The organism is Microbacterium sp. Cr-K20 (assembly GCF_000708325.1).
Taxonomy (GTDB): Bacteria; Actinomycetota; Actinomycetes; order Actinomycetales; family Microbacteriaceae; genus Microbacterium.
This window is the reverse complement of the sequence record NZ_JARE01000047.1, coordinates 57,672-284,301: the sequence shown is the minus strand read 5'-3', so window position 1 is coordinate 284,301 and position 226,630 is coordinate 57,672. Positions and strand designations below refer to the sequence as shown.

Annotated in this window: 226 protein-coding genes, 6 tRNA genes, 1 other RNA gene and 3 pseudogenes (2 of these 236 only partly in view); 81 read left to right on the top strand and 155 right to left on the bottom strand. The window is 67.4% G+C overall.

The genetic code is table 11. From position 1 onward, the window contains the following. The 3 genes in view from GZ67_RS0109550 to pdhA are tightly spaced (at most 2 nt apart) and all read right to left on the bottom strand, a layout consistent with a single transcriptional unit that may run on beyond the window. Positions 1–313: the beginning of a dihydrolipoamide acetyltransferase family protein gene (locus GZ67_RS0109550; protein ID WP_029263423.1), read on the bottom strand. Its footprint begins 1,049 nt before the window's first position; the window shows 313 of its 1,362 coding nt (coding positions 1–313); it begins with the start codon at positions 311–313; its stop codon lies beyond the left edge, outside the window. Continuing rightward, positions 310–1,320, bottom strand: coding sequence for an alpha-ketoacid dehydrogenase subunit beta (locus tag GZ67_RS0109545; protein ID WP_029263424.1), 1,011 nt, complete (start codon positions 1,318–1,320; stop codon positions 310–312). The genes GZ67_RS0109550 and GZ67_RS0109545 overlap by 4 nt, the downstream gene beginning before the upstream one ends. 2 nt (positions 1,321–1,322) lie before the next feature. Continuing rightward, complete coding sequence (pdhA, locus tag GZ67_RS0109540) at positions 1,323–2,438, bottom strand: pyruvate dehydrogenase (acetyl-transferring) E1 component subunit alpha (protein WP_029263425.1); 1,116 nt, start codon at positions 2,436–2,438, stop codon at positions 1,323–1,325. A 168-nt stretch (positions 2,439–2,606) separates the two neighbouring features. On the opposite strand from pdhA, the gene GZ67_RS0109535 reads away from it, so the two are divergent. Further along, positions 2,607–3,080, top strand: a complete 474-nt coding sequence (locus GZ67_RS0109535) for an Lrp/AsnC family transcriptional regulator (RefSeq protein WP_029263426.1) — start codon at positions 2,607–2,609, stop codon at positions 3,078–3,080. Here GZ67_RS0109535 and GZ67_RS0109530 read toward each other — a convergent pair. Next, the gene (locus GZ67_RS0109530) at positions 3,052–3,951 is read right to left on the bottom strand and encodes an alpha/beta fold hydrolase (protein ID WP_029263427.1); all 900 of its coding nucleotides are present in this window, start codon (positions 3,949–3,951) and stop codon (positions 3,052–3,054) included. The genes GZ67_RS0109535 and GZ67_RS0109530 overlap by 29 nt on opposite strands. A gap of 66 nt (positions 3,952–4,017) precedes the next feature. On the opposite strand from GZ67_RS0109530, the gene GZ67_RS0109525 reads away from it, so the two are divergent. From GZ67_RS0109525 to GZ67_RS0109510, 4 genes are all read left to right on the top strand, one after another. After that, a complete protein-coding gene (locus GZ67_RS0109525) occupies positions 4,018–4,743 on the top strand; it encodes a 3'-5' exonuclease (protein WP_051662448.1) in 726 nt (241 codons plus the stop codon). Positions 4,744–4,852: 109 nt separating this feature from the next. Next, the gene (locus GZ67_RS21020; protein WP_029263429.1) at positions 4,853–5,389 is read left to right on the top strand and encodes a hypothetical protein; all 537 of its coding nucleotides are present in this window, start codon (positions 4,853–4,855) and stop codon (positions 5,387–5,389) included. Then, positions 5,386–5,766 carry a helix-turn-helix transcriptional regulator gene (locus GZ67_RS21015; RefSeq protein WP_231481754.1) on the top strand — a complete coding sequence of 127 codons (381 nt, stop codon included), beginning with the start codon at positions 5,386–5,388 and terminating at the stop codon, positions 5,764–5,766. Before GZ67_RS21020 ends, GZ67_RS21015 begins: the two co-directional genes overlap by 4 nt. A 169-nt stretch (positions 5,767–5,935) precedes the next feature. Beyond that, positions 5,936–6,253, top strand: a complete 318-nt coding sequence (locus GZ67_RS0109510; RefSeq protein WP_029263431.1) for a DUF7882 family protein — start codon at positions 5,936–5,938, stop codon at positions 6,251–6,253. 42 nt (positions 6,254–6,295) lie between these two features. Here the strand turns inward: GZ67_RS0109510 and GZ67_RS0109505 are convergent, their stop codons facing one another. Both GZ67_RS0109505 and GZ67_RS0109500 read right to left on the bottom strand, forming a co-directional pair. Continuing rightward, positions 6,296–6,556, bottom strand: a complete 261-nt coding sequence (locus GZ67_RS0109505; RefSeq protein WP_029263432.1) for a DUF6458 family protein — start codon at positions 6,554–6,556, stop codon at positions 6,296–6,298. Positions 6,557–6,674: 118 nt separating this feature from the next. Continuing rightward, on the bottom strand, positions 6,675–7,895 hold the full coding sequence (locus GZ67_RS0109500) for a globin domain-containing protein (RefSeq protein ID WP_029263433.1): 1,221 nt from the start codon (positions 7,893–7,895) through the stop codon (positions 6,675–6,677). Between the two features lie 129 nt (positions 7,896–8,024). Here GZ67_RS0109500 and GZ67_RS0109490 point away from each other — a divergent pair, with 129 nt between their 5' ends. Then, complete coding sequence (locus GZ67_RS0109490) at positions 8,025–8,657, top strand: helix-turn-helix domain-containing protein (protein ID WP_168380851.1); 633 nt, start codon at positions 8,025–8,027, stop codon at positions 8,655–8,657. Here the strand turns inward: GZ67_RS0109490 and GZ67_RS0109485 are convergent. Continuing rightward, positions 8,655–8,728, bottom strand: a tRNA-Ile gene (locus GZ67_RS0109485). The genes GZ67_RS0109490 and GZ67_RS0109485 overlap by 3 nt on opposite strands. 30 nt (positions 8,729–8,758) lie before the next feature. After that, entirely contained in the window at positions 8,759–9,295 is a 537-nt protein-coding gene (locus GZ67_RS0109480; RefSeq protein WP_029263435.1) for a gamma carbonic anhydrase family protein, read from the bottom strand. Between the two features lie 130 nt (positions 9,296–9,425). On the opposite strand from GZ67_RS0109480, the gene GZ67_RS0109475 reads away from it, so the two are divergent. Next, positions 9,426–9,911 (top strand): Dps family protein, encoded by a 486-nt coding sequence (locus tag GZ67_RS0109475; protein WP_029263436.1) that lies wholly within the window; start codon positions 9,426–9,428, stop codon positions 9,909–9,911. Between the two features lie 66 nt (positions 9,912–9,977). Here GZ67_RS0109475 and GZ67_RS0109470 read toward each other — a convergent pair whose 3' ends face one another. From GZ67_RS0109470 to GZ67_RS0109450, 5 genes are read right to left on the bottom strand one after another with little or no spacing between them, the layout of a single operon-like run. Next, positions 9,978–11,477 carry an amidohydrolase gene (locus tag GZ67_RS0109470; protein ID WP_029263437.1) on the bottom strand — a complete coding sequence of 500 codons (1,500 nt, stop codon included), beginning with the start codon at positions 11,475–11,477 and terminating at the stop codon, positions 9,978–9,980. After that, a complete protein-coding gene (locus GZ67_RS0109465; protein ID WP_029263438.1) occupies positions 11,474–12,115 on the bottom strand; it encodes an FMN-binding negative transcriptional regulator in 642 nt (213 codons plus the stop codon). Before GZ67_RS0109465 ends, GZ67_RS0109470 begins: the two co-directional genes overlap by 4 nt. 39 nt (positions 12,116–12,154) lie before the next feature. Then, positions 12,155–13,153 (bottom strand): Fpg/Nei family DNA glycosylase, encoded by a 999-nt coding sequence (locus tag GZ67_RS0109460; protein ID WP_029263439.1) that lies wholly within the window; start codon positions 13,151–13,153, stop codon positions 12,155–12,157. A 1-nt stretch (position 13,154) separates the two neighbouring features. Beyond that, the gene (locus GZ67_RS0109455) at positions 13,155–13,640 is read right to left on the bottom strand and encodes a ribose-5-phosphate isomerase (protein WP_029263440.1); all 486 of its coding nucleotides are present in this window, start codon (positions 13,638–13,640) and stop codon (positions 13,155–13,157) included. A gap of 38 nt (positions 13,641–13,678) precedes the next feature. Next, the gene (locus tag GZ67_RS0109450; RefSeq protein ID WP_029263441.1) at positions 13,679–14,863 is read right to left on the bottom strand and encodes a ferrochelatase; all 1,185 of its coding nucleotides are present in this window, start codon (positions 14,861–14,863) and stop codon (positions 13,679–13,681) included. Positions 14,864–15,041: 178 nt separating this feature from the next. On the opposite strand from GZ67_RS0109450, the gene pepN (GZ67_RS0109445) reads away from it, so the two are divergent. The 4 genes from pepN (GZ67_RS0109445) to GZ67_RS0109430 all read left to right on the top strand — a co-directional run bounded on the left by pepN (GZ67_RS0109445) (position 15,042) and on the right by GZ67_RS0109430 (position 20,936). Beyond that, positions 15,042–17,594, top strand: a complete 2,553-nt coding sequence (gene pepN, locus GZ67_RS0109445) for an aminopeptidase N (RefSeq protein WP_029263442.1) — start codon at positions 15,042–15,044, stop codon at positions 17,592–17,594. 161 nt (positions 17,595–17,755) lie between these two features. After that, positions 17,756–18,829 carry a mechanosensitive ion channel family protein gene (locus tag GZ67_RS0109440; RefSeq protein WP_029263443.1) on the top strand — a complete coding sequence of 358 codons (1,074 nt, stop codon included), beginning with the start codon at positions 17,756–17,758 and terminating at the stop codon, positions 18,827–18,829. After that, positions 18,826–19,275 (top strand): globin, encoded by a 450-nt coding sequence (locus tag GZ67_RS0109435; protein WP_029263444.1) that lies wholly within the window; start codon positions 18,826–18,828, stop codon positions 19,273–19,275. The genes GZ67_RS0109440 and GZ67_RS0109435 overlap by 4 nt, the downstream gene beginning before the upstream one ends. Further along, positions 19,272–20,936 carry an FAD-binding dehydrogenase gene (locus GZ67_RS0109430; protein ID WP_029263445.1) on the top strand — a complete coding sequence of 555 codons (1,665 nt, stop codon included), beginning with the start codon at positions 19,272–19,274 and terminating at the stop codon, positions 20,934–20,936. Before GZ67_RS0109435 ends, GZ67_RS0109430 begins: the two co-directional genes overlap by 4 nt. 45 nt (positions 20,937–20,981) lie before the next feature. Here the strand turns inward: GZ67_RS0109430 and GZ67_RS0109425 are convergent, their stop codons facing one another. Next, positions 20,982–21,647, bottom strand: coding sequence for a hypothetical protein (locus tag GZ67_RS0109425; RefSeq protein ID WP_029263446.1), 666 nt, complete (start codon positions 21,645–21,647; stop codon positions 20,982–20,984). 50 nt (positions 21,648–21,697) lie between these two features. Between GZ67_RS0109425 and GZ67_RS0109420 the strand changes: the two genes are divergently transcribed. Further along, entirely contained in the window at positions 21,698–22,588 is an 891-nt protein-coding gene (locus GZ67_RS0109420; protein ID WP_029263447.1) for an acyl-CoA thioesterase, read from the top strand. Between the two features lie 30 nt (positions 22,589–22,618). On the opposite strand, the gene GZ67_RS0109415 is transcribed toward GZ67_RS0109420, so the two are convergent. The 4 genes from GZ67_RS0109415 to GZ67_RS0109400 all read right to left on the bottom strand — a co-directional run bounded on the left by GZ67_RS0109415 (position 22,619) and on the right by GZ67_RS0109400 (position 26,160). Beyond that, positions 22,619–23,104 carry an acyl-CoA thioesterase gene (locus GZ67_RS0109415; RefSeq protein ID WP_029263448.1) on the bottom strand — a complete coding sequence of 162 codons (486 nt, stop codon included), beginning with the start codon at positions 23,102–23,104 and terminating at the stop codon, positions 22,619–22,621. A gap of 7 nt (positions 23,105–23,111) precedes the next feature. Beyond that, positions 23,112–24,791 carry an energy-dependent translational throttle protein EttA gene (ettA, locus tag GZ67_RS0109410; protein ID WP_029263449.1) on the bottom strand — a complete coding sequence of 560 codons (1,680 nt, stop codon included), beginning with the start codon at positions 24,789–24,791 and terminating at the stop codon, positions 23,112–23,114. 273 nt (positions 24,792–25,064) lie between these two features. Beyond that, positions 25,065–25,562 (bottom strand): DUF6993 domain-containing protein, encoded by a 498-nt coding sequence (locus GZ67_RS20810; protein ID WP_029263450.1) that lies wholly within the window; start codon positions 25,560–25,562, stop codon positions 25,065–25,067. Between the two features lie 82 nt (positions 25,563–25,644). Beyond that, positions 25,645–26,160, bottom strand: a complete 516-nt coding sequence (locus tag GZ67_RS0109400) for a single-stranded DNA-binding protein (protein WP_029263451.1) — start codon at positions 26,158–26,160, stop codon at positions 25,645–25,647. Between the two features lie 209 nt (positions 26,161–26,369). Between GZ67_RS0109400 and GZ67_RS0109395 the strand changes: the two genes are divergently transcribed. Further along, on the top strand, positions 26,370–26,639 hold the full coding sequence (locus tag GZ67_RS0109395) for a hypothetical protein (protein ID WP_029263452.1): 270 nt from the start codon (positions 26,370–26,372) through the stop codon (positions 26,637–26,639). An 80-nt stretch (positions 26,640–26,719) separates the two neighbouring features. Here the strand turns inward: GZ67_RS0109395 and GZ67_RS0109390 are convergent. Further along, positions 26,720–26,792, bottom strand: a tRNA-Arg gene (locus GZ67_RS0109390). Between the two features lie 87 nt (positions 26,793–26,879). On the opposite strand from GZ67_RS0109390, the gene orn reads away from it, so the two are divergent. The 6 genes from orn to GZ67_RS0109360 all read left to right on the top strand — a co-directional run bounded on the left by orn (position 26,880) and on the right by GZ67_RS0109360 (position 29,515). Continuing rightward, complete coding sequence (orn, locus tag GZ67_RS0109385; protein ID WP_029263453.1) at positions 26,880–27,506, top strand: oligoribonuclease; 627 nt, start codon at positions 26,880–26,882, stop codon at positions 27,504–27,506. A gap of 36 nt (positions 27,507–27,542) precedes the next feature. Continuing rightward, positions 27,543–27,615: transfer RNA gene (locus GZ67_RS0109380), tRNA-His, on the top strand. Positions 27,616–27,706: 91 nt separating this feature from the next. Beyond that, complete coding sequence (locus GZ67_RS0109375) at positions 27,707–28,336, top strand: LysE family transporter (RefSeq protein ID WP_029263454.1); 630 nt, start codon at positions 27,707–27,709, stop codon at positions 28,334–28,336. Positions 28,337–28,374: 38 nt separating this feature from the next. Further along, positions 28,375–28,722, top strand: a complete 348-nt coding sequence (locus GZ67_RS0109370; protein ID WP_029263455.1) for a metallopeptidase family protein — start codon at positions 28,375–28,377, stop codon at positions 28,720–28,722. Beyond that, entirely contained in the window at positions 28,719–29,015 is a 297-nt protein-coding gene (gene clpS / locus GZ67_RS0109365; protein ID WP_029263456.1) for an ATP-dependent Clp protease adapter ClpS, read from the top strand. Before GZ67_RS0109370 ends, clpS begins: the two co-directional genes overlap by 4 nt. Then, a complete protein-coding gene (locus tag GZ67_RS0109360; RefSeq protein WP_029263457.1) occupies positions 29,012–29,515 on the top strand; it encodes a DUF2017 family protein in 504 nt (167 codons plus the stop codon). Before clpS ends, GZ67_RS0109360 begins: the two co-directional genes overlap by 4 nt. Position 29,516: 1 nt before the next feature. On the opposite strand, the gene GZ67_RS0109355 is transcribed toward GZ67_RS0109360, so the two are convergent. From GZ67_RS0109355 to gatC, 6 genes are read right to left on the bottom strand one after another with little or no spacing between them, the layout of a single operon-like run. Beyond that, positions 29,517–30,098: an aminobenzoate synthetase gene (locus GZ67_RS0109355; protein ID WP_029263458.1), complete on the bottom strand. Its 582-nt coding sequence runs from the start codon at positions 30,096–30,098 to the stop codon at positions 29,517–29,519. Next, a complete protein-coding gene (locus tag GZ67_RS0109350) occupies positions 30,082–30,399 on the bottom strand; it encodes a hypothetical protein (protein ID WP_029263459.1) in 318 nt (105 codons plus the stop codon). Before GZ67_RS0109350 ends, GZ67_RS0109355 begins: the two co-directional genes overlap by 17 nt. A 37-nt stretch (positions 30,400–30,436) precedes the next feature. Further along, on the bottom strand, positions 30,437–31,693 hold the full coding sequence (gene dinB, locus GZ67_RS0109345; protein WP_029263460.1) for a DNA polymerase IV: 1,257 nt from the start codon (positions 31,691–31,693) through the stop codon (positions 30,437–30,439). A 47-nt stretch (positions 31,694–31,740) separates the two neighbouring features. After that, a complete protein-coding gene (gatB, locus tag GZ67_RS0109340) occupies positions 31,741–33,255 on the bottom strand; it encodes an Asp-tRNA(Asn)/Glu-tRNA(Gln) amidotransferase subunit GatB (protein WP_029263461.1) in 1,515 nt (504 codons plus the stop codon). Continuing rightward, positions 33,255–34,772, bottom strand: a complete 1,518-nt coding sequence (gene gatA, locus GZ67_RS0109335) for an Asp-tRNA(Asn)/Glu-tRNA(Gln) amidotransferase subunit GatA (RefSeq protein WP_029263462.1) — start codon at positions 34,770–34,772, stop codon at positions 33,255–33,257. The genes gatB and gatA overlap by 1 nt, the downstream gene beginning before the upstream one ends. After that, complete coding sequence (gene gatC / locus GZ67_RS0109330) at positions 34,769–35,068, bottom strand: Asp-tRNA(Asn)/Glu-tRNA(Gln) amidotransferase subunit GatC (RefSeq protein ID WP_029263463.1); 300 nt, start codon at positions 35,066–35,068, stop codon at positions 34,769–34,771. Before gatC ends, gatA begins: the two co-directional genes overlap by 4 nt. A 67-nt stretch (positions 35,069–35,135) precedes the next feature. Between gatC and GZ67_RS0109325 the strand changes: the two genes are divergently transcribed. Further along, positions 35,136–36,836: a long-chain-fatty-acid--CoA ligase gene (locus GZ67_RS0109325; protein ID WP_029263464.1), complete on the top strand. Its 1,701-nt coding sequence runs from the start codon at positions 35,136–35,138 to the stop codon at positions 36,834–36,836. Positions 36,837–36,883: 47 nt separating this feature from the next. Continuing rightward, entirely contained in the window at positions 36,884–38,728 is a 1,845-nt protein-coding gene (locus GZ67_RS0109320) for a DEAD/DEAH box helicase (protein ID WP_374956805.1), read from the top strand. Between the two features lie 22 nt (positions 38,729–38,750). On the opposite strand, the gene GZ67_RS0109315 is transcribed toward GZ67_RS0109320, so the two are convergent. From GZ67_RS0109315 to GZ67_RS0109300, 4 genes are read right to left on the bottom strand one after another with little or no spacing between them, the layout of a single operon-like run. Next, positions 38,751–39,218 (bottom strand): hypothetical protein, encoded by a 468-nt coding sequence (locus GZ67_RS0109315; protein WP_029263466.1) that lies wholly within the window; start codon positions 39,216–39,218, stop codon positions 38,751–38,753. Next, complete coding sequence (gene ligA / locus GZ67_RS0109310; protein WP_029263467.1) at positions 39,215–41,548, bottom strand: NAD-dependent DNA ligase LigA; 2,334 nt, start codon at positions 41,546–41,548, stop codon at positions 39,215–39,217. The genes GZ67_RS0109315 and ligA overlap by 4 nt, the downstream gene beginning before the upstream one ends. A 38-nt stretch (positions 41,549–41,586) precedes the next feature. Beyond that, positions 41,587–42,684, bottom strand: a complete 1,098-nt coding sequence (mnmA, locus tag GZ67_RS0109305; protein WP_081859949.1) for a tRNA 2-thiouridine(34) synthase MnmA — start codon at positions 42,682–42,684, stop codon at positions 41,587–41,589. A gap of 9 nt (positions 42,685–42,693) precedes the next feature. Continuing rightward, entirely contained in the window at positions 42,694–43,869 is a 1,176-nt protein-coding gene (locus tag GZ67_RS0109300; protein ID WP_029263469.1) for a cysteine desulfurase family protein, read from the bottom strand. Positions 43,870–43,969: 100 nt separating this feature from the next. Between GZ67_RS0109300 and glgX the strand changes: the two genes are divergently transcribed. The 3 genes from glgX to glgB all read left to right on the top strand — a co-directional run bounded on the left by glgX (position 43,970) and on the right by glgB (position 50,381). After that, positions 43,970–46,042, top strand: coding sequence for a glycogen debranching protein GlgX (gene glgX, locus GZ67_RS0109295; RefSeq protein ID WP_029263470.1), 2,073 nt, complete (start codon positions 43,970–43,972; stop codon positions 46,040–46,042). A gap of 65 nt (positions 46,043–46,107) precedes the next feature. Continuing rightward, positions 46,108–48,180: an alpha-1,4-glucan--maltose-1-phosphate maltosyltransferase gene (locus tag GZ67_RS0109290; RefSeq protein ID WP_081859959.1), complete on the top strand. Its 2,073-nt coding sequence runs from the start codon at positions 46,108–46,110 to the stop codon at positions 48,178–48,180. Then, complete coding sequence (glgB, locus tag GZ67_RS0109285; RefSeq protein WP_029263472.1) at positions 48,177–50,381, top strand: 1,4-alpha-glucan branching protein GlgB; 2,205 nt, start codon at positions 48,177–48,179, stop codon at positions 50,379–50,381. Before GZ67_RS0109290 ends, glgB begins: the two co-directional genes overlap by 4 nt. Positions 50,382–50,409: 28 nt before the next feature. On the opposite strand, the gene GZ67_RS0109280 is transcribed toward glgB, so the two are convergent. Continuing rightward, the gene (locus tag GZ67_RS0109280; protein ID WP_029263473.1) at positions 50,410–51,333 is read right to left on the bottom strand and encodes a tetratricopeptide repeat protein; all 924 of its coding nucleotides are present in this window, start codon (positions 51,331–51,333) and stop codon (positions 50,410–50,412) included. Next, entirely contained in the window at positions 51,330–53,252 is a 1,923-nt protein-coding gene (locus GZ67_RS0109275; protein ID WP_051669367.1) for a hypothetical protein, read from the bottom strand. Before GZ67_RS0109275 ends, GZ67_RS0109280 begins: the two co-directional genes overlap by 4 nt. Before the next feature lie 180 nt (positions 53,253–53,432). Here GZ67_RS0109275 and GZ67_RS0109270 point away from each other — a divergent pair, with 180 nt between their 5' ends. Continuing rightward, positions 53,433–54,494 (top strand): AI-2E family transporter, encoded by a 1,062-nt coding sequence (locus GZ67_RS0109270; RefSeq protein ID WP_029263475.1) that lies wholly within the window; start codon positions 53,433–53,435, stop codon positions 54,492–54,494. A 22-nt stretch (positions 54,495–54,516) separates the two neighbouring features. Here GZ67_RS0109270 and GZ67_RS0109265 read toward each other — a convergent pair whose 3' ends face one another. From GZ67_RS0109265 to rpsB, 9 genes are all read right to left on the bottom strand, one after another. Continuing rightward, complete coding sequence (locus tag GZ67_RS0109265; protein WP_029263476.1) at positions 54,517–55,233, bottom strand: alpha/beta hydrolase; 717 nt, start codon at positions 55,231–55,233, stop codon at positions 54,517–54,519. A 2-nt stretch (positions 55,234–55,235) separates the two neighbouring features. Continuing rightward, complete coding sequence (locus GZ67_RS21010) at positions 55,236–55,523, bottom strand: hypothetical protein (RefSeq protein ID WP_081859948.1); 288 nt, start codon at positions 55,521–55,523, stop codon at positions 55,236–55,238. A 9-nt stretch (positions 55,524–55,532) separates the two neighbouring features. Beyond that, positions 55,533–56,225, bottom strand: a complete 693-nt coding sequence (locus tag GZ67_RS0109260; RefSeq protein WP_231481753.1) for a transglycosylase SLT domain-containing protein — start codon at positions 56,223–56,225, stop codon at positions 55,533–55,535. Between the two features lie 47 nt (positions 56,226–56,272). Further along, positions 56,273–56,851, bottom strand: coding sequence for a DivIVA domain-containing protein (locus GZ67_RS0109255; RefSeq protein ID WP_029263478.1), 579 nt, complete (start codon positions 56,849–56,851; stop codon positions 56,273–56,275). Continuing rightward, positions 56,851–57,996 (bottom strand): phosphatidate cytidylyltransferase, encoded by a 1,146-nt coding sequence (locus GZ67_RS0109250; RefSeq protein WP_029263479.1) that lies wholly within the window; start codon positions 57,994–57,996, stop codon positions 56,851–56,853. The genes GZ67_RS0109255 and GZ67_RS0109250 overlap by 1 nt, the downstream gene beginning before the upstream one ends. Positions 57,997–58,001: 5 nt before the next feature. Continuing rightward, positions 58,002–58,556 carry a ribosome recycling factor gene (gene frr / locus GZ67_RS0109245; protein ID WP_029263480.1) on the bottom strand — a complete coding sequence of 185 codons (555 nt, stop codon included), beginning with the start codon at positions 58,554–58,556 and terminating at the stop codon, positions 58,002–58,004. A gap of 68 nt (positions 58,557–58,624) precedes the next feature. Next, positions 58,625–59,341 carry a UMP kinase gene (pyrH, locus tag GZ67_RS0109240; RefSeq protein ID WP_029263481.1) on the bottom strand — a complete coding sequence of 239 codons (717 nt, stop codon included), beginning with the start codon at positions 59,339–59,341 and terminating at the stop codon, positions 58,625–58,627. A gap of 91 nt (positions 59,342–59,432) precedes the next feature. Continuing rightward, positions 59,433–60,260, bottom strand: coding sequence for a translation elongation factor Ts (gene tsf, locus GZ67_RS0109235; RefSeq protein WP_029263482.1), 828 nt, complete (start codon positions 60,258–60,260; stop codon positions 59,433–59,435). A gap of 42 nt (positions 60,261–60,302) precedes the next feature. Next, positions 60,303–61,253 carry a 30S ribosomal protein S2 gene (rpsB, locus tag GZ67_RS0109230; RefSeq protein ID WP_029263483.1) on the bottom strand — a complete coding sequence of 317 codons (951 nt, stop codon included), beginning with the start codon at positions 61,251–61,253 and terminating at the stop codon, positions 60,303–60,305. 306 nt (positions 61,254–61,559) lie between these two features. Between rpsB and GZ67_RS0109225 the strand changes: the two genes are divergently transcribed. Further along, the gene (locus GZ67_RS0109225; RefSeq protein WP_029263484.1) at positions 61,560–62,084 is read left to right on the top strand and encodes a murein hydrolase activator EnvC family protein; all 525 of its coding nucleotides are present in this window, start codon (positions 61,560–61,562) and stop codon (positions 62,082–62,084) included. 56 nt (positions 62,085–62,140) lie between these two features. Here GZ67_RS0109225 and GZ67_RS0109220 read toward each other — a convergent pair whose 3' ends face one another. From GZ67_RS0109220 to GZ67_RS0109210, 3 genes are all read right to left on the bottom strand, one after another. Beyond that, the gene (locus tag GZ67_RS0109220) at positions 62,141–63,043 is read right to left on the bottom strand and encodes a tyrosine recombinase XerC (protein WP_029263485.1); all 903 of its coding nucleotides are present in this window, start codon (positions 63,041–63,043) and stop codon (positions 62,141–62,143) included. A gap of 66 nt (positions 63,044–63,109) precedes the next feature. Further along, positions 63,110–64,306, bottom strand: coding sequence for a DNA-processing protein DprA (gene dprA / locus GZ67_RS0109215; RefSeq protein WP_029273867.1), 1,197 nt, complete (start codon positions 64,304–64,306; stop codon positions 63,110–63,112). Continuing rightward, the gene (locus GZ67_RS0109210) at positions 64,303–64,944 is read right to left on the bottom strand and encodes an ATP-binding protein (RefSeq protein ID WP_331280808.1); all 642 of its coding nucleotides are present in this window, start codon (positions 64,942–64,944) and stop codon (positions 64,303–64,305) included. Before GZ67_RS0109210 ends, dprA begins: the two co-directional genes overlap by 4 nt. On the opposite strand from GZ67_RS0109210, the gene GZ67_RS21220 reads away from it, so the two are divergent. The 3 genes from GZ67_RS21220 (at position 64,847) to GZ67_RS0109200 (ending at position 68,031) form a co-directional block, all read left to right on the top strand. Then, positions 64,847–65,056, top strand: a complete 210-nt coding sequence (locus GZ67_RS21220) for a hypothetical protein (RefSeq protein WP_442921995.1) — start codon at positions 64,847–64,849, stop codon at positions 65,054–65,056. The genes GZ67_RS0109210 and GZ67_RS21220 overlap by 98 nt on opposite strands. Further along, entirely contained in the window at positions 64,980–66,491 is a 1,512-nt protein-coding gene (locus GZ67_RS0109205; protein WP_442922001.1) for a recombinase family protein, read from the top strand. The genes GZ67_RS21220 and GZ67_RS0109205 overlap by 77 nt, the downstream gene beginning before the upstream one ends. A gap of 91 nt (positions 66,492–66,582) precedes the next feature. After that, the gene (locus GZ67_RS0109200; RefSeq protein WP_029263489.1) at positions 66,583–68,031 is read left to right on the top strand and encodes a PIN-like domain-containing protein; all 1,449 of its coding nucleotides are present in this window, start codon (positions 66,583–66,585) and stop codon (positions 68,029–68,031) included. Positions 68,032–68,222: 191 nt separating this feature from the next. Here GZ67_RS0109200 and GZ67_RS19750 read toward each other — a convergent pair whose 3' ends face one another. Continuing rightward, positions 68,223–68,807: a DUF4145 domain-containing protein gene (locus tag GZ67_RS19750; RefSeq protein ID WP_081859958.1), complete on the bottom strand. Its 585-nt coding sequence runs from the start codon at positions 68,805–68,807 to the stop codon at positions 68,223–68,225. A gap of 101 nt (positions 68,808–68,908) precedes the next feature. Here GZ67_RS19750 and GZ67_RS0109190 point away from each other — a divergent pair, with 101 nt between their 5' ends. Next, a complete protein-coding gene (locus tag GZ67_RS0109190) occupies positions 68,909–69,103 on the top strand; it encodes a hypothetical protein (protein WP_029263491.1) in 195 nt (64 codons plus the stop codon). 114 nt (positions 69,104–69,217) lie between these two features. Continuing rightward, positions 69,218–69,844: a hypothetical protein gene (locus GZ67_RS0109185; protein WP_029263492.1), complete on the top strand. Its 627-nt coding sequence runs from the start codon at positions 69,218–69,220 to the stop codon at positions 69,842–69,844. Positions 69,845–69,847: 3 nt separating this feature from the next. Here the strand turns inward: GZ67_RS0109185 and GZ67_RS0109180 are convergent, their stop codons facing one another. Further along, positions 69,848–70,483 carry a recombinase family protein gene (locus GZ67_RS0109180; RefSeq protein ID WP_029273865.1) on the bottom strand — a complete coding sequence of 212 codons (636 nt, stop codon included), beginning with the start codon at positions 70,481–70,483 and terminating at the stop codon, positions 69,848–69,850. 27 nt (positions 70,484–70,510) lie between these two features. Here GZ67_RS0109180 and GZ67_RS20555 point away from each other — a divergent pair, with 27 nt between their 5' ends. Next, complete coding sequence (locus GZ67_RS20555) at positions 70,511–70,747, top strand: hypothetical protein (RefSeq protein ID WP_136025880.1); 237 nt, start codon at positions 70,511–70,513, stop codon at positions 70,745–70,747. Between the two features lie 7 nt (positions 70,748–70,754). Here GZ67_RS20555 and GZ67_RS0109170 read toward each other — a convergent pair whose 3' ends face one another. The 16 genes and pseudogenes from GZ67_RS0109170 to GZ67_RS0109085 all read right to left on the bottom strand — a co-directional run bounded on the left by GZ67_RS0109170 (position 70,755) and on the right by GZ67_RS0109085 (position 82,144). Further along, on the bottom strand, positions 70,755–71,087 hold the full coding sequence (locus tag GZ67_RS0109170) for a hypothetical protein (protein ID WP_029263495.1): 333 nt from the start codon (positions 71,085–71,087) through the stop codon (positions 70,755–70,757). Between the two features lie 646 nt (positions 71,088–71,733). Further along, positions 71,734–71,871, bottom strand: a complete 138-nt coding sequence (locus GZ67_RS20550) for a hypothetical protein (protein ID WP_156027147.1) — start codon at positions 71,869–71,871, stop codon at positions 71,734–71,736. A gap of 96 nt (positions 71,872–71,967) precedes the next feature. After that, positions 71,968–72,057 (bottom strand): annotated as a pseudogene (locus GZ67_RS21215) (zinc finger domain-containing protein); the annotation flags it as partial. A gap of 25 nt (positions 72,058–72,082) precedes the next feature. Then, complete coding sequence (locus GZ67_RS20135) at positions 72,083–74,104, bottom strand: bifunctional DNA primase/polymerase (protein ID WP_051662446.1); 2,022 nt, start codon at positions 74,102–74,104, stop codon at positions 72,083–72,085. Positions 74,105–74,393: 289 nt separating this feature from the next. Next, positions 74,394–74,690: a helix-turn-helix domain-containing protein gene (locus GZ67_RS21210; RefSeq protein ID WP_168380849.1), complete on the bottom strand. Its 297-nt coding sequence runs from the start codon at positions 74,688–74,690 to the stop codon at positions 74,394–74,396. 494 nt (positions 74,691–75,184) lie between these two features. Further along, positions 75,185–75,340 (bottom strand): hypothetical protein, encoded by a 156-nt coding sequence (locus GZ67_RS20545; RefSeq protein ID WP_156027149.1) that lies wholly within the window; start codon positions 75,338–75,340, stop codon positions 75,185–75,187. 8 nt (positions 75,341–75,348) lie between these two features. Beyond that, a complete protein-coding gene (locus GZ67_RS0109135; protein ID WP_136025882.1) occupies positions 75,349–75,753 on the bottom strand; it encodes a hypothetical protein in 405 nt (134 codons plus the stop codon). Positions 75,754–75,941: 188 nt separating this feature from the next. After that, the gene (locus GZ67_RS0109130) at positions 75,942–76,364 is read right to left on the bottom strand and encodes a hypothetical protein (protein ID WP_029263499.1); all 423 of its coding nucleotides are present in this window, start codon (positions 76,362–76,364) and stop codon (positions 75,942–75,944) included. A gap of 137 nt (positions 76,365–76,501) precedes the next feature. Continuing rightward, positions 76,502–77,650: a hypothetical protein gene (locus GZ67_RS0109125; protein WP_029263500.1), complete on the bottom strand. Its 1,149-nt coding sequence runs from the start codon at positions 77,648–77,650 to the stop codon at positions 76,502–76,504. Between the two features lie 190 nt (positions 77,651–77,840). Beyond that, positions 77,841–78,764: pseudogene (locus tag GZ67_RS20405) on the bottom strand (YifB family Mg chelatase-like AAA ATPase); the annotation flags it as partial. Beyond that, positions 78,761–79,123 carry a YraN family protein gene (locus GZ67_RS0109110; RefSeq protein ID WP_029263503.1) on the bottom strand — a complete coding sequence of 121 codons (363 nt, stop codon included), beginning with the start codon at positions 79,121–79,123 and terminating at the stop codon, positions 78,761–78,763. The gene GZ67_RS0109110 and the pseudogene GZ67_RS20405, both read right to left, overlap by 4 nt. Before the next feature lie 128 nt (positions 79,124–79,251). Next, entirely contained in the window at positions 79,252–79,578 is a 327-nt protein-coding gene (locus GZ67_RS0109105; protein WP_017204525.1) for a DUF2469 family protein, read from the bottom strand. 63 nt (positions 79,579–79,641) lie between these two features. Further along, complete coding sequence (locus GZ67_RS0109100) at positions 79,642–80,301, bottom strand: ribonuclease HII (RefSeq protein ID WP_029263504.1); 660 nt, start codon at positions 80,299–80,301, stop codon at positions 79,642–79,644. Next, on the bottom strand, positions 80,298–81,020 hold the full coding sequence (gene lepB / locus GZ67_RS0109095) for a signal peptidase I (RefSeq protein WP_029263505.1): 723 nt from the start codon (positions 81,018–81,020) through the stop codon (positions 80,298–80,300). The genes GZ67_RS0109100 and lepB overlap by 4 nt, the downstream gene beginning before the upstream one ends. A gap of 118 nt (positions 81,021–81,138) precedes the next feature. Beyond that, positions 81,139–81,486, bottom strand: coding sequence for a 50S ribosomal protein L19 (gene rplS, locus GZ67_RS0109090; protein WP_017830722.1), 348 nt, complete (start codon positions 81,484–81,486; stop codon positions 81,139–81,141). A 169-nt stretch (positions 81,487–81,655) separates the two neighbouring features. Beyond that, a complete protein-coding gene (locus GZ67_RS0109085) occupies positions 81,656–82,144 on the bottom strand; it encodes a hypothetical protein (protein ID WP_029263506.1) in 489 nt (162 codons plus the stop codon). A gap of 109 nt (positions 82,145–82,253) precedes the next feature. On the opposite strand from GZ67_RS0109085, the gene map reads away from it, so the two are divergent. Both map and GZ67_RS0109075 read left to right on the top strand, forming a co-directional pair. Further along, on the top strand, positions 82,254–83,036 hold the full coding sequence (map, locus tag GZ67_RS0109080; protein ID WP_029263507.1) for a type I methionyl aminopeptidase: 783 nt from the start codon (positions 82,254–82,256) through the stop codon (positions 83,034–83,036). 46 nt (positions 83,037–83,082) lie between these two features. Continuing rightward, positions 83,083–83,676, top strand: a complete 594-nt coding sequence (locus GZ67_RS0109075) for a histidine phosphatase family protein (RefSeq protein WP_231481751.1) — start codon at positions 83,083–83,085, stop codon at positions 83,674–83,676. A gap of 35 nt (positions 83,677–83,711) precedes the next feature. On the opposite strand, the gene trmD is transcribed toward GZ67_RS0109075, so the two are convergent. From trmD to rpsP, 4 genes are read right to left on the bottom strand one after another with little or no spacing between them, the layout of a single operon-like run. Then, on the bottom strand, positions 83,712–84,434 hold the full coding sequence (trmD, locus tag GZ67_RS0109070) for a tRNA (guanosine(37)-N1)-methyltransferase TrmD (protein ID WP_029263509.1): 723 nt from the start codon (positions 84,432–84,434) through the stop codon (positions 83,712–83,714). 19 nt (positions 84,435–84,453) lie between these two features. After that, on the bottom strand, positions 84,454–85,071 hold the full coding sequence (gene rimM / locus GZ67_RS0109065) for a ribosome maturation factor RimM (RefSeq protein WP_051662444.1): 618 nt from the start codon (positions 85,069–85,071) through the stop codon (positions 84,454–84,456). Beyond that, positions 85,055–85,285 carry an RNA-binding protein gene (locus tag GZ67_RS0109060; protein ID WP_017830729.1) on the bottom strand — a complete coding sequence of 77 codons (231 nt, stop codon included), beginning with the start codon at positions 85,283–85,285 and terminating at the stop codon, positions 85,055–85,057. Before GZ67_RS0109060 ends, rimM begins: the two co-directional genes overlap by 17 nt. A 6-nt stretch (positions 85,286–85,291) precedes the next feature. Beyond that, the gene (gene rpsP, locus GZ67_RS0109055) at positions 85,292–85,726 is read right to left on the bottom strand and encodes a 30S ribosomal protein S16 (protein ID WP_029263511.1); all 435 of its coding nucleotides are present in this window, start codon (positions 85,724–85,726) and stop codon (positions 85,292–85,294) included. 210 nt (positions 85,727–85,936) lie between these two features. On the opposite strand from rpsP, the gene GZ67_RS0109050 reads away from it, so the two are divergent. Continuing rightward, positions 85,937–87,088, top strand: coding sequence for a glutamate--cysteine ligase (locus GZ67_RS0109050; RefSeq protein ID WP_029263512.1), 1,152 nt, complete (start codon positions 85,937–85,939; stop codon positions 87,086–87,088). 24 nt (positions 87,089–87,112) lie between these two features. Here GZ67_RS0109050 and GZ67_RS0109045 read toward each other — a convergent pair whose 3' ends face one another. Next, positions 87,113–88,084: a sugar-binding transcriptional regulator gene (locus GZ67_RS0109045; RefSeq protein WP_029263513.1), complete on the bottom strand. Its 972-nt coding sequence runs from the start codon at positions 88,082–88,084 to the stop codon at positions 87,113–87,115. Positions 88,085–88,187: 103 nt separating this feature from the next. Between GZ67_RS0109045 and GZ67_RS0109040 the strand changes: the two genes are divergently transcribed. The 3 genes from GZ67_RS0109040 to glpK all read left to right on the top strand — a co-directional run bounded on the left by GZ67_RS0109040 (position 88,188) and on the right by glpK (position 92,297). Then, positions 88,188–89,897, top strand: a complete 1,710-nt coding sequence (locus GZ67_RS0109040) for a glycerol-3-phosphate dehydrogenase/oxidase (RefSeq protein WP_029263514.1) — start codon at positions 88,188–88,190, stop codon at positions 89,895–89,897. Between the two features lie 91 nt (positions 89,898–89,988). Continuing rightward, positions 89,989–90,744 (top strand): MIP/aquaporin family protein, encoded by a 756-nt coding sequence (locus GZ67_RS0109035; protein WP_029263515.1) that lies wholly within the window; start codon positions 89,989–89,991, stop codon positions 90,742–90,744. Between the two features lie 38 nt (positions 90,745–90,782). Then, positions 90,783–92,297, top strand: coding sequence for a glycerol kinase GlpK (gene glpK, locus GZ67_RS0109030; RefSeq protein ID WP_029263516.1), 1,515 nt, complete (start codon positions 90,783–90,785; stop codon positions 92,295–92,297). Between the two features lie 7 nt (positions 92,298–92,304). Here the strand turns inward: glpK and GZ67_RS0109025 are convergent, their stop codons facing one another. Beyond that, entirely contained in the window at positions 92,305–93,231 is a 927-nt protein-coding gene (locus GZ67_RS0109025) for a LysR family transcriptional regulator (RefSeq protein WP_029263517.1), read from the bottom strand. A gap of 78 nt (positions 93,232–93,309) precedes the next feature. Here GZ67_RS0109025 and GZ67_RS0109020 point away from each other — a divergent pair, with 78 nt between their 5' ends. Then, positions 93,310–94,227: an EamA family transporter gene (locus tag GZ67_RS0109020; RefSeq protein ID WP_029263518.1), complete on the top strand. Its 918-nt coding sequence runs from the start codon at positions 93,310–93,312 to the stop codon at positions 94,225–94,227. Between the two features lie 7 nt (positions 94,228–94,234). Here the strand turns inward: GZ67_RS0109020 and ffh are convergent, their stop codons facing one another. The 4 genes from ffh to GZ67_RS0109000 form a co-directional block, all read right to left on the bottom strand. Further along, complete coding sequence (gene ffh / locus GZ67_RS0109015; RefSeq protein ID WP_029263519.1) at positions 94,235–95,794, bottom strand: signal recognition particle protein; 1,560 nt, start codon at positions 95,792–95,794, stop codon at positions 94,235–94,237. 13 nt (positions 95,795–95,807) lie between these two features. Continuing rightward, the gene (locus GZ67_RS0109010; RefSeq protein WP_051662443.1) at positions 95,808–96,314 is read right to left on the bottom strand and encodes an RNA polymerase sigma factor; all 507 of its coding nucleotides are present in this window, start codon (positions 96,312–96,314) and stop codon (positions 95,808–95,810) included. Continuing rightward, complete coding sequence (locus GZ67_RS0109005; RefSeq protein ID WP_029263521.1) at positions 96,311–96,946, bottom strand: hypothetical protein; 636 nt, start codon at positions 96,944–96,946, stop codon at positions 96,311–96,313. Before GZ67_RS0109005 ends, GZ67_RS0109010 begins: the two co-directional genes overlap by 4 nt. 65 nt (positions 96,947–97,011) lie before the next feature. After that, a complete protein-coding gene (locus GZ67_RS0109000) occupies positions 97,012–97,599 on the bottom strand; it encodes a TetR/AcrR family transcriptional regulator (protein ID WP_029263522.1) in 588 nt (195 codons plus the stop codon). 95 nt (positions 97,600–97,694) lie between these two features. Between GZ67_RS0109000 and lipB the strand changes: the two genes are divergently transcribed. Together lipB and lipA are read left to right on the top strand one after the other, a co-directional pair. Beyond that, the gene (lipB, locus tag GZ67_RS0108995) at positions 97,695–98,348 is read left to right on the top strand and encodes a lipoyl(octanoyl) transferase LipB (protein ID WP_029263523.1); all 654 of its coding nucleotides are present in this window, start codon (positions 97,695–97,697) and stop codon (positions 98,346–98,348) included. After that, positions 98,345–99,334 carry a lipoyl synthase gene (gene lipA, locus GZ67_RS0108990; protein ID WP_029263524.1) on the top strand — a complete coding sequence of 330 codons (990 nt, stop codon included), beginning with the start codon at positions 98,345–98,347 and terminating at the stop codon, positions 99,332–99,334. The genes lipB and lipA overlap by 4 nt, the downstream gene beginning before the upstream one ends. Positions 99,335–99,370: 36 nt before the next feature. Here lipA and GZ67_RS0108985 read toward each other — a convergent pair whose 3' ends face one another. The 4 genes from GZ67_RS0108985 to smc all read right to left on the bottom strand — a co-directional run bounded on the left by GZ67_RS0108985 (position 99,371) and on the right by smc (position 105,314). Further along, positions 99,371–99,871: a DUF2004 domain-containing protein gene (locus tag GZ67_RS0108985; protein WP_029263525.1), complete on the bottom strand. Its 501-nt coding sequence runs from the start codon at positions 99,869–99,871 to the stop codon at positions 99,371–99,373. Positions 99,872–99,915: 44 nt separating this feature from the next. Further along, the gene (ftsY, locus tag GZ67_RS0108980; protein WP_029263526.1) at positions 99,916–100,788 is read right to left on the bottom strand and encodes a signal recognition particle-docking protein FtsY; all 873 of its coding nucleotides are present in this window, start codon (positions 100,786–100,788) and stop codon (positions 99,916–99,918) included. Between the two features lie 75 nt (positions 100,789–100,863). After that, a complete protein-coding gene (locus GZ67_RS0108975; RefSeq protein ID WP_051662442.1) occupies positions 100,864–101,730 on the bottom strand; it encodes a Vgb family protein in 867 nt (288 codons plus the stop codon). 38 nt (positions 101,731–101,768) lie between these two features. Further along, positions 101,769–105,314, bottom strand: coding sequence for a chromosome segregation protein SMC (gene smc / locus GZ67_RS0108970; protein WP_029263528.1), 3,546 nt, complete (start codon positions 105,312–105,314; stop codon positions 101,769–101,771). A 533-nt stretch (positions 105,315–105,847) separates the two neighbouring features. Between smc and GZ67_RS0108960 the strand changes: the two genes are divergently transcribed. From GZ67_RS0108960 to GZ67_RS0108945, 4 genes are all read left to right on the top strand, one after another. Beyond that, positions 105,848–106,129, top strand: a complete 282-nt coding sequence (locus GZ67_RS0108960) for a hypothetical protein (RefSeq protein WP_029263529.1) — start codon at positions 105,848–105,850, stop codon at positions 106,127–106,129. A gap of 64 nt (positions 106,130–106,193) precedes the next feature. Further along, a complete protein-coding gene (locus GZ67_RS0108955; RefSeq protein ID WP_029263530.1) occupies positions 106,194–107,273 on the top strand; it encodes a GNAT family N-acetyltransferase in 1,080 nt (359 codons plus the stop codon). A 101-nt stretch (positions 107,274–107,374) separates the two neighbouring features. Continuing rightward, positions 107,375–108,070, top strand: a complete 696-nt coding sequence (locus GZ67_RS0108950; RefSeq protein ID WP_029263531.1) for an ABC transporter ATP-binding protein — start codon at positions 107,375–107,377, stop codon at positions 108,068–108,070. Beyond that, a complete protein-coding gene (locus GZ67_RS0108945) occupies positions 108,067–109,389 on the top strand; it encodes an FtsX-like permease family protein (RefSeq protein ID WP_029263532.1) in 1,323 nt (440 codons plus the stop codon). The genes GZ67_RS0108950 and GZ67_RS0108945 overlap by 4 nt, the downstream gene beginning before the upstream one ends. A gap of 39 nt (positions 109,390–109,428) precedes the next feature. On the opposite strand, the gene mutM is transcribed toward GZ67_RS0108945, so the two are convergent. The 6 genes from mutM to GZ67_RS0108915 form a co-directional block, all read right to left on the bottom strand. Continuing rightward, positions 109,429–110,292: a bifunctional DNA-formamidopyrimidine glycosylase/DNA-(apurinic or apyrimidinic site) lyase gene (gene mutM, locus GZ67_RS0108940; protein WP_029263533.1), complete on the bottom strand. Its 864-nt coding sequence runs from the start codon at positions 110,290–110,292 to the stop codon at positions 109,429–109,431. Further along, on the bottom strand, positions 110,285–110,977 hold the full coding sequence (rnc, locus tag GZ67_RS0108935; RefSeq protein ID WP_029263534.1) for a ribonuclease III: 693 nt from the start codon (positions 110,975–110,977) through the stop codon (positions 110,285–110,287). Before rnc ends, mutM begins: the two co-directional genes overlap by 8 nt. A gap of 10 nt (positions 110,978–110,987) precedes the next feature. After that, positions 110,988–111,197 (bottom strand): 50S ribosomal protein L32, encoded by a 210-nt coding sequence (gene rpmF / locus GZ67_RS0108930; protein WP_029263535.1) that lies wholly within the window; start codon positions 111,195–111,197, stop codon positions 110,988–110,990. A gap of 2 nt (positions 111,198–111,199) precedes the next feature. Then, positions 111,200–111,748, bottom strand: a complete 549-nt coding sequence (locus GZ67_RS0108925) for a YceD family protein (protein ID WP_029263536.1) — start codon at positions 111,746–111,748, stop codon at positions 111,200–111,202. A 69-nt stretch (positions 111,749–111,817) separates the two neighbouring features. After that, positions 111,818–112,315, bottom strand: a complete 498-nt coding sequence (gene coaD / locus GZ67_RS0108920; protein ID WP_029263537.1) for a pantetheine-phosphate adenylyltransferase — start codon at positions 112,313–112,315, stop codon at positions 111,818–111,820. A 27-nt stretch (positions 112,316–112,342) separates the two neighbouring features. Then, positions 112,343–114,517, bottom strand: coding sequence for an ATP-dependent DNA helicase RecG (locus GZ67_RS0108915; RefSeq protein WP_029263538.1), 2,175 nt, complete (start codon positions 114,515–114,517; stop codon positions 112,343–112,345). Positions 114,518–114,578: 61 nt separating this feature from the next. Here GZ67_RS0108915 and rsmD point away from each other — a divergent pair, with 61 nt between their 5' ends. Further along, positions 114,579–115,193, top strand: a complete 615-nt coding sequence (rsmD, locus tag GZ67_RS0108910; protein WP_029263539.1) for a 16S rRNA (guanine(966)-N(2))-methyltransferase RsmD — start codon at positions 114,579–114,581, stop codon at positions 115,191–115,193. Here rsmD and thiL read toward each other — a convergent pair. Continuing rightward, entirely contained in the window at positions 115,163–116,158 is a 996-nt protein-coding gene (thiL, locus tag GZ67_RS0108905; RefSeq protein WP_029263540.1) for a thiamine-phosphate kinase, read from the bottom strand. The genes rsmD and thiL overlap by 31 nt on opposite strands. Before the next feature lie 23 nt (positions 116,159–116,181). Between thiL and GZ67_RS0108900 the strand changes: the two genes are divergently transcribed. Beyond that, positions 116,182–116,667 carry a DUF3515 family protein gene (locus GZ67_RS0108900; RefSeq protein WP_029263541.1) on the top strand — a complete coding sequence of 162 codons (486 nt, stop codon included), beginning with the start codon at positions 116,182–116,184 and terminating at the stop codon, positions 116,665–116,667. Between the two features lie 20 nt (positions 116,668–116,687). On the opposite strand, the gene GZ67_RS0108895 is transcribed toward GZ67_RS0108900, so the two are convergent. From GZ67_RS0108895 to leuC, 6 genes are all read right to left on the bottom strand, one after another. Continuing rightward, positions 116,688–117,770 (bottom strand): D-alanine--D-alanine ligase family protein, encoded by a 1,083-nt coding sequence (locus GZ67_RS0108895; RefSeq protein WP_029273859.1) that lies wholly within the window; start codon positions 117,768–117,770, stop codon positions 116,688–116,690. Continuing rightward, positions 117,676–118,809 (bottom strand): NAD(P)H-dependent glycerol-3-phosphate dehydrogenase, encoded by a 1,134-nt coding sequence (locus GZ67_RS0108890; protein WP_029263543.1) that lies wholly within the window; start codon positions 118,807–118,809, stop codon positions 117,676–117,678. The genes GZ67_RS0108895 and GZ67_RS0108890 overlap by 95 nt, the downstream gene beginning before the upstream one ends. Next, positions 118,799–119,563: a lysophospholipid acyltransferase family protein gene (locus tag GZ67_RS0108885; protein ID WP_029263544.1), complete on the bottom strand. Its 765-nt coding sequence runs from the start codon at positions 119,561–119,563 to the stop codon at positions 118,799–118,801. The genes GZ67_RS0108890 and GZ67_RS0108885 overlap by 11 nt, the downstream gene beginning before the upstream one ends. After that, entirely contained in the window at positions 119,560–120,927 is a 1,368-nt protein-coding gene (gene murA / locus GZ67_RS0108880; RefSeq protein ID WP_029263545.1) for a UDP-N-acetylglucosamine 1-carboxyvinyltransferase, read from the bottom strand. Before murA ends, GZ67_RS0108885 begins: the two co-directional genes overlap by 4 nt. Before the next feature lie 66 nt (positions 120,928–120,993). Continuing rightward, positions 120,994–121,590, bottom strand: coding sequence for a 3-isopropylmalate dehydratase small subunit (leuD, locus tag GZ67_RS0108875; RefSeq protein WP_029263546.1), 597 nt, complete (start codon positions 121,588–121,590; stop codon positions 120,994–120,996). 3 nt (positions 121,591–121,593) lie between these two features. Beyond that, positions 121,594–123,039, bottom strand: a complete 1,446-nt coding sequence (gene leuC, locus GZ67_RS0108870) for a 3-isopropylmalate dehydratase large subunit (protein ID WP_029263547.1) — start codon at positions 123,037–123,039, stop codon at positions 121,594–121,596. 190 nt (positions 123,040–123,229) lie between these two features. Between leuC and GZ67_RS0108865 the strand changes: the two genes are divergently transcribed. Then, positions 123,230–124,525, top strand: a complete 1,296-nt coding sequence (locus GZ67_RS0108865) for an O-acetylhomoserine aminocarboxypropyltransferase/cysteine synthase family protein (RefSeq protein ID WP_029263548.1) — start codon at positions 123,230–123,232, stop codon at positions 124,523–124,525. Further along, the gene (locus tag GZ67_RS0108860; RefSeq protein ID WP_029263549.1) at positions 124,522–125,835 is read left to right on the top strand and encodes an LLM class flavin-dependent oxidoreductase; all 1,314 of its coding nucleotides are present in this window, start codon (positions 124,522–124,524) and stop codon (positions 125,833–125,835) included. Before GZ67_RS0108865 ends, GZ67_RS0108860 begins: the two co-directional genes overlap by 4 nt. Positions 125,836–125,854: 19 nt before the next feature. Here the strand turns inward: GZ67_RS0108860 and GZ67_RS0108855 are convergent, their stop codons facing one another. Together GZ67_RS0108855 and GZ67_RS0108850 are read right to left on the bottom strand one after the other, a co-directional pair. Beyond that, positions 125,855–126,352 (bottom strand): DUF427 domain-containing protein, encoded by a 498-nt coding sequence (locus tag GZ67_RS0108855; protein ID WP_029263550.1) that lies wholly within the window; start codon positions 126,350–126,352, stop codon positions 125,855–125,857. Positions 126,353–126,462: 110 nt separating this feature from the next. Then, positions 126,463–127,467: a TerC/Alx family metal homeostasis membrane protein gene (locus tag GZ67_RS0108850; RefSeq protein ID WP_029263551.1), complete on the bottom strand. Its 1,005-nt coding sequence runs from the start codon at positions 127,465–127,467 to the stop codon at positions 126,463–126,465. 264 nt (positions 127,468–127,731) lie between these two features. Here GZ67_RS0108850 and GZ67_RS0108845 point away from each other — a divergent pair, with 264 nt between their 5' ends. Both GZ67_RS0108845 and GZ67_RS0108840 read left to right on the top strand, forming a co-directional pair. After that, positions 127,732–128,292 (top strand): RNA polymerase sigma factor, encoded by a 561-nt coding sequence (locus GZ67_RS0108845; RefSeq protein ID WP_029263552.1) that lies wholly within the window; start codon positions 127,732–127,734, stop codon positions 128,290–128,292. Next, entirely contained in the window at positions 128,289–129,407 is a 1,119-nt protein-coding gene (locus GZ67_RS0108840) for a DUF4349 domain-containing protein (protein ID WP_029263553.1), read from the top strand. Before GZ67_RS0108845 ends, GZ67_RS0108840 begins: the two co-directional genes overlap by 4 nt. Before the next feature lie 153 nt (positions 129,408–129,560). Here the strand turns inward: GZ67_RS0108840 and GZ67_RS0108835 are convergent. Next, positions 129,561–129,633 (bottom strand) — tRNA-Glu (locus tag GZ67_RS0108835). A 149-nt stretch (positions 129,634–129,782) separates the two neighbouring features. On the opposite strand from GZ67_RS0108835, the gene GZ67_RS0108830 reads away from it, so the two are divergent. After that, entirely contained in the window at positions 129,783–130,421 is a 639-nt protein-coding gene (locus GZ67_RS0108830) for an MBL fold metallo-hydrolase (protein WP_029263554.1), read from the top strand. Next, positions 130,418–130,948: a GNAT family N-acetyltransferase gene (locus tag GZ67_RS0108825; protein ID WP_029263555.1), complete on the top strand. Its 531-nt coding sequence runs from the start codon at positions 130,418–130,420 to the stop codon at positions 130,946–130,948. Before GZ67_RS0108830 ends, GZ67_RS0108825 begins: the two co-directional genes overlap by 4 nt. On the opposite strand, the gene pepN (GZ67_RS0108820) is transcribed toward GZ67_RS0108825, so the two are convergent. Together pepN (GZ67_RS0108820) and GZ67_RS19740 are read right to left on the bottom strand one after the other, a co-directional pair. Continuing rightward, positions 130,945–133,443, bottom strand: coding sequence for an aminopeptidase N (pepN, locus tag GZ67_RS0108820; protein ID WP_029263556.1), 2,499 nt, complete (start codon positions 133,441–133,443; stop codon positions 130,945–130,947). The genes GZ67_RS0108825 and pepN (GZ67_RS0108820) overlap by 4 nt on opposite strands. A gap of 50 nt (positions 133,444–133,493) precedes the next feature. Continuing rightward, the gene (locus GZ67_RS19740; RefSeq protein WP_029263557.1) at positions 133,494–135,953 is read right to left on the bottom strand and encodes an ATP-binding protein; all 2,460 of its coding nucleotides are present in this window, start codon (positions 135,951–135,953) and stop codon (positions 133,494–133,496) included. A 143-nt stretch (positions 135,954–136,096) separates the two neighbouring features. On the opposite strand from GZ67_RS19740, the gene GZ67_RS0108810 reads away from it, so the two are divergent. Further along, a complete protein-coding gene (locus tag GZ67_RS0108810; protein WP_029263558.1) occupies positions 136,097–136,594 on the top strand; it encodes a hypothetical protein in 498 nt (165 codons plus the stop codon). Positions 136,595–136,596: 2 nt separating this feature from the next. Continuing rightward, entirely contained in the window at positions 136,597–137,604 is a 1,008-nt protein-coding gene (locus GZ67_RS0108805; protein WP_029263559.1) for a hypothetical protein, read from the top strand. Here GZ67_RS0108805 and GZ67_RS0108800 read toward each other — a convergent pair. The 10 genes from GZ67_RS0108800 to GZ67_RS0108755 form a co-directional block, all read right to left on the bottom strand. Beyond that, on the bottom strand, positions 137,570–138,583 hold the full coding sequence (locus GZ67_RS0108800) for a DNA topoisomerase IB (protein WP_029263560.1): 1,014 nt from the start codon (positions 138,581–138,583) through the stop codon (positions 137,570–137,572). The two genes, GZ67_RS0108805 and GZ67_RS0108800, sit on opposite strands and share 35 nt — an antisense overlap. 87 nt (positions 138,584–138,670) lie before the next feature. After that, positions 138,671–139,165, bottom strand: coding sequence for a hypothetical protein (locus GZ67_RS0108795; RefSeq protein WP_029263561.1), 495 nt, complete (start codon positions 139,163–139,165; stop codon positions 138,671–138,673). A 138-nt stretch (positions 139,166–139,303) separates the two neighbouring features. Next, a tRNA-Gln gene (locus GZ67_RS0108790) sits at positions 139,304–139,375 on the bottom strand. A gap of 98 nt (positions 139,376–139,473) precedes the next feature. Continuing rightward, the gene (gltX, locus tag GZ67_RS0108785) at positions 139,474–140,979 is read right to left on the bottom strand and encodes a glutamate--tRNA ligase (protein ID WP_029263562.1); all 1,506 of its coding nucleotides are present in this window, start codon (positions 140,977–140,979) and stop codon (positions 139,474–139,476) included. A gap of 53 nt (positions 140,980–141,032) precedes the next feature. Further along, positions 141,033–141,722 carry a class I SAM-dependent methyltransferase gene (locus tag GZ67_RS0108780; protein WP_231481749.1) on the bottom strand — a complete coding sequence of 230 codons (690 nt, stop codon included), beginning with the start codon at positions 141,720–141,722 and terminating at the stop codon, positions 141,033–141,035. Positions 141,723–141,793: 71 nt separating this feature from the next. Continuing rightward, on the bottom strand, positions 141,794–143,053 hold the full coding sequence (locus GZ67_RS0108775; protein WP_029263564.1) for an MFS transporter: 1,260 nt from the start codon (positions 143,051–143,053) through the stop codon (positions 141,794–141,796). Next, a complete protein-coding gene (locus tag GZ67_RS0108770) occupies positions 143,050–143,826 on the bottom strand; it encodes a fumarylacetoacetate hydrolase family protein (RefSeq protein ID WP_029263565.1) in 777 nt (258 codons plus the stop codon). Before GZ67_RS0108770 ends, GZ67_RS0108775 begins: the two co-directional genes overlap by 4 nt. 29 nt (positions 143,827–143,855) lie before the next feature. Further along, positions 143,856–144,956, bottom strand: coding sequence for a branched-chain amino acid aminotransferase (locus tag GZ67_RS0108765; RefSeq protein ID WP_029263566.1), 1,101 nt, complete (start codon positions 144,954–144,956; stop codon positions 143,856–143,858). A 60-nt stretch (positions 144,957–145,016) separates the two neighbouring features. Next, a complete protein-coding gene (locus GZ67_RS0108760; protein WP_029263567.1) occupies positions 145,017–146,060 on the bottom strand; it encodes a 3-isopropylmalate dehydrogenase in 1,044 nt (347 codons plus the stop codon). A 79-nt stretch (positions 146,061–146,139) separates the two neighbouring features. Then, a complete protein-coding gene (locus GZ67_RS0108755; protein WP_029263568.1) occupies positions 146,140–147,675 on the bottom strand; it encodes an MFS transporter in 1,536 nt (511 codons plus the stop codon). 95 nt (positions 147,676–147,770) lie between these two features. Between GZ67_RS0108755 and GZ67_RS0108750 the strand changes: the two genes are divergently transcribed. Further along, the gene (locus GZ67_RS0108750; protein ID WP_029263569.1) at positions 147,771–148,313 is read left to right on the top strand and encodes a TetR/AcrR family transcriptional regulator; all 543 of its coding nucleotides are present in this window, start codon (positions 147,771–147,773) and stop codon (positions 148,311–148,313) included. A gap of 64 nt (positions 148,314–148,377) precedes the next feature. On the opposite strand, the gene serA is transcribed toward GZ67_RS0108750, so the two are convergent. The 3 genes from serA to GZ67_RS0108735 form a co-directional block, all read right to left on the bottom strand. After that, entirely contained in the window at positions 148,378–149,982 is a 1,605-nt protein-coding gene (gene serA, locus GZ67_RS0108745) for a phosphoglycerate dehydrogenase (protein WP_029263570.1), read from the bottom strand. Positions 149,983–150,105: 123 nt separating this feature from the next. Continuing rightward, positions 150,106–150,441, bottom strand: coding sequence for a hypothetical protein (locus GZ67_RS0108740; RefSeq protein WP_029263571.1), 336 nt, complete (start codon positions 150,439–150,441; stop codon positions 150,106–150,108). Further along, complete coding sequence (locus tag GZ67_RS0108735) at positions 150,438–150,902, bottom strand: hypothetical protein (protein WP_029263572.1); 465 nt, start codon at positions 150,900–150,902, stop codon at positions 150,438–150,440. The genes GZ67_RS0108740 and GZ67_RS0108735 overlap by 4 nt, the downstream gene beginning before the upstream one ends. Positions 150,903–150,987: 85 nt before the next feature. On the opposite strand from GZ67_RS0108735, the gene GZ67_RS0108730 reads away from it, so the two are divergent. Continuing rightward, complete coding sequence (locus GZ67_RS0108730) at positions 150,988–151,929, top strand: hypothetical protein (protein WP_029263573.1); 942 nt, start codon at positions 150,988–150,990, stop codon at positions 151,927–151,929. Positions 151,930–151,942: 13 nt separating this feature from the next. Here GZ67_RS0108730 and GZ67_RS0108725 read toward each other — a convergent pair whose 3' ends face one another. Next, positions 151,943–152,605: a GntR family transcriptional regulator gene (locus GZ67_RS0108725; protein WP_029263574.1), complete on the bottom strand. Its 663-nt coding sequence runs from the start codon at positions 152,603–152,605 to the stop codon at positions 151,943–151,945. A 73-nt stretch (positions 152,606–152,678) separates the two neighbouring features. Here GZ67_RS0108725 and GZ67_RS0108720 point away from each other — a divergent pair, with 73 nt between their 5' ends. Continuing rightward, on the top strand, positions 152,679–155,513 hold the full coding sequence (locus GZ67_RS0108720; protein WP_029263575.1) for an FAD-binding and (Fe-S)-binding domain-containing protein: 2,835 nt from the start codon (positions 152,679–152,681) through the stop codon (positions 155,511–155,513). Between the two features lie 80 nt (positions 155,514–155,593). Here the strand turns inward: GZ67_RS0108720 and ilvC are convergent, their stop codons facing one another. The 7 genes from ilvC to GZ67_RS0108685 all read right to left on the bottom strand — a co-directional run bounded on the left by ilvC (position 155,594) and on the right by GZ67_RS0108685 (position 164,383). After that, on the bottom strand, positions 155,594–156,622 hold the full coding sequence (gene ilvC, locus GZ67_RS0108715; RefSeq protein WP_029263576.1) for a ketol-acid reductoisomerase: 1,029 nt from the start codon (positions 156,620–156,622) through the stop codon (positions 155,594–155,596). 80 nt (positions 156,623–156,702) lie between these two features. After that, on the bottom strand, positions 156,703–157,212 hold the full coding sequence (gene ilvN, locus GZ67_RS0108710) for an acetolactate synthase small subunit (RefSeq protein ID WP_029263577.1): 510 nt from the start codon (positions 157,210–157,212) through the stop codon (positions 156,703–156,705). 3 nt (positions 157,213–157,215) lie between these two features. Beyond that, positions 157,216–159,018 carry an acetolactate synthase large subunit gene (locus tag GZ67_RS0108705; protein WP_029263578.1) on the bottom strand — a complete coding sequence of 601 codons (1,803 nt, stop codon included), beginning with the start codon at positions 159,016–159,018 and terminating at the stop codon, positions 157,216–157,218. Positions 159,019–159,069: 51 nt separating this feature from the next. Beyond that, complete coding sequence (ilvD, locus tag GZ67_RS0108700; protein ID WP_029263579.1) at positions 159,070–160,788, bottom strand: dihydroxy-acid dehydratase; 1,719 nt, start codon at positions 160,786–160,788, stop codon at positions 159,070–159,072. A 9-nt stretch (positions 160,789–160,797) separates the two neighbouring features. Then, the gene (gene otsB, locus GZ67_RS0108695) at positions 160,798–161,595 is read right to left on the bottom strand and encodes a trehalose-phosphatase (RefSeq protein WP_029263580.1); all 798 of its coding nucleotides are present in this window, start codon (positions 161,593–161,595) and stop codon (positions 160,798–160,800) included. A 52-nt stretch (positions 161,596–161,647) separates the two neighbouring features. Then, the gene (locus tag GZ67_RS0108690; protein ID WP_029263581.1) at positions 161,648–163,054 is read right to left on the bottom strand and encodes an alpha,alpha-trehalose-phosphate synthase (UDP-forming); all 1,407 of its coding nucleotides are present in this window, start codon (positions 163,052–163,054) and stop codon (positions 161,648–161,650) included. Positions 163,055–163,120: 66 nt separating this feature from the next. Further along, a complete protein-coding gene (locus GZ67_RS0108685) occupies positions 163,121–164,383 on the bottom strand; it encodes an MFS transporter (protein ID WP_029263582.1) in 1,263 nt (420 codons plus the stop codon). 227 nt (positions 164,384–164,610) lie between these two features. Here GZ67_RS0108685 and GZ67_RS0108680 point away from each other — a divergent pair, with 227 nt between their 5' ends. Next, positions 164,611–165,816 carry an aminotransferase-like domain-containing protein gene (locus GZ67_RS0108680; protein ID WP_029263583.1) on the top strand — a complete coding sequence of 402 codons (1,206 nt, stop codon included), beginning with the start codon at positions 164,611–164,613 and terminating at the stop codon, positions 165,814–165,816. 9 nt (positions 165,817–165,825) lie between these two features. Continuing rightward, entirely contained in the window at positions 165,826–166,125 is a 300-nt protein-coding gene (locus tag GZ67_RS0108675; protein WP_029263584.1) for a hypothetical protein, read from the top strand. Between the two features lie 24 nt (positions 166,126–166,149). Here the strand turns inward: GZ67_RS0108675 and GZ67_RS0108670 are convergent, their stop codons facing one another. From GZ67_RS0108670 to GZ67_RS0108660, 3 genes are read right to left on the bottom strand one after another with little or no spacing between them, the layout of a single operon-like run. Continuing rightward, positions 166,150–167,334 carry an acetyl-CoA C-acetyltransferase gene (locus GZ67_RS0108670; protein ID WP_029263585.1) on the bottom strand — a complete coding sequence of 395 codons (1,185 nt, stop codon included), beginning with the start codon at positions 167,332–167,334 and terminating at the stop codon, positions 166,150–166,152. Then, positions 167,327–167,995: a CoA transferase subunit B gene (locus GZ67_RS0108665; RefSeq protein ID WP_029263586.1), complete on the bottom strand. Its 669-nt coding sequence runs from the start codon at positions 167,993–167,995 to the stop codon at positions 167,327–167,329. The genes GZ67_RS0108670 and GZ67_RS0108665 overlap by 8 nt, the downstream gene beginning before the upstream one ends. Position 167,996: 1 nt before the next feature. Further along, the gene (locus tag GZ67_RS0108660; RefSeq protein ID WP_029263587.1) at positions 167,997–168,770 is read right to left on the bottom strand and encodes a CoA transferase subunit A; all 774 of its coding nucleotides are present in this window, start codon (positions 168,768–168,770) and stop codon (positions 167,997–167,999) included. Positions 168,771–168,875: 105 nt separating this feature from the next. On the opposite strand from GZ67_RS0108660, the gene GZ67_RS0108655 reads away from it, so the two are divergent. The 4 genes from GZ67_RS0108655 (at position 168,876) to GZ67_RS0108640 (ending at position 171,922) form a co-directional block, all read left to right on the top strand. Beyond that, on the top strand, positions 168,876–169,664 hold the full coding sequence (locus GZ67_RS0108655; RefSeq protein WP_029263588.1) for an IclR family transcriptional regulator: 789 nt from the start codon (positions 168,876–168,878) through the stop codon (positions 169,662–169,664). A gap of 36 nt (positions 169,665–169,700) precedes the next feature. After that, positions 169,701–170,138: a MarR family winged helix-turn-helix transcriptional regulator gene (locus tag GZ67_RS20400; RefSeq protein WP_029263589.1), complete on the top strand. Its 438-nt coding sequence runs from the start codon at positions 169,701–169,703 to the stop codon at positions 170,136–170,138. Then, a complete protein-coding gene (locus tag GZ67_RS0108645; RefSeq protein ID WP_136025887.1) occupies positions 170,135–171,364 on the top strand; it encodes an MFS transporter in 1,230 nt (409 codons plus the stop codon). Before GZ67_RS20400 ends, GZ67_RS0108645 begins: the two co-directional genes overlap by 4 nt. Positions 171,365–171,439: 75 nt before the next feature. Next, the gene (locus tag GZ67_RS0108640) at positions 171,440–171,922 is read left to right on the top strand and encodes a YbaK/EbsC family protein (protein WP_029263591.1); all 483 of its coding nucleotides are present in this window, start codon (positions 171,440–171,442) and stop codon (positions 171,920–171,922) included. A gap of 112 nt (positions 171,923–172,034) precedes the next feature. Here GZ67_RS0108640 and GZ67_RS0108635 read toward each other — a convergent pair whose 3' ends face one another. After that, positions 172,035–173,588, bottom strand: coding sequence for an Ig-like domain-containing protein (locus GZ67_RS0108635; RefSeq protein WP_029263592.1), 1,554 nt, complete (start codon positions 173,586–173,588; stop codon positions 172,035–172,037). A gap of 255 nt (positions 173,589–173,843) precedes the next feature. Next, a tRNA-Lys gene (locus GZ67_RS0108630) sits at positions 173,844–173,916 on the bottom strand. Positions 173,917–174,070: 154 nt separating this feature from the next. On the opposite strand from GZ67_RS0108630, the gene GZ67_RS0108625 reads away from it, so the two are divergent. After that, a complete protein-coding gene (locus GZ67_RS0108625) occupies positions 174,071–174,868 on the top strand; it encodes an inositol monophosphatase family protein (RefSeq protein ID WP_029263593.1) in 798 nt (265 codons plus the stop codon). A 21-nt stretch (positions 174,869–174,889) separates the two neighbouring features. Continuing rightward, positions 174,890–175,456, top strand: coding sequence for a hypothetical protein (locus GZ67_RS0108620; protein ID WP_029263594.1), 567 nt, complete (start codon positions 174,890–174,892; stop codon positions 175,454–175,456). A gap of 24 nt (positions 175,457–175,480) precedes the next feature. Here GZ67_RS0108620 and GZ67_RS0108615 read toward each other — a convergent pair whose 3' ends face one another. Beyond that, positions 175,481–178,342, bottom strand: a complete 2,862-nt coding sequence (locus tag GZ67_RS0108615) for an HAD-IC family P-type ATPase (RefSeq protein WP_029263595.1) — start codon at positions 178,340–178,342, stop codon at positions 175,481–175,483. Positions 178,343–178,478: 136 nt separating this feature from the next. Between GZ67_RS0108615 and GZ67_RS0108610 the strand changes: the two genes are divergently transcribed. After that, positions 178,479–179,078, top strand: coding sequence for a hypothetical protein (locus GZ67_RS0108610; RefSeq protein ID WP_029263596.1), 600 nt, complete (start codon positions 178,479–178,481; stop codon positions 179,076–179,078). A gap of 76 nt (positions 179,079–179,154) precedes the next feature. Here GZ67_RS0108610 and ssrA read toward each other — a convergent pair. Then, positions 179,155–179,524, bottom strand: a transfer-messenger RNA (tmRNA) gene (gene ssrA, locus GZ67_RS20395). Positions 179,525–179,665: 141 nt separating this feature from the next. Between ssrA and GZ67_RS0108605 the strand changes: the two genes are divergently transcribed. After that, complete coding sequence (locus GZ67_RS0108605) at positions 179,666–180,331, top strand: SIMPL domain-containing protein (protein WP_029263597.1); 666 nt, start codon at positions 179,666–179,668, stop codon at positions 180,329–180,331. Between the two features lie 6 nt (positions 180,332–180,337). On the opposite strand, the pseudogene hflX reads toward GZ67_RS0108605, so the two are convergent. After that, positions 180,338–181,624 (bottom strand): annotated as a pseudogene (gene hflX / locus GZ67_RS0108600) (GTPase HflX); the annotation flags it as partial. Positions 181,625–181,919: 295 nt separating this feature from the next. On the opposite strand from hflX, the gene GZ67_RS0108595 reads away from it, so the two are divergent. Next, entirely contained in the window at positions 181,920–182,567 is a 648-nt protein-coding gene (locus GZ67_RS0108595; protein ID WP_029263599.1) for a class I SAM-dependent methyltransferase, read from the top strand. Positions 182,568–182,621: 54 nt separating this feature from the next. Here GZ67_RS0108595 and dapF read toward each other — a convergent pair whose 3' ends face one another. From dapF to GZ67_RS0108515, 17 genes are all read right to left on the bottom strand, one after another. Beyond that, positions 182,622–183,494, bottom strand: coding sequence for a diaminopimelate epimerase (dapF, locus tag GZ67_RS0108590; RefSeq protein WP_029263600.1), 873 nt, complete (start codon positions 183,492–183,494; stop codon positions 182,622–182,624). Between the two features lie 71 nt (positions 183,495–183,565). After that, positions 183,566–184,105 (bottom strand): dihydrofolate reductase family protein, encoded by a 540-nt coding sequence (locus tag GZ67_RS0108585; RefSeq protein ID WP_029263601.1) that lies wholly within the window; start codon positions 184,103–184,105, stop codon positions 183,566–183,568. Between the two features lie 56 nt (positions 184,106–184,161). Further along, entirely contained in the window at positions 184,162–185,073 is a 912-nt protein-coding gene (gene miaA / locus GZ67_RS0108580) for a tRNA (adenosine(37)-N6)-dimethylallyltransferase MiaA (protein WP_029263602.1), read from the bottom strand. Then, positions 185,070–186,617: a tRNA (N6-isopentenyl adenosine(37)-C2)-methylthiotransferase MiaB gene (gene miaB / locus GZ67_RS0108575; protein ID WP_029263603.1), complete on the bottom strand. Its 1,548-nt coding sequence runs from the start codon at positions 186,615–186,617 to the stop codon at positions 185,070–185,072. The genes miaA and miaB overlap by 4 nt, the downstream gene beginning before the upstream one ends. 49 nt (positions 186,618–186,666) lie before the next feature. Continuing rightward, entirely contained in the window at positions 186,667–187,050 is a 384-nt protein-coding gene (locus GZ67_RS21205; protein WP_231481747.1) for a regulatory protein RecX, read from the bottom strand. Positions 187,051–187,523: 473 nt separating this feature from the next. Next, on the bottom strand, positions 187,524–188,573 hold the full coding sequence (recA, locus tag GZ67_RS0108565; RefSeq protein WP_029263605.1) for a recombinase RecA: 1,050 nt from the start codon (positions 188,571–188,573) through the stop codon (positions 187,524–187,526). 267 nt (positions 188,574–188,840) lie between these two features. Further along, complete coding sequence (locus GZ67_RS20385; protein WP_081859941.1) at positions 188,841–189,065, bottom strand: DUF3046 domain-containing protein; 225 nt, start codon at positions 189,063–189,065, stop codon at positions 188,841–188,843. 20 nt (positions 189,066–189,085) lie between these two features. Next, positions 189,086–189,394 (bottom strand): helix-turn-helix domain-containing protein, encoded by a 309-nt coding sequence (locus tag GZ67_RS0108560; protein ID WP_026049981.1) that lies wholly within the window; start codon positions 189,392–189,394, stop codon positions 189,086–189,088. A 141-nt stretch (positions 189,395–189,535) separates the two neighbouring features. Next, on the bottom strand, positions 189,536–190,024 hold the full coding sequence (locus GZ67_RS0108555) for a CinA family protein (protein ID WP_029263606.1): 489 nt from the start codon (positions 190,022–190,024) through the stop codon (positions 189,536–189,538). Next, a complete protein-coding gene (gene pgsA, locus GZ67_RS0108550; RefSeq protein ID WP_029263607.1) occupies positions 190,021–190,599 on the bottom strand; it encodes a CDP-diacylglycerol--glycerol-3-phosphate 3-phosphatidyltransferase in 579 nt (192 codons plus the stop codon). The genes GZ67_RS0108555 and pgsA overlap by 4 nt, the downstream gene beginning before the upstream one ends. Further along, the gene (locus tag GZ67_RS0108545) at positions 190,599–193,319 is read right to left on the bottom strand and encodes a DNA translocase FtsK (RefSeq protein ID WP_029263608.1); all 2,721 of its coding nucleotides are present in this window, start codon (positions 193,317–193,319) and stop codon (positions 190,599–190,601) included. The genes pgsA and GZ67_RS0108545 overlap by 1 nt, the downstream gene beginning before the upstream one ends. Before the next feature lie 73 nt (positions 193,320–193,392). Next, on the bottom strand, positions 193,393–193,887 hold the full coding sequence (locus tag GZ67_RS0108540; protein ID WP_029263609.1) for a GNAT family N-acetyltransferase: 495 nt from the start codon (positions 193,885–193,887) through the stop codon (positions 193,393–193,395). 64 nt (positions 193,888–193,951) lie between these two features. Next, positions 193,952–195,628 (bottom strand): ribonuclease J, encoded by a 1,677-nt coding sequence (locus GZ67_RS0108535; protein WP_029263610.1) that lies wholly within the window; start codon positions 195,626–195,628, stop codon positions 193,952–193,954. A 53-nt stretch (positions 195,629–195,681) separates the two neighbouring features. Beyond that, entirely contained in the window at positions 195,682–196,659 is a 978-nt protein-coding gene (gene dapA, locus GZ67_RS0108530) for a 4-hydroxy-tetrahydrodipicolinate synthase (protein ID WP_029263611.1), read from the bottom strand. A 51-nt stretch (positions 196,660–196,710) separates the two neighbouring features. After that, on the bottom strand, positions 196,711–197,472 hold the full coding sequence (locus GZ67_RS0108525; RefSeq protein WP_029263612.1) for an SDR family NAD(P)-dependent oxidoreductase: 762 nt from the start codon (positions 197,470–197,472) through the stop codon (positions 196,711–196,713). Continuing rightward, complete coding sequence (locus GZ67_RS0108520) at positions 197,472–197,948, bottom strand: dihydrofolate reductase (RefSeq protein WP_029263613.1); 477 nt, start codon at positions 197,946–197,948, stop codon at positions 197,472–197,474. The genes GZ67_RS0108525 and GZ67_RS0108520 overlap by 1 nt, the downstream gene beginning before the upstream one ends. Beyond that, entirely contained in the window at positions 197,945–198,754 is an 810-nt protein-coding gene (locus tag GZ67_RS0108515) for a thymidylate synthase (protein ID WP_029263614.1), read from the bottom strand. Before GZ67_RS0108515 ends, GZ67_RS0108520 begins: the two co-directional genes overlap by 4 nt. A gap of 118 nt (positions 198,755–198,872) precedes the next feature. On the opposite strand from GZ67_RS0108515, the gene GZ67_RS0108510 reads away from it, so the two are divergent. The 3 genes from GZ67_RS0108510 (at position 198,873) to GZ67_RS0108500 (ending at position 200,394) form a co-directional block, all read left to right on the top strand. Beyond that, positions 198,873–199,286 carry a thioredoxin family protein gene (locus tag GZ67_RS0108510; RefSeq protein ID WP_029263615.1) on the top strand — a complete coding sequence of 138 codons (414 nt, stop codon included), beginning with the start codon at positions 198,873–198,875 and terminating at the stop codon, positions 199,284–199,286. A gap of 21 nt (positions 199,287–199,307) precedes the next feature. Next, complete coding sequence (locus GZ67_RS0108505) at positions 199,308–199,883, top strand: DUF4395 domain-containing protein (protein ID WP_029263616.1); 576 nt, start codon at positions 199,308–199,310, stop codon at positions 199,881–199,883. Positions 199,884–199,968: 85 nt separating this feature from the next. Beyond that, the gene (locus tag GZ67_RS0108500; protein ID WP_029263617.1) at positions 199,969–200,394 is read left to right on the top strand and encodes an OsmC family peroxiredoxin; all 426 of its coding nucleotides are present in this window, start codon (positions 199,969–199,971) and stop codon (positions 200,392–200,394) included. 15 nt (positions 200,395–200,409) lie between these two features. Here the strand turns inward: GZ67_RS0108500 and GZ67_RS0108495 are convergent, their stop codons facing one another. From GZ67_RS0108495 to GZ67_RS0108475, 5 genes are all read right to left on the bottom strand, one after another. Continuing rightward, positions 200,410–200,844 (bottom strand): hypothetical protein, encoded by a 435-nt coding sequence (locus tag GZ67_RS0108495; RefSeq protein ID WP_029263618.1) that lies wholly within the window; start codon positions 200,842–200,844, stop codon positions 200,410–200,412. Further along, a complete protein-coding gene (dapB, locus tag GZ67_RS0108490; RefSeq protein WP_029263619.1) occupies positions 200,844–201,584 on the bottom strand; it encodes a 4-hydroxy-tetrahydrodipicolinate reductase in 741 nt (246 codons plus the stop codon). The genes GZ67_RS0108495 and dapB overlap by 1 nt, the downstream gene beginning before the upstream one ends. Positions 201,585–201,662: 78 nt before the next feature. After that, complete coding sequence (locus GZ67_RS0108485; protein ID WP_029263620.1) at positions 201,663–202,265, bottom strand: histidine phosphatase family protein; 603 nt, start codon at positions 202,263–202,265, stop codon at positions 201,663–201,665. 69 nt (positions 202,266–202,334) lie between these two features. After that, entirely contained in the window at positions 202,335–203,360 is a 1,026-nt protein-coding gene (locus tag GZ67_RS0108480) for an aldo/keto reductase (RefSeq protein ID WP_029263621.1), read from the bottom strand. A gap of 219 nt (positions 203,361–203,579) precedes the next feature. Next, positions 203,580–205,856 (bottom strand): polyribonucleotide nucleotidyltransferase, encoded by a 2,277-nt coding sequence (locus tag GZ67_RS0108475; protein ID WP_029263622.1) that lies wholly within the window; start codon positions 205,854–205,856, stop codon positions 203,580–203,582. Positions 205,857–206,217: 361 nt separating this feature from the next. Here GZ67_RS0108475 and GZ67_RS0108470 point away from each other — a divergent pair, with 361 nt between their 5' ends. Then, complete coding sequence (locus GZ67_RS0108470) at positions 206,218–207,528, top strand: UDP-glucose dehydrogenase family protein (RefSeq protein WP_029263623.1); 1,311 nt, start codon at positions 206,218–206,220, stop codon at positions 207,526–207,528. 57 nt (positions 207,529–207,585) lie between these two features. Here the strand turns inward: GZ67_RS0108470 and GZ67_RS0108465 are convergent, their stop codons facing one another. After that, positions 207,586–209,487: a GDSL-type esterase/lipase family protein gene (locus GZ67_RS0108465; protein WP_231481746.1), complete on the bottom strand. Its 1,902-nt coding sequence runs from the start codon at positions 209,485–209,487 to the stop codon at positions 207,586–207,588. A 179-nt stretch (positions 209,488–209,666) separates the two neighbouring features. Between GZ67_RS0108465 and GZ67_RS0108460 the strand changes: the two genes are divergently transcribed. Continuing rightward, positions 209,667–210,251, top strand: a complete 585-nt coding sequence (locus tag GZ67_RS0108460; protein WP_231481745.1) for a DedA family protein — start codon at positions 209,667–209,669, stop codon at positions 210,249–210,251. Positions 210,252–210,282: 31 nt separating this feature from the next. Next, a complete protein-coding gene (locus GZ67_RS20805) occupies positions 210,283–210,459 on the top strand; it encodes a DUF5302 domain-containing protein (protein ID WP_017830923.1) in 177 nt (58 codons plus the stop codon). A 54-nt stretch (positions 210,460–210,513) separates the two neighbouring features. On the opposite strand, the gene GZ67_RS0108450 is transcribed toward GZ67_RS20805, so the two are convergent. Next, positions 210,514–211,953 (bottom strand): cation:dicarboxylate symporter family transporter, encoded by a 1,440-nt coding sequence (locus tag GZ67_RS0108450; RefSeq protein ID WP_029263626.1) that lies wholly within the window; start codon positions 211,951–211,953, stop codon positions 210,514–210,516. A gap of 145 nt (positions 211,954–212,098) precedes the next feature. On the opposite strand from GZ67_RS0108450, the gene GZ67_RS0108445 reads away from it, so the two are divergent. Further along, positions 212,099–213,394: a sensor histidine kinase gene (locus GZ67_RS0108445; RefSeq protein ID WP_029263627.1), complete on the top strand. Its 1,296-nt coding sequence runs from the start codon at positions 212,099–212,101 to the stop codon at positions 213,392–213,394. Then, positions 213,391–214,095: a response regulator gene (locus GZ67_RS0108440; protein WP_029263628.1), complete on the top strand. Its 705-nt coding sequence runs from the start codon at positions 213,391–213,393 to the stop codon at positions 214,093–214,095. Before GZ67_RS0108445 ends, GZ67_RS0108440 begins: the two co-directional genes overlap by 4 nt. A 58-nt stretch (positions 214,096–214,153) precedes the next feature. Here the strand turns inward: GZ67_RS0108440 and GZ67_RS0108435 are convergent, their stop codons facing one another. Both GZ67_RS0108435 and GZ67_RS0108430 read right to left on the bottom strand, forming a co-directional pair. Then, positions 214,154–214,798, bottom strand: coding sequence for an FMN reductase (locus GZ67_RS0108435; protein ID WP_029263629.1), 645 nt, complete (start codon positions 214,796–214,798; stop codon positions 214,154–214,156). Between the two features lies 1 nt (position 214,799). Then, positions 214,800–216,026: an LLM class flavin-dependent oxidoreductase gene (locus GZ67_RS0108430; protein ID WP_029263630.1), complete on the bottom strand. Its 1,227-nt coding sequence runs from the start codon at positions 216,024–216,026 to the stop codon at positions 214,800–214,802. Positions 216,027–216,137: 111 nt separating this feature from the next. Between GZ67_RS0108430 and GZ67_RS0108425 the strand changes: the two genes are divergently transcribed. After that, positions 216,138–217,280 carry an acyltransferase family protein gene (locus tag GZ67_RS0108425; protein WP_029263631.1) on the top strand — a complete coding sequence of 381 codons (1,143 nt, stop codon included), beginning with the start codon at positions 216,138–216,140 and terminating at the stop codon, positions 217,278–217,280. Beyond that, positions 217,277–218,155, top strand: a complete 879-nt coding sequence (locus tag GZ67_RS0108420; RefSeq protein ID WP_029263632.1) for a serine hydrolase domain-containing protein — start codon at positions 217,277–217,279, stop codon at positions 218,153–218,155. Before GZ67_RS0108425 ends, GZ67_RS0108420 begins: the two co-directional genes overlap by 4 nt. Positions 218,156–218,161: 6 nt before the next feature. Here the strand turns inward: GZ67_RS0108420 and efeB are convergent, their stop codons facing one another. The 3 genes from efeB to efeU are packed head-to-tail and all read right to left on the bottom strand — an operon-like array spanning position 218,162 to position 221,669. Then, positions 218,162–219,466 (bottom strand): iron uptake transporter deferrochelatase/peroxidase subunit, encoded by a 1,305-nt coding sequence (gene efeB, locus GZ67_RS0108415; RefSeq protein ID WP_029263633.1) that lies wholly within the window; start codon positions 219,464–219,466, stop codon positions 218,162–218,164. A 38-nt stretch (positions 219,467–219,504) separates the two neighbouring features. Beyond that, positions 219,505–220,728, bottom strand: coding sequence for an iron uptake system protein EfeO (efeO, locus tag GZ67_RS0108410; RefSeq protein ID WP_029263634.1), 1,224 nt, complete (start codon positions 220,726–220,728; stop codon positions 219,505–219,507). After that, positions 220,725–221,669, bottom strand: a complete 945-nt coding sequence (efeU, locus tag GZ67_RS0108405; protein ID WP_029263635.1) for an iron uptake transporter permease EfeU — start codon at positions 221,667–221,669, stop codon at positions 220,725–220,727. Before efeU ends, efeO begins: the two co-directional genes overlap by 4 nt. 169 nt (positions 221,670–221,838) lie before the next feature. Between efeU and GZ67_RS0108400 the strand changes: the two genes are divergently transcribed. Continuing rightward, positions 221,839–222,843: an isopenicillin N synthase family dioxygenase gene (locus GZ67_RS0108400; protein WP_029263636.1), complete on the top strand. Its 1,005-nt coding sequence runs from the start codon at positions 221,839–221,841 to the stop codon at positions 222,841–222,843. 8 nt (positions 222,844–222,851) lie between these two features. Here the strand turns inward: GZ67_RS0108400 and GZ67_RS0108395 are convergent, their stop codons facing one another. The 4 genes from GZ67_RS0108395 to GZ67_RS0108380 all read right to left on the bottom strand — a co-directional run bounded on the left by GZ67_RS0108395 (position 222,852) and on the right by GZ67_RS0108380 (position 226,271). Further along, the gene (locus GZ67_RS0108395) at positions 222,852–223,181 is read right to left on the bottom strand and encodes a transcriptional regulator (RefSeq protein ID WP_029263637.1); all 330 of its coding nucleotides are present in this window, start codon (positions 223,179–223,181) and stop codon (positions 222,852–222,854) included. Further along, complete coding sequence (locus GZ67_RS0108390; protein ID WP_029263638.1) at positions 223,174–224,043, bottom strand: hypothetical protein; 870 nt, start codon at positions 224,041–224,043, stop codon at positions 223,174–223,176. Before GZ67_RS0108390 ends, GZ67_RS0108395 begins: the two co-directional genes overlap by 8 nt. Positions 224,044–224,119: 76 nt before the next feature. Beyond that, complete coding sequence (locus GZ67_RS0108385; protein ID WP_029263639.1) at positions 224,120–224,785, bottom strand: GntR family transcriptional regulator; 666 nt, start codon at positions 224,783–224,785, stop codon at positions 224,120–224,122. Between the two features lie 19 nt (positions 224,786–224,804). Next, positions 224,805–226,271 (bottom strand): chlorohydrolase family protein, encoded by a 1,467-nt coding sequence (locus GZ67_RS0108380; protein ID WP_029263640.1) that lies wholly within the window; start codon positions 226,269–226,271, stop codon positions 224,805–224,807. A gap of 182 nt (positions 226,272–226,453) precedes the next feature. Between GZ67_RS0108380 and GZ67_RS0108375 the strand changes: the two genes are divergently transcribed. After that, on the top strand, positions 226,454–226,630 hold the start of the coding sequence (locus tag GZ67_RS0108375; RefSeq protein WP_231481743.1) for an ABC transporter permease. Its footprint extends 837 nt past the window's final position; 177 of the gene's 1,014 nt are visible here — the first part of the coding sequence; it begins with the start codon at positions 226,454–226,456; the stop codon falls past the right edge of the window.

Sequence of the window (226,630 nt, the reverse complement as noted above, 5' to 3'; positions counted from 1 at the left end):
CGCCGTATCCGACGAGGTTCGGCTGAGCCTTCTCGGCCGCCTCCGGCATCGGCGCGGATGTGGTCTCCTCTTCACCGACGACCTCGAAGTCGATCAGTGCCGCCCCGACGGCGACCGTCTCGCCTGCTTCCGCGTGGAGGGTTGCCACCGTGCCTTCGTACGGCGACGGCAACTCGACCACGGCCTTCGCGGTCTCCACCTCGGCCAGTGTCTGGTTGAGCGCGACCGAGTCCCCCGGGGCGACCAGCCATTGCACGACCTCGGCCTCGGCCAGCCCTTCTCCGAGGTCCGGAAGACGGAATTCCGCGATCATGCTTCTGCTCCCGTCAGGCTGTTCGGCCGATCCAGTACCCGATCGACGGCGTCCAGCAGCCGGTCGAGATCAGGAAGGTGATACTTCTCGAGCTTCGCCGGCGGGTACGGCACGTCGTGGCCGGTCACCCGCAGCGGTGCCGACTCCAGATACTCGAAGCAGCGCTCCGTGATGCTCGCGATCACCTCGGCCGCGACACCGGCTTCACGAGATGCCTCGTGTGCGACCACGACCCGTCCGGTCTTCCGTACCGACGCGGCGACCGAGTCGTAGTCGACGGGCGAGAGCGAGCGCAGATCGATGACCTCCAGGGATGTCCCTTCGTCCTCCGCGGCTTCCGCGGCCTGCAGGGCGGTGGAGACCATCGCCCCATAGGTGATCAGCGTCGCATCCGTCCCTGCCCGCACGACGCGCGCCAGTCCCATCGGCGGCGCGTCCGCGAGGGGAGCTTCGAGGTCGACGTCCCCCTTGTGGTGGTAGAGCCGCTTCGGCTCGAAGAAGACCACAGGATCATCCGACGCGATCGCCTGACGCAGGCTCCGGTATGCGTCTTCGGGGTTCGACACCGCGATCACGCGGATGCCTGCCGTATGCACGAAATACGCCTCGGGCGACTCCGAGTGATGTTCCGCCGCGCCGATGCCTCCTGCCCAGGGGATCCGGATCGTGATGGGCATCTTGACCCGGCCCTGTGTGCGGTAGTGGAGCTTCGCGACCTGGGCGACGATCTGGTCGAAGGCGGGATACACGAAGCCGTCGAACTGGATCTCGACGACAGGACGATAACCGCGGAAGGCGAGGCCCACGGCTGTGCCGACGATGCCAGACTCGGCGAGCGGAGTGTCGATCACTCTCGCTGCTCCGAACTCGTCGAGAAGCCCGTCGGTGATGCGGAAGACACCACCGAGCTTGCCGATGTCCTCGCCCAGGAGCACGACCTTGTCATCGTCGCGCATGGCCTGCCGCAGGCCGGCGCCGAGCGCCTTTCCGAGAGTGAGCTCGGTCATGTTCACGCCTCGCTCTCGAAGGAGGCGAGGTACGCCGCATACTCGCCGCGCTGACGCTCGAGGCCCGTGTGGGGTTCGGCGTAGACACCGTCGAAGACCGCGAGCGGCGGACGCGTGACCATTCCGAGGCACGCAGCACGCATCTCCTTCGCGACCGCGTCGGCGGCGGCCTGAGTCTCGGCGACGTGCTCGTCGGTGAGGTCACCGCTGGCCCGGAGGTGCGCCTCCAGTCGTGCGATCGGATCGCGTCGTCGCCAGGACTCGAGCTCCTCCGCGTCGCGGTAGCGCGTCGGGTCGTCCGCCGTGGTGTGCGGCCCCATGCGATAGGTCACGGCTTCGATGTAGGCGGGGCCCTTGCCGGAGCGTGCATGCTGCAACGCCCAGCGCATGGCGGCCATGCATGCGAGCACGTCGTTCCCGTCGACACGGAGGCTCGGGATGCCGAATCCCGGAGCCCGACCCGCGATCGGGAACTGCGATTGCACGGTGACCGGCTCGGAGATCGCCCAATGGTTGTTCTGGCACACGAAGACCACCGGCGCCTGGTACGACGCCGCGAAGATCATCGCCTCGTTGACGTCGCCCTGGCTGGTCGCTCCGTCGCCGAAATAGGTCACCGCGACCTCGTCCGCACCGTCGCGCTGGATGCCCAGGGCGTATCCCACCGCGTGCAGCGTCTGTGCGCCGATGATGATCTGCAGAGGCGCGACGCCCAGCGCTGCAGGGTCGTAGGCCGCGCCCTCTTCTCCTCGCCACATGCGCACGTAGTCGCCGGGCTGGGCGCCGCGTGCGTAGATGACCCCGGTCTCCCGGTAGCTGGGGAACACGTAGTCCTCAGGAGCGAGTGCCCGCGCGGTCCCGATCTGCGTCGCCTCCTGCCCCTGGCACGGCGCCCAGAGGCCCAGCTGTCCCTGGCGTTGCAACGCGACGCCCTCGGCATCGATGCGGCGCAGGATGATCATGTCGCGCAGCAGCGACCGCAGCTGCGCAGCATCCACGTCGGCGACGAAGGGATCCAGTCGAGGGTTCGACACACGGCTCCCGTCAGGAGCCAGGATGCGTTCGGAGAGTTCGAGATCCTGGGCGGTGTCTGCGATGGGGGTGATCTGCGGTGACATCGTCGTCCTCCTCGTCGGCGGCCCTCGTGAGGCTCCGCGCGTTGACGCCGGCGTCATCACCGGCACGCTCTGAGGGTACGTCCGCTGAACACCTCGCTCAAGCATTCTTGCGAGGCTTGAGCATGTTGCTCAATTTGACGCCAAGTCCGACTGCTAGGGTTTGGCACTATGCCAGGACTCGACCGCATCGATCTCGAGCTTCTCGCCGCCCTCGCCGATGATCCGAGGATCACCATCGTCGCGCTGGCGGAGAATCTCGGGCTGTCCCGCAACACGATCCAGGCGCGGATGACACGCCTCGAGCAGAGCGGCATCTTCCTCTCCTACGAGCGATCGTTCTCGCCGGACGTCCTGGGCTTCCCCCTGCAGGCGTTCGTGAGCATCGGCGTACGCCAGACCGAACTGCCGCGTATCATCAACGAGCTCGCGCGGATCCCAGAAGTCGTACAGGCGCACGGCTTGAGCGGCTCGATCGACCTGCTCGCTCGTGTCGCGTGCAGGGACGCACGCCACCTCTTCGACACCGACGCCCGCATCCTCTCGATCGAAGGCGTCGAGCGCACGGAGACCTCGCTCGCGATGGGCGAGGTCATCCCGTTCCGGGTCGCAGGCCTTATCGGCCTCGCCCGACGGGAATCCTGAGGAACCTACGAACGGCGCCCGCCGCCTCCGCCGGCGTCTCGTAGTGGATGAGATGCCCCACGTCGGCGATCTCCACGAGTGTCGCGTCGGGGAACAGCGCCGCCAGCCTGCGTTCTGCTTCGATCGGGGTGATGTCGTCACGCTCTGCAGCGACGAGCAGGGTCGGAACATCGATCTCGCGAGCGAATTCGCGGACGTCGTGAGAGACGCTCGCGATGAAGGCGTCACGGAGCACATCCCGGTCCGAGAATCGCGAGAAATATGTGTCGTGCTGGTCGTGGATGAAACGACGGAGCGCGGGATCCCTGGTCTTGGCCATCGTGATGCTCATCACGCGGACGATGATGCGGTTGCGCAGCAGCGCGGTTCCGAGCCTCTCCGGAAGTCGGGCCCCGAGAGCGTAGTAGAAAACGGCCAAGCGTGTCATGAGACCCTTTGGTCCCTCCAGCGCCGGAGCCCCGATCGGGTTCAGCAGGATCAGGCGCGGAGTCCGCAGTCCCCGGGCGACCGCCGCCGCCGTCACGATGGATCCGAAGGAGTGCCCCAGGATGATGGCGCCGGGGGCGACCGCTGCTGCGAAGTCGTCAAGCCAACCGGCATACTCGTCCAGGTCGTGTCTGCGCCCGGGCAGAGGCGCTGATTCCCCGAACCCGGGAAGATCAGGCGCGACCACACGCACCTCGGGGAGGTATGCCAACACTGGTTCGAGCCCGTGATGATCACCGCGGAAGCCGTGCACAGCGATCACCGTCGTCTCCGCCTTCTCAGGCCCGTAGACCCAGTACGCCGTGATCGCTCCACGCACCTCTACCTCGTGGCGCTGCACGGGGAGTCGATGAAGGCGGTCCGCATAGGGGGAAGGCACGGTCATGCTCCGAGTCTACGAGTCGCCGTGCGCCTTCCCCTGGATGTCTGCGCCCGCGCATAGCGTGAAGGCATGCCATCCGGTCCCCCGCTCCCTGCGTGGCTCACCCGTGTCGGGGTGTTCGATCTGGAGACGACCGGCGTCGATGTCGAGTCCGATCGGGTGGTCACCGCGTACGTCGGTGTCCTCGATGCCGCAGGACGCGAGATCGCCGCCCGCTCCTGGCTCGCCGATCCGGGCATCCCGATCCCGGATGGCGCCACTGCGGTGCACGGCATCACCACGGAACACGCGCGGGCGGAGGGGCGACCGTCGCCCGAAGTCGTCGCTGAGGTCACGGCGGCCCTACGGTCGCTGCTGGAGCAGAATGTGCCGGTGGTCGCGTACAACGCCGCGTACGACTTCTCGCTGCTTGCGCACGAGGCCGCCCGACATGGAATCGTCCCTCTGACCGCCCCTTCCCCCGTCATCGACCCTCTGGTGATCGACAAGGCGTACGACCGATACCGCCGCGGGCGACGCACGCTCGAAGTGGTCGCCGCCCACTACGCGGTCGTGCTCGACGGCGCGCATGAGGCGTCCGCGGATGCGATCGCCGCCGGTCGTGTGGCGCAAGCCCTCGCTCGTCGCTTCTCCCTCCCCGAGACCCCGGCAGAGCTGCACACGAATCAGATCGGCTGGGCGCGCTCGCAGGCGGCCAGCCTCACGGAGTACTTCGTGAGCATCGGCCGACTCGATCCGGAGGAATCGATCGACGGCAGCTGGCCCGTGCGATCGGCTCGAACCGCCGCCCGGTGACGGAGCCGAAAGCTGCCGATCAGCTGATGCGCGGCCGGTCGACACACTGGGCTACGCTCCTGTCAGGCACCGCCGAGTGGGATCGCGGTGCGAGGAACAAGGAGCACCCATGCAGTTCACGTCCACCGACATCGAGCAGGTCGAGTCCACGTGGCAGCAATTCGTTCCCTCTGCAGCGCTTCAGGATGCAGACCCTCGGCGCTTCCGGTTCGACTGGCGGTCCGAAGAGCTTCGCAGCGTCACGCTCGTCAACTACCGACTAGCGGCGCAGGTGCATTCGACGGCCGAGCCACTCGACCAGATCCTCGTGTGCCGTGTCGACGCTCGGGATGCTCGGGTCTGGTCCGCGCGCCACAGCCTCACTCCGGGCGCACCGTGGATCTCAGACGGCACCCGAGTGGAGGCGAAGTGGGACCGATCGGCCGACGTCCGCGCCCTCGTCTTCGACCGACCCGCAGCCGAAGAGCGGGCACGACAGTTGACCGGCGATGACGGCCTGAAGCTGCGCACGACCGGGCTCGCGCCGCACTCGGCCGCCGACGCGCGGCGCTGGGAGACGATGTTCGCGTATGTCGACCAGGCACTCGCCCTCTCGGGCTCCGACCCGCTGATCGCCGCCGAACTCGAACGCCATGCCCTGATGTGACCCTCTCCGCGTTCCCCACGAGCTTCACCGAGGCTCTGCGCCGCCCCGCCCAGCGGGCGGGAGCTCCGGTGGCGGTCCGCCGGGCGCTTGCCTACATGGATGAGAACGCGCACCTGCCGATCACGATCGACGATGTCGCAGCTGCCGCCTACATCTCCACGAGAGGGCTCCAGTACGCGTTCCGGCGAGCTCTCGACATCACTCCCACCGAGGCCCTCCGCCGGGCACGACTCGAGGGCGCCCGCAGAGACCTCCAGCACGGCAACGGGCGCTCGGTCGGCGATGTCGCGCGCCGCTGGGGTTTCAGCCACTCGTCACGCTTCGCCACTGCATACCAGCAGGCCTTCGGCACACCGCCGTCGCTGATCCCGGGGTGACACCCGGCGAAGAGTCTGTTCGCATTCTGCGGCGGGTCGCGACGCCGGCACGGTGCGAGCTGAAGTCCTTGGCTAGAGTTCGAGTACCCGGACTCCCTCGGTCCGTGGCCACACTGTCGAGGAGTCGCATGACCCGTGCCACCCATCCCATCGCTATGTTCGTTCGCTGATGGGGAGCCTGTACTACGGCGACACGCAGACTCCGATCCAGATCGACGATCGCGCGCTCGCGCATCTGAAAGTCGTTATCGCCACCAAGCTACGACGCAACGAGAGCTTCACACTCTCATGGCGGCATCCCGAAGGCGATGCTCCCGGGCGCTCGACGCTCTGGCTGCACCCGTCGATCCCTCTCCGGTTCGTCTTTCAGGAACCGGAATCGCCGGACTTGAGCCGGAAGTGGATCGAGGAACTCGCGCACTCGGCTAGCTCCAGCGGAGGCATCACACTCATCGAGGAGCATCTCGAGAGCAGCCCCGCGGAGTGATGGCGTCCGACGACCGCGATCGTCGGACGCCATCCGCAGTCCTCACACCGCGTCGTCACCGCTGGAGCTGACGGAGCGACGAGTCGTGGGTTCGCCCGTGGCCGGGTCGACGAACGTTCGTGAGACCGTCTCCGTCCTGCGGCGACGCGCGAGCAGCACGATGCCGATGAGGAAGATGACGACGCCGGCGCCCATCAGGATGTACCCGACCATGTCGAGGTCGACCCATTGGATGTCGACGTTCACCGCGAAGACGAGGATCGCCCCGATCACGAAGAGCGCGATTCCGCTGCCGATGCTCATGGTGCCTCCCGTTCTGCGACGCTATGCCGCACGTGGGAAGAATGTCGCCTGAGGAGGGCGCCAGGGAGGGGCTTGACAGCGGCCTCTGTCCGGGTCGCACGATATCCCGGTGCGGCGATCAGGCCGCTTCGACAGTCGGCTGTTGCGCCCAGAGATCTGGTCCGAACACCTCGTAGGAGATCCGCTCCGGCGGGACGCCGCGCGCCAGGAGTGTGGATCGACATGTGCGCATGAAGTCCAAGGGCCCACACATGAAGACGTCCGCATCGTCCGGCAGCTCGACGGCGGCGAGGTCCATGCGCCCCGACAACGCGGGTCGAAGAGTCGGCGCCGATCCCGCATCGTCTCGATACCAGTTCTGCGCACGGGCGTCTTCCATCGCCAGCACCTGCCTGCGCAACGACGCGTAGAGCACGTGAGTGTCGTGCGAGCGATCGGCATGGAACAGGCGCACGGTGCGCGCCGGGGAGTGGCGCGAGAGGTCTTCGACGATCGCGGCGACCGGGGTGATGCCGATACCGGCGGATACCAGGACGAGCGGAGTCTCATCGTGGTCGACGACGACATCGCCGGCAGGTTGCGACACGTCGAGCAGCGTTCCCGGATGTGCGTTCTCGTGCAACCATGTCGAGACCTGGCCGTCAGGCGTGCGCCCGTTTGCGCGCACACGCTTGATCGTCACGCGCAGCGAGTCGCTGCGGGGCCCGGACGAGATCGTGTACTGGCGCGGCTGGCGCGATCCATCCGGTAGATCGACGGCGATGGCCACGTACTGCCCCGCGCGGTGGGTCGCGACATCTCCGGAGACCGGAGCGAGGAGGAGCGACACGACGTCAGCCGATTCCTCGACCCGTTCCACCACTCGATGCTTCCGCCAGGGGTGATCGGGATCGGTGCCGCCGAGGGCATAGAGCTTCGCCTCTTCCGCGATCAGCGAGCATCCGAAGAGCCAGTAAACCTCGTCCCATGCGGCCCTGATCTCCGGCGTGACTGCGTCGCCGAGTACGGTTCCGACCGCATCGAGGAGGTGATGGCCGACGATCGTGTATTGGCGCGCCTTGATGCCCAGCGACACATGTTTGTGCGCGATTCGACGCATCACCGGTGCGAAGTCGGGTGCCTCGGGGTCGATTAGCTGCACGGCGAATGCGACGATCGATGCCGCAAGGGCCTTCGGCTGCTCTCCGATCGCCTGATTCGCCCGGTTGAACACTCGGAGCAACTCCGGATGCACGGCGAACATCTCGCGGTAGAAGCGAGTGGTGATCTCGTCGGCATGCTCTGCGACGACCCCCGCGGTCGCTCGGACGATCGCCTCGGATTCTGATGTGAGTCTCATGGCTTTCCGCCCCTCATCGTGATGGTTGTTCCACCATCTCGAGTCGTCGCGGACATCGCATTCCGTTCTACCGGTTTATTTCCGGTCGAACGTGAGACCGACGGTCGTCTCCCCGTCTACTCTCGCCACATGCCCCGCCGCGCCCATGACTTCCGCGGGCTGACACAACCCCGTCGGCTCCAATTGCTCCACGCCATCCAGCAGACCCCCGGACGCTCAGCAGGTGAGTTGGCGGAGCAATGCGGAATACCCCTCAACACCGTGCGTGATCATGTGCGGGTGCTCGAGGACGAAGGGCTGATCTGCAGTGAGACTCTGGTCCTGGGCAAGCGTGGCCGTCCGCCAGTGGTGTTTCACCCGGTTCACGACACCGCATCGAGCGCCGTGGCGCGCGCTCGCGTCGCGGGGGCTATCTCGCGGGGGCGCATGCTGCGGGCGATGTCGTGCGAGACCCCGCACGAGCTCGAGGCCGATGCGCTGCGTCAGGTCGATGTGCTCTACGAGCATCTCGATGATGCTGGCCTGAACCCGGTCGTCGACGAGAGGGCCCTACGATTCGACCTCACCCCGTGTCAGTATCACGACCTGCTCGTCGCGGATCAGGAGCTCGTCTGCGGTGTACATGCTCAGCTGGTGAGGGACGTTCTCCGCCACAGTGACGGCCCGCTCGAGGTGAAACTTCTCGAGCCGTTCGTCACGAGTCACACCTGCCGTCTGTTCCTCACGCGTGGCGACGCACGAATCGCTGAAGATGAAGAGTAGGGCGGGCGGGACTTGAACCCGCGATCGTTGGGTTATGAGCCCACTGCCTTAACCAGCTTGGCCACCGCCCCTTACGTCTCTCAGCCTAGCGGCCGAGACGGTCACGCCCGGGTAGCCGCGGAGTGGTTCCGCGAGTGCACGAGGTAGATATCGGCATTGGCGATCAGACCCTCTCGCTCCTCGTCGCTGAGCCCCCGACGCACCTTCGCGGGGACCCCGGCCACCAGCGAACCAGCCGGGATCTCCGCCTCGCCGAGCACGACCGCACCCCCGGCGATCAGACACCCGGCACCGATCCTCGCTCCGCTGAGTATCACGGCGCCCATGCCGATGAGCGTACCGTTGCCGATCGTGCAACCGTGCACGACCGCGTTGTGGCCGATGGAAACCTTTGCGCCGACCGATACGGGGTGGTCGGAATCCACGTGCACCGAGACGTTGTCCTGCACGTTGGAGTCCGGTCCGATGAAGATTCCTGCAGAGTCGCCGCGGAGCACGGCGTTGTACCAGACGCTGGCGCCGGCCGCGAGCGAGACGTTTCCGATGATGCGGGCGCCCTCCGCGACGAACGCCGTGTCAGCGATCGACGGGACGCTGTTCGGCAGGGCGAGGACGGAAGCTCCGGCAGCGATGCTCATGAGGCGAGGCTACCCGAATGCCCGCGGAATCATGCGGAAGTGAGCCCAGCCTCAGCTTGCTTGCGGAATGTCTCAGCCTGAGTAGCGTTGCATACATCAGATACGCGATTTCCCTCCGGAGGAGCACAAGATGAGCAAGGCACAGACCGTTTCCACCACCGCCATCGACCCGACCGTGGCTGCAGGGGCGGCCCAGTTCCTCTCCCCTGTCGTGCTCGGCCTCCAGGCGCTCACCGTCAACGGCAAGCAGGCGCACTGGCACGTGCGCGGCGCCAACTTCGTCGGCGTCCACGAGCTTCTCGACACGATCGTCGCGCATGCCGGCGACTTCGCCGACACTGCCGCCGAGCGGATCGTCGCCCTCGGCCTGCCGATCGACGCCCGTGTCAGCGCCGTGGCTGAGAAGGCCGGCGCGACCACCGTCCCCGCGGGCTTCACCCAGTCGGACGAGCTGATCCGCGCCGTGATCGCCGACATCGACGCGATCCTGGTCGATGTCAAGGCTGCCGTCGAGGGGCTCGACGAGGTCGACCTCACCAGCCAGGACGTCGCGATCGAGATTCAGCGCGGCCTCGAGAAGGACCGCTGGTTCCTCGTCTCGCACATCGCCGCCTGATCATCCACCGCAGTAGGGCCGGTTCTCCGTCATCGGAGGACCGGCCCTACTGCGTGATGGAGGGGACTACGAACCCGCGTGGGTGCGGCGCCCGGCGAGCAACGTGGCCCAGACCGGCATCCCGCGCAGCGTCTCCCCGTTCGCCACGAGGGGGTCCGCGCCACACACGACGATGTCGGCGGGCTCTCCCGGTCGCAGCGAGGTGCGCACGCTCGCCTCGAGCGCCTGACCGATCGTGATCCGCTCTTCGGGATGCCAGGGTGCCCGATCGTCCTCCGTCCGCGACACCGCCGCGGAGATGGCCTGCCATGGATCGAGGGGGGCGACGGGCGCGTCGGAGCCGAAGCGCATCTCGGCCCCCGCATCGCGCAGCGAAGCCAACGGATAGCCGATCGCGGTCTGCCCACCCCACAGCCGGTCCACGAGCTCACGGTCGTCGACGGCATGCTGTGGCTGGACGCTCGCGACGACCCCGAGGCGTCCGAAGCGCGCCAGATCCGCGTGCCGCACGAGCTGCACATGCTCGATCGAGCCCACAGCCCCGGTTGTGGTGAAGGCGTCCAGTGCCGACGTCACGGCACGGTCGCCGATCGCATGCACGGCCACCGCCAACCCCGCGCCTGCCGCTCGTGTCAGCAGGTCGACGAGCTCGTCGGAGGGCACCGTCAGCATGCCGAAGTTGTCAGGATCGTGCGGGTAGGCGTGCGAGCACGCGGCCGTCCTCGTGCCCAGAGACCCATCGGTGATCACCTTCAGCGGTCCCATGTGGACGAGACCGCGGCCCGCTGCGGGCGCATCAGGCTCCTCATGCGGCTCGCCGGTGCGGAGCCCTGCGGCGATCGCCCGATCGAGATCGAACGGATACACGGCGAACTCCACGCGATGCGCGGCGAAGCCATCCCGGATCCGGCGCGGCCATGCATCGGCACCCCAGGCCATGTCGAAGTCGACCACACCCGTGACACCCCGTGCGGCCGCCTGCTCGCCGGCTCGCCGCATCGCGCTGTCGCCGTGCGCGGCGTCGACTGCATTCAATCGACGCGAGATCTCGAAGGCATCCGTCTCACGGAGCAGGCCGTCGTCGCTTCGGAAACCCTCACGCGCAAGCGCTGCAGAGTTCAGCCAGACGCTGTGCACATCCGCGTTGATCAGGTAAGTGGGGACCGCACCGGTGGCAGCGTCCAGAAGCTCGAGGGTCGGCCGATCCGGCCAGAGAGCATCACGGAACCCGGTGCCGACGCGGCGCCCGTCCGGCAAGGGGACGACACCGCTCATCGCGTGCGCCGCAGCCGCCGCGGAGACCGCGTGACCCAACGGAGCGCGCTCCGCGGTCAGCGCCCACTGGACGGTGTGGACGTGGTTGTCCCAGAGCCCGGGGACCGCCCACGCTCCTTCGACATCGAGCACCTCCCCCCGCGAGGGAAGCGCTCCGGTGGGGGCGATATCGGCGATGAGCCCGTCGGCGATGTGGATGTCGACGGGCTCATCGTCGATCAGGAACTCACGACCGGGGCCGACGATCCTCGTAGCCCTGATCGTGCCGATCACCGCGTCGCCATCTGTCATCGCCGCCCTCCGGTCCTGGCATCCTGAGCACGTCGCATCTCTTCCGCGAGAGCCGGGTTCGAATACGGACCGTCCGACCGGAGGGCGCTGATCACCGTCTCGATCGTCTCGACCGGCTTGTTCTGGCTGAGCTTGCGCTTCGCGACCACACGGGTGGGCGTCAGCCGGAACCCCACTGTGCCGGCAGCGAGTCGCTCGACGAAAGCGGCATCGTTCGGTCGTTCCCACATCAGCTTCGGCTCCGGCATCCGCGACTCGAATCGTGCGACGAGCTGATCCAGTACCACCAGGTTCTCTTCGTCGGAGAGGATCTCCGGCACACCGGCGAGGTGCACGGCGGTGTAGTTCCACGTCGGCACCGCCTGCACGTCGCCGTACCAGCCGGGCGACACGTAGCCGTGCGGCCCCTGGAACACGACGAGGAGCTCGCGCTCCCCGATACCGTGGATGAGGTCGTCCGGGCGGCCGACGTGCCCGACGATGGTGAGGTCGTCGCGTGTCTTGTCCAGAAGCACCGCGTAGTGCGAAGCGACGAGACCGTCATCACCGGCGCTCATGATCGTCGCCCAGGGGCTCATCTCGATCACCCGGCGGATCTCGGCCTCGTCGGCGAGCGTGAAGCTCGGATTCTGTCGCATGCGATCAGCCTAGAACGGATGCGGGGGTGCACAGTCCGGTCACGCCTGACAGCGCGGGCACCAGTACAGCTTGCGAGCGCCGATCTCCTCGAGGGCGATCTCCGTGCCACAGACCCGGCACGGGAGCCCCGCCCGGTGATACACCCAGTGCCGGTCGTCGCGGTTCGCCATCGCGGCGCGGTAGTCCTCGCCCGTGAGACCGTCCATCGTCATCATCTGGCCGGTCTCGACGCCGATCGCCAGCAGTCGCACCCAATCGTGCCAGAGCGCGCGCACGACCTCTTCCGGAACGTCTCGACCCGGAGTATGCGGGTTCAACCGCTGCCGATAGAGCATCTCGGCGCGGTATACGTTCCCGATCCCGCTGACGACGGACTGGTCCATGAGAAGCAAGGCGATGACTGTCGACTTTTTCCCGACCGCCCGGACGAACCGCTCCTCATTCTCGACCGGGTCCCCGACCAGCGGGTCGGGCCCGAGCTTCGCGACCGTCGCCAGCATCTCCTCCGGCGTCTGGAGCACGCATGCCGTCGGGCCACGCAGGTCGGCGGCGGTGATGTCGGTCATGAGGCGCAGACGAACCTGTCCCACGACCGGAGGCGGCCATTCGAGCCCCTCATCGGCGAGGCCCTTCGTCTGCTCCGACATGCGGACGTGCACCCTCGTGCGGCGTGGTGCCCCGATGGACGCGAGGGAGTTCTCGCCGGCATCATCCAGGATGGGGTCGTCGAGGACGGTGCCGCGCTGGTTCGTCTGCCCCATCCGCCCGTTGGCGGAGGCTATCGTCGGATCGACGATGATCTCACCGGCGAAGTCCCAGGCACCGTAGAGACCGAGGTGCACCCGCAGCCAGAGGTCGCCCTCCGTCTCGAGGAACATCTGCTTGCCGACGGCGTGCACACTCACCGCCGCACGTCCGTCGAGAACCGCGGCTCCCTCGGCGAACCGTCCCTGTGGACTGGACGCGCTCAGAGTCTTGCCCACGAAGTTGCGATCGAACTGTCGTGCGATCCGGTGAACGGAATGGCCCTCGGGCATGTCAGCCCCGCGGATCCGGGAGCAGGGACCCGTCGCGCTCGAAGTCCGCGATCTGCCCGATCCGCCGCACATGGCGTTCATCACCCGAGAACGGTGTCTGGATGAACCGGTCGATGAACGAGGTCACCTCGTCGAAGGTGTGCTGCCTCGCGCCGATCGAGATGACGTTCGCGTCGTTGTGCTCGCGGGCGAGCTCGGCCGTCGACAGGTTCCAGACCAGAGCGGCCCGCACCCCCGCAACCTTGTTCGCTGCGATCTGCTCACCGTTCCCCGAACCGCCGAAGACCACACCGAGGGCTTCGACACCGTCGCGCTGGTCGGCGATGACCGCCTGCGCCGCGCGGATGCAGAACGCCGGGTAGTCGTCGACCGCGTCGTACTCGATCGGGCCATGATCGACGACCTCATGCCCCGCAGCGCGCAGGTGCGCTTGCAACTGCGTGGAGAAGTCGAGTCCCGCATGGTCGGTGGCGATGTGGATGCGCATGACTCCCATCCTAGAAGCGGCGCGGATCGGCTCCGAGGTCATGGGGCGATGCCGGCGGCGGCGGGCTTGAACCCCGCACGGATGTTCTCACAGCACCCGGGTCGGCAGACGTCGAAGCCGCCGGGGAGCGTCGTGACATGGGCACGATCCTCGTTGGGGCGACCTTGGAGACGTTCCTGGATCAGGTCGACGATGCCGTCGACGAATGCCGGTGAGACACCGGGCGTGGAGGTTCGCGTGAAGGCGAGTCCGGCCTCTTCCGCGGCCTCCGCGGCCTCGGTGTCGAGGTCCCACAGGACCTCCATGTGATCGCTCATGAAACCGACGGGGACGACCGCCACTGCCTTGCGTCCGCGGTCGGGCAGTTCACCGATCACGTCGCACACGTCGGGCTCGAGCCACGGCTGCGAGGCGGGCCCGGACCGGGACTGGTAGACGAGCTCCCACGAGACGTCGGCCGCTGCGGGAACCGTCTGGCGAACCCGATCCATGACCCAGGCAGCCACGGCGAGATGCTGAGCGGCGTACGCGCCTCCCGCTCCCCAGTCGATGTCTCGCGCGCCGGAGCGCTCCGCGTCGGCCGTCGGGATGCTGTGGGTGGAGAAGAGGATCTGGATGTCCGCCGCCGCGATACCGTCGGCCAGGAAGCCTTGGACAGCCTCACGGACTCCCGTCTCGAACGCCTCCACGAAACCGGGGTGGTCGTAGAAAGGCCGGATCTTGTCGATCGTCACGGTCTCCCCGAGCCCGGTCTCCTCCAGGATGCGAGCGAAGTCCTCGCGGTACTGACGGCAGCTGGAGAACGAACTGTAGGCGCTGGTGGCGAAGGCCAGCAGCGTGTTGTGACCATTGGTCGAGGCCTCGGTCACGACCTCTTCGAGATACGGAGCCCAGTTGCGGTTGCCCCAGTAGACGGGGAGCGTGATGCCGCGTGCGGCGAGGGCGTTCTCGAGGGCTTCCTTGAGCGCGCGGTTCTGTCCGTTGATCGGACTCACCCCGCCGAAATGCCGGTAGTGGTGCGCGACCTCCTCGAGCCGTTCGTCGGGGATTCCTCGACCGCGGGTCACGTTGCGCAGGAACGGGATGACATCTTCCTGACCCTCGGGCCCCCCGAAGCCCGCGAGGAGGATCGCGTCGTAGGCGACCGGCGTGGTCACGAAGGGTGCACCACCGGCGGCAGCAGGCGAGGCAAAGGGAACGGCATTCGGCTCGATCGCAGTCACCCCTCCATCCTTTCACCTCGGCGGAGCATAGGCGTCCGTGCAGCGCCGTTTCTATGCCGCCGCCCTCCCGAGTGCGATGCGAGGGGCCGGCTCCCGCACTGGCGTAGGCTGTCATGGTTGCCGTCGGCGCCAACTGCGCCGACCCCGGTGACATCCCCTCACCCCTGGGAGTAAAGCTGTGCCTGGAGAGAACCTCACCCGCATCGAAGCGCAGGAGCGCCGCGACGTCATCGACACTCAGTCCTATGAAGTCGCCCTCGATCTGACCAAGGGTGCCGAGATCTTCGGCTCCCGGAGCGTGGTGCGCTTCACCGCGACTCCGGAGAGCTTCACCTTCATCGACCTGATCGCCCGGGACGTGCGTGAGATCTCCCTCAACGGCGAGCAGCTCGATCCGAACGAGGTCTTCGCCGACTCTCGCATCGCGCTCAGCGGGCTGCAGGCCGAGAACGTGCTGGTCGTCGATGCCGACTGCCTCTACACGAACACGGGCGAGGGCCTCCACCGTTTCGTCGACCCGGTCGACGAAGAGGTCTACCTCTACTCGCAGTTCGAGGTCCCGGACTCACGTCGCGTGTTCGCGGTGTTCGAGCAGCCCGATCTCAAGGCGACGTTCCAGTTCACCGTGACGGCGCCGGCGGCATGGAAGGTCATCTCCAACTCCCCCACGCCCGAGCCCATCGTGCACGACGACGACACGACGGCGACCTGGGGCTTCGAGCCGACCCCACGCATCTCCTCGTACATCACCGCGCTCGTCGCCGGACCCTACGAGTCCACGTTCTCGGAGCTCACCAGCGCCTCGGGCCGTGTGATCCCCCTCGGCGTCTACGGACGCAAGAGCCTGTGGCAGCACCTCGATGCCGACTACATCTTCGACAAGACCCGCGAGGGTTTCGCCTACTACGAGTCGAAGTTCGGGGTTCCGTACCCGTTCGCCAAGTACGACCAGCTGTTCGTCCCGGAGTTCAACGCCGGCGCGATGGAGAACGCAGGAGCGGTGACGTTCACCGAGACCTATGTCTTCCGCAGCAAGGTGACCGACGCCGTCAAGGAGCGCCGCGTCGTCACGATCCTTCATGAGCTCGCGCACATGTGGTTCGGCGACCTCGTCACGATGAAGTGGTGGAACGATCTCTGGCTGAACGAGTCGTTCGCCGAGTGGGCGTCGACCATCGCCACCGCCGAAGCCACCGAGTGGACCGAAGCGTGGACGACGTTCAACGCCATGGAGAAGACCTGGGCGTACCGCCAGGATCAATTGCCTTCCACCCACCCGATCGTCGCAGAGATCAACGACCTCGAAGACGTGCAGGTCAACTTCGACGGCATCACCTACGCCAAGGGCGGCTCGGTCCTGAAGCAGCTCGCGGCCTGGGTCGGCATCGAGGCGTTCTTCGCCGGTGTCTCGCAGTACTTCCAGAAGCACTCGTGGGGCAACACCGAGCTGAGCGACCTGCTCTCGGAGCTGGAGGCAACCAGCGGCCGCGACCTGAGCACCTGGTCGAAGAAGTGGCTGGAGACGGCCGGCGTCAACACGCTCGAGCCGGTCATCGCCGAAAACCATGACGGGACGATCTCGCGCTTCGCCATAACCCAGACGGCCCCCGCGGACTACCCGACCATCCGACCGCACCGACTGGGCATCGGCTTCTACACGCTGGCGGACGGCGCGCTCACACGCACGCACTACCTCGAGGTCGACGTCGACGGCGACCGCACCGAGGTGCCGGAGCTGCAGGGCATCGCCCGCCCCGACCTCGTGCTGCTCAACGACGAGGACCTCGCGTACGCGAAGATCCGCCTCGACGAGAAGTCGCTCGCCACCGCGATCGCGCACCTGGCCGACATCCACGATCCGCTCGCCCGCTCGCTGGTCTGGGGTGCCGCGTGGGATCAGACGCGGGATGCGGAGACGGCGGCCTCCGCCTACATCGACCTCGTGCTCGGGAACATCGGCCGGGAGACCGAGTCGACGACCGTGCGCACCACGCTCGCTCAGCTGCGGACGGCCGCCACGCTCTACGTCGCCCCGGCTGAGCGAGAGACCGCTCGTCTCAAGGTTGCCGACGGATTGTGGAGCCTGGCGGAGTCGGCCGAGCCGGGCAGCGACAGCCAGCTGCAGTTCGTCACCGCCTTCGCGAATGCCCTGGTGACTCCGGAGCACGCGGGAATCGTGGGCCGTCTGCGCTCCGGTGAGGACACGCTTCACGGTCTGGAGATCGACGCAGACCTGAACTGGCAGCTGCTCGTGGGTCTCGCGACCATCGGCGCCACCGATGCCGCGGCGATCGATGCCGCTCTGGCGGCGGACAACACCGCCAAGGGCGGGGAATTCGCCGCGCAGGCGCGGGCGTCTCTGCCCGACTCGGCGTCCAAGAAAGCGGCCTGGGCTTCGCTCATCGAGCGCGACGATGCTCCCAACACGATAGTTCGCTCCGCCGCGCTCGGTTTCACGCATCCTGCCGGCGCCGCCGTACTGGGCGAGTTCGTCCCCGCCTACTTCGACATGCTGCTCCCCATCTGGGAGTCGCGCACCTACCAGATCGCTCAGTACCTGATCGTCGGGCTCTTCCCGACGGCTCTCGCCGACGGGGCGCTTCGTGACGCGACGCGCTCGTGGCTGGCGGCCAACCAGGATGCTGCGCCGGCGCTTCGACGCCTGGTGCTCGAGAACCTCGCGGACGTCGAGCGCGCACTCGCCGCACAGGCACGCGACGCGGAGGACTGAGCGCTCCGCCTCAGCCGCCACCGGCTCTCGAAACGGAGACCACCCACCTCGCTCTCGGAGTGTCCCGCGCGGACGCGGCGCAGCGGACGTGGATGGTCTCCGTTTTCGCACGGCGCATCCGCCCAGCCTGCACAGAGACCCGCTCGCTAGGATCGTGACTGATGATGCTCCCCTTCGATGTCAATGATCCTCCCGCGGAGACCCCACTCCCCGACTGGGCGACGAACCTGCTCGCCTGGCTGAGCCAGGTCGGCATGAAGGCGCTCACCGTCGCGATCATCATCGCTAGCTGTGTCGTGATCGGGCTCATCCTGCGCCTGGTCATCCGTCGGGTCGTGCACCGCATCGTCGACAGCGCGAAGAGCAAGGCGTCGGTCGACGACACTCAGGCCTTGGAGCGCTCACCCCTCGCCGACATGCGTCTGGTGCAACGGACCCGCACCCTCGGCACGATCCTGCAGAACATCGTCAACGTGATGCTCGTGGTCATCGCGATCGTGCTCATCGTGAACGCCCTCGACCAGAGCCTGTTGGGGTCGCTGACCCTCCTCACGGCTGCGGTCGGCGCCGGTCTCGGGTTCGGCGCGCAGAACATCGTCAAGGACGTGCTCAACGGCATGTTCTTGGTGGCCGAGGATCAGATCGGAATCGGCGACGTCGTCGACCTCGGGCTCGCGAGCGGTGTCGTCGAGTACGTCAGCGTTCGGATCACCCAGGTGCGCGACGTCAACGGCACCCTCTGGTATGTGCGAAACGGCGAGGTCACCCGAATCGGCAACATGTCGCAGGGATGGGCGCGGTCGATCATCGACCTCGGCGTCCCGGCCGACTCCGACCTCGAGCAGGTCGAGCACATCATGCTCGAGACCGCACAGGGGCTGGCGAAGGATCCCAAGTGGCGCACGCGCATCATCGAGAAACCGGAGCTCTGGGGGCTGGAGTCGATCGACGGCGATGCCCTCGTCGTCCGCATCGTGATCAAAGCACGTGCCAACGCGAAGGACGACGTGGCGCAGGAGCTGCGCCGCCGCCTGCGCGCCGCACTCCTCGAGAAGGAGATCAGCGTGCCGCGCATGGTCGATGTCGTGCCGACAGGGCTCGATGGCGCCCGCCGGGTCCGCGGCGCTAATCCTCCCCGGACGCGACCTAACGCGGTGACCGGCGTGCCGGTGATCCCTGACCGTGGAATCTGGCGCCGCAAGAAGCCCACGGATGACGGGAGTCCCCAGAAGTGACGTTCTACGACGAGATCGGTGGACACGACACGTTCACGAAGATCGTGTCGGTGTTCTACCGCGAGGTCGCCCTCGATCCCGTGATGAAGCCGATGTATCCGGAGGAAGACCTCGGCCCCGCCGAAGACCGGCTCCGCATGTTCCTCGAGCAGTACTGGGGCGGCCCGACGACGTATGGCGACACGCGCGGGCATCCCCGCCTGCGGATGCGGCACATGCCGTTCCACATCGATGCCGACGCGCGCGATCGTTGGCTTCGTCACATGCGGACAGCCGTGGACGAGGCGCAGTTGTCTCCTCTGCACGAAGCGACGCTCTGGGACTACCTGGAGCGCGCCGCGTATGCCATGGTGAACACATTCGAGCCTTCGGGGATCGGGGCCGCTCCCGGCGGTCGCCCCACGCTCGAGACCCGATCACGTCAGGAATCAACGGAGAGCTCATGACGACGAAGCCCCTGTCCACAGATGTTCTGGTGATCGGATGGGGGCTGGCCGGACTCGTCGCCGCGTCCGAGGCTCTCGACGCCGGCCGTCGCGTCATCCTGGTGGACCAGGAGCCGCGGACGAACCTCGGCGGTCAGGCCTGGTGGTCGTTCGGCGGGCTCTTCTTCATCGACTCCCCTGAACAGCGGCGGCTCGGGATCAAGGACTCCCTCGAGCTCGCGACTCAGGACTGGTTCGGCAACGCCGGGTTCGATCGGCCGGAAGATGAATGGCCGAGGCGCTGGGCAGAGGCCTACCTGCAGTTCGCAGCCGGAGAGAAGCGCTCGTGGCTGCGCGAGCGCGGCGTCGGGTTCTTCCCCGTCGTGGGCTGGGCGGAACGCGGCGGCTACGGCGCCATCGGACCGGGCAACTCGGTCCCACGATTCCACATCACCTGGGGCACCGGGCCGGGGATCGTCGCACCCTTCGCAGCCGCCATCGAGCAGGGCGAGCGGGAAGGACGTCTGACGGTCCTCCCGCGACACCGCGTCTCCGAGCTCGTGGTGACCGACGGCGCGGTCACCGGTGCGCGCGGAAACGTGCTCGCCTCGTCGGGCGCATCGCGTGGTGCGGTGTCGTCGCGCGAGATCATCGGCGAGTTCGAGATCGCGGCCCGGGCGACCATCGTCTCCTCTGGCGGCATCGGGGGGAACCACAACCTCGTGCGGGCTGCATGGCCCGAACGCCTCGGCACTCCCCCCGAGCACATGCTCACAGGGGTACCGGCCTATGTCGACGGATCGATGTACAGCGTCAGCGCGGCCGCCGGTGCGCGGTTCATCAATGGCGACCGGATGTGGCACTACGTCGAGGGCGTCACGAACTGGGACCCGGTGTGGCCGTCTCACGGCATCCGCATCCTCCCCGGGCCGTCGTCGCTCTGGCTGGATGCGACGGGCAAGCGCCTCCCGGTACCCCTGTTCCCCGGGTTCGACACTCTGGGAACGCTCGCGCACCTACGTACGACCGGTCACGATCACTCCTGGTTCGTCACCTCGCGGCAGATCGTCGAGAAGGAGTTCGCGCTCTCGGGCAGCGAACAGAACCCCGACCTCACCGGCAAAGATGTTCAGCTGCTGCTGAAATCCCGACTCGCCAAGGGACCGACCGGGCCGGTGCAGTCGTTCCTCGACGAAGGTGAGGACTTCATCGTCGAGAACGACCTCGAGTCGCTGCTCGAGCAGATGCAGCGCCACCCCGGCGGCGAGTTCCTCGACATCGACAACGTCCGCCGCGAGGTGGTCGCCCGAGATCGAGAGATGGACAACGACTTCACGAAGGATGCGCAGATCGGCATGCTTCGTTCCATGCGTGGTTATCGCGGCGACAAGCTGATCCGCACCGCAGCACCACATCGCCTGCAGGACCCGAGCGCCGGACCACTCGTGGCGGTCAAGCTCCACGTCCTCACGCGCAAGTCGCTCGGCGGCATCAACACCGACCTCGAGGGCCGCGCCCTCGATGCACACGGTGCCCCTATAGCCGGGCTCTATGCCGCCGGCGAGGCGAGCGGTTTCGGTGGTGGAGGGGTCCACGGCTATCGCGCGCTCGAGGGGACCTTCCTCGGCGGATGCCTGTTCTCGGGCCGAACCGCCGGCCGCGCGGCCGCATCAGCGGGCTGACGAACACGGCCTCGGGCGCTGAGATCGGCGGAATCCGCGCGATGACTAGACGGCGGAACCGGTGGAACGGACGCCCGTCAGCCCGGTGGCCACGGGACCACGCACCAGAACATGTCCGCGACGGAAGGCGAGACGCGTCCACCTGCCGGATCGGGAAAGCTGGACCTGTTCCTCGCCGGAGATGAACCCCATCGCGTCGGCGGCGAACGCAGTGCCGCGAGGCAGCCCTCCGAGATCCTCATCGGGTTCACCCCAGATCGCGGCGCGGAGGGCGCGGACCGCTTCCTCGCCCGAACCGGGGCCGGCGCCCCGCGCGACCGCCGAGATCCCCCACTGCGCGCGCTGGGCGATCACGGATGCCGCCAGCGCGGCCTCCGGCGTCCACGCGCTCCGAGGCGGGGCGACGCCGGCCCATGCCGGGGACAGACCGGTCTCCGGGAGCGTGAGCCGATCGGCGTCATCGGTCTTCGAAAGTCGATCGACGACGATGTCGCATTCGAGCTCGGGGTCGGCATGCACGATGCGCATCGCGAGGATGGTCGGCGTCTGGTCGAACAGACCCTGCGGCGCGAGCACCGCGGTGGTGAGCGCGAGCACACCGTTCGCCGCCTGCAGGCGCACGCCTTCGTCGGTGATCCTGGTCGCTCGTCCGACGAAGGTCAGAACGTCCTTCGCGGTGTCGGGGTCGGCGAGGAGGAGGTGATGCGTCACGCGTTCTAAACTACCAACGGTGCGGCGTGTGGGGTCGCGGAGAGGAACACATGAGCGCGGAGCAGCACGCCATCCAGACCGTCGAACGGCTTCTCGAGGTCCTCGATCTCGATGCGGCTCAGGCTCGCACCACAGAGGACATTTTCACGGGCTCCTCGCACCCGATGCCGAGCGGCCGCATCTACGGGGGCCAGGTGCTCGCCCAGGCTCTGCTCGCCGCGGAGCGGACACTCCCTGAGGACCGTGCGGTGCATTCGATGCACGGGTACTTCCTGCGTCCCGGGGATGCGAGCCAGGGAATCACCATCGCGGTCGATCGGATCCACGACGGCCGATCGTTCTCGACCAGGCGGACCCAGGCTTACCAGAACGGCGTGCCGATCTTCTCGATGATCGCCTCGTTCCAGGACGCCGATCCCGGGGTGGAGCACGCCGAGCCGATGCCGGCGGGCATTCCCGGCCCGGATGAGCTCGCCCCGGACGAGGAGCGGGTCCACGGGCTACCCGAAGGCACCACGCGGATGCTCAGTGAGCGAGCGGCCGATGTGCGGCACGTCGACTCACCGCTGTATCTGCCCAGCGAAGATGCACAGGTGCCCCGGCAAGCCGTGTGGATGCGACTGCGCGCCCCTCTCCCTGACGACCAGCGACTTCACCGAGCCGCGCTCGCGTACCTCAGCGACATGACGATCCAGGAATCGATCCTGAGGGCACACGGCGTCTACTGGGCGATCCCCGGGCTGAAAGTCGCGAGCCTCGATCACGCGATGTGGTGGCATCGACCTGCGCGCGTCGACGAGTGGCTGCTCTATGTGCAGGAGTCGCCGAATGCGCGTGGGGGGCGGGGGCTCGCCACCGGACGGATCTACACGCGCGACGGCGCGCTGGTCGCGAGCGTCGCACAGGAGATCATGATCCGCGTGCCCGAGGAGTCGCCCTAGGGCTCGGTCACACCGGTACCCGCCGCGACGTCAGCGGTGGGAGTACTCGATCGAGTCGCCCACATACGGCTCCCAGGCGTCGCGCATCTCCTGAGTGAGTCGGGTGGGGCGCCCGGTCTGAGCGTCGACCAGCACGATGATCGCCGTCGATCGCGCGTAGATCTGTCGCGGTTCTGCGGTCGGGTCGTTGTGGACCTCGTAGCAGACTTCGACGCTGGAGCCGCCGAGCTTGCCGAACCACATCTGCACCTCGAGCGGGCGTCGCTGATATGGCACGGGCGCGAGGTACTCGATCTCCTGTCGCGCGATGAGGGTCAGGATTCCCTCGTCGATGCCGGAATCGAGCACCGCCGTCGACGGCGCCTCCTCACCGGGGCCGGCACGCCAGAAGGCTCTGACGCGAGCCTCCTCGAGCAGTTTCAGCATCGAGGTGTTGTTGACGTGATTGAACGCATCCAGATCACCCCAGCGGAGGTGGATCGGGATGTGCAGACGCGGCCCCGGTGAAGCGGACATCGCGGCCTCAGTCGCGCGTCAGCTTGCGGTGCGTCGAACGGTGCGGCTTCGCGGCATCGGGGCCGAGGCGCTCGATCTTGTTCTCCTCGTACGCCTCGAAGTTACCCTCGAACCAGTACCACTGGCCGGGCTTCTCGTCGGTGCCCTCGTACGCGAGGATGTGCGTCGCGATCCGGTCGAGGAACCACCGGTCGTGAGTGATCACCACAGCACAGCCGGGGAACTCGAGCAGGGCGTTCTCGAGCGAGCTCAGGGTCTCGACGTCGAGGTCGTTTGTCGGCTCATCGAGGAGCAGCAGGTTGCCACCCTCTTTGAGCGTCAGCGCGAGGTTCAGACGGTTGCGCTCACCACCGGAGAGCACGCCGGCCTTCTTCTGCTGGTCCGGGCCCTTGAAGCCGAACTTCGACACGTAAGCGCGGGACGGGATCTCGGTCTTGCCGACGGTGATGTAGTCCAAGCCGTCGGAGACGACCTCCCACAGCGTCTTGTTCGGATCGATGTTGGAACGCGACTGGTCGACGTAGCTGATCTTGACCGTCTCACCGATCTTCAGATCGCCGCCGTCGAGCGGCTCGAGACCCACGATCGTCTTGAAGAGCGTCGTCTTACCCACGCCATTGGGTCCGATCACACCGACGATGCCGTTCGGCGGGAGGTTGAAGCTGAGGTTGTCGATCAGTACCCGACCGTCGAAGCCCTTCTGCAGCTTCTTGGCATCGATCACGATGCCACCCAGACGCGGGCCCGCGGGGATCTGGATCTCGTCGAAGTCCAGCTTCCTGGTCCGCTCCGCCTCCGAAGCCATCTCCTCGTAGCGAGCGAGACGCGCCTTCGATTTGGTCTGGCGGCCCTTCGCGCTGGAACGGACCCACTCCAGCTCCTCTTTGAGGCGCTTGGCCAGCTTGGCGTCCTTCTTGCCCTGGACCTCGAGTCGTTCGCCCTTCTTCTCCAGGTAGGTCGAGTAGTTTCCCTCGTAGCCGATGAGACGACCGCGATCGACTTCGGCGATCCACTCGGCGACGTGGTCGAGGAAGTACCGGTCGTGCGTGATCGCGATCACGGCACCCTTGTAGGCCTGCAGGTGCTGCTCGAGCCAGAGCACACTCTCGGCGTCGAGGTGGTTGGTGGGCTCGTCGAGGAGCAGGAGGTCGGGCTTCTGCAGGAGCAGCTTCGCAAGGGCGACACGACGCTTCTCACCACCGGAGAGCGGTGCGATCGCGGCGTCGGCCGGGGGCGTGCGCAGAGCGTCCATGGCCTGATCGAGCTGCGAGTCGAGGTCCCAGCCGTCGGCCGCGTCTATCTCCTCCTGCAGTGTGCCCATCTCGGCGAGGAGGGCGTCGAAGTCGGCGTCGGGCTCGGCCATCAGCAGCGAGATCTCGTTGAACCGGTCGACCTTCGGTTTGATCGCGATGCCGTCCTGGATGTTCTCGATCACCGTCTTGGACTCGTCGAGCTCCGGCTCCTGCATCAGGATGCCGACCGTGTACCCCGGGGAGAGCTTCGCCTCGCCGTTCGACGGAGTGTCGAGACCGGCCATGATCTTGAGGATCGTCGACTTTCCGGCGCCGTTCGGGCCGACCATGCCGATCTTCGCCCCGGGGAGGAACGCCATCGTGACGTCGTCGAGGATGAGCTTCTCGCCCACTGCCTTACGCGCACGCACCATCGAGTAGATGTACTCAGCCATACCGTTTAAACACCTTTGCTGATCAGAATCGAACCTGCCATCGCACTGCTGAAGCGGTGCGGAAATCTACCTAAGACTACCTCCGGGGCGGCAGTCAGACGATTCCCCGGCACCTGGACTGAGCTCCGCCGTCTGCCGGACTCCACGCGCGCCCGAGGTCAGCCTCGCACGTCGGTGCGCTGCGGAGCCATCACGCTGTCCGCAATCACCGCGTCCGAGGATGATCAGCGTGAAGAATAGATCGTGACGGATGTACCAACGGCCCTTGGCGTGTCACCAGTCGATCGGACGTGTGGTGCCCACCAGGCAGCGCCCCTCGGCGAGCTGCGGCATCACGACGGTGACGACGCGTCCCGTGGAGGGACCCACCTGACCGACGAGACATTCGCTGTCGCCCCAGCGCACGGAGAACTGCAGGCTCTCCGCAGGGTTGCCGACCGTCGACTGATCCTGCGTCACCTGCATCGCGCTCCGATCGAATCCCGCCGTGACCAGAGCATCGATGTACGCTCGCCCGGCCCCCCGCTGATCCGTTGCCCAGACGCGTTCGGCGACCGAGGTGAAGACCGGGAGGTTCTCCTCGGCTGTGCCGTCGGGCACGAGCGTCGGTTCCGCAGGAGTCGTCGTCCCGGGAGTCGGCGACGCGACAGCCGTGGGCGATGCAGACGGGCCGGGAGTCGGCGCACAGGCGGAGAGCAGCAGGAACGCGGCGATCGAGGCCGCAAGGGCACCGGCCGCGCGCGGCGACGTGAAGACCGGACGACGAAGCACACGCCGAGTCTACGTCTCCCCGCAATCCGACCCTGCACGCCGCCGGCGCCCCACCCCGCTGAATCGAGCGCGGAGCCGCCCGTCAGGACATGGCACCCGCGGTCGAGGCGGGCGCAGCCCACGACAGGTCCAGCGGCTCGGAATCATGCAGGCCCTGCTCCGACCCGGGATCATCGTGCACCGATTCCTCTGGGCTGTTGCCCTCTGCATTCGGCGTCGCGGAGGGTCCGGCCGCAGCCGGACGCGACTGCGGCCGATAAGCCGTCGTTCCCCACCGCAGGTCATGCCCGATGGTGTCCGCGTCGATGTCGACGCTCGTGCCGTGCTTGCCGTTGCTCTCCCAGTTGCGGATCTTCAGCCGCCCGGTGACGATCACGCTGTCGCCGGTTCGCAACGATGCCTTGGCATTCTCACCGAGGCTCCGGAATGCGGCTACCGAGAACCAGTTGGTGCCGGAATCCGTCCACTCCTGCGTGGCGGGGTCGAAACGACGATGGGTACTCGCGAGACGGAAGTTCGTGACGGGCACGCCTCCCCCGGTCTGACCCTGGGTCGGATCCGTGGCGACTCTTCCCACGATGGTGACCATGTCGATCATGTGCTGTCCTTTCGTCGACCGGAGCGGAGCCCGTCCGGATCGCCCCAGCCTGGCCCGCACCGCACCCGGCAACCGACCTGGAATACGCGAAGCGTGGACAGCGCTCATGAACGCCTTGCGGTGCAGAAAGGGCAGATCACAGCGCGTGTCGCCACGGACAGGCGAATGTCGGTGGTCGGTCATAGCTTCGAATCACGAAAGGAGTTCCGATGTCCGAAAGCTTGAGCACCTCTCTCCCCGACGTCCCCTATGCCACGCCCCGGCTCTCTTCTCCCCGCGAGCACCTCGTCCGCGCCGCGGATCACCTTTGGCGCGTGCAGGACCGACGAGAACATGTCCTCGGCCACCTGCGTATCGTCGCCGATCCCCTCGGAATCCGATATCGCGCCGAGCGCCTGCACCTCGCGACCGGGGTCTTTCGCGTGATCGGTGAGTTCTGGCGTGCGGACGACGCGGTCGCCGCGCTTCGCTACTGCTGAGGCAGAAGGATCGCGCCCGACCGGGTCGATGGGCTCATCGCGACGAGCTCGCGTCCCGTCCGACACGGATCGGGTGAAGGTGCCCCCGGCAGGATTCGAACCTGCGACCAAGAGATTAGAAGGCTCCTGCTCTATCCCCTGAGCTACGGAGGCGCACGCTTCTAGAGTATCGCGGACCCGACGATGCTCGAGGAAGTGCATCTTCCCCAGCGATGTCGGGGCCGTCGATAGGATGGCGGCATGGTATCTGCGTCCGAGAACGATCGTCTCGTCTGGATCGACTGCGAGATGACGGGCCTCGATCTCGCGGTCGATGAGCTCGTGGAGATCGCTGTCGTCATCACCGATTTCGAGCTCAACCCCATCGATCCGGGTTTCCAGGTGGTGATACGCCCCGGCGCTGCGGCACTCGAGCACATGAACGATTTCGTCACGAAGATGCACGAGACGTCCGGCCTGATCCTGGAGATCCCGCACGGGGTCTCTCTCGAAGAGGCCGAGGAACAGACACTCGCATACATCAAGCGCTTCGTTCCGCTCGAGCGCAAGGCGCCGCTCGCCGGCAACACGATCGGTACCGACAGGATGTTCCTCGCGAAGTACATGCCGCAGGTCGACCAGTGGCTGCACTACCGGAACGTTGACGTCTCCAGCATCAAGGAGCTTTCGCGGCGGTGGTACCCACGCGTCTTCTTCCAGGCACCGGCGAAGGACGGCGGGCACCGAGCGCTGGCCGACATCCTGGAGTCGATCCGCGAACTCCGCTACTACCGAGAGGCTGTCTTCGTCGACGAGCCCGGCCCGTCGAGCGACGACGCACGGGAGATCGCCACCCGTACGGTGTCCGAGTTCACTCCGAACATGTAATAGACTCGTATGGTTGCCTGCTCCGGCGGGCACATGGTGGGTATAGCTCAGCTGGTAGAGCGCTGGCTTGTGGTGCCGGATGTCGCGGGTTCGAGTCCCGTTACTCACCCTCAGGAAGAAGGCCCGAACCGCATGGTTCGGGCCTTCTTCGCATCGCCGAGCTGATCTGCCCGTCCCCACCGAAGCCCTAGACTTGCGTGGTGTCGCTCGCGGTCTGGTTCTCCTTGCTCACCGCGTCGGTGGTGATCAGCTTCACCCCCGGAGCAGGCGCCATCAACACGATGTCGAATGCGCTCAACCAGGGGTGGAAGCGCTCGATCTGGGGAATCATCGGGCAGCAGATCGCATTGATCGTGCATGTCGCGATCGTCGCGGCAGGCGTCGGTCTGCTCGTCTCGCGCTCGGAGTTCCTGTTCAACGCCATCCGGTACGCCGGGGCGGCCTATCTCGTGTTCCTCGGCATTCGTCTGATCCTCGCGAAACCCGTAGGCGCCCTGGATGACGCGCCGGTGCCGATCGACTCGCGTGAGAGTCACTGGTCCATGATCCGCCGAGGATTCTGGGTCAATCTCCTCAACCCCAAGGCGATCGTGTTCTTCCTGGCGTTCATCCCGCAGTTCATCCGACTCGACGAGCCTCCTGTGCCGCAGTACCTCACGCTGATCGCCACGGTGATCGTGGTCGATGTGATCGTCATGTGGGGGTTCTTCGCGGCCGCCGCCCGCCCGTTCCGGCGACTCACCAGATCCGTGCGCGGCCAACGCATCCTCAACCTGGTGTTCGGCGTACTGTTCATCGCCGTGGCCGGCGTGCTCGTCCTTCTGCACTGATCCGGCGCCGGAGCCTGCGCGCCTCTAGGCTGGACAGGATGGACATGGATGCCGCGGCCTTCGAAGAACTGGTGATCGACGAGCTCGATCTCCTGCCCGATGACATGGTCGAGGGCCTGGAGAACGTCGTGTTCGTCGTCGAGGACCGGCCGGAGGACGGCAGCCTGGATCTGCTGGGCCTGTACGACGGTCTAGCGCTCACCGAACGCACACAATACGGGATGGGCGAGCTTCCCGACCGGATCGTGCTCTATCGCGAGCCGCATCTCGCGCAGTGCGAAACCCTGCACGAGCTCCGCGACGAGGTTCACACGACCCTGGTCCACGAGATCGCTCACTTCTACGGCATCGACGATGAGCAGCTCCACGAGATGGGCTGGGCATGATGGCGAGGATCGCCCACCCGGAACTCGATGAGATCGTCGACCTCAGCGCCGCCCCGCTCGAGCCGTGGCAGGTCGTGGTGTGGAACGACCCCGTGAACCTCATGAGTTACGTGGTCCGCGTGTTCCGGACCTACTTCGGGTACTCGCTCGACCACGCCACCGCTCTGATGCTCACCGTGCACAACGAGGGACGCGCGATCGTCGCCACCGGACCGCGAGAGACCATGGAGGTGCATGCGCAGGCCATGCACGACTTCGGGCTCTGGGCCACCGTCAGGAAGGCACCGCTGTGAGCGACGGCATCATCGTCATGCCCATCACCGTGATCGAGGAGTTCCACCTGTCCCGGCTCGTCGAGGACTTCATCGAGCTCGTCAGCGAATCACGGGGCACGGATGATCCGGCCATCGACCGGCTGACGCCGAACCCCTATCCCGAAGACTCGGATGCTGCGGCCGAGTTCGCCGATGCCACGCGGGACGATCTCCTCGATCGTCGTCTCGCCGACGCGCGCAGGGTCCGCGCGGCGCTGGATGAGTACCCCACGGGTATCGACTCGCTCACGGAGGAAGACGCGCTTGAAGTGCGAGAGACCCTCATCGCGTTCGATAGCCTCGAAGCCTGGCTTCGAACGCTCACCGCCATCCGTCTCGTCATCGCCACGCGACTCGGAATCACGTCCGATGTCCAGACCGACGAAGACGGCCGCCACGATGTCTACGAATGGGTCGGCTATCGGCTGGAGCTGATCATCCAGGCTGCCGATGAGGCGGAATCCGCGTCGGAGATCTGACCTACGGGACGTCGATGATCCGAGTCGCCAGAGCTCGAGGGTCGTCCCGTTCGAGATGACGGCGTTCCTGCGCCGCCCAGCGATCCCAGTGCGGACGGTACGTGTCTCCGTCACGATTCAGCGCCCGGGTCTTCCGCGACGCCTCCGCGGATTCCACCCAGACCCTGACGTCCGCGAGACCGGCTGTCGATGGTCGCAGGATTCCACTGCCCTCGATGATCACGCCGAGGGCAGGGTCGACCGCGTGGCTCTCCGCCTCGGCCTCCGACTCCCAATCCCAGCGCCGCCACGTGCCGAGGTATCCGCGACCGTGCGGACGCAGGATCCACTCGAGCGCGCGTTCTGCTCCGTCATCGAGGCCATCCCAACCGGGATAGATCGAATCGAGGGCGACGAGCTGCACGTGACCGAGGACGGGCCAGCGCCTGACGAGCCTCGCCGCGAGAGAGGACTTCCCCGCGCCACTGCCGCCGTCGATCAGGACGACAGGATTCGCGGCCGCCAGTGCGCGGACGTCCTGTTCGATCAGGGTCGCAGCGCGCTCCAGAGCCGTCGCGACGGGGTCGTCACTTCTTGAGGGCACGGATGATGCGCACGAGAGCCCGCCCGGTGACCCAGACGAACGGCACCGCCACGAGGAGCAGCGTGACGATGTTGGGCTCGAAGCGGAGGCCCTCTTCTCGCCGGACGTAGACCCCGACCGGGACGGAGACACCGCCCCCTCCCCCGCCTTCGGCACCGTCGCCGCTGCCACCACCGAATCCGGAGTATGTGAATGCAACCGGAGTGATGCTCACCCCGTCGACATCCTGGGGTTCTCCGTACGCGCTCTTCACGCCGAAGGACGCTGCTTGCTTTCCGAGTTCCAGTGCGATGTTCGGCATACCTCCACGGTAGCCGAGGAACAGGGCGCGCGTGAGATCAATCCAGGCCGTGCGCCTTCGGATGCTGCGCGGCGCCTCGGCCATCGGCACGCCCGATGTGTCGCGCGCGGCTGATCGTCGCGGAGCCGAACCGTGCCACGGCCTCGTCGACGGCGCCCTCGACCTTGCGCCAATCCTCGTCGTCGTCCCAGAGGCCGAGACCGCCACCGCCAGCGGGGCGCAGGTTCTCGGCGCGGACGCCGACGAGTCGCACGGGGTCCCGCCGATCGATCTGCTCGAACAGTGTCTGGGCTGCCTCGCCGATCCGCTGACCGACCGCAGTGGGCTCGCTCAGGGTCACGGAGCGGCTGAGCGTGCGGAAGTCGTCGAATCGGATCTTGATCGCGACAGTCGCCGTCTCCCAGTCGGCTCGCCGCAGCCTCGCTGCGACGCGATCGGCGAGTCGCAGGAGCTCCGCACGGAGAAAATCCCGATCCCGGATGTCAGTGTCGAATGTCTCCTCATGACCGATGCTCTTCTCCACGCGTTCCGTGTCGACGGCACGCGGATCCTGTCCCATCGCCAGCTGCGCGAGCCGCGCACTGAGGGCCGCACCCACAGCCCTGTCGATCATCTCTCGCGGCGCCTCGCGCACATCCTGCACCGTGCGGATGCCTCGCGCTTCGAGCGCCTCCGCGGCCTTCGGCCCGACGCCCCACATCGCGCGAACCGGTCTCGGCGCAAGGAAGTCGAGCGTGTCCTTCGCTGCGACGACGAGCATGCCATCGGGCTTCGAAATCGTGGAGGCCATCTTCGCGACGTGCTTGGTGGCAGCGACGCCCACGCTGCAGGTGATGCCGACCTCGTCGAGCACTCGTTGCCGGATCAACTCCGCGATGCGAGCGGGACTCCCCCAGAGGCGGCGCACGCCCTGCACATCGAGGAACGCCTCGTCGACCGACAGCGGCTCGACGAGGGGCGTGAACGACTCGAAGATCGCCATCACCTGCCGTGAGACCTCCTGGTACCGGTGGAAATGCGGGAGGACGATGCGCGCGGACGGGCACAGCCGTAACGCCTGGGAAACCGGCATCGCCGCACGGACGCCATAGCGACGAGCCTCGTAGGACGCACTCGAGACGACGGAACGGCCGTCCGGCGCCCCGATGATCAGCGGCAGACCACGGAGGGAGGGATCATCGAGCACCTCGACGGCCGCATAGAACGCGTCCATGTCGACGTGCAGGATGCGGGTTCCCGTGTCGTCGGCATCGACGGCGGAGACGATGCGCCCTCTGCCGTCACCGTGTCCCATACGACCATTCTCCCCCGGGCCTCGGACACGAGGCCCGGGGTGGCACGCTACTGGGCAGCGCGCTCGAGAATGAGTTCACGGACACGTGCGGCGTCCGCCTGACCCTTCATCGCCTTCATGACGGCGCCGATCACAGCACCGGCGGCCTGCACCTTGCCATCCTTGATCTTCGCCATCACGTCGGGCTGAGCGGCCAGGGCCTCGTCGATCGCGGCGATCAGCGCGCCGTCATCCGACACGACCGCGAGCCCGCGGGCGTCCACGACCTCCTGCGGCGTGCCCTCGCCGGCGATGACGCCTTCGAGCACCTGGCGGGCGAGCTTGTCGGTGAGGGTTCCCGCATCGACGAGCTTCTGCAGCGCGGCAACGTTCTCCGGGCTGATCAGGTCGGTCGCGTCCTTCTCCTGCGCGTTCGCGAGACGGCTGATCTCGCCCGTCCACCACTTGCGTGCGGTGGCCGGAGTGGCGCCGGCAGCGATCGTGGCCTCGACGACCTCGAGCAGGCCGCCGTTTCGGACGTCCTGGAATTCGAGGTCCGTGAAGCCCCACTCCGTCATGAGACGGCGACGACGAGCGACGGGCTGCTCCGGAAGCGCGGCGCGCAACTCTTCGATCAGCTCGGCGGCCGGTTCCACGGGCAGCAGATCAGGCTCGGGGAAGTAGCGGTAGTCGTCGGCATCCGACTTCGGGCGTCCCGGCGAGGTCGTGCCGGTGTCCTCGTGCCAGTGCCGCGTCTCCTGTGTGATCGTGCCGCCATCGGCGAGAATCTGCGCCTGTCGCTGGATCTCGTACCTCACGGCGCGCTCGACCGAGCGCATCGAGTTGACGTTCTTCGTCTCCGTGCGGGTACCGAGCTTGTCTGTACCCCGCGGGCGCAGCGAAACGTTCGCGTCGCAGCGCAGGTTGCCGCGCTCCAGCCGAGCCTCGGAGATGCCGAGCCCGCGAACGATGTCGCGGATCGCCTGCACGTAGGCCTTGGCGACCTCCGGCGCACGGTGCTCGGTGCCGTAGATGATGTTGGTCACGATCTCGACCAGCGGCACCCCCGCACGGTTGTAGTCGACGAGCGAGTACTCGGCCCCCTGGATACGTCCGGTCGCTCCGCCCATGTGGGTGAGCTTTCCGGCGTCTTCCTCCATGTGCGCACGCTCGATCGGGATCGTGATGAGCGTCCCGTCCTCGAGCTCGACCTCGACCGAGCCCTCATAGGCGATCGGCTCGTCGTACTGCGAGATCTGGTAGTTCTTGCCCAGGTCGGGGTAGAAGTAGTTCTTGCGCGCGAACCTGCTCGATTCGGCGATCGAGCAGCCGAGCGCGAGGCCCAAGCTGATCGACGAGCGGATCGCCGTCTCGTTCACAACCGGCAGCGACCCGGGAAGACCGAGGTCGACCGGCGCGATGAGGGTGTTCGGCTCCGCGGCGTGGAAAGCCTCATTGGCCGGGTTCGGCGCATCGGAGAACATCTTCGTGTTCGTGTTGAGTTCGACGTGGACCTCGAAACCGAGGACCGGCTCGAACAGCTCGAGCGCCTTGTCGAAGTCCATGAGCTTGGCGGCGGCCATCAGCGCTTCCCTTCTGCGAGCTTCGGAGCACGGGTGAGCAGCGGCGCGCCCCACGAATCGACGAGCAGCGTCTCGAGCGCGGCGCCGACCTTGTAGAGACGTGCGTCCTCGCGCGCCGGAGCGATGAACTGGATGCCGACGGGCAGGCCATCGTCATCCGCGAGGCCGCTCGGAATGGAGATGCCGGGGACCCCGGCGAGGTTCACCGGGATGGTCGTGATGTCGTTGAGGTACATCTGCAGGGGGTCATCGATCTTCTCCCCGAGCTTGAACGCCGTGGTCGGGGCCGAGGGCGTCGCGATCACGTCGACCTCGGCGAACGCGTTCGCGAAATCCTGCTGGATGAGCGTGCGGACCTTCTGTGCGCTGCCGTAGTAAGCGTCGTAGTATCCGGCCGACAGTGCGTACGTGCCGAGGATGATGCGGCGCTTGACCTCATCGCCGAAGCCGGCGTCGCGGGTCGCGGACATGACGTCCTCGACCGTGGGGTTGCCGTCGGGCGTCACCCGCAGGCCGAAGCGCACGGAGTCGAACTTCGCGAGGTTGCTCGAAGCCTCGGCGGGGAGGATCAGGTAGTACGCAGCCACTCCGTATTCGAAGTGCGGAGCGGCGATCTCGACGATCTCGGCGCCCTGAGCCTCCATGAGCGCGAGCGCGCTGCGGAACGACGCCGCGACACCCGGCTGGAAGCCGCTGTCCGGGAGTTCGCGGATCACGCCGACCTTGAGCCCCTTGAGTACGTCTCCGCGAGCCCCTTCGCGGGCGGCCTCAGCGAACGAGGGCCACTCGTCGCGCAGCGAGGTCGAATCCTTGGGGTCGTGCCCGCCGATGGCGTCGTGCAGCAGCCCGGAATCGAGGACCGTCCGGGAGACCGGGCCGACCTGGTCGAGGCTGGAGGCGAGTGCGATCGCACCGTAGCGGCTCACGCCGCCGTATGTGGGCTTGACGCCCACCGTGCCGGTGACGTGCGCGGGCTGACGGATCGACCCGCCGGTGTCGGAGCCGAGCGCGAGCGGAGCCTCGAACGCGGCGACAGCAGCGGCGGAGCCACCGCCCGAGCCACCGGGAATCCGGTCGAGATCCCACGGGTTGTGCGTGGGGCCGTACGCCGAGTGCTCCGTGGACGAACCCATCGCGAACTCGTCCATGTTGGTCTTGCCGAGAGCGATCATCCCTGCTGCGCGCGAGCGTGCGACGACCGTGGCGTCGTAGGGCGAGCGATATCCCTCGAGGATGCGCGAGCCGCTGGTCGTGGGCTGGTCGGTCGTCACGAGAACGTCCTTGATCGCCAGCGGCACACCGGCGAGAGGCCCCAGGGATTCACCGGAAGCGCGGCGGGCGTCGATCGCGGCTGCGGCCTCGAGCGCTCCCTCGTTGACGTGCAGGAAGGCGTGCACGTCGCCGTCGACGGCGGCGATGCGGTCGAGGTGTGCCTGCGTCGCCTCGACGCTCGACACCTCGCCCGTGGAGAGCTTGGCGGCGAGATCGGCCGCGTTCAGTCGGATGATGTCGCTCACTGCTCTTCTCCCAGGATCGCGGTGACGCGGAAGCGGCCGTCCGCGGCGTCCGGAGCGTTCTGCAGCACCTGCTCGTGCGTGAGCGTCTGCCCGACCACATCCGGTCGGAAGACATTGCTCAGCGGGATAGGGTGGCTCGTCGCGACGACATCGTCTGTCGCGACCTCCGAGACCTTCGCGATGTTGTCGACGATCGCGTCGAGCTGGCCCGTGAGCCGCGACACCTCGTCGTCGTTCAGCTGGATGCGTGCGAGCACACCGAGATGGCGCACGAGTTCAGGGGTGATTTCAGACACCCCTCCAGTCTAGTTGCCGCACTCCGAACTCCCCTGCCCCGCGAGTCGGTCGACATATGCTGGGCGGGTGAGCACGTTCCAGCCCCCTCGCCCGTGGATCGCCAGCTATGCCGCAGGAGTCCCCGACGACCTCCCTCCCGTGGGCGGCTCGCTCGTCGACATCGTCGCCGCTTCGGCCCGCGACTACCCGGACGCCCCCGCCCTGCAGTTCTTCGGCCGCGAGACCACCTACGGACAGCTGCAGTCGGCGATCGACCGCGCCGCAGCAGGACTTCGCGACCTCGGGGTCCGCGCAGGAGACCCGGTCGCCATCGTTCTACCGAACTGCCCCCAGCACATCGTGGCCTTCTACGCGGTACTCCGTCTCGGCGCTGTCGTCGTCGAGCACAACCCTCTCTATACCCCTCGCGAACTGCGTAAGCAGTTCGAGGATCACGGCGCGAAGCACGCGATCGTGTGGAACAAGGTCGTGTCCACAGTGCAGGAGTTCCCGACGGATCTGGCCGTCACGAACCTCATCTCCGTCGACGTGACCCGCGCCATGCCGTTCGTCACTCGTTTCGCGCTGCGGCTCCCGGTCGCCAAGGCTCGCGAGTCGCGCGCGGCGTTGACCGAGAAGGTGCGCGGTACCGTCGCGTGGGATTCTCTCCTGGCCTCCGAGCCGATCCCCGCCTCACATCCGATGCCGCGCACCGACGATCTCGCGATCATCCAGTACACGTCCGGTACCACGGGAACGCCGAAGGGTGCGGCCCTCACACACCGCAACCTGCTCGCCAACGCCGCGCAAGCTCAGGCCTGGGTGCCGTCGATCCAGCGCGGCAAGGGCTGCGTGGTCTATGCGGTCCTGCCGATGTTCCACGCCTACGGCCTCACGCTCTGCCTCACATTCGCGATGTCGATGGGCGCCCGACTCGTGCTGTTCCCCAAGTTCGATCCGGACCTCGTGCTCGACGTCGTCAAGAAGCACCCCGCGACTTTCCTCCCACTCGTGCCGCCCATCGCGGACCGCCTCCTCGCCGCAGCGCAGGAGAAGGGTGTGTCGCTCGACGGCATCGAGGTCGCGATCTCCGGCGCCATGGCACTGCCGCACGAGCTGGTCGTCCCCTTCGAAGAGGCCACGCATGGCTACCTCGTCGAGGGCTACGGACTGAGCGAGTGCTCCCCCGTCCTGATGGCGAACCCGGTCGCGGACAACCGCGTGCCCGGCACGGTCGGGCTCCCCCTGCCCGGGACCGAATGCCGTGTCGTCGACCCGGAGAACCCGAGTGAAGACGTCCCGGCCGGATCAGCCGGAGAACTCGTCGTGCGCGGGCCCCAGGTGTTCTCGGGGTATTACGGCAAGCCCGAGGAGACGGAAGCCGTCTTTGTCGGCGGCTGGTACCGGACCGGTGACATCGTCACGATCGACGACGCCGGATTCGTCCGCATCGTCGATCGCATCAAGGAACTCATCATCACCGGCGGCTTCAACGTCGCGCCCACCGAGGTCGAGAACGCGCTGCGCCAGCACCCCCAGGTCGCGGATGCCGCGGTCGTCGGGTTGCCGAGCGAGCACTCCGGCGAGGAGGTCGTCGCCGCCATCGTCGTGGATGCCGGAACCGATGTCGATGTGGAGGCGATCCGAGATTTCGCCCGCAGCATCCTCACTCCGTACAAGGTGCCGCGTCGTGTGTTCGTGGTCGACGAGCTCCCCAAGTCGTTGATCGGGAAGGTGCTCCGACGTCAGGTCAAGGAGAAGCTGCTCGCCCTGACCACCGGCGCCTGAGGTCGTCCTCACAGGCGCCGAGCGCCGCAGCGCGCTACCCTTGGGAAGTGACCCCTGAAGATGCAGTGCTGACCGACGCCCCCGAGGACTCCCCCGCGACCCCCGGATTCGAGGAGCTCGGCATCACCGGGCCCGTCCTCAAAGCCATCAAGGACCTCGGCTACGAGACCCCGTCGCCCATCCAGGCGGCGACCATTCCAACGCTTCTCGCCGGCCGCGACGTCGTCGGCCAGGCACAGACCGGAACGGGTAAGACCGCCGCTTTCGCGCTTCCCGTCCTCGAACGCCTCGATGTCTCCCAGAAGATCCCGCAGGCGCTCGTGCTCGCTCCCACCCGTGAGCTCGCGCTCCAGGTGTGCGAGGCATTCGAGTCCTATGCCTCGAAGATGAAGGGCGTACACGTCCTCCCCGTCTACGGCGGACAGGGCTACGGCGTGCAGCTGTCCGCGCTGCGACGCGGTGTCCACGTCATCGTCGGCACGCCCGGCCGCATCATGGACCACCTCGCCAAGGGCACGCTCGACCTGTCCGAGTTGAAGTATCTGGTACTCGATGAGGCCGATGAGATGCTGAAGATGGGCTTCGCGGAAGACGTCGAGCAGATCCTCGCGCAGACGCCGGAGGAGAAGCAGGTCGCGCTGTTCTCGGCCACGATGCCGCCGCAGATCCGTCGACTCGCGCAGAAGTACCTGCGTGAGCCGGAAGAGATCAGCATCAAGTCCAAGACCGCCACCGGCACGAACATCACGCAGCGGTACCTCGTCGTGTCGTATGCGCAGAAGGTCGATGCGCTCACCCGCATCCTCGAGGTCGAGAACTTCGACGGGATGATCGTCTTCGTGCGCACCAAGAACGAGACCGAGACGCTGGCCGAGAAGCTGCGGGCCCGGGGATACTCCGCAGCCGCGATCAACGGCGACGTGCCCCAGGTGCAGCGCGAGCGTAGTGTCAACCAGCTCAAGGACGGCAAACTCGACATCCTCGTCGCGACCGACGTGGCCGCTCGCGGTCTCGACGTCGAGCGCATCAGCCACGTCGTCAACTTCGACATCCCCACCGACACCGAGTCGTACGTGCACCGCATCGGTCGCACGGGTCGTGCGGGACGATCGGGCGATGCGATCAGCTTCATCACCCCGCGCGAGCGCTACCTCCTGAAGCACATCGAGAAGGCCACCCGTCAGCAGCCCGCTCAGATGCAGCTGCCTAGCACGGAGGACGTGAACACCACGCGTCTGAACCGCTTCGACGACGCGATCACCACCGCACTGTCGGAGACCGGCCGCATCGACGCTTTCCGCGACATCGTCGCCCACTACGTCCGCCACCACGACGTCCCCGAGGCCGACGTGGCAGCAGCTCTCGCCGTGGTGGCTCAGGGCGACAAGCCTCTGCTCCTCGATCCCGCCAACGACCCGCTGACGAAGGCTGTCGAAGCAGATAATCGCCCTCCGCGCGAGCGCACGGGACGGGACGCGCGTGAGTCCCGCGAACCGCGTGAGCGTCGAGGTCGCGGCGACTACACGGCATACCGCATCGAGGTCGGTCGCCGTCATCGGGTCGAACCGCGCCAGATCGTCGGTGCCCTCGCGAACGAAGGCGGCCTCGGCCGTGACGACTTCGGCGCGATCAACATCCGTCCCGACTTCTCGGTCGTCGAGCTTCCGGCGAACATGAGTCCGACCGTCCTGGAGAAGCTTCGCGACACCCGCATCTCCGGTCGGTTGATCGAGATCAAGCCCGACCGCGGCCCCGCCGGCGCGCGCCGCAGCGGCCCGCGTGAGGGTGGACGCGACGCGGGAGATCGGTTCGAGCGTCGTGACCGCGACGAGCGACCGGCTCGCGACAGCCGCGACGAGAAGCCGTTCCGCAAGCCCCGTCACAAGAGCTGACGCGCATCGCGCGCGGTTCGGACTATCCCGTTCCGCGCGCGAGTTGCGCCGCGACGTCGATCAGCGGCTCGGGGTGCGCCAACAATGCTCGCTGTTCGGGGTGTGCGATGAGGTGCGCGATCAATCGATGTGCGCCCGCCACCGTCGGCTGCCAGTAGCCACCGACGTGATGGCGGCTCAGCGGCAGCGTCGTGCTCTCGCCATCGACAGTGAGCGTCACCGCTCCATCATCGGGCTCGATGCCGGGGTCGCTCAGTATCGCCGCCGTCAGTGCGCCGAGCAGTACCGTGCCGAAGAACCCGGGCAGCCGGAACCGGGTCGTCGGCACATCGAGAGCGATCCCCTGCACGCCGTCCCACGGTACGATCCCTTGACCTTCGGCACCTCGGCGGATGATCACCGCCTGCGGAGTGAGACGAAGATGGTGTCGCCCGGGGTCTCCGAGCGCCAGAGCATTCGGAACGACGATCAGAGGCCCGTAACGCTTCACGACCCGTCGCTCGCGGGCGGGAGCGCGGCCGGCCCCTCTGTCACGAGGATGTGGAACTGTGCCGCGTCGAGGATCCGGATTCCGAGGTCCTCGGCCTTGGCGAGTTTCGATCCCGCGCCGGGACCCGCCGCTACGAAATCCGTTTTCTTCGACACGCTCGACGCAGCCTTACCGCCCGCGTTGATGATCGCCTCCTGCGCGCCGTCGCGGGTGTAGCCGTCGAGGGAGCCGGTGGCCACCACCGTGAGACCTTCGAGCACTCCCCCCGCCGCAACCGCCGCACCCGGCCCGGGGTGGCCAGGCGTCGACCACTGCACGCCCGCATCGGCCCACTGCTGCACGATCTCTTGATGCCAGTCGACCTCGAACCATGCGAGCAGGGAATCGGCGATGATGCCCCCCACGCCCTCGACGGCGGCAAGCTCGTCTCGCGTAGCCGCGCGGATCGCATCGAGAGAGCCGAACCACTGCGCCAGAGCCCGGGCGGCGACGGGGCCGACGTGGCGGATGTTGAGCGACACAAGCAGTCGCCACAGCTCCTTGGTCTTCGCCTTCTCGAGCTCGGCGAGCAGGGTGAGCGCCTGCGACGACGGCTGCGGCCCCTCGAGACCCGACTTCTTCTCGGCCGCGGTGGGGTTGCGTCGGAAAGGAGCGCGCGTCTTGACGATCCCGTCCTCGTCCTCCTTCGGGAGTCCGGTCTCGGAATCTCGCACGAACAGTTCGATGGGTACGAGCTCCTCGAGGGTGAGGGCGAACAGCCCGGCCTCGGTCTCGAGCGGGGGCACAGCCGGTGAGGTCGGTTGGGTGAGCGCCGCAGCGGTCACCTCGCCGAGCGCTTCCACATCGAGGGCGCCACGGGATCCGATGTGCTCGACACGGCCACGGACCTGAGCGGGACACGAACGCGCGTTCGGGCACCGGAGGTCGATGTCGCCTTCCTTCATCGCGCGTAACGGTGTACCGCATTCCGGGCACTCGACCGGCATGACGAACTCCCGCTCGCTGCCGTCGCGCTTCTCGACCACGGGACCGAGAACCTCGGGGATCACGTCGCCGGCCTTGCGCAGAACGACGGTGTCGCCGATCAGCACGCCCTTGGCCTTGACGACATCCTTGTTGTGCAGCGTGGCCTGGCGGACGACGGAACCGGCGACGTGCGCGGGCGCCATGACGGCGAACGGCGTGGCGCGCCCCGTGCGTCCCACCGATACGACGATGTCGAGGAGCTTGGTCTGGACCTCTTCGGGCGGGTACTTGTAGGCGATGGCCCAGCGGGGCGCTCGGCTCGTCGCGCCGAGTTCGTCGTGCAGCTCGAGCTCGTCGACTTTGACCACGATGCCGTCGAGCTCGTGCTCGATGTCATGACGGTGCTCGCCGAAGTACTCGACGAAGGACACCACCTCGTCGATCGTGTGGCACACCTTCGTGTGCGGGCTCGTGGGCAGACCCCATTCGGCGAGCAGGTCGTACACCTCGCTCTGCGCGGCGACGGGAGGGTTCGTCCACGCGCCGATGCCGTGCACGTAGAGCGCGAGCGACTCGATGCGCAGGAGTCCGGCCTCGAGTTCCAGGCCGTTCTTCTTGTCGATCTGCTGGCGGAGCCCGCCGCTGGCGGCATTGCGCGGATTGGCGAACGACGGGAAGCGTCGGGCGGCCGCCGTCTGCGCCTTCTCCTCGTCGAACGCCTTCTTCGCGCCTCCCCTGGCTTCCCAGCGCGCGAGAGCATCGGCGTACGCGCGGTCCCGGAAGTCGGCCTGCGCAGCGTTGAGACGCTCGAACGCTGCGACAGGGATGAATACCTCGCCACGCACTTCGACGATCGGGGGATGACCCTCCCCGCTCAGCCGTTGCGGGATCTCTGGCAGACGGAGGGCGTTCTCCGTCACGATCTCGCCGACGCGGCCGTCGCCCCGAGTGGCGGCAGAGGTGAGGACGCCGTTCTCGTACCGGAGGTTGATCGCGAGCCCGTCGATCTTCAGCTCGGTGAGCCACGCGACCTCACGCCCGGCGGCGGCCCTGGTCTTCGCCGCCCACTCCCGCAGCTCGTCGACGGAGAAGACGTTGTCGAGGCTGAGCATGCGCTCGGCGTGCTCGATCGTCGCAAGCCCCGTTGCCTCGGCCGCCCCGACCATCTGGGTGGGCGAATCCTGACCCTGCAGCTCGGGGTGCAGCCGCTCCAGTTCCTCGAGCCGATGCATCCATCCGTCGTAGGTGAAGTCATCCACGACCGATGTGTCACGGCCGTAATAGGCCTCCTTCGCGTCGAGGATGCGAGCGGTCAGCTCCTCGGCTTCGGTTCGGGCGTCTTCCAGCGAGATGTTCTCCGGCACCCCGCCAGTCTACGAGCGGGCACCGACACCGATGGGGTCTACGCGCCGACAGGCACCGCCGACACCGTGGAGTCGATCGTGAACTGCCCGAGCACCCGGGTGCCGACGTAGAGCACGGCGGTCTGCCCAGGCGCGACCCCGTCGAGCGGGACCTCCGGCGTCACCCGGACCCCGTCGTCCGAGACCACGGCACGTGCGGCGACCGGCTCGGAGTGCGCGCGGATCTGCACGTGGCACTCGAACGAGGACTCCGTCGGCGCGGCCCCGGCCCAGCTGAACCGCTCCCCTGCGATCTCCGCGATCGCGAGAGCCTCCTTGGGTCCGACCACGACGGTGTTCGACACCGGTCGGACTTCGAGCACGAAGCGAGGCTTGCCGTCCGCCGCGGGCACACCGAGCTTGAGGCCGCGGCGCTGTCCCACCGTGAATGCATGCGCCCCCTCGTGCGAGCCGACGACCTCCCCGCTGCGATCCACGATCTCGCCCGTGGCGGTTCCGACCTTCTCAGCGAGCCATCCTCGGGTGTCCCCGTCGGGGATGAAGCAGATGTCGTGGCTGTCCGGCTTCTGGGCGACGGTCAGGCCGCGTGCTGCCGCCTCGGCACGAACGATCGCCTTCGAGGGGGTCGTTCCGAGCGGGAAGTACGTGTGTGCGAGCTGCTCAGCGTTCAGCACACCCAGGACGTACGACTGGTCCTTGGCGTTGTCCGACGCCCGGTGCAGCTCCAGTCCGTCGGCACCGTCGACGAGCGTGGCATAGTGCCCGGTGCACACGGCGTCGAAGCCGAGCTCGATCGCGCGCTCCAGGAGGGCCGCGAACTTGATCTTCTCGTTGCAGCGCATGCAGGGGTTGGGCGTTCGTCCTGCCTGGTACTCGGAGATGAAGTCCTCGATGACATCGTCGCGGAAACGCTCGGAGAAGTCCCACACGTAGAACGGGATGCCGAGCAGGTCGGCGGCGCGGCGGGCATCGAGCGCATCCTCGATCGTGCAGCACCCGCGACTACCCGTGCGGAGCGTTCCACCGGCTCTGGAGAGCGCCAGGTGCACACCGACCACGTCGTGCCCCGCCTCCACGGCTCTTGCTGCCGCGACGGCGGAGTCGACGCCGCCGCTCATCGCCGCAAGGATCCGCATGGGAACAGTCTACGAGCGTGCGCCTGTGCCGGCGCCGGAAGCTCGCGCATAGGCGTCGCCGATCGCGGCGAGCACCGCTTCGACATCGGCGTCCGTCGACGTCCGACCCAGCGAGAATCGCAGCACGCTGCGCGCATCCCGCTCGCTCCGCCCCATCGCCATCACGACGTGCGACGGCTCGGCGACGCCTGCCTGGCACGCCGATCCGGTCGACGCCGCCACCCCGGCGACGTCGAGGAGGAACAACAGGCTCTCCCCCACCGCACCGGGGAACAGCACCTGCGCGTTGCCCGGCAGCCGGTCCGTCGGATCGCCCAGGAGCTCGGCTGCCGGCACGGCGGAACGTAGGCCCGAGACGAGACGGTCGCGCAGCACACGCAATCGCGCGGCCTCCTCCGTCCGTTCGGACTCGGCGAGCTCGAGTGCAGTGGCGAACGCCGCAGCCCCGGCGACGTCCTGGGTTCCGGCCCGGAGGCCTCGTTGCTGCGCGCCGCCGCGGAGGACGGCCGTCATCCGAGCGGTGCGAGCTGTGACGAGCACCCCGACGCCGACGGGAGCCGCGATCTTGTGCCCGGCGAGACTCATGGCCACGAGCCCCACTCCTCCGGCGGGATCTCCACGCAGATCCCGGAACGACAGCGGTACATGTCCGAGCGCGGCGACGGCGTCGAGGTGGAGCGCCACACCCGCCGTCGCGGCGGCGGCGGCAAGCGCCGCCGCGTCGTTGATCGTGCCCGCCTCATTGTTCGCGACGAGCGCGGTGGCGAGAGCGGCGCCCGGAAGCCGGAGAGCGAACTGTTCCGGATCGATCCGTGCCTGGGCGGTCACCGGCACCCGGCGCAGCTCGGCGCCGTCTTCCACGAGCGCAGCCACGGTGTCCATCGTGGCGTGGTGCTCGGCTTCGGGCATCACGATCGCCGCCGTGCCTTCGGGGCGGGCCCTCCACAGCCCCTGCAACGCCAGATTGATCGACTCGGTGCCACCCGAGGTGAACACGATCTCGATCGGGTCGGCATCGAGCACCACGGCGACCCGCTCGCGGTACTCCTCGAGCAGTCGGCGGGCATCCTGGCCGGCGCCGTGCGTGGAGGAGGCGTTGCCGACGGTCTCCGTGGCGGCAAGCCAGGCGTCACGCGCTTCGGGGCGCAGAGGCGTGGTCGCCGCATGATCGAGATAGTGCCGCATCCTTCGATTCTCTCGCGAAACCCGCCCTGCCGGGTCTCCGTCCGTGGAACCCGGTACGCCCTGACATGAGACTGCAACACATCGCGCCTAGTGTGTACTCATGCCCGCGTCCCGAGACTTGACCGTGCCCGGCGGCACCACCCTCGACAACCTCGGCGTCCGTCTGCACGACGGCGTCGGCACCCTGCGCGTCTGGTCGCAGAACGCCTCGTCCATCGATCTGGTCGTGTTCGACTCCACCGACCTGGACTGGGCGACCGACGAGGTTCCGCTCGAACGGCTGGCGGGAGGCGTCTGGGAGATCACCACGGAGCTCCTTCAGCCCGGCGTCCGCTACGCCGTCCGCGTCGGCGGTCCCCACGGCCCCGGAAACACCTTCAACCCGGAGACGCTGTTGCTGGACCCGTATGCACGGGGCCTGGCTCAGGGCGACGGCTACGAGGAGTGGCGTTCGGTCGTCATCGTCGACGGCTTCGACTGGGGCGATTCCCAGAAGCCTCGTATCCCGCTCGACCGCACGGTGATCTACGAGGGGCATCTCAAGGGACTCACCAAGCGTCATCCCGATGTGCCGCCCGCCCTGCACGGCACCTATGCGGGCCTCGCCCATCCCGCGATGATCGAGTACTTCCACTCGCTGGGCATCACCTCCATCGAGCTCCTCCCCGTGCACGCCTTCGTGCCGGAGCCGCGCCTGCTCGAACGCGGACTCACCAACTACTGGGGATACAACACCCTGAACTTCTTCACCCCGCACACGGCCTATGCGACCGAGGACGCCCGCAAAGAAGGACCGGAGGCCGTCCTCGCCGAGTTCAAGGGGATGGTGCGGCTGCTGCACGAGGCCGGCCTCGAAGTGATCCTCGACGTCGTGTACAACCACACCTCCGAAGAGGGCATCGGCGGTCCCCGCTCGAGCCTGCGCGGCATCGACAACGCCAACTACTACCGCCAGGACGAGTCCGGCGTCTACGTCGACACCACCGGGTGCGGTAACACGCTGAACACGGCGACCGATGCCGGGGCCAGACTCGTCCTCGACTCCCTCCGGTACTGGGCTCAGGAGATGCAGATCGACGGCTTCCGCTTCGACCTCGCCACCGCGATCGCCCGCGACGGGGCACACACCTACACGGCGGAGCATCCGCTCCTGCAGGCCATCGCGGATGACCCGATCCTCGCCGACACCAAGCTCATCGCCGAGCCGTGGGACGTCGGTCTCGGCGGGTGGCAGACGGGGAACTTCCCGTCGGGATGGCACGAGTGGAACGACCGCTATCGCGACCGCGTACGCAACTTCTGGCTCAGCGACATCGACTATGCACGACGTGCGTCCGCCCCGGTGGGCATCGGTGGGTTCGCGACCCGACTCGCCGGATCCTCCAACACCTTCAGTGAAGACCGAGGGCCGCTCGCCAGCGTGAACTTCGTCACGGCACACGACGGCTTCACCCTGCACGATCTCGTCTCGTACGACGTCAAGCACAATGAAGCGAACGGTGAGCAGAACCGCGACGGCGCCGACATGAACCGCGCCTTCAACCACGGTGTCGAGGGGCCCACGGATGACCCGACGATCCTCGCCGCGCGGCGCAAGGCGATGCGCAACCTTCTCGGGACGCTGCTCCTCTCGGCCGGCATCCCGATGCTCACGGCGGGCGACGAGGTCGGACGCACCCAGCGCGGCAACAACAACGCCTATGCTCAGGACTCCGCCCTCACCTGGCTCGCCTGGGATTTCGAGCCCTGGCAGGAGGACCTCCGCGCCCATGCCTCACGTCTGATCCGGTTGCGGCAGGAGAACCCGGCATTGCGCCCCAGCCGCTACGCGCGACTCGGCGAGCACATCCCGAATGCCTCGGTCATGGACTGGTTCGACCAGAACGGCGAGACGATGGAGCAGGGCCAGTGGGCCGACCCCGGCAACCGGACCCTCCAGTACGTCGCCGCCTCCACCCCCGATACCGAGGCCTACAACCGCATCCTGCTCATCGTGCACGGGACGGAGTCACCCATCGACGTGCGCCTCCCCGACGAGATCGAGGGCGCGACCCGCTTCGTGTCGCTGTGGTCGAGCGCTCAGGAGCGGCCTTCCGACGAGCAGGAGATCTTCGCGCCCGGCGATGTGCTTCCCGTCTCCGGTACATCGATGAGGCTGTTCCGCGTCGAATGAACCCGGCTCCCGACGCACCACGCGGCGCGCTACCCGCGACCACGACGGCGCGGTACATTCGGGATGTGGCTGCACGTGCTGGTACTCGGTCCTCGGCTCTTCGGAGCCCCGCTCAGATCCCGACGCGCGCCTTCGGCGACGCGGATGTCCCGGGCTCGCTTCGCTCCACTCGCATCCCGCTGCTCGATCCGACACCTGCAGTGCCCGGCGGCTTCGCGCCGAAGGCCTTCGTGGGCGAGGTCGTCCCGTTCACCGTGGTCTCGTTCCGCGAGGGGCACGACATCATCGGTGTGCAGGTGCGCCTCACGTCGCCCACGGGCGAGGAGAGCCTGCACCGGCTGACCGCCCGGAGCGACGGCACGGACCGGTGGGCGGCGGAGATCGCGCTCGACGAGCAGGGTGCATGGCGCTATCGGTTCGAAGCGTTCTCCGACGACTTCGCAACCTGGGCCCACGCCGCGGAGCTGAAGGTCGCAGCCGGTGTCGACGTGCCGGTGATGGCCGCGCTCGGCGCAGAGCTGCTCGCGCGGGCCGCCGCTGAGAAGGACCGCCCCGCCGCCCAGCGGAAACGTCTGCTCGCGGACGCCGAGTCGCTGCGGACCGGGGATGGCGAAACGGCACTCGCGCTCTCCACCGATTCCGGACTGGCTGATGTCTTCCTGACCCGCCCTCTGACGAGCCTGCGTTCCGCCACCGAGCGACAGACGCTCAACGTGGACCGTGCCGCGGCGGGCGTCGGTGCGTGGTACGAGTTCTTCCCGCGATCGGAGGGCGCGAAGCGGCTCAAGGACGGGACCGTGAAGAGCGGGACGTTCCGCACGGCAGCCAAACGCTTGCCGGAGGTCGCCGCGATGGGTTTCGACGTGGTCTATCTGGTTCCGATCCATCCGATCGGTACCACCAACCGCAAGGGGCGCAACAACACACTCACAGCGGAGCGGGGTGATCCCGGATCCCCATATGCGATCGGCTCCGCCGAGGGCGGTCACGACGCGATCCACCCGGACCTGGGATCGCCGGCCGACTTCCGCGCCTTCGTTCGCGCGGCGCACGGAGCCGGCCTCGAAGTCGCACTCGACCTCGCACTCCAGGCCGCCCCGGACCACCCCTGGGTGCGCGAGCACCCCGAGTGGTTCACGACCCTCCCCGACGGCAGCATCGCGTACGCCGAGAACCCGCCGAAGAAGTACCAGGACATCTACCCGCTCAACTTCGACAACGACCCCGACGGCATCGCGGCCGAGATGTTGCGGATCGTGAAGCACTGGGTGGCCCAGGGGGTGAAGATCTTCCGGGTCGACAACCCCCACACCAAGCCGCTGCAGTTCTGGGAGTGGCTGATCCGCGAGATCGGCGCCGTCGATCCGGACGTGATCTTCCTCGCGGAGGCCTTCACCCGCCCCGCCGTCATGCGTGCCCTGGCCGCCGTCGGTTTCCAGCAGAGCTACAGCTACTTCACGTGGCGGAACACCAAGAGCGAACTGGAGGAATTCCTCACCTCCGTGTCGCAGGAGACTTCCGACTACATGCGGCCCAACCTCTTCGTGAACACCCATGACATCCTGACCGAGTACCTGCAGTTCGGCGGTCGCGCGGCGTACCGTATCCGTGCCTGCATCGCCGCCACCGCAGGGCCCGTTTACGGGGTGTACGCCGGCTACGAGCTCTTCGAGAACGTGGCGAGGCCCGGGTCGGAAGAGAACATCGACAACGAGAAGTACGAGTTCAAGTTCCGCGACTGGTCGGGCGCAGAGGCCCGCGGCGAATCGCTCGCTCCTCTGCTCCGGCGCCTCAACGAGATCCGCGCAGCTCACCCCGCACTCGGCCAGCTCAGGAACTTCCGGGCGCACTGGAGCGACGACGATGCCGTCCTCGTGTACAGCAAGCACCTGCCGGCGCCGTTCACCGGTACCGGACGTCCCGATACCGTCATCGTGGTGGCGAACGTCGACCCGCACTCCGTGCGCGAGACGACCGTGCACCTCGACAGCACGCAATGGGGCATCCCGCTCGGCGATCCGTTCGAGGTCGAAGACCTGCTCACCGGCGCCGTCTGGACGTGGAACGATCACAACTATGTGCGGCTCGACGCCTTCGCCGAGCCGGTGCACATCCTGAAGGTGAGGGAGCGAGCATGAGCTACACAGAAGATGTCGCCGCATCCACCGAGTGGGAGGCCGTCTCCTCGGCCACGCACCACGATCCGCACGCCATCCTCGGCGCGCACCCCCATAAAGACGCCGCAGACCGCACGGTCACCGTGATCCGCGTCCGACGCCCGCTGGCCGCCGGCGTGTCCGCGGTGTTCGGCGACGGCAGCCGGCTCGAGCTCGCCCACGTGGCGCATGGCATCTGGGAGGCGCAGCACGTCGGTCCCCCGCTCCCATACCGGCTCGCCACGCGGTACGCGGATCACGAGGAGACGCTCTCCGGGGATCCGTATCGACACCGTCCGACTCTCGGAGACCTCGACCTCCATCTGATCGCCGAGGGACGGCACGAACGCCTCTGGGAGGCGCTGGGTGCCCACCCCCGGACGCTGGACGGCGAGCAGGGCGTCGCGTTCGCCGTCTGGGCGCCCAACGCCTCGGCCGTGCGCGTCGTCGGCGATCATAACGACTGGAACGGCGATGCGCATGCGATGCGCTCGATGGGCGTGAGCGGAGTCTGGGAGCTCTTCATCCCCGATCTCCCCGTGGGCACGCGATACAAGTATCAGATCCGCACCCGCGACGGAGCCTGGATACTGAAAGCCGACCCGATGGCGCTCGCGGCCGAGGTACCGCCGAACACAGCATCCGTCGTGACCGCGTCGTCCTACGAGTGGGCGGACGGCGCGTGGATGACCCGGCGTGCCGCGACCCACGCCGTCGCGCAGCCGCTGTCGGTCTACGAGATCCACGTCGGCTCCTGGCGTGAGGGCCTCGGGTACCGGGACATCGCCGAGCCGCTGATCCAGCACGTGACGGATACCGGATTCACGCACGTCGAGTTCATGCCGTTGGCGGAGCACCCCTTCGGGGGCTCCTGGGGCTACCAGGTCAGCGGCTATTACGCGCCCACGAGCCGTTTCGGCACCCCGGACGACCTGAGATACCTGATCGATCGGCTGCACCAGGCCGGCATCGGCGTGATCATGGACTGGGTTCCCGGGCACTTCCCGAAAGACGCCTTCGCCCTCGCGCGCTTCGACGGCCAGCCCCTGTACGAACACCCCGATCCTCGCCGCGGCGAGCATCAAGACTGGGGCACGCTCATCTTCGACTACGGCCGGCCGGAGGTGCGCGGCTTCCTCGTAGCCAACGCGCTGTACTGGTTCAGGGAGTTCCACGTCGACGGGCTGCGGGTCGATGCCGTCGCCTCGATGCTCTACCTCGACTACTCCCGCGAAGCCGGCGAATGGGAACCGAACATCCACGGTGGCCGGGAGAATCTCGAGGCGATCCGGTTCCTGCAGGAGGTGAACGCCACGGCCTACCGACTGCACCCGGGGATCATGATGATCGCCGAGGAGTCGACCAGCTTCCCGGGCGTCACCGCACCCACCGACCACGCCGGCCTGGGGTTCGGGTTCAAATGGAACATGGGCTGGATGAACGACTCTCTCCAGTACATCTCGCGCGACCCCATGTACCGCGCGCATCACGAAGGCGAGATGACCTTCTCCTTCGTGTATGCATTCGGGGAGAACTACCTGCTGCCGATCAGCCACGACGAAGTCGTGCATGGAAAGGGCAGCCTGATGGCGAAGATGCCCGGCGACCACTGGCACAAGCTCGCGAACGTCCGCGCGTACCTCGCCTACATGTGGGGGCATCCCGGGAAGAAGCTCCTGTTCATGGGCCAGGAGTTCGGTCAGCTCGCCGAGTGGTCCGAAGGGCGTGAGCTGGATTGGTGGCTCCTCGACCAGCCGTCGCACGCGCAGCTGCAGGGCTTCGTCGGCGCGATGAACCGTGCGTACAGATCCCAGTCCCCGCTGTGGGCACGGGACAACGACGGATCATCGTTCCAGCGCCTCGGCGCACCCAGCTGGGACCCGACCGTGATCGCCTTCGAGCGGCGGGATGCCCACGGCGGACGTCTCGTCGTCGTGAGCAACTTCGCCGGGGTGGAGCGCGCGGGATATCGACTCGCACTCCCGCAGGACGGCGTCTGGCAGGAGGTTCTCAACACCGACGCCGCCGATTACGGCGGACGAGGGTCCGGAAACCTGGGCATGGTCTTCGCCACCGGTGAGGACGGAAGCGCCCCCACGGCGACGATGACCCTTCCTGCGCTGTCGACGCTGTGGCTGCGGCACCAGTCGGACCCACACGTGCCTACCGTGAGCCACGGATGACGGGGGCGCGCGCCGGATCCTCCGACGGCTAGAACAACAGCGAAGAAAGCCGGTTCCGGGCGGCTACCACTCGCGGGTCGCCCGTCCCGATGAGGCCGAACAGCTCGATCAGCCGCTCCCGCACCGGGGTGCGCTGATCGGACGGCAGCTGGGCGAACAGGTCGAGCAGTCGCGAGAAAGCGTCGTCGACGTGACCGCCGGCCAGATCGAGGTCTGCCACGTCGAACTGCGCCTGGACGTCGAGCGGTCCCTCGGCAGCCGCCGCACGCGCTGCCTGCAGGTCGAGCCCCTGCACGCGGTCGAGCAGACGCACCTGGCCGAGACCAGCGATCGCCTCCTCATCACGAGGGTTCTCGGCGAGGGCCCTCTCGTAGGCGCGGATCGCGGCGGTGTAGTCGCCTGCCTCGATCGCGGCGAACGCCTCGGCGTGCAGCGGGGGAAGCTCCGGCTCCTCCGGCGTCGACGGCGCCTCGGCATCGGCGTCGACCGCGAGCGATCCGGTCACACCGTTCTGCGCTGCCACCTGCAGCAGCTGCGCGAAGACATCGCGCACCTGCTGCTCCGGCACCGCTCCGGTGAACATCGGCACGGGCTGACCGGCGATCAACGCGACGACCATCGGGATCGACTGCGCGCGGAAGCTCTGCGCGAGCTGCGGGTTCGCATCGACGTCGACCTTGGCGAGCAGCACGCGGCCGCCGAGTTCACGCGTCACCTTCTCGATGATCGGACTCAGCTGTTTGCACGGCCCGCACCACTCGGCCCACAGATCCACGACGACGGGAACCGTGCGCGAGAGTTCGAGGATCTGCCCGAATGTTTCATCGGTCGCATCGACGACGACATCGACCACTCCGGGGGCTGGAGCCCCCTCTGGCGGCGTCGCCGGCCGGTTGCGGAGGGTCGACAGGTCCACCGCGCCACGCAGCGCGGTCGGAGAGATTTCACTCACTTGATCACCTTCACGGAAAGGAGGTCCTGGTGGACTGCCAGGAGCCTGATCTGCTCCGTCGATCCCTGAGCGGGGACCGAGAAGAACAGCTGGAACTCGTACGTCGTCTCGACGCCCTTCGCGGATTCCGTCGCGCCCGTCAGGGCCTTGGCCTCTGCGTTGTCTCCGAACCGGATCACCACGTCGGAAGACGTCGGCGTCACCGTCTCGGTATCGGTCAGAGAGACCGCGACGATCGCACCACTGTCGAGCGTGGTCATCGAGATGGGCTCATCCGTCGTCGGCGCCATGTCGAATGCCGCCTTGGACGTCTTGGCGGCACCCTTGTCGGCGAGCCCCTTGACCACGGCCTGCCGGCTGTCGGTGATCGACGTCGCGAGATTCAACGCGAGGTCATCGAACAGGCCGTAGAACTCGCTCTTCTCCCCCGAGTCGACGACGTCGGCGAACGCCGGGGCGAGTTCCGCGGGCGGGAGCGTGAGGAACGCGGAGTCCGACGGGACGAGCGACGTGCCGAGCCAGCTGGCCGCGACATCGGGGAAAACCGCATCCGCGGACATCTCGGCCATATTGCTGACCTTGTAGTTCGACCACGGGTCTGACTGCGTCATCATGAGCACAACGGGCGGCTCGGTGTCGTCGCCCTTGCTCTTCGCGAGCATGAGCACGGTGCGCGGCCACACATCGGTCGCCTCCGGAAGCACGACCTCGACATCATCCGTCGGGATCGCCGCAGGAACAGCCATGTCCGTGAGCTTGGTCCGCAGCGCGTACTCGGTCGTGCGGGCGGCGAGAGCCGGTCCGTCCAGACGCGTGGCGGCCAGGTCGAGATCGAGTGCGGCGTCTGCCTCCACCACCGTGTCGGATACCGACTTCAGGATGCGCTTGGCCTGCGCCTCGGTCACGGCGGGGGGCTTCTGATTCTCCGGCGCGATGACGGTCGGGCTGGGCGAGGGTGACGCAGAAGCATCGCCGAACTGCGGCCAGGAATCGGCGGAACACCCGGCAGCGAGAAGGGCAGTGAGCCCGAGGGCCGGGATCGCCAGCAGCCGGCGACGACGAGCGGGGCTCTTCGCTCGCATCGACGTCTTCGAGTCGTTCTCCTTGGGGTCCACGATCTCCCCATCTTCGATCTCGGCGTCCGGGGTATCTGCGGAGGGCGCCGGGTCGGCGGAGGCCGGTGTATCCGTTGAACCTTCGATCGCTGCGCGCTCTTCCGGGGGAAGCACCGCGACGTCGATCGGCTCGGTCACAGGAAGGGGGCCGGGGCCCTTGCGGCGCGGACCCCGTCCACGACGCTGGTGGCGGATTCCGAGGACGTACAGGACGAGTCCGATCAGCAGGACGATGCCGCCGGCGACCATGAGGGGCCCTGCCAGGGGGGTCGAGGTGTCGAGCGGCCAGGAGACGACGATGTCGTCGGGAGCATCCTCCGTGCCGTCGTACGCGACCAGCATGCTCGTTCCCTCGGGGAGTTGCATGTTGTCGGCGACGAGCGTGTTCTCCTTCTCGAAGGAGTCGAGCCACAGGTCGGAGCCACGGGGATCACGGCCAGTGTCGGCTTCGCCCTCTTCGCCCTCTTCGCCACCGGCCGACGCGTCCGGCGACACATGCTCGACGGCGAAGCTGCCGTCGTCGTCCACCGTGACGTGGTTGTAGTCGGAGTCCGCGAGCCAGGCTTCCATGTCGGCTGCCCTGCCGTAGCTGCCGAAGATGTCACCCTGACCGCGCACGATCAAGGTCTGCACTCCGGGGTTCGTCCGGAGCACGTCCCCGTCCAGCAGGACGAACGGTGCAGGCTCATCGATCTTGACTTGCGTCTGCTGCGAGTCGGGGCCCACGAAGGTGCGCTGGGCGATCCCCGCCCCGATCAGCACGGCGGCAAGCACGAAGGCCACCACGGCCCATACGAAACGCACGAATAGTCTCCTCACGCATCACCGGCACCTGCCCGCGACGCAACACTCGACATTTCAGACTAGCGAAATCAGCTGTGTGTTGCCCACGTACACATGCAGTGCCGGCTGGACCGGCACGTCGCGCGCCACGTGGCTCGGCGTCTGGATACCCTTGCTGCAGTCGTTTCGAGGAGTCGTCGCATGAAGATCCACAATCCGTTCCGCACCGCCCTCGTGGCGACGCTCGGCGTGGGACTGGGGATCCTCCTGATCAACAGCGTGGAGACACTTTCGAGCGTCCTGCTCTACGTCGGCACAGCGCTCTTCCTCAGCCTGGGCCTCGATCCGCTCGTCTCCTTCCTGGAACGTCGCAGGCTCCCCCGCTGGCTCGCCGTGCTGGTGACGATCCTCGCGGTCCTCGCGATCTTCAGCGGGATCGTGCTGATCATCCTCCCCGTACTCGTGGATCAGATCTCCCAGCTGATCGCGCAGATCACGGCCATCGTTTCGCGAGGGAACATGATCCCCGATCTCAAGGAGTGGATGCAGGACACCTTCCCGAATCTGCAGGTCGATGTCGTCTTCACGTACGTCACCGACTGGCTGACGACGAACCTCGCCGAGATCGGCGGATCCATCGGTCAGGGCGTCCTCGTCGCCAGCGGCGCCGTCGTCAGCGGACTGTTCGGCGCGTTCATCATCCTCATCCTGACGATCTACCTCACCGCCTCGACGCCATCGCTCAAGCGCGCCGTGTACCAGCTCGCCCCGTCGTCGAAGCGCGACCGCTTCATCGACCTGTCGGAGCAGATCACCGACTCCGTGGGGTACTACGTCATGGGGCAGGTGACACAGGGCGTGATCAACGGCGTCCTCAGCGCGATCTACCTCTCGATCATCGATGCGCCGTTCCCGGCGGTCCTCGCGATCATCGCCTTCTTCTTCTCACTGATCCCGCTCGTCGGGACCCTGACCGGCTCCACGATCATCGTCCTCGTGTGCCTCATCCCGGGTCTCGGGTCTCCAGGGATCGCGATCGCCGCGGCGATCTACTACCTCGTCTACATGCAGATCGAGGCGTACGTGATCTCTCCGCGCATCATGAGCCGCGCGGTCGCCGTCCCCGGAGCAGTCGTCGTCGTGGCGGCGCTCGCGGGCGGTAGCCTGCTCGGCCTGCTGGGGGCACTCATCGCGATCCCCGTCGCTGCGAGCATCCTGATCATCTACCGGCAGGTTCTCATCCCGCGGATGAACGAACTCTGAGGCACCGGAGCCTCGGGCTCGATCAGTCCGTCGGCGGCCAGTGAGTGGCCAGGGGCAGAGCCGACGGGTTCACTGCCGCCACGATCTCCGTGAGCACGCGCCGCGTCTGGGTCTCGCCGACCCACAGGTGCTTACCGCCCTCGACCGCGATCAACTGGGCATGCGGAATCGAGGCGAAGCGTTCGCGAGCCTCATCCGGGCGCAGGTAGTCGTCCAGCTCCGGCACCAACACGACGAGCGGGACTTCGCTGTCGGCCCAGGCCGCGACCTCCGATTCCGTGGCGCGATGCAAAGGCGGAGACAAGAGGATCACGCCGGCGATGTCGTGGTCGCGCCCGTACTTGAGCGCCAGTTCGGTGCCGAAAGACCACCCGAGGAGCCATGGACGCGGAAGCGCCCGTGCGTGGACGAAGTCCATTGCCGCCGCCACATCGAACTGCTCCGCCGCGCCGCCGTCGAACGCACCGTCGCTCGTGCCGCGAGGCGACGTGGTCCCCCGCGTGTTGAACCTCAGGACTGCCAGGTCAGCCAGCGCAGGAAGCCTCGCTGCGGCTTTGCGGATGATGTGGGAGTCCATGAATCCGCCCGCTGTCGGCAGAGGATGAAGCGTCACGAGCGTCGCCACGGGCGGAGCATCCTGCGGGATGGCCAGCTCGCCGACCAGTGTGAGACCGTCCGCGGTGGTCAGCTCGACATCCTCGCGCTGCGCGGGGAGCTCCAGCGGCCCTCGAATCTCCATGTTCACGCCATCCTCCAACAGTGTGTATGCCAATGCCGACGCGCGGCGAGATCTGCCGCATCGCCTAAGACGCCGTCGGCACGCCAGGCGACCAGGTGCGCGGTTCCCGCGACGATCGGCCGCGCACACCCCGGGCAGACGTATTCCTTCTGCGCCTGAGCGGATGACACCGGCTGCACGGTCCACTCGCTGCCCCGGCGGGTCTCCGAGCGCTTCCATCCGGCGAGCATCCGATCGAAGGAGTCGTCCGGTTCAGGGCGCGCAGGAGGGCGCCGGCGTGAGCGAGGCATCGCTCCTGTTCACCACCAGTGGTTGTTAGTCCAGAAGCTGTACGCCCCGGCCCAGCTGCCGTACCGCCCCGTGGCGTAGCCGGTGGCCCAACGCAGGTTGTCCACGGGATCGTAGCCGTTGCCGGGAACCTTGCTGCACGGAAGCGCCTGGACCAGCCCGCACGCGCCCGAAGACGAGTTCGTGGCGTTCGGGTTCCAACCGCTCTCGCGAGACACGATGTAGTCGACGTACTGCCAATCGCTCTGCGCGATGCCGGCGGCGGCCATCCAGTCGGCGGGCGCTCCACCTCCCGAGTAAGGAGGCAGGGTGCCACCGGAGGACCCGCCCTGCGAACCTGTTGCGGCAGTCGCTGCCGGCTTGGGCTTGGGCTTCGGTTTCGGCTTCACGTACACCTCGAACGTGCCGCGTTCGACCGGCGTGATCGCTGCACCGCTGACCGTGACCGTGAGATTCTGCGTGTCGGCGAGAGCGAGCGAATAGGCCGAGTCCGGAGCATCGGACTGCACGGGCTCCGCCAACGCGACGCCGGTCGGTGCCACGAGTGCTCCCGCGAATCCGACCACAGCGAGAGCGCTGAACACGCTCACGACACCACGACGGCGAGACCATCGGCGAGTGCCCGTGCGCGCGGATCTGACCGTCGCTGCGGGCACCAGCGAAAGGTCGCGTCGTTCGGGGTTCATGTCGTTTCGGGAGTTCACGATGAAGGACAGTCTACGCAAAGGCGCCTGAGTCGACCATCAGGAACTCAGCGAACGGCGAGAATCACGTCGATCGTGGCGTCGAGGAGTGCGTCGACCTGCTCTTCACGGTAGCCGCCACGCTGCATGCGAAACGCGGCAGAACGCAGCTGCTCGGCGGAGAGCGGGTCTCCGTCGCGGAGGTAGCGGACGATTCTTGTCGAGACATGATCGACCTCGTCGACGCGATAGCCGAACGTGAGGACACCGGTGCGGGCGAAGCGTCGGCGGCGAGGCCGGGCCAGGTGATCCAGGATCGTCTGCGCGTCTGCTCTCGCCTGTTCGACCCAGACCTCGGCGCCCTGCGCTCGCACCACACGCTCCCGCTCGCGCGCGGCGAAAGCGTCTTCCACGCGACCGAGAGCCGCATCGACGTCGGCCACCACGTAGCCGCCCTTGACGAGCGGAAAGGATGCCGCGCGCACATCGTCGGCGCCCAGGTCGTCGGTACCGGTCTCGAACGCTCGTCGCGCAGACGCGAGAAAGGTGTCGACAGCGGCACGGTGGTATCCACGCTCGCGCCCGGACGTCAGCGCGAACGCCGGCGAGGCATCGGCAGCTCGCTCGGCGACCTGGTCTTCGTTCATCACAGCACCACCCAGGGAGAGAGGAGGAAGTAGAGGCAGAGCGCCGGGATCGTCGAGGGCAGGATGCTGTCGAGCCGATCAAGAAGACCGCCGTGCCCGGGAAGCCAAGAACTCATGTCCTTGATGCCGAGATCGCGCTTGAGCATGGATTCCCCGAGATCGCCCAGCGTCGCCGACAGCAGGATCGACGCGCCGAAGATCAGGCCCGCCCACCAGGGCAGTTCGAGAAGGAAGATGGCGAGCAGCACGCCGGCAACCAGGGAAGCGAGGACAGCGCCGCCGAATCCCTCCCAGGTCTTCTTGGGGCTGATCTTCGGGGCCATCGGGTGACGTCCGAAAGCGAGACCCGCCGCGTACGCCCCCGTGTCGGCGGCGACCGCGACGGCGATGAAGCTGAGCACCCACCACTGGCCACCCTCCTGTTCGAGGAGGATGAGAGCGACGCCGGCGAGGAACGGGACGTAGACCTGGACGAAACCGCCGATGACCGCATCCGCGAGGACGTCACCATAGGTACGGCCGTCTTTCACCATCATCTGGGCGATGAGTCGCCACACGATCACGAACGCGACCGCCACGAAGAGCATGACCCAGGACAGCCACGGTTCTGCGAAGTACGCGGAGAGCACCAGGAAGGCGCCCGCGACCAGCTGGGGAACGACATCGACCCGGCGGCCGGAGGCCCGCAGAGCCCGAGAGAGTTCGTACACCCCCAGCAGTGCCGCGGCCAGAGCGAACGGCACGAACAGCGCTTTGACGAAGAGCAGCGATCCGAGCAGCGCCGCACCGAACGCGAGACCGATCAGAATCGCCAGAACGAGGTCCCGCCCCGTGCGCTGTTTTATCCGTTCATTCGCCTGATCGATCTGATCGCGTGCATGGGAGACATGGTTCTCGAGTTCGTCCCGCGCGGCCCGCCACTGCTCCCGGATCGCATTGTGGTCGGCTGTGTCGAGCGGCCCGGCCACGACGGGCGCCGCACCGGCGGATGACGCCGGCAGCGGTGGACGAGGCGGAATGGTCTCCGCATCGAACGTCGGGAAGGCGGCGTCCGCGAGCGGGACGCCGTCGAGCGGCGTGCCATCACGCGCGTCTCTACGCGTCGGCGGCATGCCCTCCTCGGCGTCTCGCGTTTCGTCAGACATCCGGACTACACCTCGAGGAGTTCGGCCTCTTTGCGCTTCAGCGCGTCGTCGATGAGGTCGACGTGCTGGCGCGTCAGGCCGTCCAGCTCCTTCTCGCCCCGAGCGATCTCATCCTCACCGAGCTCGCTCTTGAGCGCGTCGAGCTCGTCCTTCGCCTTGCGCCGGATGCCACGGACATGGACCTTCGCGTCTTCAGCCTTGGTCTTGACGAGCTTGACGTACTCCTTGCGACGCTCAGCCGTGAGCTCGGGCATCGTCACGCGCACGAGGTTGCCGTCGTTCGTGGGGTTGACTCCGAGGTTCGGCATGTCGCGGATCGCCTGCTCGATCGCCTTCAGCGCCGACTTGTCGTACGGCGTGATGATGAGCGTTCGGGCTTCCTGGTTCGCCAGCGATGCGAGCTGGGCGATCGGGGTCGGCGTGCCGTAGTAGTCCACGAGGACCTTCTGGAACATCTGCGGGTTCGCACGACCGGTGCGCACCGTGGAGAAGTCCTCCTTGGCAGCTTCGACCGCCCGGTTCATACGAGTGGTGGTTTCAGCGAGGACGTCCGCGATCACGGTGGCTCCTATCGTCGGGGTGTTCTGCAAATTCTATCGGGCGAAGTCGTCTCCGCCGTGTCACACGCTCAGGCGGTGACGAGGGTTCCGATCGGCTCGCCGAGCAACGCGCGGGTCACGTTGCCTGCGGGCTCCATGCCGAACACGCGCATGTCCATGCTGTTGTCCATACACAGGCTGAAGGCGGTCGAGTCGACGACCTTGAGGCCACGCTGCAGCGCATCACGATACGTGACGCGCTCGATGCGCTCCGCGTCGGCGTGCTTGTTCGGGTCGGCGGTGTAGATCGCGTCGACGCCGTTCTTGGCGACGAGGACCTCGTCCGCGCCGATCTCGAGCGCGCGCTGCGCTGCGACGGTGTCGGTGGAGAAGTACGGGAGGCCTGCGCCGGCACCGAAGATGACGACGCGGCCTTTCTCGAGGTGACGCTCGGCGCGACGCGGGATGTACGGCTCGGCGACCTGAGTCATCGAGATGGCCGACTGCACGCGGGTGGCGGCTCCGGCCTGCTCGAGGAAGTCCTGGAGGGCGAGGGCGTTCATGACCGTGCCCAGCATGCCCATGTAGTCGGCGCGCCCCCTGTCCATGCCGCGCAGGCTGAGCTCGGCACCGCGGAAGAAGTTGCCTCCACCGACGACGATCGCCACCTCGACCCGATCGACGGCCGCGGCGATGTCGCGGGCGATCTGCGAGACCACATCGGGGCTGACACCCAGCTGCCCCGCTCCGAAAGCCTCGCCGGAGAGCTTGAGAAGGACGCGTCGGCGTCCGGTGCGTTCATTCATGGGTGGGTGTCCTCTCGTCCCGATTCAAGATAGTGCCTCGTGGGCATGAAGAAGGGGTTCGGATCATGCGATCCGAACCCCTTCGACCTTGCTACGCGCCGACCTTGAAGCGCGCGAAGTCCGTCACGGTGATACCGGCGTCCTTCGCCACCTGGGCGACAGAGAGCTTGTTGTCCTTGGCGTAGTCCTGCTCGAGCAGGGCGACCTGCTTGATGAACGCAGACACGCGGCCTTCGACGATCTTCGGGAGAGCCGCTTCCGGCTTGCCCTCGTTGCGAGAGATCTCGGTGACGATCTCGCGCTCCTTCTCGACCGCGTCCGCCGGCACGTCCTCGCGGGACAGGTACGACGGGTTCGCGAAGGAGATGTGCTGGGCGATGCTGCGCGCGGTCTCGGCATCCTCACCCGAGTAGGCGACGACGACACCGATCTGCGGGGGCAGGTCCTTGCTCGTGCGGTGGAGGTAGACCTCGACCTTGTCGCCCGAGATCGTGCGCACGCGGCGCAGTTCGACCTTCTCGCCGATGATCGCGGCCTCTTCGGAGATGACCTGCTCGACGCTCTTGTCGCCGGCGGAGGCGGCGAGGGCGGCGTCGACCGAGTCGGCCTTGACCGCTGCTGCGGCGTCGGCGACCTTGTCGGCCAGCGAGATGAAGCGCTCGTTCTTCGCGACGAAGTCGGTCTCGCAGGCGAGCTCGATGAGCGTCACAGCGCCATCCTGCTCGCGAGCGACGATCAGTCCCTCGCTGGTCGAACGGTCAGCGCGCTTCGCGTTGCCCTTCGCACCCTTGAGACGCAGGATCTCGGTGGCCTTCGCGACGTCTCCGTCAGCCTCCTCGAGCGCCTTCTTGGTGTCGACCATTCCGGTGCCGAGCTGCTCACGCAGCGCCTTGAGGTCAGCGATGGTGAAGTTGGCCATGTGTGGTGGCTCCTTGCTTCGTTAGGTGTGTGAACGAGGGGATTACTTGGCGTCGGCAGCCTCGGCGGCGGCGACCTCAGCGGTCTCCTCACCGGAAGCGGCGGCGATCGCCTCGTCATGTGCCTCCGCACCGGCCTCGTCGGCAGCGGTCTCGTCAGCAGCAGGCGTCTCGACGACGGCGGCCTCATCGTCGGATGTCACGACCTCGGCGGCGTCAGCGGACTCCTGCACCTCCTGGGCGGGAGTCTCGAGGAGCTCCTTCTCCCAGTCGGCGAGCGGCTCGGCGTCACCCGTCTCCGGGTTGTGCTTCTGCTGCAGGCCCTCGGCCGCGGCGTCGGCGATGATGCGCGTCAGCAGCGAGACGGAGCGGATCGCATCGTCGTTGCCGGGGATCGGGTACTGGAAGTCGTCCGGGTCGGCGTTGGTGTCGAGGATGCCGATCACCGGGATGCCGAGCTTCTTGGCCTCATCGATCGCGAGGTGCTCGCGCTTGGCGTCAACGACCCAGATGGCCGACGGCGTCTTGGTGAGGTTGCGGATACCGCCGAGCGACTTGTGCAGCTTGTCGAGCTCACGCTTCTTGAGCAGGAGCTCCTTCTTCGTGAAGCCGCTGTTGGCCGGGGTCTCGTAGTCGAGCTCCTCGAGCTCCTTCATACGTGCGAGACGCTTGGAGATCGTCTGGAAGTTGGTGAGGAGTCCACCGAGCCACCGCTGGTTCACGAAGGGCTGGCCGACACGCGTCGCCTGCTCGGCGAGGATCTCCTGCGCCTGCTTCTTGGTGCCGACGAAGAGGATCGTGCCACCGTGGGCGACGGTCTCCTTGACGAAGTCGTAGGCCTTGTCGATGTAGCCGAGCGACTGCTGGAGGTCGATGATGTGGATGCCGCTGCGCTCGGTGAGGATGAAGCGCTTGACCTTCGGGTTCCACCGACGGGTCTGGTGTCCGAAGTGCACGCCGCTGTCGAGCAGCTGGCGGATGGTGACCACAGCCATGGTCGTCTCCTGGTTCTGGCGCGTTCCTGCGCCGTTGAGGTTGCAAGCCGATCGGATGATCGGACTTCCTGGTGCCCGGCCCACGCCCGCCTGTTCGAGGAACAGGACCTGTGGGAGTGGATGCCGCGATCTGAATCGCTTTGGGCACGCGTAGTCACCCCGATATCGAGGTGCTCCCCCAGCATACAGGACGCAGCGACGTCACTCACCCTGCACCGACAAGCCCCCGCCGGAGTCATCCACTCGCTCCATCGAACGGGCCGAGTTGTCCATCTGACCGCTCCGAGGAGCCGTCACACTCCCCTCATGCGCATTCTGCTCCGAACGACGTCCGGCACGGCCATCGCCGTGCTCGTTGCGCTCGCCCTGTGCGCACCCGATACCTCGGCGGCCTCGGGCGGCACAGCAGACCTACCGCGCTGGCGCTGGCCGCTCGCCGGGAATCGAGAGGTCGTCGAGCCGTTTCGCGCTCCGGCGCACGAGTACGGCGGCGGTCATCGTGGAGTCGACATGGACGCCTCGATCGACGCGGTGGTCACGGCCCCCGCAGATGGCACTGTGGCTTTCCGCGGGACCGTCGTGGACCGGCCGCTCCTGACCATCGAGCACGACGGCGGCCTCGTCAGCACCTTCGAACCACTCCGGACGACGCTCGACCCTGGAGACGCGGTGTCGGTCGGGCAGGAGATCGGATTCGTCGACGTTGGCGGTCATACCCCGGCGGGTGCGCTGCACCTCGGCATACGACGAGACGGCACGTACATCAATCCGATGCTGCTCTTCGGCGACCCCCCTCGGGCCATCCTGCTCCCCTGCTGCGACCCGCTGTGATCCCGCCCCACCATGGCTCCCGCAGCCCAAGCGGCTCAAGCAGGTCGCTCCCGACGTCACGCCCGAGGATGTGCCAGCCGGTAGGTCGCGGTCAGACGTTCGGCCGAGACGTGCGTGTATATCTGGGTCGTGCCGAGGCTGGCGTGGCCGAGTATTTCCTGGACGGCCCGCAGGTCTGCACCACCGTCGAGAAGGTGCGTGGCCGCCGTGTGTCGGAGAGCGTGCGGGCCGATGGTCTCCGCGCCGACGATCGGTGCCAGCACCCTGGCGACGAGTTCGTATACCGCTCGAGGGCCGATCCGGGCACCACGGCTACCCAACATCACCGCCGGTGAGAAGTTACGCGCCCTCGCCACCAGGACGGGCCGGCCACGATGGAGGTACGCCTCGAGCGCAGCCCTCGCCGGAGCGCCGTACGGCACCACCCGCTCCTTGGCTCCCTTCCCGAGCACGCGGGCCGTTCCTCTGTCGAGGTCGAGGTCATCGACATCCAGCCCGCACAGTTCGGCGACACGGATGCCGGAACCGTAGAGCAGCTCGAGGATGGCGTGGTCGCGCAAAGCCACCGGATCTCCCGTCTCGGCCGCATCGCGATGCGCATCGAGCAGGCCAGACATGGCTTCGCGGGATGCCACCGTGGGCAGTGTGCGTCCCTTCTTCGGCGCGATCAGCCGCAGGCTCGGGTCGTGGGATACGAGCTCCTGCTCGTGCGCCCAGCTGAAGAATGACCGGGCGGCCGCAGCTCGCCGCGCGAGCGTGGATCTCGCGTCGCCGCGCTGGGTGGCTCGCCAGAGCCAATCTCTGAGCACCTCGAGGTTGACTTCTTCGAGCGTGACGCCGACTGCCGACGTCTGGAGGTCTCGAAGGTCCGACCGGTACGCCTTCACGGTCGCCGGCGAGAGTCGACGCACCCGCTCCAGGTGACCGACGAACGCCTCAGTGGCGACCGCGAGATCCATGGCTTCAGCTTGCCGCCGCGCGCCGCGTCCTCTCTTCAGCCTCGCCGATGTCTCTGCGGATGCCTCTCACTCGGTCCGCGACGCGCGCGCCCGGTGCCACCCCCGTTCGTCGACGGAGACATCCCCGTCCAGATGCAGCAACCCGAGGCATGAGCGCACGCGTTCCGGCGACAGGCCCGACCTGCGGGCGATCTCCTCGACCGAGAGCCTGGACCTCGCGCTCAGGGCATCGAGGACCCGAGTGCGATTCGGATCGTGCTCATCACCCTCGCCCGCTCGTTGTTCGATCGACCCCCATAGCTCTCGTACCTCATGTGCCGACGTGACGCACTGCGCGTCGTACTCCCGGAGCAGCCGGTGGCACCCCGCGGAAGATGCCGATGTCACCGGCCCGGGAACGGCTCCGAGCGGACGACCCAGCGTCGCCGCATGACCGGCGGTGTTCAACGAGCCGCTGCGCCACCCCGCTTCGACCACGACGGTAGCCTGCCCGAGCGCAGCGATAAGTCGGTTCCTCGCCAGGAAGCGCCACTTGGTCGGGGCTGCGCCGCACGGCGGTTCACTCACCACAGCCCCCTCCACCGCGATCTGCTGCAGGAGCCTCTGATGACCCACCGGATAGGCGCGGTCGACTCCGCCGGCGAGGAAGGCGACGGTCGCGCCACCCACACCGAGAGCAGCCCGGTGTACAGCACCATCGATCCCGTATGCACCGCCGGAGACGACCACCGCTCCCCTGGCGGCGAGATCCCCGCTGAGTTCCGCCGCAACGTGTTCGCCATAGCTGCTGGCGGCCCGTGCTCCGACCATCGACACGCGTGGCTCGCGCACGAGCAGATCGGCATGTCCACGCACCCACAGCGCGTTCGGCGCGTGTGGACCGAGATCATCGAGGCTCACGGGCCAGTTCGCGTCGCCGGGGACTACCAGTTGCGCGCCGACATCGAACGCGCTGCGGAGAGCCTGCCGCACCGCGCGAGGATCCGCCCGAAGACGCCATCGTGCTCTGGCCTCTGACAGCGCCCGAGATGCCCGCCCGCTCGCAGCACCGGAGGGTATCAGCGACGCGCCATCTCCCAGCGCCGCCGACAGTGCATCGCCAGCGCCCAGGGCCTCGATCAGTGCACCTGCGACGGCATCACCGGGTTCGGCGATCACGCTCCACGCTGCGCGAGCCACGCACTCCGCGACGGCATCCCCCTTGTGGATGCGACGGACCGCTGCGATGGTCTCGGGGTCGTCCTGTAGTTCGTCGATCCTCATGACAGTCCTCTCCGCAGGTGCAGCGCCCTGCCGATCTCCTCGGCGCCGGGCCGGTCGATGTCTGCCAGATCGGCCATGGTCCACGCGACTCTGAGCACTCGGTCATAGCCCCGCAGTGTCAACGACCCGCGCTCCAGCGCACGATCGAGTGGCGATCGAGTCGCGGCGGAGAGTCGCAGGGCCCCCTGCCGGAGCCAGGTTCCCGGGACATCGGCATTGCGCCGCCACGGCGTGCTCTTCCACCGTTCCGCCGCACGCTCGCTCGCGGCGAGGACCCGGGCCCTCGCCCGCGCTGTCGTGGTTCTCGCCCTCCGCTCGTCCGTCGCGCACGACGCGGCCACCCGGGCGACGTGCAGGTCGATATCGATTCGATCGCGGAGCGGTCCCGACAATCGCGTCGAGTACCGCCGGATCGCCATGGGCGGACACACGCATTCGGCACCCCTGACGCCATGATTTCCGCACGGACACGGATTCATCGCGAGCAGCAGCTGGAACCTCGCGGGAAAGCGCGCTGTAAACCCCGCTCGATGCACCTCGATGACTCCCGATTCGAGCGGCTGGCGCAGCGCGTCGAGAGCCGCGCGAGAGAACTCCGCCGCCTCAGCGACAAATCCGGAATATACCCTTGATACAATCGACTATGAGCACCACTCCGAATCGTCGCGTCGCGCTGTATCTTCGTCAGTCACTGGATCGCGCCGAAGGTATCGAGTCACAGCGCGAGCGCTGCAGTGCGCTGGCCCGTAGCCGAGACTGGCAGATTGTCGACTCCTTCACGGATAACGAGACCAAAGCCTCCGATGTGCGAGGACCCGGCACCGGATGGGGGCGGATGCTCCCCCGCATCGGCAAGGACTTCGATGTCGTTGTGTCGGTGGACCTTGACCGGCTGGCTCGCAATACCAGAGACCTGAATAAGCTGATCGACCTCGGAGCCGCGATCGTCACGGTTGACGGTGAGATTGACCTCACCTCAGCTGACGGCGAGTTCCGCGCCACGATGATCGTCGGCATCGCTAGGTTCGAGACTCGTCGTGCGAGCGAGCGCCAGAAGCGGCACAAGGCCGCGAAGGCCGAACGCGGAGAATGGCATGGCGGGACTCCCCCGTACGGTTTCAAGGTCGAACGGGGAACGCTGGTGCCTCGCGCCGACGAGGCGGAGCGCATCCAGGAAGCGATTCGCCGATTGCTGAACCTGCGCGTCTCGATGCACTCGATCATCGTTGATTGGAACGACCGAGGTATCAAGACTCGGAAGGGGAATCACTGGCGGCAGTCGAACCTGCGGTCAATTCTTCTCAACCGGTCGCTGTTGGGAGAAACCAGTGCTGGCGTCGTCGGCTGGGATCCGATCGTTGACGCCGACACATTTGACCGACTACACGCGCTGCTCACCGACCCGTCGCGCAGGATCGTCAAGTCTCCCGGGGTGAAAGGCGGCAAGTACACCATGGGCGGTGGGCTGACGGTCTGCGCCAAATGCGGTAAGCCCCTCATCACTAGCAAGAAGTACCTCGCGAGCGGCGACTTAACGATCATCTCCTGCCTGAAGCGTGTGCACGGACCCAGCGAGCATCACCCTCGAATCGAGAGACAGGTCATCCAGAACGGCAAGAAGATCGCTGTCACCCAAGACACCGGGCGGGTGTCCATCGCTCACGACATTCTCGAAGAGTATGTCTTCGGCGAAGTCGTGAAGCGACTCCACGACGATAACTACTGGCTCTCGCGTAAGTCCGAAACAGACCCCGAGGCTGATCGCAAGATTGCCGCACTGAACGAGCGGCGCCATGCCCTGTTCGAGAAGCGAAAGCGCGCGGAGGATCTGGCGATTGAGGGCGACATCAGCAAGGAGCGGCTCCGCGAGACTGTGCGAGCTGTAGAGGCCGAGGTTGAGCAGATCGCGAAGGATATCAACGGACTCATCGCGCCACCCAACATCGAGGACCTGTACGGCAGACGCGAGCAGGTTCTCGCCGCGTGGCCGCGGTGGAAGGTCGGGGACCGGCGCGCCTTCCTGTGCCTGCTGATTGACAGGGTTGTCGTTGGCGACTGGCCCGAGGACATGGCAAGGGTCTACAAGCCTCGGAAGGGCGAGACGCCAGCCGAGTATGAGAAGCGTCATCGCTCGATGATGCTCGAAGCGACTCGACGCCGGGTCGCCATTCAATGGGTTAGGTGATGCGGTAGCTTTGTGCCGCGACGTCAGCAGCGCACTCGCCGGAGTGCAGGCTGATCTGACAGCGCTGGGCCATCGCATCAGGAGTCGATCAATGAAGAGCACGTTCCGCGGGTACTATCCTCCGAGCCGCGCAGAACTCCTGACCATGTGGTCAGAAGGCCTCCTGGTGCTCGACACGAACGCGCTCCTCAACCTGTTCAGATACTCCAAGAGCGCCCGTGAGGACTTCTTCAAAGCTCTGAGAGCAAAGAAGGACGCCTTGTGGATCCCCTGGCAGGTTGGACAAGAGTTCCATCGTCGCCGAATCGAGATCATCAATCATCAGACGAAGGCATTCGAGTCCATCGAGGAAGCGCTCACGCGCGCTCACAATCAGGCAGAGAGCGCGCTGAACGGCTATAAGCGGCACCCATCGCTAGATGTCCAGCCTCTCAGAGATGATCTGAAGGAAGCTTTCGAATCGCTGATCAAGAAGGTGAAAGCATCCGCCGAAGGACACCGAGACACGGTTGTTCGGCGACGGACCAACGAGAGCATTCTGACTTCGATCACGCGCCTGTACGAGGGGCGCGTCGGCGTCGCCTTTGACGAGGCGAAGTTGGCCGAAATCTATGCCGAGGGCGCGACGAGGTACGAGAACAAGGTCCCTCCCGGGTTCGCCGACCGCAATAAAGATGAGCCCGGCCGCTACGGAGATTTGGTGCTTTGGAAGCAGTTGCTAGTGCATGCCTCTGACGTGAAGCTCCCAGCGATCTTCGTGACCGACGATCAGAAAGAGGACTGGTGGTACACGGTCGATTCAGAGCGTCACGGAGCTCGACCCGAGCTTGTGCAGGAGTATTTCGACGCTGCGGGCCAGCGCGTTCATTTCATGACGTCGGACCGGTTCCTGGACTTCGCCAAGTCGCAGATGGTCGACATCAGCGAAGAGTCCGTGAATGAAGCCGAGCGCTTTACACGGGAGAGCGCGCGACGGGCACTGACGGCTCGTGACCGCGAGGCTGAAATGGACCTTGACTGGCGTCGGAGGACGTCCCGGTCTATGCCCCGGGAGCGCCCAATGAGTATCGCTGAGCGGCAGAGGCTCCTAGACCGTGACGTCGAGTTCCAGCGCGCGCAGCACCAGCTTCGCACAGCGCAAACGCAAGCTTCTATAGCTCGCGCCGCCCTCAGTGACGCGCTTGCGAATCAGGCGCGAGAACCTGAAACGGCTGAGTCTGCGCAACGAATCATCGATGCTGAGCGTCGGGTGCTAGTTGCGGAACGTGAAGTCGTGTTCGCTCAGGAACAGATGAGCGAGGTCTTTCGGAAGTTCGACGACAGCGAGGGCCGGCGTCCCTCGTTTCACGACGATCCAAGGATGCCCAGGCGGATGCGCGACATCCTCGAGCCCCCGCTCTCACCCCTCGACTTGCCACCATTGGACGAGCCGATCGACGCCTCCAATCAGGACCCAAGGCACGGCACGTGGAGATCGCGCACCGTCGATGAAAACCGAGTAGTCATCGACTGGCATCCGGACGAGAACCGCGATACCTAAGGATTCAGCTCGGCGAGTTTGAACGATGCCTGCTCTGATCAAGGTCGGGCCCGTCGAACTGGGGCGGAATCTGAACCTGTTCGTACTCGGCGGAGTAGTCAGCGACCGCGCCGCACTCGGCGCAGCGATAACCCCTCGGGTGGTCGCGCATCACAACCGAGCAATGCGGACACCGCGGCTGCGCGCCCGGGTCATACACCAGGCGCCGACCTCTTGCTCCGCAGCCTCGCTGTTCGCGCAGGGCCTTGGAAAACCTCGGACAAGATCTCGTCCATCAGTACGAGCACGTCCCGCACGTCGTCGGCGTTCGGTAAGTCTTCGATGTCACCGTGAGCCATATCGTTGCCAAAGTGGCGAATCTCGTGCGCGGCGTCCTTCGTATCGGCGCGAATGTAGCTCTGTGCAGCCATGGCATCGATCTTTGCGACGAGCATGCCTTTCGTGATGCCCTTCGCCTTCGCTGTCGCCTCAACGACGGTTCGTGCCATCAGAATCGCTGACATGTACGCGTTGATGCTCTCTGCGCCGTGGGCTTCCTTGGCCGCACGAGCGATGTGTTCCGGCACATCTGGGAACAAGGGGGCCGCGCCGACTCGCGGGTACCAGACGAACGACGCATCGTCGGTGTACTGGAAGTGCGTCTTCGGGTCATTCCCCGTAGTTGCGTAGTTGAAGCTTTCCGCAAGGCTGGCGCGACGGCAGTTGTCGCAGGTCGCCACAGCCTGAAGCACCGGGGCGGTGCCTACTCGGATCGTGTGAGCCCACTGGGGCGTCATGTGAGAGTACCGTTCGCAGAAAGCACATATCGCGGAGACCATGAGCCAATCATGCTGCATCCCAACGACAGTGACGAGAGACGCTACGGCAGTATGGGCGTATGAGCGCGAAGAGGCACGCGGACGACCAGACCGTCGAACTTCATATGGAGCCTGACGGGTTGCACATCGCCTGGAAAGACCACTCGACAGGTGAGGTCTACGGCGAGATTGTCCATCCCGAACGGGAACGCGCGGTGCTGATAGAAGAAGGCATCGATCCAACTTCCTTCTTCCACGAGATAGGGAACCCCTAGAAGCGCCTGGGAGCGCGCGAGGTCCCGGGCGATGTTCGCTATCGCTCGCGGCCTACGACGCGCGCAGAAGCGCCCAAGACGCCCCCTGTCGCCGGGTGTGGATATCCTTCGACCATGAACGAGCGCCCCGCCGAGAGCAGCACCCGCCGAACGATAGAGCAGATCGTCGCGGGCCTTGTCATCGTCTTGGTCGGTCCGACCCTTACCTGGTTCATTGGCAAACTTGCCGACGCTGACCTGCCAGTCGGCTGGTACTTCGGCGGCATCGTCGTCGTCGCCCTGTTCGCGACCGTCATCTACGGTCCATGGAGGCGTGTGATCTGGGGAAGCATCGCACTGTGGCGACCGCTCACCACCAAACGCACTCTGGAAAAGGCACATGCGCACGGTCGCGCTGAACTCCAGAGCGAGCTAGATGCTGAGGCAGAGCAGAACAGGCATAGACCACTCATCCGTCCACAATGGCTGATCCTTCCTGGCTCAGAGAGGTACGAGTGGGTGCTCTTCAACGCGGCGGAAGGCAGCACAGCGGAGCACGTTTCAATCACGCCGGGCAGCGGCTTCTTCGCAGGCTCTGCGCTGGACTGGGATAGCGTCCACGGCGGCGAAAAGGGCATCTTCCGAGGACGGCGAAACGAGCAGGGGCAGACTTTCGGTGTGAGATTCTCGGTCGAGTGGACCGACATTTACGGCGAACGCCAGCCCGCGACGGTCGACATCGCAGGCGAGGAAGCTTTCTAGGCCTCAGGCGCTTCGCACCTCTGCAAGCCTCACACTGTTGGCGTGCCAGCGCGCATCTGCGCGAGTTGAGGGTGTGGGGATACCGGCAGCGTTGAAGTCCGCTGCGATGCGCCAGTAGGGCACCTGCTTGCGGCGCTCGGCTCGAATGCGACGGATCACGGCAGGGTCTTGCTTGCTCGGGCGACCGAGCTGCACTCCCCTGGCTCGGACTGCGGCGAGGCCGGCCTTTGTACGGTCGCTAATCGTGTCGCGTTCCCACTCGGCAAGGAGCACGAGCATGTGCGCGAGCATCTTGCCGTTCGTTGTCGCGGTGTCCACGTCGAGGTCGAGTGCTGCGACTCCCCATCCTTGACGGCGCCCGAGGTCGAGTATCCCCGAGAAGTCATGCACAGAACGGCTGAGCCTGTCGAGCTTGGCAACGGCGAGCATGTCGGCTTCACCGTTCGCGAGCATTGCCAGCGCCACCGATCCGGCCTTGCGCTTCGATAGAGGTCGAGTGCCTGACACGTCAGGGTCTTCGAACCACGCAACGATCTGGTGCTGTCGGTAGTCGGCCCACCGCTCGATCGCGGCACGCTGCGCCTCGATCCCGTTCTCTTGGCGGTCGGTGCTCACACGGAGGTACGCGACAACGTTCACAGCTTGACCGCCGTGTAGGTTGTGAGCGTGCTCCTATGGATCTCGATCATCCTGGCCTTTGTCAGCGCGGTTTGCGTTGGAATCGCGGCGGTCTTCTCGCACAAGCAGCGTCTGACTGTGGATCCCGGCAAGCCGGGCTTCGTCAACTTCCATGCCGACGAGAAGGGCAAGGTCAGTTGGGTAACCGTATGGACCCTCGGAGCCGCGGGCAGTGCTGCAATCTCGGCAGGCTGCTCAGCCGCAGCCCAACTCATCGGTGCCTGATCGCTCGTCACGCTGACTGACCTTCCTTGAGGCAGTACACATCACCCTCAACGTGGTGCAGCACCGCACCGGTTCGAGGGTGGACCGCCGTGTACAGGTAGTCGCCCTCCTCGAAGTCCACTGACCAGCCGCACTCCATCAGCGCAGCGGCAAGGGTGTCGTCCGCACCGCCGGGAAAGAAGGCGTCTCCGCTGCTGGGTGGCTCAAACCGATCAAGGATGAGCTTCACACCGGCGAAGGTGGTGGGCTGCTCGGCACGGATGGTGGCAAGGGTGTGGTCGTACATGCGCCAATAGGCGTCGAGGCCATTGGTGCGAGTGAATGGGTCGGCTGAAGCCACGAGCGTCTTCCTTCTTTGTGGTCGCGATTCGAAGTTATCTTCGATAGTTGACAATTTCGATATTCGACCACGCATGACCCTGCGTCAACTATTCGAGCGGTTAGTTGTATGACCGTCCTCGCGAATGCGATCTAGGGCGCGACAAAAGGCAAGGTGATATCGCGCCTCGACAATGACAGGGCGTCGCGCCACGCGATCACGTGCGGCCCAGGACGGCACAAGGAGGCTCGGTCTGTCACCTCGAAATCGAACTGTTTGTCCGGGCGAGCAAGTCAATCCCCACCCTCGGGGCCCTCAGTAGCTTCTTCCCTAGGTCGGCTTCCTCTATACGGTGAGCTGCCGTGGGCTCCTCGCCGGAGCTACCTACGGTCCAGAGCACCCACCATGCGCAGTCTTACTGCGCGAGGATCACCACCGAAAATCATTCGCCCTATATCTAAGGGATACAGGGGCGATGATTCTCGCTCCGGGCGTTTTGATTCTCGAATGATTCTCGGTAGTGATTCTCGGTCAAATGGTTGAAATGTCGCGCCTAAATGACCGCCTCAGCGCCCATAAACGAAACCGAGGATCATCCCTTTTTGGGGATGATCCTCGGTCGATGATTCTAGGGACGATTCTCGCTATTGATTCTCGGTAGCGAGACTCAGGCTCGGTCCGCGATATCTACCCATAGCCAGCCGTCAGGCGTTTCCTTCGCGAGGCCGTCCTGGCGTAGAGCGTCGAGCTGGCGTTGCATTGCCTTCTCGTCGACACCGGTCGACTGATAGACCAGCCAGTCCACCGGGAGCGCCCGCCCAGACGTCATCAGCCAATTGCGAGCGCAGTGCTTGCCGTAATGGTGGGAGTACGTTCCGTGGAACAGGCGATCACCGCGCGTGAGGTGGTACGCGCCGCCCCTTCGAAGATTCCCGCGCTTGTCGCATGGCTCACCCTCAGCAGCCTTGCACGTCGGACACGGAATCCGCATGTGGCGGGCCTCCAGGCTGACCAACTCAGGAGTCTTGGGTGCTTGCACTTGCCCGTCCATTGGCTTCCTCTCGCTCGGCAGCCCGATAGGTCGCAGGGGTGCCCGTTGCACGATCGTACGGTGACGCTTCCTCGATTCGACCCGACTCGCGGAGAGTCTTGACGTACCGGTTCACCGAAGGTTGGGCGAGGCCCGTCGCTTGCACCACATCGAGCGAACTGACGACCCCTCCCCCGGCGCTTCCCCTCTGAATCACAGCGAACACCTGCTCGACCCTCGTCTCGGACTGCGATGCCCCGCTCCCGAGCTGGACAACCACAGTTCTCCCGTGCTCCTGGTCGTGCATCGCGGTGATTGGTTCGAGCATGTTGATGATCGCCTTTAGGTGCGTGTAGGTCACGACGTTCTCACCCTGCTTGCCCTGAATGTGAAGGATCGAGTCCATGCCTGACGTCAACCACACCGAGCCGTAGATGTTGTCGAGCGACGGCTGACGGTTCGAGCGCGACTCGTCGTTACCCGTCTTGCGCTCGTGGTGGAGCACCAGAGTGCTCATGCCTCGGGCACGACATTCCTTCCAGGCCATGTCGAGCGCCTGACCGACCTCGCCGTTAGACAGATTGGCCGGCGTGAGGTCCTTCACACTGTCGATGACGAGATCCCCAATGTTCGTTCCGAACGTGTCTTCCAGCCAGTCAGCGAACGCGTAGGGCTCCCCGAGAATGTCGATGGGCACGGGCTTGGTCCAGATACTCAAGCGCGCACCGGCGATGGCACGCTCGCCCGGGGTCACGAACAGCCGAGCCATGCTCCGGGCGATCTGGCGCGGTCGATCGAGCGCGAGGTACACGATGCTCTTGCCCTCGGCGAGGCGACTGACTCTGTGGCCAAGCAGGATGCCGGGTCCAATACCTAACCTGCCCGCGATGAGCTGCTGCGCTGTGAGCGACTTCCCCAAGCCCTGGTCGGACGGAATCATCAGGCCTCCACCCTCAGCCCAAAAGAGGTCGTCCCCCTCGCCCCAAATGGGCACGTCCACCGCAACGTCCCCGAACATGAACGCTTCGCCGTCCAGAGCCGCAGAATCCCCGTACCTTGCCGTACGTTCCTCTCGCAGAACCCGCGCTGCAAAGGTTCGCACCTTCGCAGCCTTCACCGCCCTCTCAATCGCCTCGACCATCTCCGGGTCAAGTTCACCCAAGAAGTCGTAGAGCTCACCTTCTGGCGCGGAGAACGGAACGCGGCTCACATCGATGAGGTCCGCGTGATCCTGCTCAAACGCCGATTGCACCTTCCTGAGCGCATCAGCCTCGGGGAAAGGAGGTGTGCAGTTCGCTGCGGCTTGGACGACGATCTGCGTGACCACCTCACGGTCATCGTCGAGGCGACGACGCAAGTCGCAAGCGAGCCTGAAGAGGTAGTCATCTCGACCGCCTTCGGCGACACCCGCGGTCCAGGTGGACGGAGTGGTCCAAGCCACGCCTCCGGTCGCTCCTCTCGATGTCGCCATCTCAAGCAGTTGTCTCGGAGCGTGGATCAGCGGTTTGTCGTCGAGCACCGAGTAGGTCGATCCGCTGAGGTGATTGGACCCCGGGAGCAAGACGTATCCCCCGTCCGCTCGGACGTCGACCCCAGGTAGCGCGTTGGTTCGGTTGCGCAGGGACTCGGTAGCAACGAAGTACAGGTGCCAGCCACCCCCGCCCGTAGCGACTGTGAACGTCAGCGGGATCGAGCCGTGCTCATCTGTCCACTGACGCATACTCTCCGCTCCCGAGAGGTTTACCTTTTGATCTACGTCGAGCACCCAGACGCCGGAACCGATGCCGGTAGCCAGTGCCCAATTCGCGTCCGGATAGATGCGGTTCCACTGCTTGATCTGGTCGACGTCGCCTGACGCGCCCTTGACGCCATTATGCGTTCGAGGATGCTTGCCGGGGCTGTCACATTCGTCGTTTCCACACGAGCAGCGTCCCTGGACGATGGAGTGGCACGGGAAGATCCTCCAACCGCGCTCGGCGTAGGAGTTGAGTTCGCTCAGAGGGATCACCGGGTGACCTCCAGACCGAGCCCGAGAACGACGCCGACGAGCCAGATCAAGGTCACAAGCCGGTGCAGGAGAGCCCAAGGAAACACCCGATCAGGGGGTGTATTATGGAAATCGACAATACGAAGCCTGCTCCGGCCCTCGGATGTCGCGGGGTCACCCTTTTTCGGACGGGTGACCCTTTCGCTTTCAGTCAGCATCTTCGCCCTCCCTTGGCAGGGTGAGGGCGACCTCGTCCAGAAACGCGATGACACTGTCGACCACCGAGTGCGGCAGGGCTGAGTATCGCATGTCACTCACCCGCCTCGTGGCGGTCGCGATCTATCTGCGCCTTGACGACGGCGAGTCCGCGGAGCGGGGGCCAGCTATGCCGGTACTCCAAGAGCGCTGGTTCGAGTAGTACTTCGACGGGCATACCGAAGAGCCGCTCCAGAGTAGCGATCTCGTCCGGGGTTGGGTAGAGGCCGCCCTTGCAAAGATTGCTGACTCGCGTCACGCTGCACCCTAGTGCAGCCGCAACCTTCTTGCGAGTCAGATCGTGGAAGGGAATGAACTTGGCGAGCTGCTGTCGCCGGTGTGGGAGTACCACAGGATCACCACCGATTCGGTGTGATCGCTAGAGGTTCTATCCGCCGGACGCTTCGTCTTTCAGAAGGTGTCGGTCACGGAGGTCTGAGCCTCGCCCGCCTAAGTCGATGTGGCCTCGGATCGAGGACAGTGATTCAGTCGCGGTCGCCGTTCGGCTTTGTCGATTGAATCAATAGTAAACACCGGGGGTTCCCTTTGGCGAACCTCCCCCGGAAATCGCCTAGGACGCGCCCATTGGTCGCAGTCGATCGATCACCCGTCTTCGCGCTGTAAGCGCGTCAGTCGCGCTCAGGCGGCTTCTCCGGTGTCAATCCTCGCTGGGATCGACCTGGCTGGTGACGTAGGCCATGGCGCGGTCCCGCGCCGTGAACGTGCGGCACAGGCAGTTACGTTCGGCATGCGGTGAGGCTGGGCACGTTGGCGAGTAGGCCTTGTAGCGCCTACCCGTGAGATTGCCGCGCGTCGGAGCGATGCGCCACCCACCATTCTCGGCGCTCACGCGGCATCGTCCGGGACGCCACCGTACGGGTAAATCATCCGCGCACGGTTCTCGCTCGGAGGATCGACCGGGTTCGGCAACGCGCGGAGCTTTGCTCGCGGCGGTGAAAACTCGGTGGAGTTCTTTCCGTCGTCTTCGATCTGCCGCGGCATGGCGTCTCCTATCGTCGGTAGCCGGGTCGCTCTGGCGGATTCGCAGAGCCAAGGACGATGCCTGCGCGGTTGTTCTCTCCCAGACCCGGGCGAATCTGCGGGAGCGCTGCGCGGGGGTCGTAGTCTTCCTCGACCGAATCGGCGTCCATCACGTCCTCGATGATCGGCTGAGGATAGGACTCGACGGGTCCGGGAGTTGGGCTGGCGACGATGCCAACGTTCGACCCCTCCGGAATCTCGACCACGATCTTCTGGAGCGTGACCTCCCAGTTTGCGGGTCCGTCGACGCTCATGGTCTTGCCGGGGATGAAGCCGGTCCGATCTGCGATGAACTTGATCAGCGAGATGCGCTCGGCAGGAGTGAGCCTGCCCTCCTCTGCCTCGTCCGCGAGCTTGTGGGCGATGTTGATCATCGGGTCCACAAGGTCGTTGAAGCGCTCGCGAGCCTTTCGCTGTACCTGTGGCGCAGACCCACCGTGTCGACGACAAACCGTGCCGCCCTTGATTGCGGGTAGCTTGCAGCGCTGTCCAGAACCTCGGGACGTGGCTTTGCACTGCGGGGTGCGCGGATCGAGGACTCCCTTTGGCATCGTCTTACCTGCTACTCGGAAGCCAGCAGATCACTGAGCGAGAGTTGCGGTTCGGCATCGAGCTCTTCGACCGCGTAGGCGCTGCAGGGCTGGCAAAGGTCAAGCTGCACGATCACGGAACCGGAGTTGACCCAGAAGGGCATGAGGCTGGCCATCGCCGTGTGGCACATGGCGCACGGTACAAGTGGGACCGAGGAATGCGGGAGCGGGCGGTCGTTCTCACGTCGATGAGCCGACGCTGACTGGCCGTCATAGCGCAGCACTGGCACGGCTCCAAGACTGAACAGCTCGGTGTCCCGGTCTTGGCTGAACGCGCGAACCGCGAGGGCTGTCACGCGCGTCCATAGACGGCGATTACGTTCAAGTGGCACCAACTGCTCGGCGTCGCGGTACTCCGCATCGAGTTGATCCTTGAAGGCGATGTCGATTTCCATGGCTTATTCCGTTTCTCGTCGCTGTGTCGCTGATGGTCGGTGCCGCCGCGCCAGCGACAGCGCGGCGGCACCGGGTCTGTTTCCTGCCTCGTGAGCGATTTGTACACAGCTACGAACGGAGGTCAGGAACAGGCCTGTTATGCGACCCAGGTGGGGTTCTGGTAGGAACCGCTGGCCTTGATCTGCACGACGGCTGCGGCAGAGCGGTGACGGACACCGACTCCGAAGCCGTGCTCGTAGGTCGCGTCCACGAGCGGGTAACGCTCGTAGGTCGGGAGCAGTCGCAGCCCCCGGCTGTCAGCCGAGGGGTGCTCGCGGAACCACAGCGGGTTTCGAGAGTTCCGCGGACCGGCAGTTGCGACGGCGATCACGTACCCGGCGGGGATGAAGTGGTTCTTCGTGATCCACGCATCACCGTAGGACCCTTCGATGGCAACGCCGTTGAACTGCGCGGGCGCCTTGTCGCCGACGATCGTCACGTCGGTGAGGTACGCCGGGGCACTGACCGAGGGGATGAAGTCGTACGGGTCCTTGCCGGGATTCGCCTCGTCGCGACGGAATCCGGTGATCACGTCGGCTTCGATCGGGTTGGCGAAGATGACGATCTGCTCGTTGGACGAACGAAGGCCATGCCCGTGCTCCTGAATCGTGTCGATCAGGCTCTTGAGGTCGCCGCCATCGACGGTCGCCGCACCGGAGACGAGGTAGTGCGTGTGCGAGTCGGTGAAGGTCTTCCCGGCGTAGGACGGAGGGACCTCGCCGGCAGTGCCGTCCCAGAGGTCGTAGATCGTGACGCCGTTCTCGTTCACCGGTCGAGCGCCTGCCGTTCGGTTCGTCAGGGCGCTCATCGTGTTTGCGAACACGAGGCGGTTGTCGGCTTCGAGGACTCCTGCGTGCTGAGCGCGGATCTGCTCGGCGGTCGCGTCACGGAGGAATCGACGGGTGTATCGCACGCCAGCGTCGAACCATTCGAGCGGGAAGCCCATGCGAAGCTGCTCCGGGGTGACGCGGCTCGCCGTCGGAACACCGAACTCCGAAGACTTCTCCATGGTGACGGTGCTACCGCCGTTGGGCAGGAGAGCGAACGACTCGGAAGTGTTCGACGCGAAGAGGTTCGCGATGACGTTGCGGGTCTCGTTCCACGCTGCCAGGTCGTCGACGAACTCGTTCCAGAGTCTGTTGAGGTTTACACCGTCGGCGGTGCGGGTGAGGATGTCGGACTGAGTGGAGATACCCCGGTCAGCGCCGACGATGTCGCGGAGAGATCCGCGGTTAAAGCTGGACATACCAGCCCTCCTATCGTGTCGGTTTCGAACGCTGGACCACGGGTCCTGCGGAAACCTGACCTACGGAGGGAAAGCTAGGCTCTGACCCTCGACGCCGACAGGCGGGCAACTCTGTCTCTGACAGGTGTTGTCGCGACGATTGTAATCGACGTGGGTACCAATGTCGCTTCGAGATATATTCAGGTTTTTTCGACTCGTCGAGGAACAGCACGCCGCAGTGGGCCCGCACGATAGCTCCGGGCCGAGCAGCGCGCGACCCACCGCCGACCAACGCTGCGACGGACGCACTGTGGTGCGGGGCTTCCAGTGGCGGTGTGCGGCCGAGCGTCACGACCCGATCCCCGTTGAGCGAGAGTATGGAGGCGACCTCGAGTGCCTCCTGGTCCCCGAGCGGCGGCATGATTCCGGGGAGTCGTCGGGCGAGCATCGTCTTGCCTGCGCCCGGAGGCCCGCTCAGCAGCAGATGATGTCCACCTGCAGCGGCGACGATGAGCGCCTCGATCGCGTCTTCCTGGCCGACGACGTCGGACAGATCCAGATCTGACGGTGCGTCGACCGACGCCGACGCCATGTCGACGGTCTCGACCTCGGGCGCTTCGACATCGGCACCGTGCCACACCGCGACTTCGGCGAGAGAAGTGGCAGCACGGACATGGACTCCGGGGACCAGTCTCGCCTCTGCTTCGTTGGCGTGAGGAACGATCACCCTTTCGAACCCGGCACGTGCAGCAGCGAACACGGCAGGGAGCACACCCGGGACAGGGCGGATCCTACCGTCGAGCCCGAGTTCTCCGACATGTACGGTCGCTGCGATCGAGCGCGGTTCGATCGAGCCGCCGGCAGCCAGAGCAGCCACGGCGATTCCGAGGTCGAACCCTGCTCCGTGCTTGGGAAGGCTGGCTGGCGACAGGTTGACCGTGAGGCGGCGCCGAGGTAGGTCGAGCCCGGCATTTTTGCAAGCATTGTGCACCCGTTGCACCGCCTCCGCGAGCGACTTGTCGGGTAGACCGATGATCCGGAACTCGGGCGTCTGGTTCGACAGGTCGGCTTCGACTTCGACGAGATGACCATCGACCCCGCTCAGTGCGACAGCCCACGTGCGGGCCGTACTCATGCGATGTCCACGAGATGCTCGAGCGACCCCAGGAACGGGTCCGGCCCGATGATCCCGATTGCCTCGAGCCTCACGGTGCGCCCACGAGCCACCTCGGGATGAGCGGCGAGCCACGCCTGCGCGAGTTGCCAGAGCCGGCGGCGCTTTCGTTGATCGACCGCCTCGAACGTGTGCCCGAATGCTGCCGTGCGTCTCGTCTTCACCTCGATCATCGCCAGCTGATCGCCTACCGCGGCGACAATGTCGATCTCCCCTTGCGAACACCGCCAGTTCCTGTCGAGCACGGTGTATCCGCTGCCTATCAGGTGCTGCGCCGCGCGCTCTTCCCCGGCTCGGCCGAGGTCGTCTTTTGCTGCCATGCCCTCAGCATCGCGGTCAGACTCGTAGCCTGAGAGGTGCCCTCACGCCCTGGCGCTGAAGTGGGGATTACTCAGGGATTCCGCATGGTGTGGAGGACCAGCATCAAGGTCGGCAGTGGCGACGAAGGTCACTCCCCGTCGAGCGAGAGCTCCTGCGGGAGTTCGAACTCCCGACGCTGGAGCTCCTCGACATTCACGTCCTTGAACGTGAGCACGCGCACGGCCTTCACGAAGCGATCCGCTCGGTAGATGTCCCACACCCACACATCGCTCATCGAGATCTCGAAATAGAAATCGTGTTCGGTGTCGCGGCGGACGACGTTGACCTCGTTCGCGAGGTAGAAGCGGCGTTCGGTCTCGACGACGTACTGGAACTGCGACACCACATCCCGGTACTCCCGGAACAGTGCCAGCTCGAGCTCGCGGTCGTAGTCGTCGAAGGCTTCCTCATCCATGATGACTCCATCCTAGAGTCGCGGCGCACGAGGCGCGGCATCGCCGGCCGATGCAGGTCTGGATCAGAACAGGGTCGGGGCGTCGGCGATGGCCCACGACGCACGGTGGAAAGGAGACAGCCCGTTGCGCCGGATGGCCTCGCGGTGTTCGGGGCTCGCGTAGCCCTTGTTGCGATTCCACTGATACGCAGGATGGCTCTCGTGAAGTTCGGCCATGTACAGGTCGCGGGCCACCTTCGCGATCACGGAGGCCGCAGACACGGAGGCGCAGTCGCGGTCGGCTTTGATGACGGGTCGCACGCGCAGCGGCGACGAATGCACTCGGGAGACGTAATCGTGGTTCCCGTCGAGCAGAACGAGCGCCTCGTCCATCGAAGCCCCCTGCGCAGCGATCGCCGACACGGCGCGCGATGCGGCGAGTCCGAGGGCCCGCATGATGCCGACCTGATCGACTTCTTCGGCGCTCGCCCAGCCGACGGCAGAGGCCTGCACCCACGCGGCTGCGCGTGCCGCGACATCGGGCCGACGCTTCTCCGTCACGAGCTTGGAATCACGCAGACCATCCGGCACGCGACGTCGCACGCCTGCCGCATCCATCATCGCGGCGCCGACGGCGACGGGACCGGCGAGTGCGCCTCGACCCACCTCATCCAGCGCGATGATCACGCCGCACTCCCCCAGGAGTTTGCGTTCCAGGGTCAGCTTCGGGGTGATCACGGTCATTCGGGGTCCGGAACTCCGTTGAAAGTGTCGTGGTGGCCGTCGATCGGTCCCATGCGATCCAGAGGCCAGGTCGTCAGGAAGGCCTTGCCGACGATGTTCTCCATCGGGACGAAGCCCCCGCTGGGGAGGTCCTGATGTGCGCGCGCGTCGCGCGATCGATCGCGATTGTCGCCCAGCAGCCAGACCGAGTCATCGGGAACGACCACGTCGAACGGCTCGTTCGAGGCGGCCGTGTCGCCCTCGGGGAGGTTCAGGTAGCTGAGTTCGTCGATCGGGGCGCCGTTGATCGTGATCTGGCCGAGTGCGTTGCAGCACACGACATGATCGCCGGGCAAACCGATCACGCGCTTCACGAGGTGGTCCTGCGAGTCCGTCGCGGAGATGCCGACGAAGTTGAGGACCCAGTCGACCGCCTGAACGAGCGGAGGCTGAGCGGGCGTCTGCGGCTGTGGATCGAGCCAGCCGCCCGGATCCTTGAAGACGACGACATCGCCACGTGCATAGTCGGTCCACCGAGGGGTCAGCTCGTCGACGAGAATCCGATCCTTCACAAGAAGGGTGCGCTCCATCGAGGCCGACGGAATGTAGAACGACCTCACGACGAAGCTCTTGACCACGAAGGACACGAGGGCGGCGATCACGATGATCACCAGCACGTCGCGGAGGAAGACCAGGAACCCGCGTCGTCTGGAAGTGCGCGCGGCCGGCGAATCAGTCATCAGGATCCTTCTCGAGTCATACACCGCTCTGGCGCGACGGTATCAAGGTTCGCACACCGGGGACAGAACACAGCACCCCAGGACATCGTGTCCTGGGGTGCTGTGGAGAACCTGCGACTCAGCGGTCGCGCTTCTCCTTGATCTTGGCCTTCTTGCCACGGAGCTGGCGGAGGTAGTAGAGCTTCGCGCGACGCACGTCACCGCGGGTGACGACCTCGATGTGGTCGATCACCGGGGAGTGCACCGGGAAGGTACGCTCGACGCCCACCTGGAAGCTGATCTTGCGGACCGTGAAGGTCTCGCGCACGCTGTCGCCCTGACGGCCGATGACGACACCCTGGAAGACCTGGATACGAGAGCGGCTGCCCTCGGTGATGTTGACGTGAACCTTGACGGTGTCACCGGGGAAGAAGTCCGGGATGTCCGAACGAAGGGAAGCCGCGTCGACGGCGTCGAGGATCTGCATGATCATCTCTCTCTGCACCCGCCACAGGTCGCATGCATGTATTCAAAGGAACAAGAAGGGAGTGAGCTGTACGGAACGGTGAACGTCCGCGGGCTCCCCTGTGGCAGAGCCGGTCACAGCACAAACACCCATTCTGCCATGGATGCCGCGACCGGCCAAAACGATGACCTCAGTCGCGACCGTCGGTCTCCCGCACCACGATGATCTCGTGTGCTCGTGTCGGAGGGGCCGGTTCGTCGACGGTCGGGATCGTGGACCAGGTGATGGTCTCGCGCAGTCGGGTCCCGCTCCCCTTCGCCTCGTTCCACAGCTGCCACAGCTGCAACCAGATCAGGGCGATGCCGGCGACGATCGCGCCGGTCAGCAACCATGGGAAAGCCCCGTCGATGAAGAAGCCGACGGCGATGGTGAGCCCGTTCCAGATCGTGAAACCGACGACGTCCCACCACGACACGGCCCGCTCGATGCGAACGGACGGGCGCGAGCGCGTCAGGAGCGTGAGCAGGAGCTGCCCGACGAAGACGGACGGCATCGCGATGAGCAGCACCCAGAGGATGGACCAGCCGCCCTGGAAGACCCCCCAGCCGATCAGCAGCCAGAGCGGCAGGAGGAACGCCGCCGGGAGAAGCCAGCGGAAGAAGGCCTGTCGCAACCACATGCTCAGATCGTACGACGACGCCCGCCCCTGTGGCCCGGTGTTCGCTGAGAGCGGTCGGGGAACCGGCCGCGCCGGATCAGGGAGAATGGAGACGACGAGAGGAAACCCGATGATCGAACTGCGCACCCCTGCCGAGATCGATGAGATGCGCGCCGCAGGACGTTTCGTGGCCGAGACGCTGGCCACCCTGCGCGACGAGACGAAGGTCGGGACGAATCTCCTCTCGATCGATCGCCGCGCACATGACATGATCCGCAAGGCCGGGGCAGAGTCCTGCTACATCGACTATCACCCCTCGTTCGGAGCGAGTCCGTTCGGCAAGGTGATCTGCACCTCGGTCAACGACGCCGTGCTGCACGGCCTCCCCCATGACTACACACTGCGCGACGGCGACCTCGTCACCCTCGACTTCGCAGTGTCGGTCGACGGTTGGGTCGCCGACTCGGCGGTGTCGTTCGTCGTCGGCGCGGCTCGTGAAGAAGACCTTCGACTCATCGATACCACCGAACGCGCCCTGACCGCCGCGATCGACTCCGCAACGGTCGGAAACCGCATCGGCGACATCTCCGCGGCCGTCGCCGCCATCGCACACGGCGAGGGCTACTCGATCAACACCGACTTCGGTGGGCACGGAGTCGGACGCACGATGCACGGGGACCCGCACGTGCCGAACGACGGCCGCGCCGGCCGGGGCTTTCCCCTGAGGGCCGGCCTGGTCCTCGCACTCGAGCCCTGGCTCCTCGCGACGACAGACGAGCTGGTGACCGACCCCGACGGATGGACCCTGCGCAGCGCTGACGGTTCACGCGGCGCCCACTCCGAGCACACCATCGCGATCACGGAAGACGGCCCCATCATCCTGACCGACCGATCGTTCCTCGGCGTGGACTGACCCGCGCCACGAGCCGAAACGCGAGGGCGTATGCCATCCTGAGTCCATGATTCCGCAGGATCGCCATGTGCCGGAGCGTCTTCTCCTCGCTCGGCATGGTCAGACCGTGTGGAACGTCGAACACCGCTTGCAGGGTCAGCTCGACTCGCCCCTCACCGACGAAGGCATCGCCCAAGCCCGCGCGATCGCCTCCCGCCTCGGTGACGCCGGCGTGCTCACCGTGTGCTCCAGCCCGCTCGGTAGAGCCATGCAGACCGCGGTCATCATCGCTGACCGGCTCGGGGCCGAGGTCATTGAGGTGCCGGAACTCGCCGATCTCGATCACGGTGCGCTGGCGGGTATGACTTGGGACGAGATCGACGCGGCGTATCCGATGGCCAGAGAGGAGCGCGCCGCCAATCGCTACGGATGGGCATTCCCCGGCGGTGAGAGTTACGCGCAAGCCCGTTCCCGAGCGCGAAAGGCCCTCAGCAGCTGCGGATGGGCGTCCGAGGGGACACCGCTGCTCGTGAGCCACGAGATGATCGGACGGATGCTGCGTGCCGAGCTACGACGTCTCGATGCGTCGAACGCGCTCGGACTGAGACATCCGCACGGCGTGGTCTTCGAGATCGATGGCACCTCGGAGCGGATGCTCTGACAGGCGCATCCGAGCGGATTCGGCGTCGATCCCGGTCAGGACTGCGAGGTCTCGTCGTCCGGGAGGAGATCAGGGCGACGCAGCCTGGTGCGCTCGAACTGCTGCTCGCGGCGCCAGGTGGCGATCGCCCCGTGGTTGCCGCTCAGCAGGATGTCCGGCACCGACCGCTCGCGCCACGAAGCGGGCTTCGTGTACGACGGGTACTCCAGGAGACCGTCCTCATGCGACTCCTCGACAAGACTCTCCGGGTTGCCGACGACACCGGGGATGAGCCTCCCGATCGCCTCGATCATCGCCATCGTGGCGACCTCTCCCCCGTTGAGGACGTAGTCCCCGAGACTGATGAGGCGCACCTCGCCGAGGTCGGAGGCGTACTCGAAGACGCGTTCATCGATGCCCTCGTAACGCCCGCAGCCGAAGACGAGGTGCTCATGGGTGGCCAGCGCCCGTGCGGTCTTCTGCGTGAAGACCTCACCGGCAGGTGACGGGAAGATGATGGTCGGCCGCTCGGCATCCGCCGCCGTTTTCGAACGAGCGGTGACCTCATCGAGAGCAAGACCCCATGGCTCCGGCTTCATGACCATGCCGGCGCCACCACCGTAGGGGGTGTCGTCGACCGTGTTGTGACGATCGGACGTCCAGTCGCGGAGGTCATGCACGCGAAGGTCGATGATGCCGGCGTGCTGCGCCTTCCCGAGGAGGGAGAGCGTCAGGCCGTCGAAGTAGGACGGAAAGATGGAGAGGACGTCGATGCGCACGGGGGAACCGTATCAGCGGTCACTCAGGGGCTTCGGCGTCCGAGCCCGACGGCTGCTCGGCATCCGCGGCGTCGGGGAGCTCCTCGAAGAGTCCGGGCGGCGGCGTCACGATCAGACGACCGGCCGAGACGTCGACGGTGGGGACGATGGCGGCCACGAAGGGCACCATGACCTCGGTGTCGCCGGACTTCACGATGAGCAGATCCTGCGCCGGGAAGTGCTCGACGCGGATGACCCGGCCGATGATCGCATCGTCGCGAACGACGTCGAGCCCCACGAGCTGGTGATCGAACCAGGCGTCGTCCTCGACCTCATCGACGTCCTGATCGATCCAGAGGATCGCCTTGACGAGGCTCTCGGCGGCTTCTCGGTCATCGACATCTTCGAAGAAGACAACCGGATTCCCGTTCATCAAGCGGTATTCGCGAACGGTGATGTCCTTGCCGTGCCACGGCGATGCCTCGGGCACCTGCACCGTGAAGCCGGCACCGGGGGTGAAACGACCCGCCGGGTTGTCGGTGTACAGCTCGAGCTTGAGGCCGCCTTTGAGACCGTGCGCCTTCACGAGACGCCCGACGCGCAGCTGATTCTTGCCCTGGTTGCGGTCCTTCGGCACCACGTCAGTCGTCCGCGACATCGACGCGGACCCGACGCCCGTCAGCGAGCGCGCTGACGAGGGTGCGAAGGGCCTTGGCTGTGCGGCCGCCGCGCCCGATCACGCGTCCACGGTCATCGGGGTGCACGCGCACCTCGAGGAGGTCGCCTCGCGGCGATGTGGATTCATTGATGCGGACATCTTCCGGGTGATCGACGATCCCCTTGACGATGTGTTCGAGCGCGGCGGCGAGCACGGCGGATTACTCTGCGTCGGCGGCGGGGGCCTCAGCGGCCTCCGCGTCGGCCGCGGCGGGAGCCTCCTCAGCGGGGGCCTCCACCTTCTTCTCGGCCTTGGGCTTGACGACGGACTTCTTGGATGCGTCGATCTCGAAGGGAGCCTTGGGCTCCTTCACCTTGAGGGTGGACTTCGCGTCGGCGTCGCCCTTGAACTTGCCCCAGTCGCCCGTGATCTTGAGGATGGCGGCGACCTGCTCGGTCGGCTGCGCGCCGACGGAGAGCCAGTACTGCGCACGCTCGGAGTCGACCTCGATGAACGAGGGCTCCTCGGTGGGGTGGTACTTGCCGATCTCCTCGATCACGCGACCATCGCGCTTGGTCTTCGAGTCGGCGACGACGATGCGGTAGTACGGCGCACGGATCTTGCCCAGGCGCTTGAGACGAATCTTGACAGCCACGATTCTCCTGAATTGTGTGGAAGGAAACGAACTGATCGCCTGGAGAGTGGGGTGCACACCCGGCGGAAGCTCAAATGAGTGTGGACACCTGCTGGATAGAGGGTCGAGCAGGTCGTCCGACCCTCTATTCTGCCAGATCCTCGCGCCCGGCGCGAAACGTGGCGCAACGGCCGTTGTCGTGTCGCGTCGCCCGCGTGTCAGACTGTGCGGGTGAAACTCGAGTTCGCCTCTTCCGCCCGATCCACCGTCGGCCTCGAATGGGAGATCATGCTCGCGGATCCCGTGAGCGGTGACCTCGTCGGACGCGCCCCGGAACTGCTGGCGGCGCTCGAAGCCGAGAGCGAGGATGAGCGCCACACCGTCACCGGCGAGCTGCTCACGAACACGATCGAAGTCACGAGCGGGATCGGCGATTCCGTGGCGCATGCAGTCGACGACATCGCGAACGCCATCACGGCCGTGCGCACCGCGACGGACCCGGCCGGCATCGAACTGCTGTCGGCGGGCAGTCACCCGTTCGCACAGTGGTTCGATCAGGAGGTCACCGACAAGTCGCGGTATCACACCCTCATCGAGCGCACCCAGTGGTGGGGTCGCAACATGATGATCTGGGGGATCCACGTGCACATCGGGGTGGAGGACCAGCGCAAGGTCTTCCCCATCATCAACGCGCTCTCGGCATACCTCCCTCATCTGCAGGCCCTGTCGGCGTCGAGTCCGTTCTGGGCGGGCGAGCGCACCGGCTACGCCTCGAACCGCGCGCTGGTGTTCCAACAGCTTCCGACGGCCGGACTCCCCTGGCCGCTACGCGACTGGGCACAATACGAGTCGTATCTCGACGACATGGTCCGCACCGGCGTGATGGCGGACGCCACGGAGGTGCGCTGGGACATCCGTCCCGCTCCGCGATGGGGAACCATCGAGGTGCGAGCCTGCGACGGTCTGTCGACGCTGCCGGAGCTCGCGTCGGTCGCGGCGCTCGTGCAAGTGCTCGTCGAGCACTTCTCCCGTCAGCTCGACGAAGGAGGGACCCTTCCCGAGCTCCCCGCGTGGTTCCACCGGGAGAACAAATGGCGCGCGGCGCGGTACGGTCTCGACGCACGCGTCATCGTCGATGCCGCCGGAACGCAGCGTCCCGTGCGTGAACACCTCGCCGAAGTGCTGGAAGAGCTCGCACCCGTGGCCGTGGAGCTCGGCTGCGTCCGGGAGTTCGGCAACAACGCCGTCACTCTCGAGAACGGGGCCAGTTACGAGCGTCAGCTCGTGATCGCGAATGCCACCGCCGGAGATCTCACCGCCGTCGTGCAGCACCTCATCCGCGAGTTCCGCTCCGGACCCGAGGCGTCGACAGAAGGCGCGTAGCCACGACCTCTGTCGGCGGTCGACTCAGTCCTCGACGAGGCGCCGGGCGAGTCCTTCATCCAGGACGACGTCGGTGATGAGCCCTGCGGAGAGGGCGGCCCGGAGGCTGACCAGCTTCGGGACGCCCGACACGACGCATATCCGACGAGGAACGCGGCGCAGGCGGTCGAGTCCCGGTCCGGTCGCCCGGGCGTTCACGCGGATATCCCGCCAGGATCCGTCGGATCGGAAGAACACCGTGGCGACGTCGCCGATCGCGTGGTCCTCGCGCAGGCTGCGGTAGTCGTCGCGTCCGAGATATCCGCCGACGTACACGCGACTCGGAACCTCGGCAGCCGGAGACCCCAGGCTGAAGACCGCGACGTCCATCTTCGCCTGCAGATCGAGCACTCGACGGGTGCTGCGCTCGCGCCACATCGCCTCACGGGTGGCGGGATCGTCGAAGAACGCGGGCACGGGGAACTGCTGCACCTGCGCACCGAAGGCGCTGCCGAACCGCTGCAGGATGTCGCTGGAGTACTCCACGCCTGTGGTCTGGGTGTTGCCGGCCCCGTTGAGCTGGACGAAGGTCGTGTTGTGCGTCTCCTTCTGCGTGAGGCCGCGGCTCACCGCACTGATCGTCGAGCCCCAGGCCACACCGATGATCATGTTGGAGTCGACGAACTGGGACAGCAGGCGGCCGGCCGTGAGCGCGACGCGCTCGAGACGTTCCACCTCGCTGAGGATCTCGGGCATGGGAACGACGTGTGCGGCCACCCGGTGCCGGTCGCGGATGCGCTGTTCGAGCATGCCGAGCCGCTCCAGCGGCGAGTTGATGCGGATGTCGACGAGGCCGCTCTCCCGCGCGAAGCTCAAGAGGCGTGAGACCGAGGAACGGGAGGTACCGAGCTCCTGCGCGATCACCTCCATCGTCTTGTCCTGCATGTAGTAGAGCTGCGCGGCCGTGAGCGCCGCGATCAGCTTGCTATCGCGGGTTTCCGCGCTCTGACCGGCCATCGTGACCTCCTCACCCTCGATCCTTGCACATATGTGCAGTGGGCTTGCGCGGGATGCCACACAGGTCGATGCTGGTTGGCAAGTAAGGAAGAGAGGGTCGACGATGATCGATTCCACACACTCGTCAGCGGAGCGCGCAGAGGTTCGCGCCGTCCGCGAATCCGGACGCACCAAGGTGCTCGTCATCGGTGGCGGGATCAACGGCATCTCCACGTTCCGCGACCTGGCGCTCCAAGGTGTCGATGTCGTGCTCGTCGAGCGCGGCGACTTCGCATCGGGCGCATCCGCAGCGTCGAGCCACATGATCCACGGCGGGATCCGCTATCTCGAGAACGGCGAATTCCGGCTCGTGCGCGAGTCCGTCGAGGAGCGCAACGGACTGCTCAAGATAGCCCCTCACTACGTGAAGCCGCTGCAGACGACCATCCCGATCTACTCCACCTTCTCCGGCATCCTGTCCGCTCCCCTGCGATTCCTGACGCACAAGAGCGGCAAGCCCCAGGAACGCGGCGCGTTCCTGATCAAGGTCGGCCTGACGATCTACGACACGTTCTCGCGTGACGGCGGAATGGTGCCCCGACACCGCTTCCTCGGTCGGAAGAAGTCGCTCGCCGAACTGCCGTCGCTCGACCCGAACATCAAGTACACGGCGACCTACTACGACGCGTCGATGCACGACCCCGAGCGTCTCGCGCTCGACGTGCTCCAGGACGGTCGCGCAGCACACCCCGAAGCACACGCGCTCAACTACGTCGAGGCGATCGCGCGCGAGGGCGATGAGGTGGTCCTCCGCGATCGCGAGAGCGGCACCGAATTCCGCGTTCACGCCGATGTCGTGGTCAACGCGTCCGGCCCCTGGACGGACCTCACGAACGACGCGCTCGGCGAGGACACCCGGTTCATGGGCGGAACCAAGGGCTCGCACATCGTGCTCGACCACCCCGAACTGCTGGAGGCGACGCAGGGCCGGGAGATCTTCTTCGAGCATTCCGACGGCCGCATCGTCCTCATCTACCCGCTCAAGGGGCGAGTGCTCGTCGGCACCACCGACATCGACGCCGACCCGCGCGAGGTCCCGGTGTGCACGGAGGAAGAGGTCGACTACTTCTTCGAACTGATCCACCACGTCTTCCCGACGATTCCGGTCTCCCGCGATCAGATCGTCTACAAGTTCTCCGGTATCCGTCCGCTGCCGCGTCACGAGGACACCGCCCCCGGGTTCGTGTCACGCGACTACCGCATCGAAGTCGATGAGAAGGGTGCCGTCCCGCTCGTCAGCCTCGTCGGCGGCAAGTGGACCACGTTCCGCGCGCTCGGCGAGTCGCTCTCCGACACCGTGCTAAGCCTGATCGACCGCACCAGGACAGTCTCCACCGCCGGACGCGCGATCGGCGGCGGCCGCGAGTTCCCGCGCACCGAGAAGGCACGCCGCATCTGGGTCCAGGAGAACCTCCCCGGCGCCGGGGCACGTGCCGACCAGCTGCTCGCGAGATACGGAACCCGCGCGGCGGACGTGTGGGCGTACGTCGAGCAGGGACCGGACTCCCCCCTTGCCGGCGGCGACCTCTCCACCCGCGAACTCGAGTGGATGGTGCAGAACGAGATGGTGGCGCGCCTCGAGGACATCGTGCTCCGCCGCACCAGCATCGCCTTCACCGGGAACGCGAACGCCGAGGTGCTCGATGAGATCGCCGACGCGCTCGCTCCGATGCTCGGCTGGGACCGCGCGCGCCACGACGCCGAACTCGACCAGACCCGCCAATTGCTGAACGAACGACACGGACTCGATATCCGCTCCCGCACCCGCGGCTGACAGGACTTCGGACTGCCGCCCTCCTCGCGGTGCAACCCCATAAAGTGTCGGGGCAGAGGGGCCTCGACACACAAGAAAGGTCAAAGAAGACATGGCTGATGTGAATCTCGGTCTCTACTTCCTCTCGGAGTTGGTCGGTACAGCGATGCTGGTCCTCCTCGGTTGTGGTGTGGTCGCCAACGTGGCCCTTGCGAAGAACAAGGGCTTCGGCGGCGGCTTCCTGATGGTCAACTGGGGATGGGGCCTCGCGGTCTTCGCCGGTGTGCTCGTCTCCGCGTACTCCGGTGCGATCCTCAACCCCGCAGTCGGCATCGGCCTCATGGTCGCCGGCAAGATCAGCGTCGTGATGTTCCTCACCGCCACGGCGGCGGAACTCGTCGGCGCCATCCTCGGTGCGATCGTCGTCTGGCTCGCCTACAAGCAGCACTTCGATGAGGAGCCGGAGGCCGCCAACAAGCTCGGCGTCTTCTCGACCGGCCCCGCCATCCGCTCGTACGGGTGGAACCTCGTCACCGAGATCATCGGCACCTTCGTGCTCGTGTTCGGCATCTTCGCGTTCGCCGACTACGGCGACATCGAGGTCGGCGTGCCCGGAGGCCTCGGGCCGCTCACCGCGCTGCCGGTGGCGCTGCTCGTGGTCGGAATCGGCGCGTCGCTCGGTGGTCCGACCGGCTACGCGATCAACCCCGCCCGTGACCTCGGTCCGCGCATCGCCCACGCGATCCTGCCGATCAAGGGCAAGGGTGCCAGCGACTGGTCCTACTCGTGGGTCCCCGTCGTCGGCCCCCTCATCGGTGGTGTGATCGCCGCCCTTGCTGCACCCGTGCTGCTCGGCCTCGCCGCCTGACGCACACCCCATCGCACTGAATTCAAAGGAGAGCACAAGTGGCTGACTACATCATCGCCATCGACCAGGGAACGACGTCGAGTCGCGCGATCATCTTCGACAAGAAGGGCAGCATCGTCGCGACCGGCCAGAAGGAGCACGAACAGATCCTTCCGAAGGCCGGTTGGGTCGAGCACGACGCGGCCGAGATCTGGCGCAACGTGCAGGAGGTCATCGGGCTGGCCCTCGGGCGGGCCGATCTGACGCGTCACGACATCGCCGCCGTCGGCATCACGAACCAGCGCGAGACCGCTGTCGTGTGGGATAAGAAGACCGGAAAGCCTGCCTACAACGCGATCGTCTGGCAGGACACACGCACGCAGGACATCGTCGACCGCCTGGCAGCTGACGGCGGAGTCGAGCGGTTCAAGCCGGTCGTCGGCCTGCCGCTGGCGACGTACTTCTCCGGCACCAAGATCGCCTGGATCCTCGAGAACGTCGAGGGCGCGCGCGAGAAGGCGGAGGCGGGCGACCTGATCTTCGGCACCACCGACAGTTGGGTCCTCTGGAACCTCACCGGTGGAGCCGATGGCGGCGTGCACGTCACGGACGTCACCAATGCCTCCCGCACGATGTTCATGGACCTCGAGACGCTCGAGTGGCGCGACGACATCCTCGAGGCGTTCGGCGTGCCGCGCTCGATGATGCCGGAGATCCGCTCCTCCTCCGAGGTGTACGGCACCGCCGAGAGCTCGTCGCTGCTGCGCGAGACGCCGATCGCCGGCATCCTGGGCGACCAGCAGGCCGCGACGTTCGGACAGGCCGCCTTCCAGACCGGCGAGAGCAAGAACACCTATGGCACGGGCTGCTTCCTGATCTTCAACACGGGCGAGGAGATCGTCCACTCGAAGAACGGGCTGCTGACCACTGTCGGGTACAAGCTCGGCGACGGACCGACCCACTACGCGCTGGAGGGTTCCATCGCTGTCACGGGATCGCTCATCCAGTGGCTGCGCGACCAGCTCGGCATCATCTCCTCGGCCCCCGAGGTCGAGAAGTTGGCCGAGCAGGTCGAGGACAACGGCGGCGTGTACATCGTCCCGGCCTTCTCGGGTCTGTTCGCACCGTACTGGCGCTCGGACGCCCGCGGCGTGATCGTGGGCCTCACCCGCTACGCCAACAAGAACCACATCGCGCGCGCTGCGCTGGAGGCCGTGGCCTTCCAGACTCGCGACGTGCTCGATGCGGTCAACGCCGACGCCGGAGTGGACCTGACCGAGCTCAAGGTCGATGGCGGCATGGTCGCCAACGATGCGCTCATGCAGTTCCAGGCCGACGTGCTCGGCGTGCCGGTGGTGCGCCCGGTCGTCGCAGAGACGACGGCACTCGGCGCAGCGTACGCAGCCGGCCTCGCCGTCGGATTCTGGAACGGCTTGGATGACCTGTCCGCGAACTGGCAGGAAGACAAGCGCTGGCAGCCCTCCATGGAGGACGCGGAGCGCGACCGTCAGCTGCGCCTGTGGCGCAAGGCCGTCACCAAGTCGATGGACTGGGTCGACGACGACGTGAAGTGACCTGACGTCACAGGACAGCGGGTCCGGAGTGCTCCTCCGGGCCCGCTTTCGCGTTCCCGGGAACGACGTCGTCAATGACGGCGAGGAAGGCCTTCGCCACATTCCGTGGTGCCGCGAGGTCCCACGCCAGGTGCTCCACGCGTACGGGACCGTCGCGGACCTCGGCGGTCGCGACATCTGCCGCAGATCGTTCGATCGTCCCCGGTGCGAGCAGAGTCACCGCCAGCCCGGCGGCGACCAGACCGAGGAGGAGGGTGGCGGAGTCCGCCTCGAAGGCGACATCCCGCGACAGTTCCGCGGATGCGAAGGCGGCATCGCTCTGCGCGCGCCCCGAGGTGCCCGCCGGGAAGTCGGCGAACGTCGCACCGGCGAGGTCGTGCAACGTCACCACACCGGTCTCGGACAGCTCGTGCCCACGAGGGAGCGCCGCCATCAGCCGGTCCCGCGACAGGACGCGCGAAGCCACACCCAGCGGCTGAGTCCCTTCGCGGAGACCGAGAAGGGCGACATCGAGGTCGCCGCGACGCAGGCGCGTCATCAGCACGTCGCTGTTCCCCACCTGCAGCTCGACTCGCGCGAGCGGATGCGCGGCCCGGTACGCGACCAGCACCTCCGGGATGTCGACGGCGGTCACCGTCGGGATGACGCCGATCCGGAGCGTGCCGGTCACCACGCCCACCGCTGCGGCTACGCTCTCCCGCGCCTGCTCTGCCGCCCGGAGCGCCGTCCGCGCGTGCTCCAGGAACGCCTCCCCCGCCTCGCTCAGTCGGACGCTGCGACTCGATCTCACGAACAGTCGCTGACCGAGCTCACGCTCGAGAGCGGCGATCTGATGACTCAACGCGGACTGCGTGACGAAGCAGCGTTCGGCGGCCTGAGTGAAGCTGGAGGTCTCCGCTACCTCGACGACGTATCGGAGCTGCTGGAGTTCCATTCGTTCATGATGACACTTCATGGATAACGTGACAAACATGCGTTGGACTCATGTCAGCGCGGGGAGCACGCTGGAACCATGAACCGCCTGATGCTCGTGCTGCTGACCGCACTCGCCCCCATCGCCTGGGGAACGACGTACCTCGTCACCACCGAGCTGCTTCCGCCGGGCCATCCACTCTTCGCCGGCCTGCTTCGCGCCCTCCCGGCCGGGCTGCTGGCCGTGCTCATCAGCCGACGACTGCCCCACGGGTCGTGGTGGTGGAAGTCCTTCGTGCTCGGCGCACTCAACATCGGCGCATTCTTCCCCCTCCTGTTCCTGGCGGCCGAGCGGCTTCCCGGCGGAGTCGCCGCTGCTGTTGCGGGAGCTCAACCGCTCATCGTGCTGATGCTCGGCGCCCTCGTCCTGCAGGAGAGGATCAGACCCCTCACCGCAGCGGCGGCAGTCATCGGAGCCGGCGGCGTGGCGCTCGTCGTCCTGGGGCCGGCCGCGGAACTCGACTTCTGGGGCGTGCTGGCCGCGATCGGAGGCGTCACCGCCACCGGAGCAGGGATGATCCTCACCAAGCGCTGGGGGCGACCTGAGGGGGTCGGCCCGATCGCGTACGCCGGATGGCAGCTGTCGGCTGGCGGATTGCTGCTGCTCCCGCTCACACTCGCGGTCGAGGGCGTGCCCGCCGCGATCGACGGTGGAGCCGCGCTCGGCTATCTCTGGCTCGGCACCGCCGGCGGGATCGTCGCGTACACCCTGTGGTTCCGCGGCGTCCAGCAACTCCCGGTGATCGCGCCGGGCCTGCTCGCACTGCTCTCCCCCATCGTCGCGACGATCCTGGGGGTGCTGGTCGCGCGCGAGCGGTTCACCGGTGTCCAAGCGATCGGCCTCGTCCTGACGATCGGCGCGCTCGTCCTGGGACAGATCGTCGCCCGGCGGCCAACCGCAGACATCGGGAGATCGCGGGAGACCTCATCCGCCGCCGCCCTGGCCGCTCCGCGCTGAGCGCGGTTCAGCCCTTGCCGAACAGCTTCTGGATCTCGGCGAGGTCGGCCTCGCTCGGCGCTTGGCCTGCGGCACCACCGAGGCCGAAGCCCGAACCGGTCGGCGTCGAGGTCGCGGTGATTCCGGCGTTCTCCGCCGCGCGCTTGGCGGGGTTCCCCGAGCGGGATCCCTTCGACGACTTGCCCTTCTTGCCCCGCTTCGACGACGCGCCGGGGCGCCCCATTCCGGGGACAGCACCCATACCGGGAATGTTCGGCGTGCCGCCGCGGGCCACGGTCTTCATCATCTTCGCGGCCTGCTCGAAGCGCTGCACCAGCTGATTCACGTCCGTGACGGTCATGCCGGAACCACGCGCGATGCGCAGACGACGCGAGCCGTTGAGCACCTTGGGGTTGCGACGCTCCCCCGGGGTCATCGAGCGGATGATGGCCTCGGTGCGGTCGATCTCACGCTCGTCGAAGTCTTCGAGCTGCTGCTTCATCTGACCCATGCCCGGGAGCATCCCGAGCATCTTCTTCATCGAACCCATCTTCTTCATCTGCTGAAGCTGGTCGAGGAAGTCCTCGAGGGTGAAGGCCTCGGTCGCGAGCTTCTCGGCCATCTTCATGGCCTCTTCCTCATCGAAGGCCTGCTGGGCCTGCTCGATGAGGGTCAGGATGTCGCCGAGGTCGAGGATGCGGCTCGCCATGCGGTCGGGGTGGAACGGCTCGAGGTCTTCGAGACGCTCTCCTGTGGAGGCGAAGATGATCGGACGACCGGTGACCGAGGCCACCGACAGCGCCGCCCCACCGCGGGCATCGCCGTCGAGCTTGGACAGGACGACGCCGGTGAAGTCGACACCCTCCTGGAACGCCTTCGCCGTGTTGACGGCATCCTGACCGATCATCGCGTCGATGACGAACAGGACCTCATCGGGGTCGACGGCCTTGCGGATGTCGGCGGCCTGCTTCATGAGCTCGGCATCGACGCCGAGACGACCCGCGGTGTCGATGATCACGACGTCGTGCTGCTGACGACGCGCGTACTCGACGCCCTCGCGCGAGACCTTCACGGGATCGCCGACGCCGTTGCCGGGCTCGGGCGCGTAGACCGCGGCACCTGCCTGTTCGGCCACCACCTGCAGCTGGTTGACGGCGTTCGGTCGCTGGAGGTCGGCGGCAACCAGGAGAGGCGTGTGCCCCTCCCCCTCGAGCTGCTTCGCGAGCTTGCCCGCGAAGGTCGTCTTACCGGAACCCTGCAGGCCCGCGAGCATGATGACGGTCGGTGCGGTCTTCGCGAACTGCAGACGCCGCTGCTCGCCACCGAGGATCTGCACGAGTTCCTCGTTGACGATCTGGACGACCTGCTGCGCGGGGTTCAGCGCCTTGTTGACCTCGTCGCCGAGGGCGCGTTCGCGCACCTTCGCGGTGAACTCCTTGACGACGACGAGTGCGACGTCGGCGTCGAGCAGTGCGCGGCGGATCTCGCGCACGGTGCCGTCGACGTCGGCAGCAGTGAGCTTTCCCTTCGTGCGCAGATTGCGGAAGGTCTCGGTGAGTCGATCGGAGAGCGTGCCAAAGGTAGCCATGGTGCTGTCGATTCTACGCGAGTGGAGCCTCCACGCTCAGCGCGGCGCGGAGCTCGACCTTCGCCCTCTGGTAGCGCCCCCGCGCCGTGGAGGCAGGAATGCCCAGCAGCTCCGCCGCATCCGTCAGCGAGAAGCCGTCCCAGTGCACCAGACGGACGAGTTCGGACAGGTCGGGGCCCAACCGTGCGATGGCGTCGCGGACCTCGCTGCCGGTATCGGCCGGTGCCGTGGAGAGCTCCTCTGCGGCGTGAGAGCGGATGCGGTCGGCCAGTGCCCACCGCCGCCGCTCCCCTCGCGCATGGTTGAGCAGCGTTCCACGCGCGACGCCGAAGAGCCACATGCGTGCGCGCTCCGGGTCGGTCGGAAGCTGACGAACCCGTCGCCACGCGACGACCATGGTCTCCCCCAGGAGATCTGCGGCGTCGTCGGGGCCGACTCGGCGAGACAGGTAGGCGAGCAGGTCCGAAGCACTCGCCTCGAAGACCACGATGAGCGCCGCATCCTCCGGGTGCCGGCTCACGGAGTGCCACCCTCGCCGCCCCAGTCCTCGTCCTCGCAGTGCAGCTGGCTGTGCGCGTCCGAGCCCGCCAGGTCGCCGCGTCCAGTGTCGAAGCCATTCGCCTTCAGCTCCTCATACAGCGCCATGGAGAGGGCCTGGTCGTGCGCTCGCCACGCGTTCAGGTCAGGCGCCCGCGGATCGGAGATCTCCTCCGCGGAGCCGGCCATGTCGGCCTCGACGGCGGCGAGGTACTCCGCCACATACGGTTCCGCGGCCGCCTCGACGTCCGTGTTCGCGAACCACTCGTCGATGATCCGATCGACCTGTGTCTGCGTGAGCGGGTTGTGCGTATCCCATCCGCTGTACCGGATCTCACACTCACCCCAGGTGGGCGACGTGTAGGAGTAGCTGCGGTCGGGGTTCTCCAGCCCCGGACTCCAGAGCCAATCCGACGACGCGGTCGCGATGCCGGCACCGCCGGCGAGAAGAAGCCCCAGCGCTCCGCTCAGCACCACGGTGCGACGCTTCTTCCGTGGTGACTGCACGACGGTCTTCGCCTCGGCGAGCATCGCCCGCAGTTCCGCCGATTCGATCGTCGCGCGCGGTGCCGGCGCCGATGACGCCAGCAACTCGTCCAAATGGTCTCGAATCATGAGTTCCTCCTCGGGGGTGGGTTCACTCATGACCTGTCCGGCTCACGGCGTTTCGTCCGCGGCGATCATTCTTTCCAGGGGAGGTCGTTGATCACGCCGAGCGCCTCATGCAACACGGCCTCCGGCGTTCCTCGCCCCGCCCCCTGCTCAGCCCAGACACGCAGCGCCGAAAGCACGGCAGCGGCGTAGGCAGCTCCGACGATGTCGGCACGGACGACGTCGATTCCGGCACTCCGCGCCGCGGCGGCAACGGCATCGGAAAGCCGCGCCAGACGGAGGCCCGTGTCCCTCACGAGCTCATCCTGCAATCCCATCGCCGCGGCGTTGCGGAGCGCGAGGGCGAGCGGATCCGGTTCGAAACCGTGCACGACGAGCAGCAGGATTCGGCGCACCGTCTCTCCGGATGCCCCGCTCCCCAACCCGCCGAGCGATCGGATCGCTTCACCGATGCGCTCGTCCATGCCCGACCACAGCACGTCACTCTTCGACGTGAAGTAATTGAAGAAGCTCGATCTGCTCACGCCGGCTCGCTGGGTGATGTCCGCGACCGACGTCGCGTCGTACCCACGCTCCAGGAAAAGCTCGCACGCCGCCTCCGCGAGAGTCTCTCGCGAAGACGCCTTCGGGCGTCCTGCTCTGCCGGTGGAACTCATGCCCTCACGCTACCGCGACGCGAAGCGCCGGCACCGGGCAACCGCAGAAGGGGTATTGTTGCCCTCAGTCCAATTAACTTGAGAAGGAGAGCGTGATGCTCGACATCCTCACTCCGGGGTTCGCTCCGACGCCCATGCCGTACGTCGCCGGGTGGGATCTGCAGAGACGCGTTCATGCCGGCGTGGTCGCCGACATCCGTCCGAACACGCTGATCCTCCTCGAACACGAGGCCGTCTACACGGCGGGAAAACGCACCGAAGCGCACGAGCGTCCGCAGGACGGCACACCGGTGATCGATGTGGACCGCGGGGGCAAGATCACCTGGCACGGCCCGGGGCAGCTGGTGGGGTATCCGATCGTGCGGCTGATCGAGCCCATCGACGTCGTCGCGCATGTGCGTCGCCTGGAGCGCCTCCTCATCGACATCCTCAAGCCGTTCGGGATCGAGGGCTATCAGGTCGACGGTCGGAGCGGAGTGTGGGTGCGGCGCCCGCTTTCCGAGGACAAGGTCGCAGCGATCGGTGTACGGGTACAGCAAGGGGTGACGATGCACGGCTTCGCGATCAACTGCGACAACACGCTCGCCGGATTCCAGGGCATCGTCCCGTGCGGCATCACCGACGCCGGCGTCACGACGGTGAGCGAGGTCGTCGGCGCCGCCGTGTCCCCCCTCGATCTCGTCGATGCGGTGACGGAGGCATTCGTCACCGAATACGGTCGCACCGAGCTGACAGGAGCCCGCGCATGACCGCCGCCCCCGAGGGCCGCAAGCTCCTGCGACTCGAGATCCGGAACGCGGAGACGCCGATCGAACGGAAACCGGACTGGATCAAGACCAAGGCGAAGATGGGCCCGGACTACACGGCACTCCACTCCCTCGTCAAGAGTGAGGATCTGCACACGGTGTGTCAGGAGGCCGGCTGCCCGAACATCTACGAGTGCTGGGAGGATCGCGAGGCGACATTCCTCATCGGCGGCTCTCAATGCACCCGTCGATGCGACTTCTGCCAGATCGACACGGGGAAGCCCGATGCCTACGACACCGACGAGCCTCGCCGCGTCGCCGAGAGCGTGGCACGGATGAACCTGCGCTACGCCACGGTGACGAGCGTCGCCCGCGACGATCTGCCGGACACCGGAGCGTGGCTCAACGCGGAGACCGTGCGGAAGATCCACGAACTCAACCCGAACACCGGGGTCGAGCTGCTCGCGAACGAACACAACGCCGACCCCGCTTTCCTGGGACAGATCTTCGACGCCCGCCCGGAGGTGTTCGCCCACAACGTGGAGACGGTGCCCCGCATCTTCAAGCGCATCCGTCCCGCGTTCCGCTATGAGCGCTCGCTGAACGTCCTCACCCAGGCACGCGATGCGGGACTGATCACGAAGTCGAACCTGATCCTCGGCATGGGCGAGGAGCCGGAAGAGGTCGTGCAAGCCCTGAACGATCTGCACGAAGCCGGCTGCGACATCATCACGATCACGCAGTACCTCCGACCCACGCCCCGCCACCTGCCGGTCGCGCGATGGGTGAAGCCGGCGGAATTCGTCGAGTTCAAGGAAGAGGCGGAGCGAATCGGCTTCCTCGGCGTGCTGGCAGGTCCGCTGGTGCGGTCGTCGTACCGTGCGGGGCGCCTGTGGGCACAGTCGATGGTGTCCAAGGGGCGCGAGATCCCCGACCACCTGTCGCACATCGCAGAGAGCGCCGACCTCGGGTTCGCGCAGGCCGTCTGATCGACCGTCGTCCCGGGTGCACCCCGGGACGGTGGCTCAGTCGGCGCTCATCACCGACTGCACCGTGCCGTCCGAGCCGAGATTCACGAGCAGGACGTCGTCGGATGAGCTGTCATCCAGGGCGTACTCGAGGACGGCGAAGGGCTCCGAGCCTCCGTGCTCGTCGGCGAGGATGGTCATGCTCATCAGGCGCAGCGAGCGGATGATGTCCACGGCCGCATCCCCTGACACGTCGACGAGGACCTCCGGGAGATCGTCGCCGTAGGCCTCCTGCTGCTGGAGGATGTACTCGGTCACCTCGCTGGTGCGGTCATCGACCTCGGCGAGCATGCCCCGCCGGGCGGTGTCATCGACGTTCTCAAGTCCGGCGATGAGACCCGCGGCGATGTCCAGCGCGTCCGCGGACACGTCGTCCTGGTCCGGAGCGGTCAGATCGACGGTGACGCTCTGGTCTCCGAGTTCGACGGTCTCCGACCAGAAGATCGAGCCGTCGGGGCCCGAGGACAGGAGTCCGAAGTAGTCGTGTTCGATCGCCATAACGCTATGAAACCAGCCTCGTGCTCACTGCGGTAGTCCCGTCATCAACCGACCAATGACTGGACGAACACATGGGGGGTGAATCCGGTGAGATCGTCGATCCCCTCGCCCTGTCCGAGCAGCTTCACGGGGATGCCCGTGCGCTCCTGCACCGCAAGCACGAACCCGCCCTTCGCGGATCCGTCGAGCTTGGTCAGGACGAGGCCCGTGACGCCCGCGTGCTCCAGGAACGCCTCGGCCTGCATCACGCCGTTCTGGCCCGTCGTGGCGTCGAGGACCAGCAGCACCTCGCTGATGGGAGCCTGTTTCTCGATGACGCGTCTCACTTTGGAGAGCTCGTCCATGAGCCCGCCCTTGGTGTGCAGGCGGCCGGCGGTGTCGATGATCGCGATCTCGATACCTTCGCGCTTGGCGTACTCGATGGTCTGGAAGGCGACGGATGCAGGATCCTGGCCCTCCTGCTGCGGACGGACGATCGCCGCTCCCCCGCGCTGCGCCCAGGTCGCGAGCTGATCGACTGCCGCTGCGCGGAACGTGTCGGCTGCACCGACGACGACACTGCGCTGATAGCCGCGGAGGAACTTGGTGAACTTGCCGATGGTGGTCGTCTTGCCAACGCCGTTCACGCCGACGACCAGCACGACGGCCGGACGCTCGGTGAGCTTGAGTGTCGTGTCGAACTTCGCGAAGTGCTCTTCGAGGGTCTCGCGCAGCATGCGCTGGAGGTCCCGAGGATCGGTCGTGCGGTACTTGTCGACTTTGGCCCGCAGCTCCTCGACGACGCGCTCGCTGATGTCGGGCCCGAAGTCGGCCGTGATCAGCGCCGTCTCGAGGTCCTCCCACGTCGTCTCATCGATGGTGGGCTTGACGAACATGCCGCGCAGTGCGCGACCGAGAGACCAGGACTTCTCCGCCATCCCTCCAGCCTACGGGTAGCACCGGGGAATGAACTCCGCTTCCGAACAGAGCGGCGCGGCGGTTCGAACCGCCCTCTACAGCCCGATGCCGGCAACGACCCCGCTTTCGAAGGCAACCCACACGACGCCGTCACCATCGAGAGCCAGGCCGTGCGGTTCCTCTCCGATGCCGGAGAGATCGAACTCGGCGAGATCGCCCTCCGCGGTGATCCTGCCCAGCCTGTTCGCTCCCCACTCCGTGAACCAGCACCCGGTGTCGTCGGCGATCACCGCGTGCGGTCGGCTGTCCGGTGCGAGGACGAAGTCGCGGACGTGCCGATCGCCGTCGACCCGGAGGATGCTCCCCCGCGCGATGTCGGCGGACCAGACATACTCCCCTGCTGCCGCGATGCCGACGGGGGCTGCGCCGTCGGGCAGCGTGATGAGATCGGTACCGCCTGCGGCATCCCATCGCTCGAGCACCCCCCGCTGGTTGAGCGAGACCCAGACAGAGCCGTCCCGGTGGGCGGTGGCCATCGCCGGGTATGCGCCTTCCAGGGGGACGGCGACCTCGCTGCGGAGTCCGTCCCGGCTGACCACGGCGAGCTTGTTCTCCTGCATAAGGGTCACCAACGCATCGGAGCCGACAGCCGCGATGCCGTACGGCCCACCCGGAACGTCGATGAAGTTCAGCCGATCGTCGCTCGCGATGATGGCTATCCGATCTGCGCCGGTAACCGCGCACCACGTCGCTTCGGAGGTCACGGCGAGCTGACCAGGCCGCTCGCCGATGGTGAACCGGTGCTCGCGCCCGTCCGGGGACCGCCGCACGAGCTCTCCGGTGTTCACGAGAGTGATCCACATCTCGCCGCTGGAGCCGAAGGCGACAGCGTATGGACCGGCCGCGCCGTAGTCGAGCACCGCAGCGCTGTGTGCGGCGAGGGGCTCGGTGATGTCGGCCACGAGTTCACCCGCCTTTCATCGCTTCCCCGCCTGGGAGGTCACACCGCGGCTGCGGCCCGGTCTCCCACGCGCTGACCGACGACCGCCGACACACCGTCCTGGCGCATCGAGACTCCGTAAAGGGCGTCGGCGATCTCCATCGTGCGCTTCTGGTGCGTGATGATCAACAGCTGGGAGCTCTCTCGCAGCTGCTCGAACACCGTGAGCAGGCGCCCCAGGTTCGCATCATCGAGCGCCGCCTCGACCTCGTCGAGAATGTAGAACGGGCTCGGCCGCGCCTTGAAGATCGCCACGAGCAGGGCGACCGCGGCCAGCGAACGCTCACCGCCGGAGAGCAGCGAGAGTCGCTCGATCTTCTTCCCGACCGGACGCACCGACACCTCGATGCCGGTGGTCAGCATGTTCTCCGGGTCGGTGAGGGAGATGCTCCCCGTGCCACCGGGAAACAGCAGCGGGAAGACCTGACCGAACGCCTCCTTCGTGTCCTCGAAGGCGCTCGCGAAGATGGTCTGCATGCGCTCGTCGAGGTCGGCGATGATCGTCAGGAGGTCCTGACGCGTCTGCGTGAGATCGGCCAGCTGCTCGGTGAGGAAGGCATGGCGCTGCTCCAGCGCGGCGAACTCCTCGAGCGCCAGCGGATTGACGCGTCCGAGCTGCGCAAGCTTCCGCTCGGCATCGGCCAGACGGCGTTGCTGGATGCGGCGGTCGAAGGGGATCGCCGTGTCATCGAGCAGCTCGTCTGCGGGGTGCTCGACTCCCGGGTCGCGCGGTACGAGCTGATCAGGGCCATATTCCGCGACGAGAATATCTTCGTCGAGGGCCAGCTCAGAGGAGACCCGCTCGAGCAGGCTGTTGAGATGGAGTTTCTTCTCGTGGATCTGCAGCTCGAGACCGTGCACGCTCTCGGTCAGACCCGCGAGGCGCTCTCGCAGCGACGTCTCCTGGGCGCGGAGCCCGACGAGCTCCTCGTTCTGCGCCGAACGTGCGGCCTCCGCCTCGGCCAGGGCCAGGCGCGCCTCGGTGACCGAGCGGTCGAGGGAGTCGAGGATCCGCGGCAGCTCCTCCGCGACGCCCGAAGCCGCTTCGCGCTGGGCACGACGGATCACCGCACGCCGCGCCGCTTCGGCCGCGGCATCGCGCTCCTGCTCGCGCTGCCGCTCGAGACTCGTGACCCGCGCCTGGGCCGCGCGCACGCGTTCCCGCAGCGTCTCGATCTCCAGCCGCGCTCGCACCTCGCCCTCACGGGCCAGCTCGAGCGTCTCGAGCAGCCCGTCTCGCGCAGAGGCGTCGAGGACCGGACGCGGAGCCGCGATCGCCTCGTCCAGCGCAGCTTTGGCGGCTTCCGCTTTCGCCTCCGCATCGGACACGGCGGCCTGCGCTTGGGCCAGGCCGGTTTCGAGTCGCTCGCATTCGGCGACCGCGGATTCGTGGCGGACGGTGACCCGGTTCACCTGCTCGGCATGGGTGGCGAGGGCTGCATCATGCTCGCGCAGAGCACGGAGCGCGTCCTTCGCCTGGCGTCTGGTCGTCTCGACTGCTTCGTTCGCGTCCTCGCGCGCCTCGCGGAGCGAGTCCACCACGATCTGAATCTCCGCCAGGCGCTCGGCGGCGGCATCCCGCTCCGCCGCGAGCTCCAGTCGCGATCGTTCGCCACCGGACCCGGTGCGCAGCGTCTGGGCGGTGATCACGTCGCCCCCGACGGTCACGATCGTCGTCGAAGTGTCCCCGGCTCCGTCGAGCGCCGTGCGCGCGACACGGGCGGCGCCCAGATCGTCTGCGATCAGAACGTGCGACAGGATGCCCAGCACACCGTCGGGTGCCGTCACAGTCTCGACCGCGGGTGTGACGCCCTCGATCGGGGCGGCGACGGGCTCTGGACGAAGCGCGTCGGCGACGACGAAGTCGACGACTCCCCTGCGGTTCTCGGCAGCTTCTGCCGCCTGGGCGAAAGCGTCGGCCGCAGTGTCGATGAGAACGCCTTCTGTGAGCGGACCGAGGACCGCGGCGATCGCCGCTTCGTAGCCGGCACGGACCTGCACGGCGTCTCCGACGAGTCCGCGAATGCCCTTTCCGCCGGCTTTGACGATCTCGGCGGCGCCACCCGACAGGGCCAGAGCACTGCTCAGGGCCGCGGCCTTCGCGGTCAGGGAGTCGACCTCACGCTCGGCCGCATGCAGTCGCTCACGCAGAGTCTCCCGCTCGGCCTCCGCGGCTGTCGCCGCCCGCTGCGCGCTCTCGTACGCGGCCGCATGTTCGACGGCGGTGCCCTCGGGCGCTTCGGCATCGTCGATCGCCTCGAGCGCCTCGGCAGCCTCCCGCCTGCGCGCGTTCGCCGCCTCGAGCGCGTTCTCCTGACGAAGCACCGCGCCTCGCACGGCGGCGAGTGCCGAGGCCGCGGCGTCAGCGGTGCCGCGCAGCGCCGAGAGGCGCATGTCGTATTCCGACACCAGCGCACTCTGCTCGGCGATGTCCACATCGAGCGTGTCGAGCTCAGCCCTGGCGTGCACGACGTCACGGCTCGCCGACGCCGCCGCATCCTGCGCGTCGCCGAGACCGGCCGAGATCACGTCGATCTCGTCCTTCGCCTCATCGATAGTGGCCTGGGTCACGGTGACGGCGGTGACGGCAGCGTCGTCGTCTTCGGATCCGAGCAGCGCCAGGCGTTGGTTCGCGAGCGTGTAGAGCCCGCGCATCCGCTCCTGCACCTGCTCCAGACCGAAGGCCACGCTCCGGGCCTGATCGACGGCGACCGAGTTCTGATCCTGCTCGAGCCGAGCGATACTCGCTCGCACCGTTTCGGCCTGGTCCGACAGGACCAGCCGCTCGGTGTGGCGTTCGTGCTCGGTACGGGTGTGGTCGGCGAGAGCCGTACGCAGCGCGACGACGTCGTCCGCGAAGATCCGGGCCTTCGCATCACGCACGACGGCAGCGATCGTCTGCGCCTCGCGCGCGATCTCCGCCTGGCGCCCGAGCGGCTTGAGCTGACGGCGGATCTCCCCCGCCAGGTCGCTGAGACGGGTGAGGTTCGCCTCCATCGCATCGAGCTTGCGGAGGGTCTTCTCCTTGCGGCGGCGATGCTTGAGGATTCCCGCCGCCTCTTCGATGAAGCCCCGCCGGTCCTCGGGAGAAGCCTGCAGCACCGTGTCGAGGCGCCCCTGCCCGACGATCACGTGCATTTCGCGGCCCAGTCCGGAGTCGCTGAGAAGCTCCTGCACATCGAGGAGCCGGCATCCTTCGCCGTTGATCGCGTACTCGCTCGACCCGTTGCGGAACAGCGTGCGGCTGATCGTGACCTCGGCGAACTCGATCGGGAGGGCACCGTCGGCGTTGTCGATCGTGAGCTGCACCTCAGCGCGCCCGAGCGGGCCCCGCGTCGAGGTGCCCGCGAAGATGACGTCCTCCATCTTCCCGCCGCGGAGCGTCTTCGCGCCCTGCTCCCCCATCACCCAGGCAAGGGCGTCGACGACGTTCGACTTGCCCGACCCGTTGGGGCCGACGATGCAGGTCACGCCGGGCTCGAAGACGAAGCTCGTCGGCTGCGCGAACGACTTGAACCCTTTGAGCGTCAGGCTCTTCAGATGCATGCGGGCACCGCTCGTCCGGGGAGAATCACGCCGCTACGCTACCGGAATCACGGGCTTCAGCCGTCATCCCGCGCGGGCGTTCGTCGAACCGATACCGCTCGACGACACGCCGTAAGATACGGAAACGCTTGACGCTGCCCGCTCGTGTTCGCTACCGTTTCCTCCGGATCGCCACACGAAAGGAGGTTACCGATGATGATGATTCAGCTCAACGCACAGGCCACTGGCCTTGCCGCGCCCGCGCACTCTGCGCTGCGCCCTGCGTTCTCGGTGACCGCCGGCGTCCGCATCAGCGCGCTCTCGTAGCAGCGCACCCCGAGAATCACGCCCCGTAGTGGGCCTCCTCTCTCCGGTCGGTGCATCCGCGCCCCACCCTCTGTTCCGCAACCGGAACATGGATCTCGCCGCCTTCGGCTCCCACGCTCCGTGGTCCGAGGAGCCGCCGTCGTCCGCGCCCCTGGCGGCCATGCTCGCCATCGAGGTGCGACGTCTCCTGCACACGCACGCCCACTTCCCTTTCGAAGGACTCTCTCGTGAACACCACGTTGCGCCGCAACATCACCCACCCGCCCGATACCGAGGACCGCGAGGTCTTCCAGATCCCCCGCGACGATGAGCTCCGCCGTTTGGCGCTCACGGATCGCCTCTCTCTCCGGATCGGCCTCTGGCTGCTCCAACGGTCTCAGCGCCCGCGTCGGCAACGCCGCGCCGTCCACATCGAGTCGGCGGAGCTGCTGATCTCCGAGCAACGTCGCCGCGCCGAACATGAGCTGGGCGTCCTCACGGCCTTCGCCCTGCAGCGCGGTATCCGCTGATTCCGTCGCCCGAGGGACGCCGAGTCCCACATCCCTCTTGAACCCACACCAGTAAGGACCTGACATGACCATCGCTGAACCGACGATCACGCCGTTGATCGTCCCGACCTCGATCGATGACGACACGGCGGCGGAGTTCCGGGCGTACGGCGAACTCAACCGCCAGATCTGCGACGAGCAGGTCGGACTTCCGGGCCTCGCTCTGGAGGCGGCGCAGGTTCTGCCCGGCTGGCAGGACGACACCGACTCGCTGGACCGCGGCTTAGTCGCCCGTGTCGACGGTGAGATCGTCGGCATGGCGACGATCTCCTTCGCGCAGGAGGAGGAGGCGAACGCCGGCGAGATCGACATGCTCGTGCCGGAGGCGCACTGGGGTCATGGCATCGAGAACGCGCTGCTCGCGCGCGCCGAGGAGGAGGCCAGATCGCGCGGTCGCACCGTTCTTCAGCTGTGGAGCCTGCACCGGCCGGAAGAGACCGAGCGCATGCTCGTGCCGAGGACCGGGTGGGGCCGCGTGCCAGCCACGCCCCTGAGCGATCTGGCCGAATCCGCCGGATACACGCTCGAGCAGGTCGAGCGGAACAGCGAGTTCGATCTGCGCTCCGACCCGGCGCTCCTGCGCACGGCGCTGGCGGAGGCGAACGCTCATGCCGGTTCGGAGTACCGGATCGTGGAGTGGATGCTGCCGACGCCGCCGGAACTGCGCGCGGCATACGCCGGCATCCTCGCACGCCTGTCGACAGACGCCCCGAGCGGGGAGATGGACTTCGTCGCCGAGGTGTGGGACGCCGATCGTGTCGCACGGCGGGATGGGCGAATCGCCGACTCCGGACGTGTCGTCTCGGTCGCCGCCGTGCAGCACGTCCCCACCGGCGACATCGTCGCCTACAACGAGCTGCTGATCGGGACCGATCACACGGGCGTCACCCATCAGTACGGCACCCTGGTGTCGACGGACCACCGCGGTCATCGGCTCGGGACGATCGTGAAGTGCGCGAACCTGCTGCGGTGGCAGGCACTGATGCCGGAGTCGCCCGTCGTCTCCACGTTCAACGCGGAGGAGAACCGCCCCATGCTCAGCATCAACGAGAAGATCGGCTTCCGGCCGGTATCGTATGCCGGCGGGTGGCAGAAGAAGCTCTGAGGCACGTGCGGGCCCGATCTCATTCTCCGGGATGAGGTCGGGCCCGCTCCGTCATCCGCCGGATCGACGACATCGGGTGTTCTGCTGACGAGAGTGGAAACATGAACATCCCCGTGATCGAAGCCCATGCCCTGACCAAGACCTTCGGGATGACACGCGCCCTCGCCGGAGTCGATCTCGCGATCCATCGCGGTGAGTCCGTCGCGATCATGGGCGCCTCAGGTTCCGGCAAGACGACCCTGCTGCATGTACTGGCCGGAATCACCACGCCGGATGCGGGCAGCGTTGTCTTCCGGCCGACTGAAGGCGCTCCCATCGAGGTCACCGCGCTCGGTGAATCCGCGCGGTCGCGACTGCGCCGCGAGAGGTTCGGCTTCGTCTTCCAGCAGGGGCTGCTCATCCCGGAGCTGACGGCAGTGGAGAACGTCGCGCTGGCGTCGATGATCAACGGCATCCGACGTCAGGATGCCATCCAGCATGCGGCGTCGTGGCTCGCCGCCCTCGGTCTCGCGGGTATGGAGGATCGCCGGATCGGCGAGCTCTCCGGCGGTCAGGCCCAGCGCGTCGCCATCGCGCGTGCGCAGGCCACGGGCGCGGAGCTCGTCTTCGCCGACGAGCCGACCGGTGCTCTCGACTCGCACACGTCGTCCGAGGTCATGGATGCCCTGCTGTGGTCGACCACCGCCCAGGGCCGGACCCTCGTCGTGGTCACCCATGACCCCGAGGTGGCCAGTCGCTGCACCCGCACGGTCGCCGTCCGCGACGGACGAATCGTCTCCTCGGCGGTGGCCGCGTGAACCGGCACGTCCTCGCTCTGCTGCTGCGCCCCGCGCCAGAGCAGAACAGCGTGCTCGCCCTTCCCGTCGTGGCGTTCGGCGTGGTGACCACACTGGTGCTGACCGTGATCGGAGGCGCCCAGTCATTCTGGGGCTGGACGGACCCTGAGGCCCCCATCTATCAGGCGCTCGCCGCCATCGCGCTCGTCCTCCTGGTCGTCCCGCTGATGTCGCTCGGCGGGGCAGCGGCGCGGCTTTCCGCCCGTCGCCGGGACGAGCGCCTCTCGACCCTTCGGCTGCTCGGGGTCTCCCCTGCCGGCGTCACGGTCGCCACCGTCACCGAGTCCGTTCTCGTCGCCGCTGCAGGAGCCCTCGCCGGCGTGGTCGGACACGTCGCATTGAGTCCGCTCATCGGGCTGATCCCGTTCCGCGGCGAAGCTCTCGGGTTCGGTGCGGTCGTGCTGCCTCCGGCGCAGATCGCCGTGGTGCTCGCTGGCGTGCTCTTCCTCGCTTCGGCCAGTGCGGTCGTCGGGCTTCGACGCGTGGTGATATCGCCCCTCGGTGTCCGCACCCGTGCCACGACAACCAACGTGCACTGGATCCGCGCATTGATCGCCGCGGGCACAATCGCGATCGCAGTCGTGCTCATCAAAGTCTTCCCGTCCATCGGCGGGCTGGTCACCACCATCGTCGTGCTGGCCGGACTGTTCGGTGCCGCGCTCGCGGTGCTCAACGTCGTGGGCCCGTGGGTCCTCAAGGTGTCGGCATCGCGACAGCTTCGCCGGGCCGAACAGCCGGAGCGGCTGCTCGCCGCGCGCGTGGTCCTGGATTCTCCCAAAGCCGCGTGGCGGCAGGTCGGTGGCATCGCGATGGCGAGCTTCATGGCCGTCTTCGCCGGAACGGGCGTGGCACTGATGAACGTGATGACCGGATCGGAGGCGGCCGAGGCCGACATCGCCCTGGCCACCGATATCCGCACGGGTCTCGTCATCACCCTGATCGGGTCGTTCCTCATGGTGGCGGCGTCCGTCGGCGTGAACCAGGCGTCCGACGTGCTCGACCAGCGCGAGCTGCACCGCAGCCTCCATCACCTGGGCATGCCGCTGGAGACCGTGGACCGTGCCCGGAGACGCGCGATCATGTCCCCGCTGCTGGTCACGGCGATCGGCTCAGCCCTGGTCGCGGCCGTCCTCGTGATCCCCCTGCTCGGAATCGCACTGATCACGGCGCCGCTCTCGCTCCTCACGATCGCGGCGGTGGTCGGTGTGGGGATCGGGATCGTCTGGGCGACCACGTGGGCCACGCGTCCGCTGCTGCGGGGAGCGTTCCAGACCGCATGACCGGCCGCGACGCCGCTGACCTGCTCGTTCCGGTGCAGGTCAGCGGCGTCGCTGGCAGGACGGGCAGAAGTGCGAGCCCCTGTTCATGAAGCTCTCCCGTACGATCGCCGTTCCGCAGCGCGGACACGGCTTGCCCTGCCGGCCGTAGGCGTTGAGAGAGTGGGCGAAGTAGCCCGCCTGACCGTTGACGTTGACGTACTGCGCGTCGAAGCTGGTTCCGCCCTCCGCCAGGGCCTTCGCGAGCACGAGCCGCACTTCCACCAGCAGTCGGCGCACAGCCTGCGTGGACAGGTGGTCGGCAGGTGTCTCCGGATGGATGCGCGCAGCCCAGAGAGACTCATCAGCGTAGATGTTGCCGATCCCGCTCACGACGCCCTGGTCGAGGAGAACACGCTTGATCGCGCTTCCCCGCCGTGCGAGCGCGACACGGAAGGTGCGATCATCGAAGGAGGGATCGAGAGGATCGCGCGCGATGTGCGAGACCTGCGTGGGGATCCGCGATCCGTCGTCATCGAGCAGCGCATCGACGGCGAGCGAGCCGAACGTCCGCTGATCCGCGAACACGATCGCGAGCTCGCCGTGCACGGGGTGCTCGATGCCGATGCGGATCCGTTCATGACGCTCCGCGTCGGCATTCGGAGTCCGCAGCAGCATCTGACCACTCATACCGAGGTGCGCGATCAGCGCGGAATCCTCGTCGTCGAGAGGGAGCCAGAGGAACTTGCCCCGGCGGGATGCGGCAGTGAAGGTTCGGCCTTCGAGCCTGCCGACGAAATCCGCGGCCCCGGCGACATGCCGCGTGAGCGCACGCTCGTCGAACACGCTCACCGACGTGATGACCGATCCGACCGCAGCCGGTTCGAGACCGGCGCGGACGACCTCGACCTCAGGAAGCTCAGGCACGCTCGCTGAGCGTGCGCCAGGCGCTGAGGGCCGCCGCCATCTCTGCGGTCTTCTTGCTGCTGCCGTGGCCGATCATGCGGACGTCGCCGACCGATACCGTGGCGGTGAAGCGGCGGTCGTGATCCGGGCCGCTCGCCTCGACCGAATACTGCGGCGGCGTCGCGCCGACACGGGCAGCGAGCTCCTGCAGACTGGTCTTCGGGTCCATCGCCGCGCCGTAGCGCTCCGGATCCGCGAGCAGAGGCTCCGTCAGACGAAGCACGAGCGCTGTGGCGGCCTCAGGACCCGCCGACAGGTACGTGGCACCGATCACGGCTTCCATCGTGTCCGCCAGGATCGAGTCCTTGTCGCGACCACCGGTCTGCTCCTCACCGCGCCCCAGCAGCAGATGGCTGCCGAGGTCGATGCCGCGAGCCACTTCCGCAAGAGCGACAGTGGACACGACGCTCGCACGCCGCTTCGCCAGCTCGCCCTCGTCGAGGTCGGGGTGCGTGGTGAAGAGCATCACGGTCACGGCCTGACCCAAGACCGAATCACCGAGGAACTCCAGGCGCTCGTTGTGCGGGATCCCGCCGTGCTCATACGCGTAAGAGCGGTGAGTGAGGGCCAACTCCAGAAGCTCCGCGTCGATATCGACGCGGAGCTTATCTGGGAGAGGCCTCGTCCCCCCGGGGACCTCCGTCACGGTACGCGACTCAGACGTCGGCGACCTTGCGGCCCTTGTACTCGAGGAAGAGCTCGGTGCCCTGGGAGTCGGTGACGACCTTGGCCTGGTGAGGACGGCTGTAGACGACCTGACCGTTCTCGACGGTCTTCACGAGGGCGACGGGAGCCGCCTTCCACTGCGCGCGACGCGAGCGGGTGTTCGAACGGGAAACCTTGCGCTTCGGGGGGTTACCAGCCATGACTAGCTCTCTTCTTTCTCGGCGGCACGAGATTCTTCCGTGCCGTCTTGGTCTGTGATGTTCTGGAGCGCACTCCACCGAGGATCGATGGGAGCCACCTGCTCCGTTCCGGTGCTCACGGCCAGTCGTTCACCCGTTTTCGGGTCGAGACCCGGGCAATCCGGCTGACACACCGGCTGAAAAGGAAGCGACAATACGGCCGCATCCCTGACGAGAGTTTCAAGATCCACGTGGTCGTCTTGAACCTCGAAGTCAGTTTCTTCCTCACCAGGATACGCGAAAAGCTCCTGGAACTCGACTTCGACGGGCCGGGCGATGTCGATCAGGCATCTGCCGCACACGCCGACGTACTCCGCGTCGGCCGTTCCGGAGACCAGAATGCCCTCGTGGACCGACTCCAGACGCACATCGAGATCGATGTCCGAACCCGCTTCGAAGGTGACGATGCCCTCCCCCCAGGTCTCTTTGAGAGCCACGGTGAACTCGTGTTCCCGCATCTCTCCCGGACGTCGGACGATGTCACGGACGGGGAGCACGAAAGGGCCGTTCATTCGAGAGCGCACGGTTCCATGCTACTCGGCTGCACCTGCGGCCGGGCTGACCGTCGCCCCGAGGAGGACTCAGATCCCGCGTCCACCGGTGTCGAGGAAGTCTGCCACCGCAGGCGGAACGAACGGTGTCACGTCGCCGCCGAGCGAGGCGACCTGACGTACCAGCGAGCTCGAGACCATCGCGTGCGACGGATCCGGCAGGAGGAACACGGTCTCGATGTCGGCGAGGTGGCGGTTGACGATCGCCATCGGCGACTCGTAGGCGACGTCGATCTGCGAGCGGATGCCCTTCACGAGGACCCCGGCGCCGACATCGCGGGCATAGTCCACGAGCAGTCCCATGCTCCACGAGCCGATCACGATGTTGCCCGGCATGCCGTCTTCGGCGATCGAACGCTCGAGGAGGGAGAGCCGCTGTGCGATCGGGAGCATCGCCTCTTTACCGGGATTGTGCACCACCAGCACGTGCAGCTCGTCATAGAGGGCTGCTGCCCGGCGGATCACGTCGAGATGACCCAGGGTCGGCGGATCGAAGGAACCCGGGACGACGGCGATCCGGCTGCTCATGCCACCAGCCTAGGGCAGGAACCGAACTCAGTTCTTCGCGAGCGCCGCTCGATCTTCGTCGGTCACGCGCCGTGCGATCGCCTCGCGAAGACCCGGGTGCTGCTGGAGCGTCGGGTCGTCGGTGAGGATCGTCTCGGCCACCTCGCGGGCACGCGTGATGAGGGCTGCATCCTTGACGACACGCAGCAGCTTGAGCGACGAGCGGACGCCGGCCTGTGCGGCACCGAGCACATCGCCCTCACCCCGCAGCTCGAGATCGACCTCGGCGAGGGCGAAACCGTCGAGCGTCGCTGCCACAGCGTCGACACGGTCCCGAGCGAGGGAGCCGGACTCCGCCTCGGTGACCAGGAGGCAGAGTCCGGGAACGCCACCCCGGCCCACGCGTCCGCGCAGTTGGTGCAGCTGGGAGACACCGAAGCGATCGGCGTCGAGCACGATCATCGTGGAGGCGTTGGGGACGTCCACGCCGACCTCGATCACGGTGGTGGCCAGCAGCAGATCGATCTCGCCGCGGGCGAAGGCCTGCATGACGGCATCCTTCTCGTCCGACGGCATCCGACCATGCAGCACGGCGCGACGGATCCCACCGAGAGTGGGATGGGTCGCGAGAGCCTCGTCGAGCTGCACCACGCCCCACCGGGGACCGGACGCGCCCTCGGGGACCAACGCGGAGGGCTCAGCCGCTTCTGCGGTCTTCTTCGTCGTGTCGATCGCCGCGCAGACCGCGAACACCTGCCGCCCCTGGGCGATCTCCTCTGCGGCGCGCTCCCAGACGCGATTGAACCACCCGGGGTGCTCGGCCAGCGGCGCGACGAACGACTCGATGCCCGCGCGTCCAGCCGGCATCGTGCGGATGACGGAGGTATCGAGGTCGCCGAACACCGTCATCGCCACCGTTCGCGGGATGGGCGTCGCCGTGAGCACCAGCGCGTGCGGGCTCGATCCCTTCGCGCGGAGCGCCTCCCGCTGCTCGACCCCGAAGCGGTGCTGCTCGTCGACCACGACGAGACCGAGGTCGGCGAAGGTCGTCTTCTCGCCCAGCAGCGCATGCGTGCCGACGACGATGAGCGCCTGACCCGAGGCGACGCGGAGCGCAGCCTTGCGTCGCTCCGCGGCCGGAAGCTGACCGGTGAGCAGCGTCGGCATCAGCAGCGGGGCGAGATCGGGACCGAGCATCTTCGCGATCGAGCGCAGATGCTGGCCGGCCAGCACCTCTGTCGGAGCGATCAGCGCCGCCTGCCCGCCACTCTCGGCCACCTGCAGCATCGCCCGCAGCGCCACCAGCGTCTTGCCGGAACCGACCTCACCCTGGACGAGCCGGTTCATCGGCCACGACCCGACGAGGTCAGCGGCGATCTGCGCCCCGACGGTCTCCTGATCGGGCGTGAGCGTGTACGGCATCGCGGCGTCGAACCGCTCGAGGAGGCCTCCCGGTCCAGCCGGCCGCGACGTGGCGGAGAGCGCGCGCACCGCGTCACGCTGCTGCAGGAGCGCAGTCTGCAAAGTGAGCGCCTCGTGCATCCGGAGGGTGCGAACGGCCGGATCGATGTCGTTGCGCGTGCGTGGGCGATGGATCCGCTCCAGCGCCTCGTCGGCCGTGAGCAGCTCCTCGCGCTCCCTGATCTCGGCCGTCAACGGGTCGGGCACCTCGACGAGATCGTCCAGCACCCGTCCGATGAGGCGGGCGATCTGCCACGTCTGGATCGCCGAGGTCGCCGGGTAGATCGGGATCGGAACCGCCGCACGCGCATCCGCGCTGCGCCGGGCGGAATCCTCATCGTCGAACAGCTCGTACTCGGGATGCGCGAACTGGGTGACGCCGTTGAACTCCCCCACCTTGCCGGAGAAGACTCCGCGGCGGCCGACCGCGAGGTCTTTGGAACGCCACTCCGCCGCACCGACGTTCTTCGCGAAGAACGTGAGGGACATCCGTCCGATTCCATCGCCGATGACCACGTCGACCATCGCGCCCGGCCGATTGCGCATCCGTCGGAAGCTCGAGGACAGGACCTCGGCGACGATGGTCACCGTCTCGCCGAGGGGGAGGTCGCGGATCGGCGTCAGCTCGCCCGGATCGGCGTAGCGACGCGGATAGTGCGAGAGCAGGTCGCCCACGTTCTGCATGCCGAAAGCTCGTCCGAGCGTCTTGGCAGACGCCGCACCGAGCGCATCCTCCAACGAGGAATCGAGCGTGAGCGACATGCTCCGAGTCTAGGGAACGCGACCGACACCGCCGGCACCCGGGCTGTCGTATCGTGAAGAGGTGACGAGGATCATCGCAGGCGCCGCCAGAGGCGCACGCCTGGAAGTGCCGGGTGTCGGCACGCGACCGACCAGCGACCGGGTGCGGGAATCGCTCTTCGGCGCGCTGGAGGCGCTGAGCGCCATCGACGGCGCGCGTGTCCTCGACCTGTATGCCGGTTCCGGCGCCCTGGGCCTCGAGGCGCTGAGCAGGGGCGCCGCCAGCGCGGATCTCGTCGAGCGTGGCCGGCAGGCGGCAGCCATCGTCCGCCGCAACGCCGCCGTCGTCGCCAGGGCCGCAGGCCGGTCGGCCGGTCGGGTGCACGAGGGCGCGGTCCATGCGTTCCTGCAGCGCGCGGCCGGGCCCTTCGACCTGGTCTTCACCGACCCGCCCTACGATCTCGACGATGCGGCCATGACCGCCGACCTCGTCGCCCTCGCCCCACTGCTCTCTCCGGACGCGGTCGTCGTCGTCGAACGAGCGCGCCGCGCGACTCCTCCCGACTTCGGTGCCGCCGGTCTGGAGCTGTTCCGCGAGAAGTCCTACGGTGACACGACGCTCTGGTGGGCGGAGCCGGCGGCCGACGATGGTTCGCCAGCGGACGATCAGCCCGAGACCGAATCCCAGTCCCGATAGGGATCCCATCCGCTGATGTCGACCGGAAGGCCGTCGCACAGCAGATCCTCGTCTGCGCTCGGGATGACCCGTCCGATCACGCGGAACCCCGGCGGGAGCACGCCTTCGGGGAAAGTGGCGAGCAGCGCGTGGTCCTCTCCCCCGGCGATCGCACGCTCCGGATCAGCGCCCAGCGCCGCGCGGTCGAGAGCGATGGTGACCCCGGACGCGGCCGCCATCCGGCGGGCATCGAGAGCGAGCCCGTCGGAGATGTCCATCATCGCGGTCGCACCGGCCGTCGCCGCCACCGCGCCGAGACCGATCGGGGGCGACGGGCGCAGCTGGGCGGCCAGCGCAGCGGACTCGCCGGCCGCCAGCTTCGCGACGTCGACCGGCACGGGCGCATCGCCGTCACGGAAACGTCCGAACAGCACGGCGAGTCCGTGTGCAGCGTTGCCCAGCTCACCGGCGACCGCGACGACGTCCCCGGGACGAGCGCCGTCGCGGGTGACCGGAGGCCGACCCTCGAGATCCCCGAGCGCCGTCACCGCGATGGTCAGCACATCCGACACCGTGAGGTCTCCGCCGACCACGGCGCAGCCCGGCGCCAGCGCGTCACACGCGTCACGGAAGCCGTCAGCGAGACGCTCGACGAAGGAGAGACGCAGATCCCGGGGAACAGCCAGTGCGACGAGAAGAGCCGTCGGACGCGCCCCCATCGCCGCGACGTCCGCGAGGTTCACGGCCGCGGCCTTCCAACCGAGGTCGTAACCGCTGGACCACGCGAGACGGAAGTCCGGCCCGTGCACGAGCGTGTCGGTCGTCGCCACCACGCTGCCCGATGGCGTCGCGATCACGGCGGCATCGTCCCCCGGCCCGACGAGGGTATGCGCGGCCGGCGCGGTGCGGGTGAGGATCGCCTGCAGGATGCGTCCTTCGGAGACATCGCCCAGGCGCGGATCATCGGCTTCGGGTCGGGAGGGCATGCTGTCAAAGGTAGCCTGGAAGCATGCCTCGTTCCCGTCGCCTCGCTGCCCTCGCAGGCGCGGTGATCCTCTCCGCCGCCCTCGCCGGATGCTCCACGACCGTGCACCTCGAACCGGCCGATGACGCGAACGATCCGGCGTGCGCCTCGGTCTCGGTGCTGCTGCCGGACAGCGTCGCCGGGTTCGACCGGGTGTGGACGGATGCCCAGGCCACAGGCGCATGGGGAGAGCCCACCACCGTCGCCCTGCGCTGCGGTGTCGAGCCGCCGGCCCCTTCCGCACTCGTCTGCACCACGCTCGGCGGCGTCGACTGGCTGGTCCTCGAGCAGGAGGAGGAGCGGCAGCGCCTGGTCACTTACGGGCGCGAGCCCGCGGTCGAGGTCAACATCCGTCGCGGCGAGCAGATCGACTTCCAATCCATCGTGGACTCGATCTCCACGAGCATCCAGTCAGGACTGGCGCCGGCGACGGCGAAGTGCACCGACCGCGTCGAGTTCCCCGCGAGCTGACCGCAGGAGGCGCGCCGGCGTCAGCGCCGCAGACCCGCCTCGACGAGCTCGGTGATCAGTTCGCCGTAGCTCAGGCCGGACGCCACCCAGCACTTCGGGAACATCGAGATCGGGGTGAAGCCCGGCATCGTATTGAGCTCGTTGACGACGAGGGTGCCCTCGGGGGTCAGGAACATGTCGACGCGGGCGAGCCCCCGGCCGTCGACGGCCTCGAACGCGCGGAGGCCGGCCTCCTGGATCGCGGCCGTCTCGGCATCGGTCACCTCTGCCGGGCAGACGACATCGACACCGTCGCCGCCGAGGTACTTGCCCTCGAAGTCGTAGAACCCACGCGAGGTGAGGATGACCTCCCCGGGAAGGGAGGCGCGCACCCCTTCCGCCGTCTCGAGAACGGCGACCTCGATCTCCCGGCCGCTCACCCCGGTCTCGATGAGCACCTTGTCGTCTTCGGCGAACGCCACGGCCAGTGCGGCATCGAGTTCGTCGGCCACCTCGACCTTGGAGACGCCGACGCTCGAGCCCGCACGAGCAGGCTTCACGAACAGCGGCAGACCGAGGGCGGCCGCGCGGGTGCGGATGTCTGCCGCATCCCGCTCCCAGTCCGTGCGACGCACGGTCACCCAGGGCGCCACCGAGATGCCGGCCGCCTCGAGGGCGATCTTCATGAAGTGCTTGTCCATGCACAGCGCGGAGTCGAGGACCCCGCCACCGGCGTAAGGCACCTCGAGCGTGTCGAAGAACCCCTGGATGGTGCCGTCCTCGCCATGCTGCCCGTGCAGGATCGGGAGCACGACGTCGACGGCGCCGAGACCGACGATCGATCCGTCGACCTGGACGACGCGCAACGTGCGGTCGCCGCCCGGTTCGGGCCACAGAACACGCGTGCCGTTGTCGACGACCTCAGGAAGGTGCGCGGCGTCCAGCGGGAACTTCGCGGGATCATCGTCCTCCAGGACGAACGCCCCCTCGCGGGTGATCCCCACCGGGATCACCGAGTAGCGGTCGCGATCAATCGCGCCCAGCACGCCCCCCGCCGTTGCGGAACTGATCGAATGCTCGCTGGAGCGCCCGCCGAAGAGCACCACCACCGTCTGCTTGTCCATGATTGGTCCTCTCACCCTGCGGGGTGTCGTCGTCCGTCGTCAGGTGGGGTGCGATGTCTCTCGGATCCATCTTGCCGTCGAGCACCATCTTCACCTGCTCGACGATGGGCATGTCGACCTCGGCCTCGCGTGCGAGCTGCAGGATCGGCGCGACCGATGCCAGCCCCTCCGCCGTCTGCTGCATCTGCTTCACGACGTCCTGGAAGCTGTATCCCTGGCCGAGCAGACGCCCGGCCGTATTGTTGCGGCTCAGCGGCGACTGGCAAGTGGCGATCAGGTCTCCGAGGCCGGCGAGTCCCTGCAACGTCTCCGGGTGTGCACCGTTCGCCACGGCGAAGTCCGTCATCTCGACGAGGCCGCGGGTGATGATCGAGGCCTTGGTGTTCTCGCCGTAGCCGACGCCGTCGACGATGCCGATGGCGACCGCGATCAGATTCTTGAGCACGCCACCGAACTCGGTGCCGATCACATCGGTGTTCACGAACGTGCGGAAGTAGCTGTTGCGCGCGGCGCGCGCGACGGTGTCCGCCGTCTCCTGGCTCCGCGAGGAGATCACGGCAGCGGTCGGCTGCTCGCGCGCGATCTCCAACGCGAGGTTCGGACCGGACGCGACCGCGATACGGTCGGGGTCGCAGCGAAGCTCCTGGTGGATCACCTGGCTCATGCGCAAGCCGGTGCCGCGCTCGACGCCCTTCATCAGACTGATGATCTTCGCGTCGCTGTCGGCGAGCAGCGGGCGCAGCGCCTTCAGGTTCTCGCGGAGCGACTGGCTCGGCACCGAGAGGTAGACCTGTTCGACGCCCTCGAGCGACGTCGCGAGCTCGTGAGTGGCCGACATCGTGCGTGGGAGGTTGATGCCGGGCAGATACCGGGAGTTGCGCTTGGCCTCGTTGATCTCCTGCGCGAGCTCGGGTCGTCGGGCCCACATCGTCACCTGGGCGCCGCCGTCGGCGAGGATCTTTCCGAAGGTGGTTCCCCAGCTGCCCGAGCCGATGACCGTGGCCCGGGGGCCTACCGGAGCGGTTCTCTTAGGAGTCAAGGCGTCCGGTCTCCTTCTGGCCGTGGCTCGCGGGGTTCCATCGCTCCGCGGGTGCCTTCTCGTCACGCAGCTCCTCCAGGAGCGCCGTGATCGCGTTCATCAGTCGGTTCGATGCCTCGGTGAGGGCCGCCGGCTCCCCGGCGCGATCCCGCAGATCGGAGACATCGACGGGATCGCCGATGATCACTCGCACGGGCTTGCGCAGCGGCCAGAGGCTGAGGCCCTTCTGATAGCGCCCCATGATCGCCTGCGTACCCCACTGCGCCATCGGGATCAGGGGGATGCCGTCGGCGAGGGCCAGACGCACCGCGCCGGACTTGCCGCGCATCGGCCACAGGTCGGGATCACGCGTGAGAGTGCCCTCGGGATACACGATCACTCCGCGCCCGTGCTCCACCAGCTCTTCCGACTGCTTCATCGTCTGGCGGGCCGAACTGGCGGACGAGGTGCGCGCGACCGGGATCATCCCGGTGCGATGCAGGAACCACCCGAGGACGGGAACCTTGAACAGGCTCTCCTTGGCCATGAACCGCGGCGCCCGACCCGCGCGCCACACGGCGACCGCGACGATGAGCGGATCGAATTCGGAGTAGTGGTTCGGCGCCAGGATGAACGACCCGTGCTGCGGGAGCTTCTCGGCGCCGGTGACCCGGATCTTCGCGATCAGCGAGACGGGCGGGATCACCAGCGCCGCGAGCGGCCAGAAGATGCTCGGCCGCGTCGTCTCGGATGACCGGGACGTCACCTCGGTCACCGGATGACGTCGAAGTCGGCGCCGAGCGCGTCGAGCTTGGCGAGGAACTTCTCGTAGCCGCGGCTGAGGATATCCACACCCGACACCTGCGACTCGCCCGTGGCGGTCAGCGCCGCGATGATGTGGCTGTATCCGCCGCGGAGGTCGGGAACCACGATGTCGGCGCCATGCAGCGGCGTCGGCCCCGTGATGACGGCAGCCTGCTCCAGGTCGCGGCGGGGAACGCGGCGGGGCCCGTCCTGCAGACCACGGGGGTGCACGACGATGTCGGCACCCATCTTGACCAGCGCGTCCGTGAAGCCCATCCGGTTCTCATACACGGTCTCGTGCACGACGCTACGGCCATGCGCCTGCGTCAGTGCGACCACGAGGGGCTGCTGCCAGTCGGTCATGAAGCCGGGGTGCACGTCGGTCTCGATGACGACGGGCTTGATGTCACCGTCACGACGGAAGAGGATGCCGTCTTCCTGGATATCGAACCAGCCGCCCGCCTTGCGGAAGATGTTGAGGAACGTGAGCATCTCCTGCTGCTTGGCACCGCCGACGAAGATCTCGCCGTCCGTAGCCAGAGCCGCGGATGCCCAGGAGGCTGCCTCGTTGCGATCGAAGATCGACCGGTGGTCGTAGCCGCGGAGCTTCTCGACGCCCTCGATGACGATGACGCGGTTCGGCTCGTACGAGATGATCGCGCCCATCTTCTGCAGGACCGCGATCAGGTCCATGATCTCGGGCTCGATGGCGGCGTTGCGCAGCTCCGTCACGCCCTCGGCGCGGACGGCGGTGAGCAGCACCTGCTCCGTGGCGCCGACACTCGGGTACGGGAGGTGGATGTTCGCCCCGTGCAGGCGGCTTCCGCCCGTCGAGAGGCGGATGCCACTGGGGAGCTTCTCGACGATGGCGCCGAACTTGCGGAGCGCATCCAGGTGGAAGTCGATAGGGCGGTCCCCGATACGGCATCCACCCAGGTCGGGGATGAACGCCTGACCGAGACGGTGCAGGAGCGGCCCGCAGAAGAGGATCGGAATGCGGGAGGCGCCGGCGTGGGCGTCGATCTCCTCGAAGTGGGCCGACTCGACATCACTCGGGTCGAAGACGAGCGAGCCGGGCTCATCGCCCTCGCTGACGCGCACACCGTGTACCTCGAGCAGCGAGCGCACGACGGCGACATCGCTGATCGCCGGCACATCGCGCAGGGTGCTCACGGTCTCGCCGAGGAGCGAGGCGACCATGGCCTTGGTGGCCAGGTTCTTCGCCCCCTTGACGTCGACGCGACCGCGAAGCGGGCGTCCGCCTCGAATGGCGAGGACGTCTCCGGTGAGTGCAGGGACTCCGTCCGGGAGAGCGTCGCGCACAGGTGTCGTCATTCGGAGCCTCACTTCATTTACGGATTTCGGGGGCGGGTTGCCCCTGGGCTCCCCCGCCCCCGCCGTTTACTGAACGGGAAGGGTTCGGGGCCGCCACGACTCGCGACGGGCCTCGAACTGCGCGATCTTGTCTTCGTTGCGCAGCGTGAGCCCGATGTCATCGAGCCCTTCGAGGAGCCGCCATCTAGTGTAATCGTCGATCCCGATCTCGGCCTGGACGTCACCGATCGACGCGCTGCGCGCCTCGAGGTCGACCGTCATCTGCGCCCCGGGATTCCGGTCGATCTCCGCCCAGATCCGCTCGAGATCCTCTTCCGAGATCGTCGCCGCGAGAAGGCCCTGCTTGCCCGAGTTCCCGCGGAAGATGTCGGCGAAGCGCGGACTGAGGACCACTTTGAATCCGAAGTCGCGCAATGCCCACACGGCGTGCTCACGGCTGGATCCGGTACCGAAGTCCGAACCGGCGACGAGGACGGACGCGCCCTGGAAGTCCGGCTGGTTGAGCACGAACTCCGGGTCCTGTCGCCAGCCGTGGAACAGAGCATCTTCGAAACCCGTCTTCGTGACGCGCTTCAAGAAGACAGCCGGGATGATCTGGTCGGTGTCGACGTTCGAGCGCTTCAGCGGTGCGGCGACGCCCGTGTGCGTGATGAACTTCTCCATGGGTCAGATCCCTTCCGTCAGGTCGCTCGGGCTGGACAGCGTGCCGCGGATCGCGGTCGCGGCGGCGACGAGCGGCGACACGAGGTGCGTGCGCCCTCCCTTGCCCTGCCGTCCTTCGAAGTTGCGGTTCGATGTGGAAGCACAGCGCTCGCCCGGTGCGAGCTGGTCGGGGTTCATGCCCAGACACATCGAGCATCCGGCGAAGCGCCATTCCGCTCCGAAGTCCGTGATGACCTTGTCGAGGCCCTCCGCCTCGGCCTCCAGTCGTACTCGCGCCGACCCGGGGACGACCATGACGCGCACACCGTCGGCCTTCTTCTTGCCCTGGATGATCGATGCGAAGGCGCGCAGGTCCTCGATGCGGCTGTTGGTGCACGACCCCATGAACACGGCGTCGACCGGTACCTCCTTGAGGGGCGTCCCCGGCGTGAGGTCCATGTACTCCAGCGCACGCTCGGCTGCGGCCCGCTCGTTCGGATCGACGATCTCGGCGGGATTCGGCACCGAGGACGACAGCGAGCTGCCCTGACCGGGGTTGGTCCCCCAGGTCACGAACGGCTCGAGCTCGTCGGCGTCGATGAAGACCTCGGCGTCGAAGGTCGCGCCCTCGTCGGTCGGCAGCGTGCGCCAATAGGCCACGGCATCGTCCCAGTCCTGCCCCTTGGGCGCGTGAGGACGGCCCTCGAGATAGGCGAAGGTGGTCTCGTCGGGCGCGACCATGCCGGCCCGGGCTCCGGCCTCGATCGACATGTTGCAGATCGTCATGCGCCCCTCCATGGAGAGGGCGCGGATGGCGCTGCCGCGATACTCGAGCACGTAGCCCTGACCGCCACCCGTGCCGATCTTCGCGATCACGGCGAGGATGATGTCCTTCGCGGTGACGCCGTCACGCAGAGTGCCCTCGACGTTGATCGCCATGGTCTTGAACGGCTTCAGCGGCAGTGTCTGCGTGGCCATGACGTGCTCGACCTCGCTGGTGCCGATGCCGAACGCCATCGCTCCGAACGCGCCGTGCGTCGAGGTGTGGGAATCCCCGCAGACCACCGTGATTCCGGGCATCGTGAGCCCGAGCTGGGGTCCGACGACGTGCACGATGCCCTGTTCCGCGTCACCGAGCGAGTGCAGACGCACCCCGAACTCCGCCGCGTTGCGGCGCAGCGTCTCGATCTGCGTGCGGCTGGTCAGATCGGCGATCGGCTTGTGGATCTCCAGCGTCGGGGTGTTGTGGTCCTCGGTCGCGATCGTCAGGTCGAGGCGGCGGAGCGGCCGCCCTTCGCTGCGGAGGCCGTCGAACGCCTGCGGGCTGGTGACCTCGTGCACGAGGTGCAGGTCGATGTAGATGAGGTCGGGTTCGCCGTTCTCGCCCTTGACGACGAGGTGGTCGTCCCAGACCTTCTCGGCGAGGGTCCTGCGGCGTGCGGAATCGGCACCGTTTGCGGGGGTGGTCATTGCGTGTCTCCTGAGGCTGGCGGTACGGCCCACGATGGACTCCGCGACGAGGAGGGGCTCTAGATCGAGGTCTCGTCGCGGCGCGTAAGAAGAAGGAGCACGGTCCGCATGACGTCAGATTACCACCGCTCGGACGCGCTCCGACCCGTCATGACACTCTGTTGAGCACCGAACGACCGAGAGGCACCGCATGACCGTCGACACCGCCCGCTTCGCCACCCGTGCGGTCCACGCGGCGAGAAGCCGTGAGACGGCCGCCTCGCGCGCGACCCCCATCTATCTGACGGCGGGGTTCGAGTTCGACGACTTCGACCATGCGGCCGACCACTTCAGCACCGGGGCGGGCTTCGGATACACGCGCACGGGCAACCCGACGGTTCGAGCCGTGGAGCGTCAGCTCGCGGCTCTGGAGTCCGGCGCGGACGCGGTGCTGGTCGCGAGCGGGCAGGCGGCGGTCGTGACCGCCCTGCTGACCGTCGTGGGCGCCGGCGACCACATCGTCTCCTCCACGCACATCTATGAGGGCACCCGAGGGCTCTTCCTCGACAACCTGGCTCGCCTCGACATCGAGACGACCTTCGTCGACGACATCGCCGATCCGGACGCCTGGCGGGCGGCGATCCGCCCGAACACCCGCGCGGTGTTCGCCGAATCCGTCGCGAACGCGCGCAACGACGTGCTCGATATCCGCGCCATCAGCGACATCGCCGACGAGTTCGCGATCCCGCTGATCGTGGACAACACCCTGGCGACCCCGGCCCTGCTGCGTCCGATCGAGCACGGCGCGGCGATCGTCGTCCATTCCGCGTCGAAGTTCCTGGCCGGACACGGGTCCGTGCTCGGCGGCGTGATCGTCGACGACGGCCGCTTCGACGCCGAGCACGCGGGCCACAATGCGCCGCACCTCGTGCTGCCGGGTCGCGGCGACGCGCCCAGTGTCTTCGCTCGCCACGGCGGCCGCGCACGCATCGCCTACGCGCGGGAGTCGGTGGCACCTCGTTTCGGGGCGTCTCCGTCGCCGCTCAACGCCTTCCTGATCGGCCAGGGCGTGGAGACGCTCGGCCTCCGCGTCGAGAGGCAGTCCCGCAACGCCCTCCAGATCGCGCAGTGGCTGGAACGGCACGACGCGGTCGAGAGCGTGGACTACGTCGGACTCCCCTCGCATCCTGACCACGAGATCGGCTCCCGCTACCTCGAAGGCGGATCGGGGTCGATCTTCACCTTCACCCTGCGTGGCGGGTTGCCCGCCGCACGACGGTTCGTCGAGGGCGTGCAGGTCTTCACGCACATGACGCACATCGGTGACGTCCGCTCTCTGGTGCTGCATCCGGCGACGACGAGTCACGCGCAGCGCACGGACGAAGAGCGCGAGGTTCTGGGGGTGCACCCCGGCACGCTGCGGGTGTCGATCGGCATCGAAGACGTCGATGATCTCGTCGCCGACCTCTCCCAGGTGCTGAACGCCGTGCGGGAGACGGTTGCATGAGCCGCCCCCAGCACTTCGGCTGGTTCCTGGCGCGCGGTTTCGGGCCGCAGGGCTGGGGCTATCCGGCTCTCGACTGGGATTACGACTGGACGCGCCCTGAGGTGTACCAGGACGCTGCCCGCACCCTCGAGCAGGCGGGCTTCGACCTGGTCATCATCGAGGACGCGCCGTCGTTGGGGTCGCCGTCGACGATCGATCTACGGGTCCGCCACGCCTTCGGGGGCCCCAAGCACGATCCACTCCTGCTCGCTCCGTATCTCTTCCAGGCGACGAGGCACCTGGGCGTGGTGCCGACGGTCAATCCGGCCGCGTACCTCCCCTACACCGCGGCGCGCCAGTTCGCGACGCTGCAGCATCTGAGCGGGCATCGGCTGGGTCTCAACGTCGTCACCGACACCGGCAGCGCACGACACTTCTCGGACACGCCGCAGCTCGGTCACGACGAGGCGTACGACCGCGCGGAGGAATGGCTCGCCGGAATCCGCGCGCTGTGGCACAGCTGGGACGACGGCGCACTCGTCGCCGACCGCGAGACCGGCGTATACGCCGACGGTGCGAAGCTGCAGCCCGTCCGGCACCGGGGCGAGCACTTCGCGTTCGACGGCCCGCTCAACGCCCTCCCGTTCACGGACGGGGATCCGGCGATCGTCTCCCCCGGTGGCTCCGGGCGCGGACTCGGGTTCGCCGGCGCGAACTCCGATGTGCAGCTCGCGTTGGCTCCGCTGAACGAGAAGTCCGTGCGCGACTACCGTGCCCGGGTGCACGAGGCGGCGATCGCGAAGGGGCGGCAGCCGGAGGACGTCAAGATCCTCTTCGCCATCCAGCCGGTGATCACCACATCGAGCGAGGAGGCGGACCGCATCGTCGCCGCCTCGGCCCATCCCGACGACGCCGCACTGGTGCAGATCGCCCGCAAGCAGTCCAGCGACCTCGAGACCGACCTCACGTCGCTCGACCTCGACAAGGCGCTGGACCTCTCGATCTTCGGCGCCCACGTCTCACGCGGGAGCATCCAGCGCCTGATCGGAGACCGCGGCGAGGACGCCCCGCTGCGCGCACATCTGACGGCGCTCGCCCGCACCGGCCGGATCACGGACCGCTCCGGCTTCGTCGGAACGGCCGAGGAGTTCGCCGACCTGGTCGAAGAGCTCGGCGAGTGGGGCAACGACGGCGTGCTGCTCTGGGGCGACTTCCATCCGGTCACCCTGCACCGCACACTCGATGAGCTCGTGCCCATCCTGCGCCGCCGCGGCATCCTCCGTCGCGCGTATGCGGACGGCGGTCTTCAGGAGAACCTGCGCGCGTTCTGATCGGCGATCCGGCCGACCGTCACCAGCCCAGGGAGCCGGGAACGCCTTTGAAGGGACCGACGACAGCCGAGGTGACCCACCCGCCGTAGAACCCACCCGGCTGCGGAACGGCGATCTCTTCCCCGACGGTGCACTCGTCCATCTGCGCCGCATACACGGCGACCCGGTCCATCAGCGCCTCGAAGCCGGGCGCCGGGTGCGGGTAGTTCCAGGCGGCCCCCTGACGCAGGGTTTCTCCACTGCGCACGTCGAAGTAGCGGGCAGCACCCTTGAACTCGCAGAAAGATCCGCCGGGGGCATCGACGAGTGCACCGGGGACGAAGTCGACGATCGGAAGGTAGTACACAGGAGGGTGACTGGTCTCCAGCACGCGCACCGCGCCACGGGTATCGGCGATCAGATGCTCGCCGAGGCGGATCGTGATGCGCTCGGCGACCGGTTCGACGCGCGGCGGCCTCGGGTAGTCCCAGACGGATTCCTGCCCGGGGGCCGGAGTGATCGGGCGAGGTCTGCGCATCTGCGCATCATACGTCTCTCCGTTCAGATCATCGACCTCACGCGGGACGCCGCACCTCTGCGGTCAGACGAGCGAGACCCCGCTCCCGATCCGTCCATGCCGGCGTGGGCTCACTCGACGGTCGTGGTGGGCCGAGACGCCCGCTTCTCACGCGAGGAGGCGATGAGGCTCGCCACCGTGGCGATGGTCATCGAAGCCAGGATCACGCCGAGCGAGACCATGTTGCTGATGTCGGGCACCCACTCGACGTGCTGACCGCCGTTGATGAACGGCAGCTCGTTGACGTGCAGCGCGTGCAGGATCAGCTTGATGCCGATGAAGCCGAGGATCACCGCGATGCCGTAGTGCAGGTACCGGAGGCGATCGAGGAGGTCGCCCAGCAGGAAGTAGAGCTGGCGCAGACCCATGAGCGCGAAGATGTTGGCCGCGAAGACGAGGAAGCCGTTCGTGGTGATCTCGAAGATCGCCGGGATCGAGTCGATCGCGAAGATCAGATCGGTGACGCCGATCGTGATGAAGACGATCACCATGGGCGTCCACATGCGCTTGCCGTTCACCGTGGTGCGGATCTTCGATCCGTCGTACTCCTCGCTGATGTCGACGCGACGACGGAGCAGGCGCACGATGAAGTTCTCTCGCTTGACCTCGCCCTCATGGTCGCCGTCGGGCATGGCCTGACGGATCGCCGTCCAGATGAGGAATGCGCCGAAGATGTAGAAGATCGGCGAGAAGTTCTCGACGATCGCCACACCGGCGAGGATGAAGAGGCCGCGCAGGATCAGCGCGATGATGATGCCCACCATGAGGACCTGCTGCTGCAGCCGCCGCGGCACGGCGAACTGGGCCATGATCAGGACGAACACGAACAGGTTGTCGATCGACAGGCTGTATTCGAGGGCCCAGCCGGTGATGAAGTCGCCGGCGTTCTGCCAGCCGCCGACGTTGCCCAGCAGAACCGCGAACAGCAGTGCCAGACCCACGTAGAAGACCACCCACAGGGTGGACTCCTTCGTCGAGGGGATGTGCGGCCGCAGCCGGATGAGGAGCAGGTCGGCGATCAGGATGATCGTGAGGACGACCATCGAGGTGATCTCGAACCAGACGGGGATTTCCAAGGGCGCACGGGCCTTTCGCGGAGGGGTCGGGAATCAGTCGAAAGTCTCTCCCCCGCACAGATGTGCGTCGCGCGCCCGGAGCAGCGATGACGGTGCTCGTGATGACGTTACGCGCGGATCCGGGATACTCCCTCTCGCCCGGGCAATGCTACCGGAGCCGCGGCATCGCGGGGAACAGCGATCGAGACGAATGCGGCGACCGGATCTGAGACGATGAGGCAGCGATCGACACTTCCCTGGTGAGAGACACCGAACGGAATCAGGATGCCCGTGCAGACGAGTGATCAGAAATGGGCGGCGCAGGCCGCGGCCGGCGACGAGAGCGCCTTCCGCGAGCTGTACCGCACACACGTGCGGCCGGTCTACTGGATCGCCCAGGGCATCCTGGCGTCGCCTGCCGACGCGGAGGACGTCACCCAGGAGACGTTCGTCGTCGCCTGGCGCAAGCTCCCCGCCCTCGAGCTCCAGGGCGAGTCGATCCTGCCCTGGCTGGCCACGATCTGCCGCTTCCAGGCCGCGAACCGGCTGCGCCAGCGGCGCCGCGATCAAGCGCACACCGCCGAGGCCGTCGACGAGACCCTGCTGCCCGACACGATCAGCGTCGAGGAGCAGGTCATCACGGCCGAGCTCGCCGCCCGGATCGCCGTCGAGGTCGGGACCCTGAACGAGCTCGACCGTGAGATCTTCCGCCTGTGCGCGTCCGAGGGCTACGCCTATCAGGCCGCAGCCGAGGAATTGGGCATCACGCACGCTGTCGTCCGCAATCGTCTCTCCCGAGTGCGCACCCGGTTGCGCGGCGCCGTGAAAGAAGTGAGAGACGCATGAACGACCAGAACCCCCGTGGCGAACTGCCGGTGCTGTCGGACGACGCCATCGCCCGCATCGAGACCGCCGTGTTCACCGAGATCGCCGCGGAACGCTCCCCCGCGCATCCGAAGGCCGAGCGCGCTAGGAAGCGCCGCCGCCGCTGGCTCACCGGCGGCGGCATCGCCGCGGCCTTCGTCGTCGGCGTCCTCGTGACACCACCGATTCTCGGCGCGGTCGGTGGCGCCGCAACGTCGACGGCCGAAGGGCTGAGCATGCCGGGCGGCGTCTCGATGGATTCCTCGTCGTCATCACCGGATCAGATGTCCGACTCCGCGCCCGAATCGCTCCCCGGGAGCATCTCCGACTCCACCATCGCCGGTGCCGAGAGCAGCGAGGGCGATAGGGAGATCATCGCGACCGCGCAGGCGACGGTTCAGGTGAAGAGCATCGCGGACGCCGCTTCGGCGATCGCGAACCTCGCCGAGGAGCACGACGGCTACGTGGAGAGCACCGAGATCGGGAAGTCCGTCGCCATCGACGGCACGTCCGAACCGGCTCCCGCCGACTCGGCGTACGGCTGGATCAGCATCCGCGTGCCCTCCACGGATCTGCCGGAGGTGATCGCCGCGCTCGGGGAGACCGGTGACGTCCTCTCGTCGTCGACGTCGAAGCAAGACGTGACCTCGGTGTCGATCGATCTTCAGGCGCGCGTCGACTCGACGCGCGCGTCCGTCGAGCGTCTCACCGAGCTGATGGCGCAGTCGGGCAGCGTCTCCGAGCTGATCGAGGCCGAGGTCGCGCTGACCGACCGACAGGCGCAGCTCGAGTCGTATGAGCAGCAGCTCGAGTCCCTGCAGGATCAGGTCGCGATGTCATCGCTTCAGGTACAACTCACCGGAGCGACGACGGCCACCACCGCCGATCCCGCCGGGTTCGCCGACGGCCTGCTCGCCGGATGGAACGGCCTCGTCGTCTCGCTGAACGCCCTCGTGATCGCTCTGGGCTTCGTCCTCCCCTGGCTGGCGGTCGTCGGTGTCGTCGTGCTGATCGTGTGGCTGATCCGTCGAGCGCGCCGGAACCGTCGATCCACACCCTCGACGAGCGCGGAGCGGGCAGGGGCCGACGAGGCCTGAGTTCCGTCCGGAGAGTCCAGAAGAGGCCGCTCCCGGGAAACCGGAAGCGGCCTCTTCTGTCCGGAAAGCAAGAAAGTTCTGTCCGGAAAGCAAGAAAGTTCTGTCCGAAAAGCAAGAAAGCCTCCGGCGAACCGGAGGCTTTCTCATGTTGTGTGACCCCAGCGGGATTCGAACCCGCGTTACCGCCGTGAGAGGGCAGCGTACTAGGCCGCTATACGATGGGGCCGTCTGGCGGACGTTTCCGTCGCGCGACAACCGTTCAAGTATGCCATGGCATTTCGCGGTCCGCCAAATCGACGCCGCCCCGACCTGACTCCCGGGCGTGGCGCGCAGAATCCGTTTGCCGTGCGCCGGTTGAAGGAGTTGACTCGTCTCATGCGCGTCACCAAGTTCGAACATGCTGCCCTCCGCCTCGATGCCGGCGGGAAGACCCTGCTGATCGATCCGGGCTCCTTCACCGCACCGCTGGTGGATCTCGACGGCCTGGTCGGGATCGTGATCACCCACGAGCACCCCGACCACTGGACCTCCGATCACTTCGACCGCCTCCTGCGCGCGGCACCCGGCACGCCGATCTTCGCGACGTCCGGGGTGGCTCGTGCGGCGGAGGGATACGACATCACGGTCGTCTCCCCCGGGGACACCATCGAGGTGGGCGACTTCTCGCTCCGATTCTTCGGCGGCACGCACGAGGTCATCCACTCGTCGCTGCCCGTCGTCGAGAACGTCGGCGTGCTGGTGAACGACGAGCTCTACTACCCCGGCGATTCCTATGCGGTGCCGGAGGGGATCGCAGTCGGCACGCTCGCTGCGCCGCTCGGAGCGCCCTGGCTGAAGATCGGCGAGGCGATGGACTACGTGCTCGCTGTCGCGCCGCGTCGCGCCTTCGGCACCCATGACATGACGCTCTCGGTCATCGGGAAGAACATGCACCGCCAGCGGCTGCAGTGGGCGACCGAACAGGGCGGCGGGGAGTTCTTCGTTCTGGAGCCCGGCGAATCGCTCGATCTGTGAGCGGCGCGGTACGACGCCTCCTCCCTCCGACGACCGAGCGACTCGTCTTCCGGGAAATGACGGAGGACGACCTGGACCTGATGGCCGATCTGCTCGGCGACCCGGAAGTGATGGCGTTCTATCCGGCGCCCAAGAGCCGCGCCGAGAGCGCCGAGTGGATCGCGCGCATGCAGAAGAGCTATCGGGAGCACGGCCACGGGCTGTGGATCATCGAGACACGCGAAGGCGAGTTCGTCGGCGACTGCGGTCTGACCTGGCAGTCCGTGAACGGCGATCCGGTGCTAGAGGTCGGCTATCAGGTGCGCCGGTCGATGCAGCGCCGGGGGTACGCGACCGAGGCAGCGCGCGCGTGTGTCGAGCTGGTCGCTCGGGAGTTCGCACCGACGCTGCTCACCGCGATCATCCATCCCGCCAACGACGCCTCACGCGGCGTTGCGGAGAATCTCGGGATGACTCACATCGACGATGACCGTGCGCACCCGTGGATCGTGCGCACGGTCATGGGGATGCAGGTCGCTCCCGCTTAGCCGCGTGAAGTGGCGCCCTGCGCGGCGCGCACCCGGAGATCGCGCTCCAGATGATCGCGCTGCTCGACGATGAGCCGCCGCAGCGCCGCGGGCGCCGCCGCGTTCTCGGCGATCCAGACATCGACGGCACTCAGCGAATCGGCCGCGGGGAAGAACCCGAGGACCAGCCGACGCGCGATCTCGATGCTGCGATCACCCCAGACTCCCGAGATACGGGCGAAGTACTCCGCGTCGAAGACCTCGGTCAGATCGCGGCGGCCACCGGCGCGGAATCCTTCGATCTCGGCGTCGAGGTGATCGTTGCTGAGCGAGAGGTCGCTCCAGGCGGAGTCCCAGGCCTCGCGCCGCACGGCGGCGTCCGGGCGCGATGACCGTGCTCGTCGCGCTGCCGTGCGCCCGCTGCCCGTGTCGTCACGCTCCTGCTCGGCGCTGATGTCGGCGAGGTCGGCGTGCCCCGTCGTGACGAGCGCCGTCAGCAACTGCCAGCGCAGATCCGGGTCGACCACGAGCCCCGCGGGTACGTCGCCGTCGAGCAGAGCCCGCACCTGCTCGTGGTGCGCGTCGTCGAATGCGGATGCGGTCGCGAGCGCCCGCGCCCAGGACAGCTGCGCGTCGCTGCCCGCGTCGGCGGCCTGCAGCGCGCTCCACACGGTATCCGTCCAGCCGCGCTGCTCCGCAGCACGGTCCGCATCCGCCACGAAGTGCCGGATGGCGTACGCGGCGTTCGCGAGGACACCCGCCAGCAGCCCGATGTTGGACTCCGCGGGGCCGTGCGTACGCACGATCGCCACGTACCGCGCCGCATCGAGCTCACCGTCCCTCGTGGCGTTCCACAGCGACGACCACACCAGTGCCCGCGCCAGCGGCTCCTCGATCTCCGACAGCGACACCTCGACCGTGCGCAGCGACCGCTCGTCGAGCCGCGCCTTGGCATACGTGAGGTCGTCGTCGTTGAGGAGCACCAGATCGGCTTCGGGCAGATCCAGCGGGGTCCGCTCGCCGATCAGGTCGAGTTCCTGCTGCTCGCGACGGACGACGCGCCCGTCCAGGCGCTCGTACAGGCCGATGCGCAGTCGGTGCGGACGCGGATCGGTCTGGACGAGGAAGCTCCGACCGTCGTCATCCGTCTCGGTCCACAGCGTCGACACACCGGAAGTCTGCAGCCATGCCGCCGACCAGTCGCTCATGTCGCGGCCGGAGACGGCACTGAGCTGCACCAGGAAGTCGTCGAGCGTGGTGTTCCCGAACGCATTCGCAGCGAAGTAGCGCCGAGCACCCTCGAAGAACGCGTCATCGCCGACGAAGGCGACCAGCTGCTTGAGGACCGCGGCACCCTTGGCGTAGGTGATCCCGTCGAAGTTCAGCTTCGCGGCCTCGAGATCGGTGATGTCCGCCACGATCGGATGCGTCGTGGGCAGCTGGTCCTGCTGATACGCCCAGGCCTTTCGGCTCGCGGCGAACTTCACCCAGGCGTCCTGGAATCGGGTGGCTACCGCGGAGGCGTGCGCACCCATGTAGTCGGCGAACGACTCCTTGAGCCACAGGTCGTCCCACCAGGTCATCGTGACGAGGTCGCCGAACCACATGTGGGCCATCTCGTGCAGGATCGTGTTCGCCCGTGCGGCGCGCTGCGCATCCGTCGCCGCGCCCCGGGAGAGATACGACTCCGTGAACGTCACCAGGCCCGGGTTCTCCATCGCACCGAGGTTGTACTCGGGGACGAAGATCTGGTCGTACTTGCCCCACGGGTACGGGTAGGCGAAGGCGTCGGTGAAGAAGTCCAGTCCCTGCCGGGTGACCTCGAGGATCTCGTCGGCGTCCAGGTGGGGCGCCAGCGACCGGCGGACGAAGACGCCGAGGCGGATCTGCTGCTCGTCGCGCCGCCACTCGCCGTCGACACGCGTGTAGGGGCCGGCGGCGACCGCAGTGATGTAGCTCGAAATCGGCAGGGTCGGGGCGAACTCCACCCGCTGTACCCCGACGCCGAGGTCGGTGTGCACCGCGGTCTGGTTGGAGAGCACCTGCCACTCGGAGGGCGAGTCGACGACGAAGGTGTACTCGGCCTTCATATCGGGTTGTTCGAAGCACGCCATGACACGTCGCGAATCCGCGGGTTCGTACTGCGTGTACAGGTACGTCTCGTCGTCGGCCGGGTCGTGGAAGCGGTGCAGTCCCTCGCCGGAGCGGCTGTATGCCCCGACCGCCTCGACGCGGACCACGTTGGCGGCGGCAAGGCCGGCGAGCGTGATCCGTGCTCCGTCCCACACGACATCCTGGTCGACGCCGTTCACCTCGACACTGCGCACCTCTTCGCCGATGAAGTCGAGCCAGGTCGACTCCGCCGTGGCATCGAACTCGAGCGTCGTCACGGTCGAGAACCCGGTGCGCGCCCGCTCGGGCGCCCCCGTCAGATCCAGTTCGACACGGATGCGGTGCAGAGTGACCACTGCGGATCGCGCGGCGGTCTCCTCCCGGGTGAGGTTGGCGGTGTCCATCCCTCCATCCTGGCATCCGGACGGGACGCAGACTGCCCCGCCTTCACTCCTCACCCGCTGCGCAGGCGATGACCGATCTCCGCGTAGAGCTGCGCCGAAGCTGCCGCGAGTGCCTCAGCCGACCTATCATCGCCTCGCAGAGCCGCGATCGACGAGAGGACGGCGTCGCTGCGCGCGACCTCGGCACGATCGCCGGTCGCCTCCGCGATGCTGCGCGCCTCCTCGGCATGCCGCTCCGCATCGTCGACCAGCTGGTGGGCAGCGGTCGCATCGATCGTCGCCGCGCGCACCAGGATCTCCGCCAGCGAGTTCGCCGCCTCGGTCGCGATCAACGGTGAGCCGGCGCGTTCCGCCTCGCGCAGCGTTCGTTCGGCGGTGGTTCGCGCCCTCACGAGGTCGCCGGCGCGGCCATCGAGCCGTGCCTCCAGCAGGTCGAGGTCCGCCGATGTCGCGAACTCTCCCGCTGTCCGCAGGGTCTGTCTCGCGGTCGCGCACAGCTCGCGAGCGCGCACGTCGTCCCCCGTCGCTTCCGCCACCAGGGCCAGCGTCCTGCGCACGAACGGCAGCGAGTCGACGCTCGATTCGTCGAGCAGCCCCTGCAGCTCGGCGGCCGCGTCATCGAGCTGTCCGATCGCCAGGAGGAGCAGGGGCCGATTGCCGCGGACGACCGCGACGTTGAGATCGTCGCCCTCCTCCCCGGCCATCGTCAGGGCCACCGCATAACGGTCGCGCGCCTCCGGGTACCGGGCGAGGATGCGCAGCGTGTCGGCATGATTGCCGGTCGCACGCCCCTCCACGATCCGAGCCCCCGCGGCCCGTGCATGACCGATCGCGAGCTCGTAGGATCGCAGCGCCTCTTCGAGGTGACTCATCCATCGTTGGACGTTGCCGATCTGATTCCAGGTGCGCGCGAGTGACGCCCCGGTCGCGATACGTCGCACCCGATGCAGCGTGATCAGCGCCTCGTCCAGACGCCCCAGCTTCTCGGCGCAATGCGCGACGCCCAGGGCGATCTCCGGCACGAGGTCGAGTCCCTCTCCCCGCGCTGCGAGGTCATGCAGGCGCAGCGACTCGTTCCACATCGACCACCGGGAGAGCCCGGGGTGCGCTTCGATGGCGAGCTGTTCGACCGCGGAATCGGCGGCATGCTCTCGAGCCGCCGCGGCGACGGCGAGCACGGTCACCACCTCCCGCGCCGCGTAGTCGGGATCGGAGCGGATCCGCTCGAGCACCGCGGCCGCTGCCCTCAGCACGAAGGCCCGGCGCTCCGACGACGGGCGAAGCGAGCGCGATCGCTTCGCGGCGAATGCGAAGACCGTGGCGTGGGTCAGCAGGTGCCCGTCGCGGAGCTCGACGAGATGGCGACCATGAAGGCGATGCAGATCGGCTTCCGCCGACGGACCGCCGGCAGCGAGCAGCACCTCGGCGTCGATGTCTCTGTCCAACAGCGCAGCGTCCGCCAGCAGATCGGCCTCACTCTGCGACAACGAGCGGGTCGCGGCTTCGAGCACAGGACGGATCCGCGCATCACGCGGCTCGTGTTCGAAACGCGAGGCGAGATCCTGGAACGACCAGCCCTCGTGCTCACGGACTATGCCCGCGAGCATCACGAGGTCGAGCGGAAGACCGCCACCGACGGCCACGATGCGCCGGAGCGCGTCTGCACCGACGTCGATCTCCGAGTGGGGCAGAGGCGCCGCCGTCCCCTCGACCGTGATGAGATGCGCGAGGAGCCGTTGCGCGTCGGTGTCCGTCATCGGCGGAACGATGACCCGAGCGATGGTGAGCGTCTGCGGTCGCACACGCTGCTCCAGATCGGCGAGGTCGACCCGGGAGGTCACGACGTACCGCACCCCGGGGACGATCAGTGCGGCGAAGCGCCGGGCATCACCCGCGTCTTCCACGATCACGGTCGTACCGCGCGCGGTGACCTGCAATATCTCGCGCAGGCGGGGCAGCTCGTAGGGCAGCGAACGGATTCCGAGCGCGCCCAGCATGCGCCGCAGGATGTCGATGGGGTCGGCGCGTGGGCGGTCCGACTCGGATTCGCGCAACTGCACCGTGAGCACGGAGTCCCTGCCGACCAGTGCGGAGGCGAAGGTGCTCTTCCCGGCGCCCGGCAGCCCGGTGAGAACCAGGACATCCGCCGCAGGCACCGAGGCCAACAGCGCCTCTCGACCGATCTCCGCGCCAGGAGCGTTCCGCGGAGCATGCGTCACCTCGATGTGCACTCCGGATCGCTCGCCGTTGAGCACGCGCGCCGTCTCGCTCCAGCGTTCCGATTCGGCCTCCTCGCCACCGAGCGCCCGGACGATGTCTCCGACGAGCCGATCATCCACCCGTCGTCGACCGGGACGGAAGCAGTCGTAGACCGTGACCTTCGCCGGTTCCGCTCCCCCGCGCAACCGTCCGATGCGCCGTGCGATCTCCGCGTACGAGGGGGATCCGGCATCCGCGCGCATCCGCCCCAGCCCGCTGCAGAGCTCGTCGAGGGTGCGCGGGGCGGGCATGAGTCGAGCCTATGGCAGGCTGCGGCGGCGCTCGGCCGGCGCGTCGTTCGGGCTCGTTCGGGGTCCGACGGCGCCCGGTGGCGGGCACCTAGGCTCGCTCGACGGAGAGGCCGCCCGACCTCCCGGACAAGGAGACACTCCCCATGACGACACGCGCAGAGATCGCCGCGAAGCTCGATGACTTCTCGTTCCAGAAGGTGAACTTCGGCGGGTTCCTGATGAACAAGCGTGCGAAGAACTCGCACGCGCTGTGGACCCGCACCTCCGACAAGGGGGTCACGGAACTGACCATCCTCACGACGCGGGACTTCGGCGAGGGCAACGTGTACGACGTCGCCGCGTTCACCCTGGACGGCACGGTGCCCGCCGACGTCGTCGCCGAGCTCCGACAGCAGGCCGAGAGCCTGACCGACCGGATCAACCTCCGCGAGCACGGGTATGTGTACTCGTGCCTCGAGCCGTGGGACGGCGGGGGCACCATCTGGATCTCGAAGAAGCCGGAGTTCCGCGCGCTGAGCCGGATCGATCAGGGCATCTACGTCATCCCGATCCAGCGTCTCAACGGGCTGAACGAACCGCGATGGCTCGCCTGGGCGCGCGACAACGGCCAGCTGAACATCGCCATCGTCTACAAGCCCTGACGGTGCTCGCGCACTCGGAACCGACGTCCGCCCCGCACGCGGGAGCCCCCGTGCGGGGCGGTTTCCGACTGATTGCCGCGTCGGCGGCCTATCTGGCGATCGCCGCCGGCGTCGCGTTCTATCTGCTGCCTGTGGGTTTCGGGCTCGATGGTGCCGCCCTGCTCCTCGCACAGCTGGCGACGATCGTCGCGGGCGCTGTACTCGTCGCCACCTCGACCTTCGCAGTCGTGCAGCATCGACGGCGACGCGCGAACCTCGAAGCCATCGCGCAGGCGCTCGGGTGGACGTACCGCGCAGACATCGGCGACCGTATCTGGGGCGGATCCATCGACGAGCAGATAGACCGTGGGAGCCGCACCGCCCAGGACCACCTCGATGCACTCCACACCAGCCTCCCGTTCGACAGCGTCGAGCGCATCTTCGTCGTCGGCGACCGCGAGGGAGCGACGACGCATACCGCGCGCGCCGTGCGTATCCCCCTCCCGTCGGAAGCGCCGAGGATCACGCTCCGCTCGCGTCGGGGCGGTGGAGCGCTCAGTGTGCTTCCGCGACGACCGACCGGCCGCTCGCAGCTGCGGTTGGAGGGCAACTTCAGCGATGTGTTCGAGGTGTCCGTCCCGCACGGTTACGAGACCGACGCGCTGTATGTGCTCACACCCGATCTGATGGCGATCCTTCTCGATGAGAGCGCCGACCTCGATCTGGAGATCGTCGACAGCACGCTGCACCTGTACCTTCCTGCAGTCGACCTCACCGACGAGAGCGAGCTCCACAGATTCCTCACCGTGATCGCCGCGCTGCACGATCGGTTCGGACGACGGACGCTGCTGTACCGCGACGAGGCAGCGGAACCTCTCGACCCACAGTCCTATCGCCGCGACGGCGACACGCTCACGGAGCGCGCCCGGAGCGTGGACACCCGCATCCGGTGGTGGCCGGTGATCGTCGCGGTGGCCACACCACTCATCCCGATGCTCATCGCTGTCGTCTGGCTGCAGCTCGCCGGGTGACCTTCTTCGAGATCTCCGGCCCGCCCAGGAGCCGCCGTATGGCCGTCTCCGGCGTCACCGAGAGGTCCAGCGTGCGTCCCCGTGCGTACTGACGGAAGACCCGCGGATCGATGTAGCTGCCGCGCGCGACGGCCGTCGTATTCCCGAGCGCGGTCGCGGCCGCCTGCACGGCGAGTCGCTCGGCCTGGTCCCGATCTTTGCGACGGTCGAGCTCGCCGATCCGGGCGAGTGCATCGGCCGCGATGACGGTCCCGTGCAGGGTACGGAAGTCCTTGGCCGTGAAAGACGCCCCCGTCACCTCGCGAAGGTAGGTGTTGACCTCGGCCGGAGTGATGCGCACGCGGCGGCGACCGCGGCGATAGGCCAGAAGGAAAGCTCCTGACTTCCCTGCGGCGAAATCGGTCAGCGCGTCCGCGAGCGACTCGTCGGTGATCTCGATCGAGGCGGTGCGGCCGCTCTTCGCGGGGAAGGACAACGCCACGTCGCTGCCGGACACGCGCACGTCGCGCCGGCGAAGGGTCGTGAGCCCGCGGCTGCCGTGCCGCACGAGGTATCGCTCGGAGCCGATGCGGAGCGCCGCATCATCGAGCAGGCGGAAGGCGATAGCCAGAGCGCGCTCCTTGGTCTGCCCTTCCTCTTTGAGCGCCCTGGTCACCTGAGCTCTGGCACCGGGGAGCGCGGCCGCAAGGTCGAGCGCTCGCACGAACTTGCGGCGATCACGGCTCACGCGCCACAGCGGGTGGTACAGATACTGCTTGCGCCCCGCGCCGTCGATCCCCACGGCCTGGATGTGCGCGAGCGGGTCCGCCGCGATCCACACGTCGTGCCACGCGGGAGGGATGACCAGATCGCTGATGCGTTCGCGATCCGCCTCCGGTGCGGTCTCGCCTGCGGGGTCGACGTAGCGGAAACCCGATCCCGAGCGAACCCGTCGGAAGCCCGGATCCTCATCCGGTGCGACTCGAACCAGTCTGGCCATTCGTGCTCCTCCCCTGAAGTCGTCTCCGCCGAGGATGCCGGTCTCCGAAGTGCAGCGATAGGGAGTGGCGTCGCGCGCCCCGCCGTGCTATTCGGCGTCGGCCGGAGGTCGCGCGAAGGTACGGCGCATGTGATCGCTCGTGAGGAAGTCGGCTATGCCGATCATGATCAGACTGAAGACGATCTGCTCGGACACCATCCAGAGGGGGTACAGGCCGGGGATCGCGGCCATCACGAGCGTGATGACGGGAAAAATCTGGGCGAACAGTCGCAGCCGCTGATAGGCCCATCGCCAGCCGTACTGCGCGCGCCACGCGAAGTAGAACAATGTCGCGGTCATCGCGAGGACGACCAGAGTTCGCATCCAGACGGCGACGGAGACGGACTCGCCATCGACCGCCAGCACCAGCGCGACGATGACGGCGCCCACACCGATCACGAGTTCGACGACGAGGAGCCAGAGGATCCACGTGAACGCTCGCACGGTTTTGGGGTGCGTGCGGTCGGCCTCGCTGATCGCGACGCCGGCCTGCCGCCCGCCCGCGATCCGGTCGAGACGGAGGAAGAGAGACTCCAGGGCCATGATCGGAGCCTATTGCGTGCGAACCCCGCCGGCCTCGTCCGTTCGATGGATGTCGGCGTCGACAGCTGCCTGCCGCCAGCGGGAATCAGTACCCGCGGAAACGACGAAACCCCCGCCTGAGCGGGGGTTTTCGTCTTGCTGGGGTACCTGGACTCGAACCAAGAACAACGGAACCAGAAACCGCCGTGTTGCCAATTACACCATACCCCAAGGGCGAAACCGGAGCCTCGCACCGAGATTCAAGCTTACCCGAGCGACGGCGGAACACCAAAACCACCGGTGCGCACCGCCGCTCGGGCGCGTCGCGCTCAGCTCGCGAGGAATGCCGAGAGCGACCGCAGACGACGCAGGGACTCATCCTTGCCGAGCAGCTCCATCGACTCGAACAGCGGCGGCGAGATCCGACGGCCGGTGATGGCGACCCGCGGCGGCCCGTAAGCGATCCGCGGCTTGAGCTCCAGCTTCTCGACGAGCGCCGTGGCCAGCGCTTCCTGGATCTTCTCGGGCACGAAATCCTCCACGGGCTCGAGGGCGCTGACGCACGCATCGAGGACCTCCGCAGCATTCGCCGGCAGACCCTTGAGAGCGTCTTCAGCGTAGGAGACCTCGTCCTCGAACAGGAACCCGACCATACCGGGGACCTCGCCCAGCAGCTGCACCCGCTCCTGCACGAGCGGTGCGACCCGGAAGGCCATCACGAGCTGCTCGTGCGTGGGCTCGTCGAAGAGGCCGGCCGCCGCGAGATACGGGATCGTCCGCTCGGCGAAGTCCTTCTCCCCCAGCATCCGGATGTGGTCGCCGTTGATCGATTCGGCCTTCTTCTGGTCGAAGCGTGCCGGGTTCGGATTGACGTTCTCGATGTCGAACGCCGCGGTGAACTCGTCGAGCGAAAACACGTCGCGGTCCGGACCGATCGACCACCCGAGCAGCGCCAGGTAATTCAACAGCCCCTCGGGGATGAAGCCGCGGTCGCGGTGCAGGAACAGGTCGGCCTGCGGGTCGCGCTTGGAGAGCTTCTTGTTGCCGGTCTCGCCCAGCACGAGCGGCATGTGCGCGAAGCGCGGAACGAAGGTCGTGACACCGGCGTCGATCAGCGCCGCATACAGCGAGAGCTGGCGCGCGGTGGAGGGCATGAGGTCTTCGCCGCGCAGGACGTGGGTGATGCCCATGAGCGCGTCGTCGACAGGGTTCACGAACGTGTACAGCGGCACGCCGTTCGGCCGCACGACCACGAAGTCGGGGAACGAACCCGCGGGGAACGTGACCTCGCCGCGGATGAGGTCGACGTAGGTGACGTCCTCGTCCGGCACGCGCAGGCGCAGGGCGGGCTGGCGGCCCTCGGCGCGGAATGCCGCCTTCTGCTCGTCGGTGAGGTCGCGGTCGAAGTTGTCGTAGCCGAGCTGCTTGGCGCGGCCTGCGGCCTCGTTGCGCGCGTCGATCTCCTCCGCCGTCGAGTAGCTCTCGTACAGCGCCCCGGTGGCGATGAGCTTGTCGATCACCTCACGGTAGATGTCGTGGCGCTCGGACTGCCGATACGGAGCGTGGGGTCCGCCGACCTCGACACCCTCGTCCCAGTCGATCTTGAGCCAGGTGAGCGCATCGACGAGCTGACGGAAGCTCTCCTCGCTGTCGCGGGCGGCATCGGTGTCCTCGATGCGGAACACCATCTTCCCGCCGTTGTGGCGTGCGTACGCCCAGTTGTAGAGCGCCGTGCGGACCATGCCGACGTGCGGCAGACCGGTCGGCGATGGGCAGAAGCGGACGCGGACGTCGGCACCACTGACAGTCGTGGTGAGGGGGTGAGGGGTAGCCATAGCCCTTCGATTCTACGGGGACGAGGTCGTCTCCGCTGGCGGGCGGTGAGCGTTCAGGCGTCCGTCGCCACGGCTATCGCCGCCCGGTGCTCGAGGGGCAGAACGCCACCTCTCCGCCGCTGCTCGACGACGAGGTCGAAGGCCGCGCGGAAACGTCGCCGATCGCCCGCATCCAGTCCGGTGTACAGAGCGCCCGCACCGGCGACACCGCCCTCGACCGATGCCCAGAGTGCTTCCGGCCGCGCGTTCCAGGTCCACTCATGCTCCGCGACGGCGACATGGCCCAGGCCCGCCTCCCTCAGCATCCGTGCGAAACCCTCGGGCGTCCGCTCGAAATCCTCCGCAGCCGGAAGCCTCGCGCCCGCGAACGGCTTCAGCCCGGCACGTCCCGTGATCTCGGCCCAGAGCCAGGAGGGCGACAGCGTCCAGGTGGTCGCGATGACGATGCCGCGACTCACCCGGCGCAGTTCGGCGGCCGATTCGCGTGGCGAGGCGACGTGATTCAGCACGAAGTTCGCGACGACGACGTCGAACGTGCCGTCGGCGAACGGAAGATCGGGCAGTGCACCGTCGACCGGCTCGATCGCAGGATGCCGCCGCCGCGAGACGGCGCGCATCGACGCCTCCGGTTCGCAGGCGGTGACATCCCATCCACCCACCGACCACGTTTCGGCGAGTGTGCCGTCGCCGGCACCGACATCGAGCAGGTTGCGGTCGCCAGGCGTGCCCAGCGCGTCACGCATCACGGGGAAGGTTCCGGCGCAGAGGTCCGCGTACGAGGCGGCGTATGCCTCCCCGACCCCGGCCCAGTCCTTCATCGGGTGCCGGAGCGAGCCAGCGGAGACAGGGCGACGATCGCGATCACCAGGATGAACGCGGCCACACCGAGCCCCGCGTACTGGAAGTTCGCCAGGACGACCCCGGCCAGTACCGATCCGGCTGCCGCCGAGAGGCTCATCAGCGAGTCGCTGCGGCCCTGCCTGCGGGTGCGCAGCTCCGGTGCGGAGGCCTCAGTGAGCAGTGCGGCACCGGCGACCGTCGCCGCACTCCAGCCCAGCCCCAGCAGGATGAGCGCGACCATCACGCCCCAGGCCTCCGTGCCCGTGAACACGGCGAACGCCAGCGCACCGGCGAGCAGCACCTGACCCAACAGCACCACGCGCAGACGCCCCCAGCGGTCGGCGAGCACGCCGAACACGGGCGACAGGGCGTACATGCCGCCGACGTGCAAAGCGATCGTGATACCCACGAGCGCGGACACATCGGCCGGAGTGGGAGCCATGCCCTGCGCGCCGTGCGCCATGTGCGACAGATGCACCGGCGTCATCGCCATCACGGACGCCATCACCACGTGGGATCCGGCGACCGCGAAGATCGCGTAGCGCGCTACACGAGGGCGGTCGAGCACCACGGCCCCGGTCGTCGCCGCCGCCACCTTCGCGAGACGCTGCGCAGCGAGCAGCGGATCGGGGCGGAGGGCTACGAGGTACAGCACCAGAGCCGCACACTGCGCGACGAACGAGAACAGATAGGAGCCGGTCTGCGGCGGCATGCCGACCGCCTGCCCCACGATCTCTCCGGGACCGAGGAGCAAGGGCCCGGCGACCCCGCCGATGGTCGTCGACCAGACGACGATCGAGAGATCACGGCCGCGATGCTGAGGTGCTGCCAGATCCGTGGCCGCGAACCGGGACTGCAGGTTGCCCGCGTTGCCGGCGCCGATCATCAGGATGCCCGCCAGCAGCAGGGGGAAGACCCGCACCGAGGCGGCGAGGATGACGACGGCGATGCCGACCAGCGCGAACAGGTTGCCGAGGGTGAGTGCCCGACGCCGCCCGACGCGCGCGGCGAGACGCGCGAGCGGAATGGCGCACGCCGCCGCTCCCAACGTGACCGACGCCGTCGCCAGGCCGGAGAGCGCATCGTTCCCCGAGATGTCCGCCGCCAGAAGAGCGCCGAGCGACACCGTGGCGCCGAAGGCGATGCCGCCCAGCACCTGCCCGAAGGACAGCACCAGTACGGTCCGCCGCTGGACGGTCGCCTGCTGCGTCGCCGTCAGGGCGACATCGCTCATGGTGCGGGTACGGCGTCGCGCACGCTGTTGCGCAGGATGCCCAGTCCCGAGATCTCGACCTCGACCACGTCGCCGGCCTCGAACGTGCCGACACCGGCCGGCGTCCCCGTCATGATCACGTCTCCGGGCAGCAGGGTGAACACGGCGGAGGCGTACTCGATGATCGCCGGCACGGAGTGGATCATGTCGGTCAGCGGTGCGTGCTGCCGCACCTCTCCGTTCACGCGGGTCTCGATGGTGGCGTTCGCCGGGTCGAAATCGGTCTCGATGACCGGCCCGAGGGGGCAGAACGTGTCGAAGCCCTTCGCACGCGACCACTGGCCGTCCTTGCGCTGCAGGTCACGCGCGGTCACGTCGTTCCCGATCGTGTAGCCCAGCACGTAGTCGAGTGCGTTCTCGGCCTTCACGTTCTTCGCGATCTTGCCGATCACCACGACGAGCTCACCCTCGTACTCGGTGCGCTCGGAGAGGGTCGGACGCACGATCGCGTCGCCGGGGCCGATCACCGAGGTGTTGGGCTTCAGGAAGAGCAGCGGCTCCTCGGGAGCCACTCCCCCCATCTCGGCGGCGTGGTCGTGGTAGTTCTTGCCGACGCAGACGACCTTCGACCGCGGGATCACCGGGGCGAGCAGCGCAGCATCCGCGAGCGGCACACGCGCGCCGGTGGTCTCGTACCCGGTGAACATCGGGTCTCCGGCGAGCACCACGAGCTCGCGCTCGTCGATGATCCCGTACATGATGGCTTCGTCGTGGCTGAACCGGGCGATCTTCATGGATCCAGCCTACCGAGCGCTCCCGCGGCTCAGGCGTCGAGACGCAGGAGCCAGCCGTGCTTGTCTTCGCGGCGACCGTACTGGATGTCGGTGAGCTCCTCACGCAGCGAGAGGGCGAGCTCGCCCAGCGGCTGCGGCTCGTCGAACCCGTCGCCGACCAGCGCACCGATCGGAGTGACGACTGCCGCGGTGCCGCAGGCGAACACCTCGACGATGTCTCCGGAAGCCACGCCTTCACGCCACTCGTCGATCGAGATCGGACGCTTCTCGACCGTGTAGCCGCGGTCCTCCGCGAGCTGCAGCAGCGAGTCGCGCGTGATGCCCTCGAGGATGCTGTCCGACTCCGGTGTCACCACCCGGCCGTCCTTGAAGACGAAGACGACGTTCATGCCGCCGAGCTCTTCGACGTCGCGCTTCTCGTTGAGGAAGACCACCTGGTCGCAGCCCTTCGCGCTGGCCTCGCTCTGTGCGAGCAGGCTGGAGGCATAGTTGCCGCCGGTCTTCGCCTTTCCCGTGCCTCCCTTGCCGGCGCGAGCGTACTCCTCGGAGAGCCAGATGCGCACCGGCTTGACGCCGCCCGTGAAGTAGGCGCCCGCAGGGCTGGCGATCACGTAGTAGGCGACCTTCTGGGCGGCGCGGACGCCGAGGAAGGCCTCCTTGGCGAACATGAAGGGCCGCAGGTAGAGGCTCTGGTCCGCCCCGGTGGGCACCCAGCGGCCGTCGACGGCGATGAGCTCGCGCAGCGACTGGATGAAGTACTCGGTCGGCAGCTCCGGCAGCGCGAGGCGGCGGGCGCTGGCCTGCAGGCGCGCGGCGTTGCGGTCGGGACGGAACGTGTGGATCGAGCCGTCGGCGTGACGGTAGGCCTTGATGCCCTCGAAGATCTCCTGCGCGTAGTGAAGGACGGATGCGGCGGGATCCAGCGGAATCGGACCGTACGGCTGCACGCGCGGGCGGTGCCACCCGCCCTTGGCGGACCAGCAGATGTCGACCATGTGATCGGTGAAGACCACGCCGAAGCCCGGATTCTCCAGCGCCTCGGCGAGACGGTCGGGTGACACAGCGTTCAGGTTCTTCATGACGAGGAACTCCAGGGGAGCCACGGTCGCCTCGGCATCGATGGTCGTCATCTCATCATCCATTCCTCGTGGGTGGGCGCATCGTCGCGCCCGTTCAGCCTACGCCTGCAGTCAGAGGCGCGCAGTGATCGCGGAGCCGATCTCCGCCGTCGTTCGTGCCGCCGTGCGTGCGGCGATGTCGGCCTCGACCGCCGCGCTCACGCGTGCGGATTCCTCTGGGAGGCCGAGGTGGTCGAGCAGCAGTGCGATCGAGAGGATCGCCGCGGTCGGGTCGGCCTTCTGCTGGCCCGCGATGTCGGGCGCCGAACCGTGCACGGGCTCGAACATCGAGGGGAACGCGCCGTCGGGGTTGATGTTCCCCGATGCCGCGAGTCCGATACCGCCGGTCACGGCTCCCGCGAGGTCGGTGAGGATATCGCCGAACAGGTTGTCGGTGACGATCACGTCGAAGCGCGAGGGGTCGGTGACCAGGAAGATCGTGGCCGCGTCGACATGCAGATAGTCGACGGTCACGTCGGGGTGCTCGGCGGCGACCTCGTTGACGACACGCTGCCAGATGGCTCCTGCGTGCACGAGCACGTTGGTCTTGTGCACGAGAGTCAGCTTCTTGCGGCGGCGCTCGGCGAGATCGAAGGCGTAGCGCACGACGCGCTCCACACCAAAGGCCGTGTTCACCGAAGTCTCGTTCGCGACCTCCTGCGGCGTGCCCTTGCGGATCGCACCGCCGTTGCCGACGTAGGGACCTTCCGTGCCCTCACGGACCACGACGAAGTCGATCTCACCCGGATCCGCCAGGGGGCCGGGCGCGCCCGCGAAGAGCTTCGACGGCCGCAGGTTCACGTAGTGGTCGAGGGTGAAGCGCAGCTTCAGCAGCAGTCCCCGCTCGATGTTCGCATCCTTCAGACGCGGGTCGCCCGGCGTGCCTCCGACCGCACCGAGCAGGATCGCATCGTTCGCGGCGATCGATGCGAGGTCGTCGTCGGTGAGGGTGTCGCCGGTCTCGAGGAAGCGCCCGGCACCCAGCGAGAAACGGGTCTTGTCGAAGACCACATCGCTGGACGCGGTGACGGCGTCGAGCACCTTCTCCGCCTCGGCGATGACCTCGGGACCGATGCCGTCACCGGGGATGACGGCCAGCTTCACGACACGCGACATGACACTCCTTGCGCACTGCACGGGGATGGACCGGCCGGGCCCGACGGGGTCGAGCGGGCCGGTCCTCCCAGCGTACTGGTCAGTGCGAGGGGGCTTTGCGCAGTGTGACGGCCGCGATGACACCGGCGAGGACTACGAGGGCAGCGCCGATCAGCGACGTCACCATCACACCGGAGCCGAACGCGGCAGCAGCCGCATCCCACAGCGCTGTCCCGAGCTGCCCCGGGAGCTCCTGCGCCGCGGTGTAGGCGCCGGCCAGGGTCTCCCCCGCCGCGTGCGCCACATCGGCCGGCAGCCCTTCGGGCAGCACGAGCGCGCCGCGGTAGAACGCGGTGATGATGCCACCCAACACCGCGGTGCCGAGCACGGCGCCGAGTTCGTACGCGGTTTCGGAGACGGCACTCGCCGCGCCGGCCTTCGCCGCGGGGGCACTGGAGAGGATCAGCTCGTTCGAGATCGTCTCCGCCGCCCCGATGCCGATGCCGAGCACGACGAAGGCGATGACGAGGGGAAGCACTCCGTGCGCGTGGGTCGTGAATGCCACGATCAGGTAGCCCGCCACCGAGAACGCGAGTCCGACCGGGATCACGATGTGCGGCGGCACGCGGCGCGAGACGGGCACGACCGAGAGGCCGGCGACGATCATCGCGAGCATGCCGGGGACGAGTGCCAAGCCCGCCATCATCGGCGACAGCCCGAGCACCAGCTGCAGGTGCTGCGACACGAAGTAGAGGAAGCCGACGAGCGCGACGACGCTGAGCAGGTTCACCAGGATCGCCCCGGAGAATGAGCCTCGCCGGAACAGCGCCATGTCGAGCATCGGCGTCCGGGAGCGCAGCTGGCGACGGACGAACAGGTACCCCATGCCGAAGCCGAGCAGAGCCCATGCGCCGGCAGTGAGGCTCGGTCCGTCGACGGCCAGCGACTTGATCGCGTAGACGACGGGGATCATGGTCGCCATCGAGAGCGCGATGCTGATCAGGTCGATGCGGCCCGGGTTCGGGTCGCGGCTCTCCGGGACGAGCAGCGGTGCCGCGATCAGGAGCGGGATGAGCACGGGGACGGCGATGAGGAACACCGATCCCCAGGCGAAGTGCTCGAGGAGGAATCCGCCCACGATGGGTCCGAGGGCGGAACCGGCGGAGAACGCCGAGGCCCACACCGCGATCGCCATGCGGCGCTGGTCGCGGTTCTGGAAGATCGAGCGCAGCAGCGAGAGGGTCGACGGCATCAGCATGGCGCCGAAGAAACCGAGGAGCGCGCGGGCGGCGATGAGCAGCCCGGCCGTCGGCGCGAAGGCGGCGAGAGCCGACACGGCGGCGAAGCCGGTCGCACCGATCAGCAGCATCTTCCGGCGGCCGAAGCGGTCGCCCAGCGTGCCCATCGTCACCAGGAGCCCGGCGAGCACCAGGGGGTACACGTCGATGATCCACAGCTGCTCGGCCCCGGTGGGGGCGAGCGCGATGGAGATCTCGGGGAGCGCGAAGCTCAGCACCGTGTTGTCCACCGACACCAGCAGCACCGGCAGCATGAGGACGACAAGCGCCGCCCAGCCGCGGGCTCCGACGCGGGGAGCATCCGTCTCTGTCGTCGGGATCGACGCAGTACGGGTCATGGAACACCTCTCACAATTTCGGCGGCATCGTTAGTGAACCGTCCGGATGGTATAGTAACAGAATTCCCGCCGCTCCCCTGTGCAGAGGATCCACGATGCCCCGACCTCCCCTCGCCCGCGAGAAGGTGCTCGACGCCTTCGAAGCGATCCTCATCGAAGACGGCGAACGTGCGGCGACACTCGACGCGACGGCCAAGGCCGCGGGGGTGTCGAAGGGCGGGCTCCTCTACCACTTCGGCTCGAAGGATGACCTCGAAGCCGGGCTGATGGACCGCCTCGACAACCTCACGACACTCGACCTGGAACGGATGTCGTCCGCTGAGGAAGGTCCCGTCGCGTACTACGTGCGCACATCGGTGATGGAAGACGACGCACTCGACCGCGCACTCATCGCCGCGACCCGACTCGCGCAGGGCGGATCCGTGCCGGCAGCCGACATGCTGCGTGAGACCCGACGACGCTGGGCCGAGACGATCCGTCCGCACGTGCGCGACACGGCGAGCCTCGACCTCGTGATGCTGGTCAGCGACGGGCTCTACTTCAACAACTCGCTCGACGTGCACGGGCCCGAGCGTCTGGTCCCCCGCAGCGACGAGCTCGCCGAGCTGATCGCGCTGGTGCTGAAGGCGACAGCCTGACCGCAACGCCCTACAGAGGAGGGCGGGAGCATCACGCTCCCGCCCTCCTGTCTGCAGCCTTCGATCAGACCTCGGTGATCTCGATCTGACGGAACAGGTCGGCGTCGATCGCGTCGCGCACGTCGTCGAGCAGCTCGTCGGACACCGGGGAGTCCAGCGTCAAAACGCTGAGCGCCTGTGCACCGGCCGCCTCGCGGGCGATCTGCATGCCGGCGATGTTGATGCCCGCCTCGCCGAACTTCTGACCGTAGACCGCGACGATGCCGGGACGGTCGGTGTACAGCATGACGACGTGGTGCTTCTCGATCGGCAGCTCGAGCGCGTGATCGTTGATGCCGATCAGCTTCTCGGCCTGCTTCGGGCCCGTGAGCGTGCCGGACACCGACAGCTGGGACCCGTCCGACAGCGCGCCGGCGAGCGTGATCACGTTGCGATACTCATCGCTCACGTCGTCTTTGAGCAGGCGCACGGCGATGCCGCGCTGGTCTGCGAGGAGCGGCGCGTTGACGTAGGAGACGGTCTCGCTGACGATGTTCGTGAAGACGCCCTTGAGAGCGGCGAGCTTGAGCACGCTCACGTCGTAGTCGTTGAGCTCACCGTGCACCTCGACGTCGAGGCTCGTGAGCGGCGAGGTCGCCAGCGACGCGAAGATCTGACCGAGCTTCTCGACCAGCGAGATACCGGGGCGCACGTACGGGTCGATGACACCGCCGGCGACGTTGACCGCGTCGGGCACCAGGTCGCCGCCGAGCGCGAGACGCACGGATCGGGCGACCGAGACACCGGCCTTCTCCTGCGCCTCCTCGGTGCTCGCACCGAGGTGCGGGGTGACGACGACGTTGGGAAGATCGAGCAGCGGACGAGCGGTGCCACCCTCTGCGGGGGGCTCGGAGGTGAAGACGTCGAGGCCCGCACCGGCGATCTCTCCCGCGACGAGGGCGGCGTGCAGCGCCTCCTCGTCGATCAGGCCGCCGCGCGCGACGTTGACGACGAACGCGGTCGGTTTCATGGCCTTGAACTGCTCGGCACCGATCATGCCAGTGGTCTCCGGCGTCTTCGGCATGTGGATCGTGAGGAAGTCGGACTCGGCGACGAGCTCATCGAGCGAGAGGAGCTGCACGCCGAGCTGCTGGGCGCGCGCCGAGGTGACGTAGGGGTCGTAGGCGACGACACGCATGTCGAAAGCGGCAAGGCGCGCGGCGACGAGCGCACCGATGCGACCGAGGCCGACGATGCCGACCGTCTTCTCGAAGAGTTCGGCTCCCGTGAAGGAGCTGCGCTTCCAGGCGCCTGCGGAGAGCGAGGCGTGCGCGGCGGGGATGCGGCGGGCGAGGCTCAGGATGTGGCCGACCGTGAGCTCGGCGGCGGAGACGATGTTGGAGGTCGGCGCATTGACGACCATGACGCCGGCAGCCGTGGCCGCCTTGATGTCGACGTTGTCGAGGCCGACTCCGGCACGGGCGACGACCTTGAGCTTCGGCGCGTGGGTGAGCGCTTCCTCATCGATGCGGGTCGCCGAGCGGACCAGCACGGCATCGGCATCCGCCAGCGCCGCGAACAGCGCCTCACGGTCGGTGCCGTCGACGTTGCGGACGTCGAAGTCGGGGCCGAGGGCCTCGATGGTGGCGGGAGAGAGTACTTCGGCGATGAGCACGACGGGCTTCGGCACAGTGGATCCTTCGGGGCAGCGCGGCAGGCGGGAGTGGCCGATGCGCCGCACACCATGGGGGCGCGATCGCGTCAACTCTACCCGAGCGCTCGAGGCCCTCCGTGCCGTGTGACCGTGTGCGACTCAGGCGCTCGGCATCGTGAGGCTGAGCGCGATGAGGCTCATCCAGAAGACCGCGACGATGCCGAGTCCCGCGAGGAACACCAGGGAGAGCTCTCCGACATTGCGTCGTCGCCCGATCACGAACGCGAACGCGAAGACGATGGCGGGAAAGGCGACGCCGAACAGGAGTGTCGCCCATCCCCCACCGGTCAATCCGGTCTGCGCCATCGTGATCAGGTGTGCGACGGCGTTCCACACCGCGTAGGCGTAGAACAGCCCTGCCAGCCCGATGACGAGTCCGACGAGCCAGCGGGGCGAGCCCGCCGAGACCTGCTGAGGAGCGGAAGACGCACTCACGATCCGATCACCCCCACGGTGACGAAGGGCCAGGGAACGAGGAGGACCACGCCCGCGAGCAGCACGGCGACGCGGATCCACGCGGCCCTCCCCCGGGTCAGGACCCAGGTCGCGAGGAACCACAGCGCCGGCGCGGCGATCGCCAGCACGAACCACGGCAGGAACATGGCGTCGTCGACGAGGAACGAGGCCAGCGGCTTGAGTCGCAGTCCGCCGACGATCCAGCCGATCGTGTAGAGGAGATAGACGCCGCCGACGACCCCGAGGATCAACAGCATCATGGTGCTCATGCCCGCCGGCGCGTCGGTCGCAGCGGGGGTGACGGTGCCGTCATCCTCGACCGTCCCCACCTCTTCGCTGCCCCTGCCCACGGCGTTCCAGCCGTGCGGAAGGGCGCGATCCTGCGGCGCCGCGGCGTCGTCGCCCTCCCAGCTGAGGGCGTCGTCGGAATCGGAAGTCATCTCCCCAGAGTAGGACACCCGGTCCACTATGCTCGGGGTTGCCTTGAGCCGGTATGGCGGGCACCGGAGGGAAAAGGGGAGCACCGTGGCCGACAGCGACAACAAGAACGCCGACGTCGAGCGGCCTGCGGCGAGCAGCACGAACACCGAGCCGCCCGCCGGATGGGTCCCCACTCCCGAGGCGAAAGCGAAGGCCACCCGCTTCCGCTGGATCGCTGCCGTGCTCTGGGCCATCGCGATCATCGGCGAAGCCGTCGGCATCTTCTGGCTGCTGCGCCAGCGCGTCTACGTCGGCGAGGACGGACAGCTCCTCCGCAACCCCGACACCGGACTGCTCGAGGAGCACGGCGTCACGGCGACGTTCCCGCAGTGGGCGTTCATCGCACTCCTCGTGCTGCTCGTCGTGATCGCCGCACTCTCGATCACCGGGTCCGTGCTCTGGAAGAAGGCGAATCGCCTCGACCCCGCGCGGAAGTCCGACAAGACACGGTTCTTCGTGCAGAACCAGCTCGGCGCGATCATCGCGATCGTCGCCTTCCTCCCCCTCGTCATCCTGATCTTCCTCAACAAGGACATGGACAAGGGCCAGAAGACGACGGCCGGCATCGTCGGAGTAGCCCTCGCGGCTCTCGCCGTCGTCCTCGGCGTCGACTTCGCTCCGCCGTCGGTCGAGCAGTACACGGCCGATCAGTCCGCCGTGATCCAGCTGCTCGGCAAGGACGAGGTCGTGTGGGTCGAGGGCGGCAAGGTGTACCACGTCTGCGATGAGGTCTCCGCGATCCAGACCGGCAGCGAGATCATCACCGGCACGACGGCACAGGCCGTGGAAGCGGGCAAGAACCGGCTGACGCTGCAGTTCGCCTCCGAGCTGCGTGCATGCGACCTTCCCGTTCCCGAGAACGACGAGGAGATCACCGAGGCGCTGCGAGCGATCCAGGCGGGGCAGGTGGACACCGTCCTCCCCGCGCCGGAATGGGCGGATTCCACGGAAGCGCCCATCGTCGTCGACGAGGCCCCGGCCGAGTGACGGCCGATCGGCTCTAGTCAGCGTCGAGCGCTTCGACGAGCCTCTCCTCGGCCGAAGTGAGATGCGCCTCGAGGAGGGCGGCCGCACGCTCGCCCTCTCCGGACTCGACCGCGTCGAGGATGTCGGCGTGCTGGGCAGCGATCACCGCAGCGTCGAGCAGGCGGCGGCCCTGCACTTGCGCCATGCACAGTCGCACCTCGTCGAGGACGCTGCGGTACATGCGACCGGTCCGCTCGCTCTGGAGCGCGTCGATGAGCGCGGTGTGGAAGCGCAGATCAGGGCCGACAGTCGCCGGGTCGGGGCCGGCCGGCATCGCGAGGATCTCGGCGTTGGCGTCGCGGGCAGCGTCCGGAACGGTCCTGGTCACGGCGAGTTCGCGCAGCGCCGCGCTCTCCAGCCGTGCCCTCGTGCGATAGACGTCGCGCACGGTCTCGGAGTCGATCCCGACGACGCGGGCGCTTCGATGCGCGGTGCGCACCAGGAGTCCGGTGGCGACGAGCTGTTCGATGGCTGCTTTCGCACTCGGCCTGGCCACCCCGAACGTCTGCGAGACGGCTGACTCCGTGAGCGGCGTGCCGGAGCCGATCTCGCCGCGGAGGATGCGTCCGCGCAGCTGAGCGGTGACGGCGTCGACCACGCCGACGATGCCGAGCGGCGCGTCCGAGCTCATGGTCATCCGGTCAGTCTAACGAAACGCCCCGCCGTCGGTACACTTGTCAGACAATCTTTCGACGGAGCAGAGGAGCACCGTGCCGACCACACTCGCCGAACCGCTGGATCCCGCACTACTGGGCCCCACGACCGAGGTGCACTCCCGGTCCATCGACCGCTTCGCCCGGGCACACGACGCTTCGCACTACCTGCTCATCCCGGATGCGGTGCTCTCCCCCGCGGATGCCGAGGGCGTCGCCCGTGCGTTCGGCGCCGTGCGTGCGGCGGGACGCACGATGACCTTCCGCTCCGGCGGGACGAGCCTGTCGGGGCAGAGCGTCAGCGGCGACATCCTCGTCGACACGCGCAGCCACTTCCGCGACATCCGCGTGGAGGACGACGGCGCATTCGTCCGCGTCGGTCCCGGAGCCACGGTTCGCCAGGTCAACACCCGGCTGACACGCCACCGCCGCAAGCTCGGGCCCGACCCGGCGAGTGAGATCGCCTGCACGATCGGCGGGGTCGTGGCGAACAACTCCAGCGGCATGGCCTGCGGCATCACCGAGAACTCGTACCAGACCATCGAATCGATGACGATCGTGCTCCCGAGCGGGACGATCCTCGACACCGGACGACCCGACGCGAACGAGCTGCTGCGCGCCGCGGAACCGGCGATCGCCGACGGGCTCCTGGCCCTGCGCGCCCGATTGCTCGCCGCACCGGAGCACGTCGCCTTCCTCCGGCAGCAGTTCTCGATGAAGAACACCATGGGCTACGGCCTCAACGCCTTGCTCGACTTCGACGATCCGGTGCGCATCCTCGAGCACCTCATCATCGGGTCCGAGGGCACCCTCGCGTTCGTCGCCGAGGCACGGTTCCGCACGATCGAGGTTCGTCCGGCGATCGCCACCGGTCTGCTCGTGTTCGAGACGCTGTCGGCCGCCATGACCGCACTCCCCGACCTCACGCGTCTCGGCCTCGCGACGATCGAGCTGATGGATGCCGCATCGCTGCGCGTGGCACAGGGTCTGAGCGATGTCCCGGCGGCGATCGCGGAGATCGACGTCCAGGGGCATGCGGCCCTGCTCGTGGAAGTCCACGCCTCCGATGCTGCGTCCCTCACGGAGTCGAGCGCCGCCGCCCAGGTGCATTTCGAGGCCCTGCCGCTGGCCGTGGCGCCTCGACTCACGACGGACGCCGCCGAGCGGGCGGCGCTGTGGCATGTGCGCAAGGGTCTCTACACGGCGGTGGCGGGTGCGCGTCCCTCCGGCACGACCGCTCTGCTCGAAGACATCGTCGTCCCTGTCCCCCGCCTGCTCGTGACCTGTGAGCGACTGATCGAACTGTTCGCCGAGCACGGTTACGAGGGCTCGGTCATCTTCGGTCATGCGAAGGACGGGAACGTCCATTTCCTGCTCAACGAGCGCTTCGACGACGCCGACAGCGTCGCCCGCTACCGCCGGTTCACGGACGACCTGGTCGACCTGGTGCTGTCCCAGCAGGGTTCGCTGAAGGCCGAGCACGGAACCGGTCGCATCATGGCGCCGTTCGTGCGCCGCCAGTACGGCGACGAGCTGACCGACATGATGTGGGAGATCAAGGGCCTGCTCGATCCCGACGGCATCCTCAACCCCGGCGTCGTCCTCTCCGACGACCCCGACTCGTACCTGCACGACCTCAAGCGCGTTCCCACGGTCGAGAACGAGGTCGACCGCTGCGTCGAGTGCGGATACTGCGAGCCGACGTGTCCGAGCAAGAGCATCACGCTCACCCCGCGTCAGCGCATCGTGATCCGCCGCGACATGGCCTGGGCCGAAGAGCAGGGCGACACCGAGCTGCTGCGCGATCTGCAGAAGGACTATGACTACGACGGCGTGCGGACCTGCGCCGTCGACGGCATGTGCGGCGTGGCGTGCCCGGTCGACATCAACACCGGCGACCTGGTTCGTCGGCTGCGGGCCGAGCAGTCGAACGCGGTCGAGGGTGCCCTCTGGGGCACGGCGGCGAAGCACTGGAGCACGGTCACCCGGGCCGGCGGCATCGCCCTCACAGTCGCCGACGCGCTCCCGGCTCCGCTGGTCCGCGGCGTGACCCAGGTGGGACGCGCCGTTCTGGGTGCCGACACGCTCCCGCTCTACGACACGGGACTCCCCCGCGGCGGGTCGAAGCCTCCGCGCCCCGCGGCCCCGAGCGATGCGCAGGTCGTGTTCTTCGGCGCGTGCATCGGCACGATGTTCGGCGCGGAGGGCGAGGGCCAGGGATCGAGGGACGCGCTGCGTGAGCTGTTGGACCGCGCCGGGATCCCCCTGGTGATCCCGGAGGAGAACGGCGGCCTCTGCTGCGGCACGCCCTGGAAATCCAAGGGCCACCTCGACGGTTACCGGCTCATGTCCGACCGGGTACTGGATTCCCTCTGGGAGGCGAGCCGCCAGGGAGAGCTCCCCGTGGTGTGCGACGCCGCATCCTGCACCGAGGGCCTCGATGTGATGCTCGCGCAGTCCGTGGCGAAGAATCCGAAGTACGCCGGGCTCCGGATCGAGGATGCGACCACCTACGTCGCCCGTGAGGTGTTGCCGCGGCTGACCGTGCCGGCGAAGCTCCCGACGGTGGCTGTGCACCCGACGTGCTCGACGACCGCCCTCGGGGCGACGGGCGCTCTGACCGCGATCGCGGCCGCCGTCGCCGACGACGTGTTCATCCCGGAGGGCTGGGGCTGCTGCGCGTTCGCCGGTGACCGCGGGATGCTGCATCCGGAACTCACCGCCAGTGCGACCGCACAGGAATCCGCGGAGATCGCGGCCGCGGAGGAGGAGCGCGGCGGCTTCGATGCGTTCGTGTCGGCCAACCGCACGTGCGAGATCGGGATGACCAGGGCCACCGGCCGCTCCTACCGACACGTGATCGAGATCCTCGAGGAACTCACCCGGACCTGACCCGCCGGGATGAAGACGAAAGAACGGGCGCCCCCGAGGGGGCGCCCGTTCTTCTTGACTCAGGTCAGGCTGGACTCAGGTCAGCGCGCAGCGCTGCCGTCGACGTAGTCCTCGTCCTGCTGCTTCCAGGCGAAGAGCGAACGCAGCTCCTTGCCGGTGACCTCGATGGGGTGCTGCTCCTCCTTGGCGCGCAGCGCGAGGAACTCCTCGGCCCCGTTGTCCTGGTCGTCGATGAAGCGCTTCGCGAAGGCGCCCGACTGGATGTCGGCCAGCACGCCCTGCATGCTCTCCTTGACGCGCTCGTCGATGACGCGCGGGCCCGAGACGTAGTCGCCGAACTCGGCGGTGTCGGAGATCGACCAGCGCTGCTTGGCGATGCCACCCTCCCACATCAGGTCGACGATGAGCTTGAGCTCGTGCAGCACCTCGAAGTAGGCGATCTGCGGCTGGTAGCCGGCCTCGGTCAGCGTCTCGAAGCCAGCCTGCACGAGGTGGCTCACGCCACCGCAGAGCACGGCCTGCTCGCCGAACAGGTCGGTCTCGGTCTCTTCGGTGAAGGTCGTCTTGATGACGCCGGCGCGGGTGCCGCCGATGGCCTTCGCGTACGAGAGGGCGAGGTCCCAGGCGTGACCCGATGCGTCGCGCTCGACGGCGATGATGTCCGGGATGCCACGGCCGGCGACGAACTCGCGACGGACAGTGTGGCCCGGAGCCTTCGGAGCGACGAGGATCACGTCGACACCCTCGGGTGCGTCGATGTAGCCGAAGCGGATGTTGAAGCCGTGTGCGAAGGCGAGCGTCTTGCCGGCCGTGAGGTTCGGCGCGATGGACTCGCTGTAGATGATGCGCTGGTGCTGGTCCGGCGCGAGGATCATGATGACGTCGGCCCACTCGGTGGCCTCGGCGACGGTCTTCACGGGGAAGCCGGCCTCTTCGGCCTTCGCGGCGGACTTGGAGCCCTCCTTCAGTGCGATGGCGACCTCGACGCCCGAGTCGCGCAGGTTCTGCGCGTGGGCGTGGCCCTGCGAGCCGTAGCCGACGATCGCGACCTTCTTGCCCTGGATCAGGGACAGGTCTGCGTCGGCGTCGTAGAAGATCTCGGTGCTCACTGTGTGTTTCTCCTTGTTCTTTGCGTTTCGTCGGGATTCGCGCGCTCCAGGAGCGGCGAAGACTGTGTTGCTCGGGATGGTCAGCCGCGCAGGACGCGTTCGGTGATGCTCTTACCGCCGCGCCCGATGGCGAGAAGACCCGACTGCGCGATCTCCTTGATGCCGAAGGGCTCCAGTGCACGGAGCATGGCGTCGACCTTGCCCTTGTCGCCGGTCACCTCGATCACGAGCGCATCCGAGGCGTAATCCACCACCGACGCGCGGAAGAGGTTCACGACCTCGATCACGTTCGAGCGCGTGGCGTTGTCGGTGCGCACCTTCACGAGCATGTGCTCGCGCTGGACCGACGTCGAGAAATCGAGCTCGACGATCTTGATCACGTTGATCAGCTTGTTGAGCTGCTTCGTGACCTGCTCGAGCGGCAGCTCCTCGACGTCGACGACGACCGTGATGCGGGAGATACCGGGCACCTCGGTCACGCCGACGGCGAGGGAGTCGATGTTGAAGCCGCGACGGGCGAACAGCCCGGCGACGCGGGTGAGGAGTCCTGGGGTGTTCTCCACCAGCAGGCTCAGCACGTGAGTCGACATGGATCAGTCCTCCTGGTCGAAGTCGGGCGCGTGCTCGCGGGCGTACTGGACGTAGCTGTTGCTGACGCCCTGCGGGACCATCGGCCACACCATGGAGTCGGCGCTCACGACGAAGTCGATCACCACGGGGCGGTCGTTCGTCTCGAGCGCGAGCTGGATGGCGGCATCCACCTCTTCCTCCTTCTCCACGCGGATCGCCAGGCAGCCGTACGCCTCGGCGAGCTTCACGAAGTCGGGGATTCGGACCGTGCCGTGCCCGGTGTTGAGGTCGGTGTTCGAGTGGCGGCCGTCGTAGAACAGCGTCTGCCACTGGCGCACCATGCCCAGCGAGGAGTTGTTGATGATCGCGACCTTGATCGGGATGTTGTTGATGGTGCAGGTCGCGAGCTCCTGATTGGTCATCTGGAAGCAGCCGTCGCCGTCGATCGCCCAGACGTGACGCTCCGGCTCTGCGACCTTCGCACCCATCGCCGCGGGCACCGAGTAGCCCATGGTGCCGGCACCGCCGGAGTTCAGCCAGGCGTTCGGGCGCTCGTACTTGATGAACTGCGCCGCCCACATCTGATGCTGGCCGACACCCGAGGCGAAGATGCCCTCGGGACCGGTGAGCTCGCCGATGCGCTGGATCACGTACTGCGGAGCGAGGAGGCCGTCGGTCGTCGGCGCGTAGCCGAGCGGGAACTCGGTGCGGAGGCCATCGAGGTACGACCACCACTCCTCGATGTCGGGCTTCGCGCTGGCGGTGGCACCGCGGAACGCGGCATCCAGATCGGTCAGCACGTCGCGGACATCTCCCACGATCGGCACATCCGCGGTGCGGATCTTCGAGATCTCCGCGGGGTCGATGTCCACGTGCACGACCTTGGCGTTCGGGGCGAAGAGCGCCGCCTTGCCTGTCACGCGGTCGTCGAACCGTGCGCCGAGCGAGACGAGGAGGTCGGCCTCCTGGAGCGCCAGCACGGCGGGAACCGTGCCGTGCATGCCCGGCATGCCGAGGTGCTGCGGGTGCGAGTCAGGGAACGCGCCACGGGCCATCAGCGTGGTGACGACCGGCGCTCCGGTGGATTCCGCGAGTTCCAGGAGCTCGGCCGACGCCTTGCCGCGGATCACTCCACCGCCCACGTACAGCACCGGCTTCTTGGCCTCGGCGAGCAGGGTGGCTGCGGCCTGGATCTGCTTGCCGTGCGCCTTGGTCACCGGGCGGTAGCCGGGGAGATCGATCTTGGGCGGCCACACGAACGGCGCCGTCGCCTGCTGCGCATCCTTCGTGATGTCGACCAGCACGGGACCCGGACGACCGGTGCCGGCGATCTCATACGCCGCGGCGATCGCGCCCGGGATGTCGGCCGCGTCCTTCACCAGGAACGAGTGCTTGGTGATCGGCATCGTGATGCCCACGATGTCTGCTTCCTGGAACGCATCGGTCCCCATCAGGGTCGAGAACACCTGACCGGTGATGGCCAGCATCGGCACCGAGTCCATGTAGGCGTCGGCGATCGCGGTCACGAGGTTCGTCGCACCCGGGCCGGAGGTGGCGATGCACACGCCCACCTTGCCGGACGCGGAGGCGTACCCCTCGGCCGCGTGACCGGCTCCCTGCTCGTGCCGCACCAGGATGTGTCGCAGATCCTTGGCATCCATCAGCGGGTCGTAGACGGGGAGGATCGCTCCGCCGGGCAGGCCGAAGACATCCGTGACACCGAGCAGCTCGAGCGAGCGGACGACGGCCTCGGCGCCGGTGATCTCCGGAGCAGAGGATTGACGGGCGGGCGGCCTCGGCACAGCCGGGGCGGAGTCAGCAGTCATGACTTTCCTTCTGATGATCTGTGGAGGACACCGGATGCCGGAGCGTCCGGGTCAGCCGGTGGTCGCTCCCTCGGCGGCGGACCGCACGAGGCGCGAGTACTTGGCAAGAACGCCTCGGGTGTAGCGCGGGGGAAGCGGCTCCCAGCCAGAACGGCGGGAGGCGAGCTCTGCGTCGTCGACGAGTAGATCGAGAGAGCGAGCTGCGATATCGACCCGTATCAGATCACCATCGCGCACGAAGGCGATAGGACCTGCGTCCACCGCTTCGGGTGCTATGTGGCCGATGCACAGGCCGGTTGTGCCGCCTGAGAATCGTCCGTCCGTCAAGAGTAGTACATCTTTTCCGAGTCCAGCGCCCTTGATGGCAGCGGTGATGGCGAGCATCTCGCGCATACCCGGTCCGCCCTTGGGCCCCTCGTAGCGGATGACGATGACGGTACCGGGCTCGATCTCGCCCTCCGCGACGGCGTCCATGGCGGCGCGCTCGCGCTCGAACACGCGGGCGGGGCCCTCGAACACGGCGGCGTCGAAGCCGGCCGTCTTGACGACGGCACCCTCAGGAGCCAGCGAACCGTGCAGGATCGTGAGTCCGCCGGTCGCGTGGATCGGGTTGTCGAACGTGTGGATGACCTCGCCGTCGATCGGCTGCGGGTCGAGATCGGCGAGGTTCTCGGCGAGCGTCTTGCCCGTGACCGTGAGAGCGTCACCGTGCAGGAGGCCCTCGTCGAGCATCGCCTTCATGATCACGGGGATGCCGCCGTGACGGTCGACGTCGTTCATGACGTACTTGCCGAACGGCTTCATGTCGGCGACGTGGGGAACCTTGTCGCCGATGCGGTTGAAGTCGTGCAGGCTCAGGTCGACGTCGGCCTCGCGAGCGATCGCCAGCAGGTGGAGCACCACGTTCGTGGAGCCGCCGAGCGCCATCGCCAGGGCGATCGCGTTCTCGAACGCCTCCTTGGTGAGGATGTCGCGTGTCGTGATGCCCTGGCGGAGCAGGTTCACGACGGCCTCGCCCGAGCGGTGGGCGAAGTAGTCGCGCCGACGGTCCGCGGCGGGCGGAGCGGCCGAACCGGGGAGGCTGAGACCGAGCGCCTCGGCGACGGATGCCATCGTGTTGGCGGTGTACATGCCACCACAGGCCCCCTCGCCCGGGGCGATCGCGCACTCGATGCGCTTGAGGTCCTCCTCGCTCATGAGACCGGCACGGCAGGCGCCGACCGCCTCGAACGAGTCGATGATCGTGACGTCCTTCTCGGTGCCGTCGGAGAGCTTGACCCACCCCGGCGCGATCGAGCCGGCATAGAGGAAGACGCTCGACAGGTCGAGGCGGGCGCTCGCCATGAGCATGCCCGGGATCGACTTGTCGCAGCCGGCGAGCAGGACGGAGCCGTCGAGGCGTTCGGCCATCATCACGGTCTCGACGGAGTCCGCGATGACCTCACGGGAAACCAACGAGAAGTGCATCCCCTCGTGACCCATCGAGATGCCGTCCGAGACGGAGATCGTGCCGAACTGCAGCGGGTAGCCGCCCCCGGAGTGCACGCCCTCCTTGGCGCCCTGCGCGAGCCGATCGAGGCTCAGGTTGCAGGGAGTGATCTCGTTCCAGCTGGACGCGATGCCGATCTGCGGTTTGTCCCAGTCGGCATCCCCCATCCCGACGGCACGGAGCATGCCTCGGGAAGTCGTGGCCTCGATGCCGTCGGTGACGACGCGGCTGCGGGGCTTGATGTCGATGGGCGCGCTCTGGGAGGGATCATGCGAGGACATGACGGAAGTCTATTGCCGTGCGGAGGCGCGTTCGTCCGCCAGCGCCTCCAGAAGCGCGGCGATCTGTTGTGGAGTGTCCACACGAAGCGCCGCAGCGCTCTCCCCCGGACCGACGCGCACGCCGAGGTCGCCCTCGCCGAGCACGCGCATCGCATCCTCGTCGGTCACATCGTCACCGGCGAACAGGATTCCGGTGGCGTCGAAGCGCTCACGAAGCGCCGTCATGGCCGCGTCCTTGCCCTCTGCACGCGAGGAGAACTCCAGCACGCGGTGTCCGGCCCGACGTCGCCAGTGCGGGAAGCGCTCGGCGACGAGAGCGTCGATCTCGGCGAAGACGCGCTCCTCGGTCTCGCGGTCCGCGCGGCGGGTGTGCACGCCCATGCCGAAGGTCTTGGGTTCGAACTCGGCACCTTCGAAGCGCTCGATGATCGGCTTCGCGGCTGCCCACAGCTCTTCACGCGAGCCGTCCTCGGTGACGTCGCCCGCGATCTCGGCATCTCCCTCACCCGGGAACCAGTACTGCGCGCCGTGGGAACCCGCGAGGGCGATGGCGGAGTCGTCGGTGTGTTCGGTGATGACCCGCAGGTCGTGCATGCTGCGTCCGGAGACGTACGCCACGACGGTGTCGGGAAGCGACGCGAGCCGCTCCACCTGGATCGCGACCTCGGGAAGCGCGCGCGCGGCCATCGGGTCAGGCACGAGAGGCGAGGCGGTGCCGTCGAAGTCGAGGGCAACGACCAGGCGTGGCGTCGCCGCCAGGGCACTCAGGTCGTCGTCGGCGGTTCCGGGGATCCAGGGGCGCGTCACAGGTTCTCCAATCACAGGGGGTTCGTTCCCAGTATCGCGGCCCCGCGGGTGCTCAGCGCGCGCGCACCTCGGACAGGGCGGCGAGGAACGAGGAGGACCAGGCGTTCACGTCGTTGTCCAGCACACGACGGCGCAGCGATCTCATACGCCGCCCCTGCTCGGCCGGGGGCATCTCCACCGCGGTCATGATCGCGTCTTTGAGCCCTTCGATGTCGTGCGGGTTGACCCGCACCGCCTGCCGGAGCTCATCCGCCGCCCCGGTGAACTCGCTGAGCACGAGGACGCCGCGATCGTCCACGCGACTGGCGACGTACTCCTTGGCCACGAGGTTCATGCCGTCGCGCAATGCGGTGACCAGCATCACGTCGGCGGCCAGGTAGAGGGCGACCATCTCCTCGCGCGGATACCCCTGGTGCAGATACCGGATGGCGGAGTGGCCCATCGTGTCGGTGTCGCCGTTGATGCGGCTGACGGCGAGCTCGATCTCATCGCGCAGGTGGACGTACGCGTCGACGCGCTCCCGGCTGGGGCTCGCGACCTGCACGAGCGTGACGTCCTCGACGTTGAGCCGCCCTTCTGCGAGCAACTCCCCGTAGGCCTTGATGCGGTGGCGGATGCCCTTGGTGTAGTCCAGTCGATCGACGCCGAGCAGGATGCGCTTCGGGTTGCCGAGGCTCGCGCGGATCTCGGCGGCGCGTGCACGCACGTCCTCACGGGCCGCGAGCTCGAGATACGGCGTCGTGTCGATGGAGATCGGGAACGCCCGCGCCAGCGCCGTGCGGGTCCCCTCCCCGTCAGGCACCGAGACGTTCGGTCCCTTGACGTCGTAGCGGAGTCTGCGCCGCACGGCCGTGAGGAAGTAGGTGGCGTCCTGAGCGCGCTGGAAGCCGATGACGTCGGCACCGAGCAGCCCGCGCAGCACCTGATCCCGCCACGGCAACTGGGCGTAGAGACCGTGAGCCGGGAACGGGATGTGGTGGAAGTAGCCGATCGTCACGTCCGGACGCAGTTCGCGCACCATCTGCGGGACGAGTTGCAGCTGGTAGTCATGCACCCAGACGGTGCCCTCCTCCGCCACGGCAGCGGCGGCGGCTTCGGCGAACCGACGGTTGACTCTGACGTACGCGTCCCACCATTCGCGGTGGTACTGCGGCGGCGCGATCACGTCGTGGTACAGCGGCCAGATCGTGTCGTTGGCGAAGCCCTCGTAGTACTCCGCGATCTCCTCCGCGCTCAGCGCGACCGGCACCAGCTCGATCCCACCGGCTTCGAACGGCGTGAGCTCGACGTCCGCCTGCCCCGCCCAGCCCACCCAGGCCCCGTGCACGTTGCGCATCATCGGCTCGAGGGCGGCCACGAGCCCACCGGGAGACGTGCGCCAGACCTCCTCGCCGTCAGGTCCCTCCACCCGGTCGACCGGCAGGCGGTTGGCGACGACGACGAAATCTGCGGCGGTCAAGGGGGACTCCTCACATCAGCGGTGAAATCAAACCTACCCAGGATCGCGGAATACCGTCGCCGGAGGTCAGGCCGTCACCGACGAACGTGTACGCCGCTCGCTGCTGAGCGCCCAGTTCGCCACTCCCGCGCCGAAGGCGATGAATGCCGCGATCATCGGGAGCAGGAGCGCGGCGGACGTTCCGACGTTCTCGGCGATCTCGCCGGCCACGGCCGCGCCGATCGACTGCCCGACCACGACGCCGGAGCCCAGCATCGTCATGACCGTCGCCGAGCGACCACGCGGGCTGCGGGCGGCCCCGAAGCTGTACTGCGTGACCAGGGTGGGTCCGATGCCGATTCCCATGATCGCCAGCGCGAGCATCATCGTGCCCGGCGAGTCGACGAATCCGAGCAGGAGCGTTCCGGCGAGCAGGATGCCGGCGAAGACGAGCCACCGTGCGCGCATCGAGAACGACGGAGGAAGCCAGGCGACGCCCAACGCGAGCACCGCCGACCCGACGCCCATCACGCCGTAGAGCAGCCCGGCCTGCTCGGGTGCACCGCGGTCAGCCATGAACGACGTCAGCGAGGTGAGCATCGTCCCGAAGAAGATCCCCACGCCGAGAATGCCGAGGACGACGATGAGCAGCTGCGGCCGGAACAGCTCCGAGACCGCTGACGGGGCTCTGCCATCCGCGTCGCGGTCCTGCGACACGTGACGTCCGCTGGGGTGCAGCGCGAACGCGCCGACGAAGACGACGGTGAGCACGGCGGCGCCCACCAGCGGAGCCCAGGGAGCGAACGCGGACGCCAGGATGCCGACCAGGAACGGCCCGAAGACGAACACGGTCTCATCCGCCGCGGACTCGTAGGCCATCGTCCCGGAGACGGTCTTCGCGCGACGCGCCTCCGGCATTCGATCGGCGATGATCGTGACCAGACGTGAGCGCGAGAGCGGCGCGACCTGCGGTGCCGTGGCGCCGATCCCGACCGCCGCCAACAGCACGAAGCCGTCTGCGGCTTCCCCGTAGACCACGAAGGTGAAGAGCAGGAGCATCGCGCCGTTGGCCAGCGCGAGCACGACCAGGACTACCCGCTGGCCGAACCGGTCGGCGGCGGCGCCGAGAAGGGGGCCGAAGCACGCCGTTCCCAGACCGACGGCGGCCGAGGTGAGCCCACCCAGCGAGAGCGAGCCGCGGGCCGACACGACGACGGTCAGGACGCCGACGACCATCATGGCGAACGGAAGTCGCGCGATGAAGGCGATGAGGAAGTAGGGGAATCCGGCGAGACGGAGAAGGCTCGGGCTCGGCTCGGTGATCTGCGGGGGTGCTGATGCGTGTGTCATGGCTCTCGCGCGTCGAAGACGCGATGTCGGGTGCCGCCGCTGTCCGCCGGGGATGCCGACGGCCGGTAGATACACGGTTTGTGCGGCCGCGGGCGAGCCGCGACGACCCCAGGATAGCGGATGGTCCCGGGAAGTGCCCGAGAGATGAGCGTTTCGGGACGGGTCTATCCTGGGCGACACCGCCGCACCGCTGTCCCCGCACTCACTCCTCCGAGGAAGAACCTCCGTTGACCACTGCCCCGCATGCCGCTGCCGCCGCACTCACCCTCCCTCCGCGTTCGCAGCGCGCAGGAAACGCCAAGACCTCGCCGGTGCGCGACCTTCTCGCGCTGACCGAGCGCCCGGAGGTCATCTCGTTCGCCGGCGGTCTCCCCGCGCCCGAGTTGTTCGACGTCGCCGGCATCCGGGCGGCGTTCGACGCGGTCCTCGACTCCCCCTCTGTGCTCCAGTACTCCACGTCCGAGGGAGACGCCCGGCTCCGGGAGGAAGTCGCCCGGCGCTACTCGGCGGTCGGATTGCCCACCGCGGCATCCGACCTCATCATCACGACGGGTTCGCAGCAGGGGCTCGGCCTGATCTCGACGACGCTTCTCGATCCCGGCGACACGATCCTGGTCGAGGAACCGTGCTACCTCGCGGCGCTGCAGACCTTCGCGTTGGCCGGCGCGCGGGTCATCGGTGTCCCCTATGACGGCGGCGAGCTGGATCTCGAAGCGCTGGACAGGCTCGCCGCCGAGCACAGCCCGAAGTTCTTCTACACGGTCCCCACTTTCCAGAATCCCACCGGCCGCACGCACGGGCTCGATGCCCGCCGGCACATCGCCGCCATCGCACAGCGGCGGGGATTCCGCATCATCGAGGACGAGCCCTACCGCCAACTGCGGTACTCGGGTGAGGCCCTCCCCTCGCTGGCCGAGCTCGCACCGGCGCAGGTGATCAGCCTCGGCAGCTTTTCGAAGGTGATCGCGCCGGGGCTGCGCATCGGATGGATCCGCACGACCCCTGATATCCGCCCCGCCGTGACGATCGCGAAGCAGGCCGCCGACCTCCACACCTCCACCATCGACCAGGCAGCAGCCGCCCATTACCTCCTCTCGGGCCGCGGGGAGCCCGCGCTCACGCGCATCCGCGAGGTGTACTCCGCCCGGCGCGACGCGATGCTCGACGCCCTGCCCACCGTTCTGCCGACCGGCAGCACCTGGAACCATCCCGACGGCGGCATGTTCGTCTGGGCACGGCTGCCCGAGGGGATGGATGCCGCCGAGTCGCTCGGGCGCGCCCTGGCCCACGATGTCGCCTACGTACCCGGGGTCTCGTTCTACTCCGGAACGCCCGATCGGCGGACGCTCCGCCTGTCGTTCACGACCTACGCCCCTGACAGGATCAGGGAGGGCTTGTCAAGGCTCGGGACGACCTGGGGCACGGGAAGGTAGCGTGGGGGCATGCGCTACCTCTTCAGCACCGGACTCGTCGCTGCGATCTCTGCAGGAGTCTCGCTGCTACGCGGCACCCGCGAGCAGCCGATCACCTGGCGCTCCCTGCTGTCCTGGCTGAGCTGGGGCATCACGATGGCGCTCGCCGTCGGTGCAGTGATCGACATGAACCGCGAACGACGCGGTGTGCTCGTCGATGCCGACTCGCCGCAGTCGGTCAAGAAGGCGAAGAAGGCCCAGCGGCTCCAGTTCCGCTCGCAGAAGGCCCTCGCCGACACGCAGGATCACGCCAAGGACGCACGGCACTGACACCGCGCGCCCCGAGCGCATCGTTCACCGTGTGAGGATCAACGCCTCGCCCTGACCGCCGCCGCCGCACAGGCCGACCGCGGCGGTTCCGCCACCGCGACGCACGAGCTCGTGCACCGCGTGCACCACGAGTCGGTTGCCGGATGCACCGATCGGGTGTCCGATCGCGATCCCGCCGCCGTGGATGTTCACGATGTCCTCGTCCAGCCCGAGCTCGACCTGTGAGCGGGCCACGACCGCGCCGAATGCTTCGTTGATCTCCACCAGATCGAGATCCGAGGGTGCGATTCCCTGCTTCTCGCACGCACGCTCGATCGCACGCGCCGGCTGCGCCTGCAGGGAATTGTCCGGGCCGGCCGTCTGACCGCTGGCACCGACGGTGGCGAGCACCGACCAGCCCTTGGCCGCGGCCGTGCGTCGCGCGGTGACGACCACGGCCGATGCGCCGTCGGAGATCTGAGACGAGTTCCCCGCGGTGATCGATCCGCCCTCCGCGAAGGCCGCCCGCAGCCCACCGAGGATCTCGACCGTCGTGTCGGGGCGCACCCCTTCATCCTTCGTCACGCGAACCGGCTCACCCCGGCGCTGTGGCACGTCGACGGCGACGATCTCGGCCTCGAACACTCCCGTTTCCTGGGCAGCGGCCGCGCGTTGGTGAGAGAGCGCGGCGACACGGTCCTGCGCCTCTCGGGTGAGCTCGTATCGCGCGTTGTGGCGCTCCGTCGACGCGCCCATGCTCTCGCGGTCGTAGGCGTCGGTCAGACCGTCGTAGGCCATGTGATCGAGCACCTCGACGCTGCCGTACGCCCAGCCGTCGCGCGAGCCCATCAGCATGTGCGGTGCCCGCGTCATCGACTCCATCCCGGCGGCGACCACCACCTCGGCGTCGCCGGTGCGGATCATCCGAGCGGCGTCGATGATCGCGGTCAATCCCGACAGGCAGACCTTGTTCACGGAGTGGGCCGGCACGTCCCAGCCGATCCCGGCACTGATCGCCGCCTGCCGAGCGGCGTTCTGACCCGAGCCCGCCGCCAGCACCTGTCCGACGATCACCGCGTGGACGTCACCCGGATCGATGGCGCCCTGCTCCAGCGCGCCTCTGATGGCGAAAGAGCCGAGCTGAGGAGCGGTGAAGGCCGCCAGCTGCCCCTTCAGTCGCCCCTGCGGTGTGCGAGCAGCGGCGACGATGACGATGTCGTTGTCATTCATGATGCGAGGTCCTTTCGTGGAGGAGATCCGGATGGATGGTGAGCGCCGGCTCGGTCGCGGCGATGACCTCGTCCACGCTGACTCCCGGGGCCGTCTCGACGAGCGTCAGCCCCTCGGGCGTGACGTCGATCACGGCCAGGTCCGTGATGATCCGGTCGACCACTCCGCGACCGGTCAGCGGCAGCGAGCACTCGTCCACGATCTTGGCCGATCCGTCCCTGGCCACGTGGTCCATCAGCACGATCACCCGAGCAGCACCGTGCACGAGATCCATTGCACCGCCGGGGCCCTTCACCATCTTGCCCGGGATCATCCAGTTCGCGAGATCCCCACTCGTCGAGACCTGCATCGCGCCGAGGATCGCGGCATCGATCTTGCCGCCGCGGATCATCCCGAAGCTGGTGGCCGAGTCGAAGAACGCCGCACCGGGCAGGGTCGTGACCGTCTCTTTACCCGCGTTGATGAGGTCGGGGTCCACGGCGTCTTCGTGCGGGTAGGGCCCGACGCCGAGAATCCCGTTCTCGGATTGGAGCACCACCGTGACGTCGCTCGGCACGTGGTTGGGCACGAGCGTCGGCAACCCGATTCCGAGATTGACGTAGGAACCGTCCTCCAGCTCGGCTGCCGCGCGGGCCGCCATCTGGTCTCGTGTGAGTGCCATCTCAGGCTCCTTCCACGGCGACGGTGCGCCGCTCGATGCGCTTGGGGATGTCCGTGCCCACCTCGACGATGCGATGCACGAAGACGCCGGGAAGGTGGATGCTGTCCGGATCGAGCTCACCCGGCTCCACGAGCTGTTCGACCTGAGCGATGCAGGTGCGTCCGGCCATCGCGGCCAGCGGGTTGAAGTTGCGCGCCGCCTTGTTGAAGACGAGGTTTCCGTGGCGATCGCCGCGGGAAGCGTGCACGAGCGAGAAGTCCGTGGTGATCGCCTCCTCGAGCACGAAGTCCGCCGGCGAGCCATCGACCTCGAATGTTCGGACGTCCTTCACCGGGGAGGCGACGGCGATCGTGCCGTCCGCGTTGTATCGGCGGGGCAGCCCTCCTTCTGCGACCTGGGTGCCCACACCCGTCTGCGTGTAGAAGGCCGCGATCCCCGATCCACCGGCCCGCAGCTTCTCGGCCAGCGTTCCCTGGGGAGTGAGTTCGAGCTCGAGTTCGCCGCTCAGGAATTGGCGCTCGAACTCCTTGTTCTCCCCCACGTACGACGATGTCATCTTGCGGATGCGCTGCGCGGCGAGCAGCACCCCGAGTCCCCAGTCGTCCACGCCGCAGTTGTTGCTCACGACGCTGAGATCTTTCGTGCCCTGGGCCAGCAGAGCTTCGATGAGCGCGATCGGGTTACCGGACAGCCCGAACCCGCCGACCGCCAACGAGGCTCCGTCGGGAATGTCGGACACGGCGTGCGCTGCCGAGTCCCATTGCTTGTCGATCACGTCTGCTCCTTCGAATTCGTGCCTCACTCCAGCATCCGCTCTTCGGCCCCCGGCGCAACGATCACGTCTTGCGATGTGGTCAGATACGGAGGTAGCGTCCACGATATGGAATCGACCGCGCGCTCCGTCCCCGGTGCACAGGCCATCGCTCGGGCCGCGCGCCTGCTCCGGCTCGTGACGGCCGCCGGTGCGGACGGCGCCTCCCTCCAAGATCTCGCACGTGCTGCCGAGCTGTCGCGCTCGACCGCCCATCGCTTGCTCAGTGCACTCAAACTCGAGGGGCTCGTCGACCGCGACGAGGACAGCACCCGCTGGATGCCCGGCCCCGAGCTGTTTCTGATGGGCTCGGTTGCCGCTACGCGCTACGACGTGACCGCCCTCGCGCGGGACATCGTCCGGTCGCTGGCGGTCAAGACCGAGGAGAGCGCGTTCTTCTCCGTGCGGCGAGCGGATGAGACGGTGTGCCTGCTTCGGGAGGAAGGCTCCTTCCCCATCCGCTCCTTCGTCCTGAGCGAGGGCGTGAGGTTCCCCCTCGGCGTCGCCAGCGCGGGTCTCGCGATCCTGGCGTTCCTCCCTGACCATGATGTGGACACGTATCTGGAGCGGCACCCCGACCTCGAGAGCGCATGGGGGCCGACACACCGACCGCGCGCGCTGCGCACCCGATTGGCAGAGACCAAGGAACGCGGATACGCCGTCAACCCGGGCCTGATCGTCGAGGGCAGCTGGGGAATCGGCGCCGCCGTCTTCGATCGATCCGGGCGCCCGGAGTGGGCCCTCAGTCTGACCGGTGTCGAGTTCCGCTTCGGCCCGGATCGCATGGCGGAACTCGGTCGCACCCTGCTGGCGCACGCCCATCAGCTCTCGGCGAGGATAGCCAACGCCCGGCGCTGACCCTCCATACATACCATCCGATATATACTCTTTGGTATGAATCGTACGGACGTCATCGCTTCGCTGGTGCTCTCCGGATACGCCCTGGGTCGCATTGCGGCGCAGGACGCCGGCAACGACGCGCCCGCCGCGCAGTGGCGGGTGCTGAGTCTCCTCGAGCAGGAGGGTGCCAGGCGCGTGGGCGAACTGGCCGCCGCTGCGCGCACCACCCAACCCGGCATGACCCGCCTCCTCGGCCTGCTGGAGCGCGAGGGGCTCGTGCTCCGCTCCCCCGACCCGGACGATTCGCGAGCGATCGTCGTCGACATCACCCCTCAGGGCACCGCCGCCGTCGCGACCTGGCGCGCGGAGTTCCGCGAGATCCTCGCGCCGCGGTTCGCCGCCCTGAACGACGGCGACTGGTCCGCTCTCACCCGCGCGGCGGAGATCCTCGCCGCGCACACCGCCACGGAACGAACAGGAGAATCTCGGTGAACACCACCGCCACCCCCTCGGTGTGGAAGCAGCCGGCGCAGGTCTGGGCCGTCGCCTTCGCCTGCGTCGTCGCCTTCATGGGAATCGGGCTCGTCGATCCGATCCTCCCCGCGATCGCGGAGTCGCTTCAGGCCTCACCGGTGGAGACCGAACTGCTCTTCACCAGCTACCTGCTGGTGACCGGCCTCGCGATGCTGGTGACCAGCTGGATCTCCAGCCGCATCGGCGCCAAGGCAACGCTGCTCATCGGGCTCGCACTCATCGTCGTCTTCGCACTCTTGTGTGCTCTGAGCGGCAGCGTCGACGCCGTCATCGGCTTCCGTGCCGGCTGGGGTCTCGGCAATGCGCTGTTCATCTCGACAGCCCTCGCGACGATCGTCGGGTCGGCATCCGGCGGCAGCAGCGCCGCGATCATCCTGTACGAGGCCGCGCTCGGCCTCGGCATCGCGGTCGGACCGCTGCTCGGTGGCATCCTCGGAGAGCAGAGCTGGCGCGGCCCGTTCTTCGGCGTCGTCGTGCTGATGGCGTTCGCTTTCGTCGCCGTTCTCGTGCTGTTGCGCGGGCCGGGCGAGAAGCGGATCCCGGTGCCCTTCTCGGCCCCGTTCACGGCCCTCCGGCGCCCCGCGCTCGCCATCCTCGCGGTCGCCGCACTGTTCTACAACATCGGCTTCTTCGTGCTGCTGGCGTTCTCGCCGTTCCCCCTGGGCTTCGGCGCGATGGGGATCGGATTCACGTTCTTCGGTTGGGGTGTCGCACTCGCGGTCACGAGCGTCTGGGTGGCACCGGTGCTGATGCGCCGCATGCCGCGCACGCGGATCATCCTCGTGGTCCTTCCTCTGCTGGCGCTCGACCTCGTCGCCGCCGGGCTCGTCGTCGGGAACGCGGCCGCCCTCGTCACGTGTATCGTCATCGGCGGTCTGCTGCTCGGCGTGATGAACACCGTGCTGACCGAAGCGGTCATGGAGGCCACGGACCTCCCCCGGTCCGTGGCCTCCTCCGCCTACTCCGCGGTGCGTTTCCTCGGTGGCGCGATGGCTCCCCCGATCGCGGCGCTCCTGTGGCACGCGTTCAACGCGACAGTGCCGTACCTGTTCGCGGCGGCGTCTGTCCTCATCGCAGCGCTGACGGTGTTCCTCGGCCGGCGCGTGCTCGCGCACATCGACGACGAGCCTGAAGACGCCGCCGCTGAGGATGCCGCGGCGATCCTCGTGGGCGACGCCGCCTGAGGCGTAATGTCGGTGCCGGATCGGCCGCCGACGCCCGATCCGGCACCGACACTCCCCTCCCGATATCGTGGGGCGATGAGCGAAGAGACGCCCCTTACCGAGCGCAGCAGAGTCGTACAGCAGCACCTTTCGGCCGCCGGAGTCGACACCACCATCCGCGTCCTGCCGGATTCCGCGCGCACGGCGACCGCCGCAGCCGCGGCGATCGGGTGCGACGTCGCCGCGATCGCGAACAGCCTCGTGTTCATCGCTGACGGGGAGCCGGTTCTCGTCATGACCAGCGGTGGCCACCGGGCGGACCTCGCCGTACTCACCGCGAGCATCGGTGCGCGGGATGTGTCGATGGCACCGGCATCCATCGTCCGCGCGGCGACGGGCCAGGCCATCGGCGGCGTCGCACCGGCCGGGCATCCGGCCCCGCTGCGCACCTTCCTCGACGACGTGCTCCAGGAACATGACGAGCTGTGGGCCGCAGCCGGCCACCCGCACACCGTCATGCCGCTCACGTTCGACCAGCTGCGCCTCATCACCGGGGGCACGGTCATCGCCGTGGCTTGAGATTGCCTCGAGCTTCCCGGAGGGCGGTCTCCTGCCGCGTGACTCTCCACGCACGCGGCGGGGTCGAGACCGCGAAGCAGGTGCTCCGACGACCTCGACCCCGATGCAAGGATCAGCCCTGGGGCTCGCGCCGTCGAGCGCGCACGGCAGCCAGAGTGGTCAGCGCGATGCCGAGCAGAAGCGCGGCGCCGGCGCCCCAGAGCATGACCGCCGGCACATCGCCACCGGTCGTGGCGAGGGAATCGCCGGTCAACGGCAACTCCATCGGAGGCGTCACATCGGTCGGCGGCGTCACGGGCGTCGCCGGCGTGGGAGGCGTGGTCGGCGGGACCACCGGCGGCTTCTCCGTCGCGGTGTTGGTGAGCGTGATCGCGAGCGTCGAACCCCCGTAGACGGTGATCTGTGCCCCGCCGTCCGCGGTCGCGCGCACTCCGGTGCCCGAGAACACCGGTGTGCCCCATTCGATGCCGTCGATGGCCGGCGGGGTGAGCTCCTCGAGCGTGACGACGGTGCCGGCGGGGAGGCGCACAGGAGCGGTCGCCGCTCCCGCGGTCACCACGACGGTCTTCTCCACCACCGGGTCGCCGTAGCTGTAGCGGACCGTGTACTCGGCGTTGACCGGCACACCCGTCACTCCGGAGCCGCCCACAGCTTTGGTCAAGGTGAACGCACCGGTGGCAGTTCCGTCTCCGGTGCCGCCACCCGTGACCTGCCAGACCTCTCGGTCCTGCAGCACCACTCCGTTGACATTGGCGACATTGCTGAATGAGGTCCCGTCCGCCTGAGTGCTCGGTACCGTGAGGTACTTGACGAAGTACGTCCGTGCGGGATCGATCGCACCCGGGATCTCGAGGTGGAACGCCGTGCCGCCCTCGTTCCAGGCACCGGTCCAGTTCGTGATCGTCCGGTAGTCCTGCTGGTCTGCGTCGGTGCTCCAGACCGCGAGCTGGCCGTCTTGGTTGTGATGCTCTGCGACTTCACCGTTCGGCGCGGTCAGCACATCGTCGACGACGATCGACTCGACGCCGGGAAAGCTCGCGCCCGGAAGCTCGAGCTGCCACGCGATGCTGCCGTCGTCCGTCTGCCATGACACCTTCTGAGGCTCCGTGGGCAGAGGCGGAAGAGGCGTGATCCCACCGCCCGGGATGTCGACGCGCGTGGTCTTGCCGTCGACGACGAACTCCACGGTCGTCTCCGAGGTCTGCTCGTCGGCGCTGGCCAGGAACCACAGCGAACCGTTGACGCCCGTGCGTCCGTTCACGTAGTCGGTGAGGGTGCAGGTCACCACCGGTGCCGCGTCGCTGCTGACGGCGCATTCGGCCACGATCTCCGTCGGGTCCTCGGTCGAGGGGACCGAGAATGTCAGGCCGGTTCGGGCGAACTCACGCGGAAGCGTGAACCCGAACGTCTCGCCGCCGAGAGCGCCATCCGGCACCGACCAGTCCGCGTCCACGCGCACCTGATCGAACTGCGCCAGAGTCTCATCGCCGTCCACGGTGGTCACCGTGATCGACGCAGGATCGATGGCCGCGGGATGGTCGTACTCGGCAGCGATGGCTGCGCCGGCGCCCACGCCCGTGACCACAGCGGTGAGTGCCGCCGCAGCGGCGGCGACGAACGTGATGGATGCGCGGCGCGATCGCGCGCGCCGATTACTTCTGTACACGGTGTTCCCCAGTTTCTTGTCGAAGCCTCACCGCCTCGGCCGTGCTGCTGCGCAGCGACGCATCCGATGGCGGTGACGCGGTTGTCCCCGTGTGAGAGACGGCCTCGACGAGAGCCCATTACGCGGTACACCGGCATTCTCTGCAAGCCCTCAGAAACCCGGACTTCGCGGGCCTGTCCGGATCGATAAGCGGACCGCGTGCACAAGAAAGCAGAAAAGCCCCAGAAACTGGCGAGAGTTTCTGAGGCTGTTCCGTGCACCCCCTCGGACTTGAACCGAGAACCCACTGATTAAGAGTCAGTTGCTCTGCCGATTGAGCTAGAGGTGCGTGGCCCGGGATAACCCCGACCGAGGAATTACATTACCAGCCGACCGCCCCCATGCGAAATCGAGGTGGGCCCGGGCGTGCCGGTGCCCGTCGCACTCGGAAACATGGCCGTTCGGCCCTCAGCGCCCGTTGTTCCGCCGACTATCCTGGGAGCGTGACCGCCTCCCCTCACGCCGATGACCTGCGCAGCGATCTCCTCCTCGCGCTCCGCCTCGCCGACGCCGCCGACGCCCAGTCGCTCCCGCGGTTCGATGCGGCCGACCTGGAGATCTCCACCAAGGCCGACAAGTCGCACGTGACCGACGCCGACCTCGCGACGGAGCGTGCGATCCGCACCATCCTCGAGACCGAGCGACCCGACGACGGGATCTTCGGCGAGGAGTTCGGCGCGCAGGGCGGGACGCATCGCCAGTGGATCATCGACCCCATCGACGGCACGGCGAACTTCCTCCGCGGCGTTCCCTTGTGGGGCACGATGATCGCTCTCGCGATCGATGGCGTCCCCCAGGTCGGTGTCGTCAGCATGCCCGCACTGGGTAGGCGCTGGTGGGGAGCCGCCGGCGAAGGCTCCTGGACCGCGACCGACGGCGAGCCCCGCCGACTCCAGATCTCCACCGTGTCATCGCTCGACGATGCCAGTGTGAGCTTCCAGAGCATCGCGCAGTGGTCCGACGCGGGACGGCTCGACTCCCTCCTCCGAGTCGCGGCACGCGTCTGGCGCGATCGCGCCTACGGCGACGTGTACTCCTACATGCTTCTCGCCGAAGGGCGAATCGACATGGTCGCCGAATTCGATGTCAAGGAATACGACATCGCCGCTGCCGTGCCGATCATCCGGGAGGCCGGCGGGCGGATGACCGCCGCCGACGGCGCTGAGACGATATCGGCGCGCTCGACACTCGCCACCAACGGCACGCTCCACGATGAGTTCCTGAAGCTCATGCACGACTGATCCGAACCCACGAGGCACAGGATGACCCTCCGCATCATCTCCGCCGCCGCAGGCGCCCTGGTGCTTCTCGTCGCCCTGACGGCATGCGGAGCACCTGCGGGGCCGCAGGCCTCACCCACATCGGATGCGGTCCGCCCGAGCCCGGCTCCGAGCCCCGAGCCGGTGAGCTCCAGCGTCCCGGAGACTCCCGGCGAGCTCACGTGTGAATCCATGATCTCGGCGGGAACGGTTTCCGTGTTCACGGATATGGGATGGACCGCGCAGTCGAAGGAGTTCGTCGTCGGCGGGGTGGCGCTGACCGACGGGCTGCTGTGCTTCTGGGCCGACTACAGCGTCGCGTCCGACCACGGTCAGCTCTATGGCTGGGCATCTCTGAGTTCGGAGGACGCCGCGCAGGCCCAGTCCGGTTTGCTCTCCGAGGGGTGGAAGCGCGAGGACGGCCCGGACGGGGTGTACTTCACGGAAGATCCGCGATACGCGATGGGACTCGATGAGGACGGATACGGGATGACGTATCTGTTCGGCGACGGATGGGTGCGCTTCGCGGACACGCGTCAGGGGCTGATCCTCATCGAGTGGACCGGCTGAGCGCCGCTCGAGCTCGCGACATCGCTACGGCGCCGTACTCCCCATCGAACTCTCCAGGACGGGCCGGAAACCCCGGGCGACCGGTGGTGTCCAGAGCAGGACGACGATGAGGGCGGCGACCACGGCAGTGACGGCTGCTCCCCAGTCCCACCGGTCTCCGAAGACGAGCACGATTGCACTGAGTGCGAGCACGACCCCGAGGAAGAGCGTGAGCAACAGCCGCGAGAGCCCGCTCCCCCGGCGGATACCGGCGGCGACCGCGAACACCAGGAGACCGAACAGCGCGATGGCCGCGCCCGCGAGCGAGAACGCGGAGGCGCTCACGTCCGGGTCGTAGCGCCCGAGGAAGACCAGGATGCCGAAGCCCGTGGCGAGGATTCCGAACACGTACGAGAGCACGGCGACCGTCGTCGTGATGACGGCCGCCAGCCCACGCTCGGTACCGCTGCCCGGCTCGGGCGCCTGTGCACGCGCCGTCGTGGGCTCCTCTCTCAGGACGAGCCGACGATGCACGATGCGCACGACCTCGATCGCCGCGATCATCACGATTGTGATCCCGGTGAGCGCGATCGCGAGGTCTTCCCCCGGATCGACGAGGACGAAGAACTGACGAGCGAGGGGAAGCGAGAACACGGCGATGAGCAGGATGAACATCGCACCCACGACCAGCACCTTGAAGCGATTGAGGGGGCGGGCGAGCACGGCCAGCACCCAGATGCCGACGACGGCGAGGATGACGGTCGCTCCGGTGCGCAGCTGCTCCTCGTGCGCCTCGAGCCCGCGCGCGACGAAGGTGAACCACGTGAGACCGAGCGCGACGATGATCCCCGAGGGAATGGCGAAGCTCAACGATCGCCGGAGGAATCCGGGCACATAACGTGCCGCGTTGGGCATCAGCGCGAGGAAGAACGCCGGGATGCCGATGGTGAGACCGTCGGTGATGGAGAGCTGGCGCGGGAGGAACGGGAACTCCAGCACGAACACCCCGAAGATGATCGCGAGAAGTGTGGCGTACACGGTCTTGTTCAGGAAGAGCATCGATACGCGTTCGATGTTCGCGATGACCTGACGCCCTTCCGCGACGACATCGGGCAGGTGCGAGAACTGCCCGTCGAGCAGCACCAATCGCGCCACCGCCTTCGTGGCGGGCGATCCCGTGTTCATGGCGATACCGATGTCGGCGGCCTTGATCGCGAGGGCGTCGTTGACGCCGTCACCGGTCATCGCCACGGTGTGCCCGCGACTCTGCAGGGCCGCGACCATGCGCTTCTTCTGCTCGGGTGAGACGCGTCCGAAAACCAAGTTGGTTTCGAGCACGTCTGCGAGTTCGGCGTCATCATCGGGAAGGCGACGTGCGTCGAAGCCCTCCGCGACGTCCACTCCCACCTCTCGCGCGATCGCCGCGACCGTGCGCGGGTTGTCGCCCGAGATGATCCGGATGCCCACATCCTGCCGCGCGAAGTACTCGAGCGTCTGGGCGGCGTCGGGGCGTACCTGCTCCCGGAAGGTGAGGACGATGGCCGCGACCACACCATCCGGAAGCCGCTCGGAGTCGACATCCGCCTCGGACAACGCCGATTCCGCGTAGCCGAGGACCAACGTGCGTCGGCCGGTCTCTGCGAGCGCGGTGACCGTGCGCCCGAGTTCGGTCTCGTCGGATGTCGCTGCATCGCCGAACACCATCTCCGGTGCACCCATCACCCAGGTCCCGGCGACCTGTTCGAAGGAGACTGCGCTCCACTTGCGTGCGGAGGAGAAGGGGATGTAGTCCGCGACCGCGAGCGGAGACTCGGCCGGATACACCGCTCGCATCGATCGCGCCGTGGCATTCGCATCCGGAGAGGCGGCATACCAGCCCAGCGCCGCCGCTGCCGCCTCCGCACGCTCCGACGTGAGCCCGGAGAGTCCGTGCGCTTCGTCGAACCCTATCTCCCCCACGGTGAGGGTGCCGGTCTTGTCGAGACATACGACGTCGACCCGGGCGAGCCCTTCGACCGCGGGCAGCTCATTCACCAGAACCTGCCTGCGTGCCAGTTTCGACGCACCGACGGCGAAGGCGATGCTCGTCATGAGCACCAGCCCGAGCGGGATCATCGCCGTCAGCGCGGCGATCGTGTTCACGACGGCCTGCACCCAGGCGCCGCTGGAGAACACGGTGGCGTACCCGCCCGTGACGATGATCTGCGCGTTCAGGACGAGCAGCCCCACCGGTCCGATCACCCAGCTCACCCACTTCAGGACCCGGTTGACCGACGAGCGGAGCTCGCTGGAGACGAGCGAGAAACGCTTCGCTTCGCCCGCGAAGTGGTTGGCGTACGAGTCGGCGCCCACACGGGTCGCTTGCGCGGTTCCCTCGCCGGCGACGACCACCGCGCCCGAAAGCGCCTCGTCGCCCGGCTGCTTCTCCACCGGGTCGGACTCGCCCGTGAGCATCGACTCATCGATCTGCAGCCCGCGCGCCGTGAGTATTCTGGCGTCGGCCGGCACCTGCTCGCCGGCGCGCAGGACCAGCACGTCGTCGAGGACGACATCGGTGGGGGCGATCTCCGCCTCCGCAGCTTCCCTGAGCACCAGAGCGCGCGGTGCGTTCATCAGTGCCAGGCGGTCGAGAGCCGACTTCGCTCGGAACTCCTGAACACAGCCGATGATGGCGTTCGCGAAGGCGGCGAGCCCGAAGAGCGCATCCTGCCACCGCCCGACCAGGAAGAGGATGAAGAAACACGCGAAGACGATGCCGTTGAACAGCGTGAAGACGTTCGCCCGCACGATGCTCCACGCGCTGCGGCTCGTGTCCGCCACGAAGGCGTTCGTCTTCCCGGCCGCGACGCGTTCGGCCACCTCCGCTCGGGTGAGACCGGTCGCGAGAGTTTCGGGGGTCGATTCCACAGACCTCAATATAGGTCCCCGTCGGAACCAGCGGGTGCCGTTCGCGCCTCCCCGGCCGCTTGCCTCTGCTACTCTCTTGCTCGCTCCGAGGCCCTTCTGCTGTCGGACCGCTTCACCTCTCCCCGAAGGATGCTCCGTGCCCGACGAACGCCCTCTCCCTGCGCGTCCCACGATCTCTCGCCGCACCGTCATCGGCGCGGCGGCGTGGTCGGTCCCCGTGATCGCGCTCACGGCAGCCACACCGGCCCAAGCGGCGAGCGGAGGCGCGATCGACGCAACCGGCGTGGTCCTCGCCTTCACGGGCCCGCAGTGGAGTTCCGAGTTCACCCTGAGCGGTCAGCTCGCCCTTTCGCCGGCGCCCGCCGCTCCTACACAGGTCACAGCGACCATCTCCTGGCAGGGCACCGGTGCCAACTCCGGCGCACAGGGGCTCTACCTCTACGACGGAGGGTCTCCCTCCCAAGATGGAGGCATCAGCGGGTGGACACTCCTGCAGGGCGCTGCAGACGACCAGCTGTACAGCGTGTTCGTCTTCAGCACCGTCATCGCGGCAGGCACTCTGACGGTGCCGACCGTTTCGACCTATCTCGCCGACCCTGAGGCGGCATTCATGTTCGGCGCGGAGACACCGAACGGAGGGACCTCCTTCTGGGACGGCATCATCACGATCCGGTTCTCGGCAGCGGGATATGCGGATGCTGTGCTGGCGGTGCCCTATACGCAGACGGTGGAGTGACACGCCGTTCCCGCACACGAAAAAGCCCCGTGACCTCCTGGAAGGAGAGCACGGGGCTTCTTCTGTGACAACGGCTTGGTGGAGCTGGGGGGAATCGAACCCCCGTCCAACGCTGAGTCTCCACGCCTTCTCCGGGCGCAGTCTGTGAAGACGTTCTACTCGGCTCCGACCTTTGTCACAGACACCTAAGTCGACGAGCCCAGCCTGGGAAGAGTCCCACGTGACGTCCAGACGCCATCACGCAGCAAGATTCCTAAATGACGCCAGGATCCGTATCGGAATCACATACGGTCTGACGGACTATCGGGCTCGCTTATGCAGCGAGGGCGAAGTCGTTGCGCTTGGTTTCGGCAACTATTTTTTTGCAGAGAGCGTTAACGAGATAACTCTGCATCCTCGGCCCGCTTCTCGTGGATTCACAGGCGCTGTCGAAACCGATCAGCCCCGTGGTCCTTCTCTCGAAGGAGCCGCTGTCACACTATGGAATTACCATCCCGGGCGACGAACACCCGAGCATCACAGACTACAACGTTCACGGGCCATTCGCCATTCCGCAGGCGCCCGGAGCGCTGGCGTAGAGTCAGCGCATGAGCGAAGTCACCGTCACAGTCCGCGGCGAACACGAGGCGCGTGTCGCGCCGGAGCGCGCCACCATCCGGGTCAGCGTGCGGGCGGAGGGTTCCGAGCGCACGACCGTCGTCGAGCACGTGATGCGTTTGGCCGAGCCCGTACGCGGCAGCATCACGGAGCGGGCAGAGGAGTGCAGCGTCGTCGACTGGACCAGCAAACGACTCTCCGTGCGAGCCGAGCGACCCTGGAACAACGACGGCAAGCGCCTCGCACCCGTCTACTACGCGAGCATCGACTTCACTGCGACATTCGCAGAGGCATCGGAACTCTCGATATGGGTCTCGGACATCTCGCCCTGGGACGGCGTCGAGGTGGGCTGGGTCGATTGGCACCTCACCCGCGTGACACGAACGCAGATCGAGCGGGAGGTGGCCGCCGAGGCCGTCAGCGTCGCCGTCACCCGCGCCAAGGCATATGCGGGGGCTCTCGGTCTCGACGAGGTCACGCCGCTCGAGATCGCCGATGTCGGTCTCATCTCGAGCGGGCAGCCGATGCCGGGTGCGCCCATGATGAAGGCTCGCGGAGGCGTGGCATTCGCCGCAGATGCAGCCCCGGCCATGGAATACGAGCCGGAGGAGATCGTCATCTCCGCGACGGTCGAGGCGCGCTTCCTCGCCCGGTGAGCCGGGTCAGTTGACGACGGTGAAGGGAGCTAGTTCTGCCGCGAGGCGCTCGGACACCCTCGCGTGCACGGCGGTGCCGGCCTCTCGATGCTCCACTTCGAGGAGCATCCCCGTCTCATGGATGGCCGCCACGAGGTCGCCGCGGTCATACGGGATCACCGCGTGAACCTCGATCGCCGGCTTCGGGAGTGCTTCCTCGATGACGGCACGGAGTTCGGCGATTCCCTCACCGGAGCGTGACGACACGAAGTGCGCGTGCGGCTGGAGACCGCGGAGCACCAGGCGTTCGTCGGCGTCGATCAGATCTGCCTTGTTGAAGACGACGATCTCGGGCAGGTCACGCACTCCGACATCGCCGAGGACATCGCGTACCGTCTGCAGCTGACCGGCCGGGTCGGGGTGCGACGCATCGACGACGTGGAGCACCACGTCAGCCTCTCCGACCTCTTCCAGGGTCGAGCGGAAGGCCTCGACGAGCTGATGCGGGAGATTGCGGACAAAGCCGACGGTGTCGGTCAGCGTGTAGACACGGCCGTCTTCGGTCTCAGATCGGCGCACGGTCGCGTCCAGCGTCGCGAAGAGGGCGTTCTCGACCAGGACGCCGGCACTGGTGAGCGCATTGAGCAGACTCGACTTGCCCGCGTTGGTGTAGCCGGCGATCGCCACCGAGGGGATGGTGTTGCGTTTGCGCTCCGCACGCTTCGCTTCACGAGCCGGTCCGAAGTCACGGATCTGCCGACGCAGGAGCGCCATCTTGGTGCGGATCCGCCGCCGATCGAGCTCGATCTTGGTCTCACCGGGACCACGGGATCCCATGCCCGCACCACCGGCGCCGACCTGGCCACCGGCTTGTCGGCTCATGGAGTCGCCCCACCCGCGAAGACGAGGGAGCAGATACTCGAGCTGAGCGAGCTCGACCTGCGCCTTGCCCTCCCTGCTCTTCGCGTGCTGGCTGAAGATGTCGAGGATCACGGTGGTGCGGTCGATGACCTTCACCTTGACGACGTCCTCGAGCGCGCGTCGCTGGCTCGGCGCGAGTTCGGTGTCGGCGATGACCGTGTCGGCCCCGACCGCGGCGACGATGTCCTTGAGCTCCTGCGCCTTGCCGCGCCCGAGATACGTGGCAGCATCCGGGTGCGGGCGACGCTGCAGAACGCCATCGAGCACGACGGCACCCGCGGTCTCGGCCAGTGCGGCGAGCTCACGCAGCGAGTTCTCGGCATCCTCCTGCGCACCCTGCGGGTAGACACCGACGAGGACGACGTTCTCCAGGCGAAGCTGGCGGTACTCGACCTCGGTGACGTCCTCGAGCTCGGTCGAGAGTCCACCGACGCGGCGAAGAGCGTGACGGTCTTCGAGATCCCATTGCGCCCCGTCCGTGCTGGCGTGCGCGGCGGTCGACTCGTCTTGCAGCGCCTGCGCTGCCCCGAACACGTGGACGTCGGAGCGCTTCTCTGCGTTCGCGAGCACGCGATCGACCGTGTCGTCGCCGTTGGAGGGTGTCGTGGTATCCGTCATCCGTTCCTTGTCTCTGGGGGTTTTGTAGCGAGCCTTAACCTTAGCCCGCGCTGTCCGGTACGCTCACCGTATGGGGTCAGACCACTACTTCACTGCGGCCCCGGCAAGCCCCGAGAATCTGCGCAGGATCCGTGTATCACTCGCAGGCCGAGAGCTGGAAGTCACCACCGCCGGTGGCGTCTTCAGCCCGGATCGGTTGGATGCCGGCACTGCAGTGCTCCTCGCCAACATGCCCCCGGTTCCCCCGGGAGGCAATCTTCTCGACCTCGGCAGCGGCTGGGGCCCCGTCAGCATCTCGATGGCCCTCGCCGCTCCGCATGCCACGGTCTGGGCCGTCGATGTGAATGAGCGTGCCCTCGATCTCGTGCGCCGCAACGCCGCGTCCCTCGGGCTCACCAATATCAACGCATCGCTGCCCGACGATGTTCCCGAGCACGTCTCGTTCCGCACCATCCGCTCGAATCCGCCGATCCGCGTGGGCAAGAACGAACTGCACGGACTGTTGGAGAGGTGGATACCGCGGCTCGACGAACGCAGCGACGCCTGGCTCGTCGTGCAGCGCAATCTCGGAGCCGACTCGCTGCAGCGCTGGATCGGCTCGACGTTCCAGCCGGGATACAGCGTCTTCCGCACCGCGACCGGCAAGGGCTATCGCATCCTCAAGGTACGCAAGCACGGGACGCCGCCGACCGAGCCGATCGCGCTGTCCGGACTCTGACCGCGTCGATGCAGAGCGACCACGCCGGCCGACGACGGCGTCGTACGGCTTCGGTCAGAGCAGCTCGATCTCTCCGCTGAAGACGAGTTGAGCGGGACCGGACAGGGCGACGTGCTCGCCGTCTTCTGCCGGGAACATCCGCACTCCGAGTGTTCCTCCCGGCACCTCGACCTGCCAATTGTTCGGGGCATTCTCCCCCGCCCAGTACCGCACGGCGAGTGCGGTGGCAGCCACACCGGTACCGCAGCTGAGGGTCTCACCGACGCCGCGCTCGAACACACGCATGCGGACGTGCCCGACTCCGTCGCGCACCAACGGCTCACCCGGAACGACGAACTCGACGTTCGCGCCGGCCGGCAGAACGGGATCGAGTTCCGGCGCACGGTGCAGCTCGAGCAAGGCGAGCTCATGTTCGGAGGCGATCGCCACGATCACGTGAGGGTTGCCGACGTCGATTCCGAGACCGGGACGCGTGACCGGGAGGCCGTCGACGCGCACCAGCGGGTCGTCGCCGGACAGCTTCCACAGGCCGAGGTCGACCTGGTATCCCGTCGCGCTGCGCGTCACGTCGCGCACACCGGCACGGGTACCGATCGGCAGTGTCGCTCCCGGTTCAATGGTCGCAAGCCCCGCGCGCACGAGATAGTGAGCGAAGACCCGGATGCCGTTGCCGCACATCTCGGCGATCGATCCGTCGGCGTTGCGATAGTCCATGAACCACTCGGCCGCCGGCTCCTCGGCCAGAGCCGCTGCTCCCTCAGCGATCGCCGACGAGCGCACGACGCGGAGGATGCCGTCGGCACCGATTCCGAAGTGGCGGTCGCACAGCACGGCGACCTGCTCGACCGTCAGATCGAGCGCCCCGTCGGGGTCGGCGATGATGATGAAGTCGTTGCCCGTGCCGTGACCCTTGGTGAATGCGACCATGCCCCCAGTCTAGAGAGCGCAGCCATACGGCGAAGACGCCGCGCACCTCCTCCGCAGAACGTTCTACGAAGTCACTTCGCGGCTCCGGCCGAGACGACCGAATATCGACCGCAGAGGAAGTTGCGGTTTCGCGCGACCTCGAGAAGCTCCAGGTCGAGCCGCCGCGGAAGGAGTGGGGCGCCGGAGCCCAGCGTCACCGGCGCGTACTGGACCCACACCTCATCCAGAAGACCTGCGTCCGCGAATTGACCCGCGAGATCTCCCCCACCGACGATCCAGATGTCCTGACCCGCGACGGCAGCGAGCATCTCGGCGTGCACGCTGCGCACGTCGTCATGCGTCAGCCGCACATCGGCACCCTCCGGGAGCGAGATCTCGCGGTGTGTGAACACCCAGGTGGGCTGCGTGTACCCCCATCGTCCTTCTTCGTGTCGCATCACCCACTCGTAGGTCGACGAACCCATCGCCAGCGCGCCGATGTTCTTCTCGAAGGCGTTGTAGCCCATCGGCCCGTCGGGGTCGACGTCTTGGGTCAGCAGCCAGTCGAGCGAATGCTCGTCTGTCGCGATGAATCCGTCGAGGCTGGATGCGGTGAAGAAGTGGGTGGCCATGCATCGAGCCTCGCACCTGCCTCCGACATCGCGACGGTCGATTGCGGCGCGCTGGCTCACTCGGCCAGGAGTGCCCCCACGTCCGCCGGAGCATCCCACCACTCCAGGTCGGGATACCGCTTGAACCACGACACCTGTCGACGGGCGTAGCGGCGTGTGAGCGCCTGCGTCTCGGCGATGGCTTCCGCCGCAGTGAGGGTGCCATCGAGCTGGCCCAGCGCCTGCGCGTACCCGATCGCTCTGGAGGCCGTGGCACCCCGCTCGAGGCCCTTCTGCCTCAGTGCAGCGACTTCGGTCAGTATCCCGGCCTCCCACATCCGCTCGACGCGATCATCCAGGCGGGAGACCAGCTGGGAGCGTTCGACGTGCAGGCCGATCAGCCTCGTGCGCTGCTGCCACAGCACGGGCTTCTCCGGCAGTGACGCGCCGTGGGTACTGCTCCCCTGCGCGAGCACCTCGAGAGCGCGGATAACCCGTCGGCTGTTGCGCGGGTCGACCTTCGCCGCTGCTGCCGGGTCCGCCGACCGGAGCCGATCGAGGAGAACGTCCAGCCCGTGCGACTCCAGCTCTACTTCCAGTCGCGCACGGATCTCGGGGTCTCGCGGTGGAAAATGGAACTCGTACACGACGCTCGAGACATAGAGGCCCGAACCGCCGACCAGGATCGCATCGCCTCCGCGTCGGTGGATCGCGCCGACCGCCTCTCGCGCTGCGGGCTGGTACCAGGCGACAGCCGCGTCCTGATCCACTTCACGAACGTCGAAGAGGTGATGCGGGATTCCGCGTCGGTCGGCGACAGGGAGCTTCGCCGTGCCGATGTCCATCCCACGATAGAGCTGCATGGCATCGGCGTTCACGACCTCGGCCGGGTTGCCGCGGGCACGGAGAGCCTCCGCCAGATCGAGCGCGAGGGCACTCTTCCCGGTTCCTGTGGCTCCGACTATCGCCCAGAGGCGCGGTTCGCTCACACTCCGACGCGAAGGGTGGGCAGACCGAGGGATACGGCGCGCGGGCCGCCGTCGGACGCCGAAGTCGGCACCGCGCACGATTCCGCCTGCGAGCGATCCCAGGCGTCACCCCCGCGCGTTCTACGGATGCGCAGCGGCGCTCCGGTCGGATCGTCGGCAAGCAGGTGGAAGGGGGCCGCATGGGTGACGCTGACCGTGACGATGTCGCCGGGCCGCGGGAGGTCCGAGCCGGCGGTGACCTCGAAGTGCACCAGACGGTTGTCTTCGGCACGGCCGGTCAGCCGGTGCGTCTCGGCGTCTTTCTTGCCGTCGCCGGTCGAGACGAGAACCTCGACCTGGCGTCCGACCTGCTTCTGGTTCTCCTCCAGCGAGATTCGCTCCTGGAGTGCGATCAGGCGGTTGTACCGTTCCTGGACGATCTCCTTCGGAACCTGATCCTCCATCGTCGCGGCGGGCGTGCCCTCGCGGATCGAGTACTGGAAGGTGAAGGCTCCGGAGAAGCGGGATTGCTCGACGACGCGCATCGTGTCTTCGAAGTCTTCGTCGGTCTCCCCCGGGAAACCGACGATGATGTCGGTCGTGATCGAGGCATTCGGGATCCGCGCACGGACACGATCGAGGATCCCGAGGAAACGCTCACTGCGGTACGACCGCCGCATCGCTTTGAGGATGCGATCGCTGCCGGACTGCAGCGGCATGTGCAACTGCGGCATCACGCTCGGGGTCTCGGCCATGGCGTCGATCACGTCATCGGTGAACGCGGCAGGGTGCGGACTCGTGAAGCGGATGCGCTCCAGTCCCTCGATTTCGCCGGCAGCGCGCAGCAGCTTTCCGAACGCCTGTCGGTCGCCGAACTCGACGCCGTACGAATTCACGTTCTGGCCGAGGAGAGTGACCTCGATGGCGCCGTCTTCGACGAGGAGGCGGATCTCGTTGAGGATGTCGCCGGGACGCCGGTCCTTCTCCTTGCCACGCAGACTCGGGACGATGCAGAACGTGCACGTGTTGTTGCAGCCGACCGAGATCGACACCCATCCGCTGTGCGCCGAGTCGCGCTTCGTCGGAAGCGTCGACGGGAACACCTCGAGCGACTCGAGGATCTCCAGCTCCGCATCGCCGTTGTGACGTGCACGCTCCAGCAGCCCGGGCAGCGACCCCATGTTGTGCGTGCCGAACACGACGTCCACCCAGGGCGCCTTGTCGAGAACTGCCTGCTTGTCCATCTGGGCCAGGCAGCCGCCGACCGCGATCTGCATACCTTCTTTACGACGCTTGACGGAGGCGAGATGTCCGAGGGTGCCGTAGAGCTTTCCGGCGGCGTTGTCGCGCACCGCGCAGGTGTTGATGATCACCACGTCGGCCTCGGCGCCGTCGAGTGCACGGACGTAGCCGGCGCTTTCCAGCGATCCGGAGAGCCGTTCGGAATCGTGCACGTTCATCTGGCACCCGAAAGTGCGCACCTCGTACGATCGCTGGCGTCCGTCTTCGTCGACGGCTGCGGACGAGGCGCTGATGATCGTCGGTTCGCTGCGCGGAATAGTCATGATCAACCCATTCTACGAGCCGTGTGGATGCGGATGCTGCGTCGCCCGCTCAGTCCGAATCGACGAATCGGACACCCGAGTTCGACGCAATCGAGCCGGTCTCCCGCAACGCCTGCTTGGCAGCCTTCATCGCGACGGAGCCGTTGTAGCCGCGTCGCGAAAGCTGTCCCACCAGACGCCGAAGGGCGGTGTCGTTGTCGAGTCGGCCCAACGAACGTGCCTTGCTGCGGGCGAATTCGAGGGCCCGTTCATCGTCATCATCCGGCAGTTCGTCGAGTGCAGCGTCGATCACGTCGCGAGGAATACCCCGTTGAGCGAGTGCGCGCGACAGAGCGACCCTCCCCTGTCCCTTCCGCTCGACCCCCGATGTCACCAGAACACCGGCAAGAGCGGCATCGTCGAGGTAGCCACGACGGCAGAAGTCGTCGATCACGTCGTCGATCACAGCGTTATCGAGCCCGTGCCCCCTCAGCGCCTGACGCGCTTCGGAGACCGAGAGAGATCGAGTCCGCAGCTTTCTCACGAGGGACTCCTCGGCCGCCGTGCGGATATCGTCGAGCTCTCCCGGCTCCTCAGCAATTCCCTGCGCGACGGGTGGGATCCCGAGCGCGTGAAGTCTCGGCGCGGTCTTCGATGTTTCCGACCCAGCTCGGGCTGATGCCCCACGCGCGGGATGACGGTCGCTGGGGCTGCCGGACTGGGGCCGACTTTCGGCGCGAGAGGTGCGCTCTCGCGCATCCCATGTGGACCGCCACTGGCCTGCGTCACCGGGGCCCGCGGAAGCGCCGTCTGAGAGGTCATCGCCGCCAGGAGCGACAGCAAGCGGATCGGCCTTCTTCACGGCGCGTCCGAAGAGCGGAATGATGGGGGCGATCCGGTCGGGATCGCCCCCACGAGTGTCACTCATCAGGCCGGACGACGCTCAGCGAGCTCGTCTGCTGCAGCAGGCACGGCGGCTGGTCCGCCGATGCCGAGCTTCTGCTTGATCTGCGTCTCGATCGCCAGCGCGATGTCGGGGTTGTTGAGCAGGAAAGTCCGTGCGTTCTCCTTGCCCTGACCCAGCTGGTCGCCATCGTAGGTGTACCACGAGCCCGACTTCTTCACGATGGCATGTTCGACACCGAAGTCGATCAGGCTGCCCTCGCGAGAGATACCGACACCGTAGAGGATGTCGAACTCCGCCTGCTTGAAGGGCGGGGCCATCTTGTTCTTCACGACCTTGACCCTGGTGCGGTTTCCTACCGCGTCGGTGCCGTCCTTCAGCGTCTCGATACGGCGGATGTCCATGCGGACAGAGGCGTAGAACTTCAGCGCCTTACCACCGGCGGTCGTCTCGGGTGATCCGAAGAAGACACCGATCTTCTCGCGGAGCTGGTTGATGAAGATCATGGTCGTGTTCGTCTGGCTCAGACCACCGGTGAGCTTGCGCAGCGCCTGCGACATGAGACGTGCCTGCAGGCCCACATGCGAGTCACCCATCTCGCCCTCGATCTCCGCACGAGGCACGAGCGCCGCGACGGAGTCGATGACGATGAGGTCGATGGCACCGGAACGCACGAGCATGTCGGCGATCTCGAGCGCCTGCTCGCCGGTGTCGGGCTGAGAGACGAGAAGCGCGTCGATATCGACGCCGAGCTTCGCCGCGTAGTCGGGGTCGAGCGCGTGCTCGGCATCGATGAAGGCTGCGATGCCACCGCCACGCTGCGCGTTCGCGATCGCGTGCAATGTCAGCGTCGTCTTACCCGAGGACTCAGGTCCGTAGATCTCGACGATGCGGCCACGCGGGAGACCTCCGACGCCGAGGGCGACGTCGAGGGCGATGGAGCCGGTGGGGATGACGGCCACGGGGGCGCGCTCATCGCTGCCCAGCCGCATGACCGAGCCCTTTCCGAACTGACGATCGATCTGGGCGAGTGCGGTCTCGAGGGACTTCTCGCGGTCGGCGGGTGATGGCATGGTCTGCTCCTTCTGCGCGCGTGGTGCCGCCTGTAGGCTGTCGCGGCTCTCCCGGTTGGGAGGAACTCTCCGACAAGGCGTAATGGCTCTTCGGCTTGTTTCCACCGTAGGAGAGGCCACCGACATCGACGCCGAGAGCTCGCATACCGTGGAGAACAGATTCCCTGAACCACTTGTGCAGAAGACTACGCCCGCTTCGAACAGATCTTCGACGACACGCCGATCATCACAGGTCGTGTCCCGTAACCTGCGGACACCCTCCAGGGCTCAACGCCCTCGCGGCTCCTGCCGTCCGACGCCGTGCCGACGGTTCTCCGGAACATCCATCTCTGCGCAGAGCGCCAACCAGATCTCCCGCGGCGGCGTGCCGTCTTCCAGAGCTTCGAGCGCCGTACGGCCACGCAAGGCTGAAAGCCCGAGGTCGTTCACCAATGACGAGGCTCGCGCCTGGAACTCGGTGTCGACGGCGCGAAGGAACTCGCTACGACGCATCGCTCACCCGCATGCGAAGCTCAGTGCAGCGAGAGCTGAGGCTCGACCGACGCGACGAGGTCGTCCGGAACGACATCCGGGAAGACCTGAATGCCCTCGAGTACAGAGATACGGTCCCCGACCTCACGCATGATCGTCGAGATGGGCACGTCGAGAGCATCGGCGACGGATGCGAGGATCTCGCTCGACGCCTCCTTCTGGCCCCGCTCGACCTCACTGAGGTAGCCGAGCGCCACCGACGCTTTGCTCGCGACCTGCCGGAGCGTGCGCCCCTTCTGCAGGCGGAAGTCCCTCAGCACATCGCCGATTTCCTGTCGTACAAGAATCATCGGAACCTCCTCCCCATGTGATCGTTCGAGGTCTCCCCCGATGAGACAGCCAGTCTAGTACCCCTGACCTGCCCGAAATCTACCCCTGCACTCTGTGGTTTGAATGTGAGCACATCCGTAATAACCGAGATCGGATCGTCACTATTCCTGGACGAACTCGAGCAATTCTTGGAGAGCCGCCACCACCGTCAGAGCACGGATCGAATCACGGTCACCCTGCAGGTGCAGCGCCTTCGTCGACGAGCCGTCGGGTGTCACGATCCCGATGTGCACCGTTCCCACCGGCTGGCCGTCGGGGGAATCCGGGCCGGCGATGCCGGTCGTCGAGACCCCGACGTCAGCCGGGACTCCGTCTACGTTCACGACGCGGCGCACGCCGTCTGCCATCTGCAAGGCGACCTGCGGGTGGACCGGCCCGTGAGCAGCGAGGAGCTCGGCATCCACACCGAGGACCGTCGCCTTGACCGGGGTCGCATAGGCCACCACACCACCGAGCAAGACCGCGGAAGCCCCCGGAACCGACACGATCTCGGCGCACAGCGCGCCGCCCGTGAGCGACTCGGCGACGCCCAGAGTCCAACCGCGGTGTGTCAGAGCCGACAGCAGTGCGGCGGCGCCCGCGCCGCTCATGCCTGCTTCTGGCGCGATCCGCGTGCCTGCGCGACGATGTAGTCGATCCCGCTCGCCACCGTGAGCACGAGGACAATGACCATCAGGATGAAGGTGATCAGCGTCCAGGCATCGAGGCCGATGAGGACGTGCAGGGGAAGCAACGCCCACCCGAGTGCGACCCCCTGGAACGCCGTCTTGATCTTGCCCATCCAGGCAGCCGCGACCACATGCTCGCTCGCGACCATGAGACGGTGGATCGTGATCCCCCACTCACGGATGAGGATGATGGCGACGATCCACCAGCTGACCTCACCGAGGATGGCGAGGCCGATGAAGCCCGCTCCGGTGAGCATCTTGTCGGCGATCGGGTCCCAGAGTTTGCCGAAGTCGCTGACGATGTCGTACTTGCGTGCGAGGTAGCCGTCGACCCAGTCGGTGGAGATCCCGACGATGAAGATGATGGCGGCCGCCCAGCGGAGGCCGGGCTCGGGGAGTCCGTAGGTGCCACCGAGCAGCAGCAGGACGAAGAAGATGACCGCCAGCGGGATACGCGCGACGGTGATGGCGTTGGGCAGCTGCCGAGGAATCGTCATCAGTCGCGCCCCGTCAGACCCCAGGCGTCTTCGTCGCCGCCGTCGGCCTCCACCTCGGGGAGTCCTTCATACTGGGCGGCGATCGGATCATGCATCTGAGGCATCGGCGGAACCGGAGGGGCTGCCGGAGCAGCCGGAGCCGGGGAGGCCCCGGGAGCATCGTCTCCGCGCAGCTTCGCCATCACCTGCGGGAGCTGCTCGGCCGTGGCCAGCACGTCGCGGGCCTTGGAGCCCTCCGAGGGCCCGACGATCTCGCGCGATTCCAGAAGGTCCATCAGGCGACCCGCCTTGGCGAAGCCGACACGCAGCTTGCGCTGCAGCATCGACGTGGAGCCGAACTGCGAAGAGACGATGAGCTCGGCTGCAGCGAGCAGAAGCTCCAGGTCGTCGCCGATGTCTTCGTCGACTTCCTTCTTCTTCGTCGGCTCCATCGCCTCCTGCACATCGGGTCGGTAGTCCGGCCGAGCCTGACGGGTGACGTGCTTGACGACGGCGTCGATCTCCTTCTCATCGACCCACGCACCCTGCAGACGGAACGGCTTCGACGATCCCATCGGCGAGAACAGCGCGTCGCCCTGCCCGATCAGCTTGTCGGCCCCGGGGCTGTCCAGGATGACGCGGCTGTCGGTGACGCTGGTGACGGCGAACGCCAGTCGCGAAGGGACGTTGGCCTTGATGAGACCGGTGACCACGTCGACGCTGGGGCGCTGCGTGGCGAGGACCAGGTGGATACCCGAAGCTCGCGCGAGCTGCGTGATGCGGACGATCGAGTCCTCCACGTCACGAGGCGCGACCATCATCAGGTCGGCCAGCTCGTCGACCACGACGAGGAGGTACGGGTACGGCTTGAGAACTCGCTCGCTGCCCACAGGGAGTTCGACTTCGCCGGCGCGCACGGCACGGTTGAAGTCGTCGATGTGACGGAAGCCGAACGACGCGAGGTCGTCGTACCGCATGTCCATCTCCTTCACGACCCACTGCAGCGCCTCGGCTGCCTTCTTCGGGTTCGTGATGATGGGCGTGATGAGGTGCGGAACGCCGGCGTAACTCGTGAGCTCCACGCGCTTCGGGTCGATCAGGACCATACGCACGTCCGCGGGGCGAGCCCGCATGAGCAGGCTCGTGATCATGGAGTTCACGAAGCTCGACTTACCGGAACCCGTGGAACCGGCGACCAGGAGGTGCGGCATCTTGGCGAGGTTCGCGATGACGATGTTGCCACCGACATCTTTGCCGACGCCGATGGTCATCGGGTGCGTGCTCTTCTGCGCGGCCGGCGACCGGAGGACGTCGCCGAGCGCGACCATCTCCTTGTCGGCGTTCGGGATCTCGATGCCGATCGCGCTCTTGCCGGGGATCGGCGAGAGGATGCGGACGTCGTTCGACGCCACGGCGTAGGCGAAGTTGTTGCTCAGCTGCAGGATCTTCTCGACCTTGACGCCGTGACCGACCTCGACCTCGTACTGCGTGACCGTCGGCCCGCGCGAGAAGCCGGTGACCTTCGCGTCGACCTTGAACTGCGTCAGCACGCTGGTGATCTGCTCGATCACCTTGTCGGTGGCCTCGGAGCGAAGAACCGGCGGCGGCCCTTCGACGAGGAGGCCGGGAGAAGGCAGGATGTACGGCGTCACGGGAGCCTGCGGACCCCGGTCGCCCGGACCGTCTGTACCGAAGCCGTCGAGGCCGGGAAGCTCCGGTGCCTCGCCCGTGTCGGAGGAATCATCGAGGAGCGCTGTGGTCTGCTGCTCGGCGAGCGAATCCGCGACCGAGCGAACCTCGGACAGCACCTCGGTGGCGGCGTCGTAGGGATTCTCGACGACGACCGCCTGGTCGTAGGCCGGAGTCGGGTCGGAGGTCGTGAGCAGCGCCGTGATGTCGTCGGATCCGAGAGTGCCCTCGTCAGGGTCTTCTTCCCGACCCGTCTTGTTGCGTCGCCACCAGGGCAGCACGTCGGGGTCGTCGACCTTGTCGGCCTCATCGATCGCGGCGGCGTCTTTGGCGGGCTTCTCCGGACGCTCGGCGTCGAACATCCAGGCGTAGAGATCGCCGAGGCGTCGACCGATGCGGTTCGGCGGTGTCTTGGTGAGGATCAGGATGCTGAGTGCGGTCAGCAACGCGAGCACGATGTAGGCAGGGATATTCGTGAGGTAAGTCAGCGGCTGCCCCACCAGCCACCCGAGCAACCCGCCCCCCGTGTTCAACGCCGTGATGTTCGGCTGGGGCTGTGGCTGTCCTCCGGCGACATGGCAGAAACCTGCCAGGGAGATCACGAACAGGCCGAAACCGAAGCCGATGCGTCCGTTGTCGTGAACCGACGCGGGGTGGCGGAACAGCCAACCGGCCAGCACCAGCAGAAGCAGGGGCATGATGAACGCCACTCTGCCGACGAGCAGCCCCACGGAGTAGGCACTGATGTTCTCGGCCACTTCGTTGCCGATGAAGACCCACTCGTTCACGGCGCCGAGAGCCGCGAGCAGCACGAGGAGGAACGGGAAGCCGTCGCGGCGGTCGTCCTTCTCCAGCGCCTCAGGCCCGAAGGCGCGGAAGAGCCCGCCGACGCCGTGGGCGAGTCCGATCCAGGCCCGGACTGCCACCGGAGGCTTGTCGGCCTCGTCGATGTACTTCTTCGGTGCGGGCTGGGCCTTGGGAGCCGTCTGCCGCTTGGGGCGCGACGGTGCGCTGGTCGACGCGCGCTCTGTCTTCGTGGTACTCCTGGCCATGCTCTCACGTTACGTCCAACAGCCGACATCTCCGCGTAATGACGCGGCTTTCCGTCGATCCTCGCGGAGGCGGCTACCTGGTGCGACGCGCCATCGTGTCTCGGGTCTCACCCTCCCCGACAATGGCGAATCCCTCGGCGCGATACAGATTGCGGGCGAAGTTGTCGCGCTCGACGCTCAGGCTGATCCTTGCGTGCCCCTCTGCGCCGGCGAGCTGCACTATGCCGCGCAACAGAGATCGTCCCACCCCCCGAGCCCGCCAGAGCGGGTGCACGCCGATGATCAGCTCGGGGACAGCGGCTCCGATGAAGCCGAGTCCCGGGGCGTTCTGCGGCAGGACCCGATACCAGGCAGCGCCGACCGGGATGTCATCGTCGCTGGTGGCGACAAGACCGTCGTCGGACATCCGCTTCCATCCCGCGAGATAGCGTCGATGATCCGCCGAAGTCAGCACTTCGTGTCTCGGGCGCACTCCCCCGGCGCGCCAGTTGGCGGCCTCGACGAGCATGTCGCCGAGGAACCTCGCATCCGTCTGCGCCGCCCTGCGAAGGGCAATGCCCCTGTCCATGACGTGAGCATAGAACCGGGGTGTTACGCCGGGATGACGGCCGACCGTGAATACCGGGCGGCCGTCACGCTTCGATGACGAGCGGGACGATCATCGGACGACGACGCAGCCGCTGGTTCACCCAGCGCCCGATCGTGCGTCGCACGACCTGCGACAGCGAGTGGGTGTCACGCACGCCGTTGCCCGCCGCCTCCTTGAGCGCCGCGACGATCTTCGGCGCGACGTCATCGAACACGGAGTCATCTTCGGCGACACCACGCGCGTGGATCTCGGGACCGGAGATGATGCGGCCGGTCGCGGCATCCACGACGACGATCACCGAGATGAAGCCCTCCTCGGCGAGGATGCGTCGATCCTTGAGGTCGGCATCGGTGACCGCTCCGACCGACGAGCCGTCGACGTAGACGAACCCGAGATCCAGCTGGCCTACGACGCTCGCCACGCCGCTCTTGAGATCGATCACGGTGCCGTTGGAGGCGATGATCGTGTTCGCCTCAGGGACGCCGGTTTCCTGCGCGAGCTTGGCGTTCGCGATGAGGTGTCGGTACTCGCCGTGCACCGGAAGGACGTTCTTCGGCTTCAGGATGTTGTAGCAGTAGATCAGCTCGCCGGCGGCGGCATGCCCGGAGACATGCACCTTCGCGTTGGCCTTGTGCACGACGTTGGCGCCGAGCTTGGTCAACCCGTCGATCACGCGGTAGACGGCGTTCTCGTTGCCCGGGATGAGGCTGGAGGCGAGGATGACGGTGTCGCCCTCGCTGATCTCGATCGCGTGGTCCATGTTCGCCATGCGGCTGAGCACCGCCATCGGCTCGCCCTGGGAACCGGTCGACATGTAGACGATCTTCTCGTCCGGGAGATCGCGCGCCTTCTTGAAGTCGATGAGGACCCCGTCGGGCACCTTCAGATAGCCGAGCTGCTCGGCGATGGTCATGTTCCGCACCATGCTGCGGCCGAGGAATGCGACGCGGCGTCCGTTGGAGTACGCGGCGTCGATGACCTGCTGCACACGGTGGACGTGGCTGGAGAAGCTCGCGACGATCACGCGGCGCGGTGCCTTGGCGATGACCTGGTCGAGAACCGGACCGATGGAGCGTTCGGTGGGAGTGAAGCCGGGGACGTCGGCATTCGTCGAGTCCACGAGGAACAGGTCGACGCCCTCCTCGCCGAGGCGGGCGAACGCGCGCAGATCGGTGATGCGGCCGTCCAGCGGCAGCTGGTCCATCTTGAAGTCACCGGTGGCGAGCACCATGCCGGCCGGTGTCCGGATGGCGACGGCCAGCGCGTCAGGGATGGAGTGGTTGACCGCGACGAATTCGAGATCGAAGGGTCCGACTCGCTCCTGCTCCCCCTCCTTCACGGTGAGGGTGAAGGCCTTGATACGGTGCTCCTTGAGCTTCGCTTCGACCAGCGCGAGCGTGAGCCCCGAACCGATCAGCGGGATGTCGCTCTTCAGACGCAGCAGATACGGAACGGCACCGATGTGATCCTCGTGGCCGTGAGTGAGCACGACGCCGACGATGTCGTCGAGGCGATCACGGATCGGCTCGAAGTCGGGCAGGATCAGATCGACGCCCGGCTGGTGTTCCTCGGGGAAGAGCACGCCGCAGTCGACGATCAGGATCTTGCCGTCGTACTCGAACGCGGTCATGTTGCGACCGATCTCGCCGAGACCGCCGATCGGGATGACCCGCAGCGTCCCATCAGCGAGAGCGGCCGGTTCTACCAGGGGAATGGACATGCTGTCTCCTCAGTCGGACACTCCACGCGTCCGTTCGTTCGTGGGGACGCGGCTCAGCGCGTCGTGCCGTGCACCTTCGGCAGGGCACCACCCGCAGCCGCGTTGCGGTCGGGTCGGAAGTTCGAGAAGTCGGCTCCGGGAACGTTCTTGACGAGGTCGAGCTCATCCTCGATGAGCGCGGCCTCCCATTCCTCGGGACCGACCAGGGGCAGACGGACGCGCGGGCTCGAGATGCGGCCGAGCCCGTGCAGGATGTACTTGGCGGCGACCGTTCCTGGGACGTGCGTCATGACAGCGCGCACGAGCGGCTCGAGCCGCTTGTGCTCGGCTGTCGCCGTGGCCAGGTCGCCCGCGTTCACCGCGTCGATGATCGTACGATACGGCGCGGCGGCGACGTTCGCCGTCACGCCGATGAGGCCGGTGGCCCCGATCGCGAGGTGCGGCAGCACATTGGCGTCGTCGCCGGAGAAGTACATCAGGTCGGTCTGGTTGAGCACGCGGCTCACCTCGGAGAAGTCGCCCTTGGCGTCCTTCACCGCGAGGATGTTCGGATGCTTCGCGAGGCGCAGGATCGTCTCGTACTTGATCGGCACACCGGTGCGCCCCGGGATGTCGTAGAGGATCACCGGGAGGTCGGTCGCGTCGGCGACCAGGCGGAAGTGCGTGAGGATGCCGGCCTGCGTCGGCTTGTTGTAGTAGGGCGTGACGATCATGATGCCGTCGGCGCCGGCCTTCTCGCTGGCCTTGTACAGCTCGATGGCGTGCGCGGTCTCGTTGGAGCCGCCGCCGGTGATGATCTTGGCGCGGCCTGCCGATACGGACTTGCCGACCTCGACGAGCTTGAGCTTCTCGGGGTCCGTCAGGGTCGAGGTCTCGCCGGTCGTTCCCGTCACGACGATGCCGTCCGCTCCCGCGGTGATCACGTCATCGATGTGCTTCTCGACGGCGGGCCAATCGACTTCACCGTCGGCTGTCATCGGAGTGACGAGCGCGACGAGAACCTGTCCGAAAGGGTTGCCCGAGTGCGTCATAGACCCAGCGTATCGGTTCGCGTCGAGGTCATGCGGACGCGGTGACGCTCGTCAGACGCGGCCTCGACGGGCGACGCCCGACGTCAGCGAGCTCGGCAGCACACGCGTCAACGCCACGATCGCCTTGTATCGCAGCGACGGGATGGACACGGACCTGCCACGGGCCGCATCGCGCAGCCCCGCACGGACCACGTCGCGGGCGTCCAACCACATGAAGGCGGGCACGCCCTCCTCGCCCACGGCGAGTCCCATCCGCTCGTGGAACGAGGTGTGCGTGAATCCGGGGCAGAGGGCGGTGACGCTGACTGCGTCGCGCGCATACTCGGCGTTCGCCCACCGACTGAAGCCGATCAGCCACGACTTGCACGCCGAATAGGTCGAGCGTGAGATGAAGCCGGCGACGGAGGCCACGTTGATGATGCGCCCGCCTCGTCCGCGCATGGACTGCAGAGCGGCGTGCATGAGACGCATCGACGCCTCGACGTGCACCCGGAGATGCCGCACCTCATCGTCGATGTCGTTGTCGGCGAAGCGGAGCGGCAACCCGAATCCGGCGTTGTTCACGAGCAGATCGACCGGATCCGCGGTGTCGCGCAGCCGTGCAGCGACGCTCTCGACCCCCGCAGCATCCGCCAGATCGGCGGGGAGCACCTCGACGGCGACCCCGTACTCACCGCGCAGCTCGGTCGCCAGCTGCTCCAGCGCATCCGCGGAACGCGCGACGAGGATGAGGTCGGCGCGACGGCGGGCGAGCTGGCGGGCGAACTCTGCGCCCAGTCCGGCACTTGCTCCGGTGATCAAAGCGGTGGGCATCAGCGCTCGTATCCGAGGAAGCGGTAGCGGATGCCGGTGCGGGAGGTCTGCCACTCCCCCTCGTCGACGAGTCGCCACCCGGTCTTGGCCGGCGCGTACGCGTCCCCGTCGACATCGAGATCGAGCTCGGTGACTTCGAGCCGGTCGGCGTCGCCGATCACCTGACGGAAGATCTCCGCGCCGCCGATGATCCACACCCGGTCCAGGCCGCGGACGGCTTCAGCGACGGTGGCGGCGCGGCGGGCACCCTCCTCCGACCAGTCCTGCTGGCGGGTCACCACGATGTTGTCACGGCCGGCCAGCGGACGGAATCGTTCAGGGAGCGAGTCCCAGGTCTTGCGCCCCATCACCACCGGCGTCCCGAGCGTGACGTCCTTGAAGTGCGCCAGGTCTTCGGGCACGTGCCAGGGCATGCCACCCTCGGCGCCGATCACGCCGCCGTGGGCTTCGGCCCAGATGAGCCCGACCCAGGTCATACCGCCACCGCCGCGCGGATCGGGGCGTGATGCTGATAGTCCTCGACCACGAAGTCCTCGTAGCGGTAGTCGAGGATCGACTCGGGCTTGCGCGCGAATCGGAGCGTCGGGTATTCGAACGGCTCACGGCTCAGCTGCTCGCGCACCTGCTCGACGTGGTTGTCGTAGACGTGGCAGTCGCCGCCCGTCCATACGAAGTCACCGGGCTCGAGCCCCACCTGCTGCGCGATCATCATCGTGAGCAGGGCGTAGGAGGCGATGTTGAACGGCACCCCGAGGAACATGTCGGCGCTGCGCTGATACAGCTGGCACGAGAGCTTGCCGTCCGCGACGTAGAACTGAAAGAGCGCGTGACAGGGAGCGAGCGCCATGTCGGGGATATCAGCCGGGTTCCACGCCGACACGATGAGCCTGCGCGAATCGGGCGAACGCCGGATCTGCTCGATCACCTCGGAGAGCTGGTCGATGCTGCCGCCGTCAGGCGTCGGCCACGACCGCCACTGCACACCGTAGACCGGCCCTAGGTCGCCGGACTCGTCCGCCCACTCGTCCCAGATCGTGACGCCGTTCTCCCGCAACCAGCCGACGTTGGAGTCGCCCTGCAGGAACCACAGCAGCTCGTAGGCGATGGATTTGAAGTGCACGCGCTTCGTGGTGATGAGCGGGAAGCCCTTCGACAGGTCGAAACGGATCTGTCGACCGAAGACACTCGTGGTCCCGGTGCCCGTCCGATCCGACTTGTGCGTGCCGGTCTCCAGGACATCGCGGAGCAGGTCTTCGTAGGGCGTCGGGACGGCTGCACTCATGACAGCCACGATACCTTCCCAGCCCCGGGCACGGGCGGAGCCACCGCGTTGGGGCCGGGGTTCGTCATGCTCGGAAACATCGGCATCGGCACCCCGACGGAGCACGTACTCTCGACACATGTCGCCCGCTCTCGCCCTCGGAGTCGCCGTGGCGCTCCTCGCGCTCGCGACGATCATCGGCATCGTCCTGCGACGTCGAGACGGACGGCGACGCGATGGCGGGACGCTTCGATTCGACCCCGCGGATGTCGTGTCGGCGGAACTCGGCTCGCGCGCCACCCTCGTGCAGTTCAGCACCGAGATGTGCGCGCGGTGCCCGCAGGTCCGTCGCCTGCTGCACGACTACGCGTCCGGTCATGATGGGCTCGCGCACGTCGAGGTGGACCTGACCCATCGCCCCGATCTCTCCGCGCGCTACCGGGTGCTGCAGACGCCGACGACGTTCCTGGTCGACGGTTCCGGCGCGGTCCGCGCACGATTCCACGGGGTTCCCCACCCGCACGCCCTCACAGAAGCCGTCGCCACCGTCTGAGGCGCGAAGACCGGAGCACACATGAGCACTCCCGAAGGCATCGATCCCCGTGGTCCGCGCTTCGCCGCTACGATCACCGCGTTGCTCCTCCTGGTGGCGACGTTCCTGGCATTGATCGGGATATCGACGGAATCCGCGAGTGCGGGCTCATTCGGCTGGTTCGCCTATCAGCCGCTCGCAGATTCCACGTTCGTTCCCGGTGGTTTGGTGATCTCATCATCGACACCCGCCCAACGCGCGCTCGACCCGGGCTTCCTTCTCACGGTCGTCATCGCCCTCCTCTTCCTGTGGGGTGTCGTCTCGCCCCGGACCACGCCGTGGAGCGTCGTCTTCCGCACGCTCGTCCGCCCGCGACTCTCACCGCCGACCGAGCTCGAGGACCCGCGCCCACCCCGGTTCTCCCAGGGCGTGGGGCTGTTCGTCGTCGGCATCGGTCTCGTCCTGCATCTCCTCGGCGTCCCGTGGGCGCTCCCGATCGCCACGGCAGCCGCCTTCATCGCCGCGTTCCTTAATGCCGCCTTCGCTTTCTGCCTCGGTTGCCAGCTCTACCTCCTGCTCCAGCGCGCCGGCATCATCGGGCGCCCCGCCGCCGCCTGACTCCTGTTCCGTCCCGCCGGGCCCCTCGGTAGGCTGGCCGCTACGTGACCCGCACACCGAGCGGGTCCCGAGAAGCGGAGGAATCATGCCCGTCACCAGCGAAGCCGCCAGCACCTGGACCGGATCGCTCATGGAGGGATCGGGCACGGTCGCGTTCTCGTCGTCGAACCTCGGCACCTTCCCGATCAACTGGAAGGCGCGCAGCGAAGGCAGCGACACCACGACCACGCCGGAGGAGCTCATCGCGGCGGCCCACGCTTCGTGCTTCAGCATGGCGCTCTCCCATGCGCTCGCGGAGAACGGCACCCCGCCGGAGCGTGTCAACACGACGGCCTCGGTCACCTTCAAGCCGGGCGTCGGCATCACGGGCAGCCACCTGAACGTGAACGCGACGGTACCGAACCTGACGCCCGAGGCGTTCCAGGAGATCGCGGCGGGCGCGAAGACCGGCTGCCCGGTGTCGCAGGCCCTCGCCGGCATCGAGATCACTCTCGAGGCGACTCTCGCCTGAGGGATGATGCGGGGGTCAGCGCCGCGAGAGGCGGATCGCCTCGCGGATGCTGGCCCTGGCATCCTTCCGGCGCCCGGCGGCGTCCTGCACGACACCCAGTCGGTAGCGCGCACGCCAGTCATCGCCGGCTGCGTCGGCCTCGGCGGCGTATCGCGCGATGAGCGGATCCGCGTCGGCGCGAGCGATGCGACCGCTCGGCGTCAGCTCCGTCTCCACCGGAGGCATCCCGCCTTCCGCATCGAGCAGACGTCCGAGGCGGTCCGCACCGAAGCCGAACATCATCTCCCGAACCAGCGCCCAGGCCCCGATCGGAGCAAGCACCAGCAGTGTGACACCCATGCCGATGGACACCGGAGAGCCGACCGAGATGAACATCACGGCCAGCCAGATCGCGACGGCGAGATAGACGAGCAGCGCCGCGGCCATCAGGCCGACGCCGATCCGCGACATCACGAGCGGATGCCGATGTCGATCATGTTCTCCAGGCCGACGATCACACCGGTGGCCTGAACCGCGAACGGCACGGCGAGCCGGATCCCCGGCGCATAGGCGAGCGCCGAGTCGGTGGTGTCATGTGTGAAGATCAGCGACTCGCCGGGGCCGGACAGGATGACCTCCTGCTTGGCGACGACACCGGGGCGCCGCAACGAGTGGATCGGCACGCTGCCGACCTGCTGACCCCGCGCACGCTGATCCGCATGCGGAGCGCTGACGGGGCCCTGCTCCGCGCGGGCCGCCGCGATCAGCTCGGCGGTGCGCACAGCCGTGCCGCTCGGCGAATCGATCTTGGTCTCGCGGTGCGCTTCGATGATCTCGGCGGAGCCGAAGAACGGGGCGGCGGCCGCAGCCAGTGCCGACCCGAGCACTGAGCCGAGCGAGAAGTTCGGGATGAACACCGCGCCGGTGCCGGCAGCCTCGACGAGAGGACGCACGAGGGCGATCCGTTCCGAAGACCACCCGGAAGTCGCGACGAGGACGTTGATGCCCCGTTCGACGGCGGCGCGGACGACCTCGATGCTGACCTGGGGCGTCGAGGCATCGACGACGAGATCGGCCCCGTCGAGCTCGGAGAGATCACTCGACGACGTCAACACGCGGCTCACCTCGAAGCCCTCGAGCTCATCGATCACCGCACCGATGATCGTGCCGAGCTTCCCGGTTCCGCCGACGAGGGCTACCTGCGTGGTCATGCGTCCAGTCTATTTCGCGGGACGCGGTCCGTCCGGGGGCGCGCGGGCGGTCCTCCGCCGTTCTGGAAGCGAGAGCTCTCAGACGAGAAGCGCGTCGGGGATTCCCGTTCGCAACTCCACCGGAAGATGCCCGGTGTCGTTGTGTGTGAGAAGCGTCCACGGCCGCCCCTGCTTCTGCGCGATGACCGTCAGACCGCAGTGGGACTGGTTCAACGTCATCCATCGCCACTCCGGCGCCGCGAGCACTTCGCGCACGAACCACGAGATCACGAAGTTGTGTGTGATCAGCACCTCATGCACCTCCCCGGTCTTGCGCACGAGGAACTCCTCGACCGCATCCGACATCTGCGCGCGCCCCGCTTCGATCTCGGCTTCGGTGACCGAGCCGAAGAACGGCTCGAACACCGCGGGAGTCTCTTCGGTCATTCCGGTGGGGACGCAATCGAAAAGCAGCGCGGTGGGCTCAGGATCGACCGACGGCAGACGAGCAGCGATCGCTCGAGCCGTCTCGTTCGCGCGGAGCAACGGCGAATGCCATACCGCGTCGAGCGGAAGCCCGGACAGTCGGTCGGCGATCAGCTCGGCCTGACGCTGCCCTCGGGGAGAAAGGGGTCCGTCGGCGAGACCATGCTCCGCATCCTGATGTTCACCATGTCTGACCAGATATATGTAGTGCGTCACAACTCGCTCGCTTCATCGCCAGCATCCGCCGGGCCTTGATCCCACCCTATGTCACGGGTGGGACGATGCTCAGTTGCCGGCCCGGGTCAGCTCGGCGAGGTGGCTCCGCGACAGCGAGACACCCGCGCCCTGCATGAGTTCATCGACATGTTCCGTCGCGAACGTGTTCACGATCGGTGCCGCGATCGTGCGCTGAGCGAGCAGCCAGGCGATCGAGACCGCAGCCACGGGGACCGCCAACTCTTCGGCCACCTGGTCGAGTGCGCGCAGGATCTTGATACCCCGCCGGTTCAGGTGCCCGCGCAACTGCTCGCCGCGCACGCCGCGCGAGGTCAGCGCCTTGTTACGGTGGCGCCCCGAGAGGAACCCGTGTTCGAGGGCGTGAGACGGCGTCACCGCGAGGTTCTGCGCACCGGCGACGAGGCGCAGGTCGCCCTCGAACGGCTGGCGACGGATGAGGTTGTACGGCGCATCGATCACCTGGATGCGCGGGTATCCGGCCGAGGCGAGGATGCGTGCCTCGACCAGTCGCTCCGGTGACAGGCCGAAGGCGCCGACGGCACCGACCTTCCCCGCGTCCGACAGCCATTCGACGGTCGCCAGGGTGTCTTCGAGATTGGTCGTGGCATCGAGCGTCGCGTCGAGGTACAGGACGTCGATGCGCTCGACCCCGAGCCGTGTGAGCGACCCCTCCACCGCACGTACGAGGTTGACGGAGCCCAGCCCCGGATTGTCGGCGTGGGCACCGATGCGAACGCTCAGCACCGCGTGATCACGCCGACCGCGCGACCGCAACCACTGGCCGATGATGTGCTCGCTGCGCCCGCCGGAGAACCCGTCGGCCGTATGGATGGCGTTGCCGCCGAACTCCATGTAGCGATCGAGGATTCCGTGGCTGGTCTCGAGATCGACGTTCCAGCCGAACTCGGCGGCTCCGAGCATCAGCGGGAAGGTCTCGTAGCCGGTCTCGCCGAGCGGGACGCGGATGGTCTCCCCTATCCCCGGTCCGACGATGGGGATCGGTGCGGACGGGTGCTCGGCGTGCTGCGGGGCGCGATCGGCCGACGCTCCTGCGCCTACGCTGAACAACCGCATACTCTCTCACCCCCGCGTCGATCGGTGCGTGCCGACCTGCGTACCTGCTGGATCTGCACCCCCCGGTGCGTACTTCGAGGGTAAGCGAATTCATCGAACGCCCTGACCAATCCGGGGAACGGCGCGGAAACGGCCGATAACGATTTGGTCACACCGGATACGACGGAACCCGGGCCCGTCCACGACGGACGGACCCGGGTTCCGGTTCGGTCTCTGTGCTTACTCGGCGGCCGCGTCTTCGGCGGGCGCTGCCTCAGCGGCGGCAGCATCGTCGAGAACGGGCTCGAGCGAGAGCTTGCCGCGGTCGTCGATCTTCGTGATCTTGACGAGGATCTTCTGACCCACCGACAGCACGTCGTCGACGTTCTCCACACGCTTGCCACCGGCGAGCTTGCGCACCTCGGTGACGTGCAGCAGACCGTCCTTGCCCGGGAGCAGCGAGATGAACGCACCGAAGGTGGCGATCTTCACGACGGTGCCGAGGAACTGCTCCCCGATCTCCGGGTTGGTGGGGTTGGCGATCGCGTTGACCTGGGCGCGAGCGGCCTCGGCCGCGGGTCCGTCGGTCGCACCGATGTAGACGGTGCCGTCCTCTTCGATGGAGATCTGCGCGCCGGTCTCGTCCTGGATCGCGTTGATCGTCTTGCCCTTCGGGCCGATCAGCTCACCGATCTTGTCGACCGGGATCTGCACGCTGATGACGCGCGGCGCGGTGGGAGCCATCTCGTCAGGTGCGTCGATCGCAGCGTTCAGGACGTTGAGGATCGTGAGGCGAGCCTCGCGAGCCTGCGTCAGCGCGCCCGTGAGCACCGACGTCGGGATGCCGTCGAGCTTCGTGTCGAGCTGGATCGCCGTGACGAAGTCACTCGTTCCCGCGACCTTGAAGTCCATGTCACCGAGAGCGTCTTCCGCGCCGAGGATGTCGGTCAGCGCCGCGTAGCGGGTCTCACCGTTGACCTCGTCGGAGACGAGACCCATCGCGATACCGGCGACGGGGGCGCGCAACGGCACACCCGCGTTCAGCAGCGACAGGGTCGACGCGCACACGGAGCCCATCGATGTCGAGCCGTTGGAGCTCAGCGCCTCGGACACCTGACGGATCGCGTACGGGAACTCCTCGCGGCTCGGCAGCACCGGCACGAGCGCGCGCTCGGCGAGGAAGCCGTGCCCGATCTCGCGACGCTTCGGCGAACCGACACGGCCGGTCTCACCGGTCGAGTAGGGCGGGAAGTTGTAGTGGTGCATGTAGCGCTTGCTCGTGACCGGCGACAGCGAGTCGATCTGCTGCTCCATCTTGAGCATGTTCAGCGTGGTGACACCCAGGATCTGAGTCTCGCCGCGCTGGAAGACCGCGGAGCCGTGCACGCGCGGGATGACCTGCACCTCGGCGTCGAGGGGGCGGATGTCCGCGAGCCCACGGCCGTCGATGCGAGCGCCCTCGGTGAGGATGCGACCACGGACGATCTTCTTGGTGACCGACTTGTACGCCGCGGAGAACTCGAGCGGAGCCGCAGCCGGGAGCGAACCCGCCTCGGTGGCCTCGATGAGCTCGGCCTTGACGCGGTCCTTGATCGCGTCGTCAGCGGTCTGACGCTCGACCTTGTCGGCGATCTGGTAGACACCGACGAGCTCGTCGTAGGAGCGGCCGGCGACGAAGTCGTAGACCTCCTGGCTGTACGCCGGGAAGACCGGGTAGACGCCCGGCTCCTTCGATGCGGTCGCAGCGAGCTCGGCCTGAGCCTTGACGAGCTGAGCGATGAACGGCTTCGAGGCCTCGAGGCCCTGGGCCACGACCTCTTCGTTCGGCTTCGTGGCGCCGGCCTTGATCAGGTTCCAGCTGCCCTCGGTCGCCTCGGCCTCGACCATCATGATGGCGACGTCTTCCGTGCCATCGGCCTTGGTGACGACACGACCGGCGACGATCAGGTCGAACACGGCCTCCGAGACCTGCTCAGCGGTCGGGAACGCGACCCACTGGTCGTCGTTCTGGCCGTTGCCCGGGATGAACGCGAGGCGCACACCGGCGACGGGGCCGGAGAACGGAAGACCCGAGATCTGCGTGGACGCCGACGCGGCGTTGATCGCGAGAGCGTCGTAGAACTCGCCCGGAGCGATCGACATGACGGTGATGACGACCTGGACCTCGTTGCGCAGGCCGTCGACGAACGACGGGCGCAGCGGACGGTCGATCAGACGGCAGACGAGGATCGCCTCCGTGGAGGGACGGCCCTCGCGACGGAAGAACGAGCCGGGGATCTTGCCGGCAGCGTAGGAGCGCTCCTCGACGTCGACCGTCAGCGGGAAGAAGTCGAAGCCCTCGCGCGGGTGCTTACCTGCGCTGGTGGCCGAGAGGAGCATGGTCTCGCCGTCGAGGTACGCGGCGACTGCGCCCTGAGCCTGCTGCGCGAGGCGGCCGGTCTCGAAGCGGATGGTGCGGGTGCCGAAGCGGCCGTTGTCGAGAACGGCCTCGGTGGCGGTGATTTCAGGACCTTCCAAGAGGTCTCTCCTTCTTTGTTTAGACTCGCGAGTCCATGTGACGCGCGAGCGTGTTCAAAGGAGCGGAACGGAAGGGTTCGGGCGCGCGGGCATTCCCGCGAATGTCGCCTGCGCTGGCCACCAGTAGAAAGCCACCCGACATGTCCTGCCGAGGAACCCACCACAGGGGACCAGCTTCTCCGCCGCTCGCTCCATGAGTCGATATTCGATTGTGCGGTTGACACACGTCAACCTCATCCACCCTACCAGCGGACTCCGCAAAACCCACGTCGCCGCAGCAGCGCTGAGTGGACAGGCGCCGGCCACGGAACGTTCACCGCGCGGATGCCACACCGTGGCGGGAGTCCGTTGTGCTGTCTCCATGCGCATGTCAGTGATCGGCTGCGGGTACCTCGGTGCCGTGCACGCCGCAGCCATGGCCTCGATCGGACACGACGTCATCGGCATCGACGTCGACGAACGGAAGGTGGCCGCACTCGACGCAGGATCCGCACCGTTCTTCGAACCGCAGCTGAGGGAGCTGCTCGCCGAGGGACGAGCATCCGGTCGGCTCCGGTTCAGCAGCCGGATGGCGGATGCAGCGGGCGCGCAGGTGCACTTCCTCGCAGTGGGTACCCCGCAGATCCCCGGCGGTCACGCGGCCGACCTCCGCTACGTCGATGCGGCGATCGACGAACTGCTCCCCCATCTCCGCGCCGGCGACGTGATCGCGGGGAAATCGACCGTGCCGCTGGGCACCGCCGCACGGCTCGCTGCGCGCGTCATCGACTCGGGCGCGACCGTGGTGTGGAACCCCGAGTTCCTTCGCGAGGGGTGGGCCGTGCACGACACGCTGACACCGGACCGGCTCGTGGTCGGCGCCGAGACGGACTCCGCGGGCACACGTGCCGTGGCGGTGCTGCGCCAGGTCTACGCGGCGGCCGTCGCGGCCGGGACGCCCTTCCTGGTCACCGACCTCGCCACGGCGGAACTGGTGAAGGGCGCCGCGAACGCCTTTCTCGCGACCAAGATCTCGTTCATCAACGCGATGGCGGAGATCGCCGAGGCCTCCGGCGCCGACGTGGCGCTGCTCGCCGACGCTCTCGGCCACGACTCGCGGATCGGTCGGCGCTACCTCGGCGCCGGCATCGGCTTCGGCGGCGGCTGCCTGCCGAAGGACATCCGGGCATTCGCCGCCCGTGCGGAAGAGCTGGGTCGCGGCGAAGCGGTCGGGTTCCTCCACGAGGTGGACGCGATCAACCTCCGGCGCCGCGAACGGGCGGTCCGGCTCGTCGTGGACGCATTGGGCGGGCTCGTGTTCGGACGTCGGATCGCTGTACTCGGTGCCGCGTTCAAGCCGTTCAGCGACGACATCCGCGACAGCCCCGCCCTCGACGTCGCCGTTCGGCTGCGTGGGCTCGGCGCAGACGTCGTCGTGACCGACCCCGCCGCTCTCGACAACGCCGCTGCCGCGCACCCGCAGCTGGGCTACGCGCGACACCGCGATGATGCTCTTCGGGAAGCCGATGCGGTCGTGATCGTGACCGAGTGGGACGAGTACCGTCGCGATCTCTCCCCCACGCACGCCGGCGGTCTGGTCCGCGGACGGATCATCATCGACGGACGCAACTGCCTCGATGCGGCGGCCTGGCGTGCAGCGGGCTGGCAGTATCACGGCATGGGGCGGCGCTGACCGCCTCCGCACGTCGGCGGTGGCTCGACGAGTCGACGCGGCGCTGCGCCGAGCAGATCAGCCGATGTTCGCCCACCGCGCCGCGGACGAGCGCCCGAGATAGACGTAGTCCTCATGCTTCGCCACACGACCATCGCCCGCCGCGCGACCGTGCAGGCGGCGCCAGACCCAGGGAAGGGCGTGTCGCCGCCACCACGCGCCCGCACCGATCGGCTCGTGCTCGTGCAGGGCGGCATCGAGGATACCCAGCGCATCCGCATCGGGAACACCCAGAATCTCGGCCGCTCGATACGCCAGGAGGCGATGGCCCCGGCTGCTCAGATGCACCAGATCCTCACCCCAGTTCGGTCGCTCGGCCAGTGCGGGATGCAGGTCCGTGTCGATCAGGATCGCTCCCGTCCGCGCCGCGATCCCCGTCAACGCCGTCGCGAACGCCGCGAAGCGCCGCGTGTATACGGCGGCCGCCCGACGACCCGGGAGGAACGGGGTGACCAACAGCACGTCCGCTCCGATCGCCCGCAGCCGCACGACAGCGTGCTCCACCTCTGCGGCGAGCGCTGCGACGTCGACACGATGCTTCACGAGATCGTTCGCGCCGATGAGGATCGAGACGAGGTCAGGATGCAGTTCGAGCGCGCGGTCCACCTGCCATCCGGACACATCGCGCACACGTTTCGACCTGATCGCGAGGTTCGCGTAGTGGAGCCCGCCCCGCGCGGCCAGCAGCAGCGCGAGCCGATCGGCCCACCCACGCAGGCCCCCATCCGGGGCGGGATCGCACAGGCCCTCGGTGAGCGAATCCCCCAGGGCGACGAAACGGCGCCAGCGACGCGCGGTCACCGGCGGCGGGGAATCGGGCCGGGTGACGCGGCGAGCGCGGGAGGCCGCATCCACCCGCTGCAGCAGACGCGCCTCCTCGAAGTGCCCGAGCAGCTGATCGCACACGCTCGTCCAGCTGCGACTCTGCACCGCGTCATGACCGGCTTCTCCGAACGCCCGTCGCTTTCGCGCGTCGCCAGCCAGATCGGCCACTCGCATCCGCAGGTCGCCGAGGTCGCCGGGGCGGTACAGCCAGCCGTCGACACCCATGCGAACGAGATCGAGGGGACCGCCGCGGCCGGTCGCGATCACCGGAACCCCGCTGGCATGGGCCTCCTGCAGGGTCTGCCCGAACGTCTCGCTCTCCCCGGGGTGCACGAAGACGTCGAACGACGCCATGGCCGCGGCGAGCGCAGACCCGTCGAGGTGGCCGAGGAACACGGCATCCGGGAGCAGCCCCTCCAACCGTGCTCTGCTGGGTCCGTCTCCGACGATCACCAGGCGCGCACCCGGGAGGTCGCGGAGCGCGGCGAGATCCTCGACCTGCTTCTCCGGGGCGAGGCGGCCGACGTATCCGATCACGATCTCGGCACCCCACGCGGCGCGCAGTCCGGGATTGCGACGAGACGGTCGGAAGCGTTCCGCGTCGACTCCCCTCCCCCAGTGGCGTACACGATCCACCCCGAGTGCGGCGAGCTGCTGAGCGGAGTCCGCAGACGGAGCGAGCGTCATGGTCGCGCGTCGATGCAGGCGCGCGATGTGCGTCTGGGCGATGCCCGTGGCCGCGGCCACCCGGTAGCGCTCCGTGTAGGCCGCCAGGTCGGTCTGGTAGGCGGCGACGCTGGCGACCCCGATCCGCTCGGCGGAGAGCACCCCCCGCCAACCGAGCGCGAACGGCGAGGCGAGGTGCACGACATCCGGCTGGAAACGCCGCAGGGACGCGGCGATGCGCGGAGCGCCCGACGTGCCGACCCTGACGTTGTGGTACCCCGGAAGAGCGAGGCTCGGGATCGCCTCGATCGACACCCCATGCACCTCCCCGGGGATCCCGACTGCGGCGGGGGCGATCACGTGGGCATCGTGGCCGTGTTGCTCGAGGTGACGCAGGATCTGCAGCACCGACCCGGTGACACCGTTCATGTGCGGAAGGAAGGACTCCGTGACGATCGCTACTCTCACAGCCTCAGGATGACCGAGCGTCGCGGGCGCACGCGTCGGAAACGGCCCGCAGCACCGGATGTTCACCGGATGCTGGACGGCGGGTCACCGGCTATGCGCTCTTTGGTTCCCGTTCACTCTCTGCAGGCACAGTGGGCGACGTGACGACGGATCTGCTCGCCGAATCCCTCACCTGGCCGTGGAGCCTGGCACTGATGGGCCTGCTCGTGCTCGGGGACGCCTTCTTCGTCGTCGTGCCGGGTGAGATCGCGGTGACCGCGCTCGGAGCGCTGGCGGTGACCACCGGAGCCCCGCCGCTCTGGGCGGTCGTCGTCTGCGCCGCGGCAGCCGCGACCGTGGGAGACGCCTGCTGCTATCTCGTCGGCCGGACCGTCGGCGTCGATCGGTGGCGGTGGATGACGGCGCCTCGGGTGCAGCAGGCATTGGGTTGGGCACGGCACCGGTTGGACAAGGGGACGGCCACCGTGCTCTTCACGGCCCGATTCGTGCCCTTCGCCCGGCTGGCGATCAACCTCGTGGCCGGCGCGTCGCGCATCCATCCACCTCGCTACCTCGCTCTGGTCGCACTCGCCGCGACCGGTTGGGCGCTCTACCAGGCGGCAGTGGGCGCCACCATCGCCGCCATCCTGCCCGGCGGGCCGGTGATCGCCGTCCCGGCCTCGATCGTCGTCGCCCTGGGGCTGGGAGTACTGCTCGATCGCGTGCTGCGCGGCACGAGAGGGTGACCTGCCGCAGCCGGTGCTCTAGGCTCGGGGCATGAGCACCGAAGAAGGCGCCTCCTCCTCTGAGGAGATGAAGCGCAAGTTCAAGGAAGCGCTCGAGAAGAAGAACGCGCACCACCGGCAGGGCGAGGCGCACCTGGATGGCGACTCCGCCGTGCACAGTGCGAACGCCCCGCAGACCCGGCGCGAGTTCCGACGCAAGAGCGGTTGACCGCGCGGATGCGGGAGCCCGTTCATCCGGACTCCCGCATCCCTCACCCGCTCGTCAGCTGTGTTCGGCTCGTGCCCTGGCCCGCTCCTCCTTCGCCGCCATCTCCGTCACTGCCGCGTCCTGCAGTTCCTGCACATCCGCGCCCTGCGGTGCATCCGCATTCCCGTGCGCGTCGACGCCGTCGAGCAGTGACTCGTCGAAGGGGAGTTCGCCGCTCAGCACCCGTCGCACGCGGTCGCGGTCGATCTGCTTCGTCCAGGTACCGATCAGGAGGGTCGCGACGGCGTTTCCGGTGAAGTTCGTCAGAGCTCGTCCCTCCGACATGAAGCGGTCGATGCCGACGATCACGCCCACCCCGTCGACGAGGTCGGGGCGATACGCCTGCAGACCCCCGGCGAGTGTCGCCAGCCCCGCACCGGTCACTCCGGCAGCCCCCTTGCTGGCGATGATCATGAACACGAGCAGGCCGATCTGTTCGCCGATCGACATCGGCTGCCCCATCCCCGTGGCGATGAACAGCGATGCCATCGTCAGGTAGATCGCCGTTCCGTCGAGGTTGAACGAGTGCCCGGTGGGCACCGTGATGCCGACGACGGGCTTGGAGACGCCGACGAACTCCATCTTCGCGATCAGGCGAGGGAGGGCGGATTCCGACGAGGACGTGCCGACTATGAGCAGGTACTCCCGCGCGAGGTACTTCATGAGAGCGAAGATGTTCACCCGCGTCACCGCCCACAGCATCACACCGAGGATCACGACGATGAACAGGATGCACGTGATGTAGAACGCGACCATCAGCGTCCCGAGACTCCAGATCGCCGCCACACCGGTCTTGCCCACCACCGCGGCGATCGCTCCGAACGCGCCGATCGGTGCGAGCCAGAGGATCATCCCGAGGATGCGGAAGACGAGCTTCTGCAGCTGCTTGACCGCTTCCATGATGGGGGCACCGCGCTCGCCGAGTCCCTGCAGCGCGAAACCGACGAGCAGTGCGATGAACAGCACCTGCAGCACGCTCTCCCCCGTGAAGGCCGAGAAGAAAGTGGTCGGGATGATGCCGAGGATGAACTCCTGCGTCGTCTTGGCCTCTGCCTCGACCACGTCATAGGTCGAAGACGCCATATCGAGGCCCGCGCCCGGGTGGATGATGTTCCCGACGACGAGTCCGATCGCCAGCGCGAACGTCGACATCACCATGAAGTAGAGGAGCGCGAGTCCGCCGATCTTGCCGACCGTGGCCGCTTTGGCGATGGAACCGACGCCCACGACGATCGTGCAGAAGATGATCGGGGCGATCATCATCTTGATCAGGGCGACGAAGCCGGTGCCCAGCGCTTCGAACCCTCGGCCCACCTCCGGCCAGATGAGCCCGACCGCCGCGCCGAGCACGACGGCGATCAGCACGGACACATACAGCCAGGTGTGCCGGTCCCACGCGTGCTTCCCTCGTCGCCAGTTGAACTTCGGCAGTGCGAATCCCGTCGTGAGCGCCACGGCTTCCTCCTCGATCGTCGACATCGTCGTCCGAATGGCGGCTTCTGCGCCGCCGATCGGTTCCCACGGTGATCCACCTCCCGCCGCAGCGCGAGTTGTGGTCGTATTGGTCACGGCACCTGACCATCGACGATCGGAGCAGGCGATGGCGCCCACCTCCCGCGCCCGCAGCACCGCCTCGCGCGTCTTCGTCGTGCTGCTCGTCGCGGCCGTCGTGATCGGCGCCCTCGTGGCGGTCTTCCTCGTCGCCGAGGCGCAGCGAACGATCCGTGCCGAGGCCGAGCGGGTGACGGCGGCCACAGCAGTCGCGTTCGCCTCCTCCCCACTCGTCGTCGACGGTCTGCGCTCGAGCGATCACGACGCGGCCACTCGGGAGCTCGAGCCCTACTCGTTGGAAGTGATCGCCGGCGCCGGGCTCGACTTCATCACCGTCATGACCCTGGACGGCACGCGGATCACCCACCCCGACGACGACCAGATCGGCGGGATCTACCTCGGCACGATCCCCTCGACATCCCGGACGCTGACGGAGGAGTTCACCGGGACCCTCGGTCCCTCGATCCGGACGATCGCGCCGGTCACGACGCCGGACGGAGACCTGATCGGCTGGGTCGCCGCCGGGGTGACGACCGAGTCCATCACCGACACCCTGATCCGCCGCTTGCCTCTCACTCTCGGCATCACGATCGGCCTCATCGCACTCGGCGTCGGTCTGGCAGTCATCGCCCGGCGTGTGACCCGACGCATCGCCGGCGACCTCCCTCCCGGCCAGCTCCGCGACGCCGTGTCGTCGTACGAGTCGATCCGCACGCTGGGCGAGGCTCTGCGCGCGCAGACGCACGAGCACGGGAACCGCATGCACGCCGCGGTCGCGCTGCTCGAGCTCGGGCGCCGCGACGAGGCGATCGAGATCCTCACGGAGACGTCACGACAGAGCCAGTCGCTCGTGGATCAGGTGACCGCGCGGGGTCACGGCGATCCCGCCGTCGGTGCCCTCCTCCTCGGCAAGGCCTCGCAGGCCAAGGAGCGCGGCATCGACTGGCGGGTGCACATCGAGCCCGATACACCCCGCACGCCGCTGTCGCCCGTCGACGCCGTCTCCGTGCTGGGCAACCTCGTCGACAACGCCATGGACGCTGCCGCCGACTCCGACTCCGACTCCGACGATCGGTGGGTGCGGGTGTCGCTGCATCCGAGTGACGACGGCGGAATCGTGCTCGAGGTGTCGGACAGTGGTCCCGGCATACCACCACTCCTCCAGGAGCGGATCTTCCATCAGGGCTACTCCACGAAGCCCGCCGAGGGGAACGGCCGCGGTATCGGACTGGCGCTCGTGCGCTCCGTGGTCACGAGTGCCGGCGGTTCGGTGACGGTGAGTGAAGACCCCACGATGTTCCGCGTCGTCCTCCCCCGCGCTCAGTCTCGGAGGCCGCCGACATGATCCGCACGCTGATCGTCGACGACGATGCCCTGACCCTCGAACTGCACCGGGACTACGTGGCCCGGCTCGATGGATTCACCGTCGCCGGGGAATGCAGCAGTGCCCGCGCAGCGGTGCACGCCGTGCTGAAGACCCCCGGTGCCGACGCGTTCGACCTCGTTCTCCTCGACATCACCATGCCGGACGGCTCCGGGATCGATGTGCTGCGCAGCCTTCGTGCGCGCGCCGCCGCCACGGATGTGATCGCGATCACCGGCGTGCGCGATGCCGAGAGCGTCCGACAGATGGCGGCGCTCGGAGTGCACCAGTACCTCGTCAAGCCGTTCCCGTTCTCGGTGTTCCGAGAGCGCATGGAGCAGTATCGCGTTCATCGGGAGCAGGCGCGGTCGACCAGGGGCCAGGCCACGCAGGCGGAGATCGACGCGCTGCTCGGCCGTGCGACCGGAGCGATCCCGCTGCCCAAAGGTCTGTCCGCGAGCTCGCTGAACGACGTTTCGATGGCACTGCGCGCGAACGGACCGCTGTCCGCGCGCGAAGCCGCCGATCGCCTCGGGCTCTCGCGGGTCGCGACCCGGCGCTACCTGGAGCATCTGACCGCCGAGGGGGTCGCGCTCCGCACCGCACGTCGCGGCGCACGAGGTCGCCCCGAAACGGAGTATGCCTGGAGACAGGGAGCGGACGGAGGAGCGGAGCGGGGATGAACGCGCCGCGCGCCCTTCTCGGGCGCGCGGCGCGTTTCGACGGTCAAGGGGAAGCGGATCACTCCCCCGCGAGGCCCCCGAGCATGTGCCCGAAGGAGCGCCCTTCGCCCAGGTACGTCGCCGGGTCGTAGGGGTCCGCGACCGTGGCCGCTTCCTTCCGCGCGATCGTGTCCGCGAGTTCCCGTGCGCCCTTCTCGACGCGCTTCGCGAGCGGGGCGACGTCATCACCCGAGTCACCCCAGTCGCTCGACGCCGCGAACACGCCCGTCGAGACGGTATCGGCGTGCAGGTAGGCGAACAGCGGACGGATCGCGTAGTCGATCGCCAGCGAGTGCCGCGCGGTTCCCGCGTTCGCGCCGATCAGGACCGGCTTCCCGGTGAGCGCATCCGGGTCCAGCACGTCGATGAACGACTTGAACAGTCCCGAGTAGCTCGTCGAGAAGATCGGCGTGACGGCGATGAGCGCGTCGGCGGAGACCACCGTGTTGATCGCGGTCTCGAGCGCCTGCGGTGCGAACCCCGTGAGCATGTTGTTCGTGATGTCGTGCGCATAGTCGCGCAGCTCGATCACGTCGACGGTGGCCGCGATGTCGCGCTCCGCGAGGGCCTTCACAGTCTCGGCGGCCAGTCGATCCGCGAGCATCCTGGTCGACGACGGGTTGGAGAGCCCTGCCGCGACGACGGCGATACGACGCGTGGTCATGTCAGGCCTCCTTCCGGCCGAGACCGAATGCTGCACCGGCGGGTGCCGGGCTGTCCTGGTACGGCGAGTCGCCGGTGAGGTTGTCACCGCGGTTCGCGCCGGGGCGGGCCTGACGGGTCGGCCCATCACCGAACTCCGCGGCCACGCGTGCGGCGTGGGTCGGCGCGTCGGGGACGGAGGACGGGCGGTCCTTCGCGAGCTCCTTGCGCAGCACCGGCACGACCTCGGAGCCGAGGATGTCGAGCTGCTCCAGCACCGTCTTCAGCGGGAGTCCCGCGTGGTCGATGAGGAAGAGCTGGCGCTGGTAGTCGCCGTAGTGCTCGCGCATGCCGGCGTAGCGATCGATGACCTGCTGCGGCGAACCCACCGTCAGCGGCGTCATCTCGGTGAAGTCCTCCATGCTCGGACCGTGACCGTACACCGGCGCGTTGTCGAAGTAGGGGCGGAACTGGTTCACCGCGTCCTGCGACTTGGCTGCCATGAACACCTGACCGCCGAGGCCGACGATCGCCTGCTCCCTGGTGCCGTGACCGTAGTGCTCGAAGCGCTGGCGGTACAGCTCGATGAGGCGCTGGTAGTGCTCCTTCGGCCAGAAGATGTTGTTCGCGAAGAACCCGTCGCCGTAGTAGGCGGCCTGCTCCGCGATCTCCGGGGTGCGGATGGACCCGTGCCACACGAAGGGGGCGATGCCGTCGAGAGGTCGCGGCGTCGAGGTGAAGCCCTGCAGCGGGGTGCGGAACTTCCCTTCCCAGTCGACGACGTCCTCACGCCACAGCTTGTGCAGCAGCGCGTAGTTCTCGATCGCGAGCGGGAGACCCTGGCGGATGTCCTGCCCGAACCAGGGGTACACGGGTCCGGTGTTGCCGCGGCCGAGCATGAGGTCCATGCGCCCGTCGGACACGTGCTGCAGCATCGCGTACTCCTCGGCGATGCGCACGGGGTCGTTCGTGGTGATGAGCGTCGTCGAGGTCGAGACGATGAGGCGCTCGGTCTGCGCGGCCAGTGCCGCGAGGAAAGTGGTGGGGCTGGACGACCAGAACGGCGGGTTGTGGTGCTCACCGATCGCGAAGACGTCGAGTCCGACCTCTTCGGCGTGCACGGCGATCGCCGTGGTCGCCTTGATGCGCTCCTGCTCGCTGGGGGTGATGCCCGTGGTGGGATCGCGGGTGATGTCGCTGACCGACATGATGCCGAACTGCATCGCCTGCGCGCCTGACTGCTCGCTCATGATTGCTCCGTGTTCTCCGAACCGGATGACTCGCACCCGTTTCTATTCATTTGAATGTATATGTGTCAACGCGCTCACAGCAACTTTATTCCCGGGCTGTAGCCTCGAAAGATGAGCAGTACCGGGGCGGACAGCGCAGGGCCCACCACAGGATCACTCCCGCGAAAGCGACGGCGCGTGCCGTTCTGGGACAACGCGCGGTACATCTGCATCGTGCTCGTCGTGCTCGGGCATGCGATCCAGCGACTCATCTACGACTCGGACATCGCTTTCGCCTTCTACCTGGCGCTGTACGCGTTCCACATGCCGGCGTTCGCGATCATCTCCGGCTACTTCTCCAAGTCGGGCACTCCCACCAAGACGCAGATGGCGCGAGTGATCACCGACATCATCCTCCCCTACGTGATCTTCGAGACGCTGTGGACCCTCACCAAGTGGCTCGTCGAGGGTGAGGCGACACCGAACTTCACGAAGCCGAGCTGGACCCTGTGGTTCCTGCTCGCGCTCGGAATCTTCCGACTGGTGCTCCCCTATCTCGCGCTGCTCCGCTGGCCGCTGCTGTGGACCGTCGTGATCTCGATCGGCTCCGGCTACCTCCCCAACGTCGACAGCACGTTCTCGCTGTCCCGCACTCTCGGGCTCCTGCCGTTCTTCGCGCTCGGATGGTGGCTGCGCGAGCACGACATCGTCGATCGGCTCCGACTGCTCGACTTCCGCCCCTGGTGGATCCGGGTGGCGGCGGTGGCGGTCTTCGCGGGGGTCGGCTGGGCGGCCTGGAACTGGCTGCCGCTCTGGCAGGCCGTCGACCTGCGCCATTGGCTGTTCTACGAGGACTCGTACTCCGACCTGGTCGGCGACCAGTGGTGGGCCGGCGGGATCCGCATCGCCCTGATGCTGCTGGCGGTCTTGCTGTGCGCCGCCTTCTTCGCCCTGATCCCGCGCGGTTCGTACTGGTGGACCACGTTCGGCCAGTACACGATGTATGTCTACCTCCTCCACTCGTTCGTGCTCTATCCGTTCCGCGAGACGGGTGCGCTGCGCGACCTGGAGCCGACATGGATCTGGTTGCCGCTGGTGACAGCGCTCTCCGTGGTCGTCGCGTTGCTCCTGGCCACGAAGCCGGTGCGCTGGGTGTTCCGGCCGCTCGTCGAGCCTCGACCCCGCTGGCTCTTCGTCGACCCCGCGCTCGCATCGCGTGAAGGACGCCGAAACGACCCGACCGGATCCCGACGCCCCCGGGCCGACACACGATGACCGTCGCCGAGGACGTCCGCGACCGCATCGTCGAGGCCGTAACCGCTTCGGGCTTCGACGCGCACGGACTCCACGTCCGCATCGGAGCCGATGAGGCGGAGCACCGCTGGACGCCCGATGTGCGCGAGGACGTGCACTCGGTCGCCAAGGGCGTGTGCGTGCTCGCGGCCGCGATCGCCGCCGATGAGGGCGCGATCTCCTTCGATGTGCCCGTGATGGTGTACCTGCCCGACTTCGAGCGCGGCGAGGGCGTCGAACAGGTCACCCTGCGTCATCTGCTCACGATGTCGAGCGGCATCGACCTGCCCTGGTCCGAGACGCTCATGACGGACTGGCCGGATCTCGCCCGCGAGTTCCTGCGTCGACCGTCGCGCGGACGCGTGTTCCAGTACTCGAACGCCAGCACCTACACCGCCATGACGGCGCTCTCCGCGCGGGTCGGCGATGTGGGCGACTACCTGGATGCCCGACTCTTCCGCCCACTCGGCATCGATGATGTGGTGTGGGCGCGCAGTCCGAGCGGACGCATCGAAGCGGGTGGCGGACTTGCGCTGCGAACGAGCGAGATGGCGCGGATCGGTCTGCTGATCCGCGACCGCGGATGGTGGCAGGGCATGCAGCTGGTGTCGTCGGGATGGATCGACGCCATGCACGAGAACGGGGTCGTCGCCGGCCCGAACCCCGGCTACGACCGCTACGCCCTCGCCGGCTGGGGTGGCCCCGGCCGCGGATGGCGGCTGCACGGCGCGCACGGCCAGCTGCTGATCTTCCTCGACGACGCGGTCGTGACCATTACCGCTGCCGATCACTTCGGTGCGGACGAGATGGCTGCCACGGTGGTCGACATCATCGAGACCGCCCGACGCGGGGTCTGAGCCCGCTCAGGCGAACAGCTGCGCGCCCACGTAGGACCCCGGGGTCGCACCCCTCGGCACGGCCCAGATCCCCGAGCCGACGTGGCGGATGTATTCGTTCATCAGGTCGGTCGACAGCCGCCGCTGCAGCGAGATGAACTGCGCGGGGTCACGCTGATACGACAGGAAGAAGAGTCCGGCGTCGAGGCGTCCGAGCTCGTTGTTGCCGTCGACGTAGTTATAGCCGCGACGCAGGATCCGCACACCGTCGTTCTGCTCGGGATGCGCCAGGCTCACGTGGCTGTTGGCGTCGATGGCCTTGCCATGGAAGTCGGGCGCCGTGAACTCGTCCCCTCCCGAGAGGGGCGCGCCCTCCCCCTTGTCCCGGCCGATGATCGCATCCTGCTCCGACAACCGCACACGGTCCCACGTCTCGATCAGCATCGCGATCTTGCGCGCGACGAGGTACGAGCCTCCGGCGAGCCAGGCGGGCTCGTCCTGCTCGGACACCCAGACGTGGTCCGCGAGCGCCTCGGTGTCGTCGGCGAGGATATTGGCGGTGCCGTCCTTGAAGCCGAAGAGGTTCCGGGGCGTCGCCTGCGCGGCGGTCGTGCGCGACGTCTTGCCGAATCCCAGCTGCGACCAGCGCAGGCGGGCGCGGCCGAAGGCGATGCGGCTGAGGTTGCGGATCGCGTGCACCGCGACCTGCGGGTCATCGGCGCAGGCCTGGATGCAGAGATCTCCGTGGGACGCCTGCGGGTCGAGATCGTCGCCGAGGAACGCCGGGAGGCGTTCGAGGCCGGCCGGGCGCTGCGCGGCGATGCCGTAGCGGTCGCCGTCTTCGTTCTCGAAGAGGCCGGGTCCGAACCCGAAGGTGATCGTCAGGCCGGCCGCGGGGAGCCCCAATGCCTCGCCGGTGTCATCCGGCGGTGCCTCCGCCGGTCCGCCGACCGCTCCACTCGCGCTAACCTCCAGCCCCTGCGACATGCGGGACCCGGCGTATGACCAGTCCTGCAAAAGGGAGATCAGGTCGTCGCGGTCGCTGCGTGGCATCATGTCGAAGCTCGCGAAGTGCAGATGATCCTGCACCGGTGTGGTGATGCCCGCCTGGTGCGCACCGAAGAACTCGTAGGCGGAATGCGCGTCCTCCGCTGCGCGCGCACGTCCCAGCGCCACACCCCCGGCGAGGCCCGCGCCGGCGCCGACCGCAAGCCCTGCCACGCCACCGCCGATGGCGAGGCCGAGGAGTCCGCGTCTGCTCAGCCCGCCCGGAGCGGAGACGTCACCCGTCGATGAGGTGTCGGGCGAGGCCCCCGCTTCTGGTTCGTTCACGTCCGTGATGGTATCCGTTCGATTCCGCTCGACGCTGATCAGTCGAGGACAGTGCTGGTGAGCTGCGAGAGCGGCTCGGCCAGCGCGTTGATCAGGTCGGTGAACTCGCGCTTGTCGTCCTCGGTCAGCTGTGCGTAGGCGACGAACCCGTCGGTCAGCGAGCCGTGGGCGGCGAGAGACTCCTCGAGTGCGGCGTAGCCGCCTTCTATCTCGTCGACGAGGGCCTCACCGTCGTCACCCTGAGCTGCGGCGAAGTCCTGCACGAGGGAGAACGCCATCTTCGAGCCCTCGACGTTCGCGGCGAAGTCGTAGAGGTCGGTGCCCGACCACCAGTCCTCCTCGCCCGAGATCTTGCCGGTGGCGACCTCATCGAGCAGCGCGATGGAGCCGTTCGAGATGCCTCCGATGCCCTGATCGTCGAGAGCCGTCGTGAAGTCGTCGGAGTGCACGTAGTCGTAGAGCTCCTGCACGTCGGCGAGCAGCAGGTCGCCGAAGTCGGCCCGCTCTGCCGGCGTCGACGGAGTCCAGTCCTGCCAGGCCGGGGTCTCGCCGTCGGCGTTCAGCGCGTCCTGCGCCGGCACCCACAGGTCCTTCTCGATGCGGTGGAAGCCCGTCCAATCCAGGCCCTCAGCCACGGCGTCGACCTCGCGATAGTCGATGCGCGGGTCGAGATCCCCGAGCGCCTCGGCGACCGGCTCGATGCGCTCGTAGAACGCGCGGGTCAGCGGGAACTGCGCGCGGGCGGTCTCGTCGTCGCCCGACTCGTAGGCTGCGACGAACTCCTCGACGGCCGGGACGAGCTGACCGACCTGGTCCTTGACGAACGCGGCGTAGAGATCGACCGCCTGCTGCTTCTGCTCGGCATCGGGCCCGTCGACCGCGACGCGATCGCCGGTGACGGTGAAGGCCGCCTTGCCGACGCCGTCGCCGAGCATCCCGGGCTTGCACAGCGTGAAGTAGTCGCCGGGCTGCGCGACCACGGTGAGTGTCCGGGACGCTGCCGGCGCGATGTTCTCGACCTCGCCGACGATGCGCAGACCGTCCTCGGCCAGCAGATAGAACTCCGAGACCTGGTCCGTGTCGTTCTTGACGTCGAAGGTCAGCGTCCCGCTCTTCGCGGTGGCCGCCGACACGGCGCAGTCGCTGGCGGTCGACGAGACGTCGAAGGCGGCGACGTCGCTCTTCGCGACGCAACCGCTCAGGACGAGTGCTACGGCGCCCGCGGCGGCCAATGCCCCCAGGACACGGTGAGAGGTGGTCATGCTGCTCCTTGTGGTGAGAGAGAGGTCGTGTCGGATTCGGGTTCGGCCGAAGCGCGAGGCTTCGGCGTACGGCGCGAGCGGAGACCGCGGACGTACAGCGAACCGACGATGAGGATGTAGAGAGTCCAGGCGGAGACCTGCAACCAGGTCATCGCGGGCATGAAGCCGACCGTGGCCTGCAGCACCGCGGCCAGCGGACCGCTCGGGGCGATGGCCGACGACACATCGAACGCCCAACCGAACGGGAAAGCCGCCCACCCGATCGCGACCGCCCCGGTCGTGGGATCGAGCGGCGCCGCGGCCGTGAACGGGCCCGGCAGGGCGCCCGCCTCCTGCAGATCCATCAGCGCATAGGCGAGCACGCCGGCGGCGACGATGACCAGGAAGCCGCCGGTCCACGCGAAGAAGCGGCGGAGATCGAGCTTCACGGCTCCGCGGGAGATGAGCCAGCCGATGATCACGGCGGCGGCGAGTCCGAGCAGAGCGCCGAGCAGAGCGGACGGCGCATCGCCGAACGCCTGCACCATCGACCACAGAAGGAGTGTCGTCTCGATCCCCTCCCGCGCGACGGACACGAAGCCGATCGCGACGAGCGCCCAGAGGCCGCCGACCGTGAGCGCGCGATCGAGGCCGCCCTCGAGCGTCGCCTTCATGGTGCGTCCGGCACGCTGCATCCAGAAGATCATCCACGTGACCATCGCGACGGCGAGCAGCGAGAGCCCGCCGCCGATCAGCTCCTGCGCCTTGAAAGTGAGCTCGTAGGCGCCGAAGGTGAGCACGGCGCCGATACCGAGTGCGAGGGCGATCGCGAGGCCGACGCCCGCCCACATCTTCGGCAGGGCGTCCTTCCGGCCGAGGCGGCGGAGGTAGGCGACGAGGATGCCGACGACGAGCGCGGCTTCCAGGCCTTCACGGAGGCCGATGAGAAAAGTGGCGAGCACGGAGACGATTTCTGTTGCGACGACTGAGGTAAGGCAGCCCTTACCTACGAGACTCTAGCACCGCGGTGACATCATGCCGGAACACCGTTACCACCGGCCGACGACGCCCCGGCGGTAACGCGGCGCAACAGTGGCCCTCCCGCTCGGAAAGCCGACATACCCTCGGTCCATGGCTGAACTCTCGCTCCCGATCCTCGACCTGTCCCAGCTCGATGAAGGCCCGGACGCTGCGGCTCGTTTCCGCGACGATCTCCGGGCGGCGACGCACGACGTCGGCTTCTTCTATCTCACGGGCACGGGCATCTCCCCCGAGCTGGAAGCACGGCTGCACCGTGCTGCCCTCGACTTCTTCGCCCTCCCGGAGGAGGACAAGCTCGCGATCGAGAACGTGAACAGCCCGCACTTCCGCGGCTATACCCGCATCGGCGGAGAGCGCACCCAGGGTCAGGTGGACTGGCGCGAGCAGATCGACATCGGGCCCGAGCGCGAACCCGTGGACGGCGGCCCCGCGTTCAACCGCCTCATCGGCCCGAATCTGTGGCCGGCGGCGCAGCCGGAACTGCAGGAGATCGTCACCGAATGGCACGAGACGCTGTCCGACGTCGCCCGGCGGTTGCTGCGGGAATGGGCGCAGACGCTCGGAGCCGACGAGACCTATTTCGACGATCACTTCGGTGAGCCCTCGACACTGATCAAGATCGTCCGTTACCCGGGAACACACGAGCCCGAGCCCCAGCAGGGCGTCGGCGCGCACAAGGACTCGGGCGTCCTCACGCTCCTCTGGGTCGAACCGGGCAAGGGCGGCCTGCAGGTCGAGCGCGACGGAGCCTGGGTCGACGCTCCCCCGGTGCCCGGTGCCTTCGTCGTGAACATCGGCGAGCTGCTCGAGTACGCCACCGGCGGCTACCTCAAGGCGACGAACCACCGGGTCGTGTCACCGAAGGCCCCGAACGACCGGATCTCGATCCCGTTCTTCTTCAACCCCGCCCTCGACAAGCGCCTCCCGCTGATCGAGCTTCCGCCCGAACTGGCGGCCGAGGCGAAGGGTGTCACGAAGGACCCGAGCAACCCGATCCACGCGCTCTACGGCGAGAACGCCCTCAAGTCACGCCTGCGCGCCCACCCCGACGTCGCGGCGATCCACCACGCGGACCTCGTGGATGCCACCGCCTGAGCCCGCGCTCACAGGGCCTGCCCACCTCCGAGGGCGACGATCTCACGTAGCGCCTGGAGGTGTGCGGCGAAGGCGTCGCGCCCCGTCTTGGTCGAACGCACCCACGTGCGCGAGCGGCCACCGACGTTCGCCTTGCGCGCGAACACGTAGTCGGCAGCCTGCAGGTGCGTGATGGCCTTGCTCAGGGGTGAGTCACCGCACTGGAGGACATCCCGAAGCGTCGCGAAGTCGAGTTCCATCCCATCCCCCAGCGCCGCCATGAGGGAGAACCGGATGGGCGAGGCGAAATTATCGTCCAGCTGGGTGCGTGGGTGAGGCCTGGAGGCCGGCTCAGCCACGGCTCGCCCGGCCGGGGACGAAGGACACGAGGGCGAAGAGCAGGATCACGACGACACCTCCGAGAACACCCGCGAGCCCCCGGTTCCCGAAGGACTCGCCCGCGAGAGTGAGCCCGACGGGGACGCACGCCGCGACGAAGAACATCGCCACATGCGGCCAACGCCAGGCGGCTCCGATGGCCGGGAGCCCCAGCGGGGTGTTGAAGGCCACGATCCACGCGAGGAGCGTCATCATCACCAGCAACGAGATCACGCTCCGGAGGACATCGTCGGGGGATCCCGCCAGCATGGTGAGTACGCCGACAGTGATACCGACAAGCACGGTTCCCCACCGCAGGGGCGCAGGCAGCGGGACCCGGGCAGGACACGGACGACGCGGATCCCCTGACGCGCGGAGGAGCTGCACCGCCCCGTGGCCGCCGATGCCCAGCAGGACCATACCGGCGGGGATGAGCACCGTAGCGGCGGGGAGCGCGGTGTCCAACGCCACGAGTCCGAACACCACGAGGGCAGCGGCCAGCAGCACCCCTCCCCCCAGGATGACCGGCCACCGCGAGCGAGTCATGCGCCACTGCATCCCGTTGCGCTGAGCCATGCCGCTCGCGAGCTGCCCCCACACCAGGAAGGTGAACAGGATCATCTGCGAGGCGATCACGTCGTCGTTCCGGAGAACGAGTGCGAATGCGACGAGGTACGCCGCAGTGACCGCCGCATTGAGGATCTGGAGCCAGGCGAGCGCGCGTCGGTCGATCGCGCGGTCGCGGCGCCCCGCCACCGCGTCAGCGGCAGCCAGATACTGCTGCGCGAGATCGGCATCCGGCGGGACGAGCGCGTCCTGACCGGGGATGGACTTCTGCTCCACGATGGACCTCCCTGACTTTCCATCCGGAAAGTTCACTACTTTCCTATCGGAAAGCGAGGGAGGGGTCAACCCGTCGTCACCAGTCGAGTGCCTGCGCGAGGGCTTCGATGATGGGTTCGCGCCCCTGATCGATGTGCGCATAGGCCTGCGCCGCCGCCACCTCGCCGCGCCCGGCGACGATGGCGTCGAGCAGTTGCTGGTGCTCCACCGCGTGCTCCTGCTCCCGTGTGGCGTGCGTGATGCCGAAGATCCACTGCATCCGGCCGAGCATGGGCCGCAGACTGCGTTCGAGGATGCGATTGCCGGAGAGACGGACGATCTCGAGGTGGAACCCGAGGTTGGACTCCCCCAGCTCGGCCGTGTCCCCCGGCGCGAGCGCACGCTCGAGGAGTTCGCGCAACCGATCCGCACTCGCCGCTCCCGAGTGGACACGTTGCGCCGCATGCCGCGTCGCATAGGGCTCGATGCACAGCCGCGCGTCGTACAGCTCCTCGACGTCGGCCCTCGTCACCGGCGTGACACTCGCCCCCTTGTTGCGTGTCGTGACGACGAACCCGTCCGTCTCCAGCCGCTGGAGCGCCTGCCGGACGGGCACACGGGACACCTCGAACCGCTCCGACAGATCCCGCTCCTTCAGCCAGGACCCCGGGGTGAGCTCTCCGACGATGATCCGGCGCAGCACACCGCGATAGACCCGCTCGGCGAGGGCGGATCCGTCGGTGATCAGGCTGTCGGAACTCATCGCGGAACCTCTCGGGGCATCAGGCATGACGGGGGAAGACCGGAGGGAAGAGTTCGTCGGTCGTTCCGCTCCGATGGTCGCGCCCAGTGTAGGCGTTCCGCATCTGCCCGAAGAGGATCTGCGTATCGTCGCGGATCGCGTCGAGGTCGATTCCGTCGATCTTCCCGTCACGCATGACGACCCGGCCGGCGACCATCGTCAGGCACGCATCGCGCGCCGTGCCGTTCAGCACGAGTGTGCGCAGCGGGTCGTCGACGGCGCCCATCCGCACGTCGTCCAGCCGGAACGCCGTCAGATCGGCCTGGGCACCGACGGCGATCTTGCCGAGGTCCGGGCGATGGAGCGCCTTCGCCCCGCCGAGCGTCGCCGCATCGACGTATCCGGCGAGGTCACCGGCAGCGAGACTGCCGTTCTGCACCTTCGCGACCGACACCCCGGTGTCGATGCCCCGGATGAGATCGGGCGGGAATGAATCCGTACCGAGGGCGATGTTCACCCCGGCATCGCGATAACGCTGGAACGTCCCGAGTTCGGAGCCGTAGCGGGCATTGGTCAGCGGGCAGTGCACGATCGACACCCCCGCGTCGACCAGACGTGCGAGGTCGCCGCGGTCTTCCCCGTGCACCCGCGGGTTCACGTCGAGGAACACGCCGTGCGGCACGATGAGGCGATCGTTCAGAAGGCCCGTCCTCTCGATGAGCTCGAGTGGAGTGCAGCCGTGGGCATCGAGGATGAGCTCGCGCTCGACCTCCCCCTGCAGCGCGTGCAGCCGGACGATCGCTCCGCGCTCCGCCGCCGCCGCCCCCGTCGCCGCGAGCAGCTCGGGAGTCAGCGTCTCGATGCGGCAGGGCAGGAAGACGGGCGTGAGCAGCGGCTCGCCGAGCGCGGCCAGCTCGTCATGGAACCGGATGGCGTCGGCGAGCCCGACCTCACCCTCCTCCGGCGCGAACCGCACCCGGCGTTCACCCGACGCCGTCACGACGTTCACGCCCGAGCGGTAGGAGGGACCGAGGAATCCGCGCAGCCCGAGAGCGCGCGAGAACGCCGCCATCCGGTGAAGGTCGCCCGCCGATTCGGCCCAGACCGAATGCACCTCCGAGGCGATCGGCATGTAGGAGGTGATGCCGTGCAGCGCGAGCTGCACCAGCGCGATCTCCCGGATCCGTGCACGCTCATCCTCGTCGAAGACATGCCGCCGACGGTCGAAGTAGTCCTCCGACCACTGCAGTCGGGCCGCCTGCTCACGAGTACCCCAAGCGTCCAAGATCAAGTGGTCGATGTCGGTGAGCGCGTCCAGGTCGATGAGCCCGGGCATCAGCAGGCTCTCCCCGAGTTCCAGGCGCTCATCGATGCCCGAGGGAGCCTGGTCAGCCGGGCCGGCGAAGACGATCAGGTCATCCTCGACGACCACGGCCCCCTGCCGGAGTTCCCGGTGGGAGGTGCCGTCGAACACCAGCACGTGGTCGGCGGTGAGAAGTGTGCGCATGAGAGCCCCGATGATCTGAGATGCGATTTGGTATCCAAAAACTATCTCACGTTACTCCTGCTCTTCAAGATGTTCCCCGGGTAGCAACGGTAAATCAGGTCACTCTGGAATTTGGTATCCCAACCGCGCTCCAGCTGGTATACAATTCTGAGCACCCGCTCCCCGGCCCATCAAGGAAGATCGTGACCGACACCCAGACGCTGACCCCGAAGACGGAGGCGCTGCCCACCGCGCCGCCGAAGATCGCGACCGGACGCTCGCTCCTCGGGACGGCGTGGCTGCGCATCCGCCGCAGCCCCATCGCCCTCGTCTCCTTCGGGGTCGTCGTGGCGATCGTGCTCTTCGCCCTCCTCGCTCCC

Coding starts and splice junctions, on each gene's coding strand:
- GZ67_RS0109545 (WP_029263424.1), bottom strand. CDS start 1,320: ATGACCGAGCTCACTCTCGGAAAGGCGCTCGGCGCCGGCCTGCGGCAG.
- pdhA (WP_029263425.1), bottom strand. CDS start 2,438: ATGTCACCGCAGATCACCCCCATCGCAGACACCGCCCAGGATCTCGAA.
- GZ67_RS0109535 (WP_029263426.1), top strand. CDS start 2,607: ATGCCAGGACTCGACCGCATCGATCTCGAGCTTCTCGCCGCCCTCGCC.
- GZ67_RS0109530 (WP_029263427.1), bottom strand. CDS start 3,951: ATGACCGTGCCTTCCCCCTATGCGGACCGCCTTCATCGACTCCCCGTG.
- GZ67_RS0109525 (WP_051662448.1), top strand. CDS start 4,018: ATGCCATCCGGTCCCCCGCTCCCTGCGTGGCTCACCCGTGTCGGGGTG.
- GZ67_RS21020 (WP_029263429.1), top strand. CDS start 4,853: ATGCAGTTCACGTCCACCGACATCGAGCAGGTCGAGTCCACGTGGCAG.
- GZ67_RS0109510 (WP_029263431.1), top strand. CDS start 5,936: ATGGGGAGCCTGTACTACGGCGACACGCAGACTCCGATCCAGATCGAC.
- GZ67_RS0109505 (WP_029263432.1), bottom strand. CDS start 6,556: ATGAGCATCGGCAGCGGAATCGCGCTCTTCGTGATCGGGGCGATCCTC.
- GZ67_RS0109500 (WP_029263433.1), bottom strand. CDS start 7,895: ATGAGACTCACATCAGAATCCGAGGCGATCGTCCGAGCGACCGCGGGG.
- GZ67_RS0109490 (WP_168380851.1), top strand. CDS start 8,025: ATGCCCCGCCGCGCCCATGACTTCCGCGGGCTGACACAACCCCGTCGG.
- GZ67_RS0109480 (WP_029263435.1), bottom strand. CDS start 9,295: ATGAGCATCGCTGCCGGAGCTTCCGTCCTCGCCCTGCCGAACAGCGTC.
- GZ67_RS0109475 (WP_029263436.1), top strand. CDS start 9,426: ATGAGCAAGGCACAGACCGTTTCCACCACCGCCATCGACCCGACCGTG.
- GZ67_RS0109470 (WP_029263437.1), bottom strand. CDS start 11,477: ATGACAGATGGCGACGCGGTGATCGGCACGATCAGGGCTACGAGGATC.
- GZ67_RS0109465 (WP_029263438.1), bottom strand. CDS start 12,115: ATGCGACAGAATCCGAGCTTCACGCTCGCCGACGAGGCCGAGATCCGC.
- GZ67_RS0109460 (WP_029263439.1), bottom strand. CDS start 13,153: ATGCCCGAGGGCCATTCCGTTCACCGGATCGCACGACAGTTCGATCGC.
- GZ67_RS0109455 (WP_029263440.1), bottom strand. CDS start 13,640: ATGCGCATCCACATCGCCACCGACCATGCGGGACTCGACTTCTCCACG.
- GZ67_RS0109440 (WP_029263443.1), top strand. CDS start 17,756: ATGATGCTCCCCTTCGATGTCAATGATCCTCCCGCGGAGACCCCACTC.
- GZ67_RS0109430 (WP_029263445.1), top strand. CDS start 19,272: ATGACGACGAAGCCCCTGTCCACAGATGTTCTGGTGATCGGATGGGGG.
- GZ67_RS0109420 (WP_029263447.1), top strand. CDS start 21,698: ATGAGCGCGGAGCAGCACGCCATCCAGACCGTCGAACGGCTTCTCGAG.
- GZ67_RS0109415 (WP_029263448.1), bottom strand. CDS start 23,104: ATGTCCGCTTCACCGGGGCCGCGTCTGCACATCCCGATCCACCTCCGC.
- ettA (WP_029263449.1), bottom strand. CDS start 24,791: ATGGCTGAGTACATCTACTCGATGGTGCGTGCGCGTAAGGCAGTGGGC.
- GZ67_RS0109400 (WP_029263451.1), bottom strand. CDS start 26,160: ATGATCGACATGGTCACCATCGTGGGAAGAGTCGCCACGGATCCGACC.
- GZ67_RS0109395 (WP_029263452.1), top strand. CDS start 26,370: ATGTCCGAAAGCTTGAGCACCTCTCTCCCCGACGTCCCCTATGCCACG.
- orn (WP_029263453.1), top strand. CDS start 26,880: ATGGTATCTGCGTCCGAGAACGATCGTCTCGTCTGGATCGACTGCGAG.
- GZ67_RS0109370 (WP_029263455.1), top strand. CDS start 28,375: ATGGACATGGATGCCGCGGCCTTCGAAGAACTGGTGATCGACGAGCTC.
- clpS (WP_029263456.1), top strand. CDS start 28,719: ATGATGGCGAGGATCGCCCACCCGGAACTCGATGAGATCGTCGACCTC.
- GZ67_RS0109350 (WP_029263459.1), bottom strand. CDS start 30,399: ATGCCGAACATCGCACTGGAACTCGGAAAGCAAGCAGCGTCCTTCGGC.
- dinB (WP_029263460.1), bottom strand. CDS start 31,693: ATGGGACACGGTGACGGCAGAGGGCGCATCGTCTCCGCCGTCGATGCC.
- gatB (WP_029263461.1), bottom strand. CDS start 33,255: ATGGCCGCCGCCAAGCTCATGGACTTCGACAAGGCGCTCGAGCTGTTC.
- mnmA (WP_081859949.1), bottom strand. CDS start 42,684: ATGCGGATCCTTGCGGCGATGAGCGGCGGCGTCGACTCCGCCGTCGCG.
- GZ67_RS0109300 (WP_029263469.1), bottom strand. CDS start 43,869: ATGCGGCACTATCTCGATCATGCGGCGACCACGCCTCTGCGCCCCGAA.
- glgX (WP_029263470.1), top strand. CDS start 43,970: ATGCCCGCGTCCCGAGACTTGACCGTGCCCGGCGGCACCACCCTCGAC.
- glgB (WP_029263472.1), top strand. CDS start 48,177: ATGAGCTACACAGAAGATGTCGCCGCATCCACCGAGTGGGAGGCCGTC.
- GZ67_RS0109270 (WP_029263475.1), top strand. CDS start 53,433: ATGAAGATCCACAATCCGTTCCGCACCGCCCTCGTGGCGACGCTCGGC.
- GZ67_RS0109265 (WP_029263476.1), bottom strand. CDS start 55,233: ATGGAGATTCGAGGGCCGCTGGAGCTCCCCGCGCAGCGCGAGGATGTC.
- GZ67_RS21010 (WP_081859948.1), bottom strand. CDS start 55,523: ATGCCTCGCTCACGCCGGCGCCCTCCTGCGCGCCCTGAACCGGACGAC.
- GZ67_RS0109255 (WP_029263478.1), bottom strand. CDS start 56,851: ATGAACGAAGACCAGGTCGCCGAGCGAGCTGCCGATGCCTCGCCGGCG.
- GZ67_RS0109250 (WP_029263479.1), bottom strand. CDS start 57,996: ATGTCTGACGAAACGCGAGACGCCGAGGAGGGCATGCCGCCGACGCGT.
- pyrH (WP_029263481.1), bottom strand. CDS start 59,341: ATGAATGAACGCACCGGACGCCGACGCGTCCTTCTCAAGCTCTCCGGC.
- tsf (WP_029263482.1), bottom strand. CDS start 60,260: ATGGCCAACTTCACCATCGCTGACCTCAAGGCGCTGCGTGAGCAGCTC.
- rpsB (WP_029263483.1), bottom strand. CDS start 61,253: ATGGCTGTGGTCACCATCCGCCAGCTGCTCGACAGCGGCGTGCACTTC.
- GZ67_RS0109225 (WP_029263484.1), top strand. CDS start 61,560: ATGCGCATTCTGCTCCGAACGACGTCCGGCACGGCCATCGCCGTGCTC.
- GZ67_RS0109220 (WP_029263485.1), bottom strand. CDS start 63,043: ATGGATCTCGCGGTCGCCACTGAGGCGTTCGTCGGTCACCTGGAGCGG.
- dprA (WP_029273867.1), bottom strand. CDS start 64,306: ATGAGGATCGACGAACTACAGGACGACCCCGAGACCATCGCAGCGGTC.
- GZ67_RS21220 (WP_442921995.1), top strand. CDS start 64,847: ATGACTCCCGATTCGAGCGGCTGGCGCAGCGCGTCGAGAGCCGCGCGA.
- GZ67_RS0109200 (WP_029263489.1), top strand. CDS start 66,583: ATGAAGAGCACGTTCCGCGGGTACTATCCTCCGAGCCGCGCAGAACTC.
- GZ67_RS19750 (WP_081859958.1), bottom strand. CDS start 68,807: ATGACGCCCCAGTGGGCTCACACGATCCGAGTAGGCACCGCCCCGGTG.
- GZ67_RS0109190 (WP_029263491.1), top strand. CDS start 68,909: ATGAGCGCGAAGAGGCACGCGGACGACCAGACCGTCGAACTTCATATG.
- GZ67_RS0109185 (WP_029263492.1), top strand. CDS start 69,218: ATGAACGAGCGCCCCGCCGAGAGCAGCACCCGCCGAACGATAGAGCAG.
- GZ67_RS20545 (WP_156027149.1), bottom strand. CDS start 75,340: ATGCCGCGGCAGATCGAAGACGACGGAAAGAACTCCACCGAGTTTTCA.
- GZ67_RS0109135 (WP_136025882.1), bottom strand. CDS start 75,753: ATGATCAACATCGCCCACAAGCTCGCGGACGAGGCAGAGGAGGGCAGG.
- GZ67_RS0109130 (WP_029263499.1), bottom strand. CDS start 76,364: ATGGAAATCGACATCGCCTTCAAGGATCAACTCGATGCGGAGTACCGC.
- GZ67_RS0109125 (WP_029263500.1), bottom strand. CDS start 77,650: ATGTCCAGCTTTAACCGCGGATCTCTCCGCGACATCGTCGGCGCTGAC.
- GZ67_RS0109110 (WP_029263503.1), bottom strand. CDS start 79,123: ATGGCAGCAAAAGACGACCTCGGCCGAGCCGGGGAAGAGCGCGCGGCG.
- GZ67_RS0109105 (WP_017204525.1), bottom strand. CDS start 79,578: ATGGATGAGGAAGCCTTCGACGACTACGACCGCGAGCTCGAGCTGGCA.
- GZ67_RS0109100 (WP_029263504.1), bottom strand. CDS start 80,301: ATGACCGTGATCACCCCGAAGCTGACCCTGGAACGCAAACTCCTGGGG.
- lepB (WP_029263505.1), bottom strand. CDS start 81,020: ATGACTGATTCGCCGGCCGCGCGCACTTCCAGACGACGCGGGTTCCTG.
- rplS (WP_017830722.1), bottom strand. CDS start 81,486: ATGCAGATCCTCGACGCCGTCGACGCGGCTTCCCTTCGTTCGGACATC.
- GZ67_RS0109085 (WP_029263506.1), bottom strand. CDS start 82,144: ATGTGGTTGCGACAGGCCTTCTTCCGCTGGCTTCTCCCGGCGGCGTTC.
- map (WP_029263507.1), top strand. CDS start 82,254: ATGATCGAACTGCGCACCCCTGCCGAGATCGATGAGATGCGCGCCGCA.
- GZ67_RS0109075 (WP_231481751.1), top strand. CDS start 83,083: ATGATTCCGCAGGATCGCCATGTGCCGGAGCGTCTTCTCCTCGCTCGG.
- rimM (WP_051662444.1), bottom strand. CDS start 85,071: ATGTCGCGGACGACTGACGTGGTGCCGAAGGACCGCAACCAGGGCAAG.
- GZ67_RS0109045 (WP_029263513.1), bottom strand. CDS start 88,084: ATGGCCGGTCAGAGCGCGGAAACCCGCGATAGCAAGCTGATCGCGGCG.
- GZ67_RS0109040 (WP_029263514.1), top strand. CDS start 88,188: ATGATCGATTCCACACACTCGTCAGCGGAGCGCGCAGAGGTTCGCGCC.
- GZ67_RS0109035 (WP_029263515.1), top strand. CDS start 89,989: ATGGCTGATGTGAATCTCGGTCTCTACTTCCTCTCGGAGTTGGTCGGT.
- GZ67_RS0109025 (WP_029263517.1), bottom strand. CDS start 93,231: ATGGAACTCCAGCAGCTCCGATACGTCGTCGAGGTAGCGGAGACCTCC.
- GZ67_RS0109020 (WP_029263518.1), top strand. CDS start 93,310: ATGAACCGCCTGATGCTCGTGCTGCTGACCGCACTCGCCCCCATCGCC.
- ffh (WP_029263519.1), bottom strand. CDS start 95,794: ATGGCTACCTTTGGCACGCTCTCCGATCGACTCACCGAGACCTTCCGC.
- GZ67_RS0109005 (WP_029263521.1), bottom strand. CDS start 96,946: ATGATTCGAGACCATTTGGACGAGTTGCTGGCGTCATCGGCGCCGGCA.
- GZ67_RS0109000 (WP_029263522.1), bottom strand. CDS start 97,599: ATGAGTTCCACCGGCAGAGCAGGACGCCCGAAGGCGTCTTCGCGAGAG.
- lipB (WP_029263523.1), top strand. CDS start 97,695: ATGCTCGACATCCTCACTCCGGGGTTCGCTCCGACGCCCATGCCGTAC.
- lipA (WP_029263524.1), top strand. CDS start 98,345: ATGACCGCCGCCCCCGAGGGCCGCAAGCTCCTGCGACTCGAGATCCGG.
- GZ67_RS0108985 (WP_029263525.1), bottom strand. CDS start 99,871: ATGGCGATCGAACACGACTACTTCGGACTCCTGTCCTCGGGCCCCGAC.
- ftsY (WP_029263526.1), bottom strand. CDS start 100,788: ATGGCGGAGAAGTCCTGGTCTCTCGGTCGCGCACTGCGCGGCATGTTC.
- smc (WP_029263528.1), bottom strand. CDS start 105,314: ATGCATCTGAAGAGCCTGACGCTCAAAGGGTTCAAGTCGTTCGCGCAG.
- GZ67_RS0108955 (WP_029263530.1), top strand. CDS start 106,194: ATGACCATCGCTGAACCGACGATCACGCCGTTGATCGTCCCGACCTCG.
- GZ67_RS0108950 (WP_029263531.1), top strand. CDS start 107,375: ATGAACATCCCCGTGATCGAAGCCCATGCCCTGACCAAGACCTTCGGG.
- rpmF (WP_029263535.1), bottom strand. CDS start 111,197: ATGGCTGGTAACCCCCCGAAGCGCAAGGTTTCCCGTTCGAACACCCGC.
- GZ67_RS0108925 (WP_029263536.1), bottom strand. CDS start 111,748: ATGAACGGCCCTTTCGTGCTCCCCGTCCGTGACATCGTCCGACGTCCG.
- coaD (WP_029263537.1), bottom strand. CDS start 112,315: ATGAGCAGCCGGATCGCCGTCGTCCCGGGTTCCTTCGATCCGCCGACC.
- GZ67_RS0108915 (WP_029263538.1), bottom strand. CDS start 114,517: ATGTCGCTCACGCTCGATTCCTCGTTGGAGGATGCGCTCGGTGCGGCG.
- thiL (WP_029263540.1), bottom strand. CDS start 116,158: ATGCCCTCCCGACCCGAAGCCGATGATCCGCGCCTGGGCGATGTCTCC.
- GZ67_RS0108900 (WP_029263541.1), top strand. CDS start 116,182: ATGCCTCGTTCCCGTCGCCTCGCTGCCCTCGCAGGCGCGGTGATCCTC.
- GZ67_RS0108895 (WP_029273859.1), bottom strand. CDS start 117,770: ATGGACAAGCAGACGGTGGTGGTGCTCTTCGGCGGGCGCTCCAGCGAG.
- murA (WP_029263545.1), bottom strand. CDS start 120,927: ATGACGACACCTGTGCGCGACGCTCTCCCGGACGGAGTCCCTGCACTC.
- leuD (WP_029263546.1), bottom strand. CDS start 121,590: ATGGAGAAGTTCATCACGCACACGGGCGTCGCCGCACCGCTGAAGCGC.
- leuC (WP_029263547.1), bottom strand. CDS start 123,039: ATGACCACCCCCGCAAACGGTGCCGATTCCGCACGCCGCAGGACCCTC.
- GZ67_RS0108865 (WP_029263548.1), top strand. CDS start 123,230: ATGACCGTCGACACCGCCCGCTTCGCCACCCGTGCGGTCCACGCGGCG.
- GZ67_RS0108860 (WP_029263549.1), top strand. CDS start 124,522: ATGAGCCGCCCCCAGCACTTCGGCTGGTTCCTGGCGCGCGGTTTCGGG.
- GZ67_RS0108855 (WP_029263550.1), bottom strand. CDS start 126,352: ATGCGCAGACCTCGCCCGATCACTCCGGCCCCCGGGCAGGAATCCGTC.
- GZ67_RS0108845 (WP_029263552.1), top strand. CDS start 127,732: ATGCCCGTGCAGACGAGTGATCAGAAATGGGCGGCGCAGGCCGCGGCC.
- GZ67_RS0108840 (WP_029263553.1), top strand. CDS start 128,289: ATGAACGACCAGAACCCCCGTGGCGAACTGCCGGTGCTGTCGGACGAC.
- GZ67_RS0108830 (WP_029263554.1), top strand. CDS start 129,783: ATGCGCGTCACCAAGTTCGAACATGCTGCCCTCCGCCTCGATGCCGGC.
- pepN (WP_029263556.1), bottom strand. CDS start 133,443: ATGGACACCGCCAACCTCACCCGGGAGGAGACCGCCGCGCGATCCGCA.
- GZ67_RS19740 (WP_029263557.1), bottom strand. CDS start 135,953: ATGCCCGCCCCGCGCACCCTCGACGAGCTCTGCAGCGGGCTGGGGCGG.
- GZ67_RS0108810 (WP_029263558.1), top strand. CDS start 136,097: ATGACGACACGCGCAGAGATCGCCGCGAAGCTCGATGACTTCTCGTTC.
- GZ67_RS0108800 (WP_029263560.1), bottom strand. CDS start 138,583: ATGGCCAGACTGGTTCGAGTCGCACCGGATGAGGATCCGGGCTTCCGA.
- GZ67_RS0108795 (WP_029263561.1), bottom strand. CDS start 139,165: ATGGCCCTGGAGTCTCTCTTCCTCCGTCTCGACCGGATCGCGGGCGGG.
- gltX (WP_029263562.1), bottom strand. CDS start 140,979: ATGGCTACCCCTCACCCCCTCACCACGACTGTCAGTGGTGCCGACGTC.
- GZ67_RS0108780 (WP_231481749.1), bottom strand. CDS start 141,722: ATGCGTGACGCGCTGGGCACGCCTGGCGACCGCAACCTGCTCGATGTC.
- GZ67_RS0108775 (WP_029263564.1), bottom strand. CDS start 143,053: ATGAGCGATGTCGCCCTGACGGCGACGCAGCAGGCGACCGTCCAGCGG.
- GZ67_RS0108770 (WP_029263565.1), bottom strand. CDS start 143,826: ATGAAGATCGCCCGGTTCAGCCACGACGAAGCCATCATGTACGGGATC.
- GZ67_RS0108765 (WP_029263566.1), bottom strand. CDS start 144,956: ATGACGACCATCGATGCCGAGGCGACCGTGGCTCCCCTGGAGTTCCTC.
- GZ67_RS0108760 (WP_029263567.1), bottom strand. CDS start 146,060: ATGTCGCGTGTCGTGAAGCTGGCCGTCATCCCCGGTGACGGCATCGGT.
- GZ67_RS0108755 (WP_029263568.1), bottom strand. CDS start 147,675: ATGACCCGTACTGCGTCGATCCCGACGACAGAGACGGATGCTCCCCGC.
- GZ67_RS0108750 (WP_029263569.1), top strand. CDS start 147,771: ATGCCCCGACCTCCCCTCGCCCGCGAGAAGGTGCTCGACGCCTTCGAA.
- GZ67_RS0108735 (WP_029263572.1), bottom strand. CDS start 150,902: ATGACTTCCGATTCCGACGACGCCCTCAGCTGGGAGGGCGACGACGCC.
- GZ67_RS0108725 (WP_029263574.1), bottom strand. CDS start 152,605: ATGACCATGAGCTCGGACGCGCCGCTCGGCATCGTCGGCGTGGTCGAC.
- ilvN (WP_029263577.1), bottom strand. CDS start 157,212: ATGTCGACTCACGTGCTGAGCCTGCTGGTGGAGAACACCCCAGGACTC.
- GZ67_RS0108705 (WP_029263578.1), bottom strand. CDS start 159,018: ATGACTGCTGACTCCGCCCCGGCTGTGCCGAGGCCGCCCGCCCGTCAA.
- ilvD (WP_029263579.1), bottom strand. CDS start 160,788: ATGTCCTCGCATGATCCCTCCCAGAGCGCGCCCATCGACATCAAGCCC.
- GZ67_RS0108685 (WP_029263582.1), bottom strand. CDS start 164,383: ATGACACACGCATCAGCACCCCCGCAGATCACCGAGCCGAGCCCGAGC.
- GZ67_RS0108675 (WP_029263584.1), top strand. CDS start 165,826: ATGCGCTACCTCTTCAGCACCGGACTCGTCGCTGCGATCTCTGCAGGA.
- GZ67_RS0108670 (WP_029263585.1), bottom strand. CDS start 167,334: ATGAATGACAACGACATCGTCATCGTCGCCGCTGCTCGCACACCGCAG.
- GZ67_RS0108665 (WP_029263586.1), bottom strand. CDS start 167,995: ATGGCACTCACACGAGACCAGATGGCGGCCCGCGCGGCAGCCGAGCTG.
- GZ67_RS0108655 (WP_029263588.1), top strand. CDS start 168,876: ATGGAATCGACCGCGCGCTCCGTCCCCGGTGCACAGGCCATCGCTCGG.
- GZ67_RS20400 (WP_029263589.1), top strand. CDS start 169,701: ATGAATCGTACGGACGTCATCGCTTCGCTGGTGCTCTCCGGATACGCC.
- GZ67_RS0108640 (WP_029263591.1), top strand. CDS start 171,440: ATGAGCGAAGAGACGCCCCTTACCGAGCGCAGCAGAGTCGTACAGCAG.
- GZ67_RS0108620 (WP_029263594.1), top strand. CDS start 174,890: ATGACCCTCCGCATCATCTCCGCCGCCGCAGGCGCCCTGGTGCTTCTC.
- GZ67_RS0108605 (WP_029263597.1), top strand. CDS start 179,666: ATGAGCGAAGTCACCGTCACAGTCCGCGGCGAACACGAGGCGCGTGTC.
- GZ67_RS0108595 (WP_029263599.1), top strand. CDS start 181,920: ATGGGGTCAGACCACTACTTCACTGCGGCCCCGGCAAGCCCCGAGAAT.
- dapF (WP_029263600.1), bottom strand. CDS start 183,494: ATGGTCGCATTCACCAAGGGTCACGGCACGGGCAACGACTTCATCATC.
- GZ67_RS0108585 (WP_029263601.1), bottom strand. CDS start 184,105: ATGGCCACCCACTTCTTCACCGCATCCAGCCTCGACGGATTCATCGCG.
- miaB (WP_029263603.1), bottom strand. CDS start 186,617: ATGACTATTCCGCGCAGCGAACCGACGATCATCAGCGCCTCGTCCGCA.
- recA (WP_029263605.1), bottom strand. CDS start 188,573: ATGCCATCACCCGCCGACCGCGAGAAGTCCCTCGAGACCGCACTCGCC.
- GZ67_RS20385 (WP_081859941.1), bottom strand. CDS start 189,065: ATGCGTCGTAGCGAGTTCCTTCGCGCCGTCGACACCGAGTTCCAGGCG.
- GZ67_RS0108560 (WP_026049981.1), bottom strand. CDS start 189,394: ATGATTCTTGTACGACAGGAAATCGGCGATGTGCTGAGGGACTTCCGC.
- GZ67_RS0108555 (WP_029263606.1), bottom strand. CDS start 190,024: ATGAGCGGCGCGGGCGCCGCCGCACTGCTGTCGGCTCTGACACACCGC.
- pgsA (WP_029263607.1), bottom strand. CDS start 190,599: ATGACGATTCCTCGGCAGCTGCCCAACGCCATCACCGTCGCGCGTATC.
- GZ67_RS0108545 (WP_029263608.1), bottom strand. CDS start 193,319: ATGGCCAGGAGTACCACGAAGACAGAGCGCGCGTCGACCAGCGCACCG.
- GZ67_RS0108540 (WP_029263609.1), bottom strand. CDS start 193,887: ATGGACAGGGGCATTGCCCTTCGCAGGGCGGCGCAGACGGATGCGAGG.
- GZ67_RS0108535 (WP_029263610.1), bottom strand. CDS start 195,628: ATGTCCATTCCCCTGGTAGAACCGGCCGCTCTCGCTGATGGGACGCTG.
- dapA (WP_029263611.1), bottom strand. CDS start 196,659: ATGACGCACTCGGGCAACCCTTTCGGACAGGTTCTCGTCGCGCTCGTC.
- GZ67_RS0108525 (WP_029263612.1), bottom strand. CDS start 197,472: ATGCCCACCGCTTTGATCACCGGAGCAAGTGCCGGACTGGGCGCAGAG.
- GZ67_RS0108520 (WP_029263613.1), bottom strand. CDS start 197,948: ATGACCTGGGTCGGGCTCATCTGGGCCGAAGCCCACGGCGGCGTGATC.
- GZ67_RS0108515 (WP_029263614.1), bottom strand. CDS start 198,754: ATGAGTGCAGCCGTCCCGACGCCCTACGAAGACCTGCTCCGCGATGTC.
- GZ67_RS0108510 (WP_029263615.1), top strand. CDS start 198,873: ATGTCGCCCGCTCTCGCCCTCGGAGTCGCCGTGGCGCTCCTCGCGCTC.
- GZ67_RS0108505 (WP_029263616.1), top strand. CDS start 199,308: ATGAGCACTCCCGAAGGCATCGATCCCCGTGGTCCGCGCTTCGCCGCT.
- GZ67_RS0108500 (WP_029263617.1), top strand. CDS start 199,969: ATGCCCGTCACCAGCGAAGCCGCCAGCACCTGGACCGGATCGCTCATG.
- GZ67_RS0108495 (WP_029263618.1), bottom strand. CDS start 200,844: ATGTCGCGGATCGGCGTCGGCCTGATGGCCGCGGCGCTGCTCGTCTAT.
- dapB (WP_029263619.1), bottom strand. CDS start 201,584: ATGACCACGCAGGTAGCCCTCGTCGGCGGAACCGGGAAGCTCGGCACG.
- GZ67_RS0108480 (WP_029263621.1), bottom strand. CDS start 203,360: ATGCGGTTGTTCAGCGTAGGCGCAGGAGCGTCGGCCGATCGCGCCCCG.
- GZ67_RS0108470 (WP_029263623.1), top strand. CDS start 206,218: ATGCGCATGTCAGTGATCGGCTGCGGGTACCTCGGTGCCGTGCACGCC.
- GZ67_RS0108465 (WP_231481746.1), bottom strand. CDS start 209,487: ATGAACGGTGTCACCGGGTCGGTGCTGCAGATCCTGCGTCACCTCGAG.
- GZ67_RS20805 (WP_017830923.1), top strand. CDS start 210,283: ATGAGCACCGAAGAAGGCGCCTCCTCCTCTGAGGAGATGAAGCGCAAG.
- GZ67_RS0108445 (WP_029263627.1), top strand. CDS start 212,099: ATGGCGCCCACCTCCCGCGCCCGCAGCACCGCCTCGCGCGTCTTCGTC.
- GZ67_RS0108440 (WP_029263628.1), top strand. CDS start 213,391: ATGATCCGCACGCTGATCGTCGACGACGATGCCCTGACCCTCGAACTG.
- GZ67_RS0108435 (WP_029263629.1), bottom strand. CDS start 214,798: ATGACCACGCGTCGTATCGCCGTCGTCGCGGCAGGGCTCTCCAACCCG.
- GZ67_RS0108430 (WP_029263630.1), bottom strand. CDS start 216,026: ATGAGCGAGCAGTCAGGCGCGCAGGCGATGCAGTTCGGCATCATGTCG.
- GZ67_RS0108425 (WP_029263631.1), top strand. CDS start 216,138: ATGAGCAGTACCGGGGCGGACAGCGCAGGGCCCACCACAGGATCACTC.
- GZ67_RS0108420 (WP_029263632.1), top strand. CDS start 217,277: ATGACCGTCGCCGAGGACGTCCGCGACCGCATCGTCGAGGCCGTAACC.
- efeO (WP_029263634.1), bottom strand. CDS start 220,728: ATGACCACCTCTCACCGTGTCCTGGGGGCATTGGCCGCCGCGGGCGCC.
- GZ67_RS0108400 (WP_029263636.1), top strand. CDS start 221,839: ATGGCTGAACTCTCGCTCCCGATCCTCGACCTGTCCCAGCTCGATGAA.
- GZ67_RS0108385 (WP_029263639.1), bottom strand. CDS start 224,785: ATGAGTTCCGACAGCCTGATCACCGACGGATCCGCCCTCGCCGAGCGG.
- GZ67_RS0108380 (WP_029263640.1), bottom strand. CDS start 226,271: ATGCGCACACTTCTCACCGCCGACCACGTGCTGGTGTTCGACGGCACC.